204 protein-coding genes, 1 rRNA gene and 1 riboswitch (2 of these 206 only partly in view) are annotated in these 229,852 nt (G+C 71.7%); of the genes, 56 read left to right on the top strand and 149 right to left on the bottom strand.

The window, feature by feature from the left end; genetic code table 11:
• Positions 1-224: ribosomal RNA gene (locus BJ964_RS00015) — 16S ribosomal RNA — on the bottom strand; it reaches 1,293 nt to the left of the window's first position.
• A 491-nt stretch (positions 225-715) separates the two neighbouring features.
• Complete coding sequence (gene tyrS / locus BJ964_RS00020) at positions 716-1,972, bottom strand: tyrosine--tRNA ligase (RefSeq protein WP_188118729.1); 1,257 nt, start codon at positions 1,970-1,972, stop codon at positions 716-718.
• 46 nt (positions 1,973-2,018) lie between these two features.
• On the opposite strand from tyrS, the gene BJ964_RS00025 reads away from it, so the two are divergent.
• Both BJ964_RS00025 and BJ964_RS00030 read left to right on the top strand, forming a co-directional pair.
• Positions 2,019-2,801 carry a polyphosphate kinase 2 family protein gene (locus tag BJ964_RS00025; RefSeq protein ID WP_188118730.1) on the top strand — a complete coding sequence of 261 codons (783 nt, stop codon included), beginning with the start codon at positions 2,019-2,021 and terminating at the stop codon, positions 2,799-2,801.
• Positions 2,802-2,850: 49 nt separating this feature from the next.
• Positions 2,851-3,477 (top strand): hypothetical protein, encoded by a 627-nt coding sequence (locus tag BJ964_RS00030; protein WP_188118731.1) that lies wholly within the window; start codon positions 2,851-2,853, stop codon positions 3,475-3,477.
• A 31-nt stretch (positions 3,478-3,508) separates the two neighbouring features.
• On the opposite strand, the gene ptsP is transcribed toward BJ964_RS00030, so the two are convergent.
• The 14 genes from ptsP to BJ964_RS00100 all read right to left on the bottom strand — a co-directional run bounded on the left by ptsP (position 3,509) and on the right by BJ964_RS00100 (position 14,680).
• Entirely contained in the window at positions 3,509-5,155 is a 1,647-nt protein-coding gene (gene ptsP, locus BJ964_RS00035) for a phosphoenolpyruvate--protein phosphotransferase (protein ID WP_188118732.1), read from the bottom strand.
• Entirely contained in the window at positions 5,148-5,423 is a 276-nt protein-coding gene (locus BJ964_RS00040) for an HPr family phosphocarrier protein (protein WP_188118733.1), read from the bottom strand. Before BJ964_RS00040 ends, ptsP begins: the two co-directional genes overlap by 8 nt.
• 11 nt (positions 5,424-5,434) lie before the next feature.
• Positions 5,435-6,475, bottom strand: coding sequence for a zinc-dependent dehydrogenase (locus BJ964_RS00045; RefSeq protein ID WP_188118734.1), 1,041 nt, complete (start codon positions 6,473-6,475; stop codon positions 5,435-5,437).
• The gene (locus BJ964_RS00050) at positions 6,472-6,918 is read right to left on the bottom strand and encodes a PTS sugar transporter subunit IIA (RefSeq protein ID WP_188118735.1); all 447 of its coding nucleotides are present in this window, start codon (positions 6,916-6,918) and stop codon (positions 6,472-6,474) included. The genes BJ964_RS00045 and BJ964_RS00050 overlap by 4 nt, the downstream gene beginning before the upstream one ends.
• Positions 6,911-7,219: a PTS sugar transporter subunit IIB gene (locus BJ964_RS00055; RefSeq protein ID WP_183226566.1), complete on the bottom strand. Its 309-nt coding sequence runs from the start codon at positions 7,217-7,219 to the stop codon at positions 6,911-6,913. The genes BJ964_RS00050 and BJ964_RS00055 overlap by 8 nt, the downstream gene beginning before the upstream one ends.
• Before the next feature lie 16 nt (positions 7,220-7,235).
• On the bottom strand, positions 7,236-8,339 hold the full coding sequence (mtlA, locus tag BJ964_RS00060; RefSeq protein ID WP_188118736.1) for a PTS mannitol transporter subunit IICB: 1,104 nt from the start codon (positions 8,337-8,339) through the stop codon (positions 7,236-7,238).
• Between the two features lie 114 nt (positions 8,340-8,453).
• Positions 8,454-9,389, bottom strand: a complete 936-nt coding sequence (locus BJ964_RS00065) for a 1-phosphofructokinase family hexose kinase (protein ID WP_188118737.1) — start codon at positions 9,387-9,389, stop codon at positions 8,454-8,456.
• A gap of 19 nt (positions 9,390-9,408) precedes the next feature.
• Positions 9,409-10,170: a DeoR/GlpR family DNA-binding transcription regulator gene (locus BJ964_RS00070; RefSeq protein WP_188126704.1), complete on the bottom strand. Its 762-nt coding sequence runs from the start codon at positions 10,168-10,170 to the stop codon at positions 9,409-9,411.
• Between the two features lie 175 nt (positions 10,171-10,345).
• Positions 10,346-11,056 carry an NUDIX domain-containing protein gene (locus BJ964_RS00075; RefSeq protein ID WP_188118738.1) on the bottom strand — a complete coding sequence of 237 codons (711 nt, stop codon included), beginning with the start codon at positions 11,054-11,056 and terminating at the stop codon, positions 10,346-10,348.
• Positions 11,057-11,108: 52 nt separating this feature from the next.
• A complete protein-coding gene (locus tag BJ964_RS00080) occupies positions 11,109-11,762 on the bottom strand; it encodes an adenylate kinase family protein (protein WP_188118739.1) in 654 nt (217 codons plus the stop codon).
• A gap of 16 nt (positions 11,763-11,778) precedes the next feature.
• Positions 11,779-12,351 carry a hypothetical protein gene (locus tag BJ964_RS00085; protein ID WP_188118740.1) on the bottom strand — a complete coding sequence of 191 codons (573 nt, stop codon included), beginning with the start codon at positions 12,349-12,351 and terminating at the stop codon, positions 11,779-11,781.
• Between the two features lie 43 nt (positions 12,352-12,394).
• Positions 12,395-12,889, bottom strand: a complete 495-nt coding sequence (locus BJ964_RS00090) for a type II toxin-antitoxin system PemK/MazF family toxin (RefSeq protein WP_223149732.1) — start codon at positions 12,887-12,889, stop codon at positions 12,395-12,397.
• Positions 12,890-12,949: 60 nt separating this feature from the next.
• On the bottom strand, positions 12,950-13,702 hold the full coding sequence (locus BJ964_RS00095; protein WP_188118742.1) for a CAP domain-containing protein: 753 nt from the start codon (positions 13,700-13,702) through the stop codon (positions 12,950-12,952).
• 129 nt (positions 13,703-13,831) lie between these two features.
• Entirely contained in the window at positions 13,832-14,680 is an 849-nt protein-coding gene (locus tag BJ964_RS00100; protein WP_188118743.1) for a hypothetical protein, read from the bottom strand.
• Between the two features lie 232 nt (positions 14,681-14,912).
• On the opposite strand from BJ964_RS00100, the gene BJ964_RS00105 reads away from it, so the two are divergent.
• Positions 14,913-15,506, top strand: coding sequence for a DNA-3-methyladenine glycosylase (locus BJ964_RS00105; RefSeq protein WP_188126705.1), 594 nt, complete (start codon positions 14,913-14,915; stop codon positions 15,504-15,506).
• On the opposite strand, the gene BJ964_RS00110 is transcribed toward BJ964_RS00105, so the two are convergent.
• The 3 genes from BJ964_RS00110 to BJ964_RS00120 form a co-directional block, all read right to left on the bottom strand.
• Complete coding sequence (locus tag BJ964_RS00110) at positions 15,457-17,628, bottom strand: HelD family protein (protein ID WP_188126706.1); 2,172 nt, start codon at positions 17,626-17,628, stop codon at positions 15,457-15,459. The genes BJ964_RS00105 and BJ964_RS00110 overlap by 50 nt on opposite strands.
• A 148-nt stretch (positions 17,629-17,776) precedes the next feature.
• A complete protein-coding gene (locus BJ964_RS00115) occupies positions 17,777-18,199 on the bottom strand; it encodes an HIT family protein (RefSeq protein WP_188118744.1) in 423 nt (140 codons plus the stop codon).
• Between the two features lie 47 nt (positions 18,200-18,246).
• Positions 18,247-18,729 carry an RICIN domain-containing protein gene (locus BJ964_RS00120; protein WP_188118745.1) on the bottom strand — a complete coding sequence of 161 codons (483 nt, stop codon included), beginning with the start codon at positions 18,727-18,729 and terminating at the stop codon, positions 18,247-18,249.
• A gap of 148 nt (positions 18,730-18,877) precedes the next feature.
• On the opposite strand from BJ964_RS00120, the gene BJ964_RS00125 reads away from it, so the two are divergent.
• Together BJ964_RS00125 and BJ964_RS00130 are read left to right on the top strand one after the other, a co-directional pair.
• On the top strand, positions 18,878-19,393 hold the full coding sequence (locus tag BJ964_RS00125; RefSeq protein WP_188118746.1) for a hypothetical protein: 516 nt from the start codon (positions 18,878-18,880) through the stop codon (positions 19,391-19,393).
• A gap of 369 nt (positions 19,394-19,762) precedes the next feature.
• Entirely contained in the window at positions 19,763-21,076 is a 1,314-nt protein-coding gene (locus BJ964_RS00130) for a pyridoxal phosphate-dependent decarboxylase family protein (RefSeq protein ID WP_188126707.1), read from the top strand.
• 284 nt (positions 21,077-21,360) lie between these two features.
• Here the strand turns inward: BJ964_RS00130 and BJ964_RS00135 are convergent, their stop codons facing one another.
• On the bottom strand, positions 21,361-22,368 hold the full coding sequence (locus BJ964_RS00135; RefSeq protein ID WP_203832733.1) for an alpha/beta hydrolase family esterase: 1,008 nt from the start codon (positions 22,366-22,368) through the stop codon (positions 21,361-21,363).
• Positions 22,369-22,504: 136 nt separating this feature from the next.
• Between BJ964_RS00135 and BJ964_RS00140 the strand changes: the two genes are divergently transcribed.
• The 3 genes from BJ964_RS00140 (at position 22,505) to BJ964_RS00150 (ending at position 27,063) form a co-directional block, all read left to right on the top strand.
• Entirely contained in the window at positions 22,505-23,539 is a 1,035-nt protein-coding gene (locus BJ964_RS00140; protein WP_229807287.1) for a hypothetical protein, read from the top strand.
• Between the two features lie 173 nt (positions 23,540-23,712).
• A complete protein-coding gene (locus BJ964_RS00145) occupies positions 23,713-24,597 on the top strand; it encodes a sulfite exporter TauE/SafE family protein (RefSeq protein WP_229807288.1) in 885 nt (294 codons plus the stop codon).
• A 54-nt stretch (positions 24,598-24,651) separates the two neighbouring features.
• Positions 24,652-27,063 (top strand): EAL domain-containing protein, encoded by a 2,412-nt coding sequence (locus tag BJ964_RS00150; protein WP_188118747.1) that lies wholly within the window; start codon positions 24,652-24,654, stop codon positions 27,061-27,063.
• 118 nt (positions 27,064-27,181) lie between these two features.
• On the opposite strand, the gene pulA is transcribed toward BJ964_RS00150, so the two are convergent.
• Positions 27,182-32,638, bottom strand: a complete 5,457-nt coding sequence (pulA, locus tag BJ964_RS00155) for a pullulanase-type alpha-1,6-glucosidase (RefSeq protein WP_229807289.1) — start codon at positions 32,636-32,638, stop codon at positions 27,182-27,184.
• Positions 32,639-32,881: 243 nt separating this feature from the next.
• On the opposite strand from pulA, the gene BJ964_RS00160 reads away from it, so the two are divergent.
• The gene (locus BJ964_RS00160) at positions 32,882-33,925 is read left to right on the top strand and encodes a LacI family DNA-binding transcriptional regulator (RefSeq protein ID WP_188118748.1); all 1,044 of its coding nucleotides are present in this window, start codon (positions 32,882-32,884) and stop codon (positions 33,923-33,925) included.
• A 125-nt stretch (positions 33,926-34,050) separates the two neighbouring features.
• On the opposite strand, the gene BJ964_RS00165 is transcribed toward BJ964_RS00160, so the two are convergent.
• The 5 genes from BJ964_RS00165 to argH form a co-directional block, all read right to left on the bottom strand.
• Complete coding sequence (locus BJ964_RS00165) at positions 34,051-34,962, bottom strand: sugar ABC transporter permease (protein ID WP_188118749.1); 912 nt, start codon at positions 34,960-34,962, stop codon at positions 34,051-34,053.
• 1 nt (position 34,963) lies between these two features.
• On the bottom strand, positions 34,964-35,965 hold the full coding sequence (locus BJ964_RS00170) for a carbohydrate ABC transporter permease (protein ID WP_188118750.1): 1,002 nt from the start codon (positions 35,963-35,965) through the stop codon (positions 34,964-34,966).
• A gap of 65 nt (positions 35,966-36,030) precedes the next feature.
• On the bottom strand, positions 36,031-37,332 hold the full coding sequence (locus BJ964_RS00175) for an extracellular solute-binding protein (protein WP_188118751.1): 1,302 nt from the start codon (positions 37,330-37,332) through the stop codon (positions 36,031-36,033).
• A gap of 400 nt (positions 37,333-37,732) precedes the next feature.
• Positions 37,733-41,062 (bottom strand): DUF4132 domain-containing protein, encoded by a 3,330-nt coding sequence (locus BJ964_RS00180; protein ID WP_188118752.1) that lies wholly within the window; start codon positions 41,060-41,062, stop codon positions 37,733-37,735.
• 79 nt (positions 41,063-41,141) lie between these two features.
• The gene (gene argH / locus BJ964_RS00185) at positions 41,142-42,593 is read right to left on the bottom strand and encodes an argininosuccinate lyase (protein ID WP_188118753.1); all 1,452 of its coding nucleotides are present in this window, start codon (positions 42,591-42,593) and stop codon (positions 41,142-41,144) included.
• A 150-nt stretch (positions 42,594-42,743) separates the two neighbouring features.
• Here argH and dapE point away from each other — a divergent pair, with 150 nt between their 5' ends.
• On the top strand, positions 42,744-43,802 hold the full coding sequence (gene dapE / locus BJ964_RS00190) for a succinyl-diaminopimelate desuccinylase (RefSeq protein WP_188118754.1): 1,059 nt from the start codon (positions 42,744-42,746) through the stop codon (positions 43,800-43,802).
• A 107-nt stretch (positions 43,803-43,909) separates the two neighbouring features.
• Here dapE and argG read toward each other — a convergent pair whose 3' ends face one another.
• From argG to argC, 8 genes are read right to left on the bottom strand one after another with little or no spacing between them, the layout of a single operon-like run.
• Positions 43,910-45,142, bottom strand: a complete 1,233-nt coding sequence (gene argG / locus BJ964_RS00195) for an argininosuccinate synthase (protein WP_188118755.1) — start codon at positions 45,140-45,142, stop codon at positions 43,910-43,912.
• Complete coding sequence (locus BJ964_RS00200) at positions 45,139-46,032, bottom strand: hypothetical protein (protein ID WP_188118756.1); 894 nt, start codon at positions 46,030-46,032, stop codon at positions 45,139-45,141. The genes argG and BJ964_RS00200 overlap by 4 nt, the downstream gene beginning before the upstream one ends.
• On the bottom strand, positions 46,032-46,532 hold the full coding sequence (locus tag BJ964_RS00205; protein WP_229795596.1) for an arginine repressor: 501 nt from the start codon (positions 46,530-46,532) through the stop codon (positions 46,032-46,034). The genes BJ964_RS00200 and BJ964_RS00205 overlap by 1 nt, the downstream gene beginning before the upstream one ends.
• Entirely contained in the window at positions 46,529-47,458 is a 930-nt protein-coding gene (gene argF / locus BJ964_RS00210; RefSeq protein ID WP_188118758.1) for an ornithine carbamoyltransferase, read from the bottom strand. The genes BJ964_RS00205 and argF overlap by 4 nt, the downstream gene beginning before the upstream one ends.
• Complete coding sequence (locus BJ964_RS00215; RefSeq protein ID WP_188118759.1) at positions 47,455-48,600, bottom strand: acetylornithine transaminase; 1,146 nt, start codon at positions 48,598-48,600, stop codon at positions 47,455-47,457. The genes argF and BJ964_RS00215 overlap by 4 nt, the downstream gene beginning before the upstream one ends.
• Entirely contained in the window at positions 48,597-49,463 is an 867-nt protein-coding gene (gene argB / locus BJ964_RS00220) for an acetylglutamate kinase (RefSeq protein ID WP_188118760.1), read from the bottom strand. The genes BJ964_RS00215 and argB overlap by 4 nt, the downstream gene beginning before the upstream one ends.
• Positions 49,460-50,632: a bifunctional glutamate N-acetyltransferase/amino-acid acetyltransferase ArgJ gene (argJ, locus tag BJ964_RS00225; protein ID WP_188118761.1), complete on the bottom strand. Its 1,173-nt coding sequence runs from the start codon at positions 50,630-50,632 to the stop codon at positions 49,460-49,462. The genes argB and argJ overlap by 4 nt, the downstream gene beginning before the upstream one ends.
• Positions 50,629-51,630 carry an N-acetyl-gamma-glutamyl-phosphate reductase gene (argC, locus tag BJ964_RS00230; RefSeq protein WP_188118762.1) on the bottom strand — a complete coding sequence of 334 codons (1,002 nt, stop codon included), beginning with the start codon at positions 51,628-51,630 and terminating at the stop codon, positions 50,629-50,631. The genes argJ and argC overlap by 4 nt, the downstream gene beginning before the upstream one ends.
• Before the next feature lie 445 nt (positions 51,631-52,075).
• On the opposite strand from argC, the gene BJ964_RS00235 reads away from it, so the two are divergent.
• Positions 52,076-53,659 (top strand): methyl-accepting chemotaxis protein, encoded by a 1,584-nt coding sequence (locus BJ964_RS00235; RefSeq protein ID WP_262479298.1) that lies wholly within the window; start codon positions 52,076-52,078, stop codon positions 53,657-53,659.
• A 42-nt stretch (positions 53,660-53,701) separates the two neighbouring features.
• Positions 53,702-55,045 carry an ABC transporter substrate-binding protein gene (locus BJ964_RS00240; protein WP_407650779.1) on the top strand — a complete coding sequence of 448 codons (1,344 nt, stop codon included), beginning with the start codon at positions 53,702-53,704 and terminating at the stop codon, positions 55,043-55,045.
• A gap of 144 nt (positions 55,046-55,189) precedes the next feature.
• On the opposite strand, the gene BJ964_RS00245 is transcribed toward BJ964_RS00240, so the two are convergent.
• The 5 genes from BJ964_RS00245 to BJ964_RS00265 are packed head-to-tail and all read right to left on the bottom strand — an operon-like array spanning position 55,190 to position 59,905.
• Complete coding sequence (locus BJ964_RS00245; protein ID WP_188118765.1) at positions 55,190-55,648, bottom strand: hypothetical protein; 459 nt, start codon at positions 55,646-55,648, stop codon at positions 55,190-55,192.
• 39 nt (positions 55,649-55,687) lie between these two features.
• Positions 55,688-56,644 carry an L-histidine N(alpha)-methyltransferase gene (gene egtD / locus BJ964_RS00250; protein WP_188118766.1) on the bottom strand — a complete coding sequence of 319 codons (957 nt, stop codon included), beginning with the start codon at positions 56,642-56,644 and terminating at the stop codon, positions 55,688-55,690.
• Positions 56,645-56,652: 8 nt separating this feature from the next.
• A complete protein-coding gene (egtC, locus tag BJ964_RS00255) occupies positions 56,653-57,396 on the bottom strand; it encodes an ergothioneine biosynthesis protein EgtC (protein WP_188118767.1) in 744 nt (247 codons plus the stop codon).
• Positions 57,396-58,691 (bottom strand): ergothioneine biosynthesis protein EgtB, encoded by a 1,296-nt coding sequence (gene egtB / locus BJ964_RS00260; protein ID WP_188118768.1) that lies wholly within the window; start codon positions 58,689-58,691, stop codon positions 57,396-57,398. Before egtB ends, egtC begins: the two co-directional genes overlap by 1 nt.
• A complete protein-coding gene (locus BJ964_RS00265) occupies positions 58,688-59,905 on the bottom strand; it encodes a glutamate-cysteine ligase family protein (RefSeq protein ID WP_188118769.1) in 1,218 nt (405 codons plus the stop codon). The genes egtB and BJ964_RS00265 overlap by 4 nt, the downstream gene beginning before the upstream one ends.
• Before the next feature lie 205 nt (positions 59,906-60,110).
• On the opposite strand from BJ964_RS00265, the gene BJ964_RS00270 reads away from it, so the two are divergent.
• Together BJ964_RS00270 and BJ964_RS00275 are read left to right on the top strand one after the other, a co-directional pair.
• Positions 60,111-62,348, top strand: a complete 2,238-nt coding sequence (locus BJ964_RS00270; RefSeq protein WP_188118770.1) for an exo-beta-d-1,3/1,6-glucosidase — start codon at positions 60,111-60,113, stop codon at positions 62,346-62,348.
• An 85-nt stretch (positions 62,349-62,433) separates the two neighbouring features.
• Positions 62,434-63,243 carry a class I SAM-dependent methyltransferase gene (locus tag BJ964_RS00275; protein WP_188118771.1) on the top strand — a complete coding sequence of 270 codons (810 nt, stop codon included), beginning with the start codon at positions 62,434-62,436 and terminating at the stop codon, positions 63,241-63,243.
• On the opposite strand, the gene BJ964_RS00280 is transcribed toward BJ964_RS00275, so the two are convergent.
• On the bottom strand, positions 63,219-63,938 hold the full coding sequence (locus BJ964_RS00280) for a GNAT family N-acetyltransferase (protein WP_188118772.1): 720 nt from the start codon (positions 63,936-63,938) through the stop codon (positions 63,219-63,221). The two genes, BJ964_RS00275 and BJ964_RS00280, sit on opposite strands and share 25 nt — an antisense overlap.
• 80 nt (positions 63,939-64,018) lie before the next feature.
• Between BJ964_RS00280 and BJ964_RS00285 the strand changes: the two genes are divergently transcribed.
• Entirely contained in the window at positions 64,019-64,762 is a 744-nt protein-coding gene (locus BJ964_RS00285) for a SanA/YdcF family protein (protein WP_407650780.1), read from the top strand.
• 248 nt (positions 64,763-65,010) lie between these two features.
• On the opposite strand, the gene BJ964_RS00290 is transcribed toward BJ964_RS00285, so the two are convergent.
• The 8 genes from BJ964_RS00290 to BJ964_RS00325 all read right to left on the bottom strand — a co-directional run bounded on the left by BJ964_RS00290 (position 65,011) and on the right by BJ964_RS00325 (position 76,983).
• Positions 65,011-67,008, bottom strand: coding sequence for a hypothetical protein (locus BJ964_RS00290; RefSeq protein ID WP_188118773.1), 1,998 nt, complete (start codon positions 67,006-67,008; stop codon positions 65,011-65,013).
• 150 nt (positions 67,009-67,158) lie between these two features.
• Positions 67,159-68,274, bottom strand: coding sequence for a VWA domain-containing protein (locus BJ964_RS00295; protein ID WP_188118774.1), 1,116 nt, complete (start codon positions 68,272-68,274; stop codon positions 67,159-67,161).
• Positions 68,271-70,556, bottom strand: coding sequence for a DUF5682 family protein (locus BJ964_RS00300; protein ID WP_188118775.1), 2,286 nt, complete (start codon positions 70,554-70,556; stop codon positions 68,271-68,273). Before BJ964_RS00300 ends, BJ964_RS00295 begins: the two co-directional genes overlap by 4 nt.
• On the bottom strand, positions 70,553-71,662 hold the full coding sequence (locus BJ964_RS00305; protein WP_229807290.1) for an ATP-binding protein: 1,110 nt from the start codon (positions 71,660-71,662) through the stop codon (positions 70,553-70,555). Before BJ964_RS00305 ends, BJ964_RS00300 begins: the two co-directional genes overlap by 4 nt.
• Positions 71,659-74,955 (bottom strand): DUF4132 domain-containing protein, encoded by a 3,297-nt coding sequence (locus BJ964_RS48950; protein ID WP_188118776.1) that lies wholly within the window; start codon positions 74,953-74,955, stop codon positions 71,659-71,661. Before BJ964_RS48950 ends, BJ964_RS00305 begins: the two co-directional genes overlap by 4 nt.
• 287 nt (positions 74,956-75,242) lie before the next feature.
• Positions 75,243-76,025, bottom strand: a complete 783-nt coding sequence (locus BJ964_RS00315) for a GNAT family N-acetyltransferase (RefSeq protein WP_229807291.1) — start codon at positions 76,023-76,025, stop codon at positions 75,243-75,245.
• A gap of 146 nt (positions 76,026-76,171) precedes the next feature.
• A complete protein-coding gene (locus BJ964_RS00320) occupies positions 76,172-76,387 on the bottom strand; it encodes a helix-turn-helix transcriptional regulator (RefSeq protein ID WP_229807292.1) in 216 nt (71 codons plus the stop codon).
• A 35-nt stretch (positions 76,388-76,422) separates the two neighbouring features.
• Complete coding sequence (locus BJ964_RS00325) at positions 76,423-76,983, bottom strand: TetR/AcrR family transcriptional regulator (RefSeq protein WP_188118777.1); 561 nt, start codon at positions 76,981-76,983, stop codon at positions 76,423-76,425.
• Positions 76,984-77,089: 106 nt separating this feature from the next.
• On the opposite strand from BJ964_RS00325, the gene BJ964_RS00330 reads away from it, so the two are divergent.
• From BJ964_RS00330 to BJ964_RS00340, 3 genes are all read left to right on the top strand, one after another.
• Positions 77,090-78,466, top strand: a complete 1,377-nt coding sequence (locus BJ964_RS00330) for an FAD-dependent monooxygenase (RefSeq protein WP_188118778.1) — start codon at positions 77,090-77,092, stop codon at positions 78,464-78,466.
• 119 nt (positions 78,467-78,585) lie between these two features.
• Positions 78,586-79,647 (top strand): DUF3616 domain-containing protein, encoded by a 1,062-nt coding sequence (locus BJ964_RS00335; RefSeq protein WP_188118779.1) that lies wholly within the window; start codon positions 78,586-78,588, stop codon positions 79,645-79,647.
• 1,523 nt (positions 79,648-81,170) lie between these two features.
• Entirely contained in the window at positions 81,171-81,950 is a 780-nt protein-coding gene (locus BJ964_RS00340) for a DUF4253 domain-containing protein (protein ID WP_188118780.1), read from the top strand.
• Between the two features lie 61 nt (positions 81,951-82,011).
• Here the strand turns inward: BJ964_RS00340 and pheT are convergent, their stop codons facing one another.
• The 9 genes from pheT to BJ964_RS00385 all read right to left on the bottom strand — a co-directional run bounded on the left by pheT (position 82,012) and on the right by BJ964_RS00385 (position 89,797).
• Entirely contained in the window at positions 82,012-84,489 is a 2,478-nt protein-coding gene (gene pheT / locus BJ964_RS00345) for a phenylalanine--tRNA ligase subunit beta (protein ID WP_188118781.1), read from the bottom strand.
• Positions 84,490-84,493: 4 nt separating this feature from the next.
• The gene (locus BJ964_RS00350; protein WP_188118782.1) at positions 84,494-85,555 is read right to left on the bottom strand and encodes a phenylalanine--tRNA ligase subunit alpha; all 1,062 of its coding nucleotides are present in this window, start codon (positions 85,553-85,555) and stop codon (positions 84,494-84,496) included.
• A 170-nt stretch (positions 85,556-85,725) separates the two neighbouring features.
• The gene (locus tag BJ964_RS00355) at positions 85,726-86,499 is read right to left on the bottom strand and encodes a TrmH family RNA methyltransferase (RefSeq protein WP_188118783.1); all 774 of its coding nucleotides are present in this window, start codon (positions 86,497-86,499) and stop codon (positions 85,726-85,728) included.
• A gap of 71 nt (positions 86,500-86,570) precedes the next feature.
• On the bottom strand, positions 86,571-86,963 hold the full coding sequence (gene rplT, locus BJ964_RS00360) for a 50S ribosomal protein L20 (protein ID WP_183226626.1): 393 nt from the start codon (positions 86,961-86,963) through the stop codon (positions 86,571-86,573).
• Between the two features lie 39 nt (positions 86,964-87,002).
• The gene (gene rpmI, locus BJ964_RS00365; protein WP_043528306.1) at positions 87,003-87,197 is read right to left on the bottom strand and encodes a 50S ribosomal protein L35; all 195 of its coding nucleotides are present in this window, start codon (positions 87,195-87,197) and stop codon (positions 87,003-87,005) included.
• 57 nt (positions 87,198-87,254) lie between these two features.
• Positions 87,255-87,860 (bottom strand): translation initiation factor IF-3, encoded by a 606-nt coding sequence (gene infC, locus BJ964_RS00370; protein ID WP_188118784.1) that lies wholly within the window; start codon positions 87,858-87,860, stop codon positions 87,255-87,257.
• A gap of 327 nt (positions 87,861-88,187) precedes the next feature.
• Complete coding sequence (locus BJ964_RS00375) at positions 88,188-88,649, bottom strand: PH domain-containing protein (protein WP_188118785.1); 462 nt, start codon at positions 88,647-88,649, stop codon at positions 88,188-88,190.
• Positions 88,649-89,491, bottom strand: coding sequence for an ATP phosphoribosyltransferase (gene hisG, locus BJ964_RS00380; protein ID WP_188118786.1), 843 nt, complete (start codon positions 89,489-89,491; stop codon positions 88,649-88,651). The genes BJ964_RS00375 and hisG overlap by 1 nt, the downstream gene beginning before the upstream one ends.
• Before the next feature lie 42 nt (positions 89,492-89,533).
• Entirely contained in the window at positions 89,534-89,797 is a 264-nt protein-coding gene (locus BJ964_RS00385; RefSeq protein WP_183226630.1) for a phosphoribosyl-ATP diphosphatase, read from the bottom strand.
• 77 nt (positions 89,798-89,874) lie between these two features.
• Here BJ964_RS00385 and BJ964_RS00390 point away from each other — a divergent pair, with 77 nt between their 5' ends.
• The 3 genes from BJ964_RS00390 to BJ964_RS00400 are packed head-to-tail and all read left to right on the top strand — an operon-like array spanning position 89,875 to position 92,323.
• On the top strand, positions 89,875-90,747 hold the full coding sequence (locus tag BJ964_RS00390) for an ABC transporter substrate-binding protein (protein WP_188118787.1): 873 nt from the start codon (positions 89,875-89,877) through the stop codon (positions 90,745-90,747).
• Complete coding sequence (locus tag BJ964_RS00395; RefSeq protein ID WP_188118788.1) at positions 90,744-91,583, top strand: amino acid ABC transporter permease; 840 nt, start codon at positions 90,744-90,746, stop codon at positions 91,581-91,583. The genes BJ964_RS00390 and BJ964_RS00395 overlap by 4 nt, the downstream gene beginning before the upstream one ends.
• Entirely contained in the window at positions 91,583-92,323 is a 741-nt protein-coding gene (locus BJ964_RS00400; protein WP_275407716.1) for an amino acid ABC transporter ATP-binding protein, read from the top strand. Before BJ964_RS00395 ends, BJ964_RS00400 begins: the two co-directional genes overlap by 1 nt.
• On the opposite strand, the gene BJ964_RS00405 is transcribed toward BJ964_RS00400, so the two are convergent.
• The 7 genes from BJ964_RS00405 to ribD all read right to left on the bottom strand — a co-directional run bounded on the left by BJ964_RS00405 (position 92,301) and on the right by ribD (position 100,341).
• Complete coding sequence (locus tag BJ964_RS00405) at positions 92,301-93,812, bottom strand: hypothetical protein (RefSeq protein WP_188118789.1); 1,512 nt, start codon at positions 93,810-93,812, stop codon at positions 92,301-92,303. The genes BJ964_RS00400 and BJ964_RS00405 overlap by 23 nt on opposite strands.
• Positions 93,805-94,647, bottom strand: coding sequence for a hypothetical protein (locus tag BJ964_RS00410; RefSeq protein ID WP_188118790.1), 843 nt, complete (start codon positions 94,645-94,647; stop codon positions 93,805-93,807). The genes BJ964_RS00405 and BJ964_RS00410 overlap by 8 nt, the downstream gene beginning before the upstream one ends.
• 5 nt (positions 94,648-94,652) lie before the next feature.
• Entirely contained in the window at positions 94,653-96,860 is a 2,208-nt protein-coding gene (locus BJ964_RS00415) for a glycosyltransferase (protein ID WP_188118791.1), read from the bottom strand.
• Positions 96,861-96,960: 100 nt separating this feature from the next.
• Positions 96,961-97,437: a 6,7-dimethyl-8-ribityllumazine synthase gene (ribH, locus tag BJ964_RS00420; protein ID WP_188118792.1), complete on the bottom strand. Its 477-nt coding sequence runs from the start codon at positions 97,435-97,437 to the stop codon at positions 96,961-96,963.
• Between the two features lie 47 nt (positions 97,438-97,484).
• Positions 97,485-98,693 (bottom strand): bifunctional 3,4-dihydroxy-2-butanone-4-phosphate synthase/GTP cyclohydrolase II, encoded by a 1,209-nt coding sequence (locus BJ964_RS00425; protein ID WP_188118793.1) that lies wholly within the window; start codon positions 98,691-98,693, stop codon positions 97,485-97,487.
• Entirely contained in the window at positions 98,686-99,285 is a 600-nt protein-coding gene (locus tag BJ964_RS00430; protein WP_183226638.1) for a riboflavin synthase, read from the bottom strand. Before BJ964_RS00430 ends, BJ964_RS00425 begins: the two co-directional genes overlap by 8 nt.
• Complete coding sequence (gene ribD, locus BJ964_RS00435) at positions 99,286-100,341, bottom strand: bifunctional diaminohydroxyphosphoribosylaminopyrimidine deaminase/5-amino-6-(5-phosphoribosylamino)uracil reductase RibD (RefSeq protein WP_188118794.1); 1,056 nt, start codon at positions 100,339-100,341, stop codon at positions 99,286-99,288.
• 131 nt (positions 100,342-100,472) lie between these two features.
• A riboswitch (FMN riboswitch) is annotated at positions 100,473-100,646 on the bottom strand.
• 127 nt (positions 100,647-100,773) lie between these two features.
• On the opposite strand from ribD, the gene BJ964_RS00440 reads away from it, so the two are divergent.
• Together BJ964_RS00440 and BJ964_RS00445 are read left to right on the top strand one after the other, a co-directional pair.
• The gene (locus BJ964_RS00440) at positions 100,774-101,421 is read left to right on the top strand and encodes a TetR/AcrR family transcriptional regulator (RefSeq protein ID WP_188118795.1); all 648 of its coding nucleotides are present in this window, start codon (positions 100,774-100,776) and stop codon (positions 101,419-101,421) included.
• Complete coding sequence (locus BJ964_RS00445) at positions 101,418-102,077, top strand: lysophospholipid acyltransferase family protein (RefSeq protein ID WP_188118796.1); 660 nt, start codon at positions 101,418-101,420, stop codon at positions 102,075-102,077. Before BJ964_RS00440 ends, BJ964_RS00445 begins: the two co-directional genes overlap by 4 nt.
• A 4-nt stretch (positions 102,078-102,081) precedes the next feature.
• Here BJ964_RS00445 and BJ964_RS00450 read toward each other — a convergent pair whose 3' ends face one another.
• The 20 genes from BJ964_RS00450 to pyrR all read right to left on the bottom strand — a co-directional run bounded on the left by BJ964_RS00450 (position 102,082) and on the right by pyrR (position 124,189).
• On the bottom strand, positions 102,082-103,086 hold the full coding sequence (locus BJ964_RS00450; protein ID WP_188118797.1) for a GGDEF domain-containing response regulator: 1,005 nt from the start codon (positions 103,084-103,086) through the stop codon (positions 102,082-102,084).
• A gap of 55 nt (positions 103,087-103,141) precedes the next feature.
• Positions 103,142-103,819, bottom strand: a complete 678-nt coding sequence (gene rpe, locus BJ964_RS00455) for a ribulose-phosphate 3-epimerase (RefSeq protein ID WP_188118798.1) — start codon at positions 103,817-103,819, stop codon at positions 103,142-103,144.
• 109 nt (positions 103,820-103,928) lie between these two features.
• Positions 103,929-105,398 (bottom strand): RsmB/NOP family class I SAM-dependent RNA methyltransferase, encoded by a 1,470-nt coding sequence (locus BJ964_RS00460; RefSeq protein ID WP_188118799.1) that lies wholly within the window; start codon positions 105,396-105,398, stop codon positions 103,929-103,931.
• A gap of 55 nt (positions 105,399-105,453) precedes the next feature.
• Positions 105,454-106,380, bottom strand: coding sequence for a methionyl-tRNA formyltransferase (fmt, locus tag BJ964_RS00465; RefSeq protein ID WP_188118800.1), 927 nt, complete (start codon positions 106,378-106,380; stop codon positions 105,454-105,456).
• Between the two features lie 4 nt (positions 106,381-106,384).
• The gene (gene def / locus BJ964_RS00470) at positions 106,385-106,957 is read right to left on the bottom strand and encodes a peptide deformylase (protein ID WP_188118801.1); all 573 of its coding nucleotides are present in this window, start codon (positions 106,955-106,957) and stop codon (positions 106,385-106,387) included.
• 119 nt (positions 106,958-107,076) lie between these two features.
• A complete protein-coding gene (locus BJ964_RS00475) occupies positions 107,077-109,092 on the bottom strand; it encodes a primosomal protein N' (RefSeq protein WP_229807297.1) in 2,016 nt (671 codons plus the stop codon).
• A 133-nt stretch (positions 109,093-109,225) separates the two neighbouring features.
• Positions 109,226-109,789 (bottom strand): histidine phosphatase family protein, encoded by a 564-nt coding sequence (locus BJ964_RS00480; RefSeq protein ID WP_183226648.1) that lies wholly within the window; start codon positions 109,787-109,789, stop codon positions 109,226-109,228.
• A 127-nt stretch (positions 109,790-109,916) separates the two neighbouring features.
• On the bottom strand, positions 109,917-111,107 hold the full coding sequence (metK, locus tag BJ964_RS00485; protein ID WP_188118803.1) for a methionine adenosyltransferase: 1,191 nt from the start codon (positions 111,105-111,107) through the stop codon (positions 109,917-109,919).
• Between the two features lie 45 nt (positions 111,108-111,152).
• On the bottom strand, positions 111,153-112,370 hold the full coding sequence (gene coaBC / locus BJ964_RS00490) for a bifunctional phosphopantothenoylcysteine decarboxylase/phosphopantothenate--cysteine ligase CoaBC (RefSeq protein WP_188118804.1): 1,218 nt from the start codon (positions 112,368-112,370) through the stop codon (positions 111,153-111,155).
• A 70-nt stretch (positions 112,371-112,440) separates the two neighbouring features.
• Positions 112,441-112,704 (bottom strand): DNA-directed RNA polymerase subunit omega, encoded by a 264-nt coding sequence (gene rpoZ, locus BJ964_RS00495; protein WP_071807772.1) that lies wholly within the window; start codon positions 112,702-112,704, stop codon positions 112,441-112,443.
• Positions 112,705-112,716: 12 nt separating this feature from the next.
• The gene (gmk, locus tag BJ964_RS00500) at positions 112,717-113,319 is read right to left on the bottom strand and encodes a guanylate kinase (protein ID WP_188126717.1); all 603 of its coding nucleotides are present in this window, start codon (positions 113,317-113,319) and stop codon (positions 112,717-112,719) included.
• Positions 113,320-113,351: 32 nt separating this feature from the next.
• Positions 113,352-113,669 (bottom strand): integration host factor, actinobacterial type, encoded by a 318-nt coding sequence (mihF, locus tag BJ964_RS00505; protein ID WP_067705076.1) that lies wholly within the window; start codon positions 113,667-113,669, stop codon positions 113,352-113,354.
• Positions 113,670-113,852: 183 nt separating this feature from the next.
• On the bottom strand, positions 113,853-114,683 hold the full coding sequence (gene pyrF / locus BJ964_RS00510; RefSeq protein ID WP_188118805.1) for an orotidine-5'-phosphate decarboxylase: 831 nt from the start codon (positions 114,681-114,683) through the stop codon (positions 113,853-113,855).
• A gap of 18 nt (positions 114,684-114,701) precedes the next feature.
• Positions 114,702-115,952: an adenosylmethionine--8-amino-7-oxononanoate transaminase gene (locus BJ964_RS00515; protein ID WP_223149744.1), complete on the bottom strand. Its 1,251-nt coding sequence runs from the start codon at positions 115,950-115,952 to the stop codon at positions 114,702-114,704.
• A 23-nt stretch (positions 115,953-115,975) separates the two neighbouring features.
• A complete protein-coding gene (locus BJ964_RS00520; RefSeq protein ID WP_188118807.1) occupies positions 115,976-117,001 on the bottom strand; it encodes a quinone-dependent dihydroorotate dehydrogenase in 1,026 nt (341 codons plus the stop codon).
• Positions 117,001-120,315, bottom strand: a complete 3,315-nt coding sequence (carB, locus tag BJ964_RS00525) for a carbamoyl-phosphate synthase large subunit (protein WP_188118808.1) — start codon at positions 120,313-120,315, stop codon at positions 117,001-117,003. Before carB ends, BJ964_RS00520 begins: the two co-directional genes overlap by 1 nt.
• 4 nt (positions 120,316-120,319) lie before the next feature.
• Positions 120,320-121,426 carry a glutamine-hydrolyzing carbamoyl-phosphate synthase small subunit gene (carA, locus tag BJ964_RS00530; protein WP_188118809.1) on the bottom strand — a complete coding sequence of 369 codons (1,107 nt, stop codon included), beginning with the start codon at positions 121,424-121,426 and terminating at the stop codon, positions 120,320-120,322.
• The gene (locus BJ964_RS00535) at positions 121,423-122,691 is read right to left on the bottom strand and encodes a dihydroorotase (RefSeq protein ID WP_188118810.1); all 1,269 of its coding nucleotides are present in this window, start codon (positions 122,689-122,691) and stop codon (positions 121,423-121,425) included. Before BJ964_RS00535 ends, carA begins: the two co-directional genes overlap by 4 nt.
• Entirely contained in the window at positions 122,688-123,608 is a 921-nt protein-coding gene (locus BJ964_RS00540) for an aspartate carbamoyltransferase catalytic subunit (protein WP_188118811.1), read from the bottom strand. The genes BJ964_RS00535 and BJ964_RS00540 overlap by 4 nt, the downstream gene beginning before the upstream one ends.
• Complete coding sequence (gene pyrR / locus BJ964_RS00545) at positions 123,605-124,189, bottom strand: bifunctional pyr operon transcriptional regulator/uracil phosphoribosyltransferase PyrR (protein WP_407650781.1); 585 nt, start codon at positions 124,187-124,189, stop codon at positions 123,605-123,607. The genes BJ964_RS00540 and pyrR overlap by 4 nt, the downstream gene beginning before the upstream one ends.
• Positions 124,190-124,473: 284 nt before the next feature.
• On the opposite strand from pyrR, the gene bldD reads away from it, so the two are divergent.
• Entirely contained in the window at positions 124,474-124,962 is a 489-nt protein-coding gene (bldD, locus tag BJ964_RS00550; RefSeq protein WP_014446326.1) for a transcriptional regulator BldD, read from the top strand.
• A 158-nt stretch (positions 124,963-125,120) separates the two neighbouring features.
• Here bldD and nusB read toward each other — a convergent pair whose 3' ends face one another.
• The 4 genes from nusB to aroB all read right to left on the bottom strand — a co-directional run bounded on the left by nusB (position 125,121) and on the right by aroB (position 127,743).
• Positions 125,121-125,555 carry a transcription antitermination factor NusB gene (gene nusB / locus BJ964_RS00555; RefSeq protein ID WP_188118813.1) on the bottom strand — a complete coding sequence of 145 codons (435 nt, stop codon included), beginning with the start codon at positions 125,553-125,555 and terminating at the stop codon, positions 125,121-125,123.
• The gene (gene efp / locus BJ964_RS00560; protein ID WP_188118814.1) at positions 125,555-126,112 is read right to left on the bottom strand and encodes an elongation factor P; all 558 of its coding nucleotides are present in this window, start codon (positions 126,110-126,112) and stop codon (positions 125,555-125,557) included. The genes nusB and efp overlap by 1 nt, the downstream gene beginning before the upstream one ends.
• Before the next feature lie 75 nt (positions 126,113-126,187).
• Positions 126,188-126,607: a type II 3-dehydroquinate dehydratase gene (gene aroQ, locus BJ964_RS00565; protein ID WP_188118815.1), complete on the bottom strand. Its 420-nt coding sequence runs from the start codon at positions 126,605-126,607 to the stop codon at positions 126,188-126,190.
• On the bottom strand, positions 126,604-127,743 hold the full coding sequence (gene aroB / locus BJ964_RS00570) for a 3-dehydroquinate synthase (protein ID WP_407650782.1): 1,140 nt from the start codon (positions 127,741-127,743) through the stop codon (positions 126,604-126,606). The genes aroQ and aroB overlap by 4 nt, the downstream gene beginning before the upstream one ends.
• 122 nt (positions 127,744-127,865) lie before the next feature.
• On the opposite strand from aroB, the gene BJ964_RS00575 reads away from it, so the two are divergent.
• A complete protein-coding gene (locus tag BJ964_RS00575; RefSeq protein WP_188118816.1) occupies positions 127,866-128,681 on the top strand; it encodes a polysaccharide deacetylase family protein in 816 nt (271 codons plus the stop codon).
• 4 nt (positions 128,682-128,685) lie between these two features.
• Here BJ964_RS00575 and BJ964_RS00580 read toward each other — a convergent pair whose 3' ends face one another.
• The 17 genes from BJ964_RS00580 to BJ964_RS00660 form a co-directional block, all read right to left on the bottom strand.
• Positions 128,686-129,189: a shikimate kinase gene (locus BJ964_RS00580; RefSeq protein ID WP_188118817.1), complete on the bottom strand. Its 504-nt coding sequence runs from the start codon at positions 129,187-129,189 to the stop codon at positions 128,686-128,688.
• Positions 129,189-130,367, bottom strand: coding sequence for a chorismate synthase (gene aroC, locus BJ964_RS00585; RefSeq protein WP_188118818.1), 1,179 nt, complete (start codon positions 130,365-130,367; stop codon positions 129,189-129,191). The genes BJ964_RS00580 and aroC overlap by 1 nt, the downstream gene beginning before the upstream one ends.
• Positions 130,368-130,468: 101 nt before the next feature.
• Positions 130,469-131,350 carry a shikimate dehydrogenase gene (locus BJ964_RS00590; RefSeq protein WP_188118819.1) on the bottom strand — a complete coding sequence of 294 codons (882 nt, stop codon included), beginning with the start codon at positions 131,348-131,350 and terminating at the stop codon, positions 130,469-130,471.
• A gap of 54 nt (positions 131,351-131,404) precedes the next feature.
• Entirely contained in the window at positions 131,405-132,586 is a 1,182-nt protein-coding gene (gene mltG / locus BJ964_RS00595) for an endolytic transglycosylase MltG (protein ID WP_188118820.1), read from the bottom strand.
• A gap of 177 nt (positions 132,587-132,763) precedes the next feature.
• Entirely contained in the window at positions 132,764-133,945 is a 1,182-nt protein-coding gene (gene mltG, locus BJ964_RS00600; RefSeq protein ID WP_188118821.1) for an endolytic transglycosylase MltG, read from the bottom strand.
• The gene (gene ruvX / locus BJ964_RS00605; RefSeq protein WP_188118822.1) at positions 133,946-134,407 is read right to left on the bottom strand and encodes a Holliday junction resolvase RuvX; all 462 of its coding nucleotides are present in this window, start codon (positions 134,405-134,407) and stop codon (positions 133,946-133,948) included.
• 281 nt (positions 134,408-134,688) lie between these two features.
• Positions 134,689-137,370 (bottom strand): alanine--tRNA ligase, encoded by a 2,682-nt coding sequence (gene alaS, locus BJ964_RS00610; protein ID WP_188118823.1) that lies wholly within the window; start codon positions 137,368-137,370, stop codon positions 134,689-134,691.
• Complete coding sequence (locus tag BJ964_RS00615) at positions 137,367-137,657, bottom strand: hypothetical protein (RefSeq protein WP_188118824.1); 291 nt, start codon at positions 137,655-137,657, stop codon at positions 137,367-137,369. Before BJ964_RS00615 ends, alaS begins: the two co-directional genes overlap by 4 nt.
• 27 nt (positions 137,658-137,684) lie before the next feature.
• On the bottom strand, positions 137,685-138,134 hold the full coding sequence (locus BJ964_RS00620; protein WP_188118825.1) for a DUF948 domain-containing protein: 450 nt from the start codon (positions 138,132-138,134) through the stop codon (positions 137,685-137,687).
• Positions 138,135-138,213: 79 nt separating this feature from the next.
• Positions 138,214-142,185: a hypothetical protein gene (locus BJ964_RS00625; protein ID WP_188118826.1), complete on the bottom strand. Its 3,972-nt coding sequence runs from the start codon at positions 142,183-142,185 to the stop codon at positions 138,214-138,216.
• Positions 142,182-143,873 (bottom strand): replication-associated recombination protein A, encoded by a 1,692-nt coding sequence (locus BJ964_RS00630; RefSeq protein WP_188118827.1) that lies wholly within the window; start codon positions 143,871-143,873, stop codon positions 142,182-142,184. The genes BJ964_RS00625 and BJ964_RS00630 overlap by 4 nt, the downstream gene beginning before the upstream one ends.
• Positions 143,874-144,047: 174 nt before the next feature.
• Positions 144,048-144,269, bottom strand: coding sequence for a hypothetical protein (locus tag BJ964_RS00635; RefSeq protein ID WP_188118828.1), 222 nt, complete (start codon positions 144,267-144,269; stop codon positions 144,048-144,050).
• Positions 144,270-144,389: 120 nt separating this feature from the next.
• Positions 144,390-146,192 (bottom strand): aspartate--tRNA ligase, encoded by a 1,803-nt coding sequence (gene aspS / locus BJ964_RS00640; RefSeq protein WP_188118829.1) that lies wholly within the window; start codon positions 146,190-146,192, stop codon positions 144,390-144,392.
• Between the two features lie 78 nt (positions 146,193-146,270).
• Complete coding sequence (locus BJ964_RS00645; RefSeq protein WP_188118830.1) at positions 146,271-147,089, bottom strand: hypothetical protein; 819 nt, start codon at positions 147,087-147,089, stop codon at positions 146,271-146,273.
• 697 nt (positions 147,090-147,786) lie between these two features.
• Positions 147,787-148,575 (bottom strand): 2-phosphosulfolactate phosphatase, encoded by a 789-nt coding sequence (locus tag BJ964_RS00650; protein ID WP_188118831.1) that lies wholly within the window; start codon positions 148,573-148,575, stop codon positions 147,787-147,789.
• On the bottom strand, positions 148,572-148,913 hold the full coding sequence (locus BJ964_RS00655; protein WP_188118832.1) for an ADP-ribosylation/crystallin J1: 342 nt from the start codon (positions 148,911-148,913) through the stop codon (positions 148,572-148,574). The genes BJ964_RS00650 and BJ964_RS00655 overlap by 4 nt, the downstream gene beginning before the upstream one ends.
• A gap of 242 nt (positions 148,914-149,155) precedes the next feature.
• The gene (locus BJ964_RS00660) at positions 149,156-150,346 is read right to left on the bottom strand and encodes an alanine racemase (protein ID WP_188118833.1); all 1,191 of its coding nucleotides are present in this window, start codon (positions 150,344-150,346) and stop codon (positions 149,156-149,158) included.
• A 38-nt stretch (positions 150,347-150,384) separates the two neighbouring features.
• Between BJ964_RS00660 and BJ964_RS00665 the strand changes: the two genes are divergently transcribed.
• A complete protein-coding gene (locus BJ964_RS00665) occupies positions 150,385-151,305 on the top strand; it encodes an aminoglycoside phosphotransferase family protein (protein ID WP_188118834.1) in 921 nt (306 codons plus the stop codon).
• A gap of 11 nt (positions 151,306-151,316) precedes the next feature.
• Here BJ964_RS00665 and BJ964_RS00670 read toward each other — a convergent pair whose 3' ends face one another.
• Positions 151,317-152,945 carry a beta-N-acetylhexosaminidase gene (locus tag BJ964_RS00670; RefSeq protein WP_188118835.1) on the bottom strand — a complete coding sequence of 543 codons (1,629 nt, stop codon included), beginning with the start codon at positions 152,943-152,945 and terminating at the stop codon, positions 151,317-151,319.
• Positions 152,946-153,019: 74 nt separating this feature from the next.
• On the opposite strand from BJ964_RS00670, the gene BJ964_RS00675 reads away from it, so the two are divergent.
• The 6 genes from BJ964_RS00675 (at position 153,020) to BJ964_RS00700 (ending at position 161,369) form a co-directional block, all read left to right on the top strand.
• A complete protein-coding gene (locus BJ964_RS00675; RefSeq protein WP_188118836.1) occupies positions 153,020-154,348 on the top strand; it encodes a helix-turn-helix domain-containing protein in 1,329 nt (442 codons plus the stop codon).
• Positions 154,345-155,556 (top strand): amidohydrolase family protein, encoded by a 1,212-nt coding sequence (locus BJ964_RS00680; RefSeq protein WP_188118837.1) that lies wholly within the window; start codon positions 154,345-154,347, stop codon positions 155,554-155,556. The genes BJ964_RS00675 and BJ964_RS00680 overlap by 4 nt, the downstream gene beginning before the upstream one ends.
• Positions 155,556-155,936 carry a RidA family protein gene (locus tag BJ964_RS00685; RefSeq protein WP_188118838.1) on the top strand — a complete coding sequence of 127 codons (381 nt, stop codon included), beginning with the start codon at positions 155,556-155,558 and terminating at the stop codon, positions 155,934-155,936. The genes BJ964_RS00680 and BJ964_RS00685 overlap by 1 nt, the downstream gene beginning before the upstream one ends.
• A 44-nt stretch (positions 155,937-155,980) precedes the next feature.
• Complete coding sequence (locus BJ964_RS47630; protein ID WP_262479301.1) at positions 155,981-157,837, top strand: serine/threonine-protein kinase; 1,857 nt, start codon at positions 155,981-155,983, stop codon at positions 157,835-157,837.
• A gap of 191 nt (positions 157,838-158,028) precedes the next feature.
• A complete protein-coding gene (locus tag BJ964_RS00695; protein ID WP_188118839.1) occupies positions 158,029-160,062 on the top strand; it encodes an acyltransferase family protein in 2,034 nt (677 codons plus the stop codon).
• A gap of 32 nt (positions 160,063-160,094) precedes the next feature.
• On the top strand, positions 160,095-161,369 hold the full coding sequence (locus BJ964_RS00700) for a serine/threonine-protein kinase (RefSeq protein ID WP_188118840.1): 1,275 nt from the start codon (positions 160,095-160,097) through the stop codon (positions 161,367-161,369).
• A 94-nt stretch (positions 161,370-161,463) separates the two neighbouring features.
• Here BJ964_RS00700 and BJ964_RS00705 read toward each other — a convergent pair whose 3' ends face one another.
• Entirely contained in the window at positions 161,464-164,622 is a 3,159-nt protein-coding gene (locus BJ964_RS00705; RefSeq protein ID WP_203832661.1) for a bifunctional cytochrome P450/NADPH--P450 reductase, read from the bottom strand.
• Positions 164,623-164,670: 48 nt separating this feature from the next.
• On the opposite strand from BJ964_RS00705, the gene BJ964_RS00710 reads away from it, so the two are divergent.
• The 8 genes from BJ964_RS00710 (at position 164,671) to BJ964_RS00745 (ending at position 172,215) form a co-directional block, all read left to right on the top strand.
• Positions 164,671-165,240, top strand: a complete 570-nt coding sequence (locus BJ964_RS00710) for a TetR/AcrR family transcriptional regulator (protein WP_188118842.1) — start codon at positions 164,671-164,673, stop codon at positions 165,238-165,240.
• A 220-nt stretch (positions 165,241-165,460) separates the two neighbouring features.
• Positions 165,461-167,482 carry an acyltransferase family protein gene (locus BJ964_RS00715; RefSeq protein ID WP_188118843.1) on the top strand — a complete coding sequence of 674 codons (2,022 nt, stop codon included), beginning with the start codon at positions 165,461-165,463 and terminating at the stop codon, positions 167,480-167,482.
• 138 nt (positions 167,483-167,620) lie between these two features.
• Positions 167,621-167,923 carry an urease subunit gamma gene (locus BJ964_RS00720; protein ID WP_183215291.1) on the top strand — a complete coding sequence of 101 codons (303 nt, stop codon included), beginning with the start codon at positions 167,621-167,623 and terminating at the stop codon, positions 167,921-167,923.
• Positions 167,920-168,327 carry an urease subunit beta gene (locus BJ964_RS00725; protein WP_188118844.1) on the top strand — a complete coding sequence of 136 codons (408 nt, stop codon included), beginning with the start codon at positions 167,920-167,922 and terminating at the stop codon, positions 168,325-168,327. Before BJ964_RS00720 ends, BJ964_RS00725 begins: the two co-directional genes overlap by 4 nt.
• On the top strand, positions 168,324-170,042 hold the full coding sequence (locus BJ964_RS00730; protein WP_188118845.1) for an urease subunit alpha: 1,719 nt from the start codon (positions 168,324-168,326) through the stop codon (positions 170,040-170,042). Before BJ964_RS00725 ends, BJ964_RS00730 begins: the two co-directional genes overlap by 4 nt.
• Positions 170,042-170,689, top strand: coding sequence for an urease accessory protein UreF (locus BJ964_RS00735; RefSeq protein ID WP_188118846.1), 648 nt, complete (start codon positions 170,042-170,044; stop codon positions 170,687-170,689). The genes BJ964_RS00730 and BJ964_RS00735 overlap by 1 nt, the downstream gene beginning before the upstream one ends.
• The gene (gene ureG / locus BJ964_RS00740) at positions 170,679-171,392 is read left to right on the top strand and encodes an urease accessory protein UreG (RefSeq protein WP_188118847.1); all 714 of its coding nucleotides are present in this window, start codon (positions 170,679-170,681) and stop codon (positions 171,390-171,392) included. Before BJ964_RS00735 ends, ureG begins: the two co-directional genes overlap by 11 nt.
• Positions 171,393-171,459: 67 nt before the next feature.
• Complete coding sequence (locus tag BJ964_RS00745; protein ID WP_188118848.1) at positions 171,460-172,215, top strand: urease accessory protein UreD; 756 nt, start codon at positions 171,460-171,462, stop codon at positions 172,213-172,215.
• Positions 172,216-172,270: 55 nt separating this feature from the next.
• On the opposite strand, the gene BJ964_RS00750 is transcribed toward BJ964_RS00745, so the two are convergent.
• From BJ964_RS00750 to BJ964_RS00775, 6 genes are all read right to left on the bottom strand, one after another.
• The gene (locus BJ964_RS00750) at positions 172,271-173,491 is read right to left on the bottom strand and encodes an ABC transporter permease (protein ID WP_203832662.1); all 1,221 of its coding nucleotides are present in this window, start codon (positions 173,489-173,491) and stop codon (positions 172,271-172,273) included.
• Complete coding sequence (locus BJ964_RS00755) at positions 173,488-174,156, bottom strand: ABC transporter ATP-binding protein (protein ID WP_188118849.1); 669 nt, start codon at positions 174,154-174,156, stop codon at positions 173,488-173,490. Before BJ964_RS00755 ends, BJ964_RS00750 begins: the two co-directional genes overlap by 4 nt.
• Positions 174,153-175,547, bottom strand: a complete 1,395-nt coding sequence (locus tag BJ964_RS00760; RefSeq protein ID WP_188118850.1) for a peptidoglycan-binding domain-containing protein — start codon at positions 175,545-175,547, stop codon at positions 174,153-174,155. The genes BJ964_RS00755 and BJ964_RS00760 overlap by 4 nt, the downstream gene beginning before the upstream one ends.
• The gene (locus tag BJ964_RS00765; protein ID WP_188118851.1) at positions 175,541-176,062 is read right to left on the bottom strand and encodes a hypothetical protein; all 522 of its coding nucleotides are present in this window, start codon (positions 176,060-176,062) and stop codon (positions 175,541-175,543) included. The genes BJ964_RS00760 and BJ964_RS00765 overlap by 7 nt, the downstream gene beginning before the upstream one ends.
• Positions 176,059-176,958: a hypothetical protein gene (locus BJ964_RS00770; RefSeq protein WP_188118852.1), complete on the bottom strand. Its 900-nt coding sequence runs from the start codon at positions 176,956-176,958 to the stop codon at positions 176,059-176,061. The genes BJ964_RS00765 and BJ964_RS00770 overlap by 4 nt, the downstream gene beginning before the upstream one ends.
• Positions 176,959-177,066: 108 nt before the next feature.
• Complete coding sequence (locus tag BJ964_RS00775) at positions 177,067-177,387, bottom strand: hypothetical protein (RefSeq protein WP_188118853.1); 321 nt, start codon at positions 177,385-177,387, stop codon at positions 177,067-177,069.
• Between the two features lie 244 nt (positions 177,388-177,631).
• On the opposite strand from BJ964_RS00775, the gene BJ964_RS00780 reads away from it, so the two are divergent.
• Entirely contained in the window at positions 177,632-177,865 is a 234-nt protein-coding gene (locus BJ964_RS00780) for a helix-turn-helix domain-containing protein (RefSeq protein ID WP_188118854.1), read from the top strand.
• Between the two features lie 64 nt (positions 177,866-177,929).
• On the opposite strand, the gene BJ964_RS00785 is transcribed toward BJ964_RS00780, so the two are convergent.
• The 8 genes from BJ964_RS00785 to BJ964_RS00820 all read right to left on the bottom strand — a co-directional run bounded on the left by BJ964_RS00785 (position 177,930) and on the right by BJ964_RS00820 (position 188,599).
• Positions 177,930-178,832, bottom strand: coding sequence for a sigma-70 family RNA polymerase sigma factor (locus tag BJ964_RS00785; protein WP_188118855.1), 903 nt, complete (start codon positions 178,830-178,832; stop codon positions 177,930-177,932).
• 218 nt (positions 178,833-179,050) lie between these two features.
• Positions 179,051-179,479: a hypothetical protein gene (locus tag BJ964_RS47635; protein ID WP_229807164.1), complete on the bottom strand. Its 429-nt coding sequence runs from the start codon at positions 179,477-179,479 to the stop codon at positions 179,051-179,053.
• Between the two features lie 70 nt (positions 179,480-179,549).
• On the bottom strand, positions 179,550-181,532 hold the full coding sequence (locus tag BJ964_RS00795) for a serine/threonine-protein kinase (RefSeq protein ID WP_229807165.1): 1,983 nt from the start codon (positions 181,530-181,532) through the stop codon (positions 179,550-179,552).
• 402 nt (positions 181,533-181,934) lie between these two features.
• Complete coding sequence (gene cphA / locus BJ964_RS00800) at positions 181,935-184,679, bottom strand: cyanophycin synthetase (protein ID WP_188118856.1); 2,745 nt, start codon at positions 184,677-184,679, stop codon at positions 181,935-181,937.
• A gap of 44 nt (positions 184,680-184,723) precedes the next feature.
• Positions 184,724-185,542, bottom strand: coding sequence for a cyanophycinase (locus tag BJ964_RS00805; protein ID WP_229807166.1), 819 nt, complete (start codon positions 185,540-185,542; stop codon positions 184,724-184,726).
• Between the two features lie 82 nt (positions 185,543-185,624).
• Complete coding sequence (locus BJ964_RS00810) at positions 185,625-186,548, bottom strand: acyl-ACP desaturase (protein ID WP_188118857.1); 924 nt, start codon at positions 186,546-186,548, stop codon at positions 185,625-185,627.
• Between the two features lie 42 nt (positions 186,549-186,590).
• Positions 186,591-187,901, bottom strand: coding sequence for a histidine--tRNA ligase (hisS, locus tag BJ964_RS00815; protein ID WP_188118858.1), 1,311 nt, complete (start codon positions 187,899-187,901; stop codon positions 186,591-186,593).
• Between the two features lie 11 nt (positions 187,902-187,912).
• Positions 187,913-188,599, bottom strand: a complete 687-nt coding sequence (locus tag BJ964_RS00820; RefSeq protein WP_183215312.1) for an MBL fold metallo-hydrolase — start codon at positions 188,597-188,599, stop codon at positions 187,913-187,915.
• Positions 188,600-188,747: 148 nt separating this feature from the next.
• Between BJ964_RS00820 and BJ964_RS00825 the strand changes: the two genes are divergently transcribed.
• Both BJ964_RS00825 and BJ964_RS00830 read left to right on the top strand, forming a co-directional pair.
• Positions 188,748-189,608, top strand: coding sequence for a peptidylprolyl isomerase (locus tag BJ964_RS00825; protein ID WP_188118859.1), 861 nt, complete (start codon positions 188,748-188,750; stop codon positions 189,606-189,608).
• Positions 189,609-189,646: 38 nt separating this feature from the next.
• The gene (locus tag BJ964_RS00830) at positions 189,647-190,471 is read left to right on the top strand and encodes a peptidylprolyl isomerase (RefSeq protein WP_229807178.1); all 825 of its coding nucleotides are present in this window, start codon (positions 189,647-189,649) and stop codon (positions 190,469-190,471) included.
• Positions 190,472-190,534: 63 nt separating this feature from the next.
• Here BJ964_RS00830 and BJ964_RS00835 read toward each other — a convergent pair whose 3' ends face one another.
• From BJ964_RS00835 to ruvC, 8 genes are all read right to left on the bottom strand, one after another.
• Positions 190,535-192,946, bottom strand: coding sequence for a RelA/SpoT family protein (locus BJ964_RS00835; protein ID WP_188118860.1), 2,412 nt, complete (start codon positions 192,944-192,946; stop codon positions 190,535-190,537).
• Between the two features lie 177 nt (positions 192,947-193,123).
• A complete protein-coding gene (locus tag BJ964_RS00840) occupies positions 193,124-193,687 on the bottom strand; it encodes an adenine phosphoribosyltransferase (RefSeq protein ID WP_188118861.1) in 564 nt (187 codons plus the stop codon).
• Between the two features lie 106 nt (positions 193,688-193,793).
• On the bottom strand, positions 193,794-194,951 hold the full coding sequence (secF, locus tag BJ964_RS00845) for a protein translocase subunit SecF (RefSeq protein ID WP_188118862.1): 1,158 nt from the start codon (positions 194,949-194,951) through the stop codon (positions 193,794-193,796).
• Position 194,952: 1 nt separating this feature from the next.
• Positions 194,953-196,857: a protein translocase subunit SecD gene (secD, locus tag BJ964_RS00850; protein ID WP_188118863.1), complete on the bottom strand. Its 1,905-nt coding sequence runs from the start codon at positions 196,855-196,857 to the stop codon at positions 194,953-194,955.
• Between the two features lie 162 nt (positions 196,858-197,019).
• Positions 197,020-197,397: a preprotein translocase subunit YajC gene (gene yajC / locus BJ964_RS00855; protein ID WP_229807167.1), complete on the bottom strand. Its 378-nt coding sequence runs from the start codon at positions 197,395-197,397 to the stop codon at positions 197,020-197,022.
• A gap of 148 nt (positions 197,398-197,545) precedes the next feature.
• Positions 197,546-198,592 (bottom strand): Holliday junction branch migration DNA helicase RuvB, encoded by a 1,047-nt coding sequence (gene ruvB / locus BJ964_RS00860; protein ID WP_188118864.1) that lies wholly within the window; start codon positions 198,590-198,592, stop codon positions 197,546-197,548.
• Positions 198,593-198,665: 73 nt separating this feature from the next.
• On the bottom strand, positions 198,666-199,268 hold the full coding sequence (gene ruvA / locus BJ964_RS00865; protein WP_188118865.1) for a Holliday junction branch migration protein RuvA: 603 nt from the start codon (positions 199,266-199,268) through the stop codon (positions 198,666-198,668).
• Positions 199,265-199,783, bottom strand: coding sequence for a crossover junction endodeoxyribonuclease RuvC (gene ruvC, locus BJ964_RS00870; protein WP_188118866.1), 519 nt, complete (start codon positions 199,781-199,783; stop codon positions 199,265-199,267). The genes ruvA and ruvC overlap by 4 nt, the downstream gene beginning before the upstream one ends.
• 99 nt (positions 199,784-199,882) lie before the next feature.
• Here ruvC and BJ964_RS00875 point away from each other — a divergent pair, with 99 nt between their 5' ends.
• Positions 199,883-200,401 carry a hypothetical protein gene (locus BJ964_RS00875; protein ID WP_188118867.1) on the top strand — a complete coding sequence of 173 codons (519 nt, stop codon included), beginning with the start codon at positions 199,883-199,885 and terminating at the stop codon, positions 200,399-200,401.
• 49 nt (positions 200,402-200,450) lie between these two features.
• Here the strand turns inward: BJ964_RS00875 and BJ964_RS00880 are convergent, their stop codons facing one another.
• Both BJ964_RS00880 and pdxT read right to left on the bottom strand, forming a co-directional pair.
• Positions 200,451-201,203: a YebC/PmpR family DNA-binding transcriptional regulator gene (locus BJ964_RS00880; RefSeq protein WP_188118868.1), complete on the bottom strand. Its 753-nt coding sequence runs from the start codon at positions 201,201-201,203 to the stop codon at positions 200,451-200,453.
• A gap of 15 nt (positions 201,204-201,218) precedes the next feature.
• Complete coding sequence (pdxT, locus tag BJ964_RS00885) at positions 201,219-201,824, bottom strand: pyridoxal 5'-phosphate synthase glutaminase subunit PdxT (protein ID WP_188118869.1); 606 nt, start codon at positions 201,822-201,824, stop codon at positions 201,219-201,221.
• A 114-nt stretch (positions 201,825-201,938) separates the two neighbouring features.
• On the opposite strand from pdxT, the gene fliQ reads away from it, so the two are divergent.
• Positions 201,939-202,208: a flagellar biosynthesis protein FliQ gene (fliQ, locus tag BJ964_RS00890; RefSeq protein ID WP_188118870.1), complete on the top strand. Its 270-nt coding sequence runs from the start codon at positions 201,939-201,941 to the stop codon at positions 202,206-202,208.
• Positions 202,209-202,307: 99 nt separating this feature from the next.
• Entirely contained in the window at positions 202,308-203,204 is an 897-nt protein-coding gene (pdxS, locus tag BJ964_RS00895) for a pyridoxal 5'-phosphate synthase lyase subunit PdxS (RefSeq protein ID WP_188118871.1), read from the top strand.
• Positions 203,205-203,482: 278 nt separating this feature from the next.
• Here the strand turns inward: pdxS and BJ964_RS00900 are convergent, their stop codons facing one another.
• The 4 genes from BJ964_RS00900 to pgsA are packed head-to-tail and all read right to left on the bottom strand — an operon-like array spanning position 203,483 to position 206,658.
• Positions 203,483-203,998 (bottom strand): hypothetical protein, encoded by a 516-nt coding sequence (locus BJ964_RS00900; RefSeq protein WP_188118872.1) that lies wholly within the window; start codon positions 203,996-203,998, stop codon positions 203,483-203,485.
• A 30-nt stretch (positions 203,999-204,028) separates the two neighbouring features.
• Positions 204,029-205,165, bottom strand: a complete 1,137-nt coding sequence (locus tag BJ964_RS00905) for a glycosyltransferase family 4 protein (RefSeq protein ID WP_188118873.1) — start codon at positions 205,163-205,165, stop codon at positions 204,029-204,031.
• Positions 205,166-205,174: 9 nt separating this feature from the next.
• A complete protein-coding gene (locus BJ964_RS47640; protein WP_188118874.1) occupies positions 205,175-206,041 on the bottom strand; it encodes a phosphatidylinositol mannoside acyltransferase in 867 nt (288 codons plus the stop codon).
• A complete protein-coding gene (gene pgsA / locus BJ964_RS47645; protein WP_188118875.1) occupies positions 206,038-206,658 on the bottom strand; it encodes a phosphatidylinositol phosphate synthase in 621 nt (206 codons plus the stop codon). The genes BJ964_RS47640 and pgsA overlap by 4 nt, the downstream gene beginning before the upstream one ends.
• 176 nt (positions 206,659-206,834) lie before the next feature.
• Here pgsA and BJ964_RS00920 point away from each other — a divergent pair, with 176 nt between their 5' ends.
• Positions 206,835-208,997: an elongation factor G-like protein EF-G2 gene (locus tag BJ964_RS00920; protein WP_188118876.1), complete on the top strand. Its 2,163-nt coding sequence runs from the start codon at positions 206,835-206,837 to the stop codon at positions 208,995-208,997.
• Here the strand turns inward: BJ964_RS00920 and BJ964_RS00925 are convergent.
• Positions 208,990-210,159 carry an FAD-dependent monooxygenase gene (locus tag BJ964_RS00925; protein WP_188118877.1) on the bottom strand — a complete coding sequence of 390 codons (1,170 nt, stop codon included), beginning with the start codon at positions 210,157-210,159 and terminating at the stop codon, positions 208,990-208,992. The genes BJ964_RS00920 and BJ964_RS00925 overlap by 8 nt on opposite strands.
• A 54-nt stretch (positions 210,160-210,213) precedes the next feature.
• Between BJ964_RS00925 and BJ964_RS00930 the strand changes: the two genes are divergently transcribed.
• Positions 210,214-210,795 (top strand): TetR/AcrR family transcriptional regulator, encoded by a 582-nt coding sequence (locus BJ964_RS00930; RefSeq protein ID WP_188118878.1) that lies wholly within the window; start codon positions 210,214-210,216, stop codon positions 210,793-210,795.
• On the opposite strand, the gene BJ964_RS00935 is transcribed toward BJ964_RS00930, so the two are convergent.
• The 3 genes from BJ964_RS00935 to BJ964_RS00945 all read right to left on the bottom strand — a co-directional run bounded on the left by BJ964_RS00935 (position 210,766) and on the right by BJ964_RS00945 (position 214,380).
• A complete protein-coding gene (locus BJ964_RS00935; protein ID WP_188126725.1) occupies positions 210,766-211,242 on the bottom strand; it encodes an HIT family protein in 477 nt (158 codons plus the stop codon). The two genes, BJ964_RS00930 and BJ964_RS00935, sit on opposite strands and share 30 nt — an antisense overlap.
• A 122-nt stretch (positions 211,243-211,364) precedes the next feature.
• Entirely contained in the window at positions 211,365-213,362 is a 1,998-nt protein-coding gene (thrS, locus tag BJ964_RS00940; RefSeq protein ID WP_188118879.1) for a threonine--tRNA ligase, read from the bottom strand.
• 100 nt (positions 213,363-213,462) lie between these two features.
• Positions 213,463-214,380 (bottom strand): ADP-ribosylglycohydrolase family protein, encoded by a 918-nt coding sequence (locus tag BJ964_RS00945; RefSeq protein WP_188118880.1) that lies wholly within the window; start codon positions 214,378-214,380, stop codon positions 213,463-213,465.
• Positions 214,381-214,558: 178 nt separating this feature from the next.
• On the opposite strand from BJ964_RS00945, the gene BJ964_RS00950 reads away from it, so the two are divergent.
• The 4 genes from BJ964_RS00950 (at position 214,559) to BJ964_RS00965 (ending at position 219,300) form a co-directional block, all read left to right on the top strand.
• Positions 214,559-215,248, top strand: a complete 690-nt coding sequence (locus BJ964_RS00950; protein ID WP_043525920.1) for a response regulator transcription factor — start codon at positions 214,559-214,561, stop codon at positions 215,246-215,248.
• Positions 215,249-215,250: 2 nt separating this feature from the next.
• Positions 215,251-216,672 (top strand): HAMP domain-containing sensor histidine kinase, encoded by a 1,422-nt coding sequence (locus BJ964_RS00955; RefSeq protein ID WP_188126726.1) that lies wholly within the window; start codon positions 215,251-215,253, stop codon positions 216,670-216,672.
• A gap of 218 nt (positions 216,673-216,890) precedes the next feature.
• Complete coding sequence (locus BJ964_RS00960) at positions 216,891-219,128, top strand: RICIN domain-containing protein (protein WP_188118881.1); 2,238 nt, start codon at positions 216,891-216,893, stop codon at positions 219,126-219,128.
• A gap of 25 nt (positions 219,129-219,153) precedes the next feature.
• Positions 219,154-219,300, top strand: a complete 147-nt coding sequence (locus tag BJ964_RS00965) for a hypothetical protein (RefSeq protein WP_188118882.1) — start codon at positions 219,154-219,156, stop codon at positions 219,298-219,300.
• Here BJ964_RS00965 and BJ964_RS00970 read toward each other — a convergent pair.
• Together BJ964_RS00970 and BJ964_RS00975 are read right to left on the bottom strand one after the other, a co-directional pair.
• Complete coding sequence (locus BJ964_RS00970) at positions 219,291-220,313, bottom strand: adenosine deaminase (protein WP_188118883.1); 1,023 nt, start codon at positions 220,311-220,313, stop codon at positions 219,291-219,293. The genes BJ964_RS00965 and BJ964_RS00970 overlap by 10 nt on opposite strands.
• A 12-nt stretch (positions 220,314-220,325) precedes the next feature.
• Positions 220,326-221,066, bottom strand: coding sequence for a trans-aconitate 2-methyltransferase (locus BJ964_RS00975; RefSeq protein ID WP_188118884.1), 741 nt, complete (start codon positions 221,064-221,066; stop codon positions 220,326-220,328).
• Between the two features lie 64 nt (positions 221,067-221,130).
• Between BJ964_RS00975 and BJ964_RS00980 the strand changes: the two genes are divergently transcribed.
• Together BJ964_RS00980 and BJ964_RS00985 are read left to right on the top strand one after the other, a co-directional pair.
• On the top strand, positions 221,131-222,108 hold the full coding sequence (locus tag BJ964_RS00980) for an aldo/keto reductase (protein WP_188118885.1): 978 nt from the start codon (positions 221,131-221,133) through the stop codon (positions 222,106-222,108).
• 41 nt (positions 222,109-222,149) lie between these two features.
• Positions 222,150-222,341, top strand: coding sequence for a hypothetical protein (locus tag BJ964_RS00985; protein ID WP_229807168.1), 192 nt, complete (start codon positions 222,150-222,152; stop codon positions 222,339-222,341).
• A 108-nt stretch (positions 222,342-222,449) separates the two neighbouring features.
• On the opposite strand, the gene BJ964_RS00990 is transcribed toward BJ964_RS00985, so the two are convergent.
• From BJ964_RS00990 to BJ964_RS01025, 8 genes are all read right to left on the bottom strand, one after another.
• Positions 222,450-222,653: a cold-shock protein gene (locus BJ964_RS00990; protein WP_011905669.1), complete on the bottom strand. Its 204-nt coding sequence runs from the start codon at positions 222,651-222,653 to the stop codon at positions 222,450-222,452.
• A gap of 353 nt (positions 222,654-223,006) precedes the next feature.
• A complete protein-coding gene (locus BJ964_RS00995) occupies positions 223,007-223,279 on the bottom strand; it encodes a DUF4235 domain-containing protein (RefSeq protein ID WP_188118887.1) in 273 nt (90 codons plus the stop codon).
• Positions 223,279-223,611, bottom strand: coding sequence for a DUF3618 domain-containing protein (locus tag BJ964_RS01000; protein WP_188118888.1), 333 nt, complete (start codon positions 223,609-223,611; stop codon positions 223,279-223,281). Before BJ964_RS01000 ends, BJ964_RS00995 begins: the two co-directional genes overlap by 1 nt.
• Positions 223,608-224,069: a phage holin family protein gene (locus tag BJ964_RS01005; protein ID WP_188118889.1), complete on the bottom strand. Its 462-nt coding sequence runs from the start codon at positions 224,067-224,069 to the stop codon at positions 223,608-223,610. Before BJ964_RS01005 ends, BJ964_RS01000 begins: the two co-directional genes overlap by 4 nt.
• Positions 224,070-224,161: 92 nt before the next feature.
• Complete coding sequence (locus BJ964_RS01010) at positions 224,162-225,331, bottom strand: mechanosensitive ion channel family protein (protein WP_407650783.1); 1,170 nt, start codon at positions 225,329-225,331, stop codon at positions 224,162-224,164.
• A gap of 108 nt (positions 225,332-225,439) precedes the next feature.
• Positions 225,440-226,267 carry a DUF1206 domain-containing protein gene (locus BJ964_RS01015; RefSeq protein WP_188118890.1) on the bottom strand — a complete coding sequence of 276 codons (828 nt, stop codon included), beginning with the start codon at positions 226,265-226,267 and terminating at the stop codon, positions 225,440-225,442.
• A 44-nt stretch (positions 226,268-226,311) separates the two neighbouring features.
• Positions 226,312-226,638, bottom strand: coding sequence for a hypothetical protein (locus BJ964_RS01020; RefSeq protein ID WP_188118891.1), 327 nt, complete (start codon positions 226,636-226,638; stop codon positions 226,312-226,314).
• Between the two features lie 53 nt (positions 226,639-226,691).
• Positions 226,692-228,254, bottom strand: coding sequence for a glycoside hydrolase family 3 protein (locus BJ964_RS01025; RefSeq protein ID WP_188118892.1), 1,563 nt, complete (start codon positions 228,252-228,254; stop codon positions 226,692-226,694).
• Between the two features lie 118 nt (positions 228,255-228,372).
• Between BJ964_RS01025 and BJ964_RS47650 the strand changes: the two genes are divergently transcribed.
• Positions 228,373-228,498 (top strand): hypothetical protein, encoded by a 126-nt coding sequence (locus BJ964_RS47650; RefSeq protein WP_262479305.1) that lies wholly within the window; start codon positions 228,373-228,375, stop codon positions 228,496-228,498.
• Between the two features lie 18 nt (positions 228,499-228,516).
• On the top strand, positions 228,517-229,852 hold the 5' portion of the coding sequence (locus BJ964_RS01030) for a RecQ family ATP-dependent DNA helicase (RefSeq protein ID WP_188118893.1). The gene runs 302 nt beyond the window's last position; the window shows 1,336 of its 1,638 coding nt (coding positions 1-1,336); its start codon is at positions 228,517-228,519; the stop codon falls past the right edge of the window.

The following is a 229,852-nucleotide window of genomic DNA, read 5'->3' on the forward strand; positions in this document are numbered from 1 at the left end:
TCCATCCCAGACCGAAAAACTTTCCACACAGACTTCATGCGAAGCTGTGTCGTATTCGGTATTAGCCCCCGTTTCCGAGGGTTATCCCAAAGTCCAGGGCAGGTTACTCACGTGTTACTCACCCGTTCGCCGCTCGAGTACCCCGAAGGGCCTTTCCGCTCGACTTGCATGTGTTAAGCACGCCGCCAGCGTTCGTCCTGAGCCAGGATCAAACTCTCCAACAAAATCTGTTGAACAATCGTCCCGGCAACATAAAAGTTGCCAAAGGAATCTCCCACCCATCGCCTAAACGATGAGCCGGGGTATTGCCATAATTGGCACTGGCTTATCAAGCACCCTGTTGAGTTCTCAAAGAACAACCGCACACCATCAAACCGTTCCGCATTCCGCGGCCCGTCATCCGGGGCACTCGCTCTACTTTACCCGCCGTTTCCGCCGTGTCAAATCCGCGTTTCGCAACCGAATTCGACAAACGGAAACACACTGAAACCACACGACCTAGTAGATCGTCTGATCAAAGTTTGGGTTCCTCCAGGACGGCCGCTCCGGGCCCCTGGATCGGGTCCCGCTCGCTCGCCCGTCTCCCTGGCGGCTCGACAAACATTACTCGCCGCCCCTCGCAACTCCAAATCGGGGTCCCGCGACGGCCGTCACAGCCGGAAAGCGGAAGCCCCGGCCCTCGTAACCGAGGACCGGGGCTTGGCGAACGTGCAGGTCAGGGCAGCAGTTCCACGCCGGCGAAGGTGCGCTTGCCCCGGCGCAGGACCAGGAACCGGCCGTGCAGCAGGGCCGACGCCGGGATCACCGCCTCGCCGTCGGTGATGCGCTCGTTGTTGAGGTAGGCGCCGCCCTCGGCGATGGTCCGGCGGGCCTCGTTGGCGCTGGCCACCAGACCGGCCTCCTTGAGCAGGACTCCGACGGGCGGGAGCTCACCCCGTACCGAATGAAGTCCGGCCTCGGCCAGCGCGGCGCGCAACGTGTCCGCGGAGAGTTCGTCCAACGAGCCCCGGCCGAAGAGGGCCTGGCTGGCCGCGACCGCCTGGCGTGCCTCCTCGGCACCGTGCACCAGCGCGGTGAGCTCCTCGGCGAGGGCTCGCTGCGCGAGCCGGGCCTGCGGCCGCTCCGCGGTCGCCTTCTCCAGTTCCTCCAGCTCCTCGCGGGACTTGAAGCTGAAGTAGCGCAGGTAGTCCTTGACGTCGCGGTCGTCGCTGTTGATCCAGAACTGGTAGAAGGAGTACGGCGACGTCATGGCGGGATCGAGCCAGACGGCGCCGCCCTCGGTCTTGCCGAACTTGGTGCCGTCGGCCTTGAGGACCAGCGGGGTGACGAAGGCCTGCACCGGGCCGGCGCCGCGACGGCGGACGAAGTCGACGCCGGCGGTGATGTTGCCCCACTGGTCGGAGCCGCCGAACTGGAGCTGGCAGCCGTGCTGGACGTGCAGCTGGTAGAAGTCGTTGGACTGGAGCAGCTGGTAGGCGAACTCGGTGAAGCTGATGCCGCTGTCCAGGCGGTTCCGCACGACGTCGCGGGCCAGCATCTTGTTGACCGGGAAGTGCTTGCCGACGTCGCGCAGGAAGTCGATCACCGAGGTGGGGCCGGTCCAGTCCAGGTTGTTGACCAGGGTGGCGGCGTTGTCACCGTCGTAGGTGACGAACGGCGACAGCTGGGTACGGATGTGCTGCACCCAGCTCTCGACCACCTCGGGCGGGTTGAGGCTGCGCTCGCTGGACTCCCGGGGGTCGCCGATCTGGCCGGTGGCGCCGCCGACGAGCAGCAGCGGCCGGTGGCCGGCGAGCTGGAGCCGACGGGCGGTGCAGACCTGCATGAGGTGACCGACGTGCAGCGAGGCGGCGGTGGGGTCGAAGCCCACATAGAACGTGAGCGATCCGCCGTCGAGCTTCTTGCGCAGCTCGTCGGGGTCGGTCGAGTCCTGGATGAGTCCGCGCCACAACAGGTCGTCTACGAGAGTCACAGTACGGATTGTCCCGCACCGCCGGCCGGCAGGCGATGCTGGGTGGATGGGTCACCTTGGTAGGGCACATCCCCCGATCGACATCTCCAAGAAGAAGGCCGAGGCGCGGCTGGCGGCGGCGCAGGAGCGGCTGCTGCGGTTGCGGCTGATCTCGGGCGGGCAGATCGGGGCGAAGAAGATCGGTCCGCCGCTGTGCGTGCTGTTCGAGGGGTGGGACGCGTCCGGCAAGGGCGGGGCGATCAAGCGCCTGGTGGCGCCACTGGACCCGAGACACGTACGGGTGACCCAGTTCGCGGCCCCCACGTACGACGAGAAGCGGCACCACTACATGCAGCGGTTCTGGAAGGTGCTGCCGGGCCAGGGCGGGATGACCGTGCTGGACCGCTCCTGGTACGGGCGGGTGCTGGTGGAGCGGGTCGAGGGGTTCGCGACGCGTGAGCAGTGGCGGCGGGCGTACGGCGAGATCGTGGAGTTCGAGCGGACGCTGGCCGCCGAGGGCATGATCCTGATCAAGTTCTGGATGAACGTGTCGGACGAGGAGCAGTTGCGGCGTTTCGAGAGCCGGCGCGACGATCCGCTGCGGTCGTGGAAGCTGACCGGCGAGGACTGGCGGAACCGGGGGAAGCGGGCGGAGTACACCGCGGCGGTCGAGGAGATGATCGACCGTACCGACCGGCCGCGGGCGCGCTGGCAGGTCATCCCGGGTGACGACAAGCAGTACGCCCGGTTCGCGGTGGTCGAGCACGTGTGCCGTGTGCTGGAGACGAAGCTGGCGAAGCGGGGCTACGACCTGGGGGCCGCGGACGAGCCGGGGAACCCTGGAGCTTGATTCGGCGTTTTGGTAAAATTGACCGGGAATGTCCGTTATCGTCGGGATCATGACCAGACGCAGGAACGCTCAGTCCCGCCTGCTCCGCGCGACCGGCCTGCTGGTGAGTCTCGCCGGCATCACGGTGAGCACTGCCGGGCCGGCCGGCGCGGCGCCGGGCGAGGACGCACCGGGTGTGGGAGCCGAACCGGTCGCGGCCCAGACCATGACGACACCGACCACGACAGCACAGACAGCGGTGGACCCGGCGGTGCAGGACCAGACGACGTGGACCGACGCCCGGCCCGGCGAGCGGGCCACCTCGGTGAGCCTGACCCGGAGCGGCGGCGGGCGCGGCCAGCTCTCGATCTCCCTCCAGGGCACCGGCAACGGCCACATCGGGCAGATCTACCGCCTCGCCTCCAGCCCGGCGTTCCTGGCGCTGCGCCCGTCCTACGTGCCGGCCAGCAAGTCCGGGAAGGCCCGCTACGAACTGGAGATCGGCTACCGCGGCGGCCGGGAGAAGCGGGTCGTCACCTACACGAACACTCCGGCACCCCGGGTGCTGACCGACATGATCCGCCTGCTCGAGCACATGCCGCCGCCGAAGTTCCCGGCGGGCTTCCCGTTCAGCGGTGGGAACCTGTTCCACAAGGGCTTCCCCCCGGGCTTCCCCTTCAACGACCGGCCAATCTGATCCAGCGGGCCTCCACGGAGGCCCGCTCCACTCATCCGGCCGCCGCTCGGGCCTCCACCGGGCCCGGGGCGGCCACCGCCAGCGCCGCCAGCCGCCGGCAGTCCTCCGCGGTACGCGTGGACAGCGCCGCCCGTACCGCCGGGAGCGCCCGCGGCGACATCGACAGGCTGGTCACCCCGAGGCCGACCAGCACCGGCGCGAGCAGCGGATCGGCCGCCGCCTCGCCACACACCCCGACCGGTTTGCCGGCCGTCCGGCCCGCCTCGCCGCAGAGGCCGATGAGCTGCAACAACGCCGGCTGCCACGGATCCAGCAGATCGGCCAGGGGACCGCACATCCGGTCCGCGGCGAACGTGTACTGGCTCAGGTCGTTCGTACCGATGCTCAGGAAGTCGACGACCCGCAGCAGGTCGGCGGCCCGCAGCGCGGCGGCCGGCACCTCGATCATCACGCCCGCCCTCGGCAGGCCGGCCGCGTGCACGGCGGCCGCGAAAGCGCTCGCCTCGGCCACCGTGGAGACCATCGGGGCCATCACCCAGACGTCGGCGCCGGTCTCGGCGCGGGCTTCGGCGATCGCCGCGAGCTGGGCGGTGAGCACCTCCGGGCGCTGCCGCGCCACGCGCAGACCGCGCACCCCCAGGGCCGGATTCGGCTCACCCTCCTGCTTCAGGAACGGCAGCGGTTTGTCGGCGCCGGCATCGAGGGTACGGATGACGACCCGCCGCCCGGCCATGGCGCGGAACACGTCCCGGTAGGCCGCGACCTGCTCGCCGTGCCCCGGTTCCCCGGCCCGGTCGAGGAAGAGCAGCTCGGTGCGGAACAGCCCGATCCCCTCGGCGTGCGCCTCGTCGGCGGCGGGCACGTTCCTCGCGGAGCCCACGTTGGCGAGCAGCTTGACGGCGTACCCGTCGGAGGTCTGCCCCGGACCGGTGAGACCGGAGGCCGCCGCGGTGAGCCGGGCCGACGCCTCGATCGCGGCCTTGACCTCCACGTCGTCGACGCCGGTCGCCACCCGCCCGGTGGCGCCGTCGACCAGCACCCGGGCGCCGTCCGGGACGTCGAGCACCCCGGCGCAGGCGACCACCGCGGGCAGGCCCAGCGCACGGGCCAGGATCGCGGTGTGGCTGGTCGGGCCGCCGATCTCGGTGACCAGGGCGATCACCTGGTCCGGGTCGAGGTCGGCGGTGTCGGCGGGGGCCAGGTCGCGGGCCGCCAGCACGTAGCGGTGGCCGGGCGACGGCACGCCCGGCATGGGCAGGCCGAGCAGCACCGCGACCGCACGGTCCCGCAGGTCGTCGAGGTCGGCGACGCGCTCGGCGAGATAGCCGCCGGCCGCGGCGAAGATCTCCCGGAACGTCGCGAAGGCGCCGTCGATCGCGTGCGGCGCGTCGTGGCCGGCCTCGATGAGCTCCCGTACGCCGTCGAGCAGCTCCTCGTCGCCGGCCATCAGCGCCTCGGCCCGCAGCACCTCGGCCACCGTGTCGTCGGCGGCCCGGTCGGCACGCCGCCCGAGTTCGGCGACCACCTCGGCGAGCGCCGCCCCGGCCCGGGCGACCTCCGCCCCGATGTCGGTGACCGTGGTGGGTGCCGGCAGCGCCGGGGCCGCCGCGATCCGCAGCAACGGGCCGGCGACGGTCCCGGGGCACACTCCGATCCCGGTGAGAACGGTGTCAGGCATGGTCAGCGTCCAGGTCCTTCGCGAGCAGTTCGGCCAGGCCGTCCAGGATCTCGTCGGCGCCGTCGCCCTCGGCCTCGATGGTCACCTCGGTGCCCTTCTTCACGCCGAGGGCGAGCACCGACAGCATGCTCCTGGCCGGCACCGGCTTCCGGTCGCCGGATCGGATGGTGACCTTGACCGGCGCCTTCGCGGCGGCCTCCACGAAGATCTTGGCAGGCCGGGCGTGCAGGCCGCTCGCGGACCCGATCGTCACCGTGCGCGTGGGCATGGCGTCTCCCTCTAGGGCTCGATGGTGACCTTGATGGCCTCGCCGCGGGCGACGATCCCGAAGGCGTCGATGGCGCTCTCCAGCGGCAGGCGATGGGTGATCAGGTCGGCGACCGGCACCGCGCCGGAGGCGACCAGGTCGAGCGCCTCGGCGTTGTGCGCCGGGCTCGACCCGTTGGCGCCGACGATCGTCAGCTCCCGGTAGTGGACCAGGTTGGAGTCGCAGGTGATGGTCGGCTGGTCCTTGGGCAGGCCGCCGAAGAAGCTGATCCGGCCCTGCCGGGCGGCCATCCGGATGGCCTGCTCCTGCGCCCGGCCGGAGGCGGCCGCCGTGATGATGACGTCGGCGCCGCGGCCGCCGGTCAGCCTCAGGATCTCCTCGACCGGGCCGGTCTCCCCGGCGCAGATCGCGGCGTCCGGCTTGACCAGGTCGGCGGCCATGTCCAGGCGCCGCCGGCTGAGCTCGACCAGGAACACCCGGGCGGCGCCGCGGGCGCGGGCCAGCCGGACGTGCAGGCAGCCGATCGGGCCGGAGCCGATCACCACCACATCGTCGCCGGCGCCGACGCGGGCCAGGTTCTGGGCGTTGAGGGCGCAGGCCAGCGGCTCGGCGACGGAGGCCTCGGCGAACGAGACGCCGTCCGGGACGCGGTTGAGGCCGCCGACCTTGAGGACCTCCCGGGGGACCACCATGTACTGGGCGAAGCCGCCCTCGAAGTGGTAGCCCATCGAGACCTGGTCGGGGCAGATCGTCATCCGGCCACGCTCGCACTCGGCGCACTCTCCACACGGGATGGCGGCTATCACCTGGACGCGGTCGCCCTCCGACCAGCCGTCGACGCCGTCGCCGACCTCGACGATCTCGCCGGCGATCTCGTGGCCCATCACCCGGGGCGGGTGGATGTGGTGGTGGCCGAACCTGGAGATCTTCACGTCGGTGCCGCAGGTGGAGCAGTTCCGTACCCGGATCTTCACCTCGCCGGGACCGGCCCCGGGCTCGGGCGCGTCCTCGAAGCGGACGTCGCCGGGAGCGTGGAATCGGACGACCTTCATCGCTTCGTCTCCTCCTGGATCGTTCCGAGCAGCCGGATCACGGCGCCGGGCTCGGTGGCCTCGCGCAGTTCGCGGGCCTGGTCCTCGTCGAGCAGGATCTCGGCGAGGGAGGCGAGCAGCTCGACGTGCCCGTCCCCCCGGGCGGCGATGGCCACGCACACGGTGACCGGCTCGCCGCCCCAGTCCACGCCGTCCGGGAAGCGCAGCACCGCGAGGGCGTCGCGCTCGACCAGGTCCTTGCCGGCGAGGGTGCCGTGCGGGATGGCGACGCCCTCGCCGACGTAGGTGGAGATCGACCGCTCCCGGTCGAGCATCGTGTCGACGTAGCCCGGGTGGACGGCGCCGATCTCCACGAGGACCGCGCCGCAACGACGGATCGCGTCGTCGCGGCCGGCGGCGGTCTCGGCGAGCCGGACGGCCCGGGGCTCCAGCAGCTCAGACATTCAGATCGGTGCCCTGCTGGATGGCCTTGACCACGCGGGTCACGGCCGGGTCGCCCAGGAAGATCTGGAACGGCACGATCGGTTTGCCCGGGGCCACCGAGCGGGCGCGGGCGGCGAGGCCGCTGTGGCAGACCACCACGTCGGCGTCGGCCGGGATCGAGTTCACCGGGGTGTGCTCGACGGTGACACCGGTCTTGCCGAGTTGTTTGCGCAGCGTGCTGGCCAGCATCACGCTGCTGCCCATGCCCGCGTCGCAGGCGACGACCAGCTTGTGGATGTCCTTGCCGTTGATGGTTGCCATGGCGGTCCTCCTGGACTCAGACGTTTTCCTTGCTGGTCTCCGGGACGGGCTCCTCCGCCGGCTCCTGGTCGGACTTGAGCCGGCCGAACCCGAGCAGCAGCGACGCGACACCGAAGGTCACCGCGGCCCCGATCGTGACGCCGAGGATCATCCCGGCGTGACTGCCCTTGGCGGTCACCGCGAAGAAGGCGAAGATGCTGCCCGGAGCGGGCGAGGCGACCGTGCCGGCGCCGGTGACCATGAAGGTGGCGACACCGGCCATGCCGCCGGCGATCATCGCGAGGATCAGGCGGGGCTTCATCAGGACGTACGGGAAGTAGATCTCGTGGATGCCGCCGAAGAAGTGGATGATCATCGCGGCCGGGGTGCTGGGGCGCAGCGACTTCGGCCCGAAGAAGAGGTACGCGGCGAGCAGGCCGAGACCGGGGCCGGGGTTCGACTCGATCATGAACAGGATCGATCTGCCCTGCTCCGCCACCTGCTGCACGCCGAGCGGGCTGAGCACGCCGTGGTTGATGGCGTTGTTCAGGAACAGCACCTTGGCCGGTTCGACCAGCACCGAGACCAGCGGCATGAGGCTGTGGTCGAGCAGGAAGTCGACCGCGTCGCCGGCCGCCTGGCTGAGCCCGTCGACGACCGGGCCGACACCGACCTTGCCGAGGATCGCGAAGGCGCCGCCGATGATGCCGGCCGAGAAGTTGTCCACCAGCATCTCGAAGCCGGGACGGATCCGGCCCTCGATCAGGCCGTCGAAGAGCTTCATGACGTACGCGGCGAGCGGACCCATGATCATCGCGCCGAGGAACATCGGGACGTCCGCGCCGACCACCACACCGGCGGTGGCGACCGCGCCGACGACCGCGCCGCGCTGGCCGTGCACCATCCGGCCGCCGGTGTAACCGATCAGGATGGGCAGCAGGTACTTGATCATCGGGTCGACGAGCTCGGCCAGGCTCTCGTTCGGCACCCAGCCGACCGGGATGAACAGGGCCGTGATCAGACCCCAGGCGATGAGTGCTCCGATGTTCGGCATGACCATGCCGGCGAGGTATCCGCCGAATCTCTGGACCCGGGCTCTGAAGCCGGCTCCGGCGACCTCGGGGGTGTACGAAGAGGCCATGAGGGGATCTCCATTTCGGTGACGGAGAGAGGGTGTGGTGTGGTGGCCGCCTCCGGCTGTCGCGGGGTGGATCGGTGGGTTTCGTACCGGGGCGGGAGCTTGCCGGGGCGCCGGTCAGGTGAGCCGGCGGGCCGGATCGGGGTCGGGGGTGACACGAACGCTCGTACGGTCGAGATCGGTGGGGCCGGGCATCCGGCTGCCCGGGAGGCTGACCGCGGCCGCGCCCCACGCCAGGCCCTCCACCAGCGCGGCCGCGCCGCACGCGCCGGTCGAGAGGAAGCCGGCCAGCAGCGCGTCGCCGGCGCCGACCGTGCTGCGCGGGACGCTGACCGGGGAGACGCCGGCCAGCACGCCGTCGCCGTCGACCAGCACCGCGCCGTCGGCGCCGAGGCTGGCCAGGACCGCACCGGCGCCGGCGGCCCGCAGCCGGCGGCATCCCTCGACCACGTCGCCGAGGGTCGCGGGCATCCGGCCGACCGCCTCGGCCAGCTCCTCCCGGTTCGGTTTGACCAGGGCCGCGCCGGCCGCGACCCCGGCCAGCAGCGCCGGTCCGCTGCTGTCCACCGCGAGCCGGGCGCCCGAGCCGACCAGCCGGGCGCACAGGTCGCCGAACGCGGCGAGGCTGGGGCCGGGCGGCAGGCTGCCGCAGATGACCACCCAGCCGGCCGCCGGCGCGGCGGTCAGCACCGCGTCGCTCACCTCGGCGAACTCGTCGTCGGAGAGGACCGGGCCGGCTTCGTTGATTTTGGTGACCGTGCCGTCCGGCTCGGCCAGGGTAATGTTGGAACGGGTCCGGCCGGCGATCGGCACGGCCAGCATGTCGACCCCCTCGGCCTTGAGCAGGTCGACCAGTTGCTCACCCTCGGCGCCGCCGGCCGGCACGACGGCGGTGGAACGCACACCGTTGGCGAGCAGCGCCCGGGAGACGTTGACGCCCTTGCCGCCCGGGTCGATGTGCGAGCCGCCGGCCCGCATCACCTCGCCGCGGGTCAGCACGTCGACCTCGAGGGCCCGGTCGACGCTGGGGTTGAGGGTGACGGTGAGGATCACATCTTCTCCCTCCGGTCGCTCACACCTTCACCATGCGGACACCCGCCGCCTCCACCTCGGCGGCCAGGTCGTGGTCCAGGCCGTTGTCGGTGATCAGCAGGTCCAGGTCGGTCAGGGCGCCGAACTTGGCCAGGTAGTCGTTGCCGATCTTGGTGTGATCGGCGAGCAGCACCACCCGGCGGGCCGCGGCGATCATCGCCCGCTTGACCGCCGCCTCGGCCGGGTCGGGAGTGGTCATGCCGCGCTCCACGGTGCACCCGTTCGTGCCCATGAAGGCGACGTCGACATAGATGTCGGCGAGCGGGCGCAGCGCCCAGTCGTCCACGGTGGCCAGTGTCCGGCCGCGCACCCGCCCGCCGAGCAGCAGCACGGTCAGGTTCGGCTTGAGACCGAGGCTGGCGGCCAGCACCGGCGAGTTCACCACCACGGTGAGCTCACGGTCGGCGGGCAGCAGCTGGGAGAGGCGGGCCGTGGTGGTGCCGGCGTCCAGGATGATCGCCCCGTCCTGGGGCACCTCGGCGAGCGCCGCCTTGGCGATCCGCTCCTTCTCGCTGATCAGCACGGCGTCCCGGGTGGCCAGGGCCGGCTCGAAGCCGAGCCGCTCCACCGGGATGGCCCCGCCGTGGACCCGGCGCAGCACACCGGACCGCTCCAGCACCGTCAGGTCGCGGCGGATCGTCTCCGCGGTCACCCCGAAGGCCTCGGCCAGCGCGACGACGTCGACCCGGCCCTCGGCGCGGGCCCGTCGCACGATCTCCTGCTGCCGTTCCTCCGCGTACATCTCGTTCACCCGCCTGGTTCGTTTTGGCTTTGTCTTTGTTTACGCCCGGTTCTGCCCGAGCGCAATATGTCGAAGAGATTTCGGTTCGCTTGCGAGGCAATGAGCTTAGGAACATTCACTCATGAATCCACTCAATACCGAAGAACCGAATGCCCGTTTGTGTGGGGTTGGCGGGTCAGGCGAGGTGCCTCTCCACCACGACGATGCGGTCCCGGGTGCCGTGCAGGACGAGCAGACCGCCGTCCGGGACGGTCGCCTCCACCGGGACCGGCCCGCGCCGCCGGCGGCACAACTCCCCGAACAGTTCCTGAACGATCTCGAGTTCGGCACGGATCGCGGCCGGGCGGCCCGTCTCGAACGATTCCCCGGCGATCCGCAGACCCCGTTCCCGGTCCACGCCCCGCTCCTCGTCGATCCCATAGGCGGAGAGAATCGACCGGGTCGAATAGGACCCGTCACGGACCAGCAGGAAACAGCCCGCCCCGGATGCGGCCCGGCGTTCGAGTCCGTACAGAATCCGCACGTCATCGGGGCGGCTCAGCGCGTCGGCGGCCCGGCACGCGTCGAGCCACAGCAGGTCGTCACGGTCGGGGACGCCGGAGTCCGCCTCGGCCGCGAAATAGTCGGCGCGTTCCGGCCAGCCCTCCCGCGAATAGCCGGTGGAACCGAGCCACGGCCCCAACCGGACCGCATGACCGGTGGATTCGGAAACCGCCCGCACGGCGGCCGCGGTCATGTGTTCCCCGGGCCGGATCCGCACTTTCGGAAAACACCACTCACCGGCCGCCGCGCGTATCACGGCGACCTGCCGCGCCTCCCCCGCGCCACGCCACAGGACCGCGCCGGCCGCCATCACGGGCGCGGAGAACGACGGTCCGAGTTCCACCGGCCAACGTTAGGCCGCTGCCCGACTTGATCGGATTGCCCTGTTAGAGGGATCAGCCGTCCGCGCGATACCCCGACAGGCCGAGGGTCTTGCGGATGGCGCTCTGCACCTCGTCGACCGGCGGGCGGCCGTCCACGTCGTGCACGACCTCCTTGCGCCGGAACAGCTCCAGCACCGGGCGGGTCTTCTCGTGGTAGTCGGTCAGCCGGGCCTCCAGGGCCTCCGGCGTGTCGTCCGCCCGGGTGATCAGCCCGTGGCCGCAGATGTCGCAGCGGCCCTCCACCTCGGGACGGTCCGCGATCAGGTTGTAGTCCATGCCGCAGTTCGGGCACAGCCGGCGGCTGAGCACCCGGCGGCGCACCTCGTCGTCCGGCAGTTCGAGGTGGATCACCGCGTCGATGTCGTAGCTCTCCATGAAGAACTCGGCCTGCCGGCCGTTGCGCGGGAACCCGTCGATGACGAAGCCGTAGTTCCAGTCGTGGATGCCCAGGCGGCGGCGCACCACCTCCGCGACCAGGTCGTCGCCGACCAGCTCGCCGGCCGCCATGGCGCGCTTGACCTGGGCGCCGATCTTGGTGTGCTGCCGCACGTGCCAGCGGAAGATGTCGCCGACGCTGATGTGCACCAGGTCGAGGTCCTCGCGCAGCATCTTGGCCTGGGTGCCCTTGCCGCTGCCCTGCACGCCCATGATCACGTATTTGCGCATCGCGTCTCCCGCAAGCTCAGTCCGCCGCGCCGACGCGCAGCGGGCCGGGCGCGCGCCCGGACAACGTGGTCGGATCGATGCTCCAGGCGCCGGCCACCCGGAACACATCCCGTTCGGCGACCAGCACGGACGCCTCCGGGTCCAGCTCGCCGGGCAGGCCGGCGTCGCGCTCCGCCGGATCGGGCACGCCGAACCACGACGTCACCTCGCCGGTCTGCCCCACATATCCGAAGGCGCGCAGCAGGTCGCCCTTCACCGCCCGCCGCCAGCGGTGCAGCTCGGTGACCCGGTGGGTGGCGAAGAACTGCACCTCGGTGCCCAGCTCGGCGGAGAGGGCGACCACGTCCGGATCGGAGCCCATCAACCGGCGGCCGACGGCGAGCACCCAGCGGGTGTCCCGCGCGCCCGGCAGCGGCGGGGTGACCGCCACCCGGTCGTCGGTGAGGTGGGCCAGGTCCAGTCCGGACCGCCAGGGCACAGGGCCGAGGTCGCGCAGCCCGAGAGCGGCCAGAACCGCCTCCTGGTCGCCGCCGGCCACCGCCAGCCACGCCTGCTTGCCCCCGAACCCGGCCATGACATCGAGATCCATGGCAGTAACGCTAGCTTCAGGATCGGCGGTGGCAACTCCGGCCTCAGGGCCACCCGTAGTTGCGGCGCAGGATCGCGGCGACCCGGTCGAAGCGGGGCCGGTCCAGGATCGCGCCCTCCCGGCGGATCCCGTCCTCCTCCACCTCCAGGACCCGGTCCAGCCGGATCCAGCTCGGCCGGGCGGTGCTGTCCCAGTCGCCGGCGCCGAGGGCCATCCAGTGCCGCTGACCGTCACGGTCGCTCTGGCTGGAGAGCATCAGACCGAGCAGGGTACGCGCATCGCGCCCCACCACCAGGACGGGACGGTCCTTGCCCTGGCTCGGGTCGTCCTCATAGGGAACCCAGGTCCAGACGATCTCGCCCGGGTCGGCGTCACCGTCCAGATCGGGCGCATAGGCCAGGTGGCGTCCCTCTTCGGGGACCGGGACGGGACGCGCGGGCCGCTGGGGGCGGGGTGCGGGAGTCTCGACGGGCGGAGCGGTTTCCACCGGCTGCCGTTCCGGCGCGCCCGCGATCTGCCGGAGCCAGGTTTTGAGCAATTCGAGCACCGCGACACCTTACGGCCGAAGGACCTCGGCCGGACAGGGCCATGATCCTCACTATCCTACGAAGTCCTGGGTCATCCAGGTGACGCCTTTGGAGTCGCGCACGATGCTCAGCCCGATACGGGTGAAGGACTTGTTGAGCAGGTTCTTGCGGTGCCCGTCGTTCGGCGGCACCTCGGCCAGCATGGCGTCGGTGAGCCCGTTGGCCGCCCGGACCATCGCCGCGTCGCTGCTGCCACTGGATCCGAAGCCGATGTTCTCCCCGGCCGTGCTCCAGGAGACGCCCTGCGCACTGAACCGGTCGCCCAGCCCGGCCTCGCCGGAGCACTGATGCGACAGCCCGCAGCCGTCGATCATCAGCTGGGTGTGCAGGGCCGCGGCCTTGGACAGCTTGGTGTTCAAAGTGAGCGCCCCGAGCCCCTCGGCGACCCGGGCCTCGTTGATGTGGGCGAGCACCTGCTCGGCCACCGTCCCGGAGGTCGCGGGCGCGCTGGTCTTCTTCGCCGTGCTCGCCGTCGCCTCGGTCTTCCTGCTGCTCGTCTTCTTGACCGTCACCTTGGGACTCGCTTTCCGGGAAGCGGAGGCGGACGGGGCGGCCGTGGTGCCCGGAACGTCGCCCGCCGAGGGCGCGGTCGACGGATCGGGGGATTCGGCGGCGGCGAGCGGGGTGTTCAACGACCGGGGATCGGGGGCCGGCCCGGTGCCGCCGTGCGCCAGTCCGGCCACCAGGAAGCCGGCTCCGATCACCACCGCTGTCGATCCCGCTGCCAGGGTGTACCGGAATCGGGCGGCGGCGGAGAGGGGCACGGCGAATTCACCTCGGTGAGCGGGGGACAGGACGGACGCCCCCTCACTATGCGGCGGGCACCCGTCCCGAGCGGCCCCGGAAAGGATTCCTTAAGGATCAGCTCACCGACTCCTAAGACACGCCGGCGCTCAGCCCTCCACGCGGGTGCGCAGCACGTCGTACAGTTGCTGGTCCTTGACCGCGCTGTAGAGCGTCGGCCCGGCACTGGTCAGGATCACGAAGGGGCAGGCCCGGTCGCCGCCGGTCAGCGCCGCCTCGGCCACCTTGCGGCGGGTGGCCACCTCGTAGACGGTCAGCCGGTACTTCCCCTCCACCAGCGACAACTTCTCGTCGCCGGACGTGCAGGCCCGGATCGGCTTCCCCGGGCCGGTCAGATCGAGGCAGGCCACCAGCTGCGCCCGCTGCGGCGCCGGCGCCCACGCCCGGCGCAACGCGGCCGATCCGCCGTAGGCGATGCGGTTCAGCGTCCGGGTGAACCGGCTCTCCGCGGTCAGCGACTCCCGCACGCTGATCATCATCGGGTGCGGGCTGTCGCCCCGGTGCTTCGGCGCCGCCGGGAAGAAGGTGCCGCCGCAGACCTGGTCCAGGTCGTCGTCGGCACGCACCGGCTGGTCACTCGCCAGCGGCCCGGTCACGGCCGGCGCCGGGGCGCCCGCCTGCTCGGTGGCCCGCGGCGCCGGCTGCGCGGCCCGCGACGGGCCGGAGAAGTCCACGAACCGCAGCACCGCCGCGCCCAGGCAGCCCACCAGGACCACCGCGACCGCCGACGGGATCACCCAACTGCCGCGCCACCAGGACGTTCTTCCCTTTTCGACCCCATTATCGGTACGCGTGCCGCCCGGCCCGCCGTCGACGGGCACCTCCGGACCGGCCGGGATCGCCTCGGCCCGCCCGACGCCGGCCGCGGCCAGCCGCGCGCCCAGTCCCGAGCCCTCCCCCGCCGTCGCCGATTCCGGTGTTTCCCCTGCATGTTGCATCGTTCGCTCCCCGCCCGCTCCCAGGACGACGAACTATATCGATGGGAACCGGGATTCGCACCGCCGAGGCCCGAATCTCCTCCGGGCGACCACCAGGAGGCCCCCGATAGTCTTGACCGCGGTCGACCCGGCCGGTGCCGGCCCCACCGATACGGGTGACGGCGCGCGTCACCCGTACCCCCGAATCGAGATCGAAAGCCGCTGGTGAGGCACTGCCGTGAGCACCGACTGGATGGATCTTCCGGCGTCGGCCGTCGACGAGGCCGCGCGGCGGCTGCTCGGCTGGCGGATCACCGCGAACGGGGTGACCGCGCGGCTCACCGAGGTGGAGGCCTACAGCGGGCTCGGCGAGGACCCGGCCAGCCACGCCCATCGCGGCCGGACCGGCCGGAACGCGGTGATGTTCGGCCCGGCCGGGCGGCTGTACGTCTACCAGATCTACGGCATGCACTTCTGCGCCAACGTGGTCTGCGGTGAAGCCGGGCAGGCGGCGGCCGTGCTGCTGCGGGCCGGCGAGGTGGTCGACGGGATCGAGGTGGCGCGAACCCGGCGGCCGGCCGCCCGGCGCGACACCGACCTGGCCGCCGGCCCGGCCAAGCTGATGCAGGTGCTGGCACTGACCCGGACGGCCGACGACACGCCGCTGTTCGGCGGAGGCCCGGCCGCACTGACCCCACCGGACGCGCCGGTGCGGTCGATCTCGGCCGGGCCGCGGGTCGGGGTGACCTCCGCGCACGACGTGCCGTGGCGCTTCTGGATCACCGGCGATCCGACGGTCAGCGGTTACCGCCGGCACACCCCGCGGGCCCGGTCCGGAAGACCGTGAGCCGCTGGGTGGCGCGGGTCAGGGCCACGTAGAGGTCGTTGACGCCGCGCCGCGACCCGGCCCGGATCTCCTCCGGGTCGACCAGCACCACGTGGTCGAACTCCAGGCCCTTGGCCTGCGTCACGGTCAGCAGGACGGCCGGCTCCTCCACGTCCTGGCCCAGGTCCGGCAGCACCGCGGCGACCTCGGCGAACCGTCCGGCGCCGACGATCACGGCGAGACTGCCGCCGCCGGACTCCGCGGCCACGATCGCGGCCAGGCCGGACAGGTCGCCGGTCAGCTCACGCGGTTCCACACCGGACGAGCGGACCGGGCGCGGCAGGTCGACCTGGGGGATCATCCGGCCGGCGTACGCCATGATCTCGGCCGGGGTGCGGTAGCTGACGGTCAGCTCGGCCAGCCGCCAGCGGTCCGCCACGTACGGCGACAGCACCTCCGACCACGACTCGGCGCCGGCCCCCGCACCGGTCTGGGCCAGGTCGCCGACCACCGTCATGGACCGGCTCGGGCAACGGCGCATCAGCATCCGCCACGCCATCGGGCTGACCTCCTGCGCCTCGTCGACGATCACGTGACCGTACGCCCACGACCGGTCCGCCACCGCCCGCTCGGCCGCCGAACGCCACCGCCGGTCGGCCAGGCGCTCGGCGAGCATGTCGGCCTCCATCACGTCGGCGATGTTCGGGATCTCGGCCTCGTCGTCGGCCTCCGCCTCGTACGACTTGGAGCCGGCCGTGATGTCCAGGACCCCCTGCGCGTAGTCGAGCCGGGTCCGCAGCTCCCGGGCGGCCGCCGCCCGGGCCGCGCTGTCGTCCTCCCCGAGCAGCTCGGCGGCCTCGTCGAGCAACGGCACGTCGGCCGGGGTCCAGCCGCCGCCCGGCGCCCGGCGCAGATCCGGGTGGCCCGTGGTGGCGTACAGGTCGCCCAGGAACCGCTGTGGGGTCAGCACCGGCCACAGTTCGTCGAGCACCGCCCGTACGCCCGGGTCGGCGGCCAGGTCGTCGCGGATGTCGGCCAGGTCCGCGACGTTCAGCAGGTTCCGCTCGCCGGGCGCGTCGTCCTCGCCCAGCGGGTCGTCCCAGAACGGGTCGTCACCGATCCGCTCGGCGACCTGCGCGGCCAGCACGTCCAGGATCCCGTCGGTGAAGATCGGCCGGGCCAGGTTGTGCAGCCGCCCGGAGGCCCGCGCCCGCCGCCGGGCCGGCTCGCAGGAGGCCGCGTCCAGCCGCAACACGTGCCGGTCCACCACGATCTCGATCGGCGCCGCCGGCACCCGCTGCCGGTCCCGGACCGCCTCCGCCAGGAACTCCACCATCGCGGTGCGGCCCTTCGCCTCGGCCACCCGCTCCGGCTCGGCCCGTCGCGCGTCCACCCCCGGGAACAGGTCGCCGGGCGTGGCCAGCACCACCCCGGTCTCCGCGAGCGACGGCAGCACCTGCGAGATGTAGCGCAGGAACGTCGGGTTCGGGCCGACGATCAGCACACCGCGGGCGCTGAACTGCTCCCGGTGCGTGTAGAGCAGGAACGCCGCCCGGTGCAGCGCCACCGCGGTCTTGCCGGTGCCCGGGCCGCCCTGCACCACCAGCACGCCGCCGGCCGCCGACCGGATCACCCGGTCCTGTTCGGCCTGGATGGTCTCCACGATGTCGCGCATGCGGCCGGTCCGGTGCGCGTCCAGCGCCGCCATCAGCGCGGCCTCGCCGACCAGGGTGCCACTCGCGGCAGCTGCCGCGACGTCCGGATCGAGGACCTCGTCGTCCAGGCCCACGACGGTACGGCCACGCGTGCGGATGTGACGGCGGCGGGCGACGCCGTACGGGGTGACGGCGGTGGCCACGTAGAACGGACGGGCGGCCGGAGCGCGCCAGTCGACGAGCAGCGGGTCCTCGGTGTCGTGAATGCCGATCCGCCCGATCCGCAACGGTGTGCCGTCGTGCGGGTCGAGGCGGCCGAAGCAGAGCCCGGACTCGACCGCGTCGTACCGGGCCAGGCGCTCGGCGTGGCCGCGGGCGGCGCTGTCGCGCTGGGCGCGGGCCTCCGGGGTGCCGCCGGTCCGGCGCCAGGTCTCGGCGAGGCGGGTGCGTTCCCGGTCCCGCATCTCGTCGAGCCGGGTGTAGATCATCGTGACGTGGCGCTGCTCCTCGGCGAATTCCGTGGCGGAAACGCTTGACAGACTTGACACCCGTGCCTCCAGGCCCTATTCTGATACTGGAACTCTCTGCTTCGCGTGACAATTCCGCGCAGAGAAGTATCAGAGTACTCCTCCCGCCTCAGTTCAGCAGCGCCTTCAGCGCCGCCGCGTCCGCGCGCCAGTCCGACACGTCCAGCAGCGGCGGAGGCGAGACCGGCAGCGGGCCGTCGGCGCCCGCGTCGTCCGGGTAGCGGGCGATCACATGGGTGTGCAGATGCTCACCGGGCCGCCCCAGAGTCAGATAGTTGAGCGTCGCCGGGCGGAAACAGTCACGGATCGTCCGGGCGACGGTCAGCACCTCACGGTGGTAGAGGTCCGACTCCACCGGGCTCAGATCGATCGGCTCGGCCACGTGCCGGCCACGCCAGACCACGACCGCGTGACCCCGGACATACGCGTGACGGGCGAAATAGGTGTCGGAGACCCGGCCCGACCAGACCCGCAGACCGAACTCGGTCACCTCCCGCCGCTCACCGCACCAGCCGCACCAGTCCTCCGCCACCCCGGAACCATAAACGATCCTCGATAGATCACGGGCCCCGCGCGACCTCACCACAGAGACTGGGAGCGCCACTTCTGATTCGGTTTGCCGGTACAGGCCTTCAACCGGACAGTGCCGTGCTCGCCGTCCGCGCTCACGGTGCTCTCGGTGACGCAGCGGCCCTTGCGGTCGCCGGACTGGAGAGCCACGGTGAACCACCAGATCTGGCGGCCGTTCTGCGAGTTGCAGGCCGCAACCCGGATCTTGGCGCCCTCGGCGATGCTGTCCGGCTGGATGCAGTCCAGGCCCACCCGGAGAATGCCGGTGCTGGTCAGGAACAAGTTCTGGAACCGGTTCGCCCGGTCGCAGACCCCGGTGGCGACGACCCTGCCGATCGCGCCGCCGGTCAGGCACAGATTCGGGCTCTGGCCGGAGACGAGCAGACCCTGGTGCAGCGGCGGCGGCCCGGGAGCGGCGACGACCGGGGTGGCCGGCGCGGCCACCAGCAGGACGGCCATCACGAGCAGGGCGAACACACGACGGACGAACATCCTTCCAGATTAGGACAAAAAGTTCGGCCAGATCGGCGATTCGCCCGGCCTGAGGCCCCTCCCGGGTGACGGGCGCGGTCGCCCCGCTCGTGGACGGCTGACCGGAAACGGCCCCGGGGCGCGGGAGCGGACACTAGCGTCAGCGGTGATGATCTCGCGTCGCGGCCTGTTGCTGCTGAGTCTGATGTGCGGTGCCGGCGTGCTGTGGTCGGCCGGGCTCATCGTGTCCCTCGCATTCGGCATCCGCCCGGTAGGCATCCCCATCGCGGTCGGATTCGCGGCGATCCTGACGGTGCCGGCGTTCGCGGCCGGGATCCTGGCGAACCGGCGCGGCTTCCAGACCCGCCAGCCGCGACGCTTCTGGAGCCTGGCGTCGTGGGTGCCGCCGCACGTACCGATCTGGGCGGCCGTCGCCGCCGCGGTCGTGTTCTTCGGATTCTGGGTGGCGCTGGTGGGGTCGTTCATGGCCCTGGACGGCACGCCCGGCCAGCGGGACGGGAAGTACGTGCTGGAGGAGAACGATCAGGTGGCCGAGGTGAGCCGGTCGGTGTACGAGCGGCAGCTCGACCACGAGACGCAGATCTCGCTGGCGGTGCTGGGGGCGTTCGCGGTCGGCGGCACGTTCCTGTGCGCGGCCCGCGCCACCGCCCACGACGAGCCCTGAACCCTTCCTCCCCCGCAATCCTGGGCGCCCCACCTCCGCTCCCGTCTCCCCCGCAATCCTGGACGCCTCACCGCCGCACCCGCCTCCCCCGCAATCCTGGACGTCTCACCAGTGCACCCCGCTTCGTCGCAATCTTGGACGTCTCACCACCGCACGCCGCCCTCTCCCGCGATCTTGGACGCCGCACCACCGCGCCCACCTCCTCCCGCGATCTTGGACGTTTAGTCACCGTGGGCGGTGGCAAAACGTCCAAGATCGCGGGTGGTGGGGCTCCTGTCGTGCGGGTGGAGCGCCTACCGTGAGGTGGTGGACGACGACGTGCTCGCCAGGGCCGCACGGATCGCAGCGGACTGGCTGGAATCGCTGGACATGCGGCCGGTCGGCGAGACGGCCGGGCTGGAGGAGTTGCGCGAGCGGCTGGGCGGGCCACTCCCGGACGGCCCGGTGGATCCGCTGACCGTGGTCGAGGAACTGGCCGCGGCCGCCGATCCGGGACTGATCGCCAGCCCCGGTGGGCGGTACTTCGGCTTCGTCATCGGTGGTGGACTGCCGGCCGCGGTGGCCGCCGACTGGCTCACCACGGTCTGGGATCAGAACGCGGGGCTCTACGCCTGTTCGCCCGCGGCGTCGGTGGCCGAGGAGGTGGCCGGTGAGTGGCTGCGGGAGTTGTTCAGATTGCCGCCCGGCAGTTCGTACGCCTTCGTACCCGGCTGCCAGAGCGCCCACCTGACCTGTCTGGCCGCCGCCCGGCACCACGTGCTGCGCCGCGTCGGCTGGAACGTCGAGGAACGCGGGCTGGCCGGGGCACCCGCCGTACGGATCGTGGTGAGCGCGCGGCGGCACACCACGATCGACCGGGCGCTGCGGCTGCTCGGATTCGGTACGGCGTCGCTGACCGTGGTGCCCGCCGACGCCGCCGGCCGGATGGATGTGGCGGCGCTGCGGGACAAACTGCACACCGGCGGGCCGGCGATCGTCTGCGCGCAGGCCGGTGAGGTGAACACCGGCTCCTTCGACGACCTGTCCGCGATCGCCGACCTGACCTCGGCGGCCGGGGCGTGGCTGCACGTGGACGGGGCGTTCGGGCTGTGGGTGCTGGCCAGCCCTCGGTTGCGGCACCTCGCGGCCGGGGCGGAACGCGCCGACTCGTGGGCGACCGACGCGCACAAGTGGCTGAACGTTCCCTACGACAGTGGGATCGCCTTCTGCGCCCACCCGGAACCGCACCGGGCCGCGGTCAGCACCACGGCCGACTACCTGGTGCAGAGCGGTCCGGACGGGCCACGCGACCAGATCGACTGGACGCCCGGATTCTCCCGGCGGGCCCGCGCCTTCCCTGTCTACGCGGCGCTGCGGTCGCTGGGCCGGCGTGGCGTCGCCGAGCTGGTGGAGCGCTGCTGCGAGCACGCCCGGACCTTCGCGGCCGGGCTGGCAGACGTCCCGGGTTGCGAGGCGCTCAACAAGGTCGTGATCAACCAGGTCCTCTTCCGCTTCGGCGACGACGACACCACCGACCGAATACTGCGGCACGTGGTCGACAGCGGCGAGGCATGGCTGAGCGGCACCATGGCGGGCGGCCGCCGCGCCATCCGCCTGTCCGTGTGCAACTGGCGCACCAGCGACGACGACATCGAACGAACCCTCACCGCCTTCCGCCACGCCGTCGCCGCCAACACCGGCTGAGCCCGCACGACCGCCACCGAAACGCACGAGAACACCAGCGACACCGGGCGCCCCGACGCCGAAAGCGCGGTGAATGGGTGAGGTGACCCGGAGGGCACGGTGAGGGAAGTGACGAACGCGCGATGAGGGCGCCGAAGTGACGGAACGCGGCGAAGAGGCGAGATGACCCGGAGGGCACGGTGAGAGAGGTGACGAAACGCGCGATGAGGGCGCCGAAGTGACGGAACGCGGTGAAGGGGCGAGGCGACTGGCGAGATGGCGGGAAGTGGTGACGGGGAAGGCGGTCAGGTCAGGGCGCTGAAGAAGTCGGCGATCGTGGCGGTGGCGTCCAGGGCGCCGGAGGGTGGGTCGAGTTCGAGGAGGCGTTCGGCGGTTGCGCCGGAGCGGGTCGCGCCCGGCCACTGGTGACCGGCGCCGGCGACGCTGACCAGCTCGATCACGCGGCCGCCGGGGCAGTCGGCGGTGGTCGTGGTCACCGCGCCCGTGATGTGCACGGCCGGTGGTGGGCAGCCTGCCCGGTCGCGCCAGCCGGCGACCAGGTCGGGCACCGGTGGGCCGTCGATCCGGATCGGGACGCGGCCGGTGCCGTTGTTGTCGCGCTTTCCGGGGCCGCCGGACCAGGGCACGCTGTGATCCTCCGTGCCGTGTATGTGGATCACCGAGACCGGGGCCGGGGACGGGCAGTCGCCGATCACGATGCCGGCGACCGGGGCGATCGCGGTGACCACGGTCGAGTCGCAGGCCAGGCGGTAGGCCATCATCGCCCCGTTCGACATGCCGGCCGCACGGACCCGGGCCGGGTCGATCGGCACACCCCGGCCGGTCTCCGCGACGACCGCTTCGAGGAAGGCGACATCGTCGACGCCGTCGCGGGTGGCGGGGCCGCAGCAGCCTGGTCCGGCATTCCAGCTGCGGTTCACCCCGTCGGGATAGACGACCACGAAACCGTCACGGTCGGCGCGGGCGTCCCACCCGTACGACCTCTCGGCCTGTGCTCCGCTTCCCGCCCCGCCGTGCAGAACCAGCACCAACGGCACCTGCCCGTCGGGGAGGGCGGCCGGACGATACGTCCGGTAGGCCCGCTCCCGCCCATCGACCGTGATGGTGTGCGTGTGGCTGCCGTCGGGCAGCTCCGGCCGGTCCGGCCGGGTGCAGGCGGCGACCGGCAACAACAGCAGCAGCAACGCGGCCAGCAGCCGCCACGGTTCGGACATGACGGCATCCTCGGCCGCGAAGGTCTGGATCCGGTAAAGGTGCGGTACGAACCCCGCCAGGATCCGTGGTGTGCTCACGAACGCCGGGTACGGTCGAGGTCCGCGGGTGGCCGCCGAGGGGGAGGCCACCCGCACGCACCCACCCGTGGAGGACCGATCCCGGGCCCAGGCGGAGAATCGTTGCCCCCACGGTGGAGACGGTGCAAAGCCTTCGATGAGCGATGAGGACATGCGGATCCGCCTCTGGTCCGTCGTCGCCGAGGCCGGGGCGCTCGCCACGGCCGGGCCGCGGGCGAAGGTGCACGGCGAGGCGGGCGACCTGTTCGCCATCGGCCCCGCGGGGACCGTGGTGGTCACCGGGGGCGTGCGCACCGCCGAGGACCTGACCGTCACCGGGCCGTTCGCGCGGCTGGTCGAGGGGCGGCTGACCGGCGGCGACGCCCTGCCGGTCCACGTGTTCGCCCGCCTGCCGGACGGCTGCCTGGCACTGGGCACCGCGCGGGTGACCGAGCTGGCCCGCCGCCGGGGTGTGCTCCAGCGGGCCGGTCTGCGGCTCTACACCCCGCTGCCGCCGCACCTGCTGGATCTGGCCCGCCCGGACGGCCCGCCGGCCGGGATCGACTGGCTGGACCTGCTGCCCGGCGATCCGGTCGGCGCGCTGCGGGGGTTCGTCGCCGACTGGTACTCGGACGTCCCGCCCGCCGCACCGGAGCCGGCCGACGGGCTGCCCGGGCCGTTGCGCGCGTTCCACGAGGCGGCCGCCGGGCGCCCGGAGGTGTCCGGCGGCGCGCTTCGTGTCCTGCCGGGACCGCCGGTCGACGGGCCGGACCGGACACTGGTGTTCGGCACGGCCTCGGACGGCACCTTCGATCTGCTGATGGACCCCGGCCTGGAGGATCCGCCGGTCTACTACCACGGGCTGAGCGATCAGCCGCTGCGCGAGCGGGAGCGGCTTTCCGCGTACCTCCTGATGTCGAGTCTGACCCGCGCGGCGATGGACCGGGGCGGTGGCATGGCGTTCGTCGACCGGGCGCAGGCCCGGCGGATCGTGGCCCCGCTGCGCCGGGTGCCGCTGCGGCCGATGCGGTGGCCGTGCGCGCGATCCCGGCTGTACGCCGGGCCGGACATGGTGGCGCTGGTCGGCGAGGACGACGCCGACTGGCTGGAGGTCTACGTCGGCGTCCGCCACCGCGGGGCCCTGCGCCGGCTGCGCAGGCTGGGCCTGGACTGGGCCTCGCTGGAGGACTGAGCCGCGGGGTTCCGGGCCCGGCTGGTCGTCGAGTGGCCGATTCGCCCAGGGCTACCACTTCGCCCGCCCGCTGCCGGAATCCGACATCGAACTGGTGACAGCCGAGCGAGAAACTCGACAAACTCAACTGATTTAGTAGACAAGGAGGGTGTTGGTCGGGCAGGCTGCCCCGCGTGGATCCGATCATGGTGCTCGCCGGCCTGGGAGTCGGCATCATCGTCGGTTTGACCGGCATGGGCGGCGGCGCCCTGATGACCCCCATCCTGGTGCTGCTCTTCGGCGTGCACCCGGTCGCCGCCATCTCCAGCGACCTGGCCGCCAGCGCGATCATGAAACCGTTCGGCGGCTGGGTGCACGCCCGCCGCGGCACGGTGAACTGGCGGCTGGTGGCCTGGCTGTGCGCCGGCAGCATCCCGTCCGCCTTCCTCGGCGTCCTGCTGCTGGACCTGTTCGGCAGCGACGAGAACGTCCAGCACTCCGTCAAGATCGCCCTCGGCGTGGCGCTGCTGCTGGCCGCCGGCGGCATGCTGCTCAAGGCCTGGACCGGGCGCCGCAACGCGAACCGCCCGGCGGCGCCGATCACCGTCAAGCCCGTACCGACCGTGCTGATCGGGATCATGGGCGGACTCGTGGTCGGCCTCACCTCGGTCGGCTCCGGCTCCCTGATCATCGTGGCGCTGCTGGCGCTCTACCCGACGCTGCGCGCCAACGACCTGGTCGGCACCGACCTGATCCAGGCGGTTCCGCTGGTCACCGCCGCGGCACTGGGCCACGCCTTCTTCGGCGACCTCCACCTCGACATCGCCGGCGCGGTGATCCTCGGGTCCATCCCGGGCGTGCTGATCGGCTCCCGGATCTCGTCGCGGGCGCCCGGCGGGCTGGTCCGGTCCGCGCTGGTGATCGTGCTGCTGGCCAGCTCCCTCAAACTGTTCGACCTGCCCACCCTGGTGGTCGGGGTGGTCGCCGGCGTGGCGGTCCTGGTCGCCGTCGGCATCGGCCTGCACGGCCGGACGACCCGGCAGAAGCAGGAGGAGCCGGTGGAGGCCGGCATCAGCTAATCCCGCCCCGGGGACCTGCCGATGGGAGGCAGCGTCGAATCTCGGGGAGTGCGGATGAACGTACGGCAGAAGCTGCTCGGGGGCTATCTCCTGGTGGCTCTCATGGTGGCGGCGACCGCGCTGATCACGTGGCAGACCACCACGGTCTCGGCCGAGCGGGCCGCCGCGCTGGAGGCCGCACGGCTGGCCCGGGGCGTCGCCATGGACATCGCGCTGGGCCTCGCGGTCGACACCGAGGGCGAGGTGCCGGCGCCGCTGTACTACAGCCCCGACGCGCTCGGCAACTACCTCCAGCGGATGCACACGACCCAGCACCGCGACGCCGTGGTGGTGGACTCCGGCAAGTACATCCTCGGCGACGTCGTCGAGGAGAACGTCGCGTCGGTCTTCGACCACGACCTCGGCAACGAGGTCGGCAGGACGATCGACGACGGCGAGTCCCGCGTCTTCGTCGAGACGAGCGCCGACTATCCCGACGGCATCAAGCAGGTCGTGGTGCCGATGAGCACCAAGGCCGGCAAGCGGATCGGCGCGGTCATCCTCGAGTACACCCCGATCTACGAGCAGATGATGGCGTCCACCCGGACGGCCCAGACCATCACCATGGTCAGCTCCGCCGTGGTGATCCTGCTGGTGCTGGCCCTCGGCGTCGGGCTGTCCGGCTCGCTGATCCGCCGGATCACCTCGCTGACCGCGGCGGTCCGCACCATCCGTACCGGGGACTACTCGCTGCGGGTGCCGCCGGACGGCCGCGACGAGATCGGGCGGCTGGCCCGCGCCTTCAACGCGATGGCCGAACAGCTGGAGCTGTCGGCCCGGGAGATCCTGGCCAAGGAGTACACCGACAGCATCCTGGCCAACGCCGGCGAGGGCATCTGCGGCATCGACCCGGCCGGGCGGATCACCTTCGCCAACGACGCGGCCGGGCGGATCACCGGCCTCGGCGCCGGCGGGCTGCTCCAGCGGGCGGCCACCGTGCTCTTCCCGGAGGCGGCCGACGGGCTGACCAGCGGCATCCGGGAGGGCCGCCTGCTGCGCCCGGACGGCACCACGGTCCGGGTCGAGTACAACGTCAGCTCCCTGGAGAAGGCGGGCCGGCCGATCGGCGCGGTCGTCGTGCTGCGCGACGTCACCCGGCAGCGCGACCTCGAACACGACCTGCGCCACCAGGCCCTGCACGACGGGCTCACCGGGCTGCCCAACCGCAAGCTGCTGCTCGACCGGCTGGACCACGCGCTCAACCGGGCCCGGTCCTCCGGCGAGCACATCGCCCTGCTCTACCTCGACCTGGACGGTTTCAAACGGGTCAACGACAGCCTCGGGCACAACGCCGGCGACCTGCTGCTGCGGACCGCGGCGGAGCGGCTGAGCTCCGTCCTGCGCCCGCACGACACGGTGGCCCGGCTCGGCGGCGACGAGTTCGCCGTCCTGCTCGAGGGCGCCACCCCGCCGGTGGTGGAGAGTCTGGCCCGCGCCTGCCTGGACGCCATCGCCCGGCCCTTCGTGGTGCACGGGCGGGAGGCGGTGGTGACGGTCAGCGTCGGCGTGGTCCCGGACGCGGCCCGTTACGCCGACGCCGACGAGGTGGTCCGCAACGCCGACGTCGCCATGTACGCCGCCAAGGACCTGGGCAAGAACCGGTTCATGGTGTTCGAGAACCGGATGCACGAGCAGCTGCTCACCCGGCTCGAACAGGAGAACCGGCTGCGCGAGGCGGTGCACCGCGGCGAGCTGCGACTGCACCTGCAACCGGTGTACGCGGTCCAGGAAGGTCAGGTGGCCGGCGCCGAGGCGCTGGTCCGCTGGCAGGACCCGTTGCGCGGGCTCCAGCAGCCGGGTTCGTTCATCCCGCTCGCCGAGGAGACCGGCATGATCATCGAGATCGACCGGTGGATCCTCCTCGAATCCTGCCGGATGCTGCGCCACTGGCAGGTGGAGAGCCCGTGGACCGCGCCCGCCTGGGTCAGCGTCAACCTGTCGGCCGCCCACCTGGACCTGCCCGACCTCACCGACCACGTGGCGTACGCCCTGGCCGGTACCGGGCTCTCCCCGCACTGCCTGGTCCTGGAACTCACCGAGACGGTGATGATGCGGGACGTCGCGGTCACCTCGGCCCGCCTCCAGGAACTGCGCGACCTCGGCGTACGGATCGCCATCGACGACTTCGGCACCGGCTACTCGTCGCTCGGCTACCTCCGCGACATCCCGGTCGACGTGCTGAAGCTCGACCGCTCGTTCATCACCGGGCTGCCCGGCAACAGCCGCCAGCAGGAACTGGTCAGCGCCATCGTGCAGCTCGGGCACACCCTCGGCCTGCGGGTGGTGGCCGAGGGCGTCGAGGACGCCGAGGAGCTGAACCTGCTCACGGCGATGGGCTGCAAGTTCGTGCAGGGCTACCACCTGGGCCGCCCGGAACCGGCCCACCAGCTCTACGAACGGCTCACCACCCCGGCCCTCAACGGCTGAACCGGCCGAAATGGAATCGGCCACCGCCCACCCGGGGCAGGCGGGTGAGCGGTGGCCGTGATCGGGTGCTGAACCGGGTCGGCGCCGGGGTGGAAGGGGACCGGCGCCGACCCGGGGGTCAGCTCTGCACGAAGACCGAGACGGTCCGTGCGGGGACGGTGAGCGTGCCGGTCGCCGCCGCGAAGGACGCGGAGCGGGTGACCGGGTCGGCCGAGGCCTGCTGCACCGGGTGGAGGGCGACCTTCTTGCCGGCCAGCGCGGGCACCGTCTGGGTGGCCGCCGTGGTGCCGGCGTTGAAGACCACCGTGATCGACTTCCACTGACGGTCCACGCCGCGGGCGTCGATCGTCATGGTGATCACGCCAGGGGTCTCGTTCAGGCCGGACAGCGGGAACGACACCCGCTGGCGCACCTGCGAGCCGGTGGCCAGACCGAACGCCGGGCTGGACTTCCGGATCCTGAGCAGCTCCTGGTAGAGGTTGTTGGACAGGTTCATCGAGGCGCAGTCCGGCACCAGGGCCGGGTCGGCCAGCAGCGGCTTGGCGTAGGCGTACTTCGACTCGTTGTCCGCCTTGGGCGGCAGACCCCGGCCGAAACCGTTGCCCTGCGTGCAGTCCCAGATGATCTGGTTGAACCAGTCACCGGAGTTGAACGAGTTCCGGTCCAGCGACTTGGAACGCAGGATCTCGCTGCCCGCGGTCACGAAGCCCACACCCTGCCCGAGCACCGTGGTGGCCAGCGCCACCGACTGCGCCCGTGCCCGGTCCGCGGCCGTGGTGGCCTGGGGCAGCTTGTACGCCAGCGCGTCGTACAGGATCTCGTTGTCGTGCGCGTCGACGTAGGTGATCGACTCCCCGGGGTCGACCGTGTAGCCGGCCGGCGCCCCGTTGTAGTCGACCTGCGAGCCCTTGACGGTCGCGCCGGACGAGTCGGTGAACGTGTAGTCCGCCAGGTTGCCGGTCAGACCGACCTTGATCAGGTCCTGGTAGTGCAGCAGGCGCGCCTTCTGCTCCGCCGCGGTGCCGTTGACCGCGTCGCCGTTGGGGGCGCCGGCCAGGCCGGACGCGAAGCCCTGGATGCGCGGGTTGCCGTCGAACGGGCCGCCGCCACGGACCGCGTCCCGGAGCCGGTCGTTGAACACGCCGATCCCGGTGCCGCCCATGTTCAGCTGGGTGGCCTGGATGAAGCGGGCGTCGTTCGCCACCTCACCGAAGTTCCAGCCCTCGCCGTACACATAGATGTTCTTGCCGTCGACGCCGTCCCGCGCCAAGGTCAGCTTGTCGAGGGCCTTGCGCACCGCCAGGATGTTCTCCTTCGGGTGATGGCCCATCAGGTCGAAACGGAACCCGTCGACCTTGTACTGCTTGGCCCACGTGACGATCGAGTCGACCACGAGCTTGCCCATCATCGCGTTCTCCGGCGCGGTGTTGGCGCAGCAGGTGGAGTTGGCGACGGTGCCGTCCTCGAGCAGCCGGTGGTAGTAGCCGGGCACGATCTGGTCGAGCACCGACTTGGCGTCGGTCCCGGCCGCCGAGGTGTGGTTGTAGACGACGTCCATGACCACCCGCAGGCCGGCCTGGTTGACGCCGGCGACCATGGACCGGAACTCCTTGGTCCGGTCGTCGGGCGAGACCGCGTAGCCGCCCTCCGGAACCGTGTAGTGCAGCGGGTCGTAGCCCCAGTTGTAGCCGTCGGTCGCGGCCACCGCGGCGATGCAGGCCTGCTGCTCCTCCGAGTCGGCGGGCAGCGACGCCAGGTCACAGGCGGGCTGCTGCTGGTCGGCGCGCTTCTCCGGGATGGTGGCGAAGTCGAACGCCGGCAGCAGGTGCAGGTGGGTGACCCCGGCCTTGCTCAGCTCGGCCAGGTGCTTCATGCCTTCGGTGTTCTTCTGGGTGAAGGCGCTGAACGTGCCGCGGGAGGAAGCGGGCACGGACGCGTCGGCGATCGAGAAGTCCCGGACCGACAGCTCGGAGATCTGGATCTTCGCGGGTGCAACGGCGGCCGGCTTCCTGAGGCCCGCCCAGCCGGCCGGCGCGAGCGCCGGGTCGGACAGGCTGACGAAACGGCTGCGGGTGGAGTCGGCGGTCAGCGCGACCGCGTACGGGTCGGTGACCGACGCCGTGACCATCTTCTGCGCGGCCGGCTGCCACGCGGTGACCCGGAACTTGTAGTACTTGCCGGCCCAGTCGCCGCGGCCGGACCAGACGCCGGTGCGGTCGTCGCGGGTCAGCTCCACGAGGGCCGGGGAGACCTGGCCGGCGGTGTCGTAGACCTCGAGCTCGACGCCGCGGGCGGTCGGCGCCCACACCGCGACGCTCGCCTTCTTCCCGCTGACGACCGGGCCGAGGGTGGCGTCGGTCGCGGAACCGTAGACGTCGTCGAGGACGCCGGAGAGCTGGACGCCGGTGGCCGAGAGCAGCTTGCCGGCGGCGTCGCGCTCGGTGACCACGACCTGGCCCTTGAGAACCTCTGCAAGATCTTTTTTAGAGGTACGGAAGGCGCCGTACTGCCAGAGGTGCGGGAACGCCTCGCGCTGCGCCTCGGTGAGGCCGTTGCGCTGAGCGGTCAATCCCGTGGAGGAGTACGTCCCGGTCAGCTCGCCGTCCGCGACGCCGATCCCGCCGGTGGGCGACCAGACCAGGTCGTAGATCTTGCCGTCGGTGCCCGCCCCGACCGGCTCCAGAGTGGTGCCGGTGCCGGTCTTCCAGGCGATCGTGCCCCGGTCCAGCCAGACCGCGGCGGACTTGGTCACGTCGGCCACGCCACCGCCGCCGGCGGTCTTGACCAGCGGCAGCAGGCGGCTCTCCTGACCGGCGAGCAGCCAGACCTCGTGCCCCGCCTTGGCGAAGTCGAGGGACTGGTCGGCGGGCAGGTCCTTCTCGTCGCCGCGGTGGATGATGTAGCTCAGCGAGGTCGCCCCGGCCGCGAGCGGCACCTCGAAGACCGCGCCGTAGCTGTCGATCCGGGCCGGGAGCAGCGGGCTCGACCAGTCGGTCGGGTTCGCGGCGCCGGACCAGACGTGCATGCCCCAGCCGTCGTAGTTCCCGTCGGCGCGGTTCCAGTGGATGACCGCCTTGGTGGTGTCCTGCGCCGGGCCGGGCTCGCCGGTGGCGGCCTGCCGGGAGGTGTAGACCTTGGCGTCGCCCTGCTTGACCCAGATCTCCGGGTTCTCGCCGACGTTGATGCTGCGGTCCGCGTCGACGTCCTTGTCGCCGTCGTCGTCGACCACGATGAACCCGACGCTCTTCGCGCCCGGCTTGAGCTTCACGTAGGCGAAGCGGCCGTACGAGTCGGCGCCGATGAACTGCTGACCGTTGGGCCAGCTGGTGGACATGGACGGGTCGACGTCGCCCCACACGTACAGGTTCTGGTCGTCGTACTCGCCGTCCGGCCGCTGGTAGTGCACGACCGCGTAGCCGGCGGTGGAGGTGGCCTCCGGGGTGCCGACGGTGATGTTCACGGTCGAGGACGCGAGCCGTCCCTTGCTGTCGCGCACCACTGCCTTGTACCGCACCGGGGTGTCCCCGGCCAGCCCGGTCAGGTCGTGGTAGACGCGGTAGGGCGCGCGGTCGGCGGTGCCGAGCAGCTTCCATTCGCCGTTTCCGGCCTGGGCCGCGAAGGTCACGGTCGACAGCGGGTCGCCGACGACGTCGGCGACGATCTCGGTGCGGGTGGCGACCGAGGCGTCCGGCTTCGGGCCGCTGATGCTCACGGTCGGAGCGGCGGAGGGTACGGCGATCGCGTTCCCGGCCTTGAGGACGACCGAGGACAGCGCCGGAACCGTGATGGTGATCTTGCCAGTGGCGTCCGAGGTCACCGCCGTGGCGCCGCCGTAGATCCCGGTGAACGTGGCGTTCGGCGTCGAGGTGGCGAAGCTGACGGTCTGCGCGGTGGTGGCGTTGTTGGACGCGACCACGTACTCGCCCCGCTTGGCCCTGTCGATGCGGGAGGCCGCGAAGACGCCCTGGCCCTCGGCCGCGTACCGGGTCACCTGGACGCCGGTGACCAGCGCCGGGTTCGCCTTGCGGAGCTTCGCGAGCGCCGCGATGGTCTGGTAGAGCGGGTGCGACGTGTTGTAGTTGTCCACCGCGTGGGTGCTGTCGGTGCCGATCAGGTCGTCGTCCAGGTAGTCCGCGCTCTTGCTCGCGTACAGGTCCTGGCGGGCGTCCTTGTCGCCGCCCGGCCCGGTGAAGCCCTGCTCGTCACCGGAGTAGACGACCGGCTGGCCCCGGGTCAGGAACATCAGCTCGTGGGCGAGCTGGTCGCGCTTGAGCTGGGTGTCGGCGGTCGCCGCGGCGGCGATGAAGGAGCCGATCCGGCCCATGTCGTGGTTGCCGAGGAAGGTGGGCAGCCGGTCCGCGCCGGTGTTGCGGGCGGTGTAGAGGTCGTCCTTGGAATACAGGGCGGACAGTGCGTCGGCGCCGCTGTTGCCGGTGACGAAGCCGCGCGCCGCCTCCTGGAAGGAGAAGTCCAGCGTGGCCGGGAGCTTGCCCTCGCGTACGTAGGTCGACTGGATCTCCTGGTCGGCGGTGTAGACCTCGCCGAACATGAAGAAGTCGTCCTTGCCGGCCTTCTTGGCGGCCCGCTCGACGCCGGGCGCCCACTGCTGCCAGAACTCCAGGTTGGAGTGCTTGACGGTGTCCAGGCGGTAGCCGTCGATGCCGGTGTCGGCGATCCAGTCCGAGTAGATCTCGGTCATGCCCTCGACCACCTCGGGACGCTCGGTGAAGAGGTCGTCGAGGCCGACGAAGTCGCCGTACTCACTGTTCTCGCCGGCGAAGGTGGAGTCGCCGCGGTTGTGGTACATGTTCACGTCGTTCAGCCAGGACGGCTTCTTGACGGTCCTGTCCGCGGTGCTGCCGAAGACCGGGGTGTACGGGTACGACGTCGCGTCGGTCTCCGGGAACGTCGAGGAGGCCGCGTAGTTGCGGTCCTCGAACGGCTGCCCGTCGGTGTCGGTGTACGGGGAGTCGGCCTTGTCGACGTACGTCTGGGTGTTCTCCGCGTACTTGATGACGTCCGCGGTGTGGTTGACGATGATGTCCAGGTAGATCTTCATGCCCCGCTGGTGCGCGAGCTTGACCAGCTTCTTCAGGTCCGCGTTGGTGCCGAAGTGCGGGTCGACCTGGGTGAAGTCGGTGATCCAGTAACCGTGGTAGCCGGCCGACACGTCGGTGCCGGTGCCCTGCACGGGACGGTTCTTGAAGACCGGGGCGAGCCAGATGGCGGTGGTCCCGAGGCCCTGGATGTAGTCCAGCCGGTCCATCACGCCTTTGAGGTCGCCACCGTGGTAGAAGCCCTTGTCGGTGGGGTCGTAGCCGGTCGACAGCCGGTCGCCGGAGAGCCCGCCCTTGTCGTTGCGGGCGTCGCCGTTGGCGAACCGGTCCGGGAGCACGAAGTAGAACTGCTCACCGGAGGTCGGGTTGTCCGAGCCCCAGTTCGCGATCACCGCGTCGCTGGGAACGGAAGGAGCCGCGACGGCGGTGGAGGCCGGCACGGCGACGAGCGGGAGGAAAAGACTGAGCAGCGCGGCGCCCAGTCGCAGACGGCGGTGTAAAGATTTTCTCGGTGCCACTGCGCACCCTTCCGATTCGGTGGTATCGGATCGACTGTTATATATTTCCAGGCACCACCCCGGCGTGGACGCCGCCCGATCGACTCCGTAGTGTGATCATGGGACGGCCCGCCGATCCGGGGCACGTTCATCGAACGATCTACTTGTATCGCTCTTGTTGCCGGGACGTTAGCAAGGTCTTGCATCGAATGGAAGACCTTTCAGGACCATGCCGAGCAGACAACAGACCACTAGAGTGGGACCATGCGTGCGCGAATGGCCGATATCGCCAAACAGGCTCAGGTCAGTGAGGCGACGGTGTCGCGTGTCATAAATGACCGCCCCGGCGTCTCGGCTGAAACCCGGCAAGCGGTTCTGACCGCACTCGACGTGCTGGGGTATGAACGACCGGAAAGATTGCGCAAGCGCAGCGCCGGCCTCGTCGGCCTGGTCGTCCCCGAGCTGGAAAACCCGATCTTCCCGGCCTTCGCCCAGGTGATCGAGTCGACGCTGGCGCAGCACGGCTACACGCCGGTGCTCTGCACCCAGTCGCCGGGCGGCGTCACCGAGGACGAGTACGTGGAGATGCTCCTCGACCGGCAGGTCTCCGGCATCGTCTTCATCTCCTCACTCGCCGCCGACACCACCTCGGACCGCTCCCGCTACCAGCGCCTGCTCGACCGGCCGCTGCCGATCGTGCTGGTCAACGGCTATGCGAAGGAGCTGGAGGCGCCGTTCGTCTCGTGCGACGACCGGGTCGCCGGCGAGCTGGCGGTCACCCATCTGGTGGCGCTCGGGCACCGCCGGATCGGCATGATCTCCGGCCCCAACCGGTTCATCAACACCCAGCGCAAGCTCCAGGGCTACCGCACCGCCATGAAGCGCGAGGTGGGCCTGAGCGACGCCGAGGTGGACGAGATGATCTCGCTGACCCTGTTCGGCGTGGAGGGCGGCGAGGTGGCCGCCGACCGGCTGCTGGCCAAGGGCGTGACCGGCATCATCTGCGCCTCGGACATGATGGCGCTGGGCGCGATCCGGGCCGCCCGGCGGCGTGGCCTGCGGGTTCCGGAGGAGGTGTCGGTCATCGGCTTCGACGACTCGGCGCTGATCCCGTTCACCGACCCGCCGCTGACCACGCTGCGCCAGCCGGTCGCCGCCATGGCGGTGGCCGCGGTCCGTTCCCTGGTCGACGAGATCAACGGGCACGGCGCGCCGCACTCTGAGTACCTTTTCCATCCCGAGTTGGTGGTCCGAAACTCGACGGCGGTCGCTCCGATGCGCTCGGAGGTTTCCGTCACCGTCGCCTGACCGAAATCGTGCGGGTGGCGGCCGGGCCGCCGTCCGCACGATGAGAGAGCGTTCTCCCGGATGCGGGAAAGACGTCCAGGCGCCTACCGGAATCGGTAGACGCCTGGACGAATTCGTTTAGCGAATCAGCCCTTCGTGCCGCCGGCGGTAAGGCCGGAGACGAGATGCTTCTGGGCGAAGAGGAATACGATTCCGGCCGGGATCGTGACCAGAATGGCCGCGGCGGTCAGGTATTCCCACTGCGGATTGAACTGGGGCACGAACTGGCGCATGCCGTAGGCCAGGGTGAACTTCTCGTCTTCCTGGATGAAGGCCGACGCGTAGGCCACCTCGCCCCACGCGGTGAGGAAGGTGTAGAAGCCGGTCACCGCGATCGCCGGGCGGGCCAGCGGCAGGATCACCGTCCAGAACGTACGGAACGGGCCACAGCCGTCCAGCGACGCCGCCTCGTCGAGCGAGTTCGGGATCGAGTCGAAGTAGCCCTTGAGCATCCAGGCACAGAACGGCACGGCGATGGTCAGGTACGCGATGACCAGCGACGGCAGCGTGTTGATCAGGCCCAGCTTCGCCATGATCGTGTAGATCGGCACGATCAGGATGGCCACCGGGAACATCTGGGTGATCAGGAAGACCATCATCAGCGGCCGGCGGCCCGGGAAGTTGAACCGGGACATGGCGTAGCCGGTGGTGGCCGAGAAGAAGATGCCGAGCAGCATCGTGAACGCCGCCACCAGCACCGAGTTGAGGAACCACATCGGGAAGTTGGTGTCGAACAGCACGTACTCGTAGTTGGCCAGGGTGGGGTCCTTGACCAGGGTGAGTTCGCTGCTCTGTACGGCGTACCCGGGCTTGAACGAGGAGAGCAGCACCCAGGCGATCGGGCCGATCGCGATGAGCGAGGCCACGATCATGGTGCCGTGCAGCCCGATCGAGGCGACAATGCTGCGCCGGCCGCGCCGCGGTTTGTTGACGGGCGCCTCGGACGGCGGTGGCGCCGAGAAAGCCGTGATCGGCGGAGTGGTCGTCATCTGGGCCATGTCACCAAACCTCGCCTTGCTTGCGCAGCACCCGCCGGTAGAACACCGAGAAGACGAGCAGGATCGACAGGATCAGCACGCCGTAGGTGGAGGCGAGCGAGTAGTTGCGGAGACCCTCGAAGGCCGCCCGGAAGGCGCCGGTCACCAGGATCTCGGTCTGGCCCGCCGGCTGTCCCTCGGTCACCAGGAAGATGATCGGGAACATGTTGAAGGTCCAGATGGTGCCGAGCAGGATCACCGTCATGCTGACCGGGCGCAGGCCGGGCAGGGTGATCGCGCGGAAGCGCTGCCACGGCGACGCCCCGTCGATCTCGGCCGCCTCGTAGAGCTCGTCGGAGATGCTCTGCATACCGCCGAGCAGGGCCACCATCATGAACGGGACACCGAGCCAGATGTTGGTGACGACGGCCGTGAACATCGAGGTCCAGCGGCTGTCGAACCAGGCGACCGGATCGACGCCGACCCATCCGAGCATCTCGTTGATCACGCCGAAGCGCTCGTTGAAGAGGAACTTCCAGGCGAAGGCGCTGACGAACGCGGGGACCGCCCAGGGCAGCACGAGCAGCACCCGGTAGAGACCGCGGAACCGCATCTGCCGGTTGATCATGACGGCCAGGCCGAGGCCGAGACCGTAGTGGAAGGCCACCCCGACCACCGTCCACACCAGGGTGTTCGCGGTCCACATCCAGAACTCGCCGACCTTGCCGGAGAGGACGTTGGCGTAGTTGTCCAGGCCCACGAACGACCAGGCGTTCGGGTTCTCCTTGCAGACCTCGCCGCCGGTGATGGACTTGGTGCAGATCTCGGCGAGCTGGTTGGCCTCGGTCTGGTTGGTGAACGAGATCCAGAAGCCGTTGATCAGGGGGTAGAAGATCAGGATCGCCAGGACGAGGACGACGGGCACGACCATCGCCCAGGCCGACCAGTTCTTGTCCCAGCTCTGCCGCAACTTGGTCGGCAGTCCGACGCGGCCCGGCGCCGGGTCGGCGGTCACAGTGCTCATCAGCTGTGCTCCAGGGGAACGACGGCGGGCGCCGGCCCTCGCGAGCCGGCGCCTGCTTCAATCGGTCAGTTGGTGGCGTACGAGGGGACGACCTCGGCCTTGTACTTGTTGGCCACGGCGTCCAGCGAAGCCTTGGCGTCCTTGTTCTGGATCAGGACCTCGGTGGCCATCTGGTCGAGCGGGCCGAAGAACTGGCCACCCTCCGGGATCCACGGGCGGCTGACGGCGGCCTCGGCGACCGGCTTGAAGGCCGAGACGACCGCGTTGCTCTTCACCGACGCGACGTCGTAGGCCGACTTGCGGGTGGGCAGCAGGCCCAGCTTCTCGGCGAGGAACGCCTGCGACTCGGCGGAGTTCAGGAACTTGACGAACGCGACGGCGGCGGCGGCCTTCTCCTGCGGAACGCCGGACCAGATCACGTAGTCGTGGCCGCCGATCGGGGCGCCGGCCTTCGCCGAACCGGCCGGGACCGGGGCGACACCGAGGTTCTCGACGCCACCGAAGCCCGGGGCGGACTTGATGTTGTTGACCTCCCACGGGCCGTTGATGATGAAGGCGACCTTCTTCTCCTTGAAGAGGGTCATCATCGTGCCGTAGCCGTCGGTGGCCGACGGCTTGACCGAGGCGCCGCTGTCGATCAGGTCCTTGGCGACCTTGAGGCCGGCCACGTTCTGCTCGGAGTTGACCACGATCTTCTTGCCCGCGGTGTCGACCAGGTCACCGCCCTCGCCGTACATGAACGGCAGGGTGAAGTAGCCGGCCGCGTTGACGTACAGGCCGTCGACGCCGGTCTTCTGCTTGACGGCCTGGGCCGCGGTCTTCAGCTCGGCCCAGGTCTTCGGGACCTCGACGCCGGCCTTCTGCACCAGCTCCTTGTTGTAGAGCAGGGCGAGGCTGTCGGTGACCTGCGGGACGCCGTAGGTCTTGCCGTCGAACTTGGTGGACGCCATCGGGGCGGCCAGGTAGTCCGACTCGTCGGCGAGCAGCTCGGAGCCGTCCAGCGAGTACAGGTAGCCCAGGGAGGCGAACTCGGGAACCCAGGCGACCTCGGCACGGAGGATGTCCGGCGCGCCGGTCTTCGCGGCGGCGGCGGTCTTGAACTTGTTCTGCGCCTCGGCGAACGGCACCGACTGGTAGTTGATCTTGACGTTCGGGTACGTCTTGTTGAAGTTCGCGATCAGCTCCTGGAAGGCCGGACCCTCGTTCTTCGCGTCCGAGGTGTCCCACCACGTGAGCTCAGCGGACAGGGAAGCCGGGTCGGCCGCCTTGGTCTCCGTGGAGCCCGACTTCTCCTCGCCGCAGGCGGCGATCGTGAAGGCGAGAGCGACGGAGGTGAGAGCGGCGAGTCCCTTGTTTATGCGACGCATGTTGCGCTCCTTGAATACCTGCTGGGGTTCGACCGGACGGTAGCAAGAAGTTTCGGGCTTAGAAACCCCTTGCGAACGAACTTGCAACACGCCCGCCCACGAGAACCTGCACGATCCCGACATCGCGGGCGATGAAGGCGGCTCTAGCTGCTGTTCTGTTACCTACCGGATCGGCTTGGGGAACATGATGGTCATGGAAGCCGGTTACAGGGATCCACCATCAGTACGGCCTCAGCAGACGGACAAGGGGATGCCCTCGATGCAACTTCTTGCGGGATGAACTGAAAGCCCATGCCGGACGGCGACGAGCGGCCGTCCGCTCCGGCAAGAAAGACGACAGGCATGTAAAAAGGCGGTGACGGGCATACTGCGCGTCACCGCCTTCACCGGCCACCGGGTGTCAGGTCAGCGACTCCAGATCGCGGAGCACCTCGGACACCACCGCCGGATCGAGATCGCCGAGAGCGGCCACCCGGCCGCGGTAGCCCAGCTCGCCGAGCGTCTGCTCCGGGAAGATGTCCACGGCGCCGACCACGATGCCCGGGTCGAGATCCAGAACGACCTCCAGCCCGTCGACCGGCGACACCGTGATCTGGACCTGAACCCCACCGTCGAGCGGCCGCTCCCGCCGCCACCCACGGCGCTCCAGGCCCAGCACCGCGCCGGTCGGCACCCGGCGCCCCCGGAAGCGGGTGATCTTGCAGCCGGCCGCCTCGGCCGGGGTCAGGGCGGCGGTCTCCCGGCCCAGCTGGGTGAACGGCTGCACGATCTGGTAGTCCGTGAAGACCTCCGACCACAGTGACAGCGCCGCACCCAGGTGGACCGGATGGACCACACCGATCATCTCGTCACCGGCGATCGTGGTGACGTCGTCGTGCACGTCGGCGAACGTGCCGTCCTCCGCCACCCGGAACCCGCCGATCAGGGCGCCGGACCCGTCGAACCGGCCCCAGAGCAGCCGCCGGGTCAGGTGGCGCACCAGCGGATGCCCGGCGAAGTAGCGCCGGAACTCCTCCTCCGGCCAGCGGCGGCCGGTCACCATGGCGCGCTCCAGGCGGCGGATCTGATCCCCGGCGAGCGCCCGCACCTCCTTCTTGAGCGCGGTGAAACGCTGGGACGCCGCCGTGGCCCGCTCGGCGTCGTCGCGGGCGCCCGGCTTGGGAAGGTTCTTCAGTCGCTTGCCGGCGCCGTCCACGACGAACGGCTTCAGCTCCTCGTCGAAGCCGACGACGAACCGCCGCGGACCGTAGTCGAGGGTCAGGCTGCCGTCGCCGTCCAGGCCGAGGTCCGGGACCAGTCGGTCGGCGAGCTGCTCGGCGGTGAGGCCCATCGTCTCGGCGACGTGGGCGACCTGCCGCTCGGCCGCGGCGCGGAGACCGTTGAACCGGGACCGCTCGACGATGCGCTGGAGGTGTGTCAAAGCGACATCGGTGCCGATCGCGGCGAGGATCCCGGTGCCGGTGACCGCCCGGGCGTGCCCGCTCTGCCCCGGCCACTCCATGATCAGCGGGGTGAGCCGCCGCACGACCTCGTCGTCGCCGACCAGGCCCAGCGCGTCCAGCGCCCAGCCCTGCCGGCCGTTGGCGCCGGCCGCCAGCCAGGCCTCGAACACGCCCCACGCGAACCGGGCGAGATCCCCCGGCTCGCACGCCTCCCGGACGATCTCCACCCCCGGGTACGGCTCGGTGGGCGGCTGGTGCAGCGCGAACACCATCGCCAGCTCGCGCAGCGCACCGGTCGGCAGAACGAGGGCCGGCGCGTCGGCGGACGGCCGCCGGAGACGGACCGGGGGCAGGGTGGCGGGGTCGAACCACTTGGGGATGGCCGGGAGCTTCACCGGCAGGATCGCCGTCGGCTCGGTGGCGATCAGCGCCTCGGTCGCGGCCGCCGCCTCCGGGCCGAACGACCCGGCGGCCGAGCGAAGAGCCGCGGTGTGACCGGTGGCGGCCATGTGAACCAGCGTGTGCTGCGCCGACCGCCGGGCCGGACCGTCCGGGCCGAACGCCCGGGGCACGAGATACCGCACGGCGAACTCGGGATGCCGCTCGAGCCACGCCTCCGCCAGCGAGGTGTACCGGCTCTGCTCCCACGGGCGCACCTGCATCCGCCACACGACGTCCGGCGACGCGAACGGCAGCATCAGCGCCCTGGCCACCACCGCGTCGTGAAAGGCCAGTCGCCGCAGGGGCAGCAGCGCGTCCGCCTCGAACCGGGCGACGATCCGCCGCATCCAGGCGCCGCACTCCGGCGCGGGCTCCGGCTTCCACTCGGCGAGCAGGGACCGGGCCGGCTCCTCCGGCCCGGCGACGAAGAACTCGGCCGCCTCCCGCCGGCCGACCGGCTCGCCGCGCCGCAGCCGGTCCGCGGTCACGGCCCAATCCCCCGCACCCACCACTTCGAACGGGGTCGACAGCCACTCGTCGCGCTCGCCCGGCTTCCACTCCAGGGTGGTCGGCGTCTCGGGCGCTTTCAGATCGAGGACGACCGGTGGGCTCGCCCGCCGCCGGCGCCACGGTGGGTCGGCGAGCAGCGGCGGCAGCGCCTCCGGCGGGGCGGGCACGACGGTGTCGACACCCGCCAGGCACTCCCGGATCCGGGCCGCCGGAGCCCCGGTCAGCCCGGCCGCGACCCGCTCGGCGAGCGCCGGGTCGGCCCGCACCCTGGCCGACAGCAGATCGCTCACCTCGGGCTTCCCTGCTGGGACGGCGAGCTGCCGCAGCGCCCGCTCCGGAAATCTGCCGGCCGCCTCGATCAGCGCCTCGCGCACGTGCCGCTGGCCGAGGCGCTCGACGAGGCCGCGCATCGCCTCGTCCTCCGGCAGCACGGCGATCAGCCCGAGCAGGTCGCGGCGGGCGTCGGCCCGGGTGGCGGGAAGACGGTCCAGCCAGGTCAGCAGCAGACCGGACGCGACGGCCGGGCCGAGGCCGTCGACGACGGTGGCGCTCAGGCCGGGCCACCCGACGGCCAGGGACCCGGCAGCGCCGATGGCGGCGGCCGCCTGCTCAGGAGTGCTGATCGCGGTCAGGAGCATCGCCGCGCGGTTGAAGCCGGGCTCGGCCAGGGCGTCCGCCCAGTCCTCGGCCACCCAGTCGGCCCGGGTGGGGACGAGCACCGAGGTGGCGCAGCGCGCGTGGAGGCCGTGCCCGCGGTAGCCGGCGAGCACCTCGACGACCTCCTCATACAGCTCGTCGGGCGCGGCCGCGAGGGCGGCCCGGACCCGCAGCAGCACCAGCAGATCGGGGTCGAACCAGACCGCCATCGTGCGGTGGCTGTCGCCGTCACGGCGGCGGCGCACGCCCATCGTGTCGGTGCCGTCGCGCTCGATCGCCCGGTGCGGCGGCCGATCACCCTCGGCCACCAGGATCAGCGAGAACAACTCCACGGCCGCCTCGGCGGCGAACCGCAAGCCCCGCTCGCCGAGCCACAGGTCGGCGAACCGGGGGGAATCGACGAACTCCTGCCAGTCCACCAGCTTCGCCGCGAGGGCGACGACGGCCGCGCCCGTGGCGGACGCCGCCGGATCCTGATCGAGCCAGGCCTGGGCGGCCTCGCGCAGCTCCGGCTCGGTGAACGTGCTGGTGAGAACGCCCGGCAGAAAGGCGGGGTGCTTCCGCAGCTGCTCATCGACGGCCGCGCGGGCATGCGGGCCGGGCTGGACCGGGCGGACGCCGGCGCCGCCGCGGCGCGGGTGCAACCGGGACGACCAGGGCTCGGGTAGATCGAACGACATGACGGGCACGGTACCGGCCACCTACGACAGGAACGCCGGGCGGAGGTTCCCGCCCGGCGTTCCTGTCGATCCACGATGGTCAGCGGGGAACGACCTTCTCCACCGCCCACTGGCGCCACGTGTCCAGCTTGTGCTGCACGACGGCGAGCTGCTCGGCCACCGGGCCCGGGCCGGTCGAGCCGGGCGTGGTGCGCGCCGCGAGCGCCGACGACACCGACAGCACCTGCCGCACCGACGGGTCGAGATGCTCGCTGACCGTCTTCAGGTCGTCGTCGGTGAGGTCCTCCAGCTCGCACTCGCGGGCCGAGCAGAGCGCCACCAGCTTGCCGGTGATCTCGTGCGCGTCGCGGAACGGCACGCCCTTGCGCACCAGCCAGTCGGCGACCTCGGTGGCCAGCGAGAAGCCCACCGGGGCGGCCGCGGCCAGCCGGTCCACCCGGACCGTCATGGTCGAGACCATGCCGGCCAGCGCGGGCAGCAGCAGCTCCAGGGTGTCGACCGCGTCGAAGGCCGGCTCCTTGTCCTCCTGCATGTCCCGGTCGTACGTCAACGGCAGGCCCTTGAGCATGGTCAGCACCGCGACCAGGCCGCCCACCAGCCGGCCGCTCTTGCCCCGGGCCAGCTCGGCGATGTCCGCGTTCTTCTTCTGCGGCATGATCGACGAGCCGGTGGCGAAGGCGTCGTCCAGCTCCACCCAGCCGAACTCGGTGGAGGTCCAGAGGACCACCTCCTCGCCGAGCCGGGACAGGTGCACGCCGATCAGCGCGGTCACGAAGAGGAACTCGGCCACGAAGTCCCGGTCCGCCACGGCGTCCATCGAGTTCGCCGCCGGGGCGGTGAAACCCAGCTCCTTGGCGACCGCCGCCGGGTCCAGCGGGAGCGACGAGCCGGCCAGCGCGCCCGAGCCGAGCGGGCTGATCGCGGTCCGCACGTCCCAGTCGCTCAGCCGCTCCAGGTCACGCAGCAGCGGCTGCACGTGCGCCAGCAGCCAGTGACCGAAACTGACCGGCTGCGCGTGCTGCACGTGGGTGAGGCCGGGCGCCGGGGTGTCGACGTTGCGGGCCGCCTGCTCGGTCAGCGCGTCGGCCAGCTCGATCAGCGCCACCGCCACCCCACGGGCGTGGTCGCGCAGGTAGAGCCGCAGGTCGGTGGCGACCTGGTCGTTACGGGAACGGCCGGCCCGCAGCTTGCCGCCGAGCGCGCCGAGACGCTCCAGCAGGCCCCGCTCCAGGGCGGTGTGCACGTCCTCGTCCTCGATCGTCGGCCGGAACTCGCCCGCCGCGCAGGCGGAGGCCAGATCGTCGAGGGCGGCCAGGATCCGGCCCAGCTCGCCGGCGTCGAGCAGACCCGCGTTCGCCAGGACCCGGGCATGCGCACGGGAGGCGAGCAGATCATACGGCGCGAGCCGCCAGTCGAACTGGACGCTGACACTCAGCCGGGCCAGCGCCTCGGCCGGTCCACCGGCGAAACGGCCACCCCACAGCCTCGTCGGCTCGTCGCTCTCCGGCACACCATCTCCTCGTTCGCTCACGTTTCGTTACCTTCCTGGACCCTATCGCTGCACACCGTGCCGTGGCTGGCGGCCCGGCATCGTCGCGGTGAGTGGGACGGCGCGGCGTCTCCGCGGGCGGCCCGCGGAGGCGTACGTATAAAAATGCCTTTGATCTGATAAGTTTGCAACATGACCAGCCTCGATCTGACCGGTGATGTTGTCGACCTCACTCGGACCATCTGTGACATACCGTCCGTCAGCGGCGATGAGAAGGCCCTGGCCGACGCCGTCGAGGCCGCCCTGCACGCATACCCGCACCTCGAAGTGCTGCGTGACGGTGACGCCGTGGTCGCCCGGACGTCGCTGGGCCGCCCGGCCCGGGTGGTGATCGCCGGCCACCTGGACACCGTGCCGATCGCCGACAACCTGCCCTGCGTCATGGACGGCGACATCCTCCGCGGCCGCGGGACGGTCGACATGAAGGCGGGCGTGGCCGTGATGCTCCGGCTCGCGGCCGGGCTGACCGCGCCGCGGCACGACCTGACGTTCGTCTTCTACGACCACGAGGAGGTCGCGGCGAAGCTCAACGGGCTGGGACGGCTGGTCCGCAACCACCCGGAGTGGCTGGCCGGCGACTTCGCGATCCTCGGTGAGCCGTCCGACGGCACGGTCGAGGGCGGCTGCCAGGGCACCATCCGGATCAAGATCACCGTGCCGGGTGTGGCGGCGCACGCGGCCCGCTCCTGGAAGGGCAGCAACGCCATCCACAGCGCCGGGGCCGTGCTCGACGTGCTGCGTGCCTATGTGCCGCGGCAGCCGGTCGTCGACGGCCTGCGCTACCACGAGGGCCTCAACGCCGTGAAGATCGAGGGCGGCATCGCCGGCAACGTCATCCCCGACCTGTGCACCGTCTACGTGAACCACCGTTTCGCCCCGGACCGGGACGTGGCCGGCGCCGAGGCGCACCTGCGGGAGGTGTTCGCCGGCTTCGAGGTCGAGGTGGTCGACGCCGCGCCGGGCGCCCGGCCGGGGCTGGACCAGCCGGTCGCCAAGGAGTTCGTCGAGCTGGTCGGCCTGCCGCCGGCCCCGAAGCTCGGCTGGACGGATGTGTCCCGCTTCGCCGCGCTGGGCATCCCCGCGATCAATTTCGGTCCCGGCGACCCGCTGCTGGCCCACACCGACGGCGAGCACGTGCCGGTGCCGGAGATCCGCCGCACCCTCGAGGTGCTCACCACCTGGCTGAGCTGAGCCCCCGCCTTTCGCGATCTTGGACGTTTCACCACCGGAAGCGGTAGCAAAACGTCCAAGATCGCGGCGGCGGCACCCGCGCGGCCGCGGCCGCGCGGGTGGCGCCGTCATTCAGCGGGGTCGGCCGCCGCGCGGGCGATCGCGCCCGGCACCGAGTACATGTGGGCGAACGCGCGGGCCTGCTCGCCGGTCCACAGCGACGAGCCGTGGCCGTAGACCACACCGGAGCGGGTCGCGGCGTCCAGCAGGCTGTACGGGCTCTTCGAGCCCAGCAGCACGATGTTGCCCTTGTGCAGCAGCACCCGCACGGTGCCGGTCACCCGGGTCTGGCTGGAGTCCAGGAAGGCCCGGAAGTCGTCCATGATCGGGTCGAAGTAGACGGCCTCGTGCAGCAGGTCGCCGTAGGTGTTGCCGAGCGTCGCCTTGGTGGCCTGCTGCCGGTTGGACAGCACCAGCTTCTCCAGCTCACGGTGCGCCGCGATGAGGATCAGCATGCCGGGCGCCTCGAACCCGACCCGGGCCAGGTTGCCGACCATGGTGGAGCCCATGTGGATGCCCCGGCCGACACCGTGCTCGCCGCCCAGCACGTTGAGCGAGGAGAGGATGTCGTAGTTGTTCTCGTTCGGCAGCGGCTCGCCGTCCGCGGTCACGGCCGAGACGACCTCGCCCTTCTCGAAGCTGATCAGCAGTTCGACGCCCTTCTCCGGCGCCTCGTCGATCGACTTCGTGTAGGTCCAGGCGGACTCCGGAAGGTACTCCCAGGAGCCGTAGGTCTCCTCGCCGCCGATCGAGGTGCCGATCAGGCCCTCGTTGATCGAGTAGAGCTTGACCTTCTCGCTGACCTCGTAACCCCGGCCGCGCAGGAACTCGGTCTCCCCCTCACGGGTGAGCCGCTCGTCCCGGATCGGGGTGACGATCTCCAGGTGCGGGGCCAGCGCCCGGATCACCGCGTCGTAGCGGACGTGGTCCGCCCCGGCGCCGGTCGAGCCGTGCGCCACCGCGTCCGCGCCGACCTCGAGGGCCACCTGGACGACCTTCTCCGCCTGGATCAGCCGCTCCGCGCCGACGCACGACGGGTAGGCGCCGTTGCGCAGGTAGTTCGCCTTGATCGCGTAGGTGACGACCCGGTCGTAGAGCTCGGCACGGGCGTCGACCACGTGGTGCTCGACGGCGCCCAGCTCCTCGGCGCGCGCCTTGACGACCTCGGCCTCACCGCTGTGCAGGCCGCCGGTGTCGATGTTGGCGGTCACCACGTCCCAGCCCTTCTCGCGGAAGTCCACGAGGGCGTACGAGGTGTCCAGACCACCGGAGAAGGCGAGGACGATCTTGCGCTTGGTCATCGGGGCAGTTCCTTCTCGAGAATCGGTACATATGTCTTGCCGTCCCGGCGGACGTGCCCGGGCGGCAGGACATAGAACTCACAGCGGCCCGCTTCGATGTCCTTCTGCATCGCCCGCTGGCGGCTGTAGTCGAACGGATCGAGCAGGAAGGTCGGCTCGGGCAGCTCTCCCCCGGCCGGCAGGGTCAGGTCGCTCTGGTAGACGAACGAGCCCGGCGAGGTGTGGAACGGAACCGTCGCCACCAGGATCTTCAGCGCGCCGAACTCGGTGTGCACCTTGAGCGCGCTGTTGTCGTACTGGGTGACGCCGTCCAGCTTCTGCGCCCGGTAGGCGGACAGGGCCAGCGCCTTCGCCGCCTTGCCGAGACCCACCGCCGGCATCAGCGACCACAGCGACCAGCCCACCCAGCGGCCCGGCTCGGCGGACGGGGCGGCACAGTAGCCGCCCACCGGGACCGGGCCGCGGTAGCCGGAGTCCCGCATGTCCTGTTGCACCTTGTGCAGCAGGCGCTTCACGTCGGTGTCGAACCGGAAGGTGGACCGCTCGACCATGGCCGCGAACTCCTCCTGCGGCAGGCCGGCGATCAGCGCGGCGGCCGGCATCAGGATCAGGTCGACCATCACCCACTGCGGCATCGGGATGCCCCGGTCGCCGAACGCGATGCCGTTGATCACGTTGAAGAAGTTCAGGAAGTCCCGGATCGACCAGTCCTTCTCGGCGGTGTCGGTGAAGTCCAGCCAGGTGAGCTTGTGGCTGTACGGCGTCTCGTTGAGATGTGGCCGCAGCGTCTCGTTGGAGGCCAGGAAGAACTCCACACCGTGCCCGACCAGGGTGTCGGTGTGGTCGGCGAAGTCGGGGAAGCGTGCTTCCACCGCGGGCGGGAACATCATCAGCGGGCCTCCTCGTGGTCCGACCTGCTCCAGTTGCTGAGTTTCTCGGCCAGGGCGGCACCCGAGGTGGGGCCGGAGTCCCGGGCCACCACGAAGATCGTGTCGTCGCCGGCGATGGTGCCGACCACATCCGCCAGACCGGACCGGTCCAGGGCGCTGGCCAGGAACTGCGCGGCCCCCGGCGGGGTACGCAGGACCGCGATGTTGCCGCTCGAGTCGGTGCCGGTCAGCAGCTCGCGCAGCAGCCGGATGAGCCGGGCCGGGCCGTGGCTGGTGCTCTCCCGCAGCGGCTTGTGCCCGTCCTCCGGGATGTAGTAGATCCCGGACACCTTCACCGCGTTCAGCTCCTCCAGGTCCCGGGACAGGGTCGCCTGGGTGACCTGGACCCCCTCGTGGGCGAGGATGTCGGCCAGCTCGGTCTGCGACTTGACCTTGCGGGTGCGGATCAGCTCGACGAGCCGGGCGTGCCGCCCCGCGCGGGTGGCCGGGGTGCCATTCACTGATTCGCCGCCAAGAGCCATGTCAGCAGGGCCTTCTGCGCGTGCAGACGGTTCTCCGCCTGGTCGAAGACGGCACTCTGCGGACCGTCGATCACCTCGTCGGTGATCTCCTCGTTGCGGTGCGCCGGGAGGCAGTGCAGCACGATCGCCTCCGGGTCGGCCACCGCGAGCAGCTCCTTGTTCACCTGGTACGGCCAGAACGGGGTGAGCCGGTCCCGGCCGTCGCCCTCCTGGCCCATCGACGTCCACGTGTCGGTGGCGACCACGTGCGCGCCGTCGGCCGCCTCCCGCGGGTCGCGCAGCACCTCCACCGAGCCGCCGGTCCACGCCGCGATCTCCCCGGCCCGGCTCACCACGGCCGGCGCCGGGTCGAACCCGGACGGGCCGGCGACCCGCACGTTCATCCCGGCCATGGCGCCGGCGATCAGGTACGAGTGGGCCATGTTGTTGGCCGCGTCCCCGACGTACGCCAGAGTCCGGCCGGCCGTCGCGCCGAACCGCTCCCGGATGGTCAGCAGGTCGGCCAGCAGCTGGCAGGGGTGGTAGCCGTCGCTGAGCGCGTTGATCACCGGAACGGTGACGCCGGACGCCAGCTCGGCCAGCCGCTCGTCGCCGTGCGTGCGGTAGACCATCGCCGCGACATACCGGGCCACCACCCGGCCGGCGTCGGCGAGCGTCTCGCCCCGGCCGAAGTGGGTGTTCTGCGTGTCCACGATGATCGGCTGCCCGCCCAGCTCGGCGATGCCGGCCTCGAACGACAGCCGGGTCCGCAGGCTGGCCTTGTCGAAGAAGACGGCGACCGAGCGCGGGCCGGCCAGCGGCTTGTTCCCGAACCTGTCCGCCTTCATGGCGGCGGCCAGGTCCAGGATCTCGGACTGCTCCCCGGGCGTCAGGTCGTCGTCACGGAGGAAGTGGCGGGTGGTCACCGGATACCGTCCAGGGCCGCGACCAGGGCGTCCGCCTGATCGGAGGAGATGATCAGAGGCGGGGCGAGCCGGATCACGTCCGGCTTGGCGGGGTTCACCAGGAAACCGGCGTCACGCAGCTTGGCGGCCACGTCGGCCGAGACCGGCTCATGGAACACGATGCCCAGCAGCAGGCCGGCGCCGCGGACCTCCTTCACCAGCGGGTGCCCTTCGATGCCCCGCCGGAGCTGCTCCCCCACCCGCTTCACGTGATCGAGCAGACCCTCGCTCGCGATCGTGCGGATCACCGCGAGACCGGCCGCGCAGGAGACGGGGTTGCCGCCGAAGGTGGTGCCGTGCGCGCCCGGGGTGAACAGGTCGGCGGCCCGGCCGAAGCCGATGCAGGCGCCCAGCGGCAGGCCGCCGCCGAGGCCCTTGGCCAGGGTGACGATGTCCGGCTCGACGCCCTCGCTCTGGTGGTGGAACCAGTGCCCGGTCCGGCCGATGCCGGTCTGCACCTCGTCCAGCGCGAGCAGCGTGCCCGATTTATCGGTGATTTCGCGTGCTGCCGCGAGATATCCGGTCGGCGGGACCACGACGCCGTTCTCCCCCTGGATCGGCTCCAGGATGACCATGGCGGTCTCCGTGGTCACCGCGGCGGCGAGCGCCTCGACATCACCGAACGGCACGTGCGTGACCTGCGGCGGGAGCGGCTGGAACGGCTCCGATTTCGACGGCTGGCCGGTCAGCGCCAGCGCACCCATGGTCCGGCCGTGGAAGGCGCCCTCGGTGGCCACGATGTGCGTGCGGCCGGTGAGCCGGGACAGCTTGAACGCCGCCTCGTTGGCCTCGGCGCCCGAGTTGGTGAACAGCACCCGCCCCGACCGGCCGGCCAGCGCCAGCAGCAGGTCGGCCAGCGCCACCGGCGGCTCCGAGATGTACAGGTTGGAGACGTGCCCGAGCTGCTGGATCTGGCTCGTGACCGCGGCGACCACGGCCGGGTGGGCGTGCCCGAGGGCGTTGACGGCGATGCCGCCGAGGAAGTCGACGTACTCCTTACCGTCCTCCGCCGTCAGCACCGCGCCCTCGCCCTTGACCAGGCCGATCGCCGGGGTGCCGTAGTTGTTCATCATCGACTGCTGCCAGCGCTCGACCAGGGTCATGACGGGACCACCATCGTTCCGAATCCTTCTTCCGTGAAGACTTCGAGCAGTGTCGAGTGGGCGACCCGGCCGTCGACGACGTGCGCGGCGGGGACTCCGCCGCGGACCGCGCGCAGGCAGGCCTCCATCTTGGGCGCCATCCCGGACTCCAGGGACGGCAGCAGCTTCTCCAGCGCGTCGGCGTCGATCTCCGACGTCAGCGAGGAGGTGTCCGGCCAGTTCGTGTAGAGGCCGGGGACGTCGGTGAGGACGACCAGCTTGCGGGCGCCGAGCGCGACGGCCAGCGCGGAGGCGGCGGTGTCCGCGTTCACGTTGTGCAGGACCCCGTCGGCGTCCGGCGCGACCGTGGCGATGACCGGGATCCGGCCGGCCGCGATCAGGTCGTCGACGGCCGACGTGTTCACCTCGCCGACGTCGCCGACCTGGCCGATGTCCACCGGCTCGCCGTCGATGACCGCCTGCCGGCGGACCGCGGTGAACAGGCCCGCGTCCTCGCCGGAGAGGCCCACCGCGTACGGCCCGTGCTGGTTGATCAGGCCGACCAGCTCCCGGCCGACCTGCCCGACCAGCACCATCCGGACGACGTCCATCGCCTCCGGGGTGGTGACCCGCAGGCCGCCCCGGAACTCGCTCTCGATGCCCAGTCTGGTGAGCATCCGGCTGATCTGCGGGCCGCCGCCGTGCACCACGACCGGCTTGATGCCGACCAGCCGCAGGAACACCATGTCGGCCGCGAACGCCTCCTGCAACGACGGGTCGATCATCGCGTTGCCGCCGTACTTGATCACCACGGTGGTCCCGTGGAACCGCTCCAGCCAGGGCAGCGCCTCGATCAGGATCTCGGCCTTCTTCTGCGCCTTCACGACGAGTACGCCGAGTTCTCGTGCACGTACGCGTGGGACAGATCGGTGGTCCAGATCGTCGCGCCCATCTCTCCCTCACGCAGGTTGATCGTGACGGTCACGTCCCGCCCGGACAGGTCCACCTTGTTGCGGTCCTCGGCCGCGGCGCCGCCCTTGCAGATCCAGACGCCGTTGATCGCCACGTCGACGCGGTCCGGCTCGAAGGCCGCGCTCGTGGTGCCGACCGCGGCCAGGATCCGGCCCCAGTTCGGGTCGTTGCCGAAGAACGCCGTCTTCACCAGGTTGTTTCCCGCCACCACCCGGCCCACCTGCACGGCGTCGGCCTCGGAGGCGGCGCCCTGCACCTCGATGGCGATGTGCTTGGTGGCGCCCTCGGCGTCGGCGATCAGCTGCTGGGCCAGGTCGTGGCAGACCTCGGTGACCGCGGCGGTCAGCTCCTCGAGCGTCGGCTCCCTGTCCGAGGAGCCGTTGGCCAGCAGCAGCACGGTGTCGTTGGTGGACATGCAGCCGTCCGCGTCGATCCGGTCGAAGGTGACCCGGGTGGCGGCGCGCAGCGCGGCGTCGAGCACCTCGTTGTCGGCGGACGCGTCGGTGGTGATCACCACGAGCATGGTGGCCAGGGCCGGGGCCAGCATGCCGGCGCCCTTCGCGATGCCGCCGACCGACCAGCCCTCACGCTGGGCCACCGCGTTCTTCGCCACCGTGTCGGTGGTCATGATCGCCTCGGCCGCCGCCGGGCCGCCGTCGGCGGTGAGCGCCTTGGCCGCCGCGTTCACCCCCGGGAGCAGCTTGTCCATCGGCAGCAGCTCGCCGATCAGGCCGGTCGAGCAGACCGCCACGTCACCCGGGCCGATCATCATGCGGTTGGCGCCGCCCCGCAGCACGGTCGCGGTGTGCTCGGCGGTGGCGTGGGTGTCGCGGAAGCCCTGCGAGCCGGTGCACGCGTTGGCGCCGCCCGAGTTGAGCACGACCGCCCGGACGATGCCGCCCTTGAGCACCTGCTGGCTCCACAGCACGGGAGCGGCCTTCACCCGGTTGGCGGTGAAGACGCCGGCCGCCGTGTAGTCGGGGCCGTCGTTGACGATCAGGGCGATGTCGGCGTTTCCGCTGGCCTTGAGCCCGGCGGCGACGCCCGCGGCCCGGAAGCCCTTGGGGTGGGTCACGGTCACGGTGCGACTCCGAAGACGCTCAGGCCCGTGGTCTCGGGCAGACCGAACATGATGTTGGCGTTCTGCACCGCCTGGCCGGCGGCGCCCTTGCCCAGGTTGTCGAGCGCGCTCACCACGATGATGCGGCCCGAGTCGATGTCGACCGTGGCCTGGAGGTGACACGAGTTCGAACCGGCGGTGGCCGCGGTGTGCGGCCACGAGCCCTCCGGCAGCACGTGCACGAACGGCGCGTCCGCATAGGCCGCCTGGAGTGCCTCGCGCGGGTCGCCGCCGTTGAGCCGGCGCGCCGTGACGGTCGCCAGGATGCCGCGCGGCATCGGCGCCAGGATCGGCGTCATCGACAGCGAGCCGGCGCCGGTGGCCTGCTTGATCTCGGCGACGTGCTGGTGGGCGCCGACCTTGTAGGGCGACAGGTCACCCATGATCTCGCTGGCCAGCAGGTTGACCTTGGCGTTGCGCCCGGCGCCCGAGGTGCCGGAGCTGGCGACGACCACCACGTCCTCCGGGTCGGCGACACCGGCGGCGATCAGCGGGGCGAGCGCCAGGATGATCGTCGCGGCGTAGCAGCCGGTGTTGGCCACCCGGTCGGCCCCGGCGATCGCGGCGCGCGCGCCCGGCAGCTCGGGCAGGCCGTAGGTCCACGTGCCCGCGTGGCCGCCGCCGTAGTAGCGGGTCCACTGCTCGGCGCTCTCCAGCCGGAAGTCGGCGCCCAGGTCGACGACCTTGACCCCCTCGGCGAGCCGCGCCGCCACGGCCGCCGACTGACCGTGCGGCAGAGCGAGGAAGACCAGGTCGGCCCCGCTGAGCGTCTCGGCGTCGGTGGCGCCGAGGGTCAGGTCGAGCCCGGCGAGCTGCGGATGCACCGCGCTGACCGGAGAACCCGCCTGGCTGTGCGCGGTCGCCGCGACGAGGTCGAACTCGGGATGCCCGGCGATCACGCGCAGCAACTCACCGCCCGCGTAGCCACTGGCACCCGCTACCGCGACCCGGATTCCCATGCTGCCCTCCGCATTACGCACCTCCGCATGAATATGCAAAGTACCGTATCAACTCGCATACTCGGCGGCAACAACATGCCGCCTCTTCCCGCATGCTGAGCCCAGGCGCGGCACATCCACCAGAAAACCCCATATTTGGTACGGGCTACGCCGCCCCCGACCACAAACTCCCCGTCCCGCCCGCTCCACGCGAGCGCCTGCCCGGTCCCGCCCGTGCCGCGCCCCTCCGGGCTCAGATCGGCGGTCCGGCCGACTGCCAGCGCCGTATCGACCGCATTGAGACAGCTCTCACGACCAGCCGCGAGCGGACCGTTCCCGAGGCCGTCGAGCGGCTGCTCTCCGTTTGCACCCCTACCCCCCGCCATCGCAACCGTCCGTTTCCTTGGACAGCGCGCGTGCCACTCGAACTGAAGCACGGAACGAACGGGTCGGGGAGGGGTGGAGCATGCGCCGTTGGTGGCGAAACCGAGGTATCCGAACGAAGTTGTTGCTGGTGACCGCACTGGCCGGGATCGCGACGACGGCCGTGGGCGTGGGCGCCGTGATCCAGCTGAACTCGGTGGCGGCCACCGCGCGGACCATCACCGACGAGCGCATGCAGCAGGCGTTACGCATCAACGAGGCCCGCACGCAGTTGTTGCAGGAGGACGCGACGCTGCTGGAGCACGTGGCGCTCACCGACGAGGTGTCCCGCAAGCGGGCCGAGGATGAGATCAAGGCCAGCGACGCGGCGTACGACAAGGCGTGGGCGGCCTACCGGCAGGGCGACACCGCCCACACGGGCACGCTCTCGGCCACCGAGGGGCTGATCGCGACCTACCGCCACCTGCGCGACGACGCGATGCTGCCGGCCAGTCGCGACCACGACACCGAAGCGTTCCAGACCAACCGCTTCACCCAGGGCGGCGCCCTGGTCGCGGCGCGGCAGAACCTGGACGAGCTGGCGGAATACCAGACCAACGCGGTGGCGGAGGGCGGTCGCGCCATCCAGAACGCGAAGTCGCAAGGCCTCCAGATGATCTTCGGCTTGCTGATCGGCGGGCTCACCCTCGCCGGGGCCGCCGCGGTGTACCTGGCCAACGCCATTCTGCGACCGGTCCGCCGGGTCGAGCAGGCTCTCACCGCCATGGCCGAAGGTGACCTGACCCGCCCCGCGGAGGTCGACTCGAACGACGAGATCGGCCGGATGGCGGCCGGGTACGAACGGGCCCGGCAGGCGATGCGAGAGACCTTCGAGGCGCTGCGCCTCACCGCCGAGACGGTGAGCGAGGCGTCCGGCCAGGTGCACGATTCCGGCACCCGGCTCGACGAGTCGACCACCGACACCGCGCGGCAGGCGCGCTCGGTCACCGAGGCGGCCGGAATGGTCTCCGGCAACGTGCAACTGCTGTCCGCCGCCGGCGTGGAGATGGGTTCGTCGATCGAATCGATCGCGCACAGCGCCAACGAGGCCGCCCGGGTCGCCTCCTCCGCGGTCGACGTCGCCGCCGGCACCACGGAGATCGTCACCAAACTCGGCCGGTCGTCCACGGAGATCAGTGACGTCGTCAAGGTGATCACCGCGATCGCCGAACAGACCAACCTGCTCGCCCTCAACGCCACCATCGAGGCGGCACGCGCGGGCGAGAGCGGCAAGGGCTTCGCGGTGGTGGCCGGAGAGGTCAAGGAGCTGGCCCAGGAGACCGCACGGGCCACCGACGACATCACCCGGCGGGTCCAGGCCATCCAGGTCGACACCGGCGGAGCGGTCGAGGCGATCGCGAAGATCAGCGCGATCATCGCGCAGATCAACGACTTCCAGCTCACCATCGCCTCGGCGGTCGAGGAGCAGACGGCCACGACCAACGAGATGAACCGCAACGTGTTCGAGGCCGCGAACGGCTCGCAGGAGATCGCCACCACCATCGAGGCGCTGTCGGCGTCGGTGGACAACGCCGCCGGCGACGCGGTCAACACGAAGTCGGCGGCCGGGAACCTGGCACAGACGGCGCAGCAGCTGCGCGACGCCGTGCACCGGTTCCAGATCTGAGTCACACACCTTCCGGCACACCACGACATGCAAGGGATGAAAATGACGAGCTCGTACCGGCGCCGCGGGCTTGCGGCCGGCGTCGCAATCCTGTTGGGCCTGGGCACGACCGCGTGTGGCAATGCCGCCATGCTGAGTGACGACAACCCGGCCGAGGCGAAGGAGTGCGCCCCTTACGAGAAGTATCAGGGGCACAAGGGCACCAAGGTGAGGATGACCGGTTCGAGCCGTGACCTCGAGGCCAACCTGCTACAACAGGCGTTGCGCCGATTCGGTGACTGCACCGGCATCGAAATCCAGTACGAGGGTGATGCCGCCTTCGAGAACACCATTCGCAAGAACGTGGCGGACGGCGAGACTCCCGACCTGTCCATCTTCGCCCAGCCAGGGCTTCTGAAGGATCTGATCGCCCAGGGCGCGGTCAAGCCCGCCCCGGCCGAGGTCGCGGCCAACGGCAAGAAGGGCTGGAACCAGGACTGGCTGGACTACGGCTCGGTGGACGGCACGTTCTACGCCGCGCCGATGAGTGCCAGCGTCAAGTCGCTGGTGTGGTACTCGCCGAAGACCTTCGCCAAGAAGGGCTATCAGGTGCCGCAGAACTGGGACGAGCTGATCGCGCTCAGCGACCGGATCGCCGCGGACGGGGAGAAGCCCTGGTGTGCCGGAATCGAGTCCGGCGACGCCACCGGCTGGCCCGCGACGGACTGGATGGAGGACGTCGCCCTGCGGGTGGCCGGACCCGAGACCTACGACAGCTGGGTCAGCCACGAGATTCCGTTCAACGACCCGCAGATCGCCGCGGTCACCGACAAGGTCGGATCGATCTTGAAGAACCCGCGGTACGTCAACGCCGGAATCGGTGGGGTCAAGAGCATCGCCACCACGTCGTTCCAGGCCGGCGGCCTGCCCGTGCTGTCAGGTAAGTGCACCATGCACCGCCAGGCGTCGTTCTACGCCGGACAGTGGCCGCGGGGCACCCAGGTGGCCGAGGACGGCGACGTGTACGCCTTCTACTTCCCGGCGATCGACCCGGCCAAGGGCAAACCGGCGCTGGTGGCGGGCGAGTTCCTGGCCGCGTTCACGGACCGGCCGGAAGTGCAGGCCGTGCAGGCGTACATGTCCAGCGGCGAATTCGCCACCAGCCGGGCCTCGATGGGCGGATGGGTGTCGGCGAACAAGAACGTCGACATGAAGGTCTACAGCAACCCGGTGGACCACCTGTCGGCGGAGATCTTGCAGGACGAGAAGACGGTGGCGCGCTTCGACGGCTCGGACATGATGCCCGGCAGTGTCGGCGCCGGCACCTTCTGGGTGGGTATGACGAACTGGATCAAGGGTGCGAGCACGAAGGCCACCCTCAACGCCATCGAGGCGTCCTGGCCGTAGTCCGGCCCGGGCGGGCACCGGGTGGCCCGCCGCGCCCACCGAACTCAGCCCGGTGGGCGCGGCACGGGCCGGACCGGGCAGTGGATCGCGGGGCTCGGCGGGACGGGATTCATGCTGTCGGGTGCGGGGGATGCCCGTACCGGATCAGGGGTTCTGCAGTGATTTCGCCCAGGTGTTCCAGGCGGCGAGCCAATCGTCCTGGGCGGCGGCGATCGCGGTGACCCGGGCGTAGTCGACCGGGCGCAGGCCGCGCCCGCGCAGCCAGGCGACCTGCGCGGGACGGCTCGGGACGTCCGGGCCGAGGCGCGTGCCGAAGAGCAGGGTCTCGCTGATCGCGCGCCGCCGCAGTGCCGGGTCGGCGCGGAACCACCCGGCCTCCCGGTCGAGGCGGGTGAGCTGGTCGAGCATGTCCTGGACGGCCCGGCGGGCGGGCACCTCGGCCTCGCCGGTGAAATCCATCTGGCGGACGACGGCGTCGCGCCACAGCTGCTGCCAGGCGCGCGGCAGCTGTGGGCGCGGTCCGCCCTCGGCCCACCAGTCGGCGTGCTCCCGGGATGTCCGCAGCACCGCCTCCACCAGCAGAAGGTGCGGTTCGGACGTCATGTGGCACCTCCTCGGTGCCAGGAAAGCACGAAGCGTCAACTACCCGGCCTGGGCCAGCGCCACACCGAAGCGGTCGTCCGGATCGGTCCACCAGTGCCGCAGGGTGAAACCGGCGGCGGCCAGCTCGGCGGCGAGGCCGTCCCTGCGGAACTTGGCGGAGATCTCGGTGCGCATCTCCTCCCCGGCGGCGAACGGCACGGTGAGATCCAGCTCCGGGATGCGCACCACCTGGTCGCGCGACGACCGCAACCGCATCTCGATCCACTCGTGCCCGGCGTCCCAGAGGGCGACGTGCTCGAACGCCGCCGGGTCGAAGTCGGCGCCCAGCTCCCGGTTGATCACCCGCAGCACGTTGCGGTTGAACTCGGCGGTCACCCCGGCCGCGTCGTCGTAGGCGGGCACCAGGACGGCCGGATCCTTGACCAGGTCGGCGCCGAGCAGCAGCCACTCGCCCTCGTGCAGCGCGCCGCGCAGGGCGGTCAGGAAGGCGACCCGCTCCGGCGGCGTCAGGTTGCCGATCGTGCCGCCGAGGAAGGCGACCACCCGGCTGTCGCCCTCCGGGAGGTACGCCAGATGCCGGGCGAAGTCGCCGACCACCCCGGTCACGGTCAGCCCCGGATAGGCGGCGGTCAGCGCGCCGACCGCGGCGGTGAGCGCGCCCGCCGACACGTCCAGCGGCACGAACGAGCCGAGCGTGCCGCGCCGCAGCATCGCGTCGAGCAGCAGACGGGTCTTCTCCGAGGAACCGGAACCCAGCTCCACCAGGCATTTGGCCTCGGTGATCCGGGCGATCGCGGGGGCGTGCCCGGCCAGGACCGCCCGTTCGGCGCGGGTCGGGTAGTACTCCGGCAGCCGGGTGATCTCCTCGAAGAGCTCACTGCCACGGGCGTCGTAGAACCATCGGGGCGGCAGCCACTTCGGGGTCACGGTCAGGCCGGCGAGCACGTCGGCGCGGAGCGTTCGGGCCAGATCCCGGTCGTCGATCAGGGTGAGCATGGTTCTCCTCAGAGAGTCGGTGTCATCTCCAGAGCGGTGGCGGTGGCGACCACCAGGTGGCCGTCCGGGACGGGCTGCCAGGCCGGGGAGGCGTCCAAGGGTTCCGAGCCGATCAGGACCGAGCCGCGGCCGGCGTGCACCGACAGGGCGTGGCCGTGTGCCGTCGCGATCAGCTGCGTGCCGTCGGTGAGCAGCAGGTTCAGCCGGGATCCGGGGGCCGCCGCGGCCACGTCGACGACCAGCGCGGCGACCGCCTTGGGGGCGGGCTCGCCGGCTCGCAGCCGGGCTCGCAGCAGCGCCCAGAGGGTGGCCGAGTCGGTCGGCGCGTCCATCGTGAGCAGGTCCTCGACCGGCAGCTCACCGGCGAGTCCGGCGACCGCCGACGGCCAGCCGCGGACCACGCCGTTGTGGCTGAACAGCCAGCGGCCGTCGGTGAACGGCGCCGCCGCGGTCTCCACGACCGGCAGGCCCACGGTGGCCGAGCGAACCGCGGCGAGGACCGCCCCGGACCGGGTGGCGGCCGCCAGCGACGGCAGGGCGGCGTCGGTCCAGATCGGCATGGCGCTGCGGTACCGCACCGGCTCGGCGGCGCCCGGCGGCCACCAGCCGACCCCGAAGCCGTCGGCGTTGATGGTGCCGCCGCCGCGCATGTCGCGCGGCGCCCACGCCTGCGTCACCAGCGCGTGCGGCGGGTCCAGCAGGAGACTCGACAACGGTACGGGCGGGCCGAGATATCCGAGGTGGCGGCACATCAGGCGGCTCGGGCGCAGCGGAAGCCGGAGAAGATCTGCCGCCGGATCGGGTGGTCCCAGTTGCGGAAGGTGCCCCGGCAGGCGGCCGCGTCGGTGCCGAACGAGCCGCCGCGCAGCACCCGGTAGTCGCCGCCGAAGAAGACCTCCGAATACTCCCGGTACGGAAAGGCCGTGAACCCCGGATAGGGCTCGAAACCGCTGGACACCCACTCCCAGACGTCGCCGATCAGCTGGTGCACGCCGTCCGGGGAGGCGCCGTCCGGGTAGGCGCCGACCGGAGCCGGGCCGAGGTGCCGCTGCCCCAGGTTGGCGTGCCGGGCCTCGGGCGGGTCGTCGCCCCACGGGTAGCGGCGGGAGCGGCCGGTCGCCGGGTCGTGGCGGGCCGCCTTCTCCCACTCCGCCTCGGTGGGCAGGCGTTTACCGGCCCACGCGGCGTAGGCCTCGGCCTCGTGGTAGCCGACGTGCACGACCGGCTCGTGCGGGTGCACCGGCTCGACGCGGCCGAACCGGCGGTAGTGCCAGCCGTCGTGGTCGCGCAGCCAGTGCAGCGGCTTCTCCAGGCCGGCCTTCATCCGGTGGGCCCACCCGCGTTCGCTCCACCAGCGGGGGTCGTCGTAGCCGCCGGCGTCGATGAACGCGGCGTACTGCTCGTTGGTGGTGGGGGCGGCGTCGATCCAGAACGCCGGGACGTCGACGATGTGGGCGGGGCGTTCGTTGTCCAGGGCCCAGGGCTCGGTGTCCGTACCCATAACAAATTTTCCCGCTTTTATCAGGATTTCTCCGTGGATAACGTTTTTCGATGGCGGAGGCGGCGGAGCGGACAGCACCGGCGCTCCGGCCCGCAGCTGGTGGGTGGCCAGCATGGTCTCGTCGTGCTGCTGCTCGTGCTGGACGATCATGCCGAACGCGAACCCGTCGTCGACCAGCCGCCGCGACGGGTCGAACCGCACCCGGTCGAGCACGTCCAGGACCTTGTCGCGGACCGTCGCCGTGTACGCCCGGGCCTCCGCCGGGTTCAGCAGCGGCAGAGCCGGCCGGTCCCGGCGGGCGTGCTTGAAGGCGTCGTAGAGCTCGTCGATGTCGTGGCGCACCGGGTCGCGGCCGCCCACGTCCCGGACCAGCCAGAGCTCCTCCTGGTTGCCGATGTGCGCGAGGTCCCACACCAGCGGGGACATCAGCGGCGAGTGCTGGCGTGTCAGGTCGTCCTCGTCGACCGCGTCGGTGAGCAGCGCGGTCCGTGCCCGGGTGCGCTCCAACTCGGCGGCGATGGCCAGCCGCAGGTCCTGGGTCGTCATGCGGAGATCCCCTCTCGGTGATGGTTCAGCCGGCGCTGGACGACCTCGACGATCTCCTGCCGGACGGCGCCCGGCAGCCCGGTCCGGTCCAGGTGGCGGCAGGCCAGGCCGGCCAGGCCGGCGGCGGACCGGCGGACCGGGCCGTCGGCCAGGCCGAACCGCGCGGCGGCACGCCAGCGGCCGGCCCCGGCGGCGGCGAGTTCGCGGGCCCGGTCGGTGAGCGTGTCGGAGTCGAGCAGGGTGACCAGCACCGCGGCCGGGACGATCCACTCGTCACCGGGCTGGGTGTCCAGGTAGCGGACCTCCAGGTAGCCGCGGGGCCGGACCGGCGGGAACAGGGTGCCGAGGTGGTACTCGAGGTCGGCCGGCGTGGGTGGACGGCCGATCCGCCCGCCGCCGATCCGGCCGGCCTCGATACCGCCCGCCTCGATCCAGTCGGCGAAGGTCACCTCGGGCGGGACGTCCCAGCGGCCGTCCGGCCGGGGCACGCACAGCAGCGGGGCGCGGACCGCGTACTCCGCCCAGGCTCGCGCCGGGTCCGCGGAGGCCGGGACCGGGGCGGTACGCCGGGGGTCGATCCCGTACCAGGAGGCCATCCGCCGGGACGCCCAGCCGTCGGCCGGGGAGTTGGCGAACAGGGCCAGCAGGGCCGGGCCCATCTCGTGCAGGGCCGCCCACCGGGGCCGGATCTGGTGCTCCTCGCCGGCGTCGAGGCAGATCTGGAGGCCGGCGGTGGCGGTCATCATGGTGCGGCCGGAGCTGTCGAAGGCCCTCTCCATGGCGGCGTACCGCGGGGCGTCGAGGAGCCGGCGGCGACGCCCGTACGGGTCGAGGCCCCGCTCCCCCAGCACGATCCCGGCATCGGCCAGCAGGTTGGTGAGGAACTCGCGGTCGGCGGTGACCGCGGCGTGCAACTCGGCCAGGGATCCGGCCGGGGCCGAGGAGATCTCGACCTGTCCGCCCGGTTCGACGGTGACGGCGCCACCGCAGGGCAGTGGCACGGGTTTCGGGTTGCCGAGGGTGACGGGCGCGTGCTCGCCCAGTGCCCTGGCAAGGTCGCCGGCCCGCAGGTACGCGGACGGATCGGCGGCGCGGTGTGTGGTCCACTCCAACTCGGCGCCGACCTGGCGGGGCGGGCCGGTCTTGAAACAGATTCCGGAGATGTGCTCGATCGCATCGGCGGTCCGTCGCAGGACCCGGTCAGCCGAACCCATGACCCCCCTTGGATCACCATGCGTGATCAATAGACTCCACTGAGTGCGGTGCGGTATGGACCATACCGGCATCGCGGCGAATTCGCCTCCCCCTCGCATCGGTGGAACGATGAAGTTCCGGAACCGTGGCGGGGTGCCGGAACCGGTTCCGGACTGGAAGACTCCGAACCGTTCGTGTTCGGTACACCCCCTTGGGAGCGATGCCATGCCCATGCCATATCAGGACTCCACGCTCGGAGTTTCGGAGCGCGTGGAGGATCTGCTGGGCCGGATGACGCTGCCCGAGAAGATCGGCCAGATGCTCCAGCTCGACGCCCGCCAGGACCTGTCCGAGATCGTTCTGGACAAGCTCGCCGGATCGATCCTGCACACCTCACCGGCCAAGCTGGTCGAGGCGGCCGAGCTGGTCGCGCGTACCCGTCTGCGGATCCCGCTGATCACCGCCGAGGACTGCATCCACGGCCACGGCTTCTGGCCCGGCGCCACGGTCTTCCCCACCCAGCTCGGCATGGCCGCCACGTGGGACCCGGACCTGGTCGAGAAGGTCGGCCGGGCCACCGCCGTCGAGGCCGCCGCCACCGGCGTGCACTGGACCTTCTCACCGGTGCTCTGCATCGCCCGGGACCTGCGCTGGGGCCGGGTCGACGAGACGTTCGGCGAGGACCCGTACCTGATCGGCGAGCTGGGCGCCGCGATGATCCGCGGCTACCAGGGCGAGGGCCTCACCGACCCGACCGCCATCCTGGCCACCGCCAAGCACTTCGCCGGCTACTCGGAGACCCAGGGCGGCCGGGACGCCAGCGAGGCCGACATCAGCCGGCGCAAGCTGCGCTCCTGGTTCCTGCCGCCGTTCGAGCGGGCCGCCGCCGAGGGCTGCCGGGTCTTCATGCTCGGCTACCAGTCGATGGACGGCGTGCCGATCACCGCCAACAAGTGGCTGCTCAACGACGTGCTCAAGGGCGAGTGGGGCTTCACCGGCACGCTCGTCACCGACTGGGACAACGTCGGCCGGATGGTCTGGGAGCAGAAGGTCTGCGCCGACTACGCCGAGGCCGCGGCGTCCGCGGTCAAGGCCGGCAACGACGTCATCATGACGACCCCGGCCTTCTTCGAAGGCGCCCAGGAGGCGATCCGGCGCGGCCTTCTGCATGAGGACGACATCGATGCGGGGGTACGGCGGATCCTGCGCCTGAAGTTCGAACTGGGCCTCTTCGAGAACCCGCGGACCCCGGACGCCGCCCGCCAGCGTGAGGTGATCGGGTGCACCGCGCACACCGAGCTCAACCTCGAGGTGGCCCGGCGGTCGCTGGTGCTGCTGCGCAACGACGGCGTACTGCCCCTGCCGTCCGCGCCGTCGAAGCGCATCGCGCTGCTCGGGCCCAACGCCCACGACGTGTCCGCGCAGCTCGGCGACTGGGCCGGCGACTCCGGGCAGGTCGACTGGATGCCCGACGGCCACCCGAGGGAGCTGACCTCGACGGTCCTCGACGGGCTCCGCTCGCTGCTGCCCGACGGCTGGGAACTCGACTTCGACCCGGCCGTGGAGATCGAGCGCCTCGTACCCGATCCCGAGGGCGAGACGTTCCCCGACGGGCAGCCCCGGCCGCCGATCTCGGAGGCCGTCCCCGCCTCCCCGTCACGTCTCGCCGCCGCCGCCGCGACCGCGGCCGCCGCCGACTACGCGATCGTCGTCGTCGGTGACACCGTCAACCTCAACGGGGAACACAAGTCCACCGCCACCCTGGAACTCCAGGGCGGGCAGATCGCGCTGCTCGACGCGGTCGCGGCCACCGGCACCCCGATGATCGTCGTGCTGATCGACGGCAAGCCGCTCGCCCTGCCGCCGTCGGCGCTGGAGGCGGCCGCCGTCGTCCAGGCCTTCAACCCCGGCATGCGCGGCGGGCAGGCGATCGCCGAACTGCTGCTCGGGCTGATCGAGCCGAGCGGGCGGATGCCGATCTCGGCGGCCCGGCACGCCGGTCAGCAGCCGATCTACTACAACCAGCTGCGCGGCCAGCACGGCACCCGGTACGCCGACCTCACCCAGGACCCGCTGTTCGCCTTCGGGGAGGGACTCAGCTACACCACCGTGGTCTACGACGGGCTCAGCATCGAGGAACCGGACGTCGCCGCCGACGGGGTGGTGCGGGCCACCGTGCGGCTCACCAACACCGGGACGCGGCCGGCGCTGGAGACCGTCCAGGTGTACGTCAGCGACCTCGTCACCAGCGTCACCTGGGCCAGCCGGGAGCTGAAGGCGTACCGGCAGGTGACCGTCGAGCCCGGGGAGAGCGTCACGGTCGCCCTGGAGGTGCCGGCCGCGGACTGCACGCTCGTGTCGGCGGACGGCGTACGGATCGTCGAGGCCGGCGACTTCGAGCTGCTCGTCGGCCCGAACTCGCGGCCCTCGGCGTTGCAGTCCGCGAAGTTCCGCATCTCCTGAGAATCCCGGGTCCGTCCGGAAGCGGACAGTCGGGTACGCATCGTGTACCCGGCCGACCGCTTCCGGGACGCCTACCGTCAGTGACATGACGAATCCAACCGTGAAACAGAAGCACCGCGCCATGTGGGCCTCCGGCGACTACCCGGCGCTGGCCGCCGACATCGTCTCCCCACTCGGGCCGGTCCTGGTGACCGCCGCGGAGATCGGTCCCGGACAGACCGTCCTCGACGTCGGCGCGGGCACCGGCAACGCCGCCGTCCCGGCCGCCCTCGCCGGCGCCACCGTCACCGCCAGTGATCTCACTCCGGAGCTACTGGCGGTCGGCGAACGCCACGCCGCCACCCTCGACGCCAAACTCAACTGGGTCGAGGCCGACGCCGAGGCTCTGCCCTTCGACGCCGGTTCGTTCGACACGGTCATCTCGTGCATCGGCGTCATGTTCGCCCCGTTCCACGAGACCGCCGCCGCGGAACTGCTCCGCGTCTGCCGTCCCGGCGGCACGATCGGCCTGATCAACTGGACACCGGAGGGCTTCATCGGGCAGATGTTCGCCACCATGAAGCCGTACGCCGCCCCGCCGCCGGCCGGCGCCCAGCCCCCACCCCGCTGGGGCGACCCGGCCCACCTGGAATCCCTGTTCGGCGACGGCGTCTCCGGAGTGACCGTGGAACGCCGCCACCTGCGGGTGACCCACTTCGGCACGCCGGAGGAGTTCCGCGACTACTTCAAGAGCGTCTACGGCCCGACCATCGCCGTCTACCGCAACATCGCCGGCGACCCGGACCGCGTCGCCGCCCTGGACGCCGACCTGGCCGCCCTCGGCACCCGCTTCGACCAGGGCGGCGGCGCGCTGGACTGGGAGTACCTGCTCTACACCGCCACCCGTACGGCCTGAGACCGCCGTGCCGCGGCCACCCGCCGGGTCGTGAAGCCGAGCCGGGTGTAGGTGGCCAGCGCCGCGGTGTTCCGGTGATCGACCAGGAGCGCGACCCGCTCCCGGCCGGACAGCAGCTCGTCGGCGACGAACGCGCAGATCGCCGCCCCGAGCCCGCGGCCCCGGGCCGACGGACGGGTCGCCACCCCGGACATGAACCCGATCTCCACGGTCGACCACGCCTCGGCGGCGACCGTGAGCAGGGTTCCGTCGGCGTCCCGGATGCCCGCCCACCGCCGGACCCCGGCGCCACCCGGCCGGGCGTACGACTCCGGGTAGGCCTCGTCGATCAGCGCGGTCACCTCGGCCCGGTCCCCGTCACCGAGCCAGGCGGCCGCACCCGTCGCCCGGCCGACCGGCCCGGTGGTCTCCATCCAGCCGAGGGTCACGCTCACCTCCAGCCCGGGCAGCCGCGCGACCATCTCGGTGACCAGTTCCTCCGTCCCGAACGGCCGGAACGTCTCCCCGGTGCCCGCCAGCGCCTCGGGCAGCAGTGCCGCCACCGCGTCCGGCTCGCCGTTCATCACCAGCCGGTCCCAGTGCGACAGGTCGGGACACGCCACGACGACCGCGCCCGGCCGCCGCCAGACACGGGCGCCGGGCGCGTGCAGCGCCCACCGGACCAGCGGATCCCCCTCAACGGCGATATCGATCATGGGCCCATGCTGCCATCGACGGCATTCCGCTCCTTCCCACCACCGGCCTGGGGTTGACCGGATTTGCCATCCTCGGTCGCGTGCCGAAGCGTTCCCTGTTCCGCAGCTGGTTCCCGTCCGACGGCGAGCGGCGTCTGCCGTCGCTCCGCGCTCTTCTCCAGGGCCGGCGCCTGCGCCGCCTGCTGGCGGCGGGCGCGCTGAGCGCGATCCTCGCGGTCGCCGTCGCCATCGGATGCACCACATGGGTACGCTCCGCGGCCGACGGCCACATCTACGACGCCGCATCGGTCCCCGCCGCACCGGTCGCGCTGGTCCTCGGCGCCCAGGTCGACCCGAACGGCCAGCCGTCGGCGTTCCTGGCCGCCCGCCTGGAGATCGCCCGGCAGCTCCTGGAAGCCGGCAAGATCAAGGCGATCCTGGTCTCCGGCGACCACGGCGAGTGGGCCTACGACGAACCGGGCGCCATGCAGGCGTGGCTGGTCGCCCGCGGGGTCCCCGCCGACCGGGTGGTGCTCGACCACGCCGGCTTCGACACCTACGACTCGTGCGTCCGGGCTCGCAAGATCTTCGGCGTCCAGCAGGCGATCGTCGTCACCCAGAACTTCCACCTCCCCCGGGCCGTGGCCCTCTGCCGCGAGCAGGGCATCGACGCCACCGGCGTGGGCGACGACACGGCCCGCGCCTACAAGGACCTGTGGCTGCGGGGCGAGGTCCGCGAGTACGGCGCCGCGGTCAAGGCCGCCGCCGACGTCCTCACCGCCCGAGACCCGATCTTCCTGGGCCCGCACGAGACCGGCGTCGAAACCGCCGTCCGCAACGGCTGACCCACCCGCCGACGCCTCCACCACCGGCCGGCCGCACACCCGCCGACGCCTCCACCACCAGCCGGCCGCACACCCGCCGACGCCTCCGCCACCGGCCGGCCGCACACCCGCCGACGCCTCCGCCGACGCCTCCGCCACCGGCCGGCCGCACACCCGCCGACGCCTCCGCCGACGCCTCCGCCACCGGCCGGCCGCGCATCCGTCGGGGCAGCCGCCGGCCGAGGCCGACCGGACCGCCGAGACGGTCGTCAGCGGAGGTCGGCGGCCAGGCTGACGCGTAGGTAGGCGTCGACCCAGGCCCAGGTGGCCTCGGCGCCCGGGTCGGGGCCGAGGCGGGCCACCACCTCGTCGAGGGACGACGCCACCCGGTGCAGGCCGACCCGGGCGAGCGCGGCCCGCGCCGACCGCAGACGGTCGGTGTGGGCGCCGGGCAGGTGGGCGAGTCCGCTGTGCGCCGCCTCGGCGAGCACGTCGCGGGCCGCCGCCACCGCCTCGGCCAGCGGATCGCCCGGGTCGGCGGACCCGGCGGGCCCGTCGGCGCTGCCGAGCCCCTGGCCGGTGGGTGGCACGGCCAGGTCGGGGACGACCGGCGGGCCGTCGGCGGCGATCGCGTACGGATCGATGACCACCCGCCCGCCGCAGCGGTGCACACTCCCGGCCACGAATCGTGGCCGGCCCCGGCGCCCGTCGAGGGCTGCCGCGACCGCGTCGAGACGGCCGGGGGCGACCGCCGCATGGGTGGCCTCGACCGTGGCCGTGACGCCGGAAGCGTCCCGGATCTCGACGCGGAGCCGCTGTGCCCCCGGCGCATACCAGCTCTCGCCGACCTCGGCGATCGCCAGCACCCGGACCAGTTCGGCGCGGACCCGGGCGCGGACCGGGCGTGGTGGCATGGCGTCCAGTTCGGCGGCGAGTTTCGCGTAGTCGTACGCGAGCAGCCCCGGTGGCAGCCCTTCCCAGGCGCCGTTGGACACGGTGACCGTGGACTTGGCGATCCGGCCGGCGCCGAGCCGCACCGTCCGGCTGGCGCTGCGGATCGCGGATTCGGTGACCAGCGCCCCGGAGGCGATCGCGTCGACGGTGGCTCCGGCGATCCGCCGCCGGCCGAGGGCGGGACCGTCCTCGTCGGTCTCCCACTGCCGGTGCGACACCAGGACGACACCGCTGGCCGCCTGCCCGTGGAAGATCTCCACCCGCCGCTGGCCGTCGACCGCGGTGACCCGGGCGCCGAGGCCGTCCAGCCGGACCCGGCGCAGTGGGGTCTCGGCCGCCTCCTCGGAGCCGAGCACCCGGGCCCGGTGCCCGGCGCCGCTGTCGGCGCTGACCGCGCGATGCCGGGCGAAGAGTTCCGCGATCAGGTCGGCGAGCCGCTCGGGCGCATACCGCGCGCTGCGGTCCCGGTACGCGGTGAGCTGCTCGGCGAGTTCGGCGGTGGCGCCGAGGGGCCACCGCAGCCCGGCCCGGTCGAGGGTGACCTGGTGCCCGGCGGCGGCCGCGACCAGGCCCGGGCCGGCGTGCACGGCCCCGGCCCGCAGCACCTCGGCGGCGAACTCGGTCACCGGCTCGAGCCCGGAGCCGGTGACGGCGGCACCCGGCGCCCCGCCGACGTCGACGGAGCACTCGCCGGCATCGGGGTACTGCTCGTCGGCCGCCCGGAAGGCCCAGACGGCCAGGGCGATGACGTCGTCGCGGACGCCGGCACGGGCGTCGGTGTGCACATAGCCCAGGTCGCCGGGCACCAGGAACCGCACGGTCGCGGCGGGCAGCTCGGCCACCGGGACGGCGCCGCGCCGGATCCGGGCGGTGTACCCGTTCCGGTGGGTGCGGCGGGCGGTCTCGACCAGCCGGCTCCCGATCCGGGTGGCCAGGTCCTCGTCGGTGAACCCGCCCGGCGACCAGGCCGCCGCCTCGGCGGGCGGCTCGTCCTCCGACGGCGCGGTCTGCGGCAGCGCGGCCTGGTAGGCGAAGATCAGCCCGAGCAGATGCCGGCAGGCCCCGGCCGCTCCGCACGTGCAGCGGCCCTGCTCCAGGCCGCCCTCCGGGAGTTCGGCGCGGACCCCGTCGGCGAACTCGGCGACGACCGTGGCGCCCTCCCCGGCCGACAGCGCGGGTGGTTCCCGTTCGGCCTCGCGGGCGGCCCGTTTCACCAGACCGCGGTTGGCGAGGGCGGCCAGCGCGTCGGCGTCGAGCGCCCGCAGGTCGGCCCGCACCGGCAGGCTCACCGATCCACTCGCAAGCTCGCTCATCGCGCCACCTCCGCTGCGCTCCGGCGTCGCAATGAGTTCAAAACTGAGCCTGATGATTCACTCGCAAGCTCGCTCACTGCGCCACCTCCGCTGCGCTCCGGCGTCGCAATGAGTTGATGACTGAGCTGGATGATTCACTCGCAAGCTCGCTCATCGGCCCACCCGCTCGGCGACGAAGGCGGCCAGTTCGCCCGGTGTCATGGCGCCCACCCAGGCGCCGACGTTGGCGAGCTTCTGCGCGCACACCCGGTCGTACGCCGGATCCGCCTGCTCGTCCAGGGCCGCCAGCCCGAGCACGATGCTTCCCTGTTCGACAAGTCCCCGTACGCCGCGCACCAGGTCGGCCTCCGATCCGCCCTCGAAGAAGTCACTGATCACCGCGACGATCGTCCGGCGTGGCTGCTCGACCAGCTGGGCCGCGTACCGGACCGCGCGGGCGATGTCGGTGCCGCCGCCGAGCTGCGACTTCATCAGCAGCTCGACCGGGTCGCTGACGTCCGACGTCAGATCCACCACGTCGGTGTCGAAGGCGATCAGATGGGTACGAACGCCGGGCAGCCCCCACAGGCAGGCCGCCGTGACCGCCGAGTGGATCACCGAGGACAGCATCGACCCGGACTGGTCGACCAGCAGGATCACCTGCCACTGGGAGAGCTGCCGGCGGGTGCGCGACATGAAGTACGGCGTCTCGACATACACCCGCTGCTCCTCCGGCCGGTAGTTGCCGAGGTTGGCGCGGATGGTGCGCCGGGCGTCGAAGTCCCGGGCCTGCTTGAACCGGCTGGACCGCCGGGACCGGGCGCCGGAGAAGCTCTGCCGCACCTCGGTGGCGAGCCGTTCCATCAGGTCCCGGACGACGGCCTCGACGATGCGCCGGGCCAGCCGCAGCACCTCCGGGTTCATCAGATGCTTGGTCCGCAGGACGGCCCGGAGCAGGGACGGGTTGGGTTCGATGCGCTGGAGCACGTCGGGGTCGGTGACGATGTCGTCGATCTCGTACCGTTCCACGGCGTCGCGCTGCAACCGCTCGACCGTCTCCTTCGGGAAGAGCCGGGTGATGTCGTCCAGCCAGTCGACGGTGGTGAGCTGGGACGGCCCGGTGCCGCCCTGACGGCGGATGTCGCGCTGGTCGAGCTGCTCGTCGCGCCCGTACAGCCAGTCGAGTGCCGCGTCCTGGGCGGCCGCGTCGCCGGACAGGCCGCCCAGACAGCTCCCGGCCGGCTCGCCGAGGATGAGCCGCCAGCGTTCCAGGCCGATGTCGGTCATCGGGTCTCCCCCGCACTGATCAGCCCGGCCTGGGCCAGGCGCCGCTCCACGGTCTCGTCCAGGGCGAGCCCGGCCGCCACGATCTCGGCCGGCACGGTGGTGCGCAGCAGGTCCCGGGCGTAGCCGTCGACGCCACGGTCGGCCATCAGCCGCTCGCCGATGGTCTCCCGCTCGCGGGGCGGGAAGTACTCGAAGGCCTGCCGCAGCGCCGGGAGCGCCACCAGGAAGTCCTCCGCGCCGAACCCGGTGACGAGCTCGTCGAGCAGGCCGAGGATGCCGCCGGGGGCGAGGACCGGCTCGCGGGCCACACCGAACAGCCCGGCCAGCCAGTCGCCGGCGGTCCCGGCCGCGAACGCGCCGCGGACCGCCTGCGCCGGATCCTCCAGGAACGACTCGGCGAGGACGTGACCGAGCCCGTAGAACGCGCCGCGCAGGTCGGGTGGCGCGGCCCGGTCGGCGGCCACCCGTGCGGCGACCTCCACCGCGGCGACCCGGTCCACACCCACCGCCGCGGCGTGCAGCACCGCGTCCCGGACCGCCGCGACCGCCGCGATCCGCCCGCGGTCGGCCGGGGCGCCGGCGGCGTGCCAGCCCTCGGCCAGCCACAGGATGCGGCTGGTCGCGGCCGCCACGACCACGGCGAGCGCCTCGCTGCCGGCGGTGCCGAGGAGCCGGTCGTGCCGCCACAGCGCCAGCGTCACGGCGAGCACCCTGCCCAGGACGGGCAGGTCACTGCCGGCCGCGACGCCCTGGCGCAACCGCTCGGGCACGTCCTCGCCGAGCTCGGTGACACCGCAGAGGGCCGCGTCGAAGAGGGTGCCGGCCAGCGCGCCCAGATCACCGGCGGCCTGGTCGATGCTCTCCGCGATCCGGGCGGCGGCCGCGGTCTCCAGGGTCGGGCCGTACCCGCCGGCCTCGATGAGGGCGGTCAGCCGCTGCTCGTGGTTCTGCACCGTCCAGCGTTCGGCGAGGACCGGGTCGATGCCGGTGGCCGGGCCGGTGATCCGCCGGAAGCCGGGCACCTCGAGCACCCGGAGCCGGTGCAGCACCCGGCTGATCTCGCGCCCGCGCGGGTCGAGCAGGTCGGCGCCGTGCTCGCCGGCCCGGTCGAGGCCGTGCCGCTCCAGTTCGGCGGTGGCGGCGTGCACGAGCGGCGGCAGGGGTGTGTCCGGGTGCAGGCGGCCGTGCCGGTCGCCGCTGAGGGCGGCGGTCATCTCGATCACGGCCGGGTGCTGCCCGGCCGTGACGGTGCCCCGCACGGCCCACGGCAGCGGCACGTCGAGGGCTTCGCTGACCAGGGCGGCGGCGAGGCCGTCGAGCACGTCCACCCGGGCCGGGCAGGAGTGGCCGCGCAGCCGGGCGAGCGCCTCGGCCCCGGCCCGGGCGGCGATCAGGTCGGCCGTGGAGACCGCCTGGCCGCGTTTGCGGAGCCGCTCGGCGACGGCGGTCACCAGGTGGCGGGCGGCCTGTTCCGGACCGCTCTCCCAGAGCTGCTGGTAGTACTCCGGCGACGGCATGCCGGACTGGTAGCCGCCGAACGCGTCGAGCCGCCGGAACGAGTAGGGCACCAGGTAGCTGCGCGCGGTGGCCCCGTCCGGCGGCTGCGGGATCTCCGGCCAGCCGGGGCCGGCGTCGGCGGAGGCAGCGGAGGCGAGGCGGAGCAGCGCGGGCCGGTGGAAGCCACCGACCACCGCGACGACCGGCCGGTCCCCGGCGTCGGCGAGGGCTGCCCGGATCCACCGGGCCATGTACGCCTCCCGTGCGGTGTCCGAGGTCCCCGCCTCGGCATCGCCCCGGATCACGTCGAAGTAGGCGGTCAGCCGCTCCACGAGCCCCTCGTCGGGCCCCAACTCGACCACGTGGTCCCACAGCGCGTCACTGTTGTCCACCCCGAAGGACTCGCACAGCCGCCCGACCGCCTCGGCGTACCGCAGTTCGGCGTCGGCGTACCGGTTGTCCCGGTCGGCGAACGCCTCGTGCCAGGCCGGCAGGTCGATGAACCGGGTCTCGGCCCCGCACTCGCGGGCGGCCCGCAGCGCCTCCCACTCCGGCGAGTACTCGCAGAACGGCGCCCACGACCCGTGCCGGCGCCGCTCGTCGGCATAGCTGGTGAAGATCGCGACCGGCAGCTCGTGGCCGAGCAGCAGCTCACCGATCCGCTGGTTCATGTCGGCCGGCCCCTCGATCAGCACGTGGGCCGGCCGTAGTGCGGCGATGGTGGCGCCGACCAGGCGGGCGCAGGCGGGGCTGTGGTGCCGGACCCCGATGACGGTGAGGCTCATCCGCCGGGCAGTTCCCGCCGGGCGTCGCGCAGCTCCCGCCACTGCGCGCCGGCCCGCCAGCCGGTGTGCTGTTCCAGGTAGCGGCGCAGTTTCGCGAGGTCCTCCGGGTTGTCCTTGGCGGCCGTGCCGGCGAGGCAGGAGGCCAGGTCGGCGGCGGTGCCGGCGGTGCCGCGCAGGAACCAGCCGCGCAGCCCGACGGCGTGCGCCACCGCGACCGCCTCGGCGGTGCTCATCACGCCGGACAGCCGGTCCATCTCGTCGCCCCGCGCGGTCCGCCCGGTACGCAACTCGCGGAACGCCGTGACCAGCACCTCCAACACGTCCCGGTGGGGTGCGACGGTCACCCCGGAGCGCCGCAGCAGCGCGCCCGCCTCGGCTTCGACGAGCGCCAGCTCGGTGTCGAAGTCGGCGATCGGGAAGACCGTCTCGAAGTTGAACCGCCGCTTCAGCGCCGAGCTCATGTCGTTGACCCCACGGTCGCGGGTGTTGGCCGTGGCGATGATGTTGAAGCCCTCCTTGGCGAACACCATGCCGGCCCCGCCGGGCAGCTCCGGCACCGCGAGGACCCGGTCGGAGAGCGGCGACAGCAGGCAGTCCTGCACTTCGAGCGGGCACCGGGTGATCTCCTCGAACCGGACGGTCCGGCCCTCGGCCATCCCCCGCAGCAGCGGCGCCGGCACCAGCGACCGCTCGCTGGGCCCCTCGGAGACGAGCAGCGCATAGTTCCACGAGTACTTGATCTGGTCCTCGGTCGTGGCCGCGCCGCCCTGGATGGTGAGCGTCGAGTCTCCGCTCACCGCGGCCGCCAGCAGCTCGGACAGCAGCGATTTCGCGGTGCCCGGCTCGCCGACCAGGAGCAGCCCCCGGTTGGTGGCGAGGCTGACCAGCGCCCGGTCGATCAGCGACGGGTCGCCGACGAACTTGCGGGTGACGCCCAGCGCGTCGTCACCGACGACGAAGGCGCGGGCGGCGCGCAGGCTGAGCGCCCAGCCGGGCGGCTTGGGCGCGTCGTCGGCGGCGCGCAGGCGGGCCAGCTCGTCCGCGTACCGGACCTCGGCGGGCGGGCGCTGCATGGCGTCGGTGGGGACGGTGACGGACAGGGTCATGACAACACCTCGGTCAGGTCGCGCAGCGCCTCGGCCGCGGTGATGGGGTCGAGTTCGGAGAGCCGGTCGTCGGAGTCGCCGCGGCGCCAGTGGTAGCCGGAGGCCGGGGCCACGAAGACGGCGGTGACGGTCTGGTCGCCGAGGACGTCGACGGCCCCGACCGCGATGCCGGGGGAGATCTCCAGCACCAGGTGCCGGCCGCCGGGCACGTCCCGCTGGAACCAGCCCTGCACCCCGGCGTCCTGTGGGGCGCCGCGCCGCCAGCCGCGGCGTTCCAGCCCGAGCAGCCGGGTGCTGGGCACGGTCACGCCGGTGAGGGCCGCGGCCCGCGCCGAGGTGAGCGGCTCGGCCCCCCGGGCCAGCTGGGAGAACGGCTGGGTGATCTCGTAGTCGGCGAACACCCCGGCCCAGGCGGCCAGGTCGGCGCCGAGGTGGACGGGGTGGGCGATGCCGATCGGCTCGTCGTCGCCGAGGGTCACCGTCTCGTCGGTGACGTCGGCAAGGCTGCGGTCCTCGGCCAGGCGCACCCCGCCGGCCGGGGCGCCGGCGGCGTCGAACCGCACCCAGACCAGGCGGCGGACCAGGTGCCGGAGCAGCGGATGGCCGGCGAAGAACTGCCGGAAGTCCTCGCCGGTCCACCGGCGCTGGGCGGTCATCGCCTCCTCCAGCCGGCGGACCTGGTCGGCGGCGATCGCCCGGACGTCCTTCTTCAGCGCGGCGAACCTCTCATACGCCTCCGTCGCCGGCGCCGCGTCGTCCTGGGCGCCCGGCTTGGGCAGGGCCTTGAGGCGGCGGCCGGTCGCGTCCGTCACGAACGGCTTCAGCTGCTCGTCGAAGCCCACCGTGAAGGAGCGCCGCCCGTAGTCGAGGACCATGCCGCCGTCGGCGTCCAGCCCGAGGTCGGGCACGAGCCGGTCGGCCAGTTCGTCGCCGGTGAGCCCGAGCTCCGCCGCCAGCTCGGCGATCTTCTCCTCGGCCCGTTCCTTGAGCCCGCGGAACTTGACCTTCCGCGCGATGCCGTTGAGGTACATGAGGGCCACGTCGGTGCCGATGGCGGCAAGCACGTCGAGGCCGGTGACGGCGCGGGCGTGCCCGCCCTCGCCGGGCCAGGCCCGGATGACCGGGGCCAGCCGCCGGACCGTCTCGTCGTCGCCGAGCAGGCCGAGCGCGTCGAGCGCCCAGTTCTGTTTCGCCGGGTGCCCGGCCGCGCGCCAGGTCTCGAACAGCGCCCACCCGAATCCGGCCAGGTCGGCCGGCTCGCACTCGGTCACCACCATGCCGACGCCGGGGTAGGCGCTGTCGAGCCGGGAGAGGGCGAGCATGGTGATCAGGTTGCGGACGGCGTCGAGGGGCAGCTCGCCGCGGTCGCCGGTGAGCCGGACCGGCGGCAGCGTCGCCGGGTTCGCCCAGTCCGGCAGCACCGGCATGGTCTTCGGCAGGACGGTCAGCGGGTCGACGGCGAGGATCTCCTCGACCGCCGCCACCGCCTCCGGGCCGTGCTGACCGGCGGCGGCGAGCACCTCCTCGCGGGGCAGCACACGCAGCGCGGCCTCGGCGTCGGTCCGGGCGTTGCCCCGCTTGCCGACCGCGACCGGGACGAGCGCCCGCGCCGCGAACGTGGTGTGCCGCGCGAACCAGGCGGCGGCCGTCCGCCGGACCGGCCGGGACCGCACGTGCCAGCCGGCCATCAGCAGGGCAACCTGGGGTGTGGCGGCCGGGGCCAGCACCGGGGCTCCGACGAGGGGTGTGCGCCGGGCGGCCTCGGCGAGCGCCGGGACGGCCGCCTCCTCGTAGCGGCCCAGCAGCTCGGGACCCCAGTCCCCCAGGTCGTACGAGTAGTCGGGCCGCCAGGCGCCCAGCCGTGGACGGGTCAGCTCGTCGGGGCCCTGAAGGAAGAAGAAGATCGCGTCCCAGGTCGGGTTGCCGCCCTTGTCGAGCTGCCCGGCGATGCCGGCCCAGTCCCGTGAGCCGCCGTTGCGGGCCGCCCAGGAGCCGTCGGCCCAGCTCTCCCGCTCGCCTTCCGCCCAGACCACCCGGGACTCCCCGGTGCCGGTCAGCCCGTCGACGACGATCGGGTGGCGCTCCACCGGGGACTGCCAGGCCGGGTCGCGCAGGATCGCCGGAACGTCCCCGGGAGCGGCCTTCGCCGTCTCAGCCGCGGTCAGCACGGCCTCCGCCTCGTCCAGGCGGGCGGCGGCCTCGGTGGCGAGCAGCGGCCGGACCTCGGCGGCGAGGCCGCGGTTGCCGGCCAGGTGGTTGGCGAGCAGCCGGCCGTCGTCCGGTGTGGCGGCCATCAGGCGCAGCGCCCGGGCCGGGTGGCGGGCGGCCGCGTCGGCCAGGGCGGCCGGGACATAGGGCTGGTCGCGGCGGTCGAGCAGGGCCTGCAATGCCTGGTCGCCGCCGATCACGGCCAGCATGCCGAGCAGTTTCTGCCGGTCCTGGGCGTCGCCCTGGCGCGGCGAGTCGCACCATCCCGCCAGTGCGGGCGCGGCCTCCGGGCCGAGCGTGCCCACGAAGGTGTGGATCACCTCGCTCTGCCGCAGCGCCGCGAAGTGATCCACCTGTTCGGCCAGTGGGGTGGCGAGCGCCTCCCGGTCGACGACGGTGAGCAGCATCTGCTTGATCGTCCCGAGGTTGGGCCGGGCCATCGCCTCGGCGCAGATCTCCGCCGCCCAACCGGACTCGTCGGGCGCCATCACGGAGATCACCGCGCGCTGGGCGAGCGACGGCCCGCGCACCGCGGCGAGGGCCTCGACCACCCGCTCGTACTCCTCCGGGCGGGCGGCCACGACGGCACGCCGCAACCGGTACGCCATCCGCTGGGCGAGGACCGTGGTGTAGCCGGTGGCGTCACGGTCGAGGATGCTGCGGGTGATCGCCCCGCCGGTGGTGAACGCCGTGGGGTAGAGCGCGGCCAGCTCGGCGACGGCCGCCGCGGCGAACGGCAGCCCGCGGCGCGAGCGCCAGAACCCGAGAAGGGCCAGCGCCTCGTCGAGCCGATACCACTGGAGCTCCCGGACGACGGCCTGGGTGACGGCCGCCGCCCCGAGCGGTGGGGCGTCCGGCTCCCCGGAGAGCCAGGCGCGCCCGGCCGCGGTGATGTCCTCCGGTGTCAGCCGGTTGTCCACCGCCGCCCGTGCCTCGCCCTCGAACGTGGTCAGCAGCGCCTCGGCGGCTGTGACATCGGTCGCTTTCACGCTCGGCGACGCGGGCGCCGACGACCGGCGGGGCAGCACGAACCGCTTCCACCCCACCGGAACGACGAACGTCTCCACGCTCGACTTCTCGCTCACCGGCCACTCCCCAGGGTTCGGCTCCATCGATCGGCTGCACCCTAGCGACTCCCACCGACAAAAACCGGGGCGGGCGGCGGTCGCATCGACTCCCATGGACTTCTCGACCACGGTGCACCAGAGTGTCAGGCAGGACCGGCGCGGGCCGCGCAGGCGGCCGGCCCGCGCCGGTGCTCCGCAAAGGCGAGAGCCGGCGCCCATCAAAGACGAGAGCCGGCGCTCCTCAAAGGCGAGAGCCGGCACCCATCAAAGACGAGAGCCGGCGCCCCTCAAAGGCACGAGCGGGATCAGCCGAGCGAGATGTAGAGCCGGTGACCGGCCGGGACGAAGCCGACCCGCTCGTAGACCCGCCACGAGTCGTCCGAGCCCGCTTCCAGCCAGGCGATCTCCAGGCCGCGGGCGAACATCCGGTGGGCCACCTCGGCGGTGATCGCCGCGGCCAGCCCACGCTTGCGGAAGGGTTCCCGGACGCCGATGCCGCCCACTTCGCTGAGCCGGTCCTGCGGCGGGCCGGCCTGCCCACCGCCCGCGCACTCGCCGCCGTCGGTGAACGCCGCCAGCGCGATCCCACCGCGGTCCTGGCCGCGGCGGATCCGGGCGACGTCGGCATCGGTGGCCCACGACTCGCCGAAGGCCTCGCCGACGGCCGCGGCCATGGCGGCCCGGTCCGGGTCCGTGCCGGGTTCCACGAGACGCAGACCTTCCGGTACGGGGCACGCCGTCAACGATTGCGGAGTGCAGATCAGGTACTGATGCCGGGCCTCGATGGTGAACCCGGCCGCGAGCAGCAGCGCCTCCAGCTCGGGGGCGCTGCTGCACACGTACTCGAACCGGGGTTTGCGCCCCGCCGACCGGAACGCGCCGATCAGGGCCGTGACGTCGGCCTCGGTGATCGGCGCGCCGGGCACCGGTGACGCGTAGTTGAGGTAGGGACTGGTCGTGTCCGGGTCGAGGCCGGCCACGAAGGGGCCGATCTCGAGAACCCGCGAACGGGTACGGAGGTTGGACACGACGGCGCGCTGGATGCGCAGATCCATGGTGAGGAAGGCCTTTTCAGAGTGAAGGAACACCTGCGGGAATGGGGCATGCAGGGCCGCCGCGGGCGGAGAATGCTCAGCGGCGGCCGGAGGGCCGGGCCGTGATCATTGGCTTCACTCTTTCAGGAAATCGGGACCGCACACCCTCGGCGCGATCACGGGCTGACACTTTCACGATCTCACGGTGGGCGCAAGTCACCCTCCTCAGAGGACTGCCGCGTGGTGAGCCAGGCCTCCACCTCGTCCACGAGCCAGACCTTGCCCTGGGCCAGCACGGCCACCGGTTCGGGGAAATCCGGGCGATTGACGAGCAGGTAGGCCTGCTGGCGGCTGAGGCCTCCGATGCGGATGCGGATCTCGTGCACGCCCATGAGGCGGAACGTCGACGACTCCATGCCCCCAGCCTAGCGCCATGACAATCGTCATGGCGCTAGGTAAGATCGGACTCGGTGAGGTACCGCTGGACGGTCGGACCGAGCCAGGCGACCGCTTCCTCCCGCTCCAGAGCGGCCATCGGGGGGAGCTTCAGCACGTACCGGCAAAGGGCGAATCCGAGCATCTGGGAGGCGACCAGACCGGCCCGGAGGGGGGCCTGATCCTCCTTCGGCGACAGCCGGGCGGCCAGTGGACCGAGCTGCCCGGCGAAGATCGCCCGCATCCGCTCGGCGGGCCCCTCCTGGGTGACCGCGGCCCGCAGCAGCGCTAGCAACGTGTCATCCCCCTCCCAGCGCTCCAGGAAGTGCCTGACCAGCACTTCTCCGACCGCGGCCGGCTCGGCTCCGGCGAGGTCCGGCAGCCGCAGATCGAACTCGGCGGCCGCCGCGAACAGCCCCTCCTTGTTGCCGTAGTAACGCATGACCATCGATGGATCTATGCGTGCGTCGGCGGCGATGGCGCGGATGGTGGCACGCTCGAACCCGTCGGCGGCGAAACGCTCCCGGGCGGCGGTCAGGATCGCGGCGCGGGTGGCGTCGGAACGACGGGTCGTCATGCATCGCACTCTATGCCAACCGCCGTTTGCCAACAACTGTTGACTACACCGGAGAGTGACACCTATGGTTTTGCCAACACCTGTTGGCAAGCGAGCGGAGGACACCATGCACACCACCGTCGCGATCATCGGCGCCGGCCCGACCGGGCTCCTGCTCGCCGGCGACCTGGCCCACGCCGGGATCCCGGTCACCGTCTTCGAGCGCCGGTCCGGCACGTCCAACCTGACCCGGGCCTTCGGCGTGCACGCCCGCACCCTGGAGCTGCTCGACGCCCGCGGCCTCGCCGACGGCCTGATCGCCGAGGGCGCCCGGGTGCGGCGGCTGCGGCTGTTCAACGGCATCGAGCTGGACCTCTCCCGGCTGCCGTCCCGGTTTCCGTACCTGTTGATCACCCCGCAGTACCGGGTGGAGCACGCGCTGGCCGAGCGGGCGCTGAAGGCCGGCGCCGAGTTCCGGCACGGCGCCCGCCTCACCCGCCTGCGGCAGGACGACGGCCTGGTCACCCTGGATCTCGAGGACGGCGACACGGTCACCGCCGACTACGTGGTCGGCGCCGACGGCCTGCACAGCACCGTCCGGCAGAGCCTCGGCCTGCCCTTCCCCGGCAAGGCCGTGCTCACCTCGATCATGCTGGCCGACGTGCGGCTGGCCACCCCGCCCGAGGACGTGCTGGCGGTCGGCGGGGTCGGCGACGCCTTCGCCATGGTCGCCCCGTTCGGCGACGGGTGGTACCGGATCTTCGCCTGGAACCGCGACAACCAGGTCGACGACCGCACCCCGGTGACGCTCGACGAGATCAGCGCGGTCACCCGTCGCGTCCACGGCACCGACTTCGGCATCACCGAGACCCGGTGGATGTCCCGCTTCCACAGCGACGAACGGCAGGCGCCGCACTACCGGGTGGGCCGGGTGTTCCTCGCCGGCGACGCCGCCCACGTGCACTCACCGGCCGGCGGCCAGGGCATGAACACCGGCCTCCAGGACGCCGCGAACCTCTCCTGGAAACTCGCCGCCACCATCGCGGGCCGGACCCCCGAAGGCCTGCTCGACACCTACGAGGCCGAACGCCACCCGGTGGGCCGGATGGTCCTGCGCAGCAGCGGCACCCTGATCCGGGCCGCCATGATCCGCTCCGCGGCGGGCCGCCTGGCACGTGACACCCTCGGCCGGATCCTGCTCGGCCTGCCGCCGGTCGCCCGCCGCGCCGCCGGGATCATCTCCGGCGTCGGCATCTCCTATCCGGGCGCGCCGCGGGCCGCCGACGTCACCCTGCGCGACGGCGGGCGCCTCTACGAGGCACTGCGCGACGGCCGGCACGTGCTCCTCACCGATCAAAACCCCGAGGGGTACGAGGACCGCGTGCTCGTGGCGGCCCCCGGGTCCACCGACGGCACGGCGTGCCTGATCCGCCCGGACGGCTACGTGGCGTGGCGTGGCCCGGCCGCCGACGCCCCCGCCGCGGTGGCGCGCCTCCTGCCCTGACCGGCGGCCGGACCGGGATCCGCCCACTTCGAGATCGGGTGGGCGTACCGGAAAAAGGAAGCGTAAAGCTGACGCCAAGATCTCCACCGGGGGTGTTCGGCGGTGGGACCATGTGGACCATGACGGTCGACTACCGGGTGCGGCTGCGGTTCTCCGACGAATCGCAGGACGCGGCCACCCACACCAACCTCTCCGCCGTCCGTCTCGACGGGCGGGTGCTCTGGATCGCCGGGGACGAGACCGCCACGATCGAGCGGCTGATCGCCGACGATCCGGCCAACCCCACCGAGTTCGGCGACGAGACCCGGTTCCGCCTCGCCGACTTCGTCGCCCTGCCCGGCGCGGACGCCGACGAGGAGGCCGACATCGAGGGGCTGGCCCGCAGCGGCCGGTTCCTCTGGGCGGTCGGCTCGCACAGCCTGCGCCGCAAGCAGATCAAGGACCGGCACGAGGGCCCCAAGGCGCTGCGCCGGCTCGGCCGGGTCGAAGGACAGGCCAACCGCCAGGTCCTGGTCCGGCTGCCGATCGCCGACGTGGACGGGGTGCCCACTCCGGTCCGGGAGATCGAGTCCGGCGGGCAACGGCACCGGGCGGCGGCCCTGTCCGGCCGCGACGACCTGCGCCTGCTGTTGCAGGACGACGAGCACATCGGCCCGTTCCTGCCCATCCCGGGCAAGGACAACGGGCTGGACATCGAGGGCATCGCGGTCCGCGACGACCGGGTCTACCTGGGCCTGCGCGGTCCGGTGCTGCGCGGCTGGGCGTTCGTGCTGGAGCTGCGCCCCTACGTCACCCCCGACGACCCGGGCCGGCTGCGGCTGCACCGGTTCGACGACGGGCGCCTCTACCGCAAGCACGTGCTCGACCTGGACGGCCTCGGCGTACGCGACCTGTGCCCGGCCGGCGACGACCTGCTGATCCTGGCCGGCCCCACGATGGACCTGGACGGGCCGGTGCGCATCTACCGGTGGCACGACGCCTCCCGGGCCGAGACCCCCACCATCGTGCGGGACGACCAGATCACCCGCGAACTGGAGGTCACCTACGGCGAGGGCGACGACCACGCCGAGGGTCTGAGCATGCTCGGAACCGACCGGGTGCTGGTCGTCTACGACAGCCCCGCCCGGCACCGGCTCACCCCCGACGGCGCCGTGATCGCCGACGTGCTGCACCTGCCCTGAACCCGGCGTGGGCGTCCACGGTCACGCTGCCGTGGCCGCCCACACGTGCCACGGCCTCGGCGATCCCCCACGCGGCGACCTCCGTGTGCGGCCACTTCGGCGTCGAGGCTCCTTTCGATCACCCTGGGCGGATGGTCGCGGTGTTGCCGGCCAGGCTTCCGGGTTGCCCGCCCTCGGCCGTTGCGCCGGTCAGGCTGGGTGGGTGGTCGCGGTTTTGCTTCCCAGGCACCGGGGTTGCCCGCTCCCGGCCGTAGCGCCCGTCGCCCGGTGCGGGTGGTCGCGCTTGCACGAGGGTGGGCGCGCGCAGCGGCAGTGTCGCGGTCGCCTACGTGGCCTGTCGCCGCGATGGCCACCCATGTGGCGGCCTTTCGTGCGCCTCCACCTCCGAAGCCAGCCCGGCCGCATCTCCGCGTGAGCCAGGAACCCGTTCACCGGCTCCCGTGGAAGATAGAGGTAGCCGGAAGAGCCTGTTTCTCGGTTGTGGGTGGCCACGATGTCGAGTCGCGCATTCGGATGGCTGTGGCGTCACCCCGGCTCACCGGCGATCTTGGGCGATAGTGGCCGTCGGGCCGATCTTGATTCCTGGTCGCTGCCCGGCGGTCAATCATCGCCCATGATCTATTTTCGCTGGAAGACCTTGGGTTACCTGATACATCCGGGAGTCTTCTTCTTGGCCGCCTACGGCCGAATCCGCAATCCCTCGCCAGCAGGACGCGCCACCCGGAGCGATCTTGAACGATTTACCACCGCCTTGGGTGGCAAATCGTTCAAGATCGCACAACAGCGGCGTGCAAAGCGGGCGAAACGGGCGCCTGTTTCCGGCGAAAGCCCCATTTTCGCCTAGTGCGGCGGACGGCCCCCGATTCGGCGATTCGCCCGACCGGGCGCTTGACGTAGAACCGCGAACGCCCAAGAAAGAGACTCCCGGATGGCCGCAATGACGCAAGATCGCGCATTCGGTGACAATTACCCTAAATCTGCATCGATGCCTGCGGATGGCTTGTGCGGCCGACGGTGACCGGCCGAATCTCGCGGCGAAGGCGGGAAACACGCGAACAGGCGACTTGACATCCACCCCCGGCGACAACCGAGAAAGAGACTCCGGAACAGCACGGATATTCCACGCACCCCCACGGATCCAAGATTATGATTACGGTGCGTGACTTCCGACGGGATTCCCGTGGCACGACCGGCGTCAAGCGCCACCACCCGCCTGGCGCGAGCGGCGTGACGGCCGGGAGCAGCGTCCAGGTTGCCTGGCGATCACCACCGCAACCACCCACCCAGCACGACCGGTATGACGGCCAGGAGCATGTCTGGCAAGCACCACCCACCCGGAGCGAGCGGCAGCACATGCGATGGTGTCCAACCGATCTCAGCCCGGCGGGGCAGCACAGGCCGCAGCGGGCAGCAAGCACGCGCCGACCGAACGGAACGGCCCCGAAAGGCAGGACGAGGACACCCGTACAAAAGAAGGAACCGGAAGCGAAACGCGGGCCTCGACGGGGTCTAGCCTCGGGCGCATGTCAGCTCCCCGGCTCGAGACCGATCCCACCGGCGGCGGCTGGGAGCCGTCCCCCGACGGACGTCTCTGGATCAGCGCCGGCCCGCCGGAGCCCGGCTGGTGGCGGGTCCTGTACGAGCAGCACGAGCGCACCGGCCTGTGGCCGCTGCTGCTGGGCAGCCTCTCCGACCGCGAGCCGGACCGGCCGTGGCGCGATCCGGACGACCGCCAGCCGGGGCAGATCCGTTCCGCGCCGGGCGACCATTATCCCGGGGCGCTTCTGGGACGCTGGTGGTCATCGGTCGAGCCCGAGGAGGAGGACGGCGAGGAGGAGCTGATGGCGAGCATCGGCCCGTTCCGCGCCGGCTGGCCCGGCCTGGCCCGCCGTGGCCGGTTGCGGGCCGATCCCGGCGAGCGCGCATCCGAGATCGCCGGTCTGGTCTCGGCCAAGGGCTGGCTCAGCGTGCCACGGCTCGGCCTGATCCGCTCCGCCGGCGGCGCTGACGCGCTGACCGACGTGGCGTGGACCGGCCCGACCAACCACGAGAACGACACCGCCAAGATCTCGTGCGTCCTGCGGAACTGGGAGGACCGTTTCGGCGTGCGTGTCGTGGCGGCCGATTTCGCCGGTCTGTATGTGAGTGTCGCCGCCCCGCCGCTCGACGAGGATCACGCGCTGGAGGTCGCCGCGGAGCATCACGCTTTCTGCCCCGACAACGTTCTGCAGGGTTGCGGCTCGCTGTGGGAGTACGCGGCGTCGCTGGTCGGCGCCCCACTCTGGTCGTTCTGGTGGGACTGACCCGCGGAAAAGGTCCGGGCCGGCGGGGAGATCCCCACCGGCCCGGCGTGAGCGGGGCGGATCAGGCGCCGCGGAGGGTGGCTCCGAAGCGGGAGGCGGTCACGGCCACCGCGGCGTCGCGGGCCGTGATGGTCTCCTCCGAGGTGAGCGTGCGGTCGGTGGCGCGGAAGGTCAGCTTGTAGGCCAGCGACCGCTTGCCCTCGCCCAGCTGCGACGACTCGTAGACGTCGAACAGGGCGACCGACTCCAGCAGCGGGCCCGCGCCCTCGGTGAGAGCGGCCTGGACCTCGGCGGCCGGGACGGTGCGGTCCAGGATCAGGGCCACGTCGATCAGCGCCGGCGGGAAGGTGGAGATCTTCACCGCCTCGACGACCGGGGCGTCCGGCAGGGCGTCCAGGTCGATCTCCGCGGCCGACGTGCGCTTGGGCAGGTCGAGGGCCGCGAGGACGGCCGGGTGCAGCTCACCGGCGTGACCGACGACCGCGCCGTCGACCAGGATCTCGGCGCAGCGGCCGGGGTGCCAGGGCGCCTGCTCGCCCGCCCGTACCGTGACGAGGTCGTCCGGGACGCCCGCCGCGGAGAGCGCGACGCGCACCGCCTCGATGGCGTCCGCCCAGGTCGCGGCCCGGCCCTGACCCCACCATCCGGCCGGCTCGATGTCGCCGGCCAGGACCACGGCCAGGTGCCACGGCTGTTCGGGGACGATCGCGTTGGCGGCCGCCCACTCCGCGTTGGTGGGACGCCGGTCCACGCCCAGCGTGGGCGGCGCGGTCGAGGTGAGGTGCGGCAGGAAGACCGTGCCGGCCTCGTAGAGCGCGACGTCCCGCCGGCCGCGGCCCAGGTTGCGCTTGAGCGTGCCGAGCAGCGGGCCGAGCAGGGTGGTCCGCAGCAGCGGCTCCTCCTCGGACAGCGGGTTGGTGAGCCGCACCGCGCTGCGCCGCGGGTCGGCCGCCGGCAGTCCGAGGGTGTCGGCCAGCCCGGGGCCGACGAACGGGTACGACAGCACCTCGACGTAACCGTTCTCGGCGAGCGCCCGGCCCACCGACCGGCGCCGTTTCTGCGCCGGGGTGAGCCCGTTGCTGCTGCCGGCCGGCGGCAGCACGCTGGGGATCTCGTTGTAGCCGCCGAGCCGCGCCACCTCCTCGATCAGGTCGATCGGGGCCACCAGGTCGGGCCGCCACGTCGGCGGTACGACGCTGAGCACCTCGTCACCGGTGACCTCGCAGCCGACCTTCCGCAGCAGGTCGGCGATCTGCTCCGCCGAGTACGGCAGCCCGACGATCCGGCCCGGCGCGTCGGCGGGCAGGGTCAGCGCGACGGGCGCGGCCACGTGGTCGATGTCGAGGATCCGCTCGTCGGCGGTCCCGCCGGCGTGCTCGGTGAGGATCTGGACGGCCCGTTCCAGGGCGACCAGCGGCAGCGCCGGGTCGACGCCCCGCTCCCACCGCTTGGCGGCCTCGCTGAACAGCCTGTGCCGCCGCGCGGTCCGGCCGACCATGACCGGGTCCCAGTGCGCGGCCTCGAGGAGCACGTCGACCGTGCCCTCATGCCACTCGCTGGTCTCGCCGCCCATGACGGCGGCGAGCGAGATCGGCCCGGTCTCGTCGCAGATCACCATGTCCTCGGCGTCGAGCGAGCGCGCGACACCGTCCAGGGTGGTCAGCTTCTCCCCGGCCCGGGCGCGGCGCACGACGAGGCCGCCGTTGAGCCGGTTAAGGTCGAAGACGTGCATCGGCTGGCCGAGTTCGAGCATCAGGTAGTTGGTGATGTCGACGGGCAGCGAGATGGCGCGGATGCCGGCCGCGATGAGCCGCCGCTGCATCCACTCCGGCGACTGCGCGGCCGGGTCGATGCCGCGGACCACACGGGCCGCGAACCGGTCACAGCCGACGGTGTCCTCGACGGCGATCGCCTGGGGCACGTCGGTGGTCGCACCCGGCGCGACAAGAAGACCCGGGTCGTCGAACGGCACACCGAAGTACGTGGACAGCTCCCGGGCGATGCCACGGACGCTCATCTCGTAGCCCCGGTCCGGGGTGATCTCCACCTCGATCAGCACGTCGTCCAGGCCGACCACGGCCCGCCCGTCGGCGCCCGGCCGAGCCGAGTCCGCGGGCAGCACGATGATGCCCGAGTGGTCACCGGACAGGCCCAGCTCGGCGGCGGAGCAGATCATGCCGTGCGAGTTGCGCCCGTACGTCTTCCGCGCCCCGATCTTGAACCCGCCCGGCAGTTCGCCACCCGGGAGGATGACCACGACGAGGTCGCCCTCGGCGAAGTTCCGCGCCCCGCAGACGATCTCCTGCGGCGCGTCCCGGCCGATGTCGACCGTGCAGAACCGGATCGGCTTCTTGAAACCGGTCAGCTCCTCGACGGTCAGCACCCGGCCGACCACCAGGTCACCGAGGATCGTGCCGGCCTGGTCGACGATGGACTCGACCTCCATGCCGAGGTTGGTCAGCGCCGCGTCCAGCTCCGAAGCGGTGATCCCCGCGGGCAGCTCGACGTACTCGCGCAGCCACGACAGTGACGTCTTCATCGCCTCAGGACTCCATTCCGAAGTTCGTGGTGAACCGCACGTCGCCCTCGACCATGTCGCGCATGTCGGAGACGCCGTTGCGGAACATCAGGGTCCGCTCGACACCCATGCCGAACGCGAAACCCGAGTAGACGGCCGGGTCGATGCCGCTGGCGGTGAGGACCCGCGGGTTGACCATGCCGCAGCCACCCCACTCGACCCAGCGAGGCCCGTCCCGGTGCTCGGCGAACCAGACGTCGAACTCGGCGGACGGCTCGGTGAACGGGAAGTAGTGCGGCCGCCAGCGGGTCTTCGCGTCCGGGCCGAACATCGCCTTGGCGAAGTGGTCGAGCGTGCCCCGCAGGTGGGCCATGGTGATGCCCTCGTCGATGACCAGGCCCTCGATCTGGTGGAACACCGGGCTGTGGGTGGCGTCCAGTTCGTCGGTCCGGTAGACACGGCCGGGGCTGACCACGTAGATCGGCGGCTGCCGGTCCAGCATGGTGCGCACCTGGCCGGGCGACGTGTGGGTCCGCATGACCAGGCCGGGCAGGTCGACGAAGAAGGTGTCGGAGGCGCCGCGGACCGGGTTGTCCGGGCCGATGTTGAGCGCGTCGAAGTTGGCCCACTCCAGCTCGAGCTGGGGACCGTCGACGATGTCGTAGCCCATGCCGACGAAGATGTCGCCCATGTGCTCCATGAGCGTGGTCAGCGGGTGCCGGGCGCCACGCGGGCGGCGGGTCCACGGCAGGGTCACGTCGACGCGTTCCTCGACCAGCACCCGGGCGGCGCGGTCGGCTTCCAGCTCGGCCTGGCGCGCGTCGTAGGCGGCCTGCACGGCCTGCCGGGCGATGTTGACGCGCTTGCCGGCGTCGGACTTCGCGGCCGGCGGCAGCGAGCCGATCTCCCGGCGCGCGAGCGACACGGGCGAGCGGTCGCCCAGGTGGGCCGGCTTCAGAGCGTGCAGCGCGTCGAGGTCGGCGGCGGTAGCGAACGCCTTCTCGGCCTCCGCTACCGCGGCTTCGAGCGACGCGGGATCGAGCAGGGCGGCCTGCTTCGGATCGTACGGATCGTTGCGGTAGGACATGATCGGGCGAGCTCCCTAATACCGGATTTGCCATCGGGCAGTCTACGGAGGCACGGCTGGGCCGCGGCCCGCCGGTCAGGGAGTGCGCGCAGAAGTGTCAGATCCCGCGCCCGCGACCAGCGGGCCGGATAAACGAAAGCCGGGGACCTGACATGCCGCCCAGCATACGCTCAGCGCTGCGCGCGGGCCGAGGCATATAGACAGACGGCGGCGGCCGCGGCCAGGTTGAGGCTTTCGGCGCCGCCATAGATGGGTACGCGTACCCGCCGGTCCGCCGCACTCAGCACGGAGGCGGGCAGCCCGTGCGCCTCGGAGCCGAACAGCCAGGCCGTCGGAAGTGCGAGCTGACCGCCGTCGAGCAGCGAGTCCACGTCGTCCTCGCCGGTGCCGCTGGTGGCGAGCACCTGGAGGCCGCTGTCCTGGAGCAGGTCCACGACACTCAGCGGGGACCGGACGACGTCGACGTGGAACAGCGAGCCGGCCGACGACCGTACAGTTTTGCCGTTGTAGGGGTCGACGGCGTCGCCGGCGAAGATGACCGCCCCGGCGCCCGCGGCATCCGCCGTGCGCAGCACGGTCCCGGCGTTGCCGGGGTCCCGGATCTCGGCGACCACCGCGACCAGCCGGGGGTTCTTGGCGAGGGCCTCGCCGATCGGCACGTCCGGCTGCTCGCAGACGGCGACCAGGCCCTGCGGATGCACGGTCTCGGCGAGCGCCGCCAGGGCGTCGTCGGTGACCGGCGACAGCTCCGGGGCCTGCGCGGCGAGGTCGGCGTACCGGTCCAGCGCGGCCGGCGTCCCGAACAGTTCGATCACCGCCCCCGCGGCCAGCGCCTCACGCACGGCCTGCGGACCTTCGGCCAGGAAGCGGCCGCTCTGATCGCGATCCTTACGGCGCTGGAGACGCCGGGCCGCGACGATTCTGGGGGTACGGGGTGTGAACATCCGCTCCGACCTGGGAAAAGGAGACGCCCCCCGGAAAAGGGGGGCGTCCCGAAAACGTGCTACGCGATAACTCAGGCAGCCTGCGCGGCGGCGCCGCCGGTGCCCTCGGCCGCGACGGCCGCACGAGCGATCTCGACGATGGCCGCGAAGGCAGCCGCGTCGTTCACCGCGAGGTCGGCCAGGATCTTGCGGTCGACCTCGACCTCGGCCAGCTTGAGGCCCTGGATCAGGCGGTTGTAGGTCATACCGTTCGACCGGGCCGCCGCGTTGATACGGGTGATCCACAGCTGGCGGAAGTCGCCCTTGCGGTCACGGCGGTCACGGTACGAGTACTGCATCGAGTGCAGCACCTGCTCCTTGGCCTTGCGGTACAGGCGGGAGCGCTGACCGCGGTAGCCGCTCGCGGTCTCGAGCAGGGTGCGGCGCTTCTTCTGGGCGTTTACCGCCCGCTTGACGCGTGCCATTCTCAGTTACTCCTTACAGGGGTACGGGTCAGGCGCGCGTCAGCGGCCCAGAAGCTTCTTCACTCGCGCGGTGTCGGCCTTGGCCACAACGACCGTTCCGGTCATCCGGCGGGTGACGTGGGAGCTCTTGTGCTCCAGCAGGTGACGCTTGCCGGCCTGCTCGCGCACGATCTTGCCCTTGCCGGTGACCTTCACCCGCTTACCCATGCCGGTGTGGCTCTTCATCTTCGGCACTTGACGCCTCTTTCTGATCTTTCCCCGCAACCGGGGGGTCGACGGGAAAAAGCTGGCTTATTCGACGGTGGTCTCAGCAGGAGCAGCGGCCGGCGCAGCGCCGTCATCCTCGCGCGGCTCACGGCCGGGCTTGGCGCCCGCCGCGGTGGCAGCAACGGCGGCGGCCTTGGTGGCCCGATGCGGGGCCAGCACCATGATCATGTTCCGGCCGTCCTGCTTCGGGCTGGCCTCCACGAAGCCCAGCTCCGAGATCTCCTCGCTGAGCCGGCGGAGAAGCCGGAAGCCCAGCTCGGGACGGCTCTGCTCACGACCACGGAACATGATCGTCACCTTGACCTTGTCGCCCGCCTTGAGGAACCGCACCACGTGACCCTTTTTGGTCTCGTAGTCGTGCGGGTCGATCTTCGGCCGCAGCTTCATTTCCTTGATGACGGTCTGCTGCTGGTTGCGCCGCGCTTCGCGGGCCTTGAGTGCGCTCTCGTACTTGAACTTGCCGAAGTCCATGAGCTTGCACACCGGCGGCCGCGCCATCGGAGCAACCTCGACCAGATCCAGATCGACATCCGCGGCCAGCTGGAGAGCACGCTCGAGCGGCACGATGCCGACCTGCTCACCCTCCGGACCGACCAGACGGACCTCACGAGCCCGGATCTGTTCGTTCACGCGTGGTTCGACGCTGATGGGGCCTCCTCAGTTGATACCTCACCCGGCCGGCTGGGCCGGGTGCTGCCAATGTCGGTCGGCCCCGAGTGTCCCGCTGGCCGCGGGACGCCGGGAAAGCAGAAGGCCCCGCCTGCGTTCTCGAAAGAGCGCAGGCTGGGGCCCGCTCGACCGGTCATCGGCGCCCGAAAGGAGGACGCGCACCCGACAGGGATCAACCCCTGTCAGGGAGACCGGACCCGGCCACTGATGTGACTCGGGTGGGAACCAGCGGGCTCCTCTTTCGCGCCCCTGCACGAGCAAGGGCGTGGTCGACTGCCCGCAATCCTATCAGGCCTTGTGGGAGGCCGAATGAAGAGCCCTCAGGGTGCGCACCCCGTCGACCGCGTAGTCCTTGTCGACGGCCTGCAACGCGTGGACCGGCACCTGCTCGTCGTTCTCCAGCTCCAGTTGGGCCCACGCCGAGTTCCGGTCGAACCGGACGGCACGCACCACGGTCCACGGCAGGTCGTAGCCGCCGATCACGTTGCGCACGTGCACGCCCTCGTCGTCGGCGGTGACCCGCGGCCGGCAGAACGCCAGGACGCCCAGGCCGAGCAGCACACCCAGCCCGATCATGGCGAGCTGGTCACCGCGCTGGAAGCTGGCGTTCGAGTTCTGGAAGCCGGCCGAGCCGGTCAGCCCGAAGCTGATCACCGTGAAGAAGAGCATCAGACCCACGGCCAACGGTACGGCCACCCAGCGGATCTTCTTGGGGCGATAGCGGACGCCGGACTCGGATTCAGACGTCATCAGAGCCTGCAATTCGCGATGTCGGTGACGAGGATCGCCCGGGCGCCCAGTTCGTACAGCTCGTCCATGACCCGGTGCACGTCACTGCGCTGGACCATGGCCTCGACCGCGACCCAGCCCTCCCGGTGCAGCGGCGACACGGTCGGGGACTCGATGCCCGGGGTCAGGCTGGTGGCCTGGTCGAGCAGGTCGGCGCGGACGTCGTACGCCAGCATGACGAAGTTGCGCGCGACAAGCACACCGTGCAGGCGCCGCAGCAGCTGGGCGGCGCCGTTGGGCGCCTGCTCCTCGCGCCCGATCAGGATGGCCGACGACTTCATGATCGGCTCCCCGATCGTGACGAGGCCGGCCTGGCGCAGCGTGGCGCCGGTCTCCACCACGTCGGCGATCAGGTCGGCGACGCCGAGCCGCACCGCGTTCTCCACCGCGCCGTCGAGGCGCACCACGTCCGCCTTGAGCTCGTGCTCGTCCAGGTAGCGGCCGACCACCCCGGGATAGGCGGTGGCGATGCGGCGGCCACCGATCTGGCCGACGTCGGTCAGCGTCCCGGCCGGGGCGGCCCAGCGGAACGTGGCCCGGCCGAAGTTCAGGTCGAGCAGCTCGGCCGCCGGCACCCCGGAGTCGACCAGCAGGTCCCGGCCGGTGATGCCGAGATCCAGATCACCCGAGCCGACGTACGTCGCGATGTCCTTCGGCCGCAGGTAGAAGAACTCGACGTTGTTGGCTTCGTCACGGCAGATCAGGTCTTTGGGGTCGGTGCGCTGGCGGTACCCGGCGTCCCGCAACATCTGTGACGCCGGTGCGGAGAGGGTGCCCTTGTTCGGAATGGCGATGCGCAGCATGGACGTGCTCCTTCGATCAGTGAACGGGTCTGCGGACGCGTGTCACAGATGTCGGTAGACGTCCTCGAGTTCCAGTCCGGAGGCGATCATCAGGACCTGGGCCTGGTAGAGCAGCTGGGATATCTCCTCGGCAGCGCGTTCCGGCCCCTCGTGCTCGGCGGCCATCCACGACTCGGCCGCCTCCTCGACGACCTTCTTGCCGATGAAGTGGACTCCGCGTTCGAGCGCCTCGACGGTGCCCGAACCGGGTGTCTTGTCCGCCGCCTTGCGTTGCAACTCGGCAAACAGTTCTTCGAACGTCTTCACGAGTAGCGATTGTGGCAGCTCATCACGTCTTGACGACGAACGGCCCCAGCCCGTGGGACGTCTTCTAAGCTCCCGTCATGCTCAGCCGACACACCCCCGTGGCCCTGGGTGGCGCAGCATTGCTGCTCGCCGCCGTGACGGCCTGCTCCCCCGTCGACGAGAAGGAACCCACGTCCACCTCCTCGGCCGCCCCGGCCCAGACGTGCGACCCGGCATCCCTGAAGACACTTGCCGCCGGCAAACTCACCATCGGCACCGACAACCCGGCGTACGAGCCGTGGTTCAGCGAGAACAAGCCGGACAACGGCAAGGGGTACGAATCGGCCGTCGCCTACCAGGTGGCCGAGCGGCTCGGCTACCAGAAGTCCGACGTCGTCTGGACCCAGGTCACCTTCAACAACGCGATCGCGCCCGGCCCCAAGGCGTTCGACATCGACGTCAACCAGTTCTCGATCACCGACGAGCGCCGGGCCGCGGTGGACTTCTCCTCGCCGTACTACCTGGTCCGGCAGACCGTGATCACCACCAAGAAGTCCAAGATCGCCGGAGCGAAGTCGCTGGCCGACCTCAAGGACGCCAAGCTCGGCGCCCAGGTCGGCACGACCAGCTACCAGGCGATCACCGACCTGATCAAGCCGACCACCGACCCGGCCGTGTTCAACAACAACGACGACGCCAAGAAGGCGCTGGAGAACGGCACCGTCGACGGCATCGTGGTGGACCTGCCGACCGCGTTCTACATGACCGCGGCGGAGCTGGAGGACGGCGTGATCGTCGGCCAGCTGCCCCAGGTCGGCGTGCCCGAGCAGTTCGGCATCGTGCTGGACAAGGGCTCCCCGCTGACCGGCTGCGTCAGTAGGGCGGTCGACCAGCTCCGCCAGGACGGCACCCTCGCCGTACTGGAGAAGACGTGGCTCGCCGACAGCGCCGGAGCCCCCGAACTCCAGTGAGCCACACGCCAAGCACCCGGCAACAGGAACGGATCGCCTACCGTCGCGGACGGGCGGTCCGTTCCGTTCTGCTGGCCGCCGCATCGACGGCCGTCGTCGGCACGGCGCTCACGGTGGGCATCACCGGGGCGCCCGGCTGGGAGCGGGTCAAGGAGTCCTTCTTCGACCCGGAGACCGCCGTCGAGTACCTGCCGGCGATCCTCGAGGGACTCTGGCTCAACGTGAAGCTGCTGGTGGTCTGCGCCACCCTGGCCCTGGCGCTGGGCCTGTTCATCGCGGTGCTGCGCACGCTGCGGGGCCCGGTCTTCTTCCCGGTACGCGCCATGGCCACCACCTACACGTACTCGTTCCGCGGCCTGCCCCTGATCATCGTGATCTACCTGTTCGCGTTCGGCATCCCCGGGTTGCGGCTCCAGGGCACACCGGACGTGCTGTGGCTGGGCGCCGCGGCGATCATCGTGACGTACGGCGCCTACCTGGCCGAGGTGTTCCGGGCCGGCATCGAGTCGGTGCATCCGAGCCAGATCGCGGCGGCCCGTTCGCTGGGGCTGAGCTACCGCCAGGCGATGCGCCACGTGGTGCTGCCACAGGCGGTCCGCCGGGTGGCGCCGCCGCTGCTCAACGACACCGTGGCGCTCCAGAAGGACGTCGGCCTCATCTCGCTGGCCGGCCCGGTCGACGCCATCCGGGCCGCCCAGATCGGGGTGGCCGAGTCCGCCGACTTCACCCCGTACGTGGTGGCCGGTGTCCTGTTCGTCCTGCTCGCCCTGCCGCTGGTCGCGGTCACCGACTGGGTGACGCTGCGGGCGGCCCGCCGTCAGAACGCGGGGTCCTGATGCTGCTGGCCATCGACAAGGTCCGGAAGGTCTTCGGCGACCACGTCATCCTCGACGACCTCAGCCTGGACGTGGCCGAGCACGAGGTGGTGGCCCTGATCGGCGCCTCCGGCTCGGGCAAGTCCACCCTGCTGCGCTGCGTCAATCTGCTCACCGAGGTCGACGACGGCACGATCCACCTGGACGGCGAGGAGATCACCGACCCGCGGGCCGACCCGGACCTGGTCCGGCGGCGGATCGGCCTGGTCTTCCAGTCGTACAACCTGTTCCCGCACATGACGGTGCTGGAGAACATCATGCTCGCGCCGGTCCGCGTACACCGGAGGTCTTCGGGCGAGGCGCGAGCGCAAGCGATGCAGTGGCTGGACCGGGTCGGGCTGGCGGAGAAGGCGGGCGCCTACCCGGACCGGCTCTCCGGCGGCCAGCAGCAGCGGGCCGCCATCGTCCGGGCCCTGGTGAACAGCCCGCGCCTGCTGCTGCTCGACGAGGTCACCTCGGCGCTCGACCCGGAACTGGTGGGCGAGGTGCTCACCATGATCCGCGAGCTGAAGAGCGACGGCATGACCATGGTGCTGGCCACCCACGAGATGGGTTTCGCCAAGCAGGTGGCCGACCGGGTGGCGTTCCTGGACGGCGGCCGCGTCCTCGAACAGGGGCCGCCCGAGCAGGTGCTGGGCGACCCCGTCGAACCGCGGACCCGTCAGTTCCTGGCCCGGATCATCGAAGCAGGAAGGCTTTAGCCCGCCGCTTGACCGCGCCGGCGAGGCGTTTCGGGTCGCGCAGCCGGGTCACCCTCCCGACGAACGACACGGCCCGGACCGCCCGCCCGCTCTTGAGGCGGCGCAGCTCGTCGCGCAGGTTGCGCAGCTGCTGCTCCCGGGTGCGCAGCTGCTGGTCGCGGAAGCGCATGGTCCGCTCCAGGCCGAAGATGTGCCCGGCCTGCTCGTTGATCGTCTGCTCGGCGGCGGCCGCGCCGGCCAGGGCGCCACGCAGGCCGGTCCGGTCCTCCGCCGGGCCGGCCAGTGCCCGGCCCGCTTCGAGGATCTCCGCCGTCGGCTCGACGCCGGACATCGCGAGCCAGGTCTTCACCAGGTCGTCGCCGTCGGCCATCCACGGCGGCCACGGATGCCGCCGGCGCCCGCCGATCAGCCGGTCCCGGAAGCGGAACCAGGCGGCCGCGAGCGGGATCTCCGGTCCGGTCGGCACGGCCACGAAATCGTGGATCTCGTCGAAGAACGCGCCGCCACCGAGCTCGCCGAGCTTCGCGGCGCAGGCCCGGAAACCCGGCACGTCCTCGGCCGCGGCCAGCCGGAACAGCACGGTCTCCGCGTTCTCGGCGTCCGGCACCGCCCGGTCGCCGATCCGCCAGCCGTCCGCGCCCAGGTCCGCGGTCAGGGCGCCGGTGTAGGCGGTGTGCGTCTCCCCCGCTGGTCCCAGGACCACGATCCAACCCGGCGCGACCGCGTCGAGCAGCCCGGCCCGTGCCGCGGCTTCGGCGGCGTCGGTCACCGGCGCGAGCAGGGGCGTGCCCGAGGCCTCCGCGGCGAGTCCGGCGAGAGCGAGACACGCTCCAGGAAAACCGGGTCTGGTACGCCGCAGAGCACCCGAATCCACCAGGACACCGGTCCGCCCGTCCACCCGGTAGGCGGCGAAGCTCCGGTCCACCTCGCCGAGCACCTCGGCGGCCTGTGCCGGGGAGGAGGGCCGCCGCGGGTCGTCGTGCAGCGGCCGCCACTCGTCGTCGCCGTACCGGTCCTTGAGCGGCCGCCGGTCGAGCAGCCCGGTGATCGAGAACGCGTTCTCCACGGCGATCACCACGAGCGCGCCCGGGGCGCCCAGCCCGCGCAGCAAGGCGGCCCGTTCCGGCCAGTCCAGGGCGGCCGAGTCCGGTCCGAGCAGCCGGTCCAGTCCGTCGGCCGCGATGATCACGTCGTACCCGGCGGGGTTCTCGGCGGCCAGACCGTCGAGCGCGCCGTTGACGACGGTGTACCCGTCCCGCAGCGCCGCGGCGTCGCCGACCGACCGGACCAGCACGGTCAGGTCCGCGCCGCGCCGTGCCACGAGGTCCAGCACGCCGGTGTCGTGCGGTCCGGCGATCAGCGCCCGGCCGATCCGGGCCGGCAACAGGTCGGCCAGCAGGGCGGTGAGCACCGGGCCGCCGGCCGGGTTCTCATCGGTCCACGGCTGGAGTTCGCCACGGACGACGGGCGGCAGTTCGGTCTCAGTCACGGGGGTTCCAATCGAAGAGCATGCGCATCTCGGCCGCCGGCATGAGGTGGGCCCGGCCCAGTTCGACGTCGGTGGTGGCGCGGGCGGCGGCCAGGTCGATGTCCTTGCCGAGCATCTCCGGCCACAGCCGGGCGATCCGGGCCTGCCCGCCGAAGACCGGGTTGTCGCCCTCCAGTTCCATGGCGTCGCCGTACACCGCGGGCCGGCAGCCGGCCGCGACACCGAAGAAGACCGCGGTGCTGAGCCGGTTGGCGGCGACCCGCTTGAACCGCCGGAACGTCTCCAGCTGCTTGTAGAGGAACCGGCGGTCGGTGCCCTCGTAGTTCCAGCCGCGCTTACCGAAGCAGATCACGTCGAAACCGGCCTTCTCGTACGCCCGGCGCACCTCGGCCCGTTCGAACTCGGTGTAGTAGAGGCTGATCGTGACCGGTTCGGTCTCGGTGTCCCTGATCTCGGAGATGAGCCGGGCGTGGTCGCCCTCGATCCTGCCGCCCTTGCCACCGCCCTCCCAGCCGTGGAAGAGGAACCACAGCGTGCCGCGGCGCTCCTGCTCCGGCACCACGCCGAGGTCCGGCTCCAGCTCCATCAGGTAGAGGAAGGGCGCGCCGACCACGTGGTAGTTGCGCCGCCCGAGCGCGTGCCCCCGCCGCCGGTTGGCGTCCGCCCAGGTGTAACGCCACGCCCCGGCGAAGAACTCGTGCACCGGGTTCCAGCCGCAGCCGACGTTCCACCCGTGCTGGAGGTAGCCCCGGATCCGCGGCGGGTGCTCGTCGTCCAGGCCGCAGTACCGGGCCAGGATGTGGGTCTGACCGTAGTAGTGGTTGTGGTGATGCATGCCGATCAGCTCGTCTCCAGGTGCAGGGTGCCGGCCCGGGTGTAGAGGAGGTGCCGGGCCAGGTGCCGGGGCAGGCTGGTGAGGGCGAACGTCTCGGCCTGCACCGCGTAGTCCCCCGCGAAGAGCGTCCAGTCGGCCTCGTCCGCCGGTTCCAGGGCCGCGGTGTCCAGGCGCGCCGCCCAGCGGCCCCCGTCGAGCGTCATGGCGCAGAGGGCGTCCACGGCGTCGTCGGAGTTCGGCTGGAACCGCCGCCACACGATCCGCCGGTAGTCGACACCGTCCCAGCGCGGGCCGGACACGGTGATCACGTCGCCGTCCACGGTGATCGCGGAGGCGCTCACCCGGGCCGGCGCCTCGACCAGGTTCAGGTACTGCCCGGGTGAGCGGGCGATGCTGAGCACCCGGTCGCCGTAGGGCACGCTCACCGCGCCGGAGAGGCCGGTGACCAGCAGCAGCGAGTCGCCGATCTTGGGGATCAGCAGGGTGCGGCCGAGGAACGGGTCGTCCGGGCTGGTGGCGTCGACCACCGCACGCACCGGGATCCGGGCGGTGAACCCGCCGTCCGGGCCGGTCTCCAGCGGCACCCGCACGTCCCGGGCCGCCCGCGACAGCACCAGCTCCCGGGCCGCCGTCCCAGACGGCAGCCGACCGGTCAGCACCAGCGCGTCACCGTCCGCCACGGCGCCGGTCAGCTCGGCCTCACCGGCGATGCGCCGCAGCTGCATGCGACCGTCGGAGGCGCGGGCCGGCTGGTACCAGGCGTCGCCGATCCGGGCCCCGACCGGGTAGAGCGTCTGCAGCCCGAGCAGGCTCCGGCGGCGGACCGGGCCGCTGCGCATGGAGGCCATCAGGCGCACCGAGCCACGCTGCCGGGGGATGGCGGCGAGCACGCTGCGCGGCACCCGTGTCTCGAAGCCGGTGACCCGTTCGCCGCCGCCCGGCACCGGGATCCGCCGAACGCGCAGCGGGGTGGCCCGCAGGCCGGCGAGCAGCGTCATCCGCAGCGTCGCGTCGTCGTCCGCCGGCATGTGCAGGATCTCCGCCGTGCCGCGCAGCACGAGCGCGTCGTCGGCCCATTCCAGGTGGGTGGCGGTGGCCCGCAGCTCCAGCTCCTTCGGGGCCAGCCGGTAGACGTCGGCCGGCACACCGGTGGCGTCCCGCGAGCCCGGGTAGGCGCTGCGGTACCGCCAGGGCAGGATCGGGTGGCGGTCGGCGCGGACCCCGGCCGTCAGGCCGCCGTCGGCGCGGAACCGGGCCAGGCGCTGGAGCAGCTCGACGTCGCCGGACCGCAGCGCGTAGTACTCCAGCCGCTGGAACGCCGGGATCCGCTCCAGCACCTGTTCGTCGAGCCGTCCGGTGAGCCGCCGGCCCAGCCCGAGCAGCGCCGGCATCTCGTGCTCGGCGGCCGCGGCGAACGCCTGCACCACCGTGGTGAGGTCGATCTGGGCCAGATGGTGGTGCACCGTGGGGCGCAGCTCGGGCGCGCGGCGGTCCACCATGTCCAGCACCATCTCGGCCGAGACGACCCGGTCCTCGAGGTTGCCGAACACGAACTTCTGCTGGGTGATGGACTCGCCCGACTCCCGCTCACGCCAGTAGTAGGTGGGCGCGGCCAGGCAGTCGACGGTGACCGCGTCGAGGTGGGCCTTGAGCGTGACCGGGTAGTCCTCGTAGCGGATCGCCGGGAACCGGTACGCGAACTGGTCCCAGAAGCGCCGCCGGTAGACCTTGTTCCACACCATCCGGTCGATGGCCAGCTCGGGGAACTCGAGCACGTGGGTGGCGGGCCGGTCGGCGGCGAAGGCGAACCGGTGGACGTACGACTGGCGTACCCCGGCGGTGTTGTTGAACCGCCGCGCGTTGCCACCGGCCAGCGACGAGGAGGTGCGGTCCAGTGACCGGACCAGCATCTCGTAGGCGTGCCGCGGCACCAGGTCGTCGCTGTCGACGAACGTCAGGTACTCACCCCGGGCGTGCTCGACGCCGGTGTTGCGGGCCGGGCCGAGGCCCTGGTTCTCCTGCGTGACCAGCCGGAACCGTGGGTCCGCGGCGCAGAACGCCCGGGCGATCCCGGCGCTGCCGTCCCGGGAGCCGTCGTCGACCAGGACGACCTCGAAGTCCCGGAAGGTCTGCCGGGCCAGCGAGTCGAGGCACGCGGCCAGGTAGCGCTCGACGTCGTAGTACGGCACGACGATGCTGAGCCGTGGGAACACCGTGGGACACCAGTCTCGGAATAGGGCTGCGGACCGGGGAAGCATCCCGGCGCCGAGCACCTATTCCGAGAACGGAGAGTGTCCTCGAGGTGAAGACGCTCTACTGCTTGGAGACCTCACGGATCGTGAGTGCGGCATCGAGGACCGCCACCGTGCTCTGCCAGCCCTTGTCCTCGATCGAGTCCTCCAGGCCGGCCCGGTCGCGGGCCTGGCCCAGGCTGTGCACGGTCAGCACGCCGTGCGCCACCGGGGTCTCCTCGTCCAGCGCCACCCGGGTCAGGCCGGTGGTCACCGCGTCACACACGTACTCGAAGTGCTGGGTCTCGCCCTTGATCACCACGCCCAGGGCGACCACCGCGTCGACCCGGCGGGCCAGCGCCTGCGCCACCACCGGCAGCTCCACCGACCCGGCCACCCGGACGGTGATCACCTCCATGACGCCGCACGCCTCGGCGGCGGCCTGCGCCCGGCTGATCATGTGACCGACCAGGTCGTCGTGCCACCGGGAACCGACGATGCCGAGCCGGAGCCCGGCCGCCTCGACGGTGTGCAGGTGTGGATCACCGAAGCCGGCCATGTATGTCACCCTTTTTCATTGCATCATCACCCGAATCGGGACGGTTCTCAGCCTAGTGCCTCGAAGAGGTGGCCCATCCGGTCCCGCTTGGTACGCAGGTACCGGACGTTCTCCGGGTGCAGCCGGACGGGCAGCTCCTCCCGCCCGGTGACGCGCAGACCGTACCCCTCGAGGCCTGCTCTCTTGGCCGGATTGTTGGTGAGCAGGCGCATCGAGCGGATGCCGAGATCCGCGAGGATCTGCGCGCCGGTGCCGTAGTCGCGGGCGTCGGCCGGCAGCCCCAGCTCCAGGTTGGCGTCGACCGTGTCGAAACCGCGGTCCTGCAACTGGTACGCCTGCAACTTGTGCAGCAGGCCGATGCCGCGGCCCTCGTGACCGCGCATGTAGAGCACCACCCCACGCCCGGCCGCGGCCACCCGCTCCAGCGCGGCGTCCAGCTGCGGGCCGCAGTCGCAGCGCCGGGAGCCGAAGACGTCCCCGGTGAGGCACTCGGAGTGCACCCGGACCAGCACGTCCTCGCCGTCGGCCAGGTCGCCGTAGACCAGCGCCACGTGCTCGCCCTGGTCGGCCTCGGTGCGGTAGCCGACCGCCGTGAAGACGCCGTGCTCGGTCGGCAGGACCGTCTCCACCACCCGCTCCACCTGGCTGCCCTGACGGTGCCGCAGGTAGGCGACGAGCTCCTCGATCGAGATCAGCGCCAGGTCGTGCTCGGCCGCGAACTTCTCCAGGTCCGGGCGGCGCTGCATGGTGCCGTCGTCGTTGACCATCTCGCAGAGCACCCCGGCGGGCCGGCAGCCGGCGAGCACCGCCAGGTCGATAGAGGCCTCGGTGTGGCCGGGGCGGCGCAGCACCCCGCCCGGCTTCGCCCGCAGCGGCACGATGTGGCCGGGCCGGGACAGGTCGCCCGGCTCGGTCTCGGCCGAGGCGAGCAGCTGGATGGTCCGCGCCCGGTCGGCGGCCGAGATGCCGGTGCTCACGCCGTGCTTGGCGTCCACGGTGACGGCGTACGCGGTACCGCGCTTGTCCTGGTTCGTGTGGAACATCGGCGGCAGGTCGAGCCGGTCGGCCTCCTCCTCCGGGAGGGGAACGCAGATGTAGCCGGACGTGTAGCGGACCATGAAGGCGACCAGCTCCGGCGTCGCGTGCTCGGCCGCGAAGATCAGGTCCCCCTCGTTCTCCCGGTCCTCGTCGTCCACCACGATGACCGCTTTACCGGCCGCTATGTCGGCGATGGCGCGCTCGATGCTCTCAAACATTGCGGCTCCCCAGCATCTTCTCGACGTACTTGGCGATCACGTCGACCTCGAGGTTGACCGGATCGCCGATGGCCTTGCTGCCCAGCACGGTCAGCTTCGAGGTGGCCGGGATCATCCCGATCGCGAAGCTGTCCCCGTCGACCGCCATGACGGTGAGCGAAACCCCGTCCACGGTGATCGACCCCTTCTCCACCACGTATTTCGCCAGCTCGGGCGGCAGCGAGAAACGCACCACCTCCCACTGGTCGGCGGGCTCGCGGGCGATGATCCGCGCCACTCCGTCCACGTGCCCCTGCACCAGGTGGCCGCCGAGGCGGCTGCCCAGGGCGGCGGCCCGCTCCAGGTTCACGTTGCTGCCCGTCCGGAGAGCCCCCAGCGAGGTCCGCCGCAGCGTCTCGCCCATCACATCCGCGGTGAACACCCCGTCGACGTTGTCGATCACGGTCAGACAACAGCCGTTCACCGAGATCGAGTCGCCGTGCCGCGCGTCCGAGGTGACCAGCGGGCCCCGGACGGCGATGACCGCCGAGTCCTCGCTGCCCTCGGTCAGGCGCACTACCTCGCCCAGTTCCTCGACGATTCCGGTGAACATTCAGGACTCCTTCGGATGCGGGGTCGCGATGAAACGCAGATCGCCACCGATCTGCGTTATGTCGGTGAAGTCCAGTTCGACGGCGTCGGCGATGGTGCCGACACCGGCGTCGAGCAGGGCGGTCCGGCCCGCCCCGAGCAGCTTCGGCGCGACGTAGCCGATTACCCGATCGACCAGTCCGGCGCCGAGGAAAGCGCCGGCGAGTGTGGGGCCGCCCTCCAGCAGCACGTTGCGGACGCCCTTCGCATACAGCCCGGCGAGCAGCGCGGACAGATCGACGCGGCCGTCCGGCCCGGCGCCGACCGCGGCCGTCGTGACGATCCAGGTGGGTGCGGCAGCGTCACGCACGCGGGCGTTCTCCGGGGTACGCCCGCCGGAGTCGACGACCACACGCAGCGGCTGCTTGATGGCGAGGGTGCCGTCCCGCAGGTCACGGACGGTCAGCTGGGGGTCGTCGGCCACCACCGTGCCGACGCCGGCGACGATCGCGTCCACGGTGCCGCGCAGCACGTGCACGTCGGCCCGGGACTCGGCCGAGGAGATCCACTGGCTGGTGCCGTCCGCCGCTGCCGACCGCCCGTCCAGGGTCGCCGCGTACTTCCAGGTCACGTAGGGCCGGCTCCGGCGCACCGCGGTCAGCCAGGCGACGTTCCCCTTCTCCGCCTCGGCCCGCCGCACCCCGGTGACCACCTCGATGCCGGCCGCCCGCAGGGTCGCCGCGCCGCCCGCCGCCACCGGCGTCGGATCGTCCACCGCGATGACCACCCGGCGCACCCCGGCGCCGATCAGCGCCTCCGAGCACGGCCCGGTCCGGCCGGTGTGGTTGCACGGCTCGAGCGTCACCACGCAGGTGCCGCCGCGGGCGCGCTCCCCGGCCTGTGCCAGCGCCACGATCTCCGCGTGCGGGCCGCCGGCGTACGCGTGGAAGCCCTCGCCCACCACGTCGCCGTCCGGGCCGAGCAGGAGGCAGCCGACCACCGGGTTCGGGCTGGTGGTTCCGAGGCCCCGGGCGGCCAGCGCGACAGCGCGGCTCATCGCCTCGTCCTCGGTCACCATCTCCGGGTCCTCTCACGCGGAACGGTCACGCGCCGAGAAGAGTGGGAGAAAACGACAAGAATCGGACAGCAAGAGTACGCTTCGCGCACCCCGGCCGCATCGCACCGACAAAGGCGCGACCGTCCGATTCCGCGCGCTGTCTCCCATCCGGACTGTCTGACCAGCTTTCGCCGATCAACCGTCGGCCCTGGAGTCACACCAGGTCCACCGGCTGCCGTGGTGCGGGCAGCCGGGTCGCGGGCTTACCGGCACGGGTGTGCCGGATCACCGCCGGTTCGGAATTTCACCGAGTCCCGCCAGCGCGTGGTGGGTCAACCCCGAGTCTTGCACGATGACGAGATTTTGCCACCTCCCCCGCGACCTACTTCACATCGCAGCGCTCACCCGCAAGCTGGGGTAGACACTGTCTACACGGCTTGGTAGACAGTGTCTATGGACCTGGACCAGGGACTCCGCGCCCGGCTCGTCGAGGTCGGCGTCGAGCTTTTGCAAGCCGAGGGGCACACCGCCCTGTCGCTACGGGAGATCGCCCGGCGGGCCGGCGTGTCGCACGGCGCCCCCCGGCGCTACTTCCCCACCCATCTCTCGTTGCTCTCCGCGATCGCCCGGGCCGGCTTCACCGCCCTGGCCACCGAGGTCGACACCGCCCTCACCGCGGCCCCGCCCGACCCCCGCGCCCGCGTCGTCGCGCTGTCCCGGGCGTACACCGGCTTCGCCGCGACCCGGCGCGGCATGTTCGAGCTGATGTTCCGGCACGACCTGCTCCAGAGCGGCTACCTCGGGCTGCGCGAGGCCGGCCTACCACTGTTCCGGCTGCTCACCGGCCTGATCGCGGAGGCCCGGCCGGACGCCGGCCAACCGCCCGAGGTCACCGCCGGTGTGCTCTGGGCGGCCCTGCACGGCATGGCCGAGCTGCGCAACTGGGGCAGCCTCCAACTGGCCACCGGCGCCTCCGACCCGGCCCCGTTCCTCGATGCCATCCTCACCGCCCACCTGGGCCCGGCCCCGTCCGATCACGCCGACCACACCGCCCACCGCACCGCCCATCTGGGCCCCGACTCGGGAGATGACCCGGCATGACCCGCACCCCGCCGCTGTACGCGATGACGAAGGGCACCCTCGGCGCCCTCGCCCGGACCGTGTGGCGGCCCACCGTCACCGGGCTGGAGCACCTGCCCCGGGACACCGGCGCCATCCTCTGCCCCAATCACCTGGCCATCGCCGACCAGATCTTCCTGGGCATCAGCACACCGCGGCACATCACGTTCTGGGCCAAGGCGGAGTATTTCAACACCCCCGGCCTGCGTGGTGGCCTGAACCGGCGGGTGGTGTCCGGCATGGGCGCCATCCCGGTCGAACGGGCCGGCGGGCGGGCGGTGCTGGACGCCTTCGCCTCCGCCGTACCGGTGCTGCGCTCCGGCGGCCTGGTCACCGTCTTCCCCGAGGGCACCCGCTCGCCGGACGGCCGGCTCTACCGGGGCCGCACCGGCGCGGTCCGGCTCGCCGCCCAGGCGGGTGTGCCGATCATCCCGGTCGGCATCACCGGCACCGACCGCATCCGGCCGGCCGGCTCCCGGTTCCCCCGGCCCGTCCCGATCACGATCACGTTCGGCCCCGCCCTGCCGGAGGCCGGGCACGCCACCGGACCCCGCGACTTCCGGGCCCACACCGACGAGGTGATCCGCCGCATCCAGGCGCTGACCGGCCAGGAGTACGTGCCCGCCTACGCCCGCTGACCCGTCACTCCGCCTCGCTGCGCCGGCGGTCGATCGCCACGTACGACCCCGGCTGGGACTTCGCCACCTTCTTCATCTCCGAGGCGACCCCGATCACCACCCGCGGATCGGCGAACCGGCGCCCGTCGTTGGTCGCCTGGGCCACCCCGATGGAGAGCGTGACCAGCGCGGCCTTCTGCTTGTTGCCTCGCCGGTCGGGCACCTCGATGTAGCCGCGCCGGGCGTCCTCCGGCTCGTACAGCCGGTCGGCGGCGGCCTCGAAGTCGGTCACCGTCCGCTGGGTGAGCGGCAGCACCTGGTCCGGATGGCAGATGAAGACGAAGTCGTCACCGCCGATGTGGCCCAGGAAGATCGACGGCTTGCCGGTCTGCGCGCTGGCCCGTTGCAGGCTGCGGGCCAGCGCGATGATGAACTCGTCGCCACGGTCGAACCCGTACACGTCGTTGACGCTCTTGAACCGGTCGACGTCGATGTAACCGACCGAGTAGTCGCCGCCGCTGCGCATCCGGTCACCGATCTCCCGGCGCACCCGCGCGTTGCCGGGCAGGCCGGTCAGCGGCGACACCTCCCGGGCGTCCTTGTGGCGCCGCAGCGTGGTGGTCACCCGGGCGAGCAGCTCGGCCGTGTCGAACGGCTTCACCAGGTAGTCGTCGGCGCCGGTGGTGAGCCCGAAGACCTTGTCCACGGTCATGCTCTTGGCGGTCAGCATGATCACCGGAAGGGCCGAGGTGAGCGGCTCGGCGCGCAGTTGCTGGATCAGCTCGACGCCGTCCATCCGCGGCATCATCCAGTCCACCACGGCCAGTGACGGCCGGTGCGTCTCCAGCAGCTCGAGCGCCTCCTGCCCGTCCCGGGCCCGGATCACCTCGAAGCCGTGCACCTTGAGGTTGAACTCGACGAAGCTGGCGATGTCCTGGTCGTCGTCGACGACCAGGATCAGGTCAGGACCCTCGTCCGGGTCGAGTTCCGGGTCGGGGCTCTCGGGGAGTCGCGACTCAGCCGTGCTCATCAGACCTTTCCTGCCGTGCCGGAGGTAAAGCTAGATTCTGGCCACAACGGGCCGATCACGCCAGCCCCATCCGGCCCGCGGCCAGACCGCGCAATTTCCGGATCGCCTCGGCCGGGTCGGCGGCGCCGTAGACCGCGGTGCCCGCCACGAAGGCGTCCGCGCCGGCCTCGGCGGCCTGCTCGATGGTGTCGGCCGCGATGCCGCCGTCCACCTCGATCCGGATCTCCAGGTCGTTGACCTCGGCCCGGCGGCGCACGTCCCGAACCTTGTCCAGCATCTCCGGCATGAACGCCTGACCGCCGAAACCCGCCTTGATCGTCATGATCAGGATGGTGTCCAGGTACGGCAGCAACTCCAGGTACGGCTCCACCGGAGTGTCCCGGTCGATGGCCAGCCCGGCCTTGGCGCCCGCCGCCCGCAGTGTCTTCGCCAGCGCCACCGGGTCGTCGCACGCCTCGGCGTGGAAGGTCACGTTGTAGGCGCCCGCCTCCGCATACCCCGGCGCCCAACGCTGCGGGTCGGTGATCATCAGGTGCACGTCGAACGGGATGGTCGTCGCCTTACGCAGGCTCTGCACCACCGGCAGGCCGATCGTGAGGTTCGGCACGAAGTGGTTGTCCATGACATCCACGTGCACCCAGTCGGCCGCTCCCTCGATGGCGTGCACCTCCTGCCCGAGGCGGGAGAAGTCGGAGGCGAGGATGCTCGGCGCGATGATGGGCGATCGTTCCACGGCACGAAGTCTATGACCTGCGCCCGCCACCGGGTGCGGGCCGGGCCGATCACCGGCCCGGCCCAGCCCAGGTCCTGTCCCGCGTGCTCCGCGGGACAGGACCTGGGCGTCAGCTGGTCCGGCGGAGCACCGCCAGGAACATGGCGTCCGTCCCGTGCCGGTGCGGCCACAGCTGCACGGTCGGGCCCGAGCCCAGCCCCGGCATGCCCGGCGGCAGCAGCGGACGGGCATCCACGAAGTCGACCTCGACGCCGCTGCGCCGGGCCCCCTCGCTCACCGTCACCTGGGTCTCCACCATGTGCGGGGAGCACGTCACATACGCCACCACGCCGCCCGGGCGGACCGCCCGCAGCGCCGCCACCAGCAGCTCCCGCTGGAGCCGGGTGAGCGCCGGCAGATCGGACGGCTGACGCCGCCAGCGCGACTCCGGCCGCCGCCGCAACGAGCCCAGCCCGGTGCACGGCGCGTCCACCAGCACCCGGTCGAACGACTCCTCCGGCAGATCCGGATCACGGCCGACGGACCGGCCGTCCATCGGCAGCACCGTCACCGGCATACCCTCGGTGGCGATGTCCACCAGACGGGCCCGGTGCTCGGCCACCTCGACCGCGGTCACCTCGGCGCCCCGCCCCGCCGCGATCGCCCCGATCAGGCCGGTCTTGCCGCCCGGCCCGGCACACAGGTCGAGCCAGCGGGTGTCCTGGCCCTCGATCGGCGCGGCCAGCAACGCGGCGGCCACCAGCTGCGAACCCTCGTCCTGGACGTGGGCGCGACCGTCGCGGATCGCGGCCAGGTCGCGCGGCGCGCCGCCGTGCAGATAGACGGCGTACGGCGAGAAGGCGCCCGGCACCCCGCCCACCTCGTCGGCGAGGTCCACCGCGTCGGCCCGCCCGGGACGGGCACACAGGTGCACGGCCGCCGGCTGATTGTCCTCGATGAGCAGCCGGGCGGTCTCCTCCAGATCGCCGCCGAGCGCCTCGGCGAACGACCGGATGATCCACTGTGGGTGGTGGTGGATGACCGCCAGGTTGCCGATCGGATCGTCGGCGTGCGCCGGGGCGACCCGCTCCAGCCAGGCCTCCAACGGGGTCTCGGTGACCGTGCGCATCACCGCGTTGGCGAACCCGCTCGCGCCGGGCGCCACCGAGCGGACCAGGTCCACGGTCTGGTTGACCGCGGCGTGCGGCGGCACCCGGGTGTAGAGCACCTGGTAGACGCCCAGGCGCAGCGCGTCCCGCGCGGGCGGGTCGATCCGGGCCACCTCCCGCTCGGCGGCCGCCGCGATGATCAGGTCGAGGGTGCCGAGGGCACGCAGGGTGCCGTAGGTCAGCTCGGTCGCGAACGCCGCGTCCCGCCCGTGCAGGCCCATGCCGTTCAGGATGTCGGCGAGGACCAGGTTCGCGTACGCGTCGTCGCGGTGTACGGCGGCGACCGCCTCGTACGCCGCCTGGCGGGCCGGATCCGCCGGTGGGCGGCCGGCGCGCGGCGCCCGGCCGCTGCGGTCGTCCCGTGAATGGCCAGGACCGCTCGGCCGGCTCGGTCGTCCGCCGTGTGGGCGGGACGCCCTGTGCTCCGTCACGCTATGTCTCCTTCGGCGTGCTTTCCTGGCTCTTGCTTCGTTGCGGTGCAGTCGATCACGCCAGTTGTTCCCCTGCTTCGATCCGCATGCCGCGCGCCCAGTCGGTCGCCGACATCGCTTTCTTCCCTGCCGCGCGCACCTCACCGAGTTGCACGGGCGTGGTGGCCGTACCGGCCAGCACCTGCTTGCGCTCCACCAGCAGCTCGCCCGGTCGCAGCGCCGGCGCGTTCGCCACCGGGCGCACCGGGCCCAACTTGAGCCGCTCGTCGCGCAACGTGGTCCAGGCGCCCGGGGCCGGGCTGCACGCCCGGATCCGGCGGTCCACCGCGAACGCCGGATCGGTCCAGCGGACCCGGGCGTCCTCGACGGTCAGCTTCGGGGCGAGCGACACCCCGTCGTGCGGCTGCGGGTGCGCCCGTGCGGTGCCCGCCTCGATGGCGTCGAGCACCGCGACCAACAGCCCGGCGCCCTCCACGGCCAGCCGCTCCAGCAGCGCGCCGGAGGTGTCGCTGAACCGGATCTGGTCGGTCAGTGTGCCGTAGACCGGGCCGGTGTCCAGCCCGGCCTCCAGCTCGAAGACGCTGGCCCCGGTCACCTCGTCGCCGTGCAGGACGGCGTGCTGCACGGGGGCCGCGCCACGCCAGGCGGGCAGCAGCGAGAAGTGCAGGTTCACCCAGCCGTGCTTCGGGATCTCCAGGGCGGTGGGCGGGACCAGTGCTCCGTACGCCACCACGGGCACACAGTCCGGCGCGAGCCGGCGCAGCCGCTCCTGGAACTCGGGGTCCCGCGGCCGCTCCGGGGTGAGCACCTCGATGCCACGCTCGTCGGCCCACGCCCCGGCGGGCGAACGGACCAGGCGGCGGCCCCGGCCGGCCGGGGCGTCCGGGCGGGTCACCACGGCGAGCAGCTCGTGCCCGGAGGCGGCGATCGCGTCCAGGCTGGGCACCGCCACAGCCGGGGTCCCGGCGAAGATCAGGCGCATCGGCTCACCTGCCCGAGCTGAACAGGCCGGACCCGAAGACGCCCCGGCCGTGCGGGCTGTCCTTGACCGTGGGGGGCTTGGCGGCGTCGTACCACTCCGCGGAGCGGATCTGCTTCATCGCCTCCTTGCGGGCCGCGGCGTCGAGCCGGTCCAGGAAGAGCACACCCTCCAGGTGGTCGGTCTCGTGCTGCACGCAGCGGGCCATCAGACCGGTGCCGACCAGCTGGACCGGGTCGCCGAACTCGTTGAAGCCGTTGGCCACGACGTTCTGCCGGCGCTTGGTGTCGATGTAGATCCCCGGGATGGACAGGCAGCCCTCCGGGCCGTCCTGCTCCTCCTCGTCGGGGAAGGAGAGCACCGGATTCACGATGTGCCCGACCACGTCGTCCACGTCGAAGCTGAACACGCGCAGACCGACACCGAGCTGCGGGGCGGCCAGACCGGCGCCGCCCTCGTCCTGCATGGTCTCGATCAGGTCCTTCACCAGATTGCGCAGTTCCTTGTCGAAGTCGACGACGGCATCGGCCGGGGTGCGCAGCACCGGATCACCGAAGAGACGGATGGGCTGGACGGTCACGCGCGGAGACTCCTGACTCTGGTGGGCAGCACCTGCCCAGTCTACGGAGTGACGCGCGCAACGCCGCGCGTGACAGCGGCCCGCGTTCGCGCCCCGGCCACCGGCGGCGGCTCGCCGGGTCAGAAGAGGTCGGCCGGGTCCACCTGGATGCGGACCGGGAGGGCCGCCTTGCGGGCGCTGCGCACCCCGGCCGCCTCGTGCAGGGCGTGCGCCAGGTCGGCGGCCCGCGAGCGGGACACCCGCAGCAACATCCGTTCCTGCTCCTCGGGCGCCGGCACCGGGCCGAGGATCTCGGTCTCCTCCGGCAGCCGGGCCAGCGACAGCAGCTCGGCCACCGCGGCCGCCTGGCCGGTCACGCTCGCCATCCGCGCGGCCGGTGGAAAGCCCAGGTCACGGCGCTCGGCGAGTTCACGGGCCGCGAACCAGCCGGGATCCCACCGCAGCAGCGCCTGCACCGGGGCGAGCGCCCCGTCCGCCACCACCACGACCCGGCCGCCGTCCGGGGCGGAACGGGCCAGCGCCGCCGCGTTCAGCCAGCGGCGCATGGTCTCCTCGGCGGCGCGCAGGTCGGCCCGGCTGAGCAGGGCCCAGGTGTCCAGCAGCAGCACGGCGCCGAAGCCGCCCTCGGCCACCGGCTCGGCCCCCGGGGTCGCCACCACCAGGGCCGGCGCGGCGGGAACCGTGTCCAGCACCTCGTCCCGCCCGGAGGTGCGCACCGGGACCCCGGCGAACGCCCGCCCCAGCTCCTCGGCGGTCCGCCGGGCCCCGATCACCGAGGCGCGCAGCCGCTGCTCACCGCAGGCCGGGCAGCGGAACGCCGCGGCCGCCCGCGCGCACCAGTGACAGACCGGGACGTCCCGCGCTCCCGGCAGGCCCAGCGGCCCGGAGCACTTCGGGCAGCGTGCCGGGGTGCGGCACTCGGCGCACGCCACCGAGGGCAGATAGCCGCGGCGGGGCACCTGCACCAGCACCGGAGCGCCCGCCTGCAACGCCTGCCGGGCCGCCTGCCAGGCCACGCTCGGCAGCCGGGCGGTGACCGCCCCCGGGTCACGGGCCAGCTGCGGGTCGTCGCCGGTCGGCGAGATGATCGGCGACCGGCGCCGCAGCGTCATCCGCTCGGCGGCGATCTCCCGCGCCCAGCCGGTCTCCAGCAGCAACTGCCCCTCACCGGTACGCGCGAAGCCCGCCACCAGCACCGCACAGTCCGCCAGCCGCGCCCGGGTGAGCAGCACGTCCCGCGCGTGCGGGTAGGGCGCCCGCGGCTCGGCGTGCAGATCGTCCCCGTCGTCCCAGATGACCACGAGCCCCAGGTCGGGCACCGGCGCCCACATCGCGGCGCGGGTGCCCACCACCACCGGCACCTGATGACGGCCGGCGGCGAGGAACCGCCTGTACCGTTCGGCGGGCCCGAGCGCCGCGTTCAGCGCGACGTGCCGCCCCTCGCCCAGCACCGCGAGCAGCGCCCGGTCGGCCCGCTCCAGATCACGCGCGTCGGCGACGACGATCACCACACCGCGCCCACCGCGGACCGTCGCCGCGGCCGCCTCCGCGATGCGAAGCGCCCAGTCCTCCCCCGGCAGCGCCGACCAGACCGCCCGCGCGGGCCGCCGGTCCGTCAGCGCCCGCAGATAGCCCGGTCCGGCCGGATACGCATCCCACCCGCCCGCCACGGGCTCTCGAACCTCGGCCCACTCTCGCGCCGGGTTTCCCGCGTCCACTGCAGCGGCCTGCTCCGGCACGCCCTCGTCCGCGGCCGACCCCCGCCCGGACGGCGCGTCATCACCCGATCCGGCCTCAGCCGCCGCTGGCGAACCGGCCACAGCCTGGCTCTCCACCCGGGCGTGGCGGGGTGGAACCGCGAGCCGGAGGACATCAGCCAGATTGCCCGCGTAACGATCGGCCACCGCACGGGCCAGCCGGGCGATCTCCGGGTCGAGCACGCGTTCGGGGGACACCACCTTCTCCAGGTAGGCCAGCTTGCCGTCGTGCTCCGAGGACTCGGCCCGGCCCAGCAGGAAGCCGCTCACCAGCTGCCCGGCGAACCGGACCTTGACCCGCACACCGGGCTGGGCCGCCTCGTCGTCGGCCGCGGAGACCAGGTAGTCGAACGGGCGGTCGAGATGCGCCAGCGGCATGTCGACGCACACCCGTGCGATCGGCAGCCGCTCAGCCGGCTCCCGATCGGCACGCACTCCCCTGGTCCCCATCGCCGACCATTCTGCCCGGACCCCCTGACACTTCCGGCCGTCGCCGGGCCCGGCGTGAGGATCAGTGGGTGAGGCAGCTGACGGTCTGGTGCCGGAGGTCGATCTCGACGATGTCCGGGAAGCGCAGATCCGCCCAGAAGCGGGCCGGATCGGTGGCCAGCTGGTAGCGGCTGGCCATCCACACGGTCGGGGCGAGGCCGTGGGTGCCGATGACGAGTGTCCGGTTCTGTTCGGCGGCGGCCGCCGCATGCCGGACCACGGCCGCGTCGAAGCGTTCGATCACCTGGTCGCGCGGCTCCCAGCCGTCGGGGCACTCGCCGCGGGCGTAGGCCAGCGCCGCCGAGTGGTAGCCCTCGTCGGTGAACCAGACGTGTGGCCGGTGCACCTCGGCCAGGCCGGGGTCGGTCGCCACCCGCTGCGCCCCGGCGATCTCCTGCATGGTCTGTGCGGCCTTCGGCTCGGGGCTGGCCACGTAGTACGCCGGATGGCACACGTGCAGCCGCATCAGGCGGGCCGCGACCCGGCTCTCCTGTGCCAGCTGCCACTGCTCCGCAGGCACGTTCGGATCGACCGCCGGCATCGCGTGCCGGACGACGATGACCCGCTCACCCTTGACGGCCGTCATCACGGAAGAGTAGCCGCCAGAACCACCCATGACTCTCATGCGAACGAACACGCAAAACAGGCCTCAGCGGATCAAGCAGAACGGCGCCCTCCCCGAAACGGGAAGGACGCCGTTCAGTAAAACCGGGTCAGGACGCGGCGTTCTTCAGGTCCTGGGCGCGGTCGGTGCTCTCCCACTTCAGGTCCGGCAGCTCGCGGCCGAAGTGGCCGTAGGCGGCGGTCTGCTGGTAGATCGGGCGGAGCAGGTCGAGGTCGCGGATGATCGCGGCCGGGCGCAGGTCGAAGACCTCGTTGATGGCCTTCTCGATCCGCTCGACCGGCACGTTCTCGGTGCCGAACGTCTCGACGAACAGCGAGACCGGGTGGGCCTTGCCGATCGCGTAGGCGACCTGGATCTCGCAGCGCTCGGCCAGACCGGCGGCCACCACGTTCTTGGCGACCCAGCGGGTGGCGTACGCCGCGGAGCGGTCCACCTTGGACGGGTCCTTGCCGGAGAACGCGCCACCACCGTGCCGGGCGTAGCCGCCGTAGGTGTCCACAATGATCTTCCGGCCGGTCAGGCCGGCGTCACCCATCGGGCCACCGATCTCGAAACGGCCGGTCGGGTTGACCAGCAGCCGGTAGCCGTCGGTGTCCAGGCCGAGACCCTCCAGCTCCGGCGCGATCACGTGCTCCCGGACGTCCGGGGTGAGCAGCGATTCGAGGGAGATGTCGGCGGCGTGCTGCGACGACACGACGACCGTGTTCAGGCGGACCGGGCGCAGGCCGTCGTACTCGATGGTGACCTGGGTCTTGCCGTCCGGGCGCAGGTAGGGGATCGTGCCGTCCTTGCGGGCGGCGGACAGGCGCCGGGCCAGCCGGTGCGCCAGCGCGATCGGCAGCGGCATCAGCTCGGGCGTCTCCGAGCAGGCGAAACCGAACATCATGCCCTGGTCGCCGGCACCCTGCGAGTCCAGGACGTGGTCGGAGTCACCCTCACGCAGCTCGATGGCGCTGTCGACGCCCTGCGCGATGTCCGGCGACTGCGAGCCGATCGACACGCTCACGCCACAGGAGGCGCCGTCGAAGCCCTTCTTCGACGAGTCGTAGCCGATGTTCAGGATGGTGTCGCGCACGATCTTGGGGATGTCGGCGTAGGCCTGGGTGGTGACCTCACCCGCCACGTGCACCTGGCCGGTGGTGATCAGGGTCTCCACCGCGACACGGCTACGCGGATCCTGCGCGAGCAGGGCGTCGAGAATCCCGTCGCTGATCTGGTCAGCGATCTTGTCCGGGTGGCCTTCCGTGACCGACTCGGAGGTGAACAGGCGGCGTGCCACGGTGCTCCTCAGATTTGTCGAATACAACGTAACGCGGAAGTGTAGTCAGGGTCGCCGAGCGTCCCGGACCTGGGCTTCCAAGCGGGTGGCGACTTGATCGAAAATCATATCGGCCACATCGTCTTTGGGTAGTTCCCCATGAGTGGCGGTGAAACCGTCCGCACCCAGCAGGGTGACGGTGTTGCGGTCCTGCCCGAAGACCCGGTCGACGCCCACTTCATTGACGACGATCAGGTCGGCGCGCTTGCGGGCGAGCTTGCCGCGGGCGTTCTCCAGGGCGTCCTGGGTCTCTGCCGCGAAGACGACGAGCACCTGGCCGGGCAGCTTGTTGGCACCCAGTTCAGCGGCTATGTCCGGGTTCGTCACGAGATGGATGGCATCTGGCGTACCCGCGTCTGTTTTCTTGATTTTCTGCTCGGCGACCGACGCCGGGCGGAAGTCGGCCGGAGCCGCGGCCATGACCACGACGTCGGCGGAGCCGGCGGCCTCGACCGTCGCCTTGCGCAACTCCTCGGTGGTCCCCACACGGATGAGATCGGCACCGGCGGGCTCCGGTAACGCGACGTTGGCTGAGATGAGCGTCACCCTCGCGCCGCGCGCGACCGCGGCGCGGGCCAGCGCGTACCCCTGCTTGCCCGAGGACCGGTTGCCCAGGAACCGGACCGGGTCGAGCGGCTCGCGGGTCCCTCCGGCGGTGACCACCACATGGCGTCCGGCAAGATCAAGATCAACACCCCGGCGGAGTACGCGCAGAGCGATCTCGAAGATCGAGGACGGCTCCGGCAGCCGCCCCTTGCCGGTGTCCTTACCGGTGAGCCGGCCGACCGCGGGCTCGATCACCACGGCGCCGCGCTCCCGCAGGGTCGCCACGTTGGCGCGGGTGGCCGGGTTGTCCCACATCTCGGTGTGCATGGCCGGCGCGTAGACGACCGGGCAGGTGGCCGTGAGCAGGGTGTTGGTGAGCAGGTCGTCGGCGATGCCGTGCGCCGCCTTGGCCAGCAGGTCGGCGGTGGCCGGAGCGACCACGACCAGCTCGGCGGCCCGGCCGATACGCACGTGCGGCACCTCGTGGACGTCGTCCCACACCCCGGTGGCGACCGGCCGCCCGGAGAGCGCCGACCAGGTCGGCTCGCCGACGAACTTGAGCGCCGCATCGGTGGGCACCACCCGCACGCCGTGACCGGACTCGGTGAACAGACGGAGCAGCTCACAGGCCTTGTAGGCGGCGATGCCCCCGCCGACCCCCAGGACGATCTCGGTCACCGTGCCCCCTCGGACAGCAAGCGGTCCCGCACCCGGAGACTCCGGACGCGGGACCAGATGAACTAGACGATCAGGGCTGGTCGGTCGCTTCGGCCGTCAGCAGCCCCGCGTTGATCTCCCGCATCGCGATGGACAGCGGCTTCTCCTGCGGGGTGGTCTCGACCAGGGGGCCGACGTACTCGAGCAGACCCTCACCCAGCTGGCTGTAGTAGGCGTTGACCTGGCGGGCGCGCTTGGCCGCGAAGATCACCAGCGAGTACTTCGACGAGGTCTTGTCGAGCAGCTCGTCGATGGGGGGATTGGTGATGCCTTCGGGGTTCGCGATGGTTCCCACGTTGGAAGATCCTTAATGCTCGTGAGCTGGTGTGGCCGGCGTCAGGTATGACGAACCGAGCAATCCTACCAGCTCATCCGCGGCCCTCTCGACGAAGTCGTTGACCACGGTGACGTCGAACTCCGCCTCGGCGGCCAGTTCCTCGTCGGCGTGCGCGAGACGGCGCTTGATCGTCTCCTCGTCGTCGGTGCCCCGGCCGATCAGGCGGCGCTGGAGCTCGTCGACACTCGGTGGGGCGAGGAAGACCAGGCGGGCCTCCGGCATCGCGGCTCGCACCTGACGGGCGCCCTGGAGGTCGATCTTCAGCAAAACGGGCCGGCCCTGCTGGAGCCAGCCCTCGACCTGCGCGCGGGGGGTTCCGTACAGGTTGCCCGCGAATTCCGCCCACTCCAGGAGCTGATCGCCGTCGATCAGACGCTGGAACTCGGACCTGGTCACAAAGTGGTAGTGCTCGCCGTCGGTCTCGTAGTCGCGTTTCTTACGTGTTGTCACCGACACCGAGAGTCTGATCCACGGCGAGCGCAGCCGGATCAGCTCGATCACACTGTCCTTCCCGACCCCGGAGGGGCCGGAGAGGACAGTGAGGCGGGCTGCCGGCTGCGCGTCGTCATCCATGCTCACGGCTCATTCCTACACGAGCCGGTGAGTCAGTTCGCAGCGAACTCCCCCAGGAGGGCCTTACGCTGCTGGTCGCCGAGACCCCGGAGCCGGCGGCTCTCGGCGATCTTCAGCTTCTCCATGATCTGGGTCGCGCGGATCTTGCCGATGCCCGGCAGCGCCTGAAGCACAGCCGAGACCTTCAGCTTGCCGACGACCTCGTCGCCCTCCGCGCGGTCGAGCACGGCGGCGAGGGTGGTCTTGCCGGACTTGAGCTGTTCCTTCAGCTCGGCCCGAGCCTTGCGAACTTCCGCGGCCTTCTCCAGCGCGGCAGCGCGCTGCTCGGGGCTCAGTGACGGGAGCGGCACCAGTTCTCCTCAGGTCCCTTACGCGGCGGTAGTTCAATACCGGCGCTTCTGTGAAACGTGGTGTGCCATGGAACCAAAGGGGCATTGGTTCCCGGCGCCGGGAAAACTAGCGGTCAAACACGGTTTCGGCAACGTGGGGGTACCCCGGGCCAAGCTCTTCGGGAGCCTGGTAAGCAGGCCGTTTCACCCGAGCGCGGCGCGCACACCGGCCAGAACACGGTCCGTCGCGGACCGCAATCCGGCGATCTCCGGACCCGCGGAGAGAACCTCGCGTGAGTACGACGGCAACACGTTGTGCAGGCTTTCGCCGAAGACCGCGCGCAGGTCATCGGGCGTTCCGCCCTGCGCTCCCAGGCCCGGAGCGAGCAGCGGACCGTTGACCTTCGAGAGGTCGTGGCCGGTGTCGCCGATCGTCGCGCCGACCACGAGGCCGAGACTGCCGAGCGGCTTCGCACCCGCGTTGACCTGGGAAATCTCGTCGATGACCGTTTGCGCGACGGTTTTTCCACCGCCCGCGACGGCGTGCTGAACGGTCGGGCCCTCGGGGTTCGAGGTCAGCGCCAGAACGAAGACGCCACCTCCGTGAGCGGCCGCCAGGTCGAACGCCGGCTGCAGAGATCCCACTCCGAGATAGGGACTCACAGTAATCGCGTCGGAACAGAGAGTACTCGCCGGATTCAGGTAGGCGTCGGCGTAGGCGGCCATCGTCGAGCCGATGTCGCCCCGCTTCACGTCCAGGAGAACAAGAGCCCCGGCCTCTCGGGACTGTCGGATAGTTGACTCAAGAACAGCGACGCCACGTGACCCAAATCTCTCAAAAAACGCGGACTGTGGTTTCAGAACAGCCACCCGATCGGCCAGCGCGTCGACCACCGTACGGGCGAAGCGTTCCAGGCCGGCGATGTCGTCCGAGAGGCCCCAGCGGGCCAGCAGAGAGGCGTGCGGATCGATGCCGACGCAGAGCGGACCACGCTCCGCGACCGCCCGGTGCAGTCGTTCGCCGAAGGTCTCCATAGTTTTCCCTCTTCCGTGTCAGCCGGCCGCCGCCGCGGACGCGATCCCCGCGGCGATACGGGCCACGTCGGCGTCGCCCGTCACGAACGGCGGCATGGTGTAGATCAGGTCCCGGAACGGGCGCAGCCAGACGCCCTCGGCGACCGCCGCGGCGGTCGCCTTCGCCACGTCCACGTCGTGGTCGAGCTGGACGACGCCGATCGCGCCCAGGACACGCACGTCCGCGACCCCGCGCGCCCCGCGAAGCGGCTCCAGGCCGTCCGTGAGAGCTTTCTCGATCATCGGTACGCGCTCCGCCCACCCGCCCGCGCGCAGGAGGCTCAGGGACGCTCCGGCGACCGCACAGGCCAGCGGGTTGCCCATGAAGGTCGGGCCGTGCGCCAGCCCGCCACCCTCGCCCGCCGAGATCGCCTCCGCCACCGCGCCGGTGCACAGCGTCGCCGCCAGGGTCAGGTACCCGCCGGTGAGCGCCTTGCCCAGGCACATGATGTCCGGGCTCACGCGTGCGTGGTCGGCCCCGAAGAACAGCCCGGTCCGGCCGAACCCGGTGGCGATCTCGTCGAAGATCAGGAAGATCCCGTGCGCGGCCGTGACCTCGCGCAGCACCCGCAGGTACCCCGGATGGTGGAACCGCATCCCGCCCGCGCCCTGCACCACCGGCTCGACGATCACGGCGGCGATCTCGCCGGCGTGCCGCTCGATCATGTCGGTCAGCCCGGTGGCGTAGCCCTCGTCCCACTCCGCCGGAGGCGGGCCCGCGAAGATCTGCCGGGGCAGCACCCCGGTCCAGAGCGAGTGCATGCCGCCGACCGGGTCGCAGACGCTCATCGGGTGGAAGGTGTCGCCGTGATAGCCACCCCGCCAGGTCGCCAGGCGCTGTCGGCCCGGCCGGCCCAGCGCCCGCTGCGCCTGCAACGCCATCTTGATCGCCACCTCGACGGCGATCGAGCCGGAGTCGCAGAGGAACACGTGCTCCAGGCCCGCCGGGGTGAGCTCGACCAGCTCGGCGGCGAGGCGGACGGCCGGCTCGTGGGTGAGGCCGCCGAACATCACATGGCTCATCCGCCCGGCCTGGTCCGCCAGCGCCGCGTCGAGAGCCGGGTGCCGGTAGCCGTGGATCGCCGCCCACCAGGACGACATCCCGTCGATCAGCTCCCGGCCGTCGGCGAGCCGCAGCCGGACGCCCTCGGCGCTCTCCACCAGGTAGGGCTCGCTCCGGCCGGGCATCGGCCCGTAGGGGTGCCAGACGTGCGCCCGGTCGAGCGCCATCAGGTCGCGCTCGGCCGGGCTCGTCACGCGACGGCGGTCCGCGACGGACGGGCGCCCCGGGCGACCGCCAGGACCAGGTCCGGGCCCTTGTAGATGAACCCGGAGTAGAGCTGGACCAGCGCGGCGCCGGCATCGAACATGCGGGACGCGTCGTCGGCCGACATGATCCCGCCCACCCCGATGATCGGCAGCCGGCCGCCGCTCTCGGTGTGCACGAACCGGACCACCTGGCGGGCCCGGGCGGTCAGCGGGGCGCCGGAGAGCCCGCCCGCCTCGCTCGCCAGGTGCCGGTCGGAGGCGGCCAGCCCGTCCCGCGACAGGGTGGTGTTGGTCGCGATGATCCCGGCCGCGCCGTGGGCGAGGCAGACCTCCAGCAGCTCGGCGATGGCCGGCTCGGTCAGGTCCGGCGCGATCTTGACGAGCACCGGCACCGGCCCGGCCAGCGCCTTGAGCAGCGCCGCGATCGCGTCTTTGTCCTGGAGGTTGCGCAGGCCGGGCGTGTTCGGCGAGGAGACGTTGACCGCGATGTAGTCGGCGTACGGGTGCAGCAGACGGTACGAGGTCAGGTAGTCCTCGACCGCCTCCTCCAGCGGCGTCACCTTCGACTTGCCGAGCGAGACGCCCAGCGGCACGTCGAGCGGGCCCAGCGCGGCCAGGCGGTCGGCCAGGGCGGCCGCGCCGGCGTTGTTGAAGCCCATCCGGTTGACGATGCCCTCGGACTCCTTGGCCCGGAACAGCCGCGGCTTGTCGTTGCCCGGCTGCGGTTTCGCGGTGACCGTGCCGACCTCGACGAACCCGAAGCCGAGCGCCGGCCACGCGGGCAGGGCGATGCCGTTCTTGTCCATGCCGGCGGCCAGGCCCACCCGGTTCGGGAAGCGGACGCCGAACACCTCGACCGGGTTCGAGAACCCGTACCAGCGGCGCATCGCGGTCAGGGCCGGGGCCGGCAGCGAGGCGAGCCGGTTCAGCGTCCACTCGTGGGCGTGCTCGGCGTCCCCGTCGCCCAGCCGGAACAGAGCCGGCCGGGCGACCTTCGTGAAGAGACCCATCACTCGCCGCCCCTGAGCAGCTTGTGCAGCTCCTGGAGCGGCCGGACCTTCATGTCACCGGCACGCAGCGCCTCGATGCCCATCACCGCGGCGGCCGCGCCGGGCACGGTGGTGATGCTGGGCACGTCCGCGGTGACCGCGGCGCTGCGGATCTCGTACCCGTCGCGGCGGGCGCCGGCGCCGGAGCCCTGCGGGGTGTTGATGATCAGCGCGATCTCGCCGGCCAGGATCAGGTCGACGGCGTTGCGCCTACCCGGGTCCTCGTAGTGCTTCGGGACGACCTCGCAGTCGATGCCGTAGCGCCGCAGCACCTCGCCGGTGCCGGCCGTGGTGACGATGGTGAAGCCCAGGTCGGCGAGCCGCTTGATCGGGAAGATCATCGACCGCTTGTCCCGGTTCGCCACCGAGACGAAGACCTTGCCGCTGGTCGGCAGCGAACCGTACGCCGCGGCCTGCGACTTGGCGAACGCCTGGCCGAAGCCGGCGTCGATGCCCATCACCTCGCCGGTCGACTTCATCTCCGGGCTGAGCAGGCTGTCCACGTTGTTGCCGGCCAGGGTGCGGAACCGCTTGAACGGCAGCACCGCCTCCTTGATCGCGATCGGCGCGTTCGCCGGCACGGTCCCGCCGTCGCCCTCGGGCAGCAGCATGCCCTCGGCGCGCAGCTCGGCGATGGTGGCGCCCAGCATGATCCGGGCGGCCGCCTTGGCCAGCGGCACCGCGGTCGCCTTGGAGACGAACGGCACGGTCCGCGAGGCGCGCGGGTTGGCCTCCAGGACGTAGAGGGTCTCGTCCTTGAGCGCGTACTGCACGTTCATCAGGCCGCGCACGCCGATGCCCCGGGCCAGCGCCTCGGTGTAGCGGCGGACCTCGGCGATGTGCGAGGCGGCCAGGGTGATCGGCGGCAGCGAGCAGGCCGAGTCGCCGGAGTGGATGCCGGCCTCCTCGATGTGCTCCATGACGCCGCCCAGGTAGACCTCGCCGGTGTCGTCGCAGAGCGCGTCCACGTCGATCTCGATGGCGTCGTCGAGGAACCGGTCGACCAGCACCGGGTGGTCGGGCGAGATCTCGGTGGCCCGCTCGATGTAGCCCTTCAGGGTGGGCTCGTCGTAGACGATCTCCATGCCCCGGCCGCCCAGCACGTACGACGGGCGGACCAGGACCGGGTAGCCGATCGTGTCGGCGATCGCCTTGGCCTCGCCGAAGCTGGTGGCGGTGCCGTGGTCGGGCGAGCGCAGCCCGTTGTCGTTGAGCAGCGCGCCGAACAGGCCACGGTCCTCGGCCAGGTCGATCGACTCGGGGCTGGTGCCGACGATCGGGACGCCCGCGGCCTTGAGCCGGTTGGCCAGGCCGAGCGGGGTCTGCCCGCCGAGCTGCACGATCACGCCGACCACGCCGGGGCCGCCGGCCGCCTTGCCGGAGCTGTCCTCGGCGTGGAACACCTCGAGGACGTCCTCGAAGGTGAGCGGCTCGAAGTAGAGCCGGTCGGCGGTGTCGTAGTCGGTCGACACGGTCTCCGGGTTGCAGTTGACCATGACGGTCTCGAAGTCGACACCGCGCAGCGCCTGAACCGCGTGCACGCACGAGTAGTCGAACTCGATGCCCTGGCCGATCCGGTTCGGCCCCGAGCCCAGGATGATCACCTTGGGCCGGTCGCTCGGCTCCACCTCGGTCTCCTCGTCGTACGACGAGTAGTGGTACGGGGTGTTCGCCTGGAACTCGGCGGCGCAGGTGTCCACGGTCTTGTAGACCGGGCGCAGGCCGAGCCGGTGCCGCAGGGCCCGGACGCCGTCCTCGCCGGCCAGCTCCGGCCGCAGCCCGGCGAGCTGCCGGTCGGAGAGCCCGGCCCGCTTGGCCCGGCGCAGCAGATCCTCGTCGAGGACCGGGGAGGCCAGGATCTCGGCGCGCAGGTCGACCAGGGCCTTGATCTCGTCGAGGAACCACGGGTCGATCCGGCCGGACGCCTCGTGCACCTGCTCGACCGTGGCGCCGAGCCGCAGCGCGGCCTCGACCGTGTAGAGCCGGCCGTCGTGCGGGGTGCGCAGGGCCTCCAGCGCCTCGCCGAGGTCGTCGAAGGAGGGAGCGGTCCAGAAGCCGGCGGCCTTGGTCTCCATCGAGCGCATGGCCTTGTTGAGCGCCTCGGCGAAGTTGCGGCCCAGGCTCATCGCCTCGCCGACCGACTTCATCGTGGTGGTGAGCTCCCGGTCCGCGCCCGGGAACTTCTCGAACGCGAACCGCGGGATCTTGACGACCACGTAGTCCAGGGCCGGCTCGAAGGCGGCCGGGGTCTTGAGCGTGATGTCGTTCGGGATCTCGTCGAGGGTGTAGCCGATGGCCAGCTTCGCCGCGATCTTGGCGATCGGGAAGCCGGTGGCCTTCGACGCCAGCGCCGAGGACCGGGACACCCGCGGGTTCATCTCGATGACGATCATCCGGCCGTCGTCCGGGTTGATCGCGAACTGGATGTTGCAGCCGCCGGTGTCCACACCGACCTCACGCAGGACGGCGATGCCCAGGTCGCGCATCTTCTGGTACTCGCGGTCGGTGAGCGTCATGGCCGGGGCCACTGTCACGCTGTCGCCGGTGTGCACGCCCATCGGGTCGATGTTCTCGATCGAGCAGACGACCACGACGTTGTCGTGCTTGTCGCGCATCAGCTCGAGCTCGTACTCCTTCCAGCCGAGCACGCTCTCCTCGATGAGCACCTCGGTCACCGGGGACGCGGCCAGGCCGGCGCCGGCGATCCGCTCCAGGTCCTCGGAGTTGTGCGCCATGCCGGAGCCCAGTCCGCCCATGGTGAACGACGGCCGGATGACGACCGGCAGGCCGATCTCCGCGACGGTCTCCCGAACCTCCTCGATGGAGTGGCAGACCCGCGACCGGGGCGTCTCGCCGCCCGCGAGCGCCACGATGTCCTTGAAGAGCTGCCGGTCCTCGCCCTTGCGGATGGCGTCGACGTTCGCGCCGATCAGCTCCACGCCGTACTTCTCCAGCACGCCGCTCTCGTGCAGGGCGATCGCGGTGTTCAGCGCGGTCTGGCCGCCCAGGGTCGGCAGGATCGCGTCCGGGCGCTCCTTGGCGATGACCAGCTCGACGAACTCTCCGGTGATCGGCTCGACGTAGGTGGCGTCGGCGAACTCCGGGTCGGTCATGATCGTGGCCGGGTTGGAGTTGACCAGCGAGACGCGGATGCCCTCGGACTGGAGCACCTGGCAGGCCTGGGTGCCGGAGTAGTCGAACTCGCAGGCCTGGCCGATGACGATCGGGCCGGACCCGATCACCATCACATGCTTGAGATCTTCACGCTTCGGCACTTGCTCAGCCCTTCTTTTCCACAAGGTCGACGAAGCGGTCGAACAGGTAATCCGCGTCGTGCGGGCCGGCGGCGGCCTCGGGGTGGTACTGGACGGTGAAAGCCGGGACCTCCAGGCCCCGCAGACCCTCGACCACGTTGTCGTTGAGGCAGACGTGCGACACCTCGACACCACCGAACTCGGTGTCGATCCGCTCGCCGATCGGGGCGTCCACGGCGAACCCGTGGTTGTGGCTGGTCACCTCGACCTTGCCGGTGGTCTTGTCGAGCACCGGCTGGTTGATGCCGCGGTGGCCGTACCCCAGCTTGTAGGTGCCGAAGCCGAGCGCGCGGCCGAGGATCTGGCTGCCGAAGCAGATGCCGAACAGCGGCACCTCGCGGCGCATCACCTCGCGGGCCAGCGCGACCGGGCCGTCGGCGGTGGCCGGGTCGCCCGGGCCGGGCGAGAAGAACACCGCGTCGGGGCTGACCGCCAGCAGGTCCTCGATCGAGGACGAGGCCGGGAAGATGTGGGTGGTGACGCCCCGCTCGGCCAGGCGGCGCGAGACGTTGCGCTTGATGCCCAGGTCGAGCGCGGCGACCGTGTAGCGGTGCTCGCCCTCCGCCTTGACGGTGTAGCGCTCGCCGGTGGTCACCTGGGCGGAGAGGTCGGCGCCGAGCATCTGCGGCTGGGCCAGGACCCGCTCCCGCAGCCCGCGGGGGTCCAGGTCGAGCGAGGAGATGCCGACCCGCATGGCGCCGCGCTCACGCAGGTGACGGGTGAGGGCGCGGGTGTCCACGCCGCTGATCCCGACGACGCCCTCGGCGGCCAGGCGCTCGCCCAGGTCGCCGGTGGAGCGCCAGTTGGACGGGCGGCGGGCCGGGTCGCGGACCACGTAGCCGGAGACCCAGATGCGGTCGGACTCGTCGTCCTCGTCGTTGACGCCGGTGTTGCCGATCTGCGGCGCGGTCTGCACCACGACCTGTTTGTGGAACGACGGGTCGGTCAGCGTCTCCTGGTACCCGGTCATGCCGGTGGTGAACACCGCCTCGCCGAACGTCTCCCCCACGGCGCCGTACGCGGTGCCGTGGAACGTCCGACCGTCCTCCAGGACAAGGATCGCCTTGCTCACTTGACTGCCTTCCCATCGAGAACCGTTGCCTCGCCCCGCAGGAAGGTCGCGACGATGCGACCGGGCAGGGTCATACCGGCGTACGGCGTGTTACGGCTGCGGCTGGCCAGCCCGGCCGGGTCCACGACCCGCTGGGCCGCCGGGTCCACCAGCGTCAGGTTGGCCGGGGTGCCGGCCTTCGTCAGGTCACCGCCGTGCCCGTCCAGGCCCGCGATCCGGGCCGGCGCGATCGACATCCGGTCGGCGATCAGGTCCCAGCGGGGGCCGAAGACGCTCAGCACGATCGGCAGCGCGGTCTCCAGCCCCAGCATGCCGGGCCGGGCGTGCGCCCACTCGCACTCCTTGTCCTGCACGGCGTGCGGCGCGTGGTCGGTGGCCACCACGTCGATCACCCCGTCCAGCAGCGCCTGGCGCAGGGCTTCGACGTCGTTGCGCGTACGCAACGGGGGGTTGACCTTGAAGACCGGGTCGTAACCCGCCGCGAGCTCGTCGGTGAGCAGCAGGTGGTGCGGGGTGACCTCGGCCGTCACGCGGATGCCGCGGGCCTTGGCCTGGCGCAGCACCTCGACCGAACCGGCCGTGGAGACGTGGCAGACGTGCAGGCGGCTGCCGACGTGCTCGGCGAGCAGCACGTCGCGGGCGATGATCGCCTCCTCGGCGACGGCCGGCCAGCCGGTGAGGCCGAGCCGGGTGCTGACCTCGCCCTCGTGCATCTGCGCGCCCTCGGTGAGCCGGGGCTCCTCGGCGTGCTGGGCGATGACGCCGTCGAACGCCTTCACGTACTCCAGGGCGCGGCGCATCATCTTGGGGTCGGCGACGCAGAACCCGTCGTCGGAGAAGATCCGCACGTTGGCCGCGGAGGTGGCCATCGCGCCGAGCTCGGCCATCTGCTTGCCGGCCAGGCCGACCGTGACGGCGCCGATCGGCTGCACGTCGACCAGGCCGGCCTCCCGGCCCAGGCGCCACACCTGCTCGACCACACCGGCGGTGTCGGCGACCGGCGACGTGTTCGCCATCGCGCAGACCGCGGTGTAGCCGCCCAGGGCCGCGGCGCGGGAGCCGGTCTCGACGGTCTCCGCGTCCTCCCGGCCGGGCTCGCGCAGGTGGGTGTGCACGTCCACCAGGCCGGGCAGCGCGACCAGGCCGGTCGCGTCGATGACCTCGGCGCCCTCGACCGGTTTCTCCGACACGACGCCGTCGGCGATGTACAGGTCGGTCGGTTCGGCACCGAGGATCGAGACGCCCTTGATCAGGTACGCCATCACTTGCCTCCCAGCAGCAGGTAGAGGACGGCCATCCGGACGCTGACGCCGTTGGCGACCTGTTCGACGATGGTGGAGCGGGGCGAGTCGGCCACCTCGGGCGCGATCTCCATGCCCCGGTTCATCGGACCGGGGTGCATGACGATCGCGTGCTCCGGCAGCTTCCTCATTCGGGTGACATCGAGGCCGTAACGGCGGCTGTACTCCCGGGCGGAGGGGAAATACGAATCCTGCATCCGCTCGGTCTGCACCCGCAGCATCATCACGACGTCCGTGTCGGGAAGGACGCTATCGAGGTCGTAGGAGACTTTCGTGGTCTTCGATAGGGCGGCGGCCACATCCAGGGGGATCAGGGTGGGCGGGCCGACCAGGGTGACCTCGGCGCCCAGGGTGCTGAGCAGCAGCACGTTGGAGCGCGCCACCCGGCTGTGAAGCACGTCACCCACGACGGCGACCTTGAGACCGTCCAGCCGGCCCAGGCGGGACCGCATCGTGTACGCGTCCAGCAGCGCCTGGGTGGGGTGCTCGTGGGTGCCGTCGCCGGCGTTGACCACCGAGCCGTCCACCCAGTTCGACAGGCGGTGCGGGGCGCCGCTGGCCGAGTGCCGGATCACCACCGCGTCCGCGCCCATCGCCTGGAGGGTGAGCGCGGTGTCCTTGAGGCTCTCGCCCTTGGAGACGCTGGAGCCCTTGGCGGAGAAGTTGATGACGTCCGCGGAGAGCCGCTTGGCGGCCGCCTCGAAGGAGATCCGGGTACGGGTGGAGTCCTCGTAGAACAGGTTGACCACGGTCCGGCCGCGCAGCGCGGGCAGCTTCTTGACCTCGCGGCCGGACAGGGCCGCCATCTCGGCCGCGGTGTCCAGGATCAGGGTCGCGGTGGCCGCGTCCAGGTCGCCGGCCGAGCGCAGGTGCTTGATCAATTGAGGCCTCCGATCAGCTTGACCTCGTCGGCGCCGTCGATCTCGGTGAGCGTCACCTTGACGCTCTCGCTGAGCGCGGTCGGGATGTTCTTGCCCACGTAGTCGGCGCGGATCGGCAGCTGGCGGTGGCCGCGGTCGACCAGGACCGCGAGCTGCACCGAGCTGGGCCGGCCGAGGTCCTTGAGGGCGTCCAGGGCGGCCCGCACCGAACGGCCGGAGAAGAGCACGTCGTCGACCAGGATGACCCGCAGGCCGTCGATGCCACCGGCCGGCAGCTCGGTCTTGCCGAGCGCACGGGTGGCGTTGAGGCGCAGGTCGTCGCGGTAGAGCGTGATGTCGAGGGAGCCCACCGGGATCTCGACGCCCTCGAAGGCGTGAATCCGGGCGGCGAGGCGGTGCGCCAGCGGGACGCCGCGGGTCGGGATGCCGAGCAGGACGGTGCCGGTGGCGCCCGAGGTCTTCTCGAGGATCTGATGGGCGATGCGGTCGACGACCCGGTGCAGGTCGGACCCCGCCAAGATGATCTTGCTGGGCGCGTCTGCGCGTGGCTGCGCCACGGCGGACCTCCTTCCCCGCCTCACGGGACGGGTCGTTAAAGGATGTCGGTACAGGACCCGGAGGACCGGAACCTGATGGCTGACGCTACGTTACCAGTGGACGCAGCATGCATTATGGTGACGTGCCTGACTGGAGCAGATCGGACAAATCCCGTCGTCTAGGGATACAGCCGGTTACTTTGGTGCGGCCCGCGCGACTCATCGGTAACCAACACTTGACCGGCGGTCGCAAACTCCGTACCGTCACGCAGCGTAGCGATCCGTGAGGAAAGAACCCTCCGGGCCAGCACAGTACCGGGAGTGTCCTAATGCCGTCTGAGTACGCGAAGTCGCTGGGCGCTCGTCTGCGCTCCATCCGCCAGCAGCAGGGCCTGTCCCTGCAGGGTGTCGAAGAGAAGTCCAACGGCCGCTGGAAGGCCGTCGTTGTGGGCTCGTACGAGCGTGGCGACCGCGCGGTGACCGTGTCGCGCCTTGCCGAACTCGCCGACTTCTACCGTGTTCCCGTCTCCGAGCTGCTGCCCGACGGCAGTGGCATCCGCCTGGAGGCGACCAACAAGATCGTCCTGGACCTCGAGAAGCTGTACGACACCACCGGCGAGGACCTCGCCTACGTGGCGCGGTACGCCCGGGCGATCCAGCAGCAGCGCGGTGACTACAACGGCCGCGTGCTCTCCATCCGCGCCGACGATCTGCGCGCGCTCGCCATCGTCTACGACATCTCGCCGTCCGGCCTCATCGAGCGCCTGACCGAGCAGGGTGTCCTGGTGGCCGACCCGCGCGCCTTCTTCGCCAGCTGAACACTGAACAAAATCAGCAACACCCAGTAGCGCCCCCCGTGAGGCCCGCGTCCCCCGACGCGGGCTTTTGCGTCTTTTGAACTCGGCGCGCGCGTCCCTCGTACCCCTGGACATGAAAACGGCCCGGACCAAGCGATCCGGGCCGTTCCGAGAAGAGATCAGCGGGTGGCGAAAGCCGCGATCCGGTCCAGCAACCCGTTGAGGAAACGGGGGCTGTCGTCGGTGGACATCTCCTTGGCCAGCTCGACCGCCTCGGTGATCGCCACCGGGTCGTCGACGTCGGGCTCGTAGAGCAGCTCGTAGACCGCGATCCGGGCGAGGTTGCGGTCGACCGCCGGCATCCGGTCGATCGTCCACCCCTCGGCGTAACTGGCGATCAGCTCGTCGATCCGGTCGAGGTGCTTCGCCACACCGTCGATGAGCGTCTTCGAGTACTCCAGGTGCTCGGGGTGCGGCTTGGCGATCCGGTCCAGGTAGGTGAGCAGCACCTGGCTCGGCGGCAGGTCACGCAGGTCGGCCTCGAAAAGGACGTCCAGCGCTCGCTTGCGAGCCTTGCGACGCGCGAGCCGTTCCTTCTTGGGACCTTCGGCCATCAGCTGCGGCCGAGGTAGCGGCCGTCGCGGGTGTCGACCTTGATCTTCTCACCGGTGGTGATGAAGAGCGGGACGTTGACGGTCGCGCCGGTCTCGACGGTCGCCGGCTTGGTGCCGCCGGTCGAACGGTCGCCCTGGAGGCCCGGCTCGGTGTAGGTGACCTCGAGGAACACGCTGGTCGGCAGCTCGATGTAGAGCGGCACGCCCTCGTGCAGCGCCACCGTGGCCTCGGCCTCGGGCAGCAGGTAGTTGGCGTTCTCGCCGACCGTGCCGCCGGCCACGTGGATCTGGTCGTAGGTGTCCAGGTCCATGAAGACGTAGTCGTCGCCGTCCTTGTACAGGTACTGCATGGTGCGCTTGTCCACGGTCGCGGTCTCGACCTTGGTGCCGGCGTTGAAGGTCTTGTCCACCACCTTGCCGGAGAGCACGTGCTTCAGCGTGGTCCGCACGAAGGCCGGACCCTTGCCCGGCTTGACGTGCTGGAATTCGACGACAGCCCACAGCTCGCCGTCGAGGTTGAGCACCAGGCCGTTCTTCAGGTCGTTGGTGGAAGCCATGTCCTGCCTTGATCTTGATACGTATCGGTGACCGAACCACTCTACCGGCGTGAACCGGCCCGGAGCGAATCGGGCCTACCGTGCGATGTGCTCCAGAGCAAGCCGATATCCGTCGAACCCGAGCCCGGCGATCACACCGGTCGCCACGGCCGAGATCACCGAATGGTGCCGGAACTCCTCACGCTTGTGGATGTTGGAGATGTGCACCTCGACCAGCTTGCCGCGCAGCATCGCGCAGGCGTCCCGGACCGAGTAGTTGTAGTGCGACCAGGCGCCCGGGTTGAGCACCACGTCGGCGCCCTCGTCGGCGGCCTGGTAGAGCCACTCCAGCATCTCGTGCTCGGCGTTGGTCTGCCGCACCTCGACCTCCAGGCCCAGGTCCTCGGCGACGGTCTGGCACATCTCGACCAGGTCCTTGTAGGTGGCCGAGCCGTAGACCCCCGGCTCCCGCAGGCCCAGCCGGCCCAGGTTCGGCCCGTTCAGCACGTAGATCATCGGGCCACCGCCGCGTAGGCGCGCTCCAGCAGGGCCTCGTCCGGCCCGGCCAGGATGCCCGGCTTCGCCAGGCCGTCCAGAACCACGAAACGCAAGGTCGCCGCGCGCGCCTTCTTGTCGACGCGCATCGCGGGCAACAACTCGGGCCAGGCCTCTTCGGGGTACGCCGTGGGCAGACCGAGACTCTCCAGGACCGCCCGGTGCCGGTCCGCCGTGGCGTCGTCCAGCCGCCCGGTGAGCCGCCCCAACTCGGCCGCGAAGATCAGGCCCACCGCGATCGCGTGCCCGTGCTTCCAGGTGTACCTCTCGCGCCGCTCGATGGCGTGCCCCAGCGTGTGGCCGTAGTTGAGGATCTCCCGCAGCCCGGACTCCTTGAGGTCCACGCCCACCACGTGCGCCTTCACCCTGATCTTGCGCTCGACCAGCTCGCGGAGCACGTCGCCGCGCGGGTCCAGGGCGGCGGCCGGGTCCGCCTCGATCAGCTCGAGGATCCGCGGGTCGGCGATGAACCCGCCCTTGACCACCTCGGCCAGGCCCGCCGCGATGTCCTCGGCGGGCAGCGTGTCCAGCGCGTCCAGGTCACAGAGCACGCCGGCCGGCGGGTGGAAGGCGCCGACCAGGTTCTTGCCGGCCGCGATGTTCACCGCCGTCTTACCGCCGACGGCGGCATCGACCATGCCGGCCACCGACGTCGACACCGGCACCCAGCGGACCCCGCGCAACCAGGCCGCGGCGACATATCCGGCCAGGTCGGTGGTCGCTCCCCCACCGACACCCACCACCACATCGGTACGGGTGAAGCCCGCGGCCCCGAGCTCGTCCCAGCACCGGGCGGCGACCTCGACGGTCTTGCCGCGCTCGGCGTCCGGCACCTCGATCGGGACGACCGTCTCGGCGCCGGCCGCCTTGGCCACGGCCTCGGCCCGCTCGCGCAGCGTCGGCGGGTGCAGCACCGCCACCCGGGCCGCGCCCTCGATCATCGCGGGCAGCTCGTCCGCCAGCCCTCGGCCCACGACCACGTCATATGGACGGTCACCCGCCACCGGAATCCGTGTCACCACGGCCGCAACCCTATCCCCGCCCGGGATCCGGATCGCGACCCCGCCGCACCGATTCCACTCCTCGGATGGGGTCATGTGCCGGCAACCCCGTGCCGATTACCCGCACGGGGTGACCGGCATCCCCTTCCGCCTCGGCGCACCGGCCCCATTTGCGGCCATCCGCTACCGTCACGGCCGCAACGGGGGAGATCATCGATATGAGACTGAGTCGACGTGCGATCATGCGCGCCGCGCTGCTGACCGCCGGCGGGGCGGCCTTCGGCGCGGTGGGCAAGGACACGCTGTCACAGGCGTTCGGCTGGGATCGGCCACCGGTCAGCGGCGGCTACGCGGCCGCCGCCGACGCGCCCGAGGCCCTGCGCACCGCCAACCTGACGATCCGGTACTTCGTGGAGACCACCGAGCCGGTGGTGGCGTTCACCTTCGACGACGGCCCCGGCCCGCAGTGGACGCCGATGGTGCTGGACGCGCTGGACCAGGCGAACATCCCGGCCACCTTCTTCATGGTGGGCCGGAACCTGGAGGAGCACGCCGATCTGGTCCGCGACCGGATGGGCCGCCACGAGATCGGCAACCACTCCTGGTCGCACGACGACCTGGCGACCCTGGACCGCGCGGGTGTGGAGACCGAGCTGTCCCGCACCCACGACATGATCAAGAAGGTCTTCCACCGGGAGACGACCCTGCTGCGCCCGCCGTACGGGCACCTCGGCGGCTCCACGGTGCTGGCCGCCGACCACTTCGGCTACGAGATCGTGCTGTGGTCGCACCTGATGCGCGAGAAGTACTTCCAGGACGATCCGGACGGCCAGATCCGCGACATCGTCGACAACGTCCGCCCCGGCTCCATCATCCTGGCCCACGACGTCGGCAAACCGCACCGCCTCGTCTCGCTGCGCGGCCTGAGCGCCATGTTCAGCGGCCTGAAGGCCCGGGGCTTCCGGTTCGGCACGGTCTCCGAGCTCGCCGCCCTCCAGACCCGCCCGACCCCGCCGCCGCTCACCACCGCCTGACTCGCTACCGCCTGAGAAGGGTGAGGACCTCGGCGATGGTCTCGGCCTCCTCGCGGCCGTCGGTGGCGACCGCGTGGGTGGCCACCTCGAGGTAGAGCGGGCGGCGCTGGTCCAGCAGGTGCCTCAGGGTGGCCCGGGGGTTGATCGCGAGCAGTGGGCGGCCGGCTCCCAGGCCGACGCGCTTGATCGCGTCGGCCAGCTCGACCGAGAGGTAGACGACGGTGTGCCCGGCCAGCAGCTTCCGGGTGTCCTCGTCCAGGATCGCGCCGCCGCCCAGGGCCAGCACGCCGTCGAAGGTCGCCAGCGCCTCGGCGACGATCCGCCGTTCCAGGTCGCGGAAGGCCGGCTCCCCGTCCTCGACGAAGATGTCCGGGATCGGCTTGCCGGCCCGGTCCTCGATGATCGCGTCGGTGTCGGCGAAAGCGACGCCCAGCTCGGCGGCGACCGCCTCGCCGATGGTGCTCTTACCGGCGCCCATGACGCCGACGAAGACCGCGACCGGGGCCATCAGTGAATGATCAGGTTGTCGAGGTACGACTGGAGGTTGCGCCGGATCTCGGCGACCGAGTCGCCGCCGAACTTCTCGGTCGCGGCCTCGGCCAGGACCAGCGCGACCATCGCCTCGGCCACGATCGCGCCGGCCGGGACCGCACAGACGTCGGAGCGCTGGTTGATGGCGGTGGCCGGCTCGCCGGTGGTGACGTCGATGGTCTGCAGCGCCCGGTTGAGCGACGAGATCGGCTTGAGCGCGGCGCGGACCCGCAGCGGCTCGCCGTTGGTGATGCCGCCCTCCAGGCCGCCGGCCCGGTCGGTGACCCGCTTCACCCCGTCCGGGGTCGGGACGATCTCGTCGTGCGCCACCGAGCCGCGCGAGCGGGCCTGGGTGAAGCCGTCGCCGATCTCCACGCCCTTCACCGACTGGATCGACATGAGGGCGGTGGCGAGCCGGGCGTCGAGCTTGCGGTCCCACTGCACGTGCGAGCCGAGGCCCGGCGGCACGTTGTAGGCCAGCACCTCGACGATGCCGCCGAGGGTGTCCGCGTCCTGCTTGGCGGCGTCGACCTCGGCCACCATGCGGGCGCTGGCCTCCGGGTCGAGGCAGCGCAGCGGGTCCTCGTCGATCCGGTCGAAGTCGTCGGGGGTGGGAATGACGCCGGGCTTGGCGGCCACCGGGCCGAGCTCGATGACGTGCGACACGATGTCGATGCCGAGTGCCTGCTTGATCAGCTTCTTGGCGACCACGCCGACGGCGACGCGGGCCGCGGTCTCCCGGGCGCTGGCGCGCTCCAGGATCGGGCGGGCGTCGGTGTGCCCGTACTTCTGCATGCCGGCCAGGTCGGCGTGGCCGGGACGCGGGCGGGTCAGCGGCGCGTTGCGGGCCTGCGCGGCCAGCTCGGCCGGGTCCACCGGGTCGGCCGCCATGACGGTCTCCCACTTGGGCCACTCGCTGTTGCCCACCCGGATCGCGACCGGCGAGCCCTGGGTCACCCCGTGCCGGATGCCACCGATGAGCTCGAGCTCGTCCTGCTCGAACTTCATCCGGGCGCCACGGCCGTATCCGAGGCGACGGCGCACCAGATCACGCATGATGTCCGCGCTCGTCACCTCGATCCCGGCGGGGACACCCTCGAGCAGCGCGACGAGCGCCGGTCCGTGCGATTCACCTGCAGTAAGCCAGCGCAACACGGCAACAGTCTGGCACGGCGCCGGTGACGGGCGGCGACAGGCCGCCCGTGTCCCGCCTTACGGACACCCGCCAGGGCCCCGGTCGAACCCCGGCCGGGTGCTTACCCGCGGTTCTGGACGGCCTCGCCGAGAGCCTTGCGCATGGCCTCCTCGGGGGCCTCCGACAGGCCGGTGAACTGCTCGAACTGGCTGAGCGCCTGGGCCAGCAGCAGGTCCAGGCCGGAGAAGACCGGCACCTCGTGCGCGGTCGCGGCGGCGGCCAGCGGCGTCGGCCACGGGTCGTAGAGGGCGTCGAAGAAGACACTGCCGGGACGCCAGGTCACCCGCTCGGCGAGCGGATCGGCGGCGCCCTTCGGGACGGTGGCGATGACCGCGTCGGCGTCGAACGTGCCGGCCGCGTCGTCCCAGGACACGCCGTCGAGGGTGATGCCCAGCGCGACGGCGACCGGGTCGAGCTCCTCGCGGGCCTCCGGACGGCGGGTGACCACGGTCACCGTCTCGGCGCCGAGCTGGGCGGCCGCGCCGAGAGCGGCCCGCGCGGTGCCGCCGCCACCGAGCACGGTGATCCGGGGCGGGTCCACCTTGGCGGCGTGCCGGCCGGTGCCGGCGCCGAGCCCGGCCTCCCGCAGCACCTGGACCATCCCGATGACGTCGGTGTTGTCCGCGTGCCACGTGCCGTCCGGCTGGCGGACCAGGGTGTTGGCGCAGCCGACCGCGATCGCCAGCGGCGAGGCGGAGGACGCCAGCCGTAGCCCGGTCTCCTTGAGCGGCATGGTCAGGGACAGACCGGCCCACTCCGGGCCGAGGCCGGCCACCAGGTCGGGCAGTTCGGACTCGGCGCACTCGATCGCCGTATAGGTCCAGTCGAGCAGGCCGGTCGCGGCGAAGCCGGCGGTGTGGATGAAGGGCGAGAGCGAATGCGCGATCGGCTTGCCGCACACCGCGGCTTTCCGCGCGGCCGGGGTCTCCTCGGGCTTCTGCACGGGGCTCACTCTACGGGTGGACACCCGCGGTACGCCCTCACCCACACGCGGGGCTCAGCAGTCGGACAACTTGATCCCGTTGTCGCAGGCCTTCTTCTTGTTCTTCTCGTGTTCGGCATCGGTGGAGGCGAACGCGGAGTGCCCGGCCTTGTCGATCGCGACGAAGAACAGCCAGGGCGCCACCGGCGGCTTCTGGGCGCCGGTCAGGGCGGCCTTGCCGGGGCTGTTGATCGGCCCGATCGGCAGTCCCACCACGGTCTCCGAGTTGTACGGATTCTTCGGGTCGTTCATCTCGGCCTCGGTGAGCTGGCCCGAGTGCTTCGCCTTCTTGCCGTTGAGCTCCAGCCAGTAGTTCGTGGTGACGTCGAACTGCAACGGCATCTTCTTCTTGTACGCCCGGTTGTAGGCGACCCGGGCCACCTTGGGCAGATCGTCGGCGTTACCGGCCTCGGCCTGCGCCAGCGACGCCACGATGAGAGCCTCGTACGGCGAGACGGCCAGATTCTTCTGCACCCCGTCGGCGAACCCGATCTCGCCGGTGACGGTGAGGAAGTGCTCGACCATCGTCTTGAGGATCTGCGAGGCGCCGGCCTTGGGGTCGAACTCGTACGTGTCCGGGAAGAGGAAGCCCTCCGCCGTCTTGGACACCGGCTTGCCGTCGGTGCGCTTGAACCACCAGTCCGGCACGCCGAGCGCCTCCGGGTCCTTCGCCGCCTCCTCGAAGTCCTTGACCGGGATGCCGGTGGCCTTCGCGAGCAGCTCGTACGTCTGCTTGGCGGTCTTGCCCTCGGGGATGGTCACACCCTTGCTGAGCCGGGTGTTCGGGTCGAGCAGCTGGGCGACCGCCTGGTCGGCGGCCATCTGCCGGCGCAGCACGTAGGTGCCGGCCTGGATGTTCTCGCTGCGCGGCTCGGCGTCGGCGGCCTCCAGGAAGGCCTTGGTGCTCTTCACCACATCGGCTTTGACGAGCACGTTGCCGATCTCGGTGAGCGACGAGTTCTTGATGATCGTGACCTCGACCGGGCCACTGCCGGTGCCCTCGTAGTCGGCTGCCACGAAGAAGCCGGCGACCTTGGTGTAGCCGAGGTAGATGCCGCCACCGAGCACGGTGAACAGCAGAAGTGTCAGGACCAGGGCGACCGCGGAGCGGCCACGTCCTTTCCGGGCCCGGTCGTCATGCCGGGAACCGCCTCCCTCGGCGTCCTCTTCGAACGCCACGTCCAGTTCGTCGATCATGTCGTCTGCCTCCGCTGCCCGTCCGGCCGACTCCGCGAGCACTGGGCGCACCATACCTATATCGATGGTCCGCCGCCCACCCCGGCGACTTTCCGTCGACCGGGCGGTGACGCGGCGTCCTTCCTAACGCGCGTGGCCGGGCGAGGAAACTCCACCCGGCCACGTCACACTAGCGGGTCAGCAGATCGGGATGCCGTTCTTGCAGGCGACCTTGATGTTGGCGTTGTGCTGGTCGTACGTCTTCCCGTACGCCATCGTGCCCTTCTTGTCGATGGTCACGAAGAAGAAATACTGGCTCTTCGGAGCGTCGATGGCACCCTTCAGGGCGATCTCACCGGGGTTGCTGATCGGGCCGATCGACATGCCCGGCGCGTTGTACCGGTACGGGTTGTTCTCGCCGTGCATCTCGTCGATCGTCAGCTTTTCGGATGATTTGCCCTGCTTACCGTTCAGCCGCAGCCAGTAGTTGACCGTACTGTCCAACTGGAGGCATCCGCAGGGGAAGTCACCGGAGTACACGCGGTTGTAGAGGACCCGCGACACCGGACCCATGTCCGCCGGGAGCAGCGCCTCCACCTGGGTGATCGACGCCGCGACCAGAGCCTCGTACGGCGAGATCTTGAGCTTCGACTGGGCCGTGGCCGCGAAGTCCAGCTTCTCCATCTCGGCGTTGAAGTTCTTGATGACGAGCTTGAGGATGTCGGTCGCGGTGGCCTTCTGCGGGATCTCGTAGGTCGCCGGGTACAGGAAGCCCTCGATGTTGGACTTGTCGACCTTCTTGCCGTCGGTCCGCTTCAGCCAGGCGGACGTGACGCCGAGCTTCGAGATGTCCTTGGCCGCCTTCTCGAACTCCGCCACCTCGATGCCGGTGTACTCGGAGAACGCCGCGAAGACCTGCATCTTGGTCCAGCCCTCGGGGATGACCACCCCGTTGACGGTCTGGTTCTTCCGGTCCAGCAGCATCAGAACCGCGTCGCTGGCCTTCATCTGCTTGCGCAGCTTGTAAGATCCAACCTGAATGCCGGTACTGTCGGGATTGTCCTTGGCGGCCTCGACGAACGCCGCGGCACTCTTGACGACCCCCGCCTTGAACAGGGTCTCGGCGATGTCGGAGGCGTACTCGCCCTTCTTGACCTCGACGATCACCTCACCGCTGCCGGGGCCGTCGTAGTCGGCCGCGGACAGGAAGCCGGACACCTTGCCGTAGCCGTACCAGGCTCCGCCACCGAGGACGCCGAACAGCACCAGGACCAGGAAGAACGTGATGACCGAGCGGCCACCCTTCTCCTTCTTGCGATGTTTCCATCGCCCGGGATCCGGGTTGTTCTCGTACCTCAGGTCTTCTATCTCGCCGATCACTTAAGTCTGCCTCCGCTGCGCGTTGAGCCAGCCCTGCAGGATCTCCACGGCCGCCGCCTGATCCACGACCGCACGCTGGCGCTTGCCCTTGACACCCCGCTCGGAGAGCCGGCGGCTGGCGACGACCGTGGACATGCGCTCGTCGGTCAGCACGACCGGGACCGGCGCCAGCACCGCGCCGAGCCGCTCCGCGTACGCCCGGACGTGGCCGGCCGCCACACCCTCACGCCCGTTGAGCGCCACCGGAAGCCCGACGACGACCTCGATCGCCTCGCACTCGGCGGTCAGCCGCGCCAGCTCCGTCATGTCCTTCGGCGTGCCGTCGTCACCGGTCTCCCGGTCCCGCGGCACGGTCACCACCGGGCTGGCCAGGATCCCGTCGGGGTCACACCTGGCCACCCCGACACGCACCTGACCCACGTCCACCCCCAGGCGGACGCCCCGAGCGAAGCGCTGAGTCACGCTCCCACCCTGCACAGCAGCAACACGCGTCTCCTGTCCCCGATCAAGATTCCGATGCGAAGAGTAACGGCCACGGCTTTCGCTCGCTTCGATGCCATCGCTCCGATCGCGCCCCGAAGCTTAACCGCACCCCTGGCCGATACGCCGCCACCCTTTGCAAGGCCTAAAGATCCGCTAAGAAATGGAGTACCCAACATCAGCAAACGACTACCCAGCGCAATCATCACGCATCGCGAAAACGCCCCGGACAGATGTCCGGGGCGTTCCGTCGAGAAGCGCTGTCAGGCCTTGTCGGCGACCGCCTGCTCGATCGCCGTCAGCAGACGCGGGGCCTCCGCGGCCGGCACGCCGCCGCCCTGCGCCAGGTCGGCGTTGCCGCCACCCCGGCCGGACAGCGCCGCCTTGACAAGGTCCTGCGCGGACAGCCCACGGGTCTTCGCGGCGCCGTTGATCGCGACGATCAGGGACGCCTTGCCGTTCGCCCGGGCGGTCACCGCGACCACCGCGGGACGCGCCGCATCGATCTTGCCGCGGATCTCCTGCGCCAGCGTCCGCACGTCGTTGACCGCCGCACCCTCCGGCGCCTCGGTCCCGACGTACGCCACACCGCGCACGTCCTTCGCCCCGGACGCGAGCGCCCCCGCCCCGCCCAGGACCATCTGCGCCCGCAGCTTCTCCAGCTCCTTCTCCGCGTCGCGCAGCGCCGTGACGGTCTGCTCGACCCGGTCGGCGACCTGATCGCCGGGCACCCGGAACAGGTCGGCCAGGCGGGACACCAGCAGGTGCTCCTTGGCCAGGAAGCCGAACGCGTCCAGACCCACCAGGGCCTCCACGCGGCGCACCCCGGAGCCGATCGACGACTCGTTGAGGATCTTCACGAGGCCGAGCTGGCCGGACCGGGCGACGTGGGTACCGCCGCACAGCTCACGGGCGTAGTCGCCGACCTCGACGACCCGGACCTCGTCGCCGTACTTCTCCCCGAACAGCGCCATCGCGCCGAGCCGCCGCGCCTCCTCCTGCGAGGTGACGAACGCGTTGACCTCGAGGTCACGCAGCAGCACCTCGTTGATCTGCTGCTCGACATCGAAGAGCACCGACGGGCTGACCGCGCCCGGGGTGTGGAAGTCGAACCGCAGCCGGCCCGGCGCGTTCAGCGAACCCGCCTGGGTCGCCGACTCACCGAGGAAGTTGCGCATCGTCTGGTGCACCAGGTGGGTCGCCGTGTGCGACCGGGAGATTGCCTTCCGGCGGGTCACGTCGATCTCGGACAGCGCCGTCTCGCCCGCGCGCACCTCGCCCCGGACCACCCGCGCCTTGTGCACGATCAGGCCCGGCAGCGGCTGCTGGACGTCGACGATCTCCAGCCGGCCGCCACCGACGTTGATCACACCGGTGTCCGCCTGCTGACCGCCGCCCTCCGCGTAGAACGGGGTGGTGTCCAGCACCAGCTCGACGAAGTCGCCCTCGCCGGCCACCTCGATCCGGCCGGAGTCGCCGATCAGCGCCCGGACCCGGGACTCACGGGAGATCTCCTGGTAGCCGGTGAACTCGACCGGGCCGCCCGCGTCCAGCGCCGACCGGTACGCCGACAGGTCCGCGTGACCGGTCTTGCGCGCCGCCGCGTCCGCCTTCGCCCGGTTCCGCTGGTCGGCCATCAGCCGGCGGAAGCCCTCGTGGTCGACGTCGAGGCCCTGCTCCTGCGCGATCTCCAGGGTCAGGTCGATCGGGAAACCGTACGTGTCGTGCAGCTGGAACGCCTTGTCACCGGACAGCTGCGTCTTCTTGGAGGCGCGGGTCTCGGTGATCGCCAGGTCCAGGATCGTGGTGCCCGCCTTCAGCGTGGAGAGGAACTGGTCCTCCTCCGCGTACGCGTACGTGGAGATCCGCTCGAAGTCGGTCGCCAGCTCCGGGTACGACGGGGACATGCAGTCCCGCGCGATCGGCAGCAGGATCGGCAGCGCCCGCTCCTGCCAGCCGAGCAGCCGGATCGACCGGATCGCCCGGCGCATGATGCGGCGCAGCACGTAGCCGCGGCCCTCGTTCGTCGGGGTGACGCCGTCGCCGATCAACATCAGCGCGGTACGGACGTGGTCCGCGATCACCCGCAGACGGACGTCGTCCGGGTGGCTCTCGGACGCGGCGTGGCCGGAGCGCTTGCCGTACTCCCTACCGGTCAGCTCGGCGGCCTTGGCGAGGATCGGGCGGACCTCGTCGATCTCGTACAGGTTGTCGACGCCCTGGAGGATCGACGCGATGCGCTCCAGGCCCATGCCGGTGTCGATGTTCTGCTTCGGCAGGTCACCGACGATCGTGAACTCTTCCTTCGACTTCACGTCGGTGATCTCGTGCTGCATGAAGACCAGGTTCCAGAACTCCAGGTACCGGTCCTCGTCGACCTCCGGGCCGCCCTCCTTGCCGTACGCCGGACCACGGTCGTAGTACAGCTCGGAGCAGGGGCCCGCCGGGCCGGGGATGCCCATCGACCAGAAGTTGTCCTTCTTGCCGCGGCGCACGATCCGCTCCGCCGGCAGGCCGGTCTGCTTCCAGATCTCGATGGCCTCGTCGTCGTCCAGGTAGACGGTCGCCCAGATCTTCTCCGGGTCCAGGCCGAAACCGCCCTCGGAGACCGGCTTCGTGGACAGCTCCCACGCCAGCGGGATCGCGCCCGCCTTGAAGTAGTCACCGAACGAGAAGTTGCCGTTCATCTGGAAGAACGTGCCGTGCCGGCTGGTCTTGCCGACCTCGTCGATGTCCGGCGTCCGGATGCACTTCTGCACGCTCGCGGCCCGCTGGTACGGCGGGGTCCGCTGCCCCAGGAAGAACGGGACGAACTGCACCATGCCGGCGTTGATGAACAGCAGGTTCGGGTCGTCGATAGCCGGCAGCGGGGCACTCGGGACCACCGTGTGCCCGTTCGCCTCGAAATGCGCCAGAAAGCGCCGCTTTACTTCCGCCGTTCTCATCGATTTCCCTCCTGCGAGCCGGGCCACGCGTCGTCACGCAGCTCGGCGAACTTGTCCTCATACAGCTCACCCGCGGCGAAGGCCTCGTGGATCTGGTTCTCCCGCTCGGCCATCCCCTCACGGACGTCTTCCACGAAGCTACGCAGCGACTCGACGAGGCCGCCAGCGGATTCCGACAGCGAGGTCGCGATCCCGGTCGGGGTGAACTCGTCGGCCTTCTGGCTCAGCTTGCGAACGACGAGGGCGCCGACGGCCAAGCCGACGCCGAGCCACAGCAGGCGCTTCATGACGGCGAAATACCTCTCGATCGGGGGTCAGCGGGCGGTCTTACGGCGCTGCTTGAGCGCGGCGCGGACCTCGCGCTCCTCCTCGGCGTGCCGTCGGGCGGCGGTGGCCTTGCGCAGGCCGTACCCGAACGAAGCGACCTTGACCAGCGGATTGGCCGCGGCGGCCGACACGACGGTGACCAGGTTCGCGACATTGGCCGTGATGTTCTGAGCATGCCCGGTCATCGTGTCGACCTTGGCGAGCTGGACGTTGACGCCGTCCAAAGAGACCTGAACCTGGCCGAGCGCGGTATTCACGTTCTCCACGGTGACGTTCACGTTGGAGAGCAGCGGCCCCGTCCGGTCGACCAGGTCGTTGATCGCGTTCGTGGTGGCGTCCACGGTGCGGCCCAGCTTCAGGATCGGCACGGACAGCACGAGAACGAGCATGAGGAAGGCGCCCGCCGCGATCAGGCCTGCGATTTCTCCGGCATCCATCTGGCGCGTCTCCTATTCGGGTGGTCACGGATTCGGCGGGACAACTAGCAGACCCTACCGTCCGTGACCACCACCCGCGTCACGACGCCTGGGGTGTCGGCGATAAGAGCGGATCGTCGGTGGACAGCACCGTGTCCGGAGTCACCCCGACCAGTCCCGGCGTGGTCTCCTTCTCACCCCGCCGGTCCTCGATCTTGTTCCACACCTTGATCCGGACCGTCGATCCCTGGCACGCCCCCGGTTCCGGCAGCTCCTCCACGGCGCCCGCCGTCGGGTTCAGCTCGGCCGAGATCTGATCCACCGCACAGCCCGGCAGGCCCACCGCCAGGTCCAGAGTGAGCTCGTCCCGGCTCCAGCAGCTGTAGGTGCCCTCCTCCGGAGCGACCGGCGTCTCCGGGCAGCCCTCGACCTTCCGCTGCTTCCAGCCCGCCTCGGTCAGCGCCTCCGCGTAGACGTCGGCGGTCTCCTTGAACGGCCGGTCCGATTCAGCCTTCCGCTCCCGGAACGAACACTCCATGATGCACAGCGTGCTGCCGGTCTCCTGATTCTCCACACCCTTCGCGGCCCAGGACGGAACCTCCAGCGCCGCCAGCGAGGCCAGCACCGGATCGCTGCTCGCCGCGCGCAACCCGACGAACGCCGGCAGAGCCAGCAACACCAGCGCCGCCAGCGAGAACAGCGTGACGAGCCGCAACCTTCGCTGCGTGCGCAACTTGTGGCGCAGCTCGGCGAGGCCACCCTCGGCCGTTTCATCCTTCGGGGGTACGCCCTTCGCGTTCCCTTGCGACGCGTCGCCGGACCTCACCGGGCGCCCGTTCGCGCCAAGTCCCTGCGAGTCGTCCGGACCCGGCAGACCGTCGGGCCCACCACCGGGAACGGAGGCGCCACCCCTGGCCGGACCGTCCACGGCCGCAACGGCACCCATCGCCCGCGCCGGCGCACCGGGAACAGCGGCGCCACCCCTGGCCGGACCGTCCATGCCGGGGACCCCGGCCCCACCGCGTGCCGGACCGTCCCCACCGGGAACCGCACCGCCGCGTGCCGGACCGTCCACCCCGGGAACGGTGGCACCGCCCCTCGCCGGGCCGTTCGCCCCGGGGACCGCGACACCGGCCCGGGCCGGGCCGTCCACGCCCGTGGCGGCACCCATCGCCCGCGACGCCCCACCGGGAACCGCACCGCCGCGTGCCGGACCGTCGGCGCCCGGCGCGGCACCGCCGCGGCCCGGACCGTCGAGTCCGGGAACGGCGGCCCCGCCCATCGGCCGGGAGGGTCCGCCGGGAACGGCGACGCCGGCCCTCGCACGCGGAGCCCCGGCAGGGCCGGGAACGGGCGCGCCGCCCATCGCCCGAGAAGGACCGTCCGGGCCGCCCGGGCCTCTGGACAGGTCGCCCTCCGGACCGGGCATGCCACGTCCCGGACCGGCCGTGCCATGTCCGGGGCCGCCTTCGGCACCGTGGCCGGGCAGGCCCGAAGGTCCGCCGTCCGGGTCTGCGGGACCACGGCCGGGCACGGCAGCGCCACCACGTGCGGGGCCGCGGCCCGGAGCACGCCCCGGAACCTGGGCGCCGCCTCGTGCCGGGCCGCCGTTGGGACCGGGCACCCCGCCGGGCCCGGGCATCCCACCCGGACCACCTGGGCCGCCGGCGCCATTCGGCATTCGACCCGGGCCGCCGGCACCGGGGCCGGGACCGCCGCTGTGCTTTCCACCCGGTGCACCCGGGCCGGGCGCACCGGGACCGGGCCCACCGTCGGGGCCGGGCGGGCCCACCACGGCACGGCCGGGGGCGGCGGCGGCGCCCATCGCCTGTGCGGGGCCACCACCCGAGACGGGCGCGGTACGACCGGGGCCGCCACCCGAGACGGGCGCGGCGCGGCCGGGCACGGCCGCGCCGGTCCGGGCACTGCCCGGGCCACCACCGTGCCGGCCGGTGTGCTCCTCCTCCGGCGCGAACGGGCCGGCGGCAGGCACGTCGGCGCGGGCCCCGCGGCGGCCGGGACCCGGCTGCTCGGGTACCGCAACGCCACCGGTGACGCCCTGGTCCTCGCCGGGCCGCGACGGAGCCCCGGGCTGGGCGCGGCCGGGACGCTGGATCACACCGGAGGTGCTGTCCGCCATCGCGCCGGCGCGGCCGGGAACGGCCGGGGTGCGGGCACCCTGCCGTCCGGGAACGACCGGTGGGACGACGGCGGCGGCCCGGACCGGGCGGCCGTCACCCGGGCCGATGCGGCGCGGGCCGGGCACGTCCGGGGTGCCGGTGAAGCCACCGATCTCCGGCTCGTCCGGGTCGGCGGAACGGCGTGCGGCACGGCGCCGGCGCGGCTCGCCGCCGGAACGTCCGCCGGCACCGCCCCGGCCGTCCTTGCCGGGCTGCGCCTCGGGGCCGGACCCACCGTCACCGGGACGGCGGACGAACCCCACCGTGCCGGTGTCGTTCCCGGGATCGGGGAAACCGTCCGCACGGACCAGCGAGTGCGAGCCGGTGCCGAAGTCGCCCTCCGAAGCGCCGTGCCTACCGGGCCGCTCGTCGCCGGGCGGCGCGGCATGCCCGGGCCGGTGCCGCGGGTCACCCTCCGGGGCGGCCCGCCCCGGCCTGCCGCCACCGTGCCGGCCGGTCGGCTCCTCGAAGGCGCCCGGCTCCTCGGCGCGGGACCGGCGGCCCCGCCCCTGCCGGTCGTCGGGCCCGCCCGGGACCCCGTAGGTGCCCGGCGCGGCGCGTCCGCCGCTCTGCTCGTACCCGTTCGGAATGGCCCCGGAGCGATGCACGGCATCCTGCCCGCCGGGGATCGGACCGGAGTCCTGGACCGGGTCGTAGCCACCGGGCGGAGGGCCGGACCGTCCGGGCGAGACCGGGTCCGCGGGGCGGAAGCGGTCACGTGCCGGGGCGGCCGGGGACAGCGGACGGATACTCGGGCCCGCGGAACGGGCGCCCGGCGAGACCGGACGAACACTGGAGGCGGTCGGCGGCACTCCCGGGACCTCGGGCGCGTTACCGGAGAGCGGCACGGGCGGCTGGCCGGGGTACATCTGGCCGGACGGGTCGACATCCATCTGACGGCGGGCGTGCCCCGCCTCGGGGGCCACCGCCGCGCGGCCGCCCTGCGGCGGTCCGGTGCGGCGGGCGCCCGGCGGCACCTGCCCGGGCACCGGGCCGGGCGGACCGGCGGGAGCTCCCGGCGGCATCTGACCGGCCGGTACGGACCCCGGCGGAACCTGCCCCGGCATACGCGGCACGGACCCCGGCGATCCCGGTACGGCGCCCGATGGCGTCCGCCCCGGGGAGCCGGGCGCGGCGGCCGGCGGCATCTGGCCGCCCGGTCCCATCTGGCGCGGAGGCGTTCCCTGCGGCATCTGACCCGGCATCCCCGGAGACCCGGGCGCGGCGCCCTGCGGCATCTGACCCGGCATGCCCGGAGACCCGGGCGGAGCGCCCGGCGGCATCTGGCCACCCGGTCCCATCTGACGGGGAGGCGTTCCCTGCGGCACCGGGCCGCGCTGGCGCCGCCCGCCCGGAGCGCCGCCCGGCGGCATCTGACCGGGCGAGACCGGTCCGGCGGGCATCTGGCCGGGCGGCATCGCACCCGGCGGGATCTGACCGGGAGGAACCGGGCCGCCCGGCGCACGACCGCCGGGGGGAACGGCCGCACCACGCTGCCCGCCCGGAGCGGGCGACGCCGGACCCTGCGGGCCGGGTTGCCCCGGTCGCTGGCCCGGCTCGGCGTCCATCCGGTCGCCCGGCGCCGGGAAACCCTCGCCGGGGCCGCCCGGAAACGCGAAGTCGTCGGCGGGCCTGTCGTCCGGGCCCGGCGCGACCCGACCGGACTTGCTGGTCCGGCCCTCCCCCGGCAGCATGCCGGGGCCGATGGCGTTGCGTTCCTCTTTGGCCACCCGTAGGTCGTCGAGCCAGCCGGTCTCCTCGCGCGGGACCTCCTGGGGAACGGCCGGCTGATCGGCACGGCCGCCACGCCCGAAGCGCCGGCGGTTCTTCCCGCCCGGCTCGTCGCGCAGCCCCGCGTCGTCGTCGGGCCGATCGGCACCCCGCCCTGTCACCGCGTTTCCTCTCCGGCGCTGGCGCCGCTGTCGTAGTCACTCTCGGCCCCGGTCGCTGCGGAAGCCCCGGCTCCAGGGGGCTCTCCCACCCCGCCGGAGGCGTCAGCCGCGGCCCCGTCGGAGCCCTCACCACCGTCGGTGGCCGGGCTCTCCCCCGCCACCGCGGCCTCGACCGGTTCCGAGTCCGCCGACGACTGTGACTCATCGGCGGCCCGAGCACCACCCGCCGCGCGGTCCCGGGTCCCCACCGAAGCGGTAACAGTCCTGCTCACCCGCGCCGAGGAAGATTCGTCACCATCAGTGCGCGGAGCCGGGCCGAGACCGCGAACGATACGCCGGAGGCGGGGGACCCGCTCGGCCACCAGGCGTTCGGCGCCGTGGTCGGTCGGACGGTAGTAGTCGGCTCCGGTCAGGTCGTCGGGAGCGTACTGCTGGCGGACCACACCGCGCGGGTCGTCGTGCGGGTAACGGTAGCCACGGCCGTGGCCCAGCCCTCGCGAGCCCGGGTAGTGGGCGTCGCGCAGATGCGGCGGAACGGGCCCGCCCCGGCCGGCCCGGACGTCCGCCATCGCCTCGCCGAGCGCGGTGGTGACGCTGTTCGACTTCGGGGCGGTGGCCAGGTGCACGACGGCCTGGGCCAGGTTGAGCCCGGCCTCCGGCAGACCCACGTTCTGTACGGCCTGAGCCGCCGCCGACGCCACGAGCAGCGCCTGCGGATCGGCCATGCCGACGTCCTCGCTGGCGAAGATCACGATCCGCCGGGCGATGAACCGTGGGTCCTCACCGGCGACCAGCATGCGGGCCAGGTAGTGCAGGGCCGCGTCCGGATCGCTGCCGCGCATGCTCTTGATGAACGCGCTGATCACGTCGTAGTGGGCGTCGCCGTCCCGGTCGTAACGGACCGCGGCGACGTCGACCGCCTTCTCCGCGGTGGCGAGATCGATCTCCCTGACGTCCTGGGCCAGGGCGCTTCCGGCCGCGGCCTCCAGCGCCGTGAGGGCTTTGCGAACATCGCCGCTCGCCAGCCGTACCACATGGTCCTCTGCCTCGGCGGAAAGGGTGACCGCACCGCCCAGCCCGCGCTCGTCGGCGATCGCGCGCCGGATGAGCTCGCGCACGTCCTGCTCGTCGAGGGACTGGAGGGTGAGCAGCACGCAGCGGGAGAGCAGGGGCGAGATGACCGAGAAGTACGGGTTCTCCGTGGTCGCGGCCAGGAGGGTGACCGTGCGGTCCTCGACCGCGGCGAGCAGCGAGTCCTGCTGGGTCTTGCTGAAGCGGTGCACCTCGTCGATGAACAGGACGGTCGGCGGGCCGCCGTAACGTCGCTCGCGGCGGGCCGTGTCGATCACCGCGCGCACGTCCTTGACGCCGGCGGTCAGCGCCGACATGGCGACGAACTTGCGATCCGTGGCGTTGGCCACCAGATGCGCGATGGTGGTCTTGCCGGTGCCGGGCGGGCCCCAGAGGATCACCGACATCGGGCTCGCGCCGGTCACCAGCTGGCGCAGCGGGGCGCCGGGAGCGAGCAGATGCTTCTGCCCGACCAGCTCGTCGAGGGAGGCCGGCCGCATCCGCACCGGGAGCGGCGCGTCGCCGGAGGGCGAGCCGAATCCGGCGGTCCCGGCGGCGGCCGGACCAGCGGTCGGCGCCTCCGGCGATGCGAGGGAGAAGAGCCCGTCCGTTTCCATCACAAACGACAGTACCGGCCATGGCGGCCCGATCCGCAATGCGGACCACCGCCCTGTGGAAACGCTCCCGAGCAGCCACGACGGCCTCACGCAGAGTGTGCGGACACGGCTGGCGGCCGCCGGGGAAGGGCAGGCCGCCAGTGGCCGGAGGTCGCGGCCGAACGGCCGCGGGAATCAGCCGCGGCCGGGGCGACGGCCGTAGAAGCGGCGGCCGGAACCCGTACCCGCACCGGCACGCGGGCCGCTGCCGATGCCCGCGAGGTACAGCGAGACGAGCAGCAGGCCGAGCGACGCCATGGTCGAGAAGTTGAACAGGTCGGGAGCGCCGAAGTTGGTGTCGAGCAGGTCGGCGAGAAGGTAGACGCCGAAGACGACGGCGGCTGCGATGGCGAGCATGATGGTTCCTCCGGGGGGTGTCAGAGAGCCTGTGACCCGCTGATACCCGACCGGTGGGGTTCCTGAAACGTGAGGGCCGGCCGCCGGGCGCATCCCCCGCGACCGGCCCTCACGGACGACTCAGTTCGAGTGCAGGACCGGAACCGCCTGGCCGTCGGTGCCCGGGGTGCCCGCGGTGGCCTTCGGCTTGGCGTCGATCCCGGCCTCCAGGCGCTGCTGGGCGGTGATCGGCGTGGGCGCGGTGGTCAGCGGGTCGAAGCCGCCGCGGGTCTTCGGGAACGCGATGACCTCACGGATCGAGTCGTTGCCGCTGAGCAGCATGCAGGTCCGGTCCCAGCCGAGCGCGATGCCGGCGTGCGGCGGCGGGCCGTACTTGAACGCCTCCAGCAGGAAGCCGAACTTGTCCGCGGCCTCCTCCGGCGTGATGCCGAGCAGGTCGAAGACCCGGCTCTGGACGTCGGCACGGTGGATACGGACCGATCCGCCGCCGATCTCGTTGCCGTTGACGACGATGTCGTACGCGTACGCAAGGGCCTGGTCCGGCGCCTCCTCGAAGCGCGCCTCCCACTCCTCGTTCGGCGAGGTGAACGGGTGGTGCACCGCGGTCCAGCCACCGTCGTCCGTCTTCTCGAACATCGGCGCGTCGACCACCCAGCAGAACGCCCAGGCGGACTCGTCGATCAGTTTCGCCCGCTTGGCGATCTCGATCCGGGCCGCGCCGAGCAGCTCCTGCGCCTCCCGCCGTTCGGCCGCGGCGGCGAAGAAGACGGCGTCGCCCGGCTTCGCCCCGACCTGGTCGGCGAGACCCGCCAGGTGCTCCGGCGACAGGTTCTTCGCGACCGGGCCCTTCGGCTCGCCCGTCTCGGAGTCCAGCACCACGTAGGCCAGGCCACGGGCGCCGCGCGCCTTCGCCCAGTCCTGCCAGCCGTCCAGCTCCTTACGGGTCTGCGACGCGCCGCCCGGCATGACGACCGCGCCGACGTAGCCGCCCGCGTCGATCGCGCCGGCGAACACCCGGAAGGCGGTGCCGCGAAGGTAGTCGGTGAGCTCGACCAGCTCCACCCCGTACCGGAGATCGGGTTTGTCGGATCCGTAGCGGTTCATCGCGTCGGTCCAGGTGATCCGCGGGATCGGCAGCTGCACCTGGTAGTCGGCGAGCTCGCTCCACAGGCGGGAGACGATCTCCTCGCCGAGCGCGATGACGTCGTCCTGCGTGACGAACGACATCTCGATGTCGAGCTGGGTGAACTCGGGCTGCCGGTCGGCGCGGAAGTCCTCGTCGCGGTAGCAGCGGGCGATCTGGTAGTACCGCTCCATGCCGGCCACCATCAGCAGCTGCTTGAACAGCTGGGGGGACTGCGGCAGTGCATACCAGGTGCCGGGCTGGAGGCGGACCGGGACCAGGAAGTCGCGGGCGCCCTCCGGCGTCGAACGCGTCAGCGTCGGCGTCTCGATCTCGTTGAAGTCGCGGGCGTGCAGCACCTCGCGGGCGATCTGGTTGGCGCGGCTGCGCAGGCGCAGCGCCTTCGCCGGACCGGAACGGCGCAGGTCCAGGTAGCGGTACTTGAGGCGGAGGTCGTCCGAGGCGGTGACCGTGTCGTCGACCGGCAGCGGCAGCGGGGCCGCCTCGGAGAGCACGGTCAGCTCGCTGGCGACCACCTCGATCGCGCCGGTGACCAGCTCCGGATTCTCGTTGCCGGCCGGGCGGGCGCTGACCTCGCCGACGACCTTCACACAGAACTCGTTGCGCAGCGCGTGCGCGTCCTCCTCGCGGAACACCACCTGCACCACACCCGAGGCGTCGCGGAGGTCGACGAAGATGACACCGCCGTGGTCGCGCCGACGCGCGACCCACCCGGCGAGCGTCACCGTCGTGCCGGCGTCGCTCGCGCGCAGAGTGCCGGCGTCATGGGTACGGATCACGGAAACGTCTCCTAACAGAGTTCGCGGGGCGCACCCGACATTCTGTCAGGAGCGCCCGCGCCGCGTGGCACGGGCCGGTCACCGCACTGTCGGCATCTGCCACGATGTGGCGCGCAGACCGGCACTGCCGGAGCCGCCGACCTCGACGATCTCCACGAGCACCAGCTCGGCCGGTGTCGCCGCGGTCAGCACGCACAGCGCCGTACCCTTCGCGACCTCGACGCGCAGGCCCTGCCCGAGCGGGCTGGTCCGGATCGCCCGGTCGCATCCCTCGGCGTCGGTGTCGGCGCTGGCGTGCCGGCTGCCCCCGGCGGCGCCCGGGCCGAGACTCAGCTGCGGCGGCTGGGTGCCGCAGCGGCTCTCGTACCGCAGATCGGCCAGGTTCTCCGCGGCGTCGGCGCGAGGTTCGTCGAGGTCCAGGTGGAGGACCGCGGCGCAGGCCAGCTGGATCCGCAACGGCTCCTTGGCATAGGAGACCCGATATTCATCGGGTCGCTCGGGGGCCGGGCCGGGCGTTGCTTCTTCTTTCGCTTCCTTCACTTCTTTCGTACGCCATGCGAGCGCCACCGCCGCCACCGAGCCGGCCAGGGCCAGCAGACTCAGGAGTACGGCGAGAGCGACCGTCGCCCGCCGTGGCGTCTTCCGTACCTTCGCCCTCGGCTCCTTCGGCTCCTTGACGGGCTGGGCGTCCTCGTTCGCCGCTTCGGGGGGCGCGGTGGGTTCGTTCGCCGCTTTGGCACGCTCCGCGGCCGGGCTCGGGGAATGGGGCGTTCCCAGTGGCTGGGTGGGCCCCTCCTGGGCGGCCGGATCCGGAGCCGCCCAGGCGGCCGAATGGCGCTGGGCGGCCGGGTGACCGGCACCCCCGTTCTGGCCCGGCGCACCGTGCTGGCCCGGCACACCGTGCTGGCCCGGCGCACCGTGCTGCCTCGGAATTCTCGGCTGCCCCGGCTCGCCGCCGTACTGCGAGCCGCGCGGATAGGCCGGCGCGCTCCCGCCGGCCGGTCCCGGCGATCCCGGGTGGGCCGCCCCACCGGCGTATACCGACGCTCCGGGATGCGCGGAGGCACTGCCGTAGGCGTGACCGGAGTGGCCGGCAGTGGGGTGCGGGCCAGTCGGGTAGGTCGTACCGGAGGAAGGTCCGGCGGCCGGCCGGGGAGCGGCCCCGGGACCCGGGGTCGCGGGGTCCGGCGGTGATGGCTGATGGGCGGCGGGATCGCTGGCGGCTGCACGGAAAACGGGCATATTCGACTCCGGCGACGCAGATGGAGAAAGCGGTCTATCGGCGCTCAATCACCATAAACACCGTCGATCTCAGCGGCCATCCCCCGGTGAGGCGACTGATTGCCGTCACTCTCCCCGGTTGCTCAGCCCCATGATTTCTCCCGCCTCACCCGCCTACCGCACCGACCATGCCGGCCGGTCGCGCATCCCCCTCGCCCATCGCACCGATCATCCCGGCCGGGTTACGCAGGCCCCCGACCTCCCCCGCGCCCACCACACCGACCATCCCGGCCGGGTTACGCAGGCCCCCGGGTTTCCCGCGCCCACCACACCGACCATCCCGGCCGGTTACGCAGGCCCGGGTTTCCCGCGGCTACGCGCCCGCCGCACCGGCGGGGTGCGGGCGGAACCAACCGTCACCAAGGACCGGGACGACGGTGCTCGCGCCGGCATCGGCGGCGGTCGCGACGTCGGCTTCGAAACCCCTCGCGGCCAGCTCCCGCCCGGAGACGGACGCGGCCAGCGCGGCCGGCAGATCGGCGGCGACCGCCCGGTACGCCGCGATGGCCGCACCGGCCTCGAAGGACACGTCGTCCGGCTCCGGTCGATGGGCGACGAAAGCGTCGAGGAACGCGCCCGCGCCCCAGAGGTCCTCGGCGGCCGGGCGCAGCGAGTCGTCCGGCCAGCGTTCACCCGCCGCGACCACGGCGATCGGCCGCCCCGCCGCCCGCTGCCGGACCCATGCGGCGGCGGCCGCTGAGTTGCGCAGGCTCACACCGACCACCGTGGCGCCGATCGCCGCCATGCGGGCGGAGATCGCCGAGCCGTTGGGCGAGGGCAGGACGAGCCGCTCGATGCGCCGGTGCGCCGCCGCTCGGGCGATGGTCGGCGGCGAGAGGCTGACGGTCTCCGCCGATCTCGCCTCCATCCGGCCGACCGCGAGTTCGGCCCGGTGCCGGGCGGCCTCGGCCACCGCGGACGCGTCGCGCCAGCGGTAGGGCAGCACCGAGATGCCGTGTTCCGCCGCCACGGTGAGGGCCGTGGTGAAGGACAGCACGTCGACAACCACCACACAGGCGGCACCGTCGGCGATCCGTTCCGCCCCGGCCGGCCCCCAGTCGAACCGCACCCGATAGGCGCCCTGCCCGAACACCTCTCTCATCGAAACTCGCGCACTACCTCGATGAGGCCGACGATGTGATCGTTGAACTCGTCGAGTTCCTCGGCCGGAACCCACAACTCGAGGATGCTGTCGCCACCGGCCTGCCGGACCGGGTACCGGGCGGCGAACCCGGCGTCGACCTCGAACCGGGTCACATACCCGGTTCCGGAAGCCGGGACGTTCCAATCCCTCGCGATCATGATCGCGTAGTCCTCGTTCAGCACCGGATAGAAGATCGGCTGGTCCGGCAGGCGTGGTGGCCAGCGCCGCCATCCCGAGGAACGGACCAGCTCCAGCTCCCTCGGGCCGGTCGGCCGCCACAGGGTCAACGTCGTCACGGGCGGCAGTCTGGCACGACGGTCTCCCGCACGCTTCTCGATTACCGCCTGCCTGGCAGGCGGTCGCTCCCACCTATCGGCAGGCTCCGGCCACTTCCTGTCCGGCAAGCTCCGGAAGCCTCTCGCGCGGCAAGCTCCGGCTCGCGCTCGTCTCACCGATGGCGGTCGGCGCGCTGGGCCGGCGTCTGCCGCTCTACCGCCGGCCGACGGAGACCTACGCCCGCCTGCTGACCGAACCCCCCTCAGAAATAGGTGTGCAGCACGTCGACCACCCGCCGCTGCTCGTCGACGACCGGGATGTCCCGCCATTTGTCGAAGGCGGTGCACGGATGCGAGATCCCGAACCGCACCAGATCACCCGGTCCGAGGAGGACCCCCTCGACCTGGAGATAGGTGTGGTGATCGTTCAGTTTCGTGACCCGCAGGCCCTTCGCTGACTCGACCACCCCGTCTGGTCGCCGGATCTCCAGGGGCACCGGTAGTCCCTCGTCGAACGGGGCGTCCCGCTTGCCCATGCCGGCGAGCGCCAGCCCCGGCTCGGGTGCCGAGAGCACCTGTGCCCAGATCTCCAGGGCCGCGTCGAGCGGGCCCTCGTCGGGCACCCGGACGAACGGAGTCCGCTCCCGGTAGAAGCCGTCGTCGTGGGTGACCGAGGCGCCGCTGCGCAGAACGAGCCGGGCCGCCACGTCGAGGCCGGCGAGTTTGTCGGCGACCCGGTCGAACCAGGCGCTGCCCCCGGCCGAGACGATCGGGCGCTCCGGCAGCAGGCCGGCTCCGCTCAGCCGGGCCACGCCCGCGACGAGCCGGTCCAGGAAGGCGTCCACACCGTCCTTGTCGGGCAGCTGGCCCTCATATCCGGTGACTCCGGCGAGCTCCAGCCCGGGAGCGGAGGCGACGGCCCGGGCCACCGTCTCCATCTCGTCGAGGGTCCGCACCCCGGTCCGCCCGCCGGCGTGCCCCAGCTCGACGAGGACCCGCAACGGCCCACCCGTCGCGGCCGCCGCATCCACGCCGGCGAGGGAGTCGACCTGGAAGTAGACCTCCCATCCGGCGGCGCTCTCGGTGGCCAGCCAGCGCAGCGCCGTCGGGTCGAGGATCTCGTTGGCGATCAGCACCCGCTCCACCCCGAGCCGCCGCATCACCAGCGCCTGGTTGGGCGTGGCCACGGTCATCCCCCACGCCCCGGCCCGTAGTTGAGCGTCGAGCAGGCCCGGGGCCATCGTGGTCTTGGCGTGCGGGGCGAACTCCAGCCCGTGCCGCCGGCAGTAGGCCGCCATCGTGGCGATGTTCGCCTCCACCGCATCCCGCCGGACCACCAGCAGCGGCCAGGTGAAGCCACCGTCGAAGATGCCCGGCCGTTCGGCCGCGAGCCGGGCGGGGTCCCTCGCCTCCCCCGGAGCCCAGAAGCCCTTGCTCCGCCAGTCGATCGTCATTTCGCGCCCCTTCGCCGTCGGCTGCCAGACTGCACTTCATGGTCGATATCGCGCTCCCCGATTTGTTTGTCCGCAATGTCGAGGAGTGCTGGGGTGCCTTCGGTAGCCAGTGGCTGGCTGACCTGCCCGACATCGCCGACCGGGTGATGCGCGACTGGGAGCTGCGGCCGGCCGGCCGTCTCCCACTGAGCATGAACTGGGTGACCCGGGTCCGCCGCGCGGACGGAACGACCGCGGTCCTCAAACTGGGCGTCCCGGACAGTGACCACCTCCGGGACGAGGCGGCGGCGCTGGAGTGTTTCGCCGGCCGCGGGGCGATCACCGTGCTGGCCCGCGACGAGGCCCGGGGCGCTCTGCTGTTGGAGGAGGCCAGGCCCGGCACTCCGGTGAGCGCCCTCGCGCCGGCACGCGACGAAGCGGCGACGGCCGCCCTGATCGAGGTCGCCGAACGGCTGCACCGCCCGGCGCCGCCGGACGTGCCGCTGCCCGAGCTCGCCGATCGCAGCGCCTCCTTCGCCAGGCACCTGCGCCGCTTCCCCGGTGACGGTCCCCTCCCCCGGCATCTCGTGGAACGGGCCGGAGGTCTCTTCACCGAACTCTGCTCGAGCGCCACCGATCGGGTGGTGCTGCACGGCGACCTGCACCACGACAACGTGCTGGCCGCGGAACGGGAACCGTGGCTGGCCATCGACCCGCACGGAGTGGTCGGCGATCCCGGTTACGAGGTCGGCGCCATGCTCTACAACCCCGATCCGCTCGACCCGGACGACACCGTCCTCGACCTGGCCCCGGCCCGGATGGAGCAGCTCGCCGACGGCCTCGGCATCCCGATGGACCGGGTGGTGGCCTGGGGCTTCGTGCAGGCGGTGCTCTCCGAGGTGTGGACCTTCGAAGGAGACGGGGTCATGACCGGCCGCCCGCTGCGGTTGGCCCGCCGGCTGTTGCCGATGCTGCCCTGAGACGGGGGCCGTCATGTCGCCACCCGCCGCAGGCCGGCGGTCATCTCGTGCAGCTCGGCGAGCCGCCCGGCCAGGTCACGGGGGTGGCCCGGGGCGTCGGGCCGGGCGTCCCACGGCCGGGGGCCGGTGAGCGGCCGGTAACCGACGCCGAGCGCGTCGAGACGGGCCAGATGGGCGGGCAGCCGCGCGGAGAAGCCGGCGAAGTCCCGCCCGGGCGGCCCCCAGACCGTCTCGGCGAACGCGCAGAGCCGGGGAAAGGCCTGGTAGTCGACCCGGCGGGCGGACTCCATATGCTCGGTCCAGACATTGGCCTGCCCGCCGAGCACCAGGGCCGCCTCGGACTCGCTGAGCCCGTCCGGGACGGGGTCGAACGCGAACACGTCGGCGAGGGTCAGCCGGGTGCCGACCGGTGTCGGCTCCCCGGGATCGTCGGACTGCCGGTAGTCGAGGTAGACCGCGATGTCGGGACAGGCCACCACCTGATGCCCGGCGCGAACCGCATGGCTGGTGGGCGCACGCCCCCGCCAGGCGGCGACGACCGCGCCGGGTGGCGCCCCACCGGCCAGGATCTCGTCCCACCCGAACAACCGGCGGCCCCGGGTGGCGAGATGCTCGGCCAGCCGGGCGGTGAACCAGGGCTGCAACTCGTGCGGCCCGGCCAGGCCCTCGGCGCGGATCCGCTCCCGGGCGGACGGGCTGTCCCGCCACTCCGTGGTCGGGCACTCGTCGCCGCCGATGCCGATCAGCTCACCGGGGAAGACGTCGCAGACGTGGTCGAGCACGGCCCGGCAGAAGTCGAGCGCCTCCGGGCCGACATTCAGGACGTGCTCGGATATCCCCCAGGCGCTGCGCACCGGGCCCGCGAACCCGTTGCCCAGCGCGGGGTAGGCCGCGATGGCCGCCTGCATGTGGCCCGGCATGTCGATCTCGGGGACGACGGTGATGTGGCGGGCGGCCGCGAACGCCACGATCTCGCGCAGGTCGGCGGTCGTGTAGCAGCCCCCGTGCGGCCGCCCGTCATAGCGCTCGTGGCCACGCGAGCCGAGCATGCTGGTGGACCGCCACGAGCCGACCTCGGTGAGCCGGGGCAGGCCGGGAACCTCGATCCGCCACCCCTGGTCGTCGGTGAGGTGCAGATGCAGCACGTTGAGCTTGTGGAAGGCGGCCAGGTCGATGAAGCGGAGCACGTCGGAGACGGGCATGAAGTGGCGGGCCACGTCGAGCAGCACGCCACGCCAGGCGAACCTCGGCTCGTCCGTGATCCGCTGAGCGGGGATCTCCCAGGGGCCGGCCGAGATCGCCGCCCGGCGCAGCGCCGCCGGGGGCAGGAGCTGGCGCAACGTCTGCGCTCCGTAGAAGACGCCCGCCGCCGAGCCGCCCGCGATGTGCACGCCGGCCGGGGTCACGTCGAGAAGGTAGCCCTCGGACGGAAGGCCCGGATCGAGACGCATCCGGATGCCGCCCTCTCCGGGTGGCAGCGGGCAACCGGTCGCCGGGCTGAGCGCCGCCCGCAACCATCCGGAGACCGCCTCCGTCCCCGGAGCGGTTGACAGGCTGGTGGTGGTCTCCAACCGGAAGGTCCCGGGCGAACCGCTCACCGCTCGCGGGAGCGGGATCAGGCTCGTAACTGGTTCGTTCACGGAACCTCCTTGACCACACCTTCGTCATGGAGGACGCTAATACGCACCACATACGAACCACAAGGGGAGCGGCGATGATCATCGGTTTGGTGGTGCACGCCGGCCATCGGGAGCGTTTCGCCGAGGCCGCGCGCACGCTCACCGGCGTCTCCTTCTCCTGGGCCGTCTACGAGAGCGAGGAGCAGATCCGCGACCGGGTCGGCGAGCTGCTGGCCACCGGCGGGCTCGACGGCCTGCTGCTCGGCCTGGTCCCCTGGTCGCGGGCCCGTGACCTGATCCCCGCCGGCCTGCCCGTCGCGGTCACCCGGTCGGCCGCTCTCGACCTGGCCCTGGCCTGGGCCCGGGCTCGCGGCAACGGCTGGCCGGCCACCCCGGTCAGCATCGACACGTTCGCCACCGAGACGGTCGACGAGGTCGCCGCGGCGCTCGATCTCGACCGTTCCGCCGTCGCCACGCTGCCGTTCGACCCGGAGCAGTCGCTCGCCGAGGTGGTGCGGTTCCACCGTGCCCACCTGGACGGCACCGGCGCGGGTTATGTGATCACCGTGCGGACCGGTGTCGCCGCCGCCCTCGACGGCCGCGCCGCCGTCCTGCACGCGCTGGCCACCCCCGGCACGATCCGCGCCGACCTGCACGAGCTGGCTCTACGGATCCGTCGGCGGCGAGCCGACGAGCAGCGGTTCGCGGCCGCGGTCTTTCGCTCCCCGGAGACCGGCGCGCGAGCCGCCCTGCGCCGCGCTCTGGCGGAGGCCCCCGAGCTGGGCGACGCCTGGATCGAGGAGCACGGCACACGTGACGTGGTGGCGTTCGCGCCGGCCGCCGTCTTCGAGAGGTTCACCCGGCACTGGGTGACGGCCCCGGTCTCCTGGCACGACACCACCGAGCGCGAAGGCGGGCCGGTGGGCGCGTTCGCCGGGTTCGGCATCGGCCCCTCGGCCCGGCACAGCGTGTCCCTCGCCGAGCAGGCGGCCGACCGGGCCGAGCGCGACGGCGCCCCCACCGCCTACCTGATCACCGACGACGGCGTGGTGATCGGCCCGATGGGCGGTGCGGGCGGATCACCACTCACGTACACCTACCGGCAGCACGGCGGCCTGGAAGAGCTGGCCGGCCGGGCAGGCCTGAGCCCGGCCACACTGTCTCGTCTCACCGCGCTGGAGCGTTCCCTCGCGGGCCGGCCGGTCTCACCCGGCGAGGTGGCGGAGGCACTCGGCATCACCGACCCGAGCGGCCGGCGGCTCATCCGCAAGCTCACCGAGGCGGGTCTGGCCGTCGCGGAGGGCAGCACCCAGCCACATCACAAGGGCCGCCCCGCCCGCCTCTACCGCCTGACGATCACCGCCGCGCTCACCGCGAGCGGCTCCCCCGCGGTGTCGTCGTCCGACGGCGGTGCTCAAGGATGAGATTCGACCTGCTGCTGACCGGCGGCGATCAGGAGCTGGGGATCCGCGACGGGCGGATCGCGGCGGTCGGCACCGGCCTGCCCCGCGACGCACGCCGGGTCGTCGACGTGACCGGCCGCCTGGTCACCCCGGGCCTGATCGATCTGCACACGCATGTCGGGCCGGGCTACTGGGGGATCGATCCGGATGCCGTCGCCTGGCGGTCCGGGGTCACCACCTGGGTGGACGCGGGTTCGGCGGGAGCGTTCACGCTGGCCGGCCTGCGGCGCACCGCCGAGTCGGCCACCGTGCGGATCCCGGCGCTGCTCAACATCTCCGCGGTGGGGCTGGCCGGGCGCACCGGCGAGTGCCGCGATCCGGCGAACTGCGACACCGCCCTGGCGATCGACACGATCCAGGCGAACCGCGATCTGCTGGTCGGGGTGAAGGTCCGCATCGACGCCGACACGGTGGGCGACAACGGAGTGGAGCCGCTGCGCCGCGGGCTCGCGGCAGCGGACGCCTGCGGGGTGCCGGTCATGGTCCACATCGGCACGTCCCCGCCCGCACTGGGGGAGGTGCTCGATCTGCTGCGCCCCGGCGACATCGTGACGCACTGTGCGAGCGGCATCGCCACGCCGCTGGGCCCGGCGATCCGGGCCGCTGCCGAACGCGGTGTCCTGCTCGACATCGGCCACGGCTCCGGTGGGTTCGCCTTCGACGTGCTGGAGGCCCAACTCGAGGCGGGGCTGCTGCCGTTCACCGTCTCGACCGACCTGCACGCCCGGTCCCTGCACGGGCCGGCCTTCGACCTGCCGACCACCATGGCGAAGCTGCTCGCGGCCGGGATGACGCTGCCCGAGGTGGTTGCCGCGGCGACCACACACCCGGCGCGGGCGCTGGGCCTCCCCGGCGGTTCGCTCACGGTCGGCGCTCCGGCCGACTTCGCGATCTTCGAAGTACGGGAGGAGCCGTTCCCGGTCTCCGACGCGCACCGCCAGGTCCGGATCTCCCCGCTCCGCCTGATCAACCACTCCACCTATGTGGACGGCCGGCCGCTGCCGCCGAAGCTGTCCGCGCCGCCCGCGCCGTGGATCCCGCTGACCGACGCACAGCATGCCGCCCTGGCGCGCCGCGATCACGACATCCGTGCCCTGCTCACCACGCCACTCGTCGACGTCGACGGGCTGGCCGATCAGTTCCCGAGACCGAAACCGAGGAGTTCCTGATGCCCAAGCGCGCTGTGATGACCGACAAGGCGGCGCCCGCCGGAGGTCCCTACTCGCACGCCGTCGTCGCCGGCGACACGATCTATCTGGCCGGGGCGGTCCCCGCGCTGCCGGACGGCACCTGGGTGACCGGCAGCTTCGCCGAGCAGGCGCACGCGGCGTTCCGCAACCTGGCGGCGGTGGCCGAGGCCGCCGGTTCGAGCCTGGACGACGCCGTGCGGGTGGGTGTCTACCTGCGTGACTTAGGCGACTTCGCGGAGATGAACGAGATCTACCAGGAGTACATCAAGGGCGAGCACCGTCCCGTGCGCACGACGCTGCCCGTGCCGCTGGTCGGTTTCGACATCGAGATCGACGCCGTTCTCTACACCGGGCCATGAGCGTGGACGGATAGCCGCGAACTCTCCTGGGTAGAGGGATATTCATGCCTCACCCCGGAGAGTTGCTCGGCGGACGTTACCGGCTGGACGATCGCATCGCCTCCGGCGGCATGGGCGAGGTCTGGCAGGCGACCGACACCGTTCTGGGACGGGCCGTCGCGGTCAAGACCCTGCTCGCCGACCGGGCCAGCGATGCCGGCTTCCAGCGACGATTCCGGCACGAGGCGCGCGCGCTCGCGGCCCTGCGCCACCCCGGTGTGGTCGCGGTGTACGACTTCGGCAGCACCGGGACCGAGGACGCCTACCTGGTCATGGCCCGGGTCGACGGGCAGCCGCTGAACCGGATTCTGGCCGAGCGCGGCCACCTCACCCCGGCCGAGACCATGTCGCTCGTGGCGCAGGCGGCCTCGGCCCTGGCGGCCGCACATACCGCCGGGATCGTGCACCGGGACGTCAAACCCGGCAACCTGCTGGTCGAGCCGGACGGCACGGTGGTCCTGGTCGACTTCGGGGTGGCGCGATCCGCCCATTCCGGCACCCTGACCGGGGCGCGGGAGGTGGTCGGGACCGCCCTCTACATCGCGCCGGAGCAGGTGACGGAGCGGGAGGCCGGGCCGGCCGCGGATATCTACGCGTTGGGTGCTCTGGCGTTCCACTGTCTTGCCGGGCGTCCGCCGTTCCTCGGCAAGAACCCGATCGCGATCGTCCTCCAGCATCTCGATCAGGAGCCGCCGCCGCTGCCGGACGACGTGTCGCCCGAGGTGAGCGGGCTCGTCCGTACCGCGCTGGCGAAGGATCCGGCGGCGCGCTTCCCGTCCGCCGGAGCCATGGCCGTGGCAGCCTCGGCAGCGGCCGCGGAACTCACGAACCAGGCCGGGGAAGCACCCGCCCCAGCGACGCCGTTCGAGCCCGGCAACGGCGGTCTCGCGAAAACGAGGACCGGAGCGCCCTGGTTCGGCATCGCCGGAGTCGTCCCCGCCGGAACGACCCCGGAGGAAAGCGAGACCATCAGGCCGGGCTCGACCGGCGCGAGCCCCGCCGTCCCCGAGCAGCGATCGACCGCGCCGAGCCCGGCCCTGCCGAAGGCTCACACCACCGGCCAGACCGCGGCCGCAACGGAGGGCTGGGCCGCCACGCCGAACCCGGCCCTGCCGGAGGCCCTGCCGGAGGCCCTGCCGGAGGCCCTGCCGGAGGCCCTGCCGGAGGCCCTGCCGGAGGCCCTGCCGGAGGCCCTGCCGGAGGCCCTGCCGGAGGCCCTGCCGGAGGCCCTGCCGGAGGCTCACACCACCGGCCAGACTGCGGCCGTGACCGAGGGCTGGGCCGCCACGCCGAGCATCACCGCGGCGGACGGTCCGGACGGCACAGTGGCGCCGGGCGAAGGGGCCGGCGCCGGAACGGGCGCCGAAGGGGCCGGCGCCGGCATCGGCGGCGGGGCCGGGGAGCGGGGAGGAGCGTCCGGGGAGTGGATCCGGCGGCGGCAGCGGGTTCTCGCGGTGGCGGCGGCCGTGATCCTCGGGGTGGCCGGTGTGGTCGCCGCGGCGGATCCGTTCGGGCTCTTCGGTGGCCGGGAGCGGATCGACCGGGTCGTGCCCGAGGCTCCGGCGAGTTCGGCGCCCCGGACCGTGGAGCAGACGGACAGGGAAGCCGGGCCGGACAACAAGGCAGACTATCAGGACAAAACTCCGAAATCGAAGAAGTCTGCCAGTCCCGAACCGAGCCGGACGCCCACCCGGCCCGCGGAGAGCGGGACCGAGCCGACCACGGAGCCGACGACCGGGGAACCGTCCACACCGGAGCAGACGCCCGACGGCGACGAGACCAGCGGGCCCAGGGAGGACGAGACCGAAACCGACCGGAACGAGGCCGCTGACCCGGCCGACCGGCTCGTGAACAACCGATGAAAGAGCTGTGTGCAAGCTTTGGGCCGAATATGTAAGATCTCTCAGCTAACCCTCCGGGCGGACCGGCGGCACTGAGTTCCCTTAGGCAGGACATGTCGGTTATCCACGACACGCAAACCGCGGCACTCCGACCGGAGAACGAGGTCAGGCCGGCCCAGCCACACCTCAGGTTCCGGCCGGACATCGAGGGCATGCGGGCCGTCGCGGTGACTCTCGTGGTGCTGTCGCATGCCGGGATCGCGGGGCTGGCCGGGGGCTACGTCGGTGTCGACGTGTTCTTCGTGATCTCCGGCTTCCTGATCACCACGCTGCTGCTCAAGGAGCTGACCCGGACCGGCCGGATCTCGCTGGCCACCTTCTACGCCCGGCGCGCCACCCGGCTGTTGCCCGCGTCGACCGTGGTTCTGCTGGTCACCGTGGTGGGCAGCTGGCTGTGGCTGCCGGCGACCCGGTTCCCGTCGATCGCCTCGGACGCGATCTACGCGACCTTCTACGGGATCAACTGGCGGCTGGCGCACGAGGGCGTCCAGTACATGAACGCCGACGCCGCCCCGTCCCCGCTGCAGCACTTCTGGTCGCTGGCGGTGGAGGAGCAGTTCTACCTGGTCTGGCCGCTGCTCCTGCTGATCTTCGCGCTGCTGTGGGGCAAACGCCGTGCCGCGGTGGTCGTCACCCTGTGCCTGGTCGTGGTGGCGTCGCTGATCACCAGCATCCAGGTGACCGAGTCGTCGGCGCCGTGGGCGTACTTCGGGGCGCACACCCGGGCCTGGGAGCTGGGCATCGGCGCCCTGGTGGCGATCGGCGCGAGCCGGCTGGCCGGCCTGCCCCGGCCGCTGGCCGCCGGCCTGACCTGGGCGGGTCTCGCGGCTGTGGTGGCCTCGGCGCTGATGTACGACGAGGCCACCCCGTTCCCCGGTTCGGCCGCGGCCCTGCCGGTGCTGGGCGCCGCGGCGATCATCGCCGGCGGCTGCGCGGCACCCCGCGGCGGCGCCGTGACCCTGCTCGGCACCTGGCCGTTCCAGCAGATCGGCAAGTACTCCTACAGCTGGTACCTGTGGCACTGGCCGATCCTGATGATCGTCCCGTCCATGCTGGACGTGGAACCGAACGTACCGCTCAACCTCGGCCTGTCGGCGGGCGCGCTGGTGCTGGCGATCGGGTCGTACCACCTGGTGGAGAATCCGGTCCGGAACCACGCGTGGGTCAAGAAGGGCGCCCGCCGCGGTATCGCGGTCGGTCTGGCCCTGTCGATGACCGCCGCCCTGGTCGCGCAGGCCGGCGCCATGAAGCCGCCGCAGCTGGCCAAGGGCGACGCGGCCGTGAACACCGCCAAGGCGGTGGCGGCGGCCGCCGAACCGGAGGCGGAGCTCAAGCGGATCATCGCCGAGTCGGCCGGCATGGGTGAGCTGCCGGCGAACGTCACGCCGAAGGTGCAGCGCGCCCACTACGACCTGCCGAAGTACTACCCGAGCAAGTGTCACCTGGAGTACGCGGACGTGACCGCCCCCGGCGAGTGCGTCTTCGGCGACCCGGCCGGCAAGGAGATGGTGTACCTGTTCGGCGACTCGCACGCCGCGCACTGGTACCCGGCCATGGACGCGATCGCCGAACAGCACGGCTGGAGGCTGATGGTCCGCACCAAGAGCGCCTGCCAGGCGCCGGTGGTCCGGACGTACGCCCAGGTCTTCAAGCGCCCGTACGACGAGTGCAGCCAGTGGCGCGACACCGTCCTCGCCGAGATCAAGCGGACCCACCCGAAGATGGTGGTGATCGCCTCGAACGGCAACAACAACGGCGGCCTCCTGGACGCGGCCGGCAACCGGATCGACGAGGGCACCGCCGAGGAGCGGGACGCGCTGTGGGTGGCCGGCTGGGCCGCCACCTTCAAGGCCATCAGGGCCAAGGGCACCGCGCTCGTGATGATCGAGGACACCCCGTGGCCGGGCAAGGACGCTCCGGAGTGCCTGGCCGCCCATTCGGACCGGGCGTCGAAGTGCGCCCGCCCGGCGGCCGAGGCGTTCGCCTTCCCGCCGCGGCAGGCGCTGGTGTCGCAGCAGGCCCGGAAGAGCGGGGTCACGGTGATCGAGACCCGGCCGTGGTTCTGTGCCGGCGACGTCTGCCCGGCCGTGGTCGGCAACATCCTGACCTGGCGGGACAGCAGCCACATCACCACCCGGTACGCCGCGATGCTGGCCCCGCTCCTGGACGCCCGCCTCCCGATCTAGGCGAACGGGCATGGATCGTAGAAGATGAATCCATGCCCGGCCCGGGAGAGTCGCTTGGCGGGCGATACCGGTTGGAGGACCGGATCGCCGCCGGGGGCATGGGCGAGGTCTGGCGGGCCGTCGACACCGTCCTGAACCGTCCGGTCGCGGTGAAGATGCTGCTGGCCGGAACTGCCGGGGAGGCGAGTTTCCGCCAGCGCTTCGAGCACGAGGCGCGGGCGATGGCCGCGCTGCGGCATCCGGGTGTCGCCGCGGTGTACGACTACGGCAGCACCGGCGAGGGCGCGTTCCTGGTGATGGCCCGCATCGACGGCCAGTCGCTGGACCAGCGGCTGAACGAGCGCGGCCCGCTGTCCCCCGCCGAGACCATGGCGGTGGTCGCCCAGGCGGGCCGGGCCCTGCACGCCGCGCACCGGGCGGGCATCGTGCACCGGGACGTCACGCCCGGCAATCTGATCATCGAGCCGGACGGCAACGTGGTGCTGGTCGACTTCGGGGTGGCCCGTTCGGCGACGTCGCAGACCCTGACCGGCGCCCGCAACGTCGTGGGAACGGCCTGCTACATCGCCCCTGAGCAGGTGTCCAAGCAGGTGGTCGGCCCGGCCGCCGACCTGTACGCGCTGGGCGCCGTCGCCTACCACTGTCTGACCGGGGCTCCCCCGTTCACCGGCGACGACGCTGTCACGATCGCGCTGCGCCACGTCTCGGAGGTGCCGCCGCCGCTCCCTTCGGCCGTTCCGGCGCCGGTCCGCGAGCTGGTCGAGCAGGCTCTCGCGAAGGATCCCACCGACCGGGCCCCCTCGGCCGCCGCGATGGCCGCCGCGGCGACGAACGCGGCGGGCGGCGACGACGTGGTGCGTGCCGCGCTTCTGGCCACCGAGCCGGTCACCGCCCCGATCCCGCGCCGGCCGCCCATCCGGACACCGGTCGACGAGAGCCCGGTGATCCCCGCGCGACGACCCGCACGCTGGCTGCCGATCCTCACGGTCGTACTGACGTTGCTCGCCGTCTCGATGTTCGCGCTCACCGTGGCCGATGCGCTCGGCTGGTTCCCGGTCGGGCCCGCGGCGACCTCGCCCACCCCGGCCGGCTCGCCGAGCCCGACCGGTTTCCCGAGCGTGTCCGCCACCCCGTCGCCGTCGATCTCCACCGGCCGCAAACCTCCACCGGCGACCCGTCCGCGCTCCCCGCGACCGTCGGCCACCAGCCCTTCCGCCAGCAGCAGCGTCTCCTCCCCGCCCACGAGCGAGTCCCCGGACGCCCCGGAGAGCCCGGCCCCGGACGGCCCTTCCGCCGATGCGGGCTGAGATCAAAAATCAAGATCAAGACCCGGCGACGGTACGGGGTACCGAAGGCGATTCGTGGCGCCGGACCGGACCGGCCCGGCGCCACGACGGCCGGCTAGGCGAAGACGTCCTGCTGGTAGCGGCCCTCCGCCTCGAGGGAGCTCAGCCACGACTCCGCCTGCTCGGCCGTTGCGCCGGTGTGGCGGCGGTAGATGGCGTAGAGCTCGTCGCGGACGGCCGGCGCCATCCGGGCCCCGTCGCCGCACAGGTAGATGTGGGCGCCGCGTTCCAGCAGCTCCCACACGGCGTCGCCCTGTTCGGCGAGGGCCTCCTGGACAAACCGGTGCGGGTGGTCCGGCACCGCCGAGAAGGCCAGGTGCAGGTCGGCCACCCCGTCGGCGGCCCACTGCTCCATCTCCGGGCGGTACAGCCAGTCGTGCTCGGGGTGCCGGCAGCCGTAGAACAGCTTGGCGGGACCGCGATCGGCCAGCAGCGCCCGCTCCTGGAGGAAGCCGCGCAGCGGGGCGAAGCCGGTGCCCGGACCGATCAGGATCATCGGCGTGGCCGGGTCGGCGGGCAGCCGGAACGGCGGCGCCGGCACCCGGACGTGCCCGTAGAAGACGTCACCGGGCGACAGGCGGGCCAGGTACTGGGAGCACATGCCCCGGTACCGGCCGTTGCCGGTGCGGGACGGCCCGTCCACCAGGCCGACGGTGATCGTCACGAGTGACGGGTCGACGGCGGGCGACGACGAGATGGAGTAGAACCGCGGCCGGATCGTGCCGACGAGCTCGAGGAACACCCCGAACGGCAGCTCGACCGCGGGGAACCGCTCCAGCAGGGAGAGCAGCGAGACCCGCTTCGCGAGGATCTCGTCGGCGTACGCCTGGCGCGCCTCCGGGGTGTCCGCGGTCCAGGCGGCCAGCTGCCGGGTGGTCCACGGGCACTGGGTGTGCTCGGTGAGGACCCCGATCTGGCCGCGGGTGGCCGGCTCCTGGAGTTCCACGAAGTCGGTGAGCAGCAGACCGGCGGTGACCGGGATCCCGATCGGCAGTCCGCTGGGCCGCTCGCCGTCCTGGCCGAGACGGATCACCAGGTCGCGGGACACCCGGAGCGTGTGCAGCGCCCAGTCGACGAGTTCCGGGTCGTTCTTGGCGTAGACGGCCAGGTGGTCGCCGGCGGTGTACTCGACCCCTTCGGGCAGCTGGACGGTGATCGCCTTGACGCCCGGCCGGGGCGCCTCCCGGGTGAAGTCCCACAGCCCGGTGGGGTCGCCGACCAGCTCCTCCACCGACATGATCATGACCGGGTGGGCCTGGCCGGAGACCACGGCGGGCCGGATCTGGTCCTCGCCGAGCACCTCGACCGAGTAGCGCGGCCCGGTGGTGGCGGCCGTCGCGGTCCCGTAGGCGGCGGCGAGCGCCGCCCACAGCCCCTCCAGCCAGGTGGTGGCCATGCCGTCGAAGTCACCGGAGGCGTCGGTCTCGCCGCGTTCGACGACCGGTTCCGCGCCGGCCGCCGCGAGCTTCTCGAAAACCCGCTTCGGGTACGCCTGGTAGGTGGCCCATTGCGTGTTGCCGTTGCCGAGGACCGCGAACCTGACGCCGTCGAGCGCCCCGGCCGGGATGTCGAGGTCGTCGAAGGCCTGCGCGTTGTCCGGCGCCTTGCCGTTGTAGCTGGACGTGACGACGGTCAGCAGACCCTCTGCCGGCAGGTCGGCGGCCAGCTCGTCGAGGGTCTGCACGGTCACCTCGAACCCGGAGCGCCGGGCCCGGTCGGCGACCTGCTGGGCGAGGTCCTCGGAGGTGCCCAGGTTGGACCCGTAGGCGACGCTCATCCGTACCCCCGAGGCCTGAACCTCGACCTCGTCGGTGACGGCGGCGGCCGACGGCGCGGAGGTGGCGATGCGCTCGTGCTCGTGGCGGAGGCGCAGCCGGAGCCGGAAGTCCTCGGGCTTGATGGTGAGGGTCTGCTTGATGGTCAGCTCGTGGCCCTGCGGGTCGGAGAGCGCGAACCGCTGCAGGATCATGGCGAGCGCGAGCCGGGCCTCGGTGAGGGCGAACTGGCGGCCGATGCAGGCCCGCTCGCCGTTGCCGAACGGCTTGTACGCGTGCGGGTGGTGCGACGCCTTCTGCTCCGGCAGCCACCGGTCGATGTCGAAGGTCTCCGGGTCGGTCCAGGCCGCCGGGTTGGTGTGCAGCGGCTTGAGCACCACCGCGATCTTCTGGTTCGCCTCGATGGCGTAGCGCCCGCCCAGCGTGGTCGCCTCCCGGGCCGCGAGGCCGATCGCGGTGATCGGCGAGTGCAGGCGCAGCGTCTCGTCGAGGATCCGCGGGATCACGTCGAGCTTCATGATCAGCTCGTAGGTGGGCACGGTGTCGCCGGGCAGGATCCGGTCGACCTCGGCGTAGGCCTGGGCCAGCACATGCGGGTTGCGCATCAGGTGGTGCAGCGCGAAGGAGAGGGTGCCGCTGGTGGTCTCGTGCCCGGCGATAAGGAAGGTGAGCACCTGGTTGCGGATGTTCTCGTCGGACAGCCGCCCGCCGGTGACCGGGTCGGACGCCTCGAGCATCAGGCCGAGCAGGTCGTTCAGCTTCTCCCCGGAGGCCCGGCGGACCCGGATCACCTCGTCGACGGTCTCCTGCATGACGGAGATGTCTGATTTGTACAGAGCATCGGCCTTCTTCTTCAGGCCGGTGACCATCGGGAGCTGGCGGGTCCGGTTCATCGCCTCGGTCAGCGCGCTGCCCATGGCCTGCAGGAACGGGTGCAGCTCCGGCTGCTCGAAGGAGCGGAACCGCTGCCCGAACCCGGCGAGCGTGATGGTGTCGAGGGCGAGCCGGGTCATGTCGTCGGTGACGTCGACCTCGGCGCGGCCGGCCCACGCGGCCATCAGGTTCTCGGCGATCTCCAGCATCTGCGGGAAGTACGCCTTCATGGACCGCTGACTGAACGCGGGCAGCAGGATGCGGTGCGCCTGGCCCCACACCTCCTCGCCCTCACGCGCGGTGAACAGGCCGTCACCCGCGAAGTCACGGACGTGCGCGAGCGGCGGGTCGATCGGCTTGTAGAAGCGGCTCTCGTCACAGACCTCGGCGACCAGGTCGGGGTCGTAGACGAAGACGACGTGCCGGCCGGCCAGGTTGAGCTTGAAGAGCCCGCCGGGGTGCTGTGCGGCCAGGTCGGCGAAGAACCGGTGTGTGCCCTCCACCGGAACCTGCAGTCCATTGCCGACGATCGGCAGTCCGCGCGGGGTGGGAATCGGGGCGGTCACAGGGGGATCCTCCTCAGCCATACGGTGTATGGCGCTACCATACGGCGTATGGCTGGAAACGGAAAGCAGAGTGATCAACGTCTAACGAAGGACGGGATCCTCCTGAGCGCGCTCAGAATCATCGACGCCGAGGGCGTGGCGGCGCTGAGCATGCGCCGTCTGGCCGCCGACCTGGGCGTCAATCCGATGTCGCTCTACCACCATGTGGACAACAAGGCCGCCCTCCTGGACGGCGTGACCCGCCTGGTGACCGATGGGGCCCGGCACATCTCGGTGGCCGAGGGTACCTGGCAGGAGCAGTTGCGCCGTCTGGCGTACGAATTCCGGTCGCTCAGCCTGGCCCACCGCAACCTGATCCGGCACGCCTTCGCCTCCGACGACTTCATCCAGAGCGACGGCCCGATGTGGCGCTCCCTCTGCGCCGTCCTGCGCACCGCGGGACTCCTGGAGAGTGAGGTCGAGCGGACCGGCGCGGTGCTCGCGGTGCTCGTCGGCGGGCTCCTGCACACCGAGGTCAACGGCACCATGGGCCGGCTCATCGGGGTCGGCGAGGCGGACGACGCCGGGTTCGCCCTGGCCGTGGATCTGCTGATCGACGGGGTCGCCGCGCGCGTGTGAGCTTTCCTCGCCATGAAAGCGTGATGAACCGGCTGTGGATCACCTATGTCATCACGGGTACGATCGGCGACCGATTACCCGGCGGGTGCCGTCGCCCTTCAGCAGGCTTAGGTAGGACATGTCGGTTTCGTACGACACACAACTCCACAGTGCCCGCCCGGAATCCTCTCCGGGGGCACCCGCACGCTCACACCCAGGATTCCGACCGGACATCGAGGGAATGCGAGCGATCGCGGTCACCCTGGTCGTCCTGTCGCACGCGGGGCTCTCCGGCCTGGCCGGGGGCTACGTCGGCGTCGACGTGTTCTTCGTGATCTCCGGCTTCCTGATCACCACGCTGCTGCTCAAGGAGCTGACCCGGACCGGCCGGGTCTCGCTGGCCACCTTCTACGCCCGGCGCGCCACCCGGCTGCTGCCCGCCTCCACAGTGGTCCTGCTCGTCACCGTGACGGCGAGCTGGCTGTGGATGCCGGCCACCCGGTTCAAGTCGATCGCCGCCGACGCGATCTACGCGACCTTCTACGGGATCAACTGGCGGCTCGCGAACGAGGGCGTGCAGTACCTCAACGCCGACGCCGAGCCCTCCCCGCTCCAGCACTTCTGGTCGCTGGCGGTCGAGGAGCAGTTCTACCTGGTCTGGCCGCTGCTCCTGCTGATCTTCGCGCTGCTGTGGGGCAAACGCCGTACCCCGGTGATCGTCACCCTCGTCCCGGTGGTCGCCGCCTCACTCACGGTGAGCATCACGCAGACCGCGTCGTCCGCCCCCTGGGCCTACTTCGGAGCGCACACCCGCGCCTGGGAGCTGGCCGTGGGCGCGCTGGTCGCGGTCGGCGCGGCCCGGCTCGCCGGACTCCCCCGCGCCCTGGCCGCCGCCCTGACCTGGGCCGGACTGGCCGCCGTGCTGGTGGCGGCATTCCGCTACGACGAGGCCACCCCGTTCCCCGGTTCGGCCGCCGCCCTGCCGGTGCTGGGCGCCGCGGCGATCATCGCCGGCGGCTGCGCGGCACCCCGCGGCGGCGCCGTGACCCTGCTCGGCACCTGGCCGTTCCAGCAGATCGGCAAGTACTCCTACAGCTGGTACCTGTGGCACTGGCCGGTCCTCATGATCGTCCCGCACATGCTGGACGTGGAACCGAACGTACCGCTCAACCTCGGGCTGGCGGCCGGGTCCCTGGTGCTCGCGATCGGCTCCTACCACCTGGTGGAGAACCCGGCCCGGAACCAGTCCTGGGTGAAGGCCCGGTCCCGTCGCGGCCTCGCCGTCGGCCTGGCCCTGTCCTCGCTGGCCGCCCTGGTCGCCCAGGCCGGCGCCATGAAGCCGCCGCAGCTGGCCAAGGGCGACCCGGCGATCGACACCACCCAGGTCGTGGCGGCCGCCGCCGACCCGGAGAGCGAGCTGCGCCGGATCATCGAGGCGTCGGTGGGCACCGGGAAGCTGCCGGCCAACACCACCCCGCGGGTGCAGAACGCGCGCAAGGACAAGCCGTCGTACTACAGCACCAACTGTCACCTGGAATACCTGGAGACCGTGGTGCCGGGGCCCTGCGTGTTCGGCGACCCGGCCGGCAAGCGGACCGTCTACCTGCTCGGCGACTCGCACGCCGCGCACTGGTTCCCGGCCGTCGACGCGATCGCGAAGGAGCGCGGCTGGAAGCTGATGGTCCGCACCAAGAGCGCCTGCCACGCCGCCACGGTCCGCACCTTCAGCACCGCCCTCAAGCGCGCCTACACCGAATGCCCGGTCTGGCGCGAGCAGGTGCTCGCCGAGATCAAGCAGGCCCGGCCGTACCTCGTGGTGATCTCGTCGAGCGGCAACGACGGCAACCCGCTGCTGGACGAGAGCGGCCACAAGGTGACGTCCGGCGCCGACCAGCGCTGGGCGGACGGGTGGGCGGCCACCTTCCGTACGATCAAGGCGCCGAAGACGAGGCTGGTGCAGATCCGGGACACCCCGTGGCCCGGCCACAACGTGCCGGAATGCCTCGCCGAGCACTCCCGCAAGATCTCCCGGTGCGTCGCCCCGGCCGGCGACGCGGTCCAGATCCCCGCCCGGCAGCAGCTGGTCGACCGGACCGCGAAGGCCAACGGCGTCCAGGTGATCGACCCGACCGCCTGGTTCTGCACCGCCGGGGACTGCCCCACCGTGGTCGGCAACCTCCTGGTGTGGCGCGACGACGACCACATCACCACCCGGTACTCCGCCATGCTGGCCCCGCTGCTCGGAGCACGCCTGCCGAAGTAGTCCTTTAAACGAACGGAAACGGCCACGCCACGTGCGGAAGCACGGAAGGCGTGGCCGTTCCGTGTTTTGATCCTCCTAGGTTCACACGTCCGAAACTTCCACCTGCGAGCATTCCGGAGCGCTAACAGGAGGTTCCCTTTGTTCCTCAGCCAGCACGAGCAGGAACGCCTGCTCATCCACGTCGCGGCCGATGTCGCCCGGCGCCGCCGCGAGCGGGGCCTGCGGCTCAACTATCCGGAGGCCACGGCCGTCATCACCGCGTTCCTGCTGGAAGGCGCCCGGGACGGGCGGACCGTCGCCGAGCTGATGGACTCCGGGCGCCGTGTGCTCACCCGCGACGACGTCCTCGACGGGGTGCCCGAGATGCTGGCCGAGGTGCAGGTGGAGGCCACCTTCCCGGACGGCACCAAGCTCGTCACCGTGCACGGGCCGATCTCGTGATCCCCGGCGAGATCCTGTACGGCGACGGCGACATCGAGATCAACGCCGGCCGTCCCACGGTGGCCCTGACCGTCCGCAACACCGGCGACCGGCCCGTCCAGGTCGGCTCGCACTACCACTTCGCCGAGTCCAACGCGGCCCTGGAGTTCGACCGCACCGCCGCCTGGGGACACCGGCTGGCCATCCCGGCCGGCACCTCGGTCCGGTTCGAACCCGGCATCCCCCGCGACGTGACCCTGGTGGCGCTGGCCGGCGAACGGGTGGTGCCCGGCCTGCGCGGCCTCGCCGGCGGACCGCTCGACCGGCCGCCGGCCGCTCCCGAGACCGACCCCACCGACATCGAGCCGGCCGGCTCCCTCGACGAGGACGAAGGCGACGGCGAACACAACGGGAGCCCGCGGTGAGCCATCTTTCGCGCGGCCGGTACGCCGCCCTGTACGGACCCACCGCCGGCGACCGGATCCGGCTCGCCGACACCAACCTGCTGATCGAGATCGAGGAGGACCGCAGCGCCGGGCCCCGGCCCGGAGACGAGGTCGTCTTCGGCGGCGGCAAGGTGATCCGCGAGTCGATGGGCCAGTCCCGCGCCACCCGCGCCGAGGGCACCCCGGACACCGTCATCACCGGCGTCGTGGTGCTCGACCACTGGGGCATCGTCAAGGCCGACGTCGGCATCCGCGACGGCCGGATCGTCGCCATCGGCAAGGCCGGCAACCCGGACACCATGGACGGCGTGCACCCCGGCCTGGTCATCGGCCCGGGCACCGAGATCATCGCCGGGAACGGCAAGATCCTCACGGCCGGGGCGATCGACAGCCACGTGCACCTGATCAGCCCGACGATCCTGGACACCGCGCTGGCCTCCGGCATCACCACGATCATCGGCGGCGGCACCGGCCCGGCCGAGGGCACCAAGGCCACCACCGTCACCCCGAACGCCTGGTACCTCGCCCGGATGCTGGAGTCCCTCGACGCCTGGCCCATCAACGTGCTGCTGCTCGGCAAAGGCAACACGACATCCACCGAGTCGATGTGGGAACAGTTGCGTGGCGGGGCCGGCGGCTTCAAACTCCACGAGGACTGGGGCACCACCCCGGCCGCGATCGACGCCTGCCTGGGCGTGGCCGACGCGTCCGGCGTCCAGGTGGCGATCCACACCGACACGCTGAACGAGGCCGGCTTCGTCGAGGAGACCCTGCGGGCCATCGCCGGGCGGTCCATCCACGCCTATCACACCGAGGGCGCGGGCGGCGGGCACGCGCCGGACATCATCACCGTCGCCTCGCACCCCAACGTGCTGCCGTCGTCGACCAACCCGACCCGGCCGTACACCCGCAACACCCTCAGCGAGCACCTCGACATGCTGATGGTCTGCCACCACCTCAACTCGGCCGTACCGGAGGATCTGGCCTTCGCCGAGAGCCGCATCCGGCCGTCCACCATGGCCGCCGAGGACTACCTGCACGATCTCGGGGCGATCTCGATGATCGGGTCGGACTCGCAGGCCATGGGGCGGGTCGGGGAGGTCGTCACGCGTACCTGGCAGACCGCGCACGTGATGAAGGCGCGCACCGGGGCCCTGCCGGGCGATGGGGCCGCGGACAACAACCGCGCGAAACGCTACGTCGCGAAATATACGATCTGTCCGGCGGTCGCGCATGGGATGGCCGCGCAGATCGGCTCGGTCGAGCCGGGCAAGCTGGCCGATCTGGTCCTCTGGGATCCGGCATTCTTCGGGGTCCGGCCGGCGCTCGTCCTCAAAGGCGGCATGATCGCGTACGCCCAGATGGGTGACGCGAACGCCTCCATCCCGACCCCGCAGCCGATGCTGCCGCGGCCCATGTTCGGCGCGTACGGTGTGGTCCCGGCCCAGACGTCCCTGGCGTTCGTCGCCCCGGCCGCCATCGACGCGCTGCTCACCGACCGGATCGGCGTCAAACGGGCGCTGGTGCCGGTCGGCGACACCCGGTCGGTGGGCAAGGCGGACATGCCGCTCAACGACGCGATGCCGCGGATCGAGGTTTCGGCGGACACCTTCGAGGTACGCATCGACGGCGCCGTCATCGAGCCGGATCCCGTCGCCGAGCTGCCCATGGCCCAGCGCTACTTCCTCTTCTGATGGCCGGCCTGGCCACGTTGTTGCTGCTCGCGGATGGGCGGCTGCCCTCCGGTGGGCACGCGCACTCCGGCGGGCTGGAGCCGCAGATCGCTGCCGGGCGGGTGCGTGACGTCGGAGAGCTCGGCGGCTTTCTGCGCGGGAAGCTCGCCACCAGCGGGCTCGTGTCGGCGGCGTTCGCGGCGGCGGCCTGCGGCGACATCGGGCGCGCCTCCGAACTCGATGCCGGACTCGATGCCCGGACGCCGTCGCCCGCTCTGCGGAAGGCCTCGCGGGCGCAGGGGCGTGCGCTGCTGCGGGCCGGGCGGGCGATGTGGCGGCTCAGGGACGTCGGGAGGGAACCCCATCAGCCGGTCGCGCTGGGTGCGCTCGCCTCGGCGGCCGGGCTTTCGCCCGTCGAGGCGGCGGTCGCGGCGGCGCACGGCACGATCACCGGCTCGGCCAGCGCGGCGGTCCGGCTTCTCGGTCTTGATCCGTACGCGGTGCACGCGCTTCTGGCGCGGCTCGCCCCCGAATGTGACCGGATCGCGGCGCTCGCCGCGGAACGGTACGGCGACCCGGTCGACGATCTGCCGGCCGCGGGCGCTCCCCTGCTCGACATCGGCGCCGAGCACCACGCCACCTGGGAGGTGCGTCTCTTTGCATCCTGACCTGCACGAACACGGCCCCGATGAGGTCCCCCACACCCACCCGGAGCCCGGTGTGGACCCGCACGAGCCGCTGCACACCGGCGCCCGGGCGCTGCGCGTCGGCATCGGCGGGCCGGTCGGGTCGGGCAAGACCGCCCTGGTCGCGGCGTTGTGCCGGGCCCTCGGCGAGGAGCTGCGGCTGGCCGTCGTGACCAATGACATCTACACCACCGAGGACGCGGACTTCCTGCTCCGCAACGGCGTGCTCCCGGCCGAGCGGATCCGGGCCGTGGAGACCGGCTGCTGCCCGCACACCGCCATCCGCGACGACATCTCGGCCAACCTGGACGCGGTCGAGGACCTGGAGGCGGCGCTCGGGCCACTGGACCTGGTACTGGTGGAGAGCGGCGGCGACAACCTGACCGCGACGTTCAGCAAGGGCCTGATCGACCAGCAGATCTTCGTGGTCGACGTGGCCGGTGGCGACAAGGTCCCGCGTAAGGGCGGCCCCGGTGTCACCACCGCCGACCTGCTGGTCATCAACAAGACCGACCTGGCCCCGCTGGTCGGCGCGGATCTGTCGGTGATGGACCGCGACGCGAAGGCCCGGCGTCACGACCTGCCGACGGTCTTCCTGTCCCTGGCCGAGGACCGGCAGGCCACCCCGGTGGCCGACTGGATCCGCGCCCTGGTGGCGACCCGAACCGCCGTCGCCGGTGCCTGACCTCGCCGTCCCGGGGCTCCGGCCCGCGATGGTGTCCGGGGCCGGGCTTGCGGGGGCGAGCCGCTTCATGCGGGCGAGCGCGACCGTCGTGGCCGAGGCGGACGGGCGGGGCGGAACGCGGCTCGCGGTGCTGAGGGGTGAGTCGCCGCTGTTGCTGCGCCGCACCGGGCCGCGTGGCGCGGGCGGTATGACGGTGCATCTGGTCGGCGGGGCGGCCGGGCCGCTGCGCGGCGATGACCTGCGGCTGGACATCGAGGTGGGGCCGGGTGCCGTGCTGGAGATGCTCAGTGTGGCGGCCTCGCTCGCTCTGCCGGGGCGTCCGGGGCCGCCGTCCCGGCTGGCGATCACCGCGACGGTCGCGGCCGGGGGCACGCTGCGCTGGCTGCCGGAACCGCTGATCGCGGCGGCCGGGTGCGACCACATCGCGGTGACCCGGGTCGAGGTCGCCGACGGCGGCGCGCTGCTCTGGCGTGACGATCTGGTCTGCGGGCGGCACGGCGAGGCGTCCGGCGCGGTCCGGGCGGACACCACGATCCGGTACGCCGGGGTCACCCTCTACCGGCACGAACTCGCGGTGGGGCCGGCGGCTCCGGGCTGGGACGGCGCCGCCGTGCTCGGCGGCGGCCGGGCGGTGGGCACGCTGGTGGCCGCCGGTTCCGGCCTCCCGGAGCCCGGCGTGGCCGGCCCGAACGCCGCGGTGATGCCGCTGGCCGGACCGGGCATGCTGGCCACGGCGGTCGGCGCGGACATCCGCGAGGTGCAGGCCGCCCTCGACCCGCTCTGCCGCCGTTCGGCCTTCCGGTGTGGAAGCCGGCCGGCCTGATCGGCAGCACCGCCTGGGGCCTGTGGCTGGCCGCCGTCGGGGTGGTCCTGATCGTTCAGCGGCGCAGCGCCTCGACCGGCTCGATCCGCGCCGCCCGGTACGCCGGATAGGCCCCGGCCAGCACTCCCGACACCAGCCCGATGAGCGGCGCCGCCGCCACCGTCAGCGGTTCGGCGATCGGTGTCCACCCCTTGACCGCCGCGGTCGCCACCACCGCGACCACGCCGATGCTGCACCCGAACAGTCCGCCGAGCGCGCCGAGCACCCCGGACTCGGCGAGGAACTGGGCGGCGATGTGGACCCCGCGGGCCCCGACCGACCGGCGCAGGCCGATCTCCCCGACCCGCTCCAGGACCGCGACGAGCGTGGTGTTCGCGATCCCGACCGCACCGATCACCAGGCACACCCCGGCCAGCATGAGGAAGAGGCTGCCTAGGTCGCCGTCCACTTCGTCGCGCAGTTCCCGCGGGTCGGGCGGGGGCAGCACGGTGAGCGTGTCCGGGGCGTCCGGCCGCAGCGCCCGCGGCACCTCGGCGGCCACCTGCCGGGCCGCGCCGAGTTCGGTGGCGATCAGCATCTTCGGCCGTTCCTCGCCGGGCCGGGCGCCGATCACCGGCGCCGAGCCGGATGGGATCATCACGGTCAGCAGCAGGGCCGGCATCCGCTGCACCTGGTCGGTGATCCCGATGACGCTGTACGGCACCCCGCCGATGAACACCGCGGGCCGCGTGTCGAGCGAGGTGATCCCGAGTTGCCGGGCGATCCCGGCGCCCAGCACGGCGACCTGCGCCCCGGCCTTCTCGTGGTACGCGTCGAAGGTCCGCCCGGCCGTCATCCGCGGAGCGACGGCGGTGAACAGTCCCGGTGTCACGGCCATCACCGGAATGTTCTGCCCGACCGCGGCGACACCCACCGGCGCGGCCCGGACCTGGGCGCCCTCGGCCGGCACCGGCCAGTAGACGCCGCCGCCGACCACGCCGTTGACCCGCGCGAGCCGGGTGTCCACGTCCACCGGGAACGGGGTGGGCACCAGGTTCGGGTCGGCCTTGCCGGAGTCCTCGACGGTCACCTCGGTGGCGACCAGCGCGTTGAACCGGCTGCCGACCTGTCCGGAGGCGGTGGCGGTGAGCCCGAGCACGGCCACGAACGCGCCCACTCCGAGGACCGTGCCGAGGCAGGTGAGCATCGCCCGGCCGGGCCGTTGGAGGATGCCGGCGAGCGCCTCGCCGATCAGGTCCCGCGCGGTGATCGACGACAGCTCGATCTTCCCGGTCACGCGGCCACCCCGTCGCGGATCCGGATGGTCCGCCGGCCGCGGGCCGCCACCGCCGGGTCGTGCGTGATCACCACGATGGTGAGGCCGTCGGCGTGCAGTTCCTCCAGCATGACCAGCACGCCCTCGGCGGTGACCGTGTCGAGCGCACCGGTCGGCTCGTCGCAGAGCAGCAGGCTGGGCCGGGTCACCAGGGCACGGGCGATGGCCACCCGCTGCCGTTCGCCGCCGGACATGGTGCGCGGCAGCGCGGTGCGCCGGTGGTCGAGGCCGACCCGGCTCAGCGCCTCCCGGGCCCGGGTGCGGCGTTCCGCGGCCGGCACCCGGTGGTAGAGCATCGACAGCATCACGTTCTCTTCGGCGCTGCGGTTGTCGAGCAGGTGGAACGACTGGAAGACGAACCCGATCCGCCGGCCGCGCAACGACGTCCGCTCCCGGTCCCGCAGCGTGCCGGTGTCGATGCCGTCCAGCTCGTAGCGCCCTTCGGTGGGCCGGTCGAGGAGCCCGGCCACGTTCAGGAAGGTCGACTTCCCGGACCCGGACGGGCCGACCACGGTGACCAGCTCACCGCGTTCGATCACCAGGTCGAAGGGTCGCAGCGCGGGCACCGGTGGCGGCCCCGGATAGGTGAGCCCCACACCGTCGAACCGGATCACCGGCGCCGTCATGTGCCCACCAGGACCTGCGCGCCCGGCTCCAATGCGGCCCCGTCGACCGTCGTGACCTGCACGAATCCGTCGCCGACCAGGCCCGGGACCACTTCGACCCGCCGGCGTGCCGTGCCGTCCACGACGGTCACCGAGGTCTTGCCGTCGGCTCCGGCCGACACCGCGGCGAGCGGCACCACCAGGACCTCGCTCTCGCTGGACGCGGCGGTCACGGTGAGCCGGACGTCCTGGCCGGCGAGATCGGCGTCGAGCCTGCCGGACGGCCCGGCCACCATCTCGTAGCCGGTCAGGGTGGGATCGGCGGTCGCGGCCTCGCCGCCGGCCTGCTCCGGCTGCGCCGGATTGTCGGCCACGGTCCGCACCACGGCCTTCGCGGTGGTCCCGCTGAGTTCGGAGAGGATCTCCACCGGCATCCCCGGCCTGATCAGATCCTTCTGGTACGCCGTGAGCTGTCCCCGGACGACCAGTTTGCCCGCCGAGACGGTCAGCAGGGTGTCCTTCGCCTCGGCGCCGACCGATGTGGACACCTTGTCGACCCGGGCCGGGAAGCCCCGCAGGAACACCGTCTCCCCGGCCGGCACCATCGGCCCGGTCTGCCGGGCCACCCGGTCGCGCTCCCGCTGGGCCGCGAGGAGGTCCTCCCTGCGGTCGGCGACGGCGATCCGGGCGGCGGCCCGGTCCGCCGCGGGCGCGTTCCGCAGGGTCAGCCGGGCGTCGCGCAGCGCCCGCTCGGCGGCGGTCACCGCGGCCCGGGCCTGGGTGAGCAGCGTCTCGTCCTCGGTGCTGGCGGGCAGCGGCTCGTAGCCCCGGGACTCGTAGAACCTCCGTACCGCGGACTTCGTGCCGGCGCCGAACGTGCCGGAGGCGTCGCCGCCGCGCCCGAAGCCGAGCGAGGCCAGCGCCTTCTGCAGCTGGGCCACGTCTCTTCCGGTCGCGCCCGGCCGCAGGTCCCGGTAGGCCGGGATGGCGCCCGGCAGCGCGAACACCGGGCGGCCGGAGATCTCCATGAGCACCTGGGCGGACGTCACCTTCGACCCGTGCCCGGCCTTGAGGGCGGTGACCACCGGCGCCGCCTCGGTGCTGCCGCGGGCCACGACGCCGACCGACTGCTCGGCGGCGACCTGACCCCGGAGCACCACCGTGGCGGTCAGCACCCGGCGCTGCACCGGCTCGGTCAACGTCGACGACGGCGGGGCGGCGGTCTCGGCGGCGACCTGGGCGGGCGACCTGAGCCGGGTGGCGAGGGCCAGCGCCCCCACGGTGACCAGCACCGAGGCCACCACCGCGTAGAGCAGCAGACGGCGGGCCGGACGGGCGCCCGTGGCCGGGGGCGGCGCGGTGGGCAGCACCTCGATCCGCTGGGTGGCCGCCGGGTCGGACGGATTCAGCACTCGTCCGCCAGGATGTACATGCTCGTCGCCTTCCACCGCCCGTCGTACGGGCGGAACACGATCTCGGTCAGTTGGGCCCGGTCGCCGGCGAGCTGGCCGGGGATCGGGGCGCCGGTGGAACGACTGTGCAGAAGCCACTGTCCGATCGCGACGCAGTCCACGATACGGCGGTCCGCACCGTCGGATTCCATGCCCTCGATGCGGTGCCCGACCGTACCCCGGCTCACCTGGTCCTCGGCCCTGGCCAGTTCCAGGTTGGCGCGCAGTGTGGAGAGCAGCGGATCGGCGACGTGCTCGGTGAGGGCCGGCAGTCGCGGGTCGGAGTCCTCGTTCGCCGCGATCCAGGTCGCCCAGAAGTCGTCGTACGCCGCCCGCACGTCGTCCGGAAGCGGCCGCGGCGCGTCCGGTGCCGTGGTCTGCGGCCCGGCGGCGCCGGACGGGGTGCAGCCGGCCACCGCGGCGGCGAGCAGGAGCGCCGTGAACGCCGCCGGTGAACGGGTCCCGGATCCGGTCACCCGCCGGACGCCAGCAGTTCGCCGGCCCGCTTGATCTCGGCTTCGAGCACGGCCCGGCCGGCGTCGAGCGCGGTCCGGTTCTTGGCGATCAGCTGGTTCTCGTAGCCGGTCTGCACGCCGAACCAGAGTTCCGCCAGTTTGGTCTTCTCCTTGCACTGCACGTCGGCGACCGCGATGGCGCGCTCGGCCGCGGTGGGGGTGGCGGCCCACTCCTGGCCGGCGGCCTCCATCGGGGTGCGGTAGCGGTGCCCGGCCGCGGTCATGCACTCGCTCCAGGCCGTCAGCGCGCCGGTCACCCGGGCGTCGGCCTGGGTGGCCTTGCCGGCCTGGTCGGCGAGCCGGCTCTCGAGTTCGAGGTCGGCCTTCGGCGCTCCCTCACGCAGTTTGCGGGTGGACTCGCCCTGGCAGCCGCCCTCCGGCACGTCCTTGCCGGTCAGGTCGCCGAACTCGCTGTCGCCGAGCAGGACGGCCCGTTCCAGGCGCTCCTGCGAGCTGGCGGTCCGGCGTTCGACCGGCTTCCGCACCGCCTCCGGCGAGTGGTAGCCGTACTGGGCGGCCTGCGCCGCGTCGACGATGCCGAGCGGCAGGCCGGTGCTCCAGTCCTTGGTCGCGGCGGGCGGGGCGGGTGGCTGCCAGCTCGCGAACCCGAGCCGCCGCATGCACTGCTGGATGATCAGGCCGTCGGCCCGGACCAGCGTGGCGAACTGCTCGGTCGAGTACCGGTACGCCATCAGCGGCAGCGCGCGTGCCGCACCGTCCGTCACCTGGGGCAGGGCGGAGGCGGGCGCGATGCTGGGAGGGGTCAGCGGCGCGCCCTCGGACGCCTCCGGGTCGCCGCCGCATCCGGCGACGAGCAGCAGGCCGGTGAGTGCGGCGGCCCAGCGGGGGTGGAACACGTGGTAACGCTCCTGTCGATCGATCGGTGTGTCAGAGGCCCGCACGGCACGGTTGAGCCGCGGGGCGCCGCGTAGCGCCCCGCGGCTACCCGCGTGCCGGTGGCGGGATCAGCACATCTCGCCGTTGACCACCGTCAGAAGCGTCTCGGAGCTGTAGCCCTTCACCGAGGTCCGGCGATTCATGTGGTACTGCCAGTAGCGGTTGCCGCTGACCGTGGAGCCGATCTTGAAGCAGTACTGCGCGGTCCCGTGGCCGGGCTGGCCGAGACCGTGGATCACGTTGTCGGTGGTGTAGGGCGTGTTCCGGATCCGGACGTCGGTGCCCCGGTAGTCGCCGTACTCGGTGTGGGCGCTGGCCGGCACGGCCACCGCGAGGGAACCACCCAGTGCCAGCACCGCGGCGCCGACGCCGATCATTGCCTTACGCATAATCACTCCCCGTGTCCGATGTGTGAGCATCGATGCCCGGCCAAGCTAGCGGCCCCCGGACCGAACGATCAATAAGCGCCGGAGATGTTGGCGAGTTTTCGCCATCACAACGGGTTGACCAACGGCACTCGGTCGATTTCGGAGGGTTCGCGAGGATGCCGTATAGTGACGCCGGATATGGACTGACGCCGATGCCGATCGGAGCCGCCAACTCCCGGCTTCAGGGCCATGACCAGGGAAGTTCGTGTACGACGACGGGGGATTCGACGTGTCGCGAGCACTGACCGAGCGACAGCATCAGATTTTGCTGCTGATCTGCGAGGGCGCCACCGATCGCCAGATCGCCGGCCGGGTGGCGGCCAGCGAGCGCACGGTGCAACGGGAGATCGCCGAGATCAGAACGATTCTGGACGCCTCGTCCCGTACCCAGATCGTGGCCGCCGCGGCCCGCAACGGATTATTGCCGGCCAACCATTGAAGATGTGAAATGCGTAACGGGCGCGGAATGCCGGCGTAGCCGGATCCGCGCCCGTTCGGCGATGTCAGGCGGCGACCGCGATCGGCACGCCGTGACTGTCGGTCAGCGCCAGCCGGGTGTGCAGACTCCCCTGCTGGGCCACCTTCGCGAAGTACTCGCTGCGCCGCCGCTGGAGACAGCCCTTCCGCGTCCGTGGTCCCCCCGCGGCCACGGTGAGCAGTTCCGGCGCGAGCGAGGAGTTGAGGCCCTCCCGCAGCAACCGCAGCGCCTCGGTGCGCAGCTGCGAGATCCGCGACTCGGTGACCCCGAGCCGGGCGGCCACCTCGCTCAGCGGTTGTTCCTGGAGGAACGACTCCTCCACCACCTGGCGCAGCCGCTCGGGCAGCGCCTGGATGGCCTGGTGCAGATAGCCGAGGCGTTCCCGCTTGAGCAGCAGGTCCTCGGGCCCCTCGGAGGTCTCCGGCACCATCTCCTCAGCCGCTCCGGTGGGAAAGCCCTGGAGGCTGAGCAGGGAGGCCTTCTGGACGTCGTCCTCGACGCTGGCCAGCTCGGAGATGCCGATGCCGAGCATCTCGGCGACCTCGGCGTCGCTGGGGGTGCGCCCGAGAGCGGCGGTGAGTTCCTGACGTGCGGTGGCGGCGCGCCGGGCCCGTGCCCGTACCGATCGGCTGGCCCAGTCCTGTCCACGGAGCTCGTCGAGCAGGGCGCCCCGGATCCGGACGGCGGCGAAGCGGTGGAACGGGATGCCACGGGTCACATCGAAGGAGCGGGCGGCGCTGAGCAGGGCCGCGAAACCGGCCGACGAGAGGTCGTCCGCGTGGACATGGCCGGGCACCCGGTTGAGAAGCTCCCGGACCAGATGGCCAACCATCGGCATGTTTTCGCGGATCAGGTCCTCGATGTCGTGCGCCGACGGCGCATCGTGTCCGGTGCCGATGGTGGCGGGGAGTTCGGTCGTGGCGGTCACGTAGTCCTCCTCGCTGGTGCTAACCGGCTGATGAAACCGGCTGACAAGGAGAACAGTGGCCGCCGTGGGGTGCAGCGGCGGCCGAACTCGGTTGCATTTGTGGAGTTTTTTCATGAAAAACCTCAGGCCGGTGGGGACCATCACGGACCAGCGAGGTTTAAACACGGAACCCGGCCGCGATCACGGCCGGGTTCGCAAAACGAGGGGGGTGGTGGGCGTCAGTGCAGCACCGGCATGCGCGGCGGGGCCAGCACCTCGGCCAGCGCCGCGTGCACCCACGCCATCCGCCGCACCGCGGCCTCCGGGTGGTCGCCGAACTCGGTTGCCACACCTGCGGCGCAACCGTCACTGCCGTGGCGCAGGATCATCGTGGTGATCGCGTGCTCCACGGACGCCCGTGTCGGGCTTTCGGACGGCTGCAGATACGAGACGAACAACGCCTCGGCAGCCAGGTCCTTCACTGTGCTGAACATTTTGTCGAACTCCCCGATGTCGACGACCTGCTTGAAATCGGCTGACACCACGTGGTAGCCGGACTCTCGCCCATCATCCACTCGGGTGCCACATGGGCCGGCAGCCACGCCGCGCCAAAATGCCGCAATCCGGATGACCGGAGTGGAGCAGAAGCGCCTGTCGGTCCCGTTCACCGTAACGCGGTCGCCGGCTCGCCGGCCCGTGGTTTTCGGGGCCGAACGGGCCGAACGGCCCGTCTTTCGGTCATCCGCCCCCGGTTCCTCCGGCGCAATCCGGATCCGCCGAGTCGCACTCCTCGTCGAGGGAGGTGCCCGGGGCGGGCGGGGGTGTGGTCGGGCCGGTCGTCTCGACGACGCCGCCCGGGTTCGACGGGCCCTCGGACGACGGCACCGACGGCTCGATGGTGTCCGACGGGTCGGTGCCGCCCGGAGCCGTCGTCTTCGTGGTGCTGGTCCCCGGATCCGGTTTGACCGTCGGCTTCGAGGTGGTCCGCGACGGTGCCGGCGTGGTGGTGATGTGCACGCTGCCGCTGGGCCCGATCGAGATGCCGGGCGAGGTGGTCGGGTCGCCGAGGCGCACCTGACCGTCGGAGAGGATCTCCACCGGGCGGGACGGCTCGCCGGGTTCGGACGACACGTACGTCTCGCAGGTCTGGTTGTTGAGCTTGAAGACCAGCGGCGCCTGGTTGCTCTCGGTGTAGCGCCCGGTGATCTGCATCGTGGTGGTGCGCTGCGGGGCGATCACGGTCTTCGAGACGACCCGGACCTCACGGTCATCCTGCCTGAGCGAGATCTTCCCGTTGCCGGAGAGGGTCTGGTCCCCGTTCATCAGGAACCACAGGTTCCACCCGTCGACCGGGGTGTCGTCCCGGTTGGCGAGCGTCACCTGGGCCTTGAACCGTCCGCCGGTGTCGGACCAGACGGCGTAGCTCACCACGCACTGACCGGCCGGGGGCACCACGGTGGGCTGCGGCGTCGCCGCGCCGGCCGGGGTCTTCTCGGACTGGCCGATCGCCGTCCAGCCGTAGGTGAGGCCGCTCAGCACGGCGACCGTGCCGGCCACCACGACGACCCGGCGCAGCCGGACGTGGTTGCGGTTGGGGGGACGGCCGCCGGACGGGACCGGCGGTGGACCACCGGCGCCGGGCCGCAACGGCGGTGACGAGGAGGCCCGGGCGGGCATCCTCTCGAACGGCTTCGACGACGGCTCGGTGGGGCCCGCGGGGACGGTCGGGCCGGGCGAGTCCGGGTCGGTCGTCTCACCGGCCGCCAGCGCCGCCGCGGCGGCCGCCGGCCCGAAGCCGGAGTACGGGTACCCCGACGGCAGGATGAAGGTGTCCTCGCCGTCCTCCCAGCCCGCCTCGAACCCGGAGGTGACCATCGGGGCGCTCGCCGAGGCGCCGGCCAGCACGTGCGCCAGCTCGGCACTGGACGGCCGGTCCGCCGGATGCTTCTCCAGGCAGCGGGCGACCAGCGCCTCCACCCCGGACGGCAGGCCGTCGACCGGCGGCAGCGGGTCGGGTTCGGTGTACTGATGGGCGCGCAGCAGGGCCGTGGTGGTGCCGACGTCCCACGGCAGCTGGCCGATCAGCATCCGGTAGATCAGCAGGCCGACCGCGTAGACGTCGGTGGCCGGGCTGACCACGCCGCCCTCCAGGCGCTCCGGCGCCAGGTAGGCCGGGGTGCCCATCAGGCTGCCGTCCGGGTCGGTGTCGTTCTCCCCGATCAGGGCCGAGATGCCGAAGTCGACCACCTTGGCGCCGCTGGGGGTGAGCATCACGTTGGCCGGGGTGACGTCGCGGTGCACGATGCCGCGGGCGTGTGCCGCCGCCAGGGCCGCCGCGACCTCCGCGGAGATCCGCACCGCGGTCGGCCACTTCAGCATCCGCACGCGGGCCAGGACGGCGGCCAGGGACTCACCGTCGACGAGTTCCATCACGACATAGGGCACCGGCTCGCCATCCACCGTGGTGGCCTCGCCGTAGTCGTACACATTGGTGATATTGGGATGCGTCAGCCGCGCGGCGGCCTGGGCCTCCGCGCGCAGCCTCCGCCGGAACGAGGGGTCCGCGCTCGTCGACGGCGGCAGGACCTTCACCGCGACCTGCCGCCCCAGCACTTCGTCGAACCCTCGCCAAACCACTGACATCCCGCCGGCACCGAGCCGCTCGACCAGTCGGTATCGACCGGCGAGCAGCCCCGAACCGGGCAGGTCCGTCGTGCTCATGTGCCCCCACATGCGCGCTTCGAGAAGATCGCCGGACCGCACCGCCATGCCGCCCGACGCCAGGCGAGTCGGGCCCACCATCGGACTCCGAGCATCCCCCATCGACGGCGAGGATGTTAGTCCCAATCGGTCACCAGTTCGACCCGTCACATGGCGATCTACCTGCGCATCATTACCGTCTGTTCGGTCACGGGAGCCGCTCGTACGGGTTATCGCACCGTGCAGGAAAGGGCTTTCCGTCACCAGTACGCCACATAGCGCCACGACGATGCGCAGCGAATGCCCGCTTCGTCGGAACTTTCACTCTCAACCTTCCGGGTGAGTCCACTCCGGAGGCGTTCACGATCGGTCAGCACATCACTACAGAGAGAGATCAAGTCTGTCCATGATCTGTCAACCTCGTCACCCTCGCGCCGGCAGTCCGGCGAGCTCACGGGTCACGTGCGGAACCGCCCCGGCGGCCCGCGACGACAGCGCCGCGACGCCGCTCAGCACCGGCGCCCCGCCGCCCGCCACCGCGCCCAGCTCGGCGAGGTGGGCCCGCATCGGCTCCCACTTCTCGTAGATCACCAGGACCACCTCACCGGGCGCGGCCAGCCGCAGCGCCTCCACGACCGCCGCGCGGTAACCGTCCGCCCGCACCGCGGTCAACTGTGGCCGGCGGGCCCGCATCTCCCGCTCGACGAGCGCCGCGACCTCGCCGGCCGGCCGGCATGGGCGGTCCTCGTCCTCGTAGAGCACCACCCGGGTCAGGCCGTCCGCCAGCACCTGCGCCGAGGCGGCCAGCAGATCGTCGCGACGGTCGCCGGGCAGCGTGACCGCGGCCACGCAGCGGTCGGCGCCCCACAGCCGGTGCAGCGTCCGCAGCGTGGCGGCCAGCGCGGCCGGGTTGTGCGCGTAGTCGACGAACACCGAGACGTCGCCGATCCGGAACAGGGTGCCCCGCCCCGGGTTCTCGACGCTCGGGTCGAACTCGGCGAGACGGTCGGCCAGGTTCTCCGGGCGGGCGCCGAGGGCCCGGGCCGCGGCGATCGCGGCGAGCGCGTCGGCGGCCACGTGCAGTGCCGCACCGCCGTACGCCCCCGGCACCTCGGCCAACCGCACCAGCGGCGTCCGCCGCGCGCCGGTCGCCTGCACCAGCCAGCCGTCGTGCAGCACGTACGCCGCGCCGCCGCGGGCCAGGTGCTCCCCGAGCACCGGGTTCCCGGCGTCCAGACCGAACCAGATCAGGCGCTTGCGGTCCGCCCGTACCCGGGGCCGGCCGGCCAGGCTGCGCACCCACGGGTCGTCGGCGTTGAGGACCAGCGTCCCGCCGTCCCGGACCCGCTCGGCCACCACCGCCTTGACGTGTGCCAGGTCCTCGATCGAGTCGAGCCCGTCCTGGCCCAGGTGGTCGGCCGTGATGTTGGTGATCACCCCGACGTCGGACCAGTCGTAGCCGAGCCCGCGCCGCAGCAGCCCGCCCCGGGCCGTCTCCAGGACCGCCACCTCGACCTGCGGGTCACCGAGCACCATCTGTGCCGACCGCGGCCCGGTGGCGTCCGCGACCTGGATGAGGCGGCCGTCGATGGAGACCCCGTCGGTGCTGGTCATGCCGACCCGCATGCTGCCGCTGAGCAGGTGGGCGGTCAGCCGGGTCACCGTCGTCTTGCCGTTGGTGCCGGTGATCGCGACGGCCGGGATCCGCCCGTCCGAACCGCCCGGGAACATGGCCCGGACGATCGCGTCGCCCACGTCGCGGGCCCGGCCGTGCACCGGCGCCAGGTGCATCCGCAACCCGGGTACGGCGTTGACCTCGATCACCCCGGCGGTGGCCTGCTCCCCGACGGGCGGCACCGGTGCGGCGATGTCCGGCAGGCGCAGGTCGATCCCGGCGATGTCCAGGCCCACCAGGGCGGCGACCCGTCGGCAGAGCCGGGTCACGTCCGGGTGCACCTGGTCGGTGACGTCCCGGCTGGTGCCGCCGGTGGACAGGTTCGCGGCATCGCGCAGCCACACGATCCGGCCCTCGTCCGGGATCGACTCCGGCGTGTGCCCGGTACGGCGCAGCACCCCCTCCGCCGCCTCGTCGAGGACGATCCGGGTGAGCACCCGGGAGTGGCCGGCGCCCCGGCGCGGATCGGCGTTGACCCGCCCGACCAGCTCGGCGACGGTGGCCCGGCCGTCGCCGACGACGTGCGCGGCGACCCGTTCAGCGGCCGCCACCACCTCGCCGGACACCACCAGCACGCGGTAGTCGCGGCCGCCGAGGTGCCGCTCCACCACCACCTCGCCACCGATCGCCTCCCAGGCCCGCTCGACGGCGTCCGGGGTGTCCAGGTGCAGCGCCACGAGGTGCCCTTGCCGGCCGTGCCGGGGCTTGACCACCACGGGGGCGCCCAGTTCACCGAGGAGGCGGACCGCGTCGGCGGCGGTGGCGGCCACGCCGCCGGGAGCGACCGGGATGCCCGCCTCGTCGAGCAGCCGCCGGGTGACGTGCTTGTCCCCGGCGATGTCCACGCCCACGGCACTGGTCCGGTCGGTCATGGCCGCCCAGGCCAGCCGCCGGCGGTGGCCCCAGCCCAGCCGCACCAGGCTGAGGTCGTCGAACCGTTCCACCGGGATGCCGCGGCGGCGGGCGGCCGCGATGATGGACCGGGTGCTGGGCCCGGTGGCCTCCCGTTCGGCCAGCTCGCCCAGCCCGGAGAGCCGCTCGGCCAGGGTGCGGGCCGACGGGCCGGAGCCGCTGTGCACCTCCAGGACCAGCCCGATCGCGGCCTCCAGCAGCTCACCCGGCACCGACGACTCGGGCGACTCGTCCACCGGACATTCGATGATCACGTCGTAGACCCCGGTCCGGTCCGCCGCGACGGTCCGCCCGAAGCTGATGTCCCGTCCGATGAGCTGGGACAACTCGATGCAGACGTGCTCGCTGACGTGGCCGAAGTAGGTGCCGTTGCGCAGCCGGCTCACGAACCCGCCGGGCACTCCGGCGGCGCAGTGGTGCTCGGCCAGGCCGGGCACCGCCCGCAGCAGGCGCTCGGTGAACCCGGTGACGTCGGTGGTCTCCACGCCGGCGAGCTCACCGAGGTCCACCCGGGCCACCACGGCCGGGCGGGACAGGTAGACGTTGGGTCCGCGCAGCCGGCGGAGGCTTTCGATCTTCATCGGATACCTTCCGTGGAACCCCCGGCCTCAGCCGTGGGAAGTCGTTAAGCGGCTCGTTCCCGTTCTGGGGGCGGGCCGGTGCCGGGTCGGCGGCCCGAGAGGTGGAAGGTGCAGCCGGCCGGTAGCACGTGGATGCGGGCGCCGGCGAGCGTGATCGGCCCGGCCGGCGGAACCCGGATGTCGGTCGCGGCGCCGGCGTCGACCACCGTCACCGCCCCGCTTCCGAGGACCTCGAAGGTGTCGCCCCCGGTCAGGATGGCGGTGTCCTCGTCGATGCCCACGCCCAGTTCGTGCGGGTAGCGGGCCACCGCGCTGAGCAGCCGGTTGAGCCGGCCCCGCTCGGCGAAGTGCTGGTCGATCAGCACGCACGGCAGGAATTCGAGCCCCGGGCCGGTGCGCACGCTGTCCGCGGCCACGCCGGGGCGCTCCCCGCCGATGATCATGGTGGCGGACATCATCGCGGCGCCCGCGCTGGTTCCGGCGAGCACCACCCGCCCTTCACCGACCAGGCCGTGCAGCAGCGTGTCGGTCGCGGTGCCGCCCAGCACGCCGGTGATCCGCTCCTGGTCCCCGCCGGTGAAGAAGACACCGGTCGCGGCACGCAGCACGGACTCGGTCTCCGGCGCGTTGGCGGCGGCCCGGTGCCCCAGCCGCAGCGCGCGGACGTCCCCGGCGCCGAGGCCGGCGAATCGCTCCAGGTAGGCGGACTCGGTGCTCTCCGGGGACTCACTGGCCGTGGCGATGACCACGATGCGCGCGGCCCCCGATCCGGCGAGTTCCACGAACCTGCCGAGCAACTCGGAACCGGCCGCGCCACCCATGATCAGCAGCCGCCCGCGGTGCGGATCGGCGCCTGCGTCCACCGCCCCTCCTCAGCAGAGCATCCAGCTACTGTTGAGGTTAATCGGAACAAATCCGAAACAACCGCCTAATCCAGGAGCCTGCCTAGGCGTACCGGTGGTTTCGGGCCTCTCTCCTCTCCTCGAAGCGCGCGGCCTGCGCGTCCAGCTCGCTCATCTGCGCCGCGAGTTGCTCGCGTGCCCGCTCACCGTCACCACGCAGATCGGTACGGTCCCAGACGTTCCACTGGCGCAGCACCGGCGCGAGCACCTCGTCCCGGTGCTGGCGCAGGTCGTAGATGCCGGCCAGCGCGATGGCGACCGCCTTGCGCCCGAAGCCCGCGATGTTCGCCCCCGGCATCTCGAAGCCGGCGGCGACGTCGGCGACCGCCCGCATGGCCCGGTCCGGCTCCAGCTCGAAGGCCGCGCTGACCAGGTTGCGGTAGAAGACCATGTGCAGGTTCTCGTCGGCGGCGACCCGGGCCAGCAGCTGTTCGGCGATCGGGTCGCCGGTGGCCCGGCCGGTGTTGCGGTGCGAGATCCGGGTGGCGAGCTCCTGGAAGGCGACGTACGCGATGGAGTGCAGCACGTCGCCGCTGTGCTGGTTGGCGTAGCCGGACTGCATGTGCTCCATCCGGGCGCGCTCCAGCTCGACCGGGTCCACACCGCGGGTGACGGTCAGGTAGTCACGGATCGCGATGCCGTGCCGGCCCTCCTCGGCGGTCCACCGGTGCACCCAGGTGCCCCAGGCGCCGTCCCGGCCGAACAGGGTGGCGATCTCGTGGTGGTACGAGGGCAGGTTGTCCTCGGTGAGCAGGTTGACGATCAGCGCGGTACGGGCGGCGTCCGGCAGCTTCGAGTCGTCCGGCCGCCAGGCCTCGCCGCCGAGGAGGCCGTCGAAGGTGCGGCCCTCGCTCCACGGCACGTACTCGTGCGGGAACCACTCCTTGGCGAGTGCCAGATGCCGGTCGAGGTTGGCAGCGACGACGGGCTCCAATTCGAGGAGCAGGGCGGTCTGGTCCAGCGGCATCCCATCAAGGTAGCCGCCGGACCGTCCCCATATGACTCTTAGTCAGCGTGCGGACACGTTCGGGTGGAGGTCGGCGGGCGCCGGCTGCCAGGTCTCCGCGTCCGCCTCGACCTGCTCACCGGAGCGGATGTCCTTCACCGTGTCCGGCTCGCCGGGGAACCACACGTACGGAATCCCGCGCCGGTCGGCGAACTGGATCTGCTTGCCGAACTTCGCGGCGGTCGGCGCCACCTCGGTCGGGATCCCCCGTTTACGCAGGGCCGCCGCGATCCGGTCGCACTCGGCGCGCCGGTCGTCGCTGGGCAGGGCCACCACGACGCAGGTCGGCACCGACCGGGAGACGGTCAGCGCGTCCTGGCCGAAGAGCAGGCCGAGCAGGCGGGACACCCCGATGGAGATGCCGACGCCGGGGAACCGGGTGTTGCCCACCGACGCCAGGTTGTCGTAGCGCCCGCCGGAGGTGATCGAACCGAACCGCTCGTAGCCCTCCAGCAGGGTCTCGTAGACCGTGCCGGTGTAGTAGTCCAGCCCGCGGGCGATCTTGAGTTCGGCGCGGACCAGGCCGGGCGCGTGCTCGTTGGCCGTCTCCACCACCTGGAGCAGCTCGGCGAGGCCCTCGTCGAGCATCGGGTCGATGACGCCGAGAGCCCGGACCCGGTCGGCGAACGAGCCGTCGGTGGCCGAGATCTCCGCGAGCCGCAGGCACTGCGCGGCCTGCGCGTCGGTGGCGCCGGCGGTCTCCACCAGGAGGGCCGCCACCTTCTCCGGGCCGATCTTGTCGAGCTTGTCGACCGTACGCAGGACCTGTGCCGTGTCCTCGAGACCGAGGCCGCGGTAGAAGCCCTCACAGATCTTGCGGTTGTTGACCAGGATGGTGGCCCGCGGGATCGGCAGCGACCGGAACACGTCCCCGATCACCAGCGGCATCTCGGTGTCGAAGTGGAACGGCAGCGTGTCCCGGTTCACCACGTCGATGTCGGCCTGGAGGAACTCGCGGTAGCGGCCCTCCTGCGGGCGCTCGCCGCGCCACACCTTCTGGATCTGGTAGCGCCGGAACGGGAACTGGAGCTTGCCGTGGTTCTCCGTGACGAACCGTGCGAACGGGACGGTCAGGTCGAAGTGCAGGCCGAGCTGGTCCTCCCGCTTGGCGCCCTCCTCCTCCTGGAGGCGGTGCAGCAGGTAGACCTCCTTCGACGTCTCACCCTTGGACAGCAGGATGTCCAGCGGCTCGACGGCGCGGGTCTCCAGAGGGGCGAAGCCGTACAGCTCGAAGGTGGACCGGATCCGGTCGAGCACCCGCTGCTCGATGATCCGCTGCGACGGCAGCCACTCGGGGAAGCCGGAAATAGGCACGTGAGAATCTCCTACAGGAAGCGGCCGGGCGCGGCGATCAGTTCCCGCAGGTACGGGTTCGACGCGCGCTCACGGCCGATGGTGGTGGCCGGTCCGTGGCCGGGCAGCACGACGGTCTCGTCGGCCAGCGGCAGGATCTTGTCCCGCAGGCTGGCCATCATCGTCGGGGTGCTGCCGCCCGGCAGGTCGGTGCGCCCGATCGACCCCGCGAAGAGCACGTCCCCGGAGAAGCAGATCTCCTCCGACGACTCGCCCGGCAGGCGGAACAGCACCGACCCGCCGGTATGGCCGGGCGCGTGGTCGACCGTCACCTCGACGCCCGCGATGGTCAGGGTCGCGCCGTCGGTGAGCTCCGCGACGTCGTCGGGCTCCGTGTACGGCAGGCGGCCGCCGAACAGGGCGGTCAGGTCGGTGCTCAGCCCCTTGGCCGGGTCGGCGAGCATCTCCCGGTCATCGGGGTGCACGTAGGCCGTGATGCCGCGGGCCCCGCAGACCGGCGCCACCGAGAAGGTGTGGTCCAGGTGGCCGTGGGTGAGCAGCACCGCGGCCGGTGACAGCCGGTGCTCGGCGAGGATCTCCTCGAGCTGGTCCAGCACGCCGATCCCCGGGTCGATGATCAGGCACTGCTCCCCCGGACCGGCGGCGACCACATAACAGTTGGTGCCGAAGGCCTGGGCCGGAAAGCCGGTGACGAGCACGAGGTCAGCCTCTCGCGGGGGTGGGTGCGAATCGTAACGAGAGTAGCCGGGCGGGCGCACGCCACTTTCTCAGGAGGTACCCGTACACTCTTGCGGGTCGTGTGGCGTGCCGCACCCCTTGACACGTACCGGGAAGGGACAGCGTTCGGTGGCTTCCAGCAAGGACCGGCAGCGCAAACTCGCGCGGGCGAAATATGAGCGGCAGCAGGCCCGCCGGGCTGAGCGCGTGCGCCGCCGTCGCCGGATCTCGGCGGGTGTCGGCGCCACTCTGGCGGTGCTCCTCATCGCCGTCGGCGGCGCCTGGATCGGTGGCGCGTTCGACAGCGACGAGCCGGCCGACACCACCGCCGCGGACGTCTGCCTGTGGACCCCACAGAACGCGCAGACCAACCCCAACCTCAAAGAGGTCGGCACCCCGCCCACCAAGGACCTGCCCCAGGAGGGCACCGAGACGATGACGATCACCACCGACAAGGGTGAGCCGATCGTGGTGAGTCTCGACGTGGCCAGCGCCCCGTGCGCCGCGGCCAGCTTCACCCACCTGGCCGGGCGGGCCTTCTTCGACAACACCGAGTGCCACGAGCTCACCACCGAGGGCGCGCTGCGCTGCGGTGACCCGAGCGGCACCGGCCAGGGCGGGCCGACCTACAGCTACTACGACGAGAATCTTCCGGTGCTGCCGGAGCCGGCGCCCAGCGCGAGCGCCGCCCCGGCCGCCGAGGTGGTCTACCCGAAGGGCACGGTCGCTCTGATCGGCAACCCCAAGGGCAGCAACGGCAGCCAGTTCCTGATCTTCCACAAGGATTTCACCCCCACCGACGAGCCGCAGTACTCGATCATCGGACAGGTGACCGGTGGGCTCGACACGCTCGCCGCGATCGCGAAGATCCCCACGATCGACGACACGGCCGGTAACAAGGTCAAGCCCAAGGACAAGATCACCATCAAGACGCTGACCGTCGGAGCGGCAGCCGCCAGCGCGGCCCCCTCGGCGAGCGCGCAGTCGTGACTTCTATGAAGGACGAGAGCAGCAGCATGGAGGAGACCGTGTCGTCGATCAAGGACCGGCAGCGCGCGGCAGCGCGGGCCCGGCTCGAGAAGGAGATGGCCGAGCGCTCGGCGGCCGCACGCAAGCGCCGGCAGCGCCAGGCGATCTTCGGCTCGGCGGCCGCGGTGATCCTCATCGCCGGAGCGGCGTTCTTCGTCATCCGCGCCCTGAAGAAGGACGAGAAGACCGAGGCGGCCGGCCCGCCGGCGGGCACGGTGAACTGCACCTGGACCCCGGTCGACGAGGCCAGCGGCGGCAAGGTGAAGGACGTCGGCCTGCCCCCGGCCAACGTGCCGAACACCGGCTCCGCCGTACTCACCTTCGACACCGGCCTGGGTGTCATCGCGGCCGACATCGATCTCGCCAAGACCCCGTGCACCGGTGCCAGCTACAAGCACCTGGCCGAGCAGAAGTTCCTCGACAACACCAAGTGCCACCGCCTGGTGAACAAGGAGGGCTTCAGGGTGCTGCAGTGCGGTGACCCGTTCGCCACCGGCGAGGGCTACCGCGACACCGACGGCCAGGGCGGCCCGAGCTACACCATGGCCGAGGAGAACCTCCCGACCGACACCGAGAAGCCGTACCCGGCGGGCTCGATCGCGATGGCGAACACCGGCATGCCGAACAGCACCGGCAGCCAGTTCTTCATCGTCGCCGAGGACACCCAGCTCCCGGCGAACTACACGCTGCTCGGCACCATCACCAAGGGCCTCGACATCGTCCAGGAAGTGGTCAAGGCCGGCGACGACGGCAAGTTCGAGCCGAACCCCGGCGGCGGTCGCCCGAAGAAGGAGCTCCTCATCAAGACCATGACGGTCTCCTGACCCGAGCTCAGCGAAAAAGGGCGGCCCCCGCGGGGGTCGCCCTTTTTTCTGCTTCGGTACGGGCTACGCGCCCGACGTGACCCGATAGGCGTCGAACACGCCGTCCACCTTCCGGACCGCCGCCACCAGGTGACCCAGGTGCTTGGGGTCGGCCATCTCGAAGGTGAAGCGGCTGACCGCCACCCGGTCCCGGGTCGTGGTGACCGTCGCGGACAGGATGTTCACCCGCTCCTCGGACAGCACCCGGGTCACGTCGGCCAGCAGCTTGTGCCGGTCCAGCGCCTCCACCTGGATGGCCACCAGGAACGTGGACGCCGACGTCGGCTTCCAGCTGACCTCGACCATCCGCTCGGCCTGCTCGCGCAGGTCCTCCGCGTTGGCGCAGTCCTCCCGGTGCACGCTCACGCCGCCGGAGCGGGTGACGAAGCCGAACACCGTGTCGCCGGGCACCGGGGTGCAGCAGCGGGCCAGTTTCACCCAGACGTCCGAGACGCCCTTCACCACGACGCCCGGATCCTGCGCGGAGCTGCGGTTACGCGGGGGCCGGGTGGCGACGGCGGTCTCGGCGATGTCCTCGACCGCGCCCTCCTCGCCGCCGAAGCCGGCGACCAGCTTCTGCACGACCGACTGGGCGGAGACGGTGCTCTCCCCGACCGCCGCGTACAGCGAGGCCACGTCGACCAGGTGCAGATCGCGGGCGATCGTCATGAGGTTCTCGCTGGTCAGCATGCGCTGCAGGGGCAGACCCTGCTTGCGCATCGCCTTGACGATCGCCTCCTTGCCGTCCTCGATCGCCTCCTCGCGGCGCTCCTTGTTGAAGTACTGCCGGATCTTGGTCCGGGCGCGGGGGCTCTTCACGAAGCCGAGCCAGTCCTGCGTGGGGCCGGCCGTCGCGGACTTGGACGTGAAGATCTCGATCACGTCGCCGTTCGACAGCGGGGACTCCAGCGGCACCAGCTTGCCGTTGACCCGGGCGCCGATGCACTTGTGCCCGACCTCGGTGTGCACCGCGTAGGCGAAGTCGACCGGCGTCGACCCGGTCGGCAGCGGGATCACGTCGCCCTTCGGCGTGAAGACGTAGACCTCCTGGCTGGAGAGGTCGAACCGCAGCGCGTCCAGGAACTCGGACGGGTCGCTCGCCTCGCGCTGCCAGTCGAGCAGCTGCCGCAGCCAGGTCATCTCGTCGATGTGCGCCGGCGGGCCGACGATCGTCGCGCCCTTCTGCTCCTTGTACTTCCAGTGCGCGGCGATGCCGAACTCCGCCGTCCGGTGCATGGCGAAGGTGCGGATCTGCATCTCGACCGGCTTGCCGGTCGGGCCGATGACCGTCGTGTGCAACGACTGGTACATGTTGAACTTCGGCATCGCGATGTAGTCCTTGAACCGGCCCGGCACCGGCTGCCAGTTCGCGTGGATGACGCCCAGCGCGGCATAGCAGTCGCGGACCGTGTCGACCAGGATGCGGACGCCGACCAGGTCGTAGATGTCGTTGAAGTCCCGGCCCCGGACGATCATCTTCTGGTAGATCGAGTACAGGTGCTTGGGGCGGCCGGTCACCTCGGCCTTGATCTTCGCCGACTTCAGGTCCAGCTGGACCCGGTTGGTCACCTGGCGCAGCAGCGCCTCACGCTGCGGCTGGTGCTCCCCGATCAGGCGGTTGATCTCCTCGAACCGCTTGGGGAACAGGGTGCCGAAGGCCAGGTCCTCCAGCTCCCACTTGATTGTGTTCATACCGAGGCGGTGGGCCAGCGGGGCCAGGATCTCCAGCGTCTCCTTGGCCTTCTGCTCCTGCTTGGCGCGGGGCAGGAAGGTCAGGGTGCGCATGTTGTGCAGCCGGTCGGCCAGTTTGATCACGAGCACCCGCGGGTCCTTGGCCATCGCCACGACCATCTTGCGGATCGTCTCGGCCTTGGCCGCGTCACCGAGCTTGACCCGGTCGAGCTTCGTCACGCCGTCGACCAGCAGCGCCACCTCGGCACCGAAGTCGTTGCGCATGTTCTCCAGCGAGTAGTCGGTGTCCTCGATGGTGTCGTGCAGCAGGGCGGCCACCAGCGTCGTGGTGTCCATGCCCAGGTTGGCCAGGATCGTCGCCACGGCGAGCGGATGCGTGATGTACGGATCGCCGGACTTGCGGTACTGGCCGGAGTGCCAGCGGGCCGCGACGTCGAACGCCTTCTGCAGCGCCCGGGCGTCCGCCTTCGGATGGCTGGCCCGGTGGGTCGCGATCAGCGGCTCGAGGACCTCGCTGACCTGCGTGCTCTGCCATGGGGCGTTGAAGCGGGCCAGACGGGCCCGCACCCGCCGCCCGGTGGGAGCGCTGGCCAGGCCGAACCCACTGCCTGGTTCGTCCACGGGCGAGAGCGGCTGGGTGTTCTCCAGATCGCCACCAGCGATCTTGTCGCCGGGCGTGTCATCGCCCGAATTCTGGGTCGGTTGCACCGTGCCCTCCGCCGGAGGGGCGACGTCGCTGGACACCGGCCTCCTCACCAAATCGCCGAGATCCAAAGGTTCGCCAGCATCCAAAGGTTTGCCGGGATCAAAACCAGGGTTGGTCACCTTGGAACGCCCATCCTACCCGCACCGCCCTACCGAGTACCCCGGCCGAACCTACGAATAAGCAGGCCCGGCCGGGCGAAGAACATCGAAGCAGGATCAAACGGTCAACAGAGCGTGTACCTTACGCGGGCTGAGCCGCTCCCGGCCGTTCAGGAAGCCCAGCTCCATCAGCACGGTGAACCCGGTGAGCACGCCACCGGCCCGCTCGACCAGGTCCATCGTCGCGGCCGCCGTGCCGCCGGTGGCGAGCACGTCGTCGACCACCAGAACCCGCTGTCCGGCCACGAACGCGTCCTCGCTGACCTCCAGCGTGGCCTCGCCGTACTCCAGCGCGTACGACGCGGAGAAGCCCGGCCGGGGCAGCTTGCCGGCCTTGCGGACCGGGACGACCCCGACCCCGGTCGCGTACGCGATCGCCGCCGCGATCAGGAACCCGCGCGCCTCGACGCCCGCCACCACGTCGAACGAGCCGGCCCCGTAGTGGGTCACGATCCCGTCGACGACCTGCCGGAACCTCGGGCCGTCGCCGAAGAACGGCATCAGGTCCTTGAACACGATGCCCGGCTTGGGGAAGTCCAGTACATCGACCGCGCCGCCGGCGACCAGCGCCGCCAGCTCGGGTCCGCTGTCACCGGTCACCGGTGGGATCTCGCTACTCACGGCGGACAGCTTAGCGTCTGCCCCGGACGGGGTCGCCGGCCGAAACGGGCGCAGACGAAACGGCCCGCCACCGGAGGGTGGCGGGCCGTTCCGTCAACGATGTACGTCAGCGGCGCTTGGTCCCCGGACGGTTGGCGCCGCCACGCTTCTGCGTGGTGCGGGCGCCGGGCCGCGGGGTGCTGGTGCCGGCCAGCACCGACACCTCGTCGCCCTCGGTGGCGCCGGCCGAGCGGGACCGCTCGCCACGGGCCACGTCGTCCGACCGCTGCGCCCGGCGGGCCAGCACCCGGGCGTTGTGCGCCTTGATCTTCGGGTCCCGGTCCTTGAGCCAGCTCAGCACCGGAGCGGCGAACAGGATCGAGGAGAGGACACCGACGCCCATACCGACGAAGAGCACCAGGCCCAGGTCCTTGAGCGTGCCGGCGCCGAGCAGGCCGGCGCCGATGAAGAGCACGCCGCCGACCGGCAGCAGCGCCACCAGACCGGTGTTCAGCGAGCGCATCAGGGTCTGGTTCACCGCGAGGTTGGTGGCCTCGGCGTACGTCCGGGTGCTGCCCGCCGTGATGCCGCGGGTGTTCTCCTGGACCTTGTCGAACACCACCACCACGTCGTAGAGCGAATAACCGAGGATCGTCAGGAAGCCGATCACGGTGTACGGCGTGAGCTCGAACTGGACCAGCGAGTAGACACCGGCCGTGAAGATCAGGTCGAACAGCAGCGAGGTGAGCGCCGCCACCGCCATCCGCCACTCGAAGCGGACCACCAGGTACGCCGAGACCAGCACCAGGAAGATCACCAGGCCGAGCATCGCCTTGTCGATGACCGCCCCGCCCCAGGCCGACGAGACCTGCTGGTCGCTGATGTCGGTCACCTCGATGCCGAGGTCCTCGGCGAGCGCGGTCTTGGCCTCCGCCATCTCGCCGGTGGAGAGCTCGGAGGTACGGATCTTGTAGTTGGCGTCGGCCCCGTTGCCGACCTGCTGCGCCGCGTTGACCTGCGCCTCCGGGTCCACCTCGTGAACCGCGGTCTCCACCGCCTGCTGGATCTCCGACTGCTCGAAGGTCTTCCCGTCCACCTGGGCCGGGACGCTGAACTCGCTGCCACCGGCGAACTCGATGCCCAGGTGGAAACGGTTGATCGCGAAGCTGCCGATGGCGATCGCCACGAGCGCCGCCGCGATGGTGAACCACATCTTGCGGCGGCCCACGATGTTGAGGTTCGCCTCACCCGTGTAGAGGCGGGACGCGAAACCGGATCGGGCCATGTCAGGCCTCCTTCACGCGCGAGGAGCCGGACTCCTCGGTCGGGCCGCGGCGCAGGGCACGGCCGAGGCCGCTGACCCTGGGCGACATGAACGCAGGGGTGCTGGCGAGCAGCGACATGATCGGGTGCCGGAAGAGGAACACCACGAGCAGGTCGAGCACCGTCGAGAGGCCGAGCGCGAAGGCGAGACCCTGCACCTGGCCGATCGACACGATGTAGAGAACCACGGCACACATGATCGTGATGGCGTTCGCCGAGATGATCGTGCGCTTGGCCCGCTGCCATGCCCGGGGAACCGCGCTACGCGGGCTCCGGCCTTCGTGGATCTCGTCCTTGAGACGTTCGAAGTAGATGACGAACGAGTCCGCCGCGACACCCAGCGAGACGATGAAGCCGACGATGCCGGCCAGCGTCAGGGTGAAGCCGATCGAGCGGCCCAGGAAGACCAGGGCGCCGAAGGTGAGCAGCGCGGAGAGGCCCAGGCTCAGGAAGATCACCAGGCCGAGCAACCGGTAGTAGAAGAACGCGTAGATCGCGACCAGGCCGAGGCCGATCGCCGCGGCGAGCAGACCCGCCCTCAGCTGCTGGTCACCGACGGTCGCCGTGACGGTCTGCGCCGGGCCGGCGTCGAAGGTCACCGGGATGGCGCCGAAGTTCAGCTGGTCGGCGAGCTTCTTGGCGCTGGTCCCGTCGAAGTCACCGGTGATCTGCGACTGGCCGGTGAGCACGCCCTGGATCTGCGGCGCGGAGATGATCTCCTTGTCCAGGACCACGGCCACCGCGCAGTGGTCGGCGTCGGCGTACATCGAGGTGACCGCGACGTAGCAGGGGTCGTTGGGGCCGGCCTCGTACGCCTTCTTGGTGAGGGCGGTCCACTTCTTCTGACCCTCGCTCTTGAAGTCGAGCGAGACGACCCACTGGTTCTGCTGGGTGTCGAGCTGCGGGCTGGCCTTGTCGATGTCGTCACCGACGACCTCGGCCTTGTCCAGCATCACCTTGTAGACGCCCTGCTGGCAGGCGACGACCTCGCTGTCGACGGCGTCGATCGAGCCGTTCGGCCGCGCGTTCAGCTGCTTGCAGCTGATCGTCGGGACGTTGAACTGCATCTGCGGGCTGAGCGCGGCCACCTCGGCGCCGCTCAGCTCGGCGAACGCCTTGAAGGGCAGGCCGGCCTTGGGGTCGGCGCTGAGGTCCACCGGCGCGGTCAGCTTCTCGGCCGCGGCCCAGGCGTCGGCGCCGACCTTCTTCTTGATGGCCTCGCGCTGCTCCTTGACGTCCGCGGTGACCGGGGCCGGCGCCGCGGCGGACGCGGCGGGCGACGGGGTCGCGGACGGCGTGGCCGACGGGGTGGCGCTCGGGCTCGGCACGGCCGCGCCACCGCCCTGACCGCCGGTCGACGGGGTGGCCGACGGCTTCGCGTCATCGGCCTTCGGGGCGGCGCCGGCGGACGCGGACGGGGACGGGGCGGCGCTGCCGCTGGCCGACGCGCTCGGGGCCGGGCTCGGCGGGTTGAGGGCGACCGACGAGACGTCCCCGGTCACACCGGTGACCAGGCGGAACCGCATGTTCGCGGCCTGCTCCAGGCCCTTGAGCTGCTCGTCGGCCTTACCGGCGAGCGAGACGACGATGGTGTTGTTGCCCTGGATGACCACCTCGGCCTCGGACACACCGAGAGCGTTGACCCGGCTGTCGATGATCTCGCGGGCCAGCTCCATGTCCTCCGGGCTCGGTGGGGCGCCCTGCTGGGAGGCGATGTAGGTGGCCTGCGTGCCACCGATCAGGTCCAGGCCGAGTTTCGGCTCGAGCCGATCCCTCCAGCTGCCCTCCGCACCGGCGGCGAAGAAGACGCACAGATACAGGACGACGAAGACCAGACCGAGCACGCCTAGCTGGCGTCCAGGATGCATCTGTCCCTGTGGTGGTCGTGCCACGGCTTTAGGTCTCCCTGTGTTCCGGCCGCGCGACGGCGCGGCGCTTTGGTCTGTGACCGGCCGTCGACGGTCGAACGGCGGGCGGACGCGCCGGGCCGGGAGCGTCACCCCGGACCGGCGCGATGGGCGTGCTTCGGGTCAGTCCTGCTTGTGCGTCTCGGTGACGGGGCTCTCCGGCTCGTCCGCGACCGGTGGGGCCTCGTCGGGCTCGGGGATGGCCTCGCCCGCCTTCTGAACGACCCGGGCGATCGCGGGACGCGCGAACCGGACCTCGACACCAGGCGCGATCTCGAGCGCCACCTGGTCGTCGACGATGCCGGTGACGGTGCCGTGCAGGCCGCCGATGGTGACGATCTCGTCGCCCGGAGCGAGCGAGTTCTGCATGTCCGCCGCTTCCCGCCGCCGCTTCTGCTGCGGACGGATCATGACGAAATACATGAACCCGAAGAGCAGGACGAGGATCAGCAGAAACGAGAAATTCCCGCCACCGCCCGCTGGGTCAGCTGCGTTGAGCACCTAGAAAGCCTTCCGTCAGCCGCCGGCGCATCGTGGGCGGGCGCCGGTGGCGATATGCAGAGCGTTCGGTTGGAACGGCGGCGAGTCTAATCGGTCAACCTTGAGATAACGAATGCGGCACACGTCACGTTCGCATCACGAGGGAGAATCAGGCTTCCCGGGCGAACAGGTCACCCTGGAAGACGCCCGCACGACCGTCGGCGGGTGGCGTTTTGCCCAGATGTGCCCAGCCCGCCTCGGTGGCGACCCGGCCCCTCGGGGTCCTGGCGAGCAATCCCGCCCGGACCAGGAACGGCTCACACACCTCTTCGACCGTGTCGCTCTGTTCGCCCACCGCGACCGCGAGCGTCGACAGGCCGACCGGGCCGCCCTTGAACGACTCGATCAGCGCCCGCAGCACCGCCCGGTCCAGCCGGTCCAGCCCGAGGGCGTCGACGTCGTACACCGCCAGGGCCGCCTTCGACACCTCCTCGGTGATCACGCCGTCCGCCCGCACCTCGGCGAAGTCCCGGACCCGGCGCAGCAGCCGGTTGGCGATACGCGGCGTGCCCCGGGACCGGCGGGCGATCTCCGCCGACCCCTCCGCGGTGATCCGCACCCCGAGGATCCGGGCCGAGCGGTGCAGCAGGGCGTCCAGGTCCTCGTGCGAGTAGAAGTCGAGGTGCGCCACGAAACCGAACCGGTCACGCATCGGCCCGGACAGCAGACCGGCCCGGGTGGTGGCGCCGACCAGGGTGAACGGCTCCACGTCCAGCGGGATCGCGGTGGCGCCCGGGCCCTTGCCGACCACCACGTCGACCCGGAAGTCCTCCATGGCGCTGTAGAGCAGCTCCTCGGCCGGTTTCGCGATCCGGTGGATCTCGTCGATGAAGAGCACGTCGCCCGGGCCCAGCCCGGTCAGGATGGCGGCCAGGTCGCCGGACCGCTCGATCACCGGGCCGCTGGTGGTCCGGATCCCGGTGCCCAGCTCGGCGGCCACGATGTTGGCCAGGGTGGTCTTGCCCAGGCCGGGCGGCCCGGACAGCAGGATGTGGTCGGGCGGCGTGCCCCGGCCCATCGACGCCTTCAGCAGCAGCTCCAGCTGGTCGCGGACCCGGTGCTGCGCGATGAAGTCGGCCAGCCGGCGGGGCCGGACGCTGGCCTCGGCGTCCAGGTCCTCGTCGAACGCGTCCGGCGAGACGATCTCCTCGCTCATCGCGCCGCCTCCGCTGCGCTCCAGCGGCGCGACGAGACCTCACCTGTGCTCATGGATTCGCTCGCAAGCTCGCTCATCGGGTCTTACCCAGCAAGCGGATGGCCTGGCGCAGCAGGACGGGCACGGGCGGTGTCTCGCCGTCGATCGTCTCGGCGACCGCGGCCACCGCCTGATCGGCCTGCGACGCCGTCCAGCCGAGCGCCAGCACACCCTGGCGGACCTGCTCCTGCCAGGCGCCGTTGAGCAGGCCGGCCGAGCCGGTGCCGGCGAGCCCGACCGGGCCGATCTTGTCCTTGAGCTCGACGATCATCTTCTCCGCACCGCGCTTGCCGATGCCCGGGACCGCGGTCAGGACCGCCACCTCACCGCCGGCCAGCGCACGGCGTACCACATCGGGTTGATGGACCGCGAGGACCGCCTGGGCGATCCGGGGACCCACGCCGTTGGCCGTCAGGAGCAGCTCGAAGAGCTGTTTCTCGTCCTCGTCGGCGAAGCCGAACAGGGTGAGCGAGTCCTCCCGCACGATGAGCGTGGTGGCGAGCCGGGCCTCGGCGCCGGTGCGCAGCCCGGCCAGCGTGTTCGGCGTGCAGAGCACCCGCATGCCGACACCGCCGACCTCGACCACGGCGCTGTCGTGGAGGATCGCGGTGACCACACCGCGCACGCTGGCGATCATCGGCTACTCCTGCGGGCTGCTGCGGCCTCGATCTTCGCACGGGTGCCCCCGCGCCAGATGTGGCAGATGGCGATGGCGATGGCGTCGGCCGCGTCGGCCGGCTTCGGTGGCGCGTCCAGTCTGAGCAACCGGGTCACCATCGCGGTGACCTGGGCCTTGTCGGCCGTGCCGGAGCCGGTGACGGCCGCCTTCACCTCGCTCGGGGTGTAGGTCTGCACCGGCAGCCCGGCCCGCGCCCCGGCCAGGATCGCGACCCCGCTGGCCTGCGCCGTGCCCATCACGGTCCGTGCGTTGTGCTGGGAGAACACCCGCTCGACGGCGACGCTGTCCGGCTGGTACCGCTCGACCAGCCCGGCCAGCGAACGGTCCAGGTGCAGCAGGCGGTGAGCGATGTCCTCGTCCGGTTCGCTGCGGACCACCTGGTAGGCGATCAGTTTCCCGAGCCGTCCCGGCACCCCTTCGACGACGCCGACGCCGCATCTCGTCAGCCCCGGATCGATGCCGAGCACGCGCACAGACTGCCTCCCCTCACGTACGTGTGTTCGACACCCTAATACCCGGGCCACTTGCGGCCTCCGGCGACACGCCTCGACGATGGGGACGGGAGGTCCGTCATGCGCCTCATTCCGCCGATGGACGACGAGCCGCCACCGGAGTACGTCGCCTTCGTCACGCTGCACGCCCCCGAGCTGCGCGCCGAGGCGTTCCGCCTGGTCGGTGGCGCGCCGGTGTCCGAGGAGATCTATCTGGCCGTGCTCACCGACCTGGCCGGGCACTGGCGCCGGACGCGCTGGCTGCGCCGGACCGGCGGCTACGTGCGCAAGCGCCTGCTGGCACGGACCGCGCAGTGGCGCGAGGACCAGGTCTACGAGGTCGAGGTGCGCGTGTTGCGCCCTCCGGAGCCGGTGGTCGCGCTTCCGCGCACCGGTGGCAGCCTCGCGCTGCGCAAGGCCGCGATCATCGGGGGTACGGCGAGAGCCTCCCTGGACGCGCTGGCCGACGCCGAGATCGCCTGGGTGCACGCCGGCCTGCGCAGCCGGCTGCGCCGCACGCTCGGCTACGCGATCGGCAGCTTCCTGCTGGTGCTCGGCCTGATCCAGTACATGGCCTGGCTGAGCACCGATCCGCTCTGAGAACGCCGGGAGGCCGGCCCGACCGGACCGGCCTCCCGCAGCGCACCGCTCACGCGTCGATGGCCGCCATGACCTCGTCGGAGATGTCGGCGTTGGAGTAGATGTTCTGCACGTCGTCGCAGTCCTCCAAGGCGTCGATGAGCTTGAGCACCTTGCGTGCCGCGTCCTCGTCCAGCTCGACCGACATGCTCGGGACCAGGGAGGACTCGGCCGAGTCGTACTCGATGCCGGCGCTCTGGAGCGCCGTCCGCACGGCGATCAGGTCACCGGGCTCGCTGACCACCTCGAACTCCTCGCCGAGGTCGTTGATCTCCTCGGCGCCCGCCTCGAGCACGGCGAGCATGATGTCGTCCTCGGTCAGCTCACCCTTGGGGACGATCACCACGCCCTTGCGGTTGAACAGGAACGACACCGAGCCGGCGTCGGCGAACGTGCCGTTGTTGCGGGTCAGCCGGGTGCGCACCTCGGTGGCCGCCCGGTTGCGGTTGTCGGTGAGGCACTCGATCAGGATGGCGGTGCCGTTCGCGCCGTACCCCTCGTACATGATCGTCTGCCAGTCGGCGCCGCCGGCCTCGAGGCCGGAGCCCCGCTTGACCGCGCGGTCGATGTTGTCGTTCGGAACCGACGACTTCTTCGCCTTCTGGATGGCGTCGTAGAGCGTGGGGTTACCGGCCGGGTCACCACCACCGGTCCGGGCCGCGACCTCGATGTTCTTGATCAGCTTGGCGAACATCTTGCCGCGCTTGGCGTCGATGACGGCCTTCTTGTGCTTGGTCGTCGCCCACTTGGAGTGGCCGGACATGCGTAACCTCCGTGTCTACCGTACGGGTACGGCCTGGCGGACCATCTCGACGAAGTACCGGTGGACACGAAGGTCGCCGGTCAGCTCCGGGTGGAAAGCCGTGGCGAGCAGGTTCCCCTGCCGAACTGCCACGATCCTACCGGCGGCGGCCCCTTCGGCCACGCGCCCCAGCACCCGCACGTCGCCGCCGATCTGCTCGACCCACGGCGCGCGGATGAAGACCGCGTGGAACGGGCCGCCCTCGATGTCATCGATCGCCACCGACGCCTCGAACGAGTCGATCTGCCGGCCGAACGCGTTGCGCCGGACGGTCATGTCGATGCCGTGGAACGACTCCTGGTCCGGACGGCCGTCCAGCACGGTCGCGGCCAGCATGATCATGCCGGCGCAGGAGCCGTACACCGGCATGCCGTCGGCGATCCGCTTGCGGATCGGGTCGAGCAGCCCGAAGGAGACCGCCAGCTTGCTGATCGCGGTCGACTCGCCGCCGGGGATCACCAGTCCGTCGACGTCGGCGAGTTCCTCCGGCCGGCGGACCGGCCGGGCCAGGACGTCCGACTCGGCCAGCGCGGCCAGGTGTTCGCGTACGTCGCCCTGCAGGGCCAGCACTCCGATGTTCACGGCCCCACAATAGGCGCGACCGGAACCGGGCCCACTTGAGGAGTCAACCGGACGGCACCCGAGCGGCCCCCGTCGCGCACTCCGCGCTCCCCGCCGGCGCCCGAACTGATGGGCATGACCGACACGATGGTGGTTGAGCTGGCGATGCAGGCCCTGACGATCGCGGCGAAGATGGCGGCGCCGGTGCTCCTGACCGCCCTCGTGGTCGGCTTCGCCGTCTCGCTCTTCCAGTCGGTCACCCAGATCCAGGAGGCCACGCTCTCCTTCGTCCCGAAGGCGATCGCGATCGGCGCGGCCCTGCTGCTGGCCGGCAACTGGATGCTCCACCAGATGATGACCTTCACCACCGAGCTCTTCGAGAAGGTCCCGAGCCTGCTCGCGTAGTAAAGCAGGCCACCGGGGAGCCGATTGGCTATCGGAGCACGTACTGCGCGTTCGTAGTATCCCGTTCATCCGATAACCCGCACGAGGAGCCGAATCCCCATGTCTGAGAACCAGCCCGCCGTCGGAACCGCACGCGTCAAGCGCGGCATGGCGGAGATGCTCAAGGGCGGCGTGATCATGGACGTGGTCAACGCCGAGCAGGCGAAGATCGCCGAGGACGCGGGCGCCGTCGCGGTCATGGCGCTGGAGCGTGTGCCCGCCGACATCCGCGCCCAGGGTGGCATCTCCCGCATGTCCGACCCCGACATGATCGAAGGAATCATCGGCGCGGTCTCCATCCCGGTGATGGCCAAGGCCCGCATCGGCCACTTCGTCGAGGCCCAGGTGCTCCAGGCGCTCGGCGTCGACTACGTGGACGAGTCCGAGGTGCTCTCCCCCGCCGACTTCGCCAACCACATCGACAAGTGGCAGTTCACCGTGCCGTTCGTCTGCGGAGCCACCAACCTGGGCGAGGCGCTGCGCCGGATCACCGAGGGCGCCGCCATGATCCGGTCGAAGGGTGAGGCCGGCACCGGTGACGTCTCCAACGCCACCACCCACATGCGGAAGATCCGTGCCGAGATCCGCCGGTTGCAGACCCTGCCCGAGGACGAGCTGTACGTGGCCGCCAAGGAGCTCCAGGCGCCGTACGAGCTGGTCAAGGAGATCGCCGAGCGGGGCAAGCTGCCGGTCGTGCTGTTCACCGCGGGCGGCATCGCGACCCCCGCCGACGCGGCCATGATGATGCAGCTCGGCGCCGAGGGCGTCTTCGTCGGCTCCGGCATCTTCAAGTCCGGCAACCCGGCCCAGCGCGCCGCCGCCATCGTGAAGGCCACCACCTTCCACGACGACCCGGACGTGATCGCCAAGGTCTCCCGCGGTCTGGGCGAGGCCATGGTCGGCATCAACGTCGAGGACGAGCCGGTCCCCCACCGCCTCTCCGAGCGCGGCTGGTAGTTGTCTTGAACCGAGGGGCCTGCTGAGCCTGATGGCTCCGCTTCGCTCCGCGGCAAAACGCTGGGCCTGATGGCTCCGCTTCGCTCCGCGGCAAAACGCCTTGTAACCGGTGTCGAGGCAGGTGATTTCCCGCCGCAGCACACCCCGCTGCGTCGGCAAATCACTTGCCTCGACACCGGCGGCGTTTTGCGGGTGACCGTTCCCTGGAAACCCACGAGTGGGTCAGTGGGTCAGTGGGTCAGTGGGTCAGTGGGTCAGTGGGTCAGTGGGTCAGTGGGTCAGACGGCCTGGGCGGGCAGCGGGGCCGGGGGCAGTTCGGGCAGCACCGGCTCGACGATGTCGAAGTACTCCGGCCGCGGGTAGCGGCGGGCCAGCCGGAGCAGGCGGACCACCACCCGGCGGCGGGCGTTCTGCGCGTCCCGGACCTGGTCGGTGTGCACCTGGCGGGCCAGCACGACACGCCGGCTGGTGGCCACCAGGGTGCGCGCCGCCGGATCGGCCGGGTCCAGGGCGACCTTCTGCAACTGGCGGGTCAGGTCGTTCTCCGCCGTCTCCCGCTCGCCGGGCTCGGCGTCCAGCGCCAGCCGGGCCGCCGCGTACAGCTCCACCGACTCGGCCTGCTCGGCGACCACCGCGGCGGCCGCGGCCCGGCGCAACAGATGCGCGTCCAGCGCCCGCTCGGCCGACTGGGCCCGCGCGTGCAGGCGTTCCACCCGCTGGGCGGTCCAGCCGAGGTACGCCGAGAAGATCGCGGCCAGCACGACGACTCCCACCACCCACCACATGCCGGGCATCGTAGTGCCCGCCTGTCACCACGGTGGTGCTCAGGACCACTCGTCGTCGAAAACCCTCCCGTCGGTGGCCTCGATCGCGGTCGCGTACACCTCCAGCACCCGGTTGGCCACACTCGGCCAGTCGAACGTCCCGACCACCTGACGCGCGCAGGCGGACAGGGCGGCCCGCCGGGCCGGGTCGTCCAGCAGTTCGCCGAGCAGCCGGGTGAGCGCGACCTGGTCGCCGTTGGGGAACAGCGCGCCGGCCCGGCCGCCGTCCAGCACCCGACGGAACGCGTCCAGGTCGCTCGCCGCGATCGTCGCGCCGGCCGCCATCGCCTCGGTGAGGATCATGCCGAAGCTCTCGCCGCCGGTGTTCGGGGCCACGTAGACGTCGACGCTGCGCAGCATCCGGGCCTTGTCCGCCTCGGAGACCAGGCCCAGGAACTCCACCCGGTCGTGCAGGTCGGCGGGGATGTCGTCGTACAGCTCGTCGCGGTCGCCCGGGCCGGCCACCAACAACCGCAGCCCGGGGCGTTCGCGAGCCAGCGACACGTACGCCGTACGCAGAAGGGGGAAGCCCTTGCGCGGCTCGGTGAACCGGCCCAGGAAGCCCAGCGTCCCACCCTGGCCGGGCCATCCCGGCAAGGGCGAAGCCGAGACGAACTTGGCCACCGCGACCCCGTTGGGGATCTCGACGGCGCCGCCACCGAGGTGCTCGACCTGCACCTTGCGGGCCAGTTCGCTGACCGCGATCCGGGCGGTGATCTTCTCCGCCACCGGCTGGAGGAACGGCTGCAACCCGGAGAGCGCCCGGGACCGGGTCATCGCGGTGTGGAAGGTGGCCACCACCGGGCCGCGCGCGGAGACCACGGCCAGGAACGACAGGCTGGGCGAGAACGGCTCGTGCACGTGGAGCACATCGAACTCGCCGTGCTTGAGCCAGCGCCGGACCCGGGCCGTGGAGACCGGCCCGAACGCGATCCGGGCGACCGACCCGTTGTACGGCAGCGGCACCGCACGTCCGGCGGGCACCAGGTAGTCCGGCAGTTCCGCGTCGTCGTCGGCGGGCGCCAGCACGCTCACCACGTGACCGAGGCCGAGCAGCGCCTCCGCCAGGTCCATGATGTGGTTCTGCACGCCGCCGGGGACGTCGAACGAGTAGGGCGAGACGATCCCGATCCGCACGCCCGCCCCCTAGAGCCAGAGCTTCTGGAGCATGTGCCAGTCCTGCGGGTGGTCGGCGATGCCGGCCGCGTACGCGTCGGCGAGCTGCTGGGTGGTCCGCTTGATCCGCTCGTCGAGCGGCCCGTCGGCGGGTGGGGTGATCTCGCGCATCCGGGCCATCACCCGCCGCTCGTCGTACCAGCAGTCGACCGCGAAGAGCGGCGCCCCGGTACGGAGGGCGAGCAGCGCGGGCCCGCCCGGCATCCGGGTGCGCCCGCCGAAGAACTCCACCTCGACACCGGAGCGGGACAGGTCCCGGTCTCCGAGCAGGGCCACCACCCAGCCCTTCCCGAGGTGCTCGGTGAGCACTTCCAGGGGTGACCGCTCGCCGCCGGTGTGCGGGAGCACCTTCATGCCGAGCTTCTCCCGGTACGCCAGGAACGCCCGGGCCACGCCCTCGGGCTTGAGCCGCTCGGCCACCGTGATCAGCGGCCAGTCGTGCGAGCACACCCAGGCGCCGGCGGCGTCCCAGTTCGCCACGTGCGGCAGCGCCAGGATCACGCCGTTGCCGTCGGCGGCCGCCTTCTTCAGCTTCTGGTAGCTCTCCGGGACCATGAAGAATCCGTCGAGGAACTGCGCACGGTTCTGCGTCGGCAGGCGGAACGCCTCCATCCAGTACCGCGCGTAGGAGCGCAGCGCGTCGCGGACCAGGGTCTCCGGCATGTCCTCGCCGACGACCTGCCGCAGGTTGCGCCGCAGCCGCTGGGTGCCGGGGCCGTCGCCCTTCCAGGCCCGGTCGGCCGCCGTCCGGAACAGGCTCCGGGCGACCGGCAGCGGGAGCGCGCGGACCACCCGCCACCCGGCCAGGTAACCGAGCTCGATCAGCCGGTCCTTCACTCGCCCGGCGCCTTCGGCTCGGTGCGCCGCGCGTGCAGCAGCCGCTGGAAGGCGGTGATCACGGAGAGCACGGCCAGCACCCAGAGCGCGGCGGGCAGGCCCCACTCCAGGCCGGCCGCGCCGAGCAGGCCGCCCGCACCGACGATGAGCAGCCGTTCCAGGCGCTCGGCGATACCGACGTCGGCGTTCAGGCCGAGGCTCTGGGCACGGGCCTTGACGTACGACACGACCTGCCCGAAGACCAGGCTGATCAGGGCCGCGACGACACCGCCGTACGGATTGCCCTCGGTAGCAAGGTAGTAGGCGACCGCCCCGAACACGGCGCCGTCGGCGATCCGGTCCATGGACGAGTCGAGCAACGCCCCGAACTTGGAGGAACCCCCCCGTATCCGGGCCATTGTGCCGTCGAGCACGTCGGTGAGGGCACAGGCGGTTACGATCACGGTGGCCCAGAACAGGTGACCCTGCGCACCGAGGTACGAACCGAACAGCACACCGACAGTGCCTGCGATGGTGACCGCGTCGGGTGAGACGCCGATCCGGAGAAGAAAACGGGCGACGGGGTCGACGACATACGCGACGACGGCGCGGGCCGTTGATTGAACGATCTTTGCCATGGCCGTCCCACCATAACGGGGCGCGACCAGCGGTGGTACGGCTCAGGCCGCGGGTTGGCCGGATCGTCACCATCCGGCACAGTTACAGGCCTGAAGTCCTTGCGACCACTACCGCGCCGGGTGTGGGATTCAAACAACAGCGGCGTAACAAACGGGAAACGACGGGAGCGCTCGGCATGGCGCAGAAGACTTCGGAGAAAGGGCTTGCCGGCGCCGGTGCGCCGGCGGTGACCGACCCCGGCAGAGTTCGTAACGTGGTGCTCGTCGGCCACTCCGGTTCCGGGAAGACGACCCTGGTCGAGGCGCTGCTCTCGGCCAGCGGGGCGATTCCGCGGGCGGGCGGGGTGACCGAGGGCACCACGGTGACCGATCACGACCCGGCGGCGATCCGGCAGCAGCGTTCGGTGGCGCTCGCCTGCGCGCCGCTGATGCACGGCGATGTGAAGATCAACCTGTTGGACACCCCGGGGTACGCCGACTTCGTCGGTGAGCTGCGGGCCGGTCTGCGGGCCGCGGACGCCGCGCTGTTCGTGGTCTCCGCGGTCGACGGCGTGGACGACTCCACGGTGTCGCTCTGGGAGGAGTGCGCCGCGGTCGGCATGCCGCGCGCGGTGGCCGTGACCCGCCTCGACCACCCGCGCGCCGACTACGAGGAGGCGCTCCAGGACTGCCAGGAGGCGTTCGGCGAGAACGTCATGCCGATCTACCAGCCGATGCTCGCCGACGACGGGCAGGCCGTCGCCGGGCTGCTCGGGCTGATCACGCTGCGGGTGCTGGACTACTCGGCCGGCTACCCGCCGCGGATGGGCGAGGCCGAGCCGGAGCACCTGAACCCGATCGCCGACGACCGGAACACGCTGATCGAGGGCATCATCGCGGAGAGCGAGGACGAGACCCTCATGGACCGCTACCTCGGCGGCGAGATGATCAGCACGGACGCCCTGATCCCGGACCTGGAGAAGGCCGTCGCGCGGGGCAACTTCTACCCGGTCGTCCCGGTCTGCGCCGCCACCGGCGTCGGCCTGGACGCGCTGCTCGACGTCATCGCCAGCGGCTTCCCGTCGCCGCTGGAGCACGATCTGCCGGTCGTCACCGGGGTGGACGGCTCACCCCGCCCGCCGCTGACCTGCGACCCGTCCGGCCCACTGGTGGCCGAGGTGGTCCGCACCACGATCGACCGGCACGTCGGCCGGGTCTCCCTGGTCCGGGTCTTCTCCGGCACCCTGCGCCCCGATCAGACGCTGCACGTCTCGGGGCACGGCATGGCCGAGCGCGGGCACCCCGACCACGACGCCGACGAGCGGGTGGCGCACGTCTACTCCCCGCTCGGCGCCCAGCTCCGCGAGGTGCCCTCCTGCCTGGCGGGCGACCTCTGCGCGATCACCAAGTCGGGCTCGGCGGAGACCGGCGACACCCTGTCCGGCAAGGACGATCCCCTGCTCATGGAGCCGTGGCGGATGCCCGAGCCGCTGCTGCCGATCGCCGTGGTGGCCAAGACCCGCTCGGACGAGGACGCCCTCGCCAAGAACCTGGCGAAGCTGGTCGCCGGTGACCCGTCGCTGCGCCTGGAGCGCAACCCCGAGACCCACCAGCTGGTGCTCTGGACCATGGGCGAGTCGCACGCCGACGTGGTGCTCGACCGGCTCCGCTCGGGCGGCGTCGAGCTGGACACCGAGCCGGTCAAGGTGGCGCTGCGGGAGACGTTCGGCAGCGGGGCCAAGGGGCACGGCCGGCACGTGAAGCAGTCCGGCGGCCACGGCCAGTACGCGGTCTGCGACATCGAGGTGGAGCCGCTGCCCCGCGGCGAGGGCTTCCAGTTCGTCGACCGGGTGGTGGGCGGCGCCGTGCCGCACAACTACATCCCGTCGGTGGAGAAGGGGGTCCGTGCCCAGCTCGAACGCGGTCTGGCCGCCGGCTGCCCGGTGGTGGACGTCAAGGTCACCCTCTACGACGGCAAGGCGCACAGTGTGGACTCCTCGGACGCCGCCTTCCAGACGGCCGGGGCGCTGGCGCTGCGGGCCGCCGCCGAACAGGGCCACATCACCCTGCTCGAGCCGGTGGACGAGATCGTGGTGCGGGTGCCGGAGTCGTACGTCGGCGCGGTGATGAGCGACCTGTCCGGCCGCCGCGGCCGCCCGATGGGCAGCGAGTCCGGCGGCGAGGGCGAGGCCAGCCTGGTCCGCGCCGAGGTCCCGGCCACCGAACTGGTCCGCTACGCCGTCGAGCTGCGCGCGCTCACCTCGGGCACCGGCACCTTCACCCGGCACTACGTCCGGCACGAGCCGATGCCCCCGCACCTGGCCGAGGCCGTCCGCAAGGAGCACGCGGTGGCTAGATGACGATGGCGTTGGCCGCCTCGTGCATCGGCGCGAGCACCTTGTCGATCACCTGCTCCTTGCGCGGGTGGAAGCGCAGGGTCCGCATCCCGTAGTTGCGGAAGGCGATGGCGAGGCGGCTGCCGGGCACCATGTCCCGGGCCATCTTCCGGCCGAAGGCCATGTTCTTCTCCACGTACGGCCGCATCCCGGCCTCGTAGGCGGCGAGCCCGCCCGGGGTGCCGAGATGCCGGCCGAGCACGTACGCCCCGGTCAGGGCCAGGCTGGTGCCCTGGCCGGAGGCCGGTGACGGGCAGTGCGCCGCGTCGCCGAGAAGCGTCACCCGCCCGGCCGACCAGCTCGGCAGCTCGACCTGGCTGAGCGAGTCGAAGTAGAAGTCGGCGGAGGTGTCCATCGCCGCCAGGAACGCGTCGCTGCGCCAGCCACGGCCCGCGAAGGCCGCCCGGACGAGCTCCTTCTGCCCGGCCACGTCGCGCCGGTCGTGGTCGAGCGGGCCGGCCGCGAAGGTCATGCCGACCTTGGCCGGCTCGCCGGCGCCCATCGCGTACGCGAAGATCAGCCGGCCGGGCTCGGTGTACATGATCTCCTCCCGGTCGATGCCCAGGTCGTTGGGCGCCGAGAAGATCGAGATGTACGCGCCCAGGTGGCGCAGCGGGGTCTCACCCAGCACCCGCCGCCGGGTCGCCGAGTGCAGGCCGTCGGCGCCGACCACGAACGCGAACACCGCCCGGGCGCCGCTGGAGAAGGTGACCTCCACCCCGTCCGGCCCGTCGGCGAGGCCGGCGATCGCGTCGCCGAACCGGTAGTCCACATCGCCTTCGGTGGCGTCGAACAGGATCTGCCCGAGGTCGCCGCGCATGATCTCCAGGTCGTCGCCGCGCCGGCCCATCAGCAGGTCGGCCGGGAGGCTGGCGATCGGCCGCCCGTCCCGCTTCACGTAGGTGATCCGCCGCATCCCGGTGTCCCGCTCGCGGGCCGCCTCGTGCAGGCCCATCCGCTGCAGGACGGTGGTCGCCGCGCCGCGCACGTCCACCTTGTAGCCGCCCGCCCGCAGCTCCGGCGCCCGCTCCACGACGGTGACCCGCCACCCCGCCCGGACCAGCCAGAAGGCCAGCGCCGGACCCGCCACACCCGCACCTGAGATCAGCACCTCGCGATTCGTCATGCGAGAAACTATACAAGCGTCTTATACGTTTGTATAGAAGTTAGGATGCGCGACATGGGCCACCGGGAAGACCTGCTGGTAGGAGCGAAGCGAGCGCTCTACGAGAAGGGGTACGCCAACATCACCGCACGCGACATCGTGGCCGCCTCCGGGACGAACCTCGCGTCGATCGGCTACCACTACGGATCGACGAAGGCGCTGCTCACGGCAGCGATGATCAGCTCGATGGAGGACTGGGGCGAGGCGATCGGCCGGGCCCTGAGCGAGCCGGACGCCGACGCCGGCGCCGAGCCGATGCTGCGGTTCTGGCGGCGGGTGATCCGCTCCGTCCAGGCCGACCGGCAGCTCTGGCTGGCCAGCGTCGAGGCGCTGACCCAGAGCGAGCACGACCCGGCGCTGCGCGCGCAGCTCGCGGCCGGCGTCCACGAGGGCCGCAAGGGCATGACCGCGCTGGTCACCGGCCGGCCCGAGGACGAGCTGGAGGAGGCCACCGTGCGCACCGTCGGCGCCGTCCAGATGGCGCTGATGTCCGGGGTGGTGACCCAGTGGCTCACCGACCCGGTGACCGCCCCGTCCGCCGAGGAGGTCGTCGCCGGGATCCGGGCCCTAGGCGGCGGGCCAGTTCTTGGCCAGTAGGTCGCGGGTGTCGTAGAGCAGCTGCGGCAGCACCTTGGTCCGGCCGACCACCGGCATGAAGTTGGCGTCGCCGCCCCACCGCGGCACCACGTGCTGGTGCAGGTGGGCGGCGATCCCGGCGCCGGCCACCGAGCCCTGGTTCATCCCCAGGTTGAAGCCGTGCGGGCTGCTGCTCGCCCGGATCACCCGCATCGCCGTCCGGGTGAACGCGGCCACCTCGACCGTCTCCTGCTCGGTGAGGTCGGTGTAGTCGGCCACGTGCCGGTACGGGCAGATCAGCAGGTGCCCCGGGTTGTACGGGTACAGGTTCAGCACCGCGAAGACCAGCTCGCCCCGCGCCACCACCAGCGTCTCCGCCTCGGGCCGGCCGGGCGCCAGGCAGAACGGGCAGCCGGCCGGTTTCTCGTACCCACCCTCGGGGCGGTCCTCGCCCGAGATGTAGGTCATCCGGTGCGGCGTCCAGAGCCGCTCCAGCCCGTCCGGCTCACCCAGATCGTTCACGTCCGCATCCTATGCGGAACCGGCCTCCACCGGACATCGCGCCGGGCGGTGGAGGCCGGGGACCGCGGTCAGGCCGCCGAGGGCCCGGTGTTGACCCGGGAGCGAACCACCTCGACCACGTGCGCGACCGCCTCGTCGATGGAGACGCCGTTGCGCTGCGAGCCGTCCCGGTAGCGGAACGACACGGTGCCGCCGTTGACGTCGTCGTCGCCGGCGATCGCCATGAACGGGATCTTCTGCTGCTGGGCGGTGCGGATCTTCTTCTGCATCCGCTCGGTGGAGTGGTCCACCTCGGCCCGGATGCCCGCCTTACGGAGCTTCGTGACGAACTCCTCCAGGTACTGGGCGTGGTCGTCCCGGATCGGGATGCCGACCACCTGCACCGGCGCGAGCCAGGCCGGGAACGCGCCCGCGTAGTGCTCGACCAGCACGCCGAAGAACCGCTCGATCGAGCCGAACTTCGCCGAGTGGATCATCACCGGCTCCTGCCGGGTGCCGTCGGCCGCCTGGTATTCCAGACCGAACCCGGCGGGCTGGTTGAAGTCGTACTGGATGGTCGACATCTGCCAGGTCCGCCCGATCGCGTCCTTGCACTGCACGCTGATCTTCGGGCCGTAGAAGGCCGCGCCACCCGGGTCGAGGACCAGCTCCAGGCCGGACTCCTCGGCCACGTCGGACAGGACCTTGGTGGCCTTCTCCCACTGCTCGTCCGTACCGATGAACTTGTCGCTCTTCGGGTCCCGGGTCGACAGCTCCAGGTAGTAGTCGTCCAGGCCGAAGTCGTCGAGCAGCGAACGGACGAAGTTCAGCAGGTGCTTGATCTCGGCCGGGGCCTGCTCGGCGGTGACGTAGGAGTGCGAGTCGTCCTGGGTCAGGCCGCGCACCCGGGTCAGGCCGTGCACCACGCCGGACTTCTCGTAGCGGTAGACCGTGCCGAACTCGAACAGCCGCATCGGCAGCTCACGGTAGGACCGCCCGCGCGACCTGAAGATCAGGTTGTGCATCGGGCAGTTCATCGCCTTGAGGTAGTAGTTCGCCCCCTCCAGCTCCATCGGGGGGAACATCGTGTCCTTGTAGTAGGGCAGGTGTCCCGAGGTGTGGAACAGGCCCTCCTTGGTGATGTGCGGGCTGCCCACGTACTGGAAGCCCTCCTCGATGTGGCGGGCCCGGACGTAGTCCTCCATCTCGCGCTTGATCACCCCGCCCTTCGGGTGGAAGACCACGAGACCCGACCCGATCTCGTCGGGGAAGGAGAAGAGGTCCAGCTCGCTGCCCAGCTTGCGGTGGTCGCGGCGCTCGGCCTCGGCGAGACGGTTGAGGTACGCCTTGAGCTCGTCCCGCGACGGCCACGCCGTCCCGTAGATCCGCTGGAGCTGCGGGTTCTTCTCACTGCCGCGCCAGTAGGCGGCGGCCGAGCGCATCAGCTTGAACGCCGGGATGAGCCGGGTCGACGGCAGGTGCGGGCCGCGGCACAGGTCGCCCCAGACGCGCTCGCCGTCCTTGCTCAGGTTGTCGTAGTGGGTCAGCTCGCCGGCTCCGACGGCGGCGGCCTCCTCGTCCACGTCGCCCTTGATGTCGACCAGCTCGAGCTTGAACGGCTCGGCGTGCAGCTCGGCCTTGGCCTCGTCGAGCGAGCCGTACTCCCGGCGGTGGAAGGTCTGGCCGGCCTTGACGATCTCCTGCATCCGCTTCTCGAGCTTCGTCAGGTCCTCCGGCTGGAACGGCTTCTCGACGTCGAAGTCGTAGTAGAAGCCGTCCCGGATCGGCGGGCCGATGCCCAGCTTCGCGTCCGGGAACACGTCCTGCACGGCCTGCGCCAGCACGTGCGCGGTCGAGTGGCGCAGCACGTCGAGGCCGTCCGGCTCGTCGATCGCGACCGGGGTCACCTCGGCGTCGGCCGCCGGCGCCCAGTTCAGGTCGCGCAGCCGGCCGCCGGCCTCACGGACCACGACGATCGCCTTCGGCCCGTGCGCGGGAAGCCCCGCGGCGGCCACCGCGTCGGCCGCCGTAGTCCCGGCCGGGACGACTAGGGGGTCGGCCACAGCGGGTGTACGGGGTGCAGACACGGTGATCTCCATTCGTGTGGGTCGGCCTCGGCTGCTCCGGGCCGTCCCTGATGCTATCCGCCCGGTTTCGCCCGGCTCCCCAGTCCCCACCAGCCCCCGGCTATTCCCCGCCGGCCTCGGTCAGCCAGGCGGGAAGCGGTTCGCGGGCCGACAGCCACGCCGCCGGGATGCCCTCCACGCCGGTGTACGCCGCCACGACTCCCCCGGCGATCGCGGCGGTGGTGTCGACGTCCCCGCCGGCGACCACGCACGCCGCCACGGCCGCCGGATAGTCCTCCAGGAACCGGTCGGCGACCCACAGGGCGAACGGCACGGTGTCCTGCGCCGTCGCCTGCCCGCCCGAGCCGAGCCGGTGGGCCGCCTCGGTGACCGTCACCGTCAGGCCGGCCGCCTCGATCAGGCCGTCGTGGACCACTCCGGCCGGGGTGTGCCCCGCCGTGGCCCGCAGCAGCTGCCCGCGCTCGGGCCGGTGGCCGTTGAGCCGGGCGGCGGCGGCCACCGCGGCGGCCACGGCGACGGCCGCGCCACCGGCGATCCCCTCCGGGTGCGCGTGGGTGACCTCCGCGGCGCGTACCCCCTGGACGGCCGCGTGGGCCAGGGAGTCCGCGTGCCAGGCGCCCAGTGGCGCGGCGCGCATCGCCGCGCCGTTGCCGCAGGAGCCCTGGCCGTTGAAGGCGGCGGCCGCGGCGATCGGCCAGGGCAGGCCGTCCCGGATCTCGCGCAGCATGGTCACGGCGCCGGGACCGTAGCCGCGGTACGGCTCGTAGCGGTCGGCGAGCAGGGTGGCGAAGGAGTCCCGGTCGAAGTCGCCCTCGGCCAGGGTGGCGACCAGGCAGCAGGCCTGCTCGGTGTCGTCGGTCCACTCCCAGGGCGGCGCCGGGAGGCGTGCCTCGAGAAGGTCGGAGGGGCGGTTGCCGGGCACGAAATACTGCGCGCCGAGGGCGTCGCCGACGCTGAGGCCGGCCAGGGACTCCAGGGCGAGCGTGCGGCGGGTACCGGGAAAGAGTGTGAAAGACATCGGTACTTCGGATCGTATTCCATCACTGATGTTTGTTCGCGCCCCACCTTGCGCTCCGCAATGCGCAAGGTGCGCAAATGGTCTCCACCGGCGCGAACAAACATCACTGAGAGTCATCAAAGACTCTCGCTCGATCACCCTTTAGGTTCTGCCTTGCCATGGACGCTACGGTCTTCGCATGGCCACGGTGTTGCTCGTCGAAGACGACCATGTCGTGCGCGGCGCCATGCTCCGTTCGCTCGCCGACCGAGGGCACGCCGTGCACGCCGTCGGCACCGCCCTGGAAGCGTTGCGGCGGGTCGCCGCGGAGACGCCCGACCTCGTCGTACTGGACCTGGGACTCCCCGATCTGGACGGGTCGGACGCGCTGCGGATGCTGCGCGGCATCACCGACGTGCCGATCATCATCGCCACCGCGCGCGACGACGAGCAGACCGTCGTGCGGCTGTTGCGGGCCGGCGCCGACGACTACATGGTCAAGCCGTTCACCGGCGCCCACCTGGACGCGCGGATAGCCACCGTGCTGCGCCGCGTCGGCCGGGCCAGCCGGGCCGCGCAACCCGCCGTCCACGAGGTGGGCGAGCTGCGGGTGGACGTCGGCGAGCGCAGCGCCACCCTCGGCGATCAGCCGCTGGCGCTGACCCGCAAGGAGTTCGACCTGCTGGCCTACCTCGCCGCCCGTCCGGGCCGAGTGGTTTCCCGTCGCGAGCTGTTGGAGGAGGTATGGCGACAGCCATCGGTCGGCGAGGACCAGACCATCGACGTGCATTTGTACTGGCTTCGCCGGAAACTGGGCGAATCCGCGGCGAAGCCCCGCTACCTGCGCACCGTGCGGGGGGTCGGATTCCGGTTGGTGGCGCCGGACTGAGGCTGCGGCTGGCGTACACCACCGCCGCCACCACCGCCGTCGCCGCGCTTGTCTTCCTCGTCCCGCTCGGCTGGGGCCTGCGCAACGACCACCGGGAGGCCGCTCTCGCCGACGCCGCCGCGCGTACCTCGACGGTGGCCGGCGCCATCGCGGCCGGAACCGGCGAACGTGGCCTGGCCGCGGCGATCACGCTGGCCGGCGGCGCGCCGGTGGTGCACACCCCGGGCCTCGCCCCGTCCGCCGGCGGACGGGCCGACGGCGCGCTGATCGACCGGGCCGCGACCGCGCCCGAGCCGACCGTCGAGGACGTCGACGGCGGCGTGGTGCACCTGCGACCGGTCACCGTCGGCGACCGGATCCTGGTGGTCGAGGCGTTCGTGCCGGCCTCCTCGCTGAACCGGAACACCGCCCGCGACTGGTGGCTGCTGCTCGGCCTCGCCGTGGTGCTGGTCGGCGGCGCCGTCGTGGTGGTGGACCGGCTGGCCCGGGGCGCGGTGGACTCGGCCCGCAACCTGGTCGACGCGGCGCTCGCGGTCGGCGACGGGGACCTCGCCGTACGGATCAGCCCGTCCGGGCCGCGCGAGCTCGCCGAGGCGGGCTACGCCTTCAACCGGATGGCCGACCGCTTGGTAACCTCCCGCACCGACGAGCGCGAACTGGTCGCCGACCTGTCGCACCGGCTGCGTACCCCGCTGACCGCGCTGCGGCTCGACGCCGAGGCGCTCGACCCGGACGACACCCAGATCATCGACCTCACCGCGGACGAGGTCGATCGCCGCCGCGGCATCCGGCGCATCCGGCAGGCGATCACCACCCTGGAGGACGAGGTCAACCACCTGATCAACACCACCCGGCAGGCCGTCGCCGACCGGGTCGCCGCCGCGCCCGAGGACGGGCTGTGCGACGCCAGCGAGGTGGTCCGCGAGCGGATGATGTTCTGGTCCGCGCTCGCCGGCGACCAGGAGCGGCAGTACCGGGTGGTCGGCGCGCACGTACGGATCCCGGTGCCGGTGGCCCGGGCCGAGCTGGCCGCCGCGCTGGACGCGGTGCTCGGCAACGTCTTCCGCTACACCCCGCAGGGCACCGCGTTCGAGGTCGGACTGTCCCGGCGCGACGGCTGGGTGGCGCTGCGGATCGACGACGCCGGCCCCGGCATCGGAGATCCGCAGGGGGCGCTGCGGCGCGGGCAGAGCAATCAGGGTTCCACCGGTCTGGGGCTGGACATCGCCCGCCGGGTGGCGCAGGCTACCGGCGGGTCACTCAGCCTGGACCGGGCTGCCATGGGTGGCGCCAGCGTGGTCATGCTGTTGGCCGACGCGGATGCCACCCCCAAGCAGCCGAGCAGGTTCGGGCTGGTCGGACGGGGCCGACCGGCACGCGACCGTGATCCGGGACGACGTCGCTGGCAACGAGGACGGGAATGAGCCGTATCCCCCGAACGAAACAGCCCTGGCTTATATCTGTTTTAAGAACGTTCCCCTGGGGACGCGAGGCTGGCAGGGTTCCCCTCGATCCCATCCGGCTTCCCGGATCGCAACCCGCAGCGCGTCCCCTACGCCGCGAACCGCGAAGCCACCGCGCGGTGGGAGGCGGTCACCCCATGGACCCCTCCCACCGCCACACAGCTCGACGAGGAGACGCCGTGTCCGCGCATCGCCGGCCGACGTTCCGCGGGTCGCCGCCAGGACGGCGCCGCGCGGCGAGCCCTCCGGAACCGCCGCGCACACGCTCCGCGACCTTCCGGTTTCTTCCGGTAGCCCTCGGCCTGGCCCTGCTCGGCGTCGGCGGTGTGATCGGCCCCAGCGTGATCGGCGCCGGGTCGTCCGACGACTTCGCGCTGACCTCGCTGCCGAGCGACGCCCCCGAGCAGGGGCTGGTCTACAGCGGACTCAAACTGGCCTCCTCCGGCTCGGTCTGCGCCGGGGCGTACCAGCTGTACGACGAGGTCTGCACGCACGGCCCGGACCCGGCCCCGGCCGGTCTCGCGGTGCGCCGTGACGTCGCGCCGGTGACCGCCGGCAGCGACCAGATCACCCCGGTCCGGCGGGAGACCGGCAACGTGCCCGGGGACGCCGAGATCGCCCGCGACGAGGGCGGCAGCGCGATCACCGCGGACGCCCCGGCGCTGGTGCCGGACGCCGCTCCCGGACAGGCCGACTTCATCCTCGGCCCGGACGACGTGGCCTGCGCCGGCGACGGCCGTACCGGCAAGCGGGTGCAGTTGCTCTACCTGCACGAGTCGGGCAACGCCAGCCGGTACCCGAAGTTCCTGAACTCGTTCCGGACCTGGGCCGCCGGGGTGGACGCCATCTACGACGCCAGCGCGGGCGAGACCGGCGGCTCCCGCCACATCCGGTACGTGACGACGCCCGAGTGCCGCGCCGACGTCGCCGAGGTGGAACTGCCGGACGGCTCGCTGCGCACGTTCACCGCGACCATCGACGCGCTGCGCGGGCTCGGCTACAACCGCACCGACCGCAAGTACCTGATGTTCGCCGACACGAACCTGTACTGCGGCATCTCGACCTACGTCAACGACACCCGGTCCGGCCGCGGCAACCGCAACAACGGCGGCCCGTCGTACGCCCGGGTCGACTCCGGCTGCTGGAGCGCCGCGATGGCCGCCCACCAGCTCACCCGGTCGCTCGGCGCGGTCCTCACCGACTCACCGAACGCCACCGGGGCGGGCGGCTGTGTCGACGAGTCCGACCTGCTGTGCGGCCCGGACCGGACCCGCAAGCCGGTGAAGAACGTGTGCCCGAAGAAGAACGAGATCCGCCTCGACTGCGGTCACGACGACTACTTCAGCACCAACCCGAAGCCGGGCAGCTACCTGGACAAGCACTGGAACGTGGCGCTCAGCGAGTTCCTGCTGCGCAGTGACGGCGGCGACGACATCCCGGACGCCCCGGGCGCCACCGTGCCGGACCAGGACACGCCGGCCGGCCCCCCGCCGGCGAAACCGTCCGCACCCGTTCCCGCGCCGAGCGCGGCGGCGCCGAGCCCGAGCGCCTCCACGCCCACGCCCGGCCCCAGCGTCTCGGCGAGCACCGGGCCGGCGCCGCAGCCCAGCGTCTCCGCCGGGCTGCCGCAGGTGGAGATCACCCCGGTCGCGCACCACACCACCCCGCCCAAGGCCGGCACCGGCGACCAGCCCGGTGACGGCGACGGGGTCCCGGCGGCGCCGCCCGAGGTGACCAACGACGGTGTGCAGGCGGTCCTGGAGATCCGCGAGGCGACCAGCGGCTCGGTCCGGTTGATCTGGAGCGCGGCCGCCGCCGACGCCGAGTACGAGGTGTCGGTGGACGGCGAGCCGGTGGCCACCACCCGCGCCACCCGGGCCCGTCTGATCGGCTTGAAGCCGGACGCGAAGTACCTGGTCGAGGTCCGCAACCGGAGGCTGGGCTACCACGCCAAGGGCACCGCCGAGACGGCGCCGTCGGCCCGCCCGGTGCAGAACTCCTGGTTCGTGCTGACCAACTCGCTGACCGGCGGCGCGGCCGACCTGTACGCGGCCCGCGCGGCCGACGGCACCCCGGTCGTCCTCGGCAGTGACGAGGGCGGCACCCAGCAGCAGTGGCAGCTGGTGCCCGCCGAGGGCGGCGCCTACTCGCTGGTCTCCAAGGCGAGCAACCGCTGTGTGGTCCCGCTCGGCGGGGCCGCGGTCGCCGGGGCGCCGCTGGTGCAGGGCGACTGCAAGACGGGCGGCGCGGCGGCGCGGTGGACGCTGCGTGCCTCGGCGTACGGATTCACCATCCGGGCCACCACCGGTGACCTGGTGATCGGCGTGGGCGCCCAGCGCTTCGGCACGCGCCGCGTGCTGGTTCTGCAGAGGGACACCGACCAGCGGCACCAGAGCTGGACGGCGGTTCCCGACTGACCCCGGAGGACGACGGGAGAGGCTGATGCCTGATGTGCTGAGCAACGCGAAGACCGAGCCGGACGAGGGTCCGGCCCGGTTCAATCGGCGGCGCCTGGTGCGCTGGCTGGCGATCCTGACCATCGGCACGCTGACGATGGTCGCCTGCTGGCAGGACCCGCTCTACCCCTGAGCCGCCTGGTAGGCGTCGATCTCGCCGAGCAGGGCGGCCTTCCCGTCGCCGGGCCGGAAGCTGTGCCGGACGGCGGCGCGGGCCAGGTCGGCCACGCCTGCGGCGTCCAGGCCGAGCAGCCGGGCGGCGGTGGCGTACTCCTGCTCCAGCGTGGTTCCGAACATCGGCGGGTCGTCCGAGTTCACGCTGACCGGCACCCCGGCCGCCACCAGGGTGGTGATCGGGTGCTGGTCGAGGTCGGCGACCGCCCGGGTGCGCAGGTTGGAGGTCGGGCAGACCTCGAGCGGGATGCCGTTCTCGGCGAGGTGGGCCATCAGCCGCTCGTCCTGGGCGGCCGCGATGCCGTGCCCGATCCGCTCGGCGCCGAGCTCGCGCAGCGCGTCCCAGATGGTCTCCGGTCCGGTGGTCTCGCCGGCGTGCGGCACGCTGTGCAGGCCGGCCGCGCGGGCCTGGTCGAAGTACGGCTTGAACTGCGGCCGTGGCACCCCGATCTCCGGGCCGCCCAGCCCGAAGCTGACCAGGCCGTCGGGCCGCTCGTCGAGGGCCACCCGCAGGGTCTCCTCGGCGGCGGGCAGGCCGGCCTCGCCCGGGATGTCGAAGCACCACCGCAGGTCCACCCCGAAGTCCCGGGCGGCGCCGGAGCGGGCATCCTCGATGGCCTCGCAGAACGCCTTCGCCGGGATGCCCCGCCGCACGCTGGAGTACGGCGTGACGGTCAGTTCGGCGTACCGGACGTTCTGCCGGCCCAGCTCGCGCCCGATCTCGTAGGTGAGCAGCCGGACGTCCTCGTCGTCGCGGATCAGGTCGACCACGCTCAGGTAGATCTCGATGAAGTGCGCGAAGTCCCGGAACTCGAAGTACTCGGCCAGCCGTGCCGGGTCGGCCGGGACCGGCGAGGTGCCCTCGTGGCGGGCGGCCAGCTCGGCGACGATCCGCGGCGACGCCGAGCCGACGTGGTGGACGTGCAGCTCGGCCTTGGGCAGGCCGGCGATGAACGACGTCAGGTCGGTCAAGGAAGGTTCCCCCTAAATAGAAGCCACCACGAAGATACGGCGGAAGGGGAGGGCCACGAGGCCGTGCCGCTCCGGATACGCCTCGGCGAGCCTGGTCTCGAACGCGGCCCGGAACACCGCCCAGTCCTCGTCGTTCAGTGCGGCCCGGACCGGCCGCAGCGCGGTGCCCTCCATCCAGCGCAGCACCGGATGCTCCGCTGAGGTGACCGGCAGCAGGTGCAGGTAGGTGGTCTCCCAGGCGTCCACGGTGGCGCCCGCGGCGGTCAGCAGATCGGCGTAGCCGGCCGCGTCGTGGACCGGATCCGATCGGAGCTCGACCGGCGACAGCTCGCGCGCCGCACGGTGGCCCGGACTGTCGAAGTTGCCCGGTACCTGCATCGCCAGCCAGGCGCCGGACGGCAGCTCGCGCGCCCAGCGGGCGAGCATCTCCGGGTGTCCCGGCACCCATTGCAGGGCGGCGTTGGTGACCACGACGTCGGTGTCCGGATCGGGCCGCCAGTCGCTGATGTCGGCGAGCCGGAACTCGACCGGGCCGGGCCCGGCGGCCGCCTTCGCGATCATCTCGGGTGACGAGTCGAGACCGGTGACCCGGGCGTCCGGCCAGCGTTCGGCGAGCGTACGGGTCAACTCACCGGGTCCGCAGCCGAGGTCGGCGACGGTACGCGGGCGGTCGGCGCCGATCCGCCCGACGAGATCGAAGAACGGGCGCGAGCGTTCGGCGCCGAACCGGTGGTAGACAGCGGGATCCCACATACCGACCTCCAAAACCGTACGTACGTCTTGTTTGACGCTAACAGACGAGCGGTAGTGTCACGACGTGGAAAATCGAAGCTTTCGCAAGCTGGGGCGCGCCGTGGGCGTGGTCGGCCTCGGCGCCTGGCAGCTCGGAGCCGACTGGGGCCAGGTCAGCGAGGCCGACGCGCACGCGACCCTCCAGGCCGCAGTGGACGCCGGCGTCACCTTCATCGACACCGCGGATGTGTACGGCGACGGCCGCAGCGAGCAGATCATCGGCTCGTTCCTGAAGGACCGTCCGGGCCTGACCGTCTTCACCAAGATGGGCCGCCGCCTGCCGCAGGAGCCGGGCAACTACCACCTGGACAACTTCCGGGCCTGGACCGACCGGTCCCGCGCCAACCTCGGCGTGGACACTCTCGACCTGGTGCAGCTGCACTGCCCGCCGACCGCGGTCTACTCCTCGGACGAGGTGTTCGACGCGCTCGACACCCTGGTCGAGGAGAAGCGCATCGCGGCGTACGGGGTGAGCGTCGAGCGGGTCGATGAGGCGCTCACCGCGATCGCCCGGCCCGGCGTGGCCAGCGTCCAGATCATCCTGAACGCGTTCCGCCTGAAGCCGCTGGAGCGTGTGCTGCCGGCCGCCGCCGAGGCCGGGGTGGGCATCATCGCCCGGGTTCCGCTGGCCAGCGGGCTGCTCTCCGGGCGGTACGACGAGAGCACCACGTTCGGCGCCGACGACCACCGCAACTACAACCGGCACGGCGAGGCGTTCGACGTCGGCGAGACGTTCTCCGGGGTGGACTTCCGTACCGGGCTCGAGGCGGTGGGCCGGATGCGCCCGCTGGTTCCGGCCGGCGTCACGATGGCGCAATTCGCACTCCGCTGGATCATCGATCAGCCGGCCGTGACGGTGGTGATCCCGGGCGCCCGCAACCCGGAACAGGCGCGGGCGAACGCGGCCGCCGCGGATGTTCCGGCCCTCTCGCCGGAAACCCGAGAAATGATCAACACGGTCTACGATGAGTTGATTCGCCCGCAGGTGCACGACAAATGGTGAACAATGAAACCGAGAGGCCGCGGTTGAGGGGCTGGCTCGCCATGTCCCTGGGCTTGGTCGCGATCGTGCTGGGTGGGGTCTGGACTCTCCAGGGACTGGATGTGCTGCCCTACAGCGCGATGAGCGGCCAGACGGTGTGGGCAGCCATCGGCGGTGGCCTGATCATCGCCGGGCTCCTGCTGATCGCCGTCGGGATGCGCCGGCGGTCCAGCGCGCAGAAGCCCGTGCAGTAATGCGGTGACGAAAGAGGCCCCGCAACCTCGGGGAGGGTGCGGGGCCACGGTCGGGCCGGCCTCCGCCAGGCGGCCGGCGAGCCGGTCTCACGACCGGCGGATTAGTCTCTAGAGCGGGCGAACCTGCTCCGCCTGCGGGCCCTTCTGGCCCTGGGCGATCTCGAACTCCACCCGCTGGTTCTCTTCCAGAGTGCGGTAGCCGCTCGTCTGGATGGCCGAGAAGTGGACGAACACGTCAGCACCCCCGCCGTCGACGGTGATGAAGCCGAAGCCCTTGTCTGCGTTGAACCACTTCACGGTTCCTTGCGCCATGCTGAACTCTCCTTCTGAAAATGCCGGCCCGCCCAACCGCGGCAGCGCGGGGCCGATGACCGTTTTCGAGCAGCGGTACCGCGAGGCGGCCCTTTCAGAGGACGTCCCATCCGCCCGACCTCGTGAACCTGCGACCCACCCGGGATGGGGCCGAAGTCCCGCGGTCAGGCGGAAGCTTGCGAACCACGTACGCAAAAACTGGCCACACTGTACCCGAAAATCGGCCGGTAAAGCTCCCCCTGGTAAGAATCCAATAATGGGTGACCGATATGGAAAAGGCCCCCCACTTCTTCCCGTCGAAGCGGGAACGAACCGGGGGACCGGGCAAGACTCCTGTCTATACAGAAGATGATCTAGTCGGGCCAGGTTCCGGTGAGTTTCTCGGTGCCGATCGCGCCGCCACGGTGGACCGCCGCCTTCACCACCGCGAAGATCGCGCCCTGCAACGCGGCGGCCGCGAGGATCTCGCCCCAGCCACGATCCGGGTCGCCGGCGTCCGGGGCGTCGTCGTCACCGGAGACTATTTTCCAGGCCTCCTTGAAGAGAAGACCGGCCAGCGCTCCGGCCGCGACACCCAGCGCCACGTTCACCGGTTTGAGAGCGACTTTCCTCAGCCTGCCCGCCATCAGCGCCTCCCCCGGACGATCAGCACGATTCCGGCTATCGCGGCTAATCCGGCGATTGTCAGTGCGGCCGGCCACGGGTTCGCGCGTACTCGGGAACCGGCGCGATATGCGAGATCGCGCTTATCGGCCTCCCGGATCCGGTGGGCCATCATGGTCGCCCGGGACCGCACCCGCTCCGTCGTCTCCACGACCTGCTCGCGAGCTCGGGCCTTCACGTCCGCGCGGGCGGCCAGCGCCTGCACCGTCTCACCGAGGTCGGATCGGGTCTGCCTGATCTCCTCCCGTAGCGCCACCAGATCCGGCTTCGCTGCGGAACCGTTGATTTCGCTCATGGCTTCCCCGCCCCTCCGGGTTCACTGGCAAAGACAGGGTCGGGCATGATCTCCCTCCCACGCTCCTTGACCGCGTTCTTCACTTCGTCGACATCGGCCTTGACACTCTCGATCGCGGCCAGAGGTTCCGGCGGAACAGCCCGGTTGATCTGCTTGCGGCCCAGCAGCGCGAGCACACCGGCGACCGCGAAGAGCACCACGGAGACGATCAGCGCGGCCAGCCAGAGCGGCAGGACCAGGTCCAGTGCGATGACCGAGGTCGCGATCAAGGCGCCCACGCCGTACCCGGCCAGCACACCCGCGCCGCCGAACAGGCCGGCGCCGATCCCGGCGTGCTTGCCCTTCTCCGCCAGTTCCGCCTTGGCCAGTGTCAGCTCGTCCCGGACCAGGCGGCTGAGCTGTTCACTGGCCCGTTGAACCAGTTCCGCGGTGGAGTGCTCGGTGAGCGACCGGGTCATCGCGTCCCCCCTTCATCCCGTTTGTGAGCGGTGTATGCCCTCGTCCCCGCCCCCTCAATCCTTGCCGCCCGGGGCAACCGGGACCGGACGGTTCAATACTTCCGCTCCGGAGCAACCGGCACCGGCCCGCCGAACACCAACCCGCGGATGTCGCCGTCCAGCCCACCGCTGAACACCCGGGCCGCGTCGGACGACGGGCCCGGACCGGAGTGACTGCCCACCCAGGTGGGCTCGGGCGCCACCGACTCCACCTCGGCGCGCACCCGCGGCAGCGCCTCCCGCTGATGCTGCCAGATCCAGCCGACCAGCCGCTCCCGGACCAGACAGCGCAGGTCCCAGAGAGCGGCCGCGTCATTGGCGCTGACCAGCGCGCGCAGCCGGACCCGGCCGTCGATCGCCTCGGTCACCTGGAGCACGCAAACCCGGCCGTCCCACAGGTCGCTGCCCTTGCAGACCCGCTGCAACGCGCCCCGGACCGACTCGACGGGGATGGCCCAGTCCACGTCGATCTCGGCCGTGCCGAGCACCGCCGACCCGGTACGCGTCCAGTTCTGGAACGGTTTGGTGGTGAAGTACGAGGTGGGCATGATCAGCCGGCGGTCGTCCCAGATCTGCACCACCACGTAGGTGAGGGTGATCTCCTCGATCCGGCCCCACTCCTGCTCCACCACGACCACGTCGTCGACCCGGATCGCGTCGCTGAACGCCAGTTGCAGGCCGGCGAACATGTTGCCCAGGGTGCTCTGCGCCGCCAGCGCCGCCACCACGCTGATCACCCCGGCCGAGGCCAGCAGGCTGGCGCCGAGCGCCCGGACGTCCGGGAAGGTCATCAGCATGATGCCGATGGTCAGCACCACGATGCCGGCCACGGTCACCCGGCGCAGCATCACCACCTGGGTCTTGATCCGCCGGCGCTTGCGGTTGTCCGGCACGTCGGTGCGCCATCGGGCCAGCGCCATGTCCTCCAGCACCAGCAGCGTGGCGCCGACCAGCCAGGCGATCGCGCCGATGCAGAACAGCACGAGCACGTGCATCACGCCGGAGCGGCCGGGGAAGTCGCCGGCCCAGATCCGGACCGACTGCTGCACCGTCAGCAGCGTAACGGTGATCAGTAACGGCCGGTGCAGCTTCCGCGCCAGATCGGCGGCGAGCGGGGACTTCCGGCCGAGCCGCACCATCACCCGGTGCGCGATCTCGACGAGCAGGAGCGCCACGGCCGCCGCCCCCATGACGGCCAATAGGACGGTCCTCTCACTGGTCACTGGTATCGCCTCCACGGAGGTGAAGCCTTGCCCCCTCCGGGTGCGGGCACACCGATGGCGGCGGATGTCGGAGATAGCTCACATCCGCCCGCCACTCACGGTCTAGAGTCAGATTTTTCGGTAGCGTGCCTGCGCCACGCAGTAGACGCCGAAGGCCGCGATGCCAGCGGCGATCAGGGCCAGCAGCCACACACCCCAGGAGTACCCAGCCAGCGTCTTGAGCGCCGCGTCCAGGCCACGGGCCTTGTCCGGGTCGTAGTTGACGGCGGCGGTGACGAAGAGCAGACCGGCGATCGCGTACGCCGTACCCTTGGCCATGTAGCCGGCGACGCCGAGGCGGATGATCGGCTGGCGGGTGCCGGCCGGCATCTGCTGGGTGTTGAGGTGCTTCACGAACTTGCGCTTGTAGCCGTAGATCGCCATGCCGGCGCCGACGCCGAGGACCACCAGCCCGGCCAGCGCGACCAGCCAGCGGCCGCCGTCGGCGGACATCAGCCCGGCGCTCCGGCTCTGGTAGTTGTCACCCATCGAGGCGTTCGCGCCCTGCACGATCTTGACGGCCATCCAGGCGAGGTACGCGTACAGGACGGCCCGAACGCCGGAGAGCACCCGCTCGGCCATCGCGGTGCGATCCCGCGGGCCGCTCTCACCGACGGTCGCCTCGAAGGCCTGCCAGATCGCCATGGCGGCCAGGCCGACGGCGATGACGATCAGCAGCGTCTTGCCGAACGACTGCCCGGCGATGGCCTGGAGGGCTCCGGACTGGTCGCTGTCCTGACCGGAGCCGCCACCGAGGGCCACCTGCAACGCGATCCACGCGAACAGCAGGTGGATGACGCCGTACCCGATGAAGCCGCCCCGGGCCAGGAACTCCAGGGGCTTGCTCTCGGCGGCCCGTGACGCGGTGTGTTTGACGTTCGAGGCTGTGGAGGACATGCCCCCCCATGTGACCGAACGCGACGATCGTCAAACGTGATGCGTCAGCGCGACACTTCCACCTTGATCTCGTCCTGCGTCACGCTCGAGAGGCTGAAGGTCAGACCGCCGGCCTCGACCGCCTGCTGCCCCTTGGTGAGCTGGATCTGCTCACCGGCGACGTCGAGGGTCACGGTGTCCTCGTCGGCGGAGACGAACTTCGCCTCGACGCCGAGCACCTCGACGCCGGCGTTGGTCTCCCGGGCGATGGTCACGGTGCACTGGTCGAGGCCGCAGCTCACGTCGTCACCGCACCCGGTGAGCAGCGCGAGGCCGAGAGCGGCCGAGGCGAGTGCGGCGACGATGCGGCGGCGGGGCTCAGAGATCAACACCCTTCCAACGGTACGCGGAGCGGGCAACCGCGTGCCCGGCCGGGTGACCGCCCTCAGGCGGCGACCGGCTGGGGAGAGGGGACGTCGAGGCCGGCGATCAGTTCGGCGGCGGCGCGGCCCAGCGCCCGGGTCGCGCCGTGGGTGGCGATGTGGACGCCGCCGGTCACCGTGACCGGGATGCCCATCTCGACGACGATCGCGTCCGGGCGGACCGCCAGCACCCGGCTCAGCGTGCCGGCGATCCACGGGTGCCGGTGCACGTCCCGGACCACCAGCACGAGCGGGCGCCCGCCGGCGCCGGCCAGCACCGGGGCCGCCGGGTCGGCCAGCGGCTCCAGGTCGTCGGCGGTGAACCGGACCGACGTGGTGCCGGGCAGCAGCTCGGCGAGCGGCTCGCCGAGGCCCCACGGCGTCTCGCTGCCGATCGCGATGTTGCGGGCCGGCGCGAACTCGACCACGTGCGGGACCCCGGTCACCGGCAGCTCGGGGCCACCGTCGGCGACGGTCACCCGGACCGCGCGGCGGGCGGCCTCGAACCCGACCGTCGAACCGAGGACGGCCACCTCGTTGCCGGCCGCGGCGTCCGCGACCGCCCGGGCGCCGGTGGCGATCTGGGCGCGGGTGGTCCACGAGCCGAGGGCACGGACCCGGCGTACCGCGTCGCGCAGTCGCTCCTCGGACAGCTCGCCGGAGCGCACCGCCGCGACGATCGCGTCCCGCAACCGGATCGCGATCTGCTCGTCGGCGTGCTCGCCGCCCACGCAGACCGCGTCCGCGCCGGCGGCCAGCGCCCGGACGATGGCGCCCTCCAGCCCGTAGCGGCGGCGCACGCCCTGCATCTCGATGGCGTCGGTGACGATCAGGCCGTCGAAGCCGAACTCCTCGCGCAGCAGGCCGGTCAGGATGCGCGGGCTGAGCGTGGCGGGCAGCTCGGTGTCGTACGCCGGGACGAGCAGGTGCCCGGTCATCACCGCCTTGGCGCCGGCCGCGATCGCCGCCCGGAACGGGACCAGCTCGCAGGCGACGAGCTCGGCCGCGGTGCGGTCGATGACCGGGAGATCGTGGTGCGAGTCGACGGCGGTGTCGCCGTGACCCGGGAAGTGCTTGGCGCACCCGGCCACCCCGGACTCCTGGAGCCCGCGGACGAAGGCGGCGGTGTGCCGGGCCACCAGGTGCGGTTCGGCGCCGAATGCCCGTACCCCGATGACCGGGTTCTTGGGGTTGCTGTTGACGTCGGCGTCCGGGGCGTAGTCCAGGGTGATGCCGGCGTCGGCCAACTCGCGGCCGAGATCGCGGGCGACGGCCTCGGTGAGATCGGCGTCGTCGATCGCGCCGAGCGCCAGATTGCCGGGCCGGGAGCTGCCGAGCCGCGACTCGAACCGGGTGACGTCACCGGCCTCCTCGTCGATGGCCACGATCACATCCGGGTACTCGGCACGCAGCTGAGCCGTCAGCGCGGCCACCTGTCCGGGTGACTCCACGTTGCGTGCGAAGAGTGCCACTCCCCCGAGGCCGGCGCCGAGCCACCGGCGGACCCAGTCCGGGGCGGTCGTACCGACGAAACCCGGCTGTAGCACTGCGGCCGCCAACTCCGGCAATTCGCCGTGAATGGACATGAGCCCCCGTACCTCCGATACTTTCGCTCCCCGTCGGGGACCTATGTTCACACCCCTCGCGGACTTTAGTCAACAAACCTTTCTATTTCCTGTGGCTCCCGATCAGTAGGATGTGCACGTGCTCACTACCGTCGCGGCGACCGGTGTCGACTGGTCCGAGGTGCACGCCGTCCGACTCCTCGGCATCGCGGGCGCGGTGCTCTTCCTGCTCTGGGCGATCCGCCGCATGTTCGGCGGCAAATAGGGGTACCGGGGCGGCCATATGAGACTCCCCATCTACGGGCCACGCCTGCGCCGCGTGGCCCGCACCCAGTTCGGCTGGCCCCGGCTGCGGCCCGGCCAGTTCAAGCCGATGCGCGCCGTGCTCCGCCGTAGGGACGCCCTCGTGGTGCTCCCGACCGGCGCCGGCAAGTCGGCCATCTACCAGATCCCGGCCGTGCTGCTGCCCGGGCCGACCGTGGTGATCTCCCCACTGCTCGCCCTCCAGCAGGACCAGATCGCCGCCCTCAACGAACGCGGCGATCCCAGGATCCGCGCCGTCCGGGTCAGCTCCGCGGAGACCCCGAAGGAGCGGCGCGAGGCCGTCGAGGCGATCCGCCGCGGCGAGGCCGAGTTCCTCTTCATCACACCCGAACAGCTCAGCGACCCGGACCGGCTGGCCGAGGTGCGCTCCCTCGGACCCGGCCTGGTCGCCGTCGACGAGGCGCACTGCATCTCCGCCTGGGGCCACGACTTCCGGCCCGACTACCTGGCCCTCGGCGACATGATCGAACAGCTCGGCCGGCCGCCGGTCCTGGCGCTCACCGCCACCGCGTCGCCGCCGGTCCGCGAGGACATCATCACCCGGCTGCACCTGCGTAGACCCGAGATCCACGTGTCCGGACTGGACCGGCGCAACCTGTTCCTCGAAGTCGCGTACTGCCCCGACGACGCGTACCGGTGGCGCCGCCTCACCACCATGCTCGACGAGGAGCAGCGGCCCGGCATCATCTACGTGGCCACCCGGCGGGCCGCCGAGGAACTCGCCGAACGCCTCACCACGTCCGGCTACCCGGCCACCTTCTACCACGGCGGGATGGCCGCCGGCGTCCGCGAACAGCGGCACACCGACTTCTCCGACGACAAGGTCGACATCATGGTGGCGACCTCGGCGTTCGGCATGGGCATCGACAAACCCAACATCCGCTGGGTCGCGCACGTCGCCCTGCCCGGCTCCCCGGACAGCTACTTCCAGGAGATCGGCCGCGCCGGCCGCGACGGCGAACCGGCCCGTGCCCTGCTGCTCTGGCGCTCCGAGGACGAGGCCATCCAGCGCTTCTTCCAGGGCGGCTCCCCCGACCCCGGCGAACTGCGCGACCTGGCCGGCGCACTGCACAAAGGACCGATCGGCAAGACCGCGCTGCAGAAGGCCACCGGGCTCGGCCCCCGCAAGCTCGGCCAATACCTCAACCTGCTGGAACAGGTCGGCGCCGTACAGACCGTCGCGGGACACAAACTGTCGGTCCCGGCCCGTGCGCCACTCCCGGCCGCGGCGGCCGAGGCCGCATCATCGGCGTACGAACGTCAGCAGGCGGTCGTCAGGTCCCGGACCGACATGA

This window comes from Actinoplanes lobatus, from assembly GCF_014205215.1.
Taxonomy (GTDB): Bacteria; Actinomycetota; Actinomycetes; order Mycobacteriales; family Micromonosporaceae; genus Actinoplanes; species Actinoplanes lobatus.

What these genes read in the sequence shown, in the direction of transcription:
- BJ964_RS00025 (WP_188118730.1), top strand. Translation starts at nt 2,019, where the DNA reads ATGGGTCACCTTGGTAGGGCACATCCCCCGATCGACATCTCCAAGAAG.
- BJ964_RS00030 (WP_188118731.1), top strand. Translation starts at nt 2,851, where the DNA reads ATGACCAGACGCAGGAACGCTCAGTCCCGCCTGCTCCGCGCGACCGGC.
- ptsP (WP_188118732.1), bottom strand. Translation starts at nt 5,155, where the DNA reads ATGCCTGACACCGTTCTCACCGGGATCGGAGTGTGCCCCGGGACCGTC.
- BJ964_RS00040 (WP_188118733.1), bottom strand. Translation starts at nt 5,423, where the DNA reads ATGCCCACGCGCACGGTGACGATCGGGTCCGCGAGCGGCCTGCACGCC.
- BJ964_RS00045 (WP_188118734.1), bottom strand. Translation starts at nt 6,475, where the DNA reads ATGAAGGTCGTCCGATTCCACGCTCCCGGCGACGTCCGCTTCGAGGAC.
- BJ964_RS00050 (WP_188118735.1), bottom strand. Translation starts at nt 6,918, where the DNA reads ATGTCTGAGCTGCTGGAGCCCCGGGCCGTCCGGCTCGCCGAGACCGCC.
- BJ964_RS00055 (WP_183226566.1), bottom strand. Translation starts at nt 7,219, where the DNA reads ATGGCAACCATCAACGGCAAGGACATCCACAAGCTGGTCGTCGCCTGC.
- mtlA (WP_188118736.1), bottom strand. Translation starts at nt 8,339, where the DNA reads ATGGCCTCTTCGTACACCCCCGAGGTCGCCGGAGCCGGCTTCAGAGCC.
- BJ964_RS00070 (WP_188126704.1), bottom strand. Translation starts at nt 10,170, where the DNA reads ATGTACGCGGAGGAACGGCAGCAGGAGATCGTGCGACGGGCCCGCGCC.
- BJ964_RS00080 (WP_188118739.1), bottom strand. Translation starts at nt 11,762, where the DNA reads ATGCGCAAATACGTGATCATGGGCGTGCAGGGCAGCGGCAAGGGCACC.
- BJ964_RS00085 (WP_188118740.1), bottom strand. Translation starts at nt 12,351, where the DNA reads ATGGATCTCGATGTCATGGCCGGGTTCGGGGGCAAGCAGGCGTGGCTG.
- BJ964_RS00100 (WP_188118743.1), bottom strand. Translation starts at nt 14,680, where the DNA reads ATGCAACATGCAGGGGAAACACCGGAATCGGCGACGGCGGGGGAGGGC.
- BJ964_RS00105 (WP_188126705.1), top strand. Translation starts at nt 14,913, where the DNA reads ATGGATCTTCCGGCGTCGGCCGTCGACGAGGCCGCGCGGCGGCTGCTC.
- BJ964_RS00110 (WP_188126706.1), bottom strand. Translation starts at nt 17,628, where the DNA reads ATGATCTACACCCGGCTCGACGAGATGCGGGACCGGGAACGCACCCGC.
- BJ964_RS00120 (WP_188118745.1), bottom strand. Translation starts at nt 18,729, where the DNA reads ATGTTCGTCCGTCGTGTGTTCGCCCTGCTCGTGATGGCCGTCCTGCTG.
- BJ964_RS00125 (WP_188118746.1), top strand. Translation starts at nt 18,878, where the DNA reads ATGATCTCGCGTCGCGGCCTGTTGCTGCTGAGTCTGATGTGCGGTGCC.
- BJ964_RS00130 (WP_188126707.1), top strand. Translation starts at nt 19,763, where the DNA reads ATGCGGCCGGTCGGCGAGACGGCCGGGCTGGAGGAGTTGCGCGAGCGG.
- BJ964_RS00140 (WP_229807287.1), top strand. Translation starts at nt 22,505, where the DNA reads ATGAGCGATGAGGACATGCGGATCCGCCTCTGGTCCGTCGTCGCCGAG.
- BJ964_RS00150 (WP_188118747.1), top strand. Translation starts at nt 24,652, where the DNA reads ATGAACGTACGGCAGAAGCTGCTCGGGGGCTATCTCCTGGTGGCTCTC.
- BJ964_RS00160 (WP_188118748.1), top strand. Translation starts at nt 32,882, where the DNA reads ATGCGTGCGCGAATGGCCGATATCGCCAAACAGGCTCAGGTCAGTGAG.
- BJ964_RS00165 (WP_188118749.1), bottom strand. Translation starts at nt 34,962, where the DNA reads ATGGCCCAGATGACGACCACTCCGCCGATCACGGCTTTCTCGGCGCCA.
- BJ964_RS00170 (WP_188118750.1), bottom strand. Translation starts at nt 35,965, where the DNA reads ATGAGCACTGTGACCGCCGACCCGGCGCCGGGCCGCGTCGGACTGCCG.
- BJ964_RS00175 (WP_188118751.1), bottom strand. Translation starts at nt 37,332, where the DNA reads ATGCGTCGCATAAACAAGGGACTCGCCGCTCTCACCTCCGTCGCTCTC.
- BJ964_RS00180 (WP_188118752.1), bottom strand. Translation starts at nt 41,062, where the DNA reads ATGTCGTTCGATCTACCCGAGCCCTGGTCGTCCCGGTTGCACCCGCGC.
- dapE (WP_188118754.1), top strand. Translation starts at nt 42,744, where the DNA reads ATGACCAGCCTCGATCTGACCGGTGATGTTGTCGACCTCACTCGGACC.
- argG (WP_188118755.1), bottom strand. Translation starts at nt 45,142, where the DNA reads ATGACCAAGCGCAAGATCGTCCTCGCCTTCTCCGGTGGTCTGGACACC.
- BJ964_RS00200 (WP_188118756.1), bottom strand. Translation starts at nt 46,032, where the DNA reads ATGATGTTCCCGCCCGCGGTGGAAGCACGCTTCCCCGACTTCGCCGAC.
- BJ964_RS00215 (WP_188118759.1), bottom strand. Translation starts at nt 48,600, where the DNA reads ATGACCCTGGTCGAGCGCTGGCAGCAGTCGATGATGAACAACTACGGC.
- argC (WP_188118762.1), bottom strand. Translation starts at nt 51,630, where the DNA reads ATGGGAATCCGGGTCGCGGTAGCGGGTGCCAGTGGCTACGCGGGCGGT.
- BJ964_RS00235 (WP_262479298.1), top strand. Translation starts at nt 52,076, where the DNA reads ATGCGCCGTTGGTGGCGAAACCGAGGTATCCGAACGAAGTTGTTGCTG.
- BJ964_RS00240 (WP_407650779.1), top strand. Translation starts at nt 53,702, where the DNA reads ATGACGAGCTCGTACCGGCGCCGCGGGCTTGCGGCCGGCGTCGCAATC.
- BJ964_RS00245 (WP_188118765.1), bottom strand. Translation starts at nt 55,648, where the DNA reads ATGACGTCCGAACCGCACCTTCTGCTGGTGGAGGCGGTGCTGCGGACA.
- egtD (WP_188118766.1), bottom strand. Translation starts at nt 56,644, where the DNA reads ATGCTCACCCTGATCGACGACCGGGATCTGGCCCGAACGCTCCGCGCC.
- egtC (WP_188118767.1), bottom strand. Translation starts at nt 57,396, where the DNA reads ATGTGCCGCCACCTCGGATATCTCGGCCCGCCCGTACCGTTGTCGAGT.
- egtB (WP_188118768.1), bottom strand. Translation starts at nt 58,691, where the DNA reads ATGACGACCCAGGACCTGCGGCTGGCCATCGCCGCCGAGTTGGAGCGC.
- BJ964_RS00265 (WP_188118769.1), bottom strand. Translation starts at nt 59,905, where the DNA reads ATGGGTTCGGCTGACCGGGTCCTGCGACGGACCGCCGATGCGATCGAG.
- BJ964_RS00270 (WP_188118770.1), top strand. Translation starts at nt 60,111, where the DNA reads ATGCCCATGCCATATCAGGACTCCACGCTCGGAGTTTCGGAGCGCGTG.
- BJ964_RS00275 (WP_188118771.1), top strand. Translation starts at nt 62,434, where the DNA reads ATGACGAATCCAACCGTGAAACAGAAGCACCGCGCCATGTGGGCCTCC.
- BJ964_RS00280 (WP_188118772.1), bottom strand. Translation starts at nt 63,938, where the DNA reads ATGATCGATATCGCCGTTGAGGGGGATCCGCTGGTCCGGTGGGCGCTG.
- BJ964_RS00290 (WP_188118773.1), bottom strand. Translation starts at nt 67,008, where the DNA reads ATGAGCGAGCTTGCGAGTGGATCGGTGAGCCTGCCGGTGCGGGCCGAC.
- BJ964_RS00295 (WP_188118774.1), bottom strand. Translation starts at nt 68,274, where the DNA reads ATGACCGACATCGGCCTGGAACGCTGGCGGCTCATCCTCGGCGAGCCG.
- BJ964_RS00300 (WP_188118775.1), bottom strand. Translation starts at nt 70,556, where the DNA reads ATGAGCCTCACCGTCATCGGGGTCCGGCACCACAGCCCCGCCTGCGCC.
- BJ964_RS00305 (WP_229807290.1), bottom strand. Translation starts at nt 71,662, where the DNA reads ATGACCCTGTCCGTCACCGTCCCCACCGACGCCATGCAGCGCCCGCCC.
- BJ964_RS00320 (WP_229807292.1), bottom strand. Translation starts at nt 76,387, where the DNA reads ATGGAGTCGTCGACGTTCCGCCTCATGGGCGTGCACGAGATCCGCATC.
- BJ964_RS00325 (WP_188118777.1), bottom strand. Translation starts at nt 76,983, where the DNA reads ATGACGACCCGTCGTTCCGACGCCACCCGCGCCGCGATCCTGACCGCC.
- BJ964_RS00330 (WP_188118778.1), top strand. Translation starts at nt 77,090, where the DNA reads ATGCACACCACCGTCGCGATCATCGGCGCCGGCCCGACCGGGCTCCTG.
- BJ964_RS00335 (WP_188118779.1), top strand. Translation starts at nt 78,586, where the DNA reads ATGACGGTCGACTACCGGGTGCGGCTGCGGTTCTCCGACGAATCGCAG.
- BJ964_RS00340 (WP_188118780.1), top strand. Translation starts at nt 81,171, where the DNA reads ATGTCAGCTCCCCGGCTCGAGACCGATCCCACCGGCGGCGGCTGGGAG.
- pheT (WP_188118781.1), bottom strand. Translation starts at nt 84,489, where the DNA reads ATGAAGACGTCACTGTCGTGGCTGCGCGAGTACGTCGAGCTGCCCGCG.
- BJ964_RS00350 (WP_188118782.1), bottom strand. Translation starts at nt 85,555, where the DNA reads ATGTCCTACCGCAACGATCCGTACGATCCGAAGCAGGCCGCCCTGCTC.
- BJ964_RS00355 (WP_188118783.1), bottom strand. Translation starts at nt 86,499, where the DNA reads ATGTTCACACCCCGTACCCCCAGAATCGTCGCGGCCCGGCGTCTCCAG.
- rplT (WP_183226626.1), bottom strand. Translation starts at nt 86,963, where the DNA reads ATGGCACGCGTCAAGCGGGCGGTAAACGCCCAGAAGAAGCGCCGCACC.
- BJ964_RS00375 (WP_188118785.1), bottom strand. Translation starts at nt 88,649, where the DNA reads ATGACGTCTGAATCCGAGTCCGGCGTCCGCTATCGCCCCAAGAAGATC.
- hisG (WP_188118786.1), bottom strand. Translation starts at nt 89,491, where the DNA reads ATGCTGCGCATCGCCATTCCGAACAAGGGCACCCTCTCCGCACCGGCG.
- BJ964_RS00390 (WP_188118787.1), top strand. Translation starts at nt 89,875, where the DNA reads ATGCTCAGCCGACACACCCCCGTGGCCCTGGGTGGCGCAGCATTGCTG.
- BJ964_RS00400 (WP_275407716.1), top strand. Translation starts at nt 91,583, where the DNA reads ATGCTGCTGGCCATCGACAAGGTCCGGAAGGTCTTCGGCGACCACGTC.
- BJ964_RS00410 (WP_188118790.1), bottom strand. Translation starts at nt 94,647, where the DNA reads ATGCATCACCACAACCACTACTACGGTCAGACCCACATCCTGGCCCGG.
- ribH (WP_188118792.1), bottom strand. Translation starts at nt 97,437, where the DNA reads ATGGCCGGCTTCGGTGATCCACACCTGCACACCGTCGAGGCGGCCGGG.
- BJ964_RS00425 (WP_188118793.1), bottom strand. Translation starts at nt 98,693, where the DNA reads ATGTTTGAGAGCATCGAGCGCGCCATCGCCGACATAGCGGCCGGTAAA.
- BJ964_RS00430 (WP_183226638.1), bottom strand. Translation starts at nt 99,285, where the DNA reads ATGTTCACCGGAATCGTCGAGGAACTGGGCGAGGTAGTGCGCCTGACC.
- ribD (WP_188118794.1), bottom strand. Translation starts at nt 100,341, where the DNA reads ATGGTGACCGAGGACGAGGCGATGAGCCGCGCTGTCGCGCTGGCCGCC.
- BJ964_RS00440 (WP_188118795.1), top strand. Translation starts at nt 100,774, where the DNA reads ATGGACCTGGACCAGGGACTCCGCGCCCGGCTCGTCGAGGTCGGCGTC.
- BJ964_RS00445 (WP_188118796.1), top strand. Translation starts at nt 101,418, where the DNA reads ATGACCCGCACCCCGCCGCTGTACGCGATGACGAAGGGCACCCTCGGC.
- BJ964_RS00450 (WP_188118797.1), bottom strand. Translation starts at nt 103,086, where the DNA reads ATGAGCACGGCTGAGTCGCGACTCCCCGAGAGCCCCGACCCGGAACTC.
- fmt (WP_188118800.1), bottom strand. Translation starts at nt 106,380, where the DNA reads ATGCGCCTGATCTTCGCCGGGACCCCGGCTGTGGCGGTGCCCAGCCTG.
- BJ964_RS00475 (WP_229807297.1), bottom strand. Translation starts at nt 109,092, where the DNA reads ATGCCGCTGGCGCATCTCGACCGCCCGTTCGACTACCTGGTCTCCGCG.
- BJ964_RS00480 (WP_183226648.1), bottom strand. Translation starts at nt 109,789, where the DNA reads ATGACGGCCGTCAAGGGTGAGCGGGTCATCGTCGTCCGGCACGCGATG.
- gmk (WP_188126717.1), bottom strand. Translation starts at nt 113,319, where the DNA reads ATGGATGACGACGCGCAGCCGGCAGCCCGCCTCACTGTCCTCTCCGGC.
- pyrF (WP_188118805.1), bottom strand. Translation starts at nt 114,683, where the DNA reads ATGGAGACCTTCGGCGAACGACTGCACCGGGCGGTCGCGGAGCGTGGT.
- BJ964_RS00515 (WP_223149744.1), bottom strand. Translation starts at nt 115,952, where the DNA reads ATGGCGCTCGACCGGGCGCACGTCTGGCACCCCTACGGGCCGATGCCC.
- BJ964_RS00520 (WP_188118807.1), bottom strand. Translation starts at nt 117,001, where the DNA reads ATGGGTCTCTTCACGAAGGTCGCCCGGCCGGCTCTGTTCCGGCTGGGC.
- bldD (WP_014446326.1), top strand. Translation starts at nt 124,474, where the DNA reads ATGCCGTCTGAGTACGCGAAGTCGCTGGGCGCTCGTCTGCGCTCCATC.
- nusB (WP_188118813.1), bottom strand. Translation starts at nt 125,555, where the DNA reads ATGGCCGAAGGTCCCAAGAAGGAACGGCTCGCGCGTCGCAAGGCTCGC.
- efp (WP_188118814.1), bottom strand. Translation starts at nt 126,112, where the DNA reads ATGGCTTCCACCAACGACCTGAAGAACGGCCTGGTGCTCAACCTCGAC.
- aroQ (WP_188118815.1), bottom strand. Translation starts at nt 126,607, where the DNA reads ATGATCTACGTGCTGAACGGGCCGAACCTGGGCCGGCTGGGCCTGCGG.
- aroB (WP_407650782.1), bottom strand. Translation starts at nt 127,743, where the DNA reads ATGACCCCATCCGAGGAGTGGAATCGGTGCGGCGGGGTCGCGATCCGG.
- BJ964_RS00575 (WP_188118816.1), top strand. Translation starts at nt 127,866, where the DNA reads ATGAGACTGAGTCGACGTGCGATCATGCGCGCCGCGCTGCTGACCGCC.
- BJ964_RS00580 (WP_188118817.1), bottom strand. Translation starts at nt 129,189, where the DNA reads ATGGCCCCGGTCGCGGTCTTCGTCGGCGTCATGGGCGCCGGTAAGAGC.
- mltG (WP_188118820.1), bottom strand. Translation starts at nt 132,586, where the DNA reads ATGATCGACGAACTGGACGTGGCGTTCGAAGAGGACGCCGAGGGAGGC.
- alaS (WP_188118823.1), bottom strand. Translation starts at nt 137,370, where the DNA reads ATGAGAACGGCGGAAGTAAAGCGGCGCTTTCTGGCGCATTTCGAGGCG.
- BJ964_RS00615 (WP_188118824.1), bottom strand. Translation starts at nt 137,657, where the DNA reads ATGAAGCGCCTGCTGTGGCTCGGCGTCGGCTTGGCCGTCGGCGCCCTC.
- BJ964_RS00620 (WP_188118825.1), bottom strand. Translation starts at nt 138,134, where the DNA reads ATGGATGCCGGAGAAATCGCAGGCCTGATCGCGGCGGGCGCCTTCCTC.
- BJ964_RS00630 (WP_188118827.1), bottom strand. Translation starts at nt 143,873, where the DNA reads ATGGAAACGGACGGGCTCTTCTCCCTCGCATCGCCGGAGGCGCCGACC.
- BJ964_RS00635 (WP_188118828.1), bottom strand. Translation starts at nt 144,269, where the DNA reads ATGCTCGCCATCGCAGCCGCCGTCGTCTTCGGCGTCTACCTTCTCGCC.
- BJ964_RS00650 (WP_188118831.1), bottom strand. Translation starts at nt 148,575, where the DNA reads ATGAGAGAGGTGTTCGGGCAGGGCGCCTATCGGGTGCGGTTCGACTGG.
- BJ964_RS00660 (WP_188118833.1), bottom strand. Translation starts at nt 150,346, where the DNA reads ATGACGATCGACTGGCGGAGCAAGGGCTTCTGGGCTCCGGGGGAGGCG.
- BJ964_RS00665 (WP_188118834.1), top strand. Translation starts at nt 150,385, where the DNA reads ATGGTCGATATCGCGCTCCCCGATTTGTTTGTCCGCAATGTCGAGGAG.
- BJ964_RS00675 (WP_188118836.1), top strand. Translation starts at nt 153,020, where the DNA reads ATGATCATCGGTTTGGTGGTGCACGCCGGCCATCGGGAGCGTTTCGCC.
- BJ964_RS00680 (WP_188118837.1), top strand. Translation starts at nt 154,345, where the DNA reads ATGAGATTCGACCTGCTGCTGACCGGCGGCGATCAGGAGCTGGGGATC.
- BJ964_RS00685 (WP_188118838.1), top strand. Translation starts at nt 155,556, where the DNA reads ATGCCCAAGCGCGCTGTGATGACCGACAAGGCGGCGCCCGCCGGAGGT.
- BJ964_RS47630 (WP_262479301.1), top strand. Translation starts at nt 155,981, where the DNA reads ATGCCTCACCCCGGAGAGTTGCTCGGCGGACGTTACCGGCTGGACGAT.
- BJ964_RS00695 (WP_188118839.1), top strand. Translation starts at nt 158,029, where the DNA reads ATGCGGGCCGTCGCGGTGACTCTCGTGGTGCTGTCGCATGCCGGGATC.
- BJ964_RS00700 (WP_188118840.1), top strand. Translation starts at nt 160,095, where the DNA reads ATGCCCGGCCCGGGAGAGTCGCTTGGCGGGCGATACCGGTTGGAGGAC.
- BJ964_RS00710 (WP_188118842.1), top strand. Translation starts at nt 164,671, where the DNA reads ATGGCTGGAAACGGAAAGCAGAGTGATCAACGTCTAACGAAGGACGGG.
- BJ964_RS00715 (WP_188118843.1), top strand. Translation starts at nt 165,461, where the DNA reads ATGCGAGCGATCGCGGTCACCCTGGTCGTCCTGTCGCACGCGGGGCTC.
- BJ964_RS00735 (WP_188118846.1), top strand. Translation starts at nt 170,042, where the DNA reads ATGGCCGGCCTGGCCACGTTGTTGCTGCTCGCGGATGGGCGGCTGCCC.
- BJ964_RS00745 (WP_188118848.1), top strand. Translation starts at nt 171,460, where the DNA reads ATGCGGGCGAGCGCGACCGTCGTGGCCGAGGCGGACGGGCGGGGCGGA.
- BJ964_RS00755 (WP_188118849.1), bottom strand. Translation starts at nt 174,156, where the DNA reads ATGACGGCGCCGGTGATCCGGTTCGACGGTGTGGGGCTCACCTATCCG.
- BJ964_RS00775 (WP_188118853.1), bottom strand. Translation starts at nt 177,387, where the DNA reads ATGCGTAAGGCAATGATCGGCGTCGGCGCCGCGGTGCTGGCACTGGGT.
- BJ964_RS00795 (WP_229807165.1), bottom strand. Translation starts at nt 181,532, where the DNA reads ATGAGCACGACGGACCTGCCCGGTTCGGGGCTGCTCGCCGGTCGATAC.
- cphA (WP_188118856.1), bottom strand. Translation starts at nt 184,679, where the DNA reads ATGAAGATCGAAAGCCTCCGCCGGCTGCGCGGACCCAACGTCTACCTG.
- BJ964_RS00810 (WP_188118857.1), bottom strand. Translation starts at nt 186,548, where the DNA reads ATGCCGCTGGACCAGACCGCCCTGCTCCTCGAATTGGAGCCCGTCGTC.
- secF (WP_188118862.1), bottom strand. Translation starts at nt 194,951, where the DNA reads ATGGCCCGATCCGGTTTCGCGTCCCGCCTCTACACGGGTGAGGCGAAC.
- secD (WP_188118863.1), bottom strand. Translation starts at nt 196,857, where the DNA reads ATGCATCCTGGACGCCAGCTAGGCGTGCTCGGTCTGGTCTTCGTCGTC.
- ruvB (WP_188118864.1), bottom strand. Translation starts at nt 198,592, where the DNA reads ATGAGCGAGGAGATCGTCTCGCCGGACGCGTTCGACGAGGACCTGGAC.
- ruvA (WP_188118865.1), bottom strand. Translation starts at nt 199,268, where the DNA reads ATGATCGCCAGCGTGCGCGGTGTGGTCACCGCGATCCTCCACGACAGC.
- BJ964_RS00875 (WP_188118867.1), top strand. Translation starts at nt 199,883, where the DNA reads ATGCGCCTCATTCCGCCGATGGACGACGAGCCGCCACCGGAGTACGTC.
- BJ964_RS00880 (WP_188118868.1), bottom strand. Translation starts at nt 201,203, where the DNA reads ATGTCCGGCCACTCCAAGTGGGCGACGACCAAGCACAAGAAGGCCGTC.
- fliQ (WP_188118870.1), top strand. Translation starts at nt 201,939, where the DNA reads ATGACCGACACGATGGTGGTTGAGCTGGCGATGCAGGCCCTGACGATC.
- pdxS (WP_188118871.1), top strand. Translation starts at nt 202,308, where the DNA reads ATGTCTGAGAACCAGCCCGCCGTCGGAACCGCACGCGTCAAGCGCGGC.
- BJ964_RS00900 (WP_188118872.1), bottom strand. Translation starts at nt 203,998, where the DNA reads ATGCCCGGCATGTGGTGGGTGGTGGGAGTCGTCGTGCTGGCCGCGATC.
- pgsA (WP_188118875.1), bottom strand. Translation starts at nt 206,658, where the DNA reads ATGGCAAAGATCGTTCAATCAACGGCCCGCGCCGTCGTCGCGTATGTC.
- BJ964_RS00920 (WP_188118876.1), top strand. Translation starts at nt 206,835, where the DNA reads ATGGCGCAGAAGACTTCGGAGAAAGGGCTTGCCGGCGCCGGTGCGCCG.
- BJ964_RS00925 (WP_188118877.1), bottom strand. Translation starts at nt 210,159, where the DNA reads ATGACGAATCGCGAGGTGCTGATCTCAGGTGCGGGTGTGGCGGGTCCG.
- BJ964_RS00930 (WP_188118878.1), top strand. Translation starts at nt 210,214, where the DNA reads ATGGGCCACCGGGAAGACCTGCTGGTAGGAGCGAAGCGAGCGCTCTAC.
- BJ964_RS00935 (WP_188126725.1), bottom strand. Translation starts at nt 211,242, where the DNA reads ATGACCTACATCTCGGGCGAGGACCGCCCCGAGGGTGGGTACGAGAAA.
- BJ964_RS00945 (WP_188118880.1), bottom strand. Translation starts at nt 214,380, where the DNA reads ATGTCTTTCACACTCTTTCCCGGTACCCGCCGCACGCTCGCCCTGGAG.
- BJ964_RS00950 (WP_043525920.1), top strand. Translation starts at nt 214,559, where the DNA reads ATGGCCACGGTGTTGCTCGTCGAAGACGACCATGTCGTGCGCGGCGCC.
- BJ964_RS00965 (WP_188118882.1), top strand. Translation starts at nt 219,154, where the DNA reads ATGCCTGATGTGCTGAGCAACGCGAAGACCGAGCCGGACGAGGGTCCG.
- BJ964_RS00975 (WP_188118884.1), bottom strand. Translation starts at nt 221,066, where the DNA reads ATGTGGGATCCCGCTGTCTACCACCGGTTCGGCGCCGAACGCTCGCGC.
- BJ964_RS00985 (WP_229807168.1), top strand. Translation starts at nt 222,150, where the DNA reads ATGTCCCTGGGCTTGGTCGCGATCGTGCTGGGTGGGGTCTGGACTCTC.
- BJ964_RS00990 (WP_011905669.1), bottom strand. Translation starts at nt 222,653, where the DNA reads ATGGCGCAAGGAACCGTGAAGTGGTTCAACGCAGACAAGGGCTTCGGC.
- BJ964_RS00995 (WP_188118887.1), bottom strand. Translation starts at nt 223,279, where the DNA reads ATGGCGGGCAGGCTGAGGAAAGTCGCTCTCAAACCGGTGAACGTGGCG.
- BJ964_RS01000 (WP_188118888.1), bottom strand. Translation starts at nt 223,611, where the DNA reads ATGAGCGAAATCAACGGTTCCGCAGCGAAGCCGGATCTGGTGGCGCTA.
- BJ964_RS01005 (WP_188118889.1), bottom strand. Translation starts at nt 224,069, where the DNA reads ATGACCCGGTCGCTCACCGAGCACTCCACCGCGGAACTGGTTCAACGG.
- BJ964_RS01015 (WP_188118890.1), bottom strand. Translation starts at nt 226,267, where the DNA reads ATGTCCTCCACAGCCTCGAACGTCAAACACACCGCGTCACGGGCCGCC.
- BJ964_RS01025 (WP_188118892.1), bottom strand. Translation starts at nt 228,254, where the DNA reads ATGTCCATTCACGGCGAATTGCCGGAGTTGGCGGCCGCAGTGCTACAG.